General features: G+C 40.2%; 184 protein-coding genes, 6 tRNA genes, 3 rRNA genes, 1 pseudogene and 1 riboswitch (2 of these 195 running past the window's edge). Of the genes and pseudogenes, 82 read left to right on the top strand and 112 right to left on the bottom strand.

The annotated features are described in order from the left end of the window. The 3 genes in view from AC4PG5_RS09065 to AC4PG5_RS09055 are tightly spaced (at most 60 nt apart) and all read left to right on the top strand, a layout consistent with a single transcriptional unit that may run on beyond the window. Window positions 1–570 carry the 3' portion of an LptF/LptG family permease gene (locus tag AC4PG5_RS09065; protein WP_492028605.1) on the top strand. 1323 nt of this gene lie to the left of the window's left edge, so the window shows 570 of its 1893 coding nt (coding positions 1324–1893); its start codon lies beyond the left edge, outside the window; it ends in the stop codon at window positions 568–570. Between the two features lie 10 nt (window positions 571–580). Beyond that, on the top strand, window positions 581–1795 hold the full coding sequence (locus AC4PG5_RS09060; protein ID WP_492028604.1) for a bifunctional 3,4-dihydroxy-2-butanone-4-phosphate synthase/GTP cyclohydrolase II: 1215 nt from the start codon (window positions 581–583) through the stop codon (window positions 1793–1795). A gap of 60 nt (window positions 1796–1855) precedes the next feature. After that, window positions 1856–3049: a pyridoxal phosphate-dependent aminotransferase gene (locus AC4PG5_RS09055; RefSeq protein ID WP_492028603.1), complete on the top strand. Its 1194-nt coding sequence runs from the start codon at window positions 1856–1858 to the stop codon at window positions 3047–3049. Window positions 3050–3163: 114 nt separating this feature from the next. On the opposite strand, the gene fdxA is transcribed toward AC4PG5_RS09055, so the two are convergent. Further along, a complete protein-coding gene (gene fdxA / locus AC4PG5_RS09050; protein WP_294534653.1) occupies window positions 3164–3334 on the bottom strand; it encodes a 4Fe-4S ferredoxin in 171 nt (56 codons plus the stop codon). A gap of 178 nt (window positions 3335–3512) precedes the next feature. Between fdxA and metA the strand changes: the two genes are divergently transcribed. Genes metA through AC4PG5_RS09030 form a run of 4 tightly spaced genes read left to right on the top strand, consistent with a single transcriptional unit; the run spans window position 3513 to window position 7820 of the window. After that, window positions 3513–4430 carry a homoserine O-acetyltransferase MetA gene (metA, locus tag AC4PG5_RS09045; RefSeq protein WP_492028602.1) on the top strand — a complete coding sequence of 306 codons (918 nt, stop codon included), beginning with the start codon at window positions 3513–3515 and terminating at the stop codon, window positions 4428–4430. A gap of 37 nt (window positions 4431–4467) precedes the next feature. Further along, window positions 4468–6300, top strand: a complete 1833-nt coding sequence (locus AC4PG5_RS09040; protein WP_492030728.1) for a peptidase U32 family protein — start codon at window positions 4468–4470, stop codon at window positions 6298–6300. 22 nt (window positions 6301–6322) lie between these two features. After that, entirely contained in the window at window positions 6323–7303 is a 981-nt protein-coding gene (locus AC4PG5_RS09035) for a hypothetical protein (RefSeq protein WP_492030727.1), read from the top strand. 22 nt (window positions 7304–7325) lie between these two features. Continuing rightward, entirely contained in the window at window positions 7326–7820 is a 495-nt protein-coding gene (locus AC4PG5_RS09030; RefSeq protein ID WP_492028601.1) for a GNAT family N-acetyltransferase, read from the top strand. Window positions 7821–7918: 98 nt separating this feature from the next. On the opposite strand, the gene AC4PG5_RS09025 is transcribed toward AC4PG5_RS09030, so the two are convergent. The 5 genes from AC4PG5_RS09025 to AC4PG5_RS09005 form a co-directional block, all read right to left on the bottom strand. Next, a complete protein-coding gene (locus AC4PG5_RS09025; RefSeq protein ID WP_492028600.1) occupies window positions 7919–10330 on the bottom strand; it encodes a TonB-dependent receptor in 2412 nt (803 codons plus the stop codon). A 78-nt stretch (window positions 10331–10408) separates the two neighbouring features. Then, the gene (locus AC4PG5_RS09020) at window positions 10409–11014 is read right to left on the bottom strand and encodes a response regulator transcription factor (RefSeq protein ID WP_492028599.1); all 606 of its coding nucleotides are present in this window, start codon (window positions 11012–11014) and stop codon (window positions 10409–10411) included. 18 nt (window positions 11015–11032) lie between these two features. Continuing rightward, a complete protein-coding gene (locus AC4PG5_RS09015; RefSeq protein ID WP_492028598.1) occupies window positions 11033–12625 on the bottom strand; it encodes an NAD(P)/FAD-dependent oxidoreductase in 1593 nt (530 codons plus the stop codon). A gap of 8 nt (window positions 12626–12633) precedes the next feature. Next, window positions 12634–14001: a DNA repair protein RadA gene (radA, locus tag AC4PG5_RS09010; RefSeq protein WP_492028597.1), complete on the bottom strand. Its 1368-nt coding sequence runs from the start codon at window positions 13999–14001 to the stop codon at window positions 12634–12636. 88 nt (window positions 14002–14089) lie between these two features. Beyond that, on the bottom strand, window positions 14090–15127 hold the full coding sequence (locus tag AC4PG5_RS09005; protein ID WP_492028596.1) for an asparaginase: 1038 nt from the start codon (window positions 15125–15127) through the stop codon (window positions 14090–14092). 403 nt (window positions 15128–15530) lie between these two features. On the opposite strand from AC4PG5_RS09005, the gene thrA reads away from it, so the two are divergent. Genes thrA through thrC form a run of 3 tightly spaced genes read left to right on the top strand, consistent with a single transcriptional unit; the run spans window position 15531 to window position 20505 of the window. Beyond that, a complete protein-coding gene (gene thrA, locus AC4PG5_RS09000) occupies window positions 15531–17966 on the top strand; it encodes a bifunctional aspartate kinase/homoserine dehydrogenase I (protein WP_492028595.1) in 2436 nt (811 codons plus the stop codon). A gap of 4 nt (window positions 17967–17970) precedes the next feature. Beyond that, a complete protein-coding gene (locus tag AC4PG5_RS08995) occupies window positions 17971–19182 on the top strand; it encodes a cofactor-independent phosphoglycerate mutase (protein ID WP_492028594.1) in 1212 nt (403 codons plus the stop codon). A gap of 21 nt (window positions 19183–19203) precedes the next feature. Beyond that, window positions 19204–20505: a threonine synthase gene (gene thrC / locus AC4PG5_RS08990; protein WP_492030726.1), complete on the top strand. Its 1302-nt coding sequence runs from the start codon at window positions 19204–19206 to the stop codon at window positions 20503–20505. A gap of 135 nt (window positions 20506–20640) precedes the next feature. Here thrC and AC4PG5_RS08985 read toward each other — a convergent pair whose 3' ends face one another. The 3 genes from AC4PG5_RS08985 to AC4PG5_RS08975 form a co-directional block, all read right to left on the bottom strand. Then, on the bottom strand, window positions 20641–21276 hold the full coding sequence (locus AC4PG5_RS08985; protein ID WP_492028593.1) for a thiamine diphosphokinase: 636 nt from the start codon (window positions 21274–21276) through the stop codon (window positions 20641–20643). Further along, window positions 21251–21847 carry a nicotinamide riboside transporter PnuC gene (gene pnuC / locus AC4PG5_RS08980; RefSeq protein WP_492028592.1) on the bottom strand — a complete coding sequence of 199 codons (597 nt, stop codon included), beginning with the start codon at window positions 21845–21847 and terminating at the stop codon, window positions 21251–21253. Before pnuC ends, AC4PG5_RS08985 begins: the two co-directional genes overlap by 26 nt. 13 nt (window positions 21848–21860) lie before the next feature. Beyond that, window positions 21861–24131: a TonB-dependent receptor gene (locus AC4PG5_RS08975; protein ID WP_492028591.1), complete on the bottom strand. Its 2271-nt coding sequence runs from the start codon at window positions 24129–24131 to the stop codon at window positions 21861–21863. Further along, window positions 24130–24226, bottom strand: a riboswitch (TPP riboswitch). It overlaps the preceding gene by 2 nt. A 133-nt stretch (window positions 24227–24359) precedes the next feature. Between AC4PG5_RS08975 and AC4PG5_RS08970 the strand changes: the two genes are divergently transcribed. Continuing rightward, window positions 24360–25280, top strand: a complete 921-nt coding sequence (locus tag AC4PG5_RS08970; RefSeq protein WP_492028590.1) for a mechanosensitive ion channel family protein — start codon at window positions 24360–24362, stop codon at window positions 25278–25280. A gap of 110 nt (window positions 25281–25390) precedes the next feature. On the opposite strand, the gene AC4PG5_RS08965 is transcribed toward AC4PG5_RS08970, so the two are convergent. Next, the gene (locus tag AC4PG5_RS08965; RefSeq protein ID WP_492028589.1) at window positions 25391–25594 is read right to left on the bottom strand and encodes a hypothetical protein; all 204 of its coding nucleotides are present in this window, start codon (window positions 25592–25594) and stop codon (window positions 25391–25393) included. 1228 nt (window positions 25595–26822) lie between these two features. Further along, window positions 26823–27038 carry a hypothetical protein gene (locus AC4PG5_RS08960; protein ID WP_492028588.1) on the bottom strand — a complete coding sequence of 72 codons (216 nt, stop codon included), beginning with the start codon at window positions 27036–27038 and terminating at the stop codon, window positions 26823–26825. Window positions 27039–27418: 380 nt separating this feature from the next. Between AC4PG5_RS08960 and AC4PG5_RS08955 the strand changes: the two genes are divergently transcribed. Next, window positions 27419–28486: a hypothetical protein gene (locus AC4PG5_RS08955; protein WP_492028587.1), complete on the top strand. Its 1068-nt coding sequence runs from the start codon at window positions 27419–27421 to the stop codon at window positions 28484–28486. A gap of 218 nt (window positions 28487–28704) precedes the next feature. Here AC4PG5_RS08955 and AC4PG5_RS08950 read toward each other — a convergent pair whose 3' ends face one another. From AC4PG5_RS08950 to AC4PG5_RS08940, 3 genes and pseudogenes are all read right to left on the bottom strand, one after another. Then, entirely contained in the window at window positions 28705–29010 is a 306-nt protein-coding gene (locus AC4PG5_RS08950; RefSeq protein ID WP_492028586.1) for a hypothetical protein, read from the bottom strand. 34 nt (window positions 29011–29044) lie between these two features. Continuing rightward, window positions 29045–29719, bottom strand: a pseudogene (locus AC4PG5_RS08945) (KilA-N domain-containing protein); the annotation flags it as partial. A 60-nt stretch (window positions 29720–29779) separates the two neighbouring features. Beyond that, window positions 29780–30460 carry a hypothetical protein gene (locus AC4PG5_RS08940; RefSeq protein WP_492028585.1) on the bottom strand — a complete coding sequence of 227 codons (681 nt, stop codon included), beginning with the start codon at window positions 30458–30460 and terminating at the stop codon, window positions 29780–29782. Window positions 30461–30849: 389 nt separating this feature from the next. Between AC4PG5_RS08940 and AC4PG5_RS08935 the strand changes: the two genes are divergently transcribed. The 6 genes from AC4PG5_RS08935 to AC4PG5_RS08910 all read left to right on the top strand — a co-directional run bounded on the left by AC4PG5_RS08935 (window position 30850) and on the right by AC4PG5_RS08910 (window position 38394). Beyond that, a complete protein-coding gene (locus tag AC4PG5_RS08935; RefSeq protein ID WP_492028584.1) occupies window positions 30850–32691 on the top strand; it encodes a DegV family protein in 1842 nt (613 codons plus the stop codon). Between the two features lie 9 nt (window positions 32692–32700). Beyond that, complete coding sequence (locus AC4PG5_RS08930; RefSeq protein ID WP_492028583.1) at window positions 32701–33477, top strand: DUF1295 domain-containing protein; 777 nt, start codon at window positions 32701–32703, stop codon at window positions 33475–33477. A 6-nt stretch (window positions 33478–33483) separates the two neighbouring features. Further along, entirely contained in the window at window positions 33484–34233 is a 750-nt protein-coding gene (locus tag AC4PG5_RS08925) for a peroxiredoxin (RefSeq protein WP_492028582.1), read from the top strand. Continuing rightward, window positions 34230–34889, top strand: coding sequence for a glycerol-3-phosphate 1-O-acyltransferase PlsY (gene plsY, locus AC4PG5_RS08920; protein WP_492028581.1), 660 nt, complete (start codon window positions 34230–34232; stop codon window positions 34887–34889). The genes AC4PG5_RS08925 and plsY overlap by 4 nt, the downstream gene beginning before the upstream one ends. A 933-nt stretch (window positions 34890–35822) precedes the next feature. Beyond that, window positions 35823–37019 (top strand): DUF4934 domain-containing protein, encoded by a 1197-nt coding sequence (locus tag AC4PG5_RS08915; protein ID WP_492028580.1) that lies wholly within the window; start codon window positions 35823–35825, stop codon window positions 37017–37019. A 220-nt stretch (window positions 37020–37239) separates the two neighbouring features. Continuing rightward, window positions 37240–38394: an IS256 family transposase gene (locus AC4PG5_RS08910; RefSeq protein WP_492028566.1), complete on the top strand. Its 1155-nt coding sequence runs from the start codon at window positions 37240–37242 to the stop codon at window positions 38392–38394. A gap of 195 nt (window positions 38395–38589) precedes the next feature. Here AC4PG5_RS08910 and AC4PG5_RS08905 read toward each other — a convergent pair. The 3 genes from AC4PG5_RS08905 to AC4PG5_RS08895 all read right to left on the bottom strand — a co-directional run bounded on the left by AC4PG5_RS08905 (window position 38590) and on the right by AC4PG5_RS08895 (window position 40498). Continuing rightward, window positions 38590–38662, bottom strand: a tRNA-Lys gene (locus AC4PG5_RS08905). A gap of 91 nt (window positions 38663–38753) precedes the next feature. Further along, on the bottom strand, window positions 38754–39890 hold the full coding sequence (locus AC4PG5_RS08900) for an AI-2E family transporter (protein ID WP_492028579.1): 1137 nt from the start codon (window positions 39888–39890) through the stop codon (window positions 38754–38756). A gap of 8 nt (window positions 39891–39898) precedes the next feature. After that, window positions 39899–40498, bottom strand: coding sequence for a thymidine kinase (locus tag AC4PG5_RS08895; protein WP_492028578.1), 600 nt, complete (start codon window positions 40496–40498; stop codon window positions 39899–39901). Window positions 40499–40610: 112 nt separating this feature from the next. Between AC4PG5_RS08895 and AC4PG5_RS08890 the strand changes: the two genes are divergently transcribed. The 7 genes from AC4PG5_RS08890 to AC4PG5_RS08860 all read left to right on the top strand — a co-directional run bounded on the left by AC4PG5_RS08890 (window position 40611) and on the right by AC4PG5_RS08860 (window position 49262). Next, entirely contained in the window at window positions 40611–41228 is a 618-nt protein-coding gene (locus AC4PG5_RS08890) for a DUF8457 domain-containing protein (protein ID WP_492028577.1), read from the top strand. A 23-nt stretch (window positions 41229–41251) separates the two neighbouring features. Next, on the top strand, window positions 41252–41926 hold the full coding sequence (gene rsmI / locus AC4PG5_RS08885; protein WP_492028576.1) for a 16S rRNA (cytidine(1402)-2'-O)-methyltransferase: 675 nt from the start codon (window positions 41252–41254) through the stop codon (window positions 41924–41926). Window positions 41927–41954: 28 nt separating this feature from the next. Beyond that, entirely contained in the window at window positions 41955–42812 is an 858-nt protein-coding gene (locus tag AC4PG5_RS08880) for a Cbp1 family collagen-binding glycoprotein adhesin (protein ID WP_492028575.1), read from the top strand. A gap of 89 nt (window positions 42813–42901) precedes the next feature. After that, window positions 42902–43600, top strand: coding sequence for a YjjG family noncanonical pyrimidine nucleotidase (locus AC4PG5_RS08875; RefSeq protein ID WP_492028574.1), 699 nt, complete (start codon window positions 42902–42904; stop codon window positions 43598–43600). A 13-nt stretch (window positions 43601–43613) separates the two neighbouring features. Continuing rightward, window positions 43614–44261: a MarC family protein gene (locus AC4PG5_RS08870; protein WP_492030725.1), complete on the top strand. Its 648-nt coding sequence runs from the start codon at window positions 43614–43616 to the stop codon at window positions 44259–44261. Between the two features lie 458 nt (window positions 44262–44719). After that, a complete protein-coding gene (locus AC4PG5_RS08865; protein ID WP_492028573.1) occupies window positions 44720–47824 on the top strand; it encodes a SusC/RagA family TonB-linked outer membrane protein in 3105 nt (1034 codons plus the stop codon). Between the two features lie 13 nt (window positions 47825–47837). After that, a complete protein-coding gene (locus AC4PG5_RS08860; RefSeq protein WP_492028572.1) occupies window positions 47838–49262 on the top strand; it encodes a RagB/SusD family nutrient uptake outer membrane protein in 1425 nt (474 codons plus the stop codon). Window positions 49263–49738: 476 nt separating this feature from the next. Here the strand turns inward: AC4PG5_RS08860 and AC4PG5_RS08855 are convergent, their stop codons facing one another. Further along, window positions 49739–51364, bottom strand: coding sequence for a RagB/SusD family nutrient uptake outer membrane protein (locus AC4PG5_RS08855; RefSeq protein WP_492028571.1), 1626 nt, complete (start codon window positions 51362–51364; stop codon window positions 49739–49741). 12 nt (window positions 51365–51376) lie between these two features. Then, window positions 51377–54604, bottom strand: coding sequence for a SusC/RagA family TonB-linked outer membrane protein (locus AC4PG5_RS08850; protein WP_492028570.1), 3228 nt, complete (start codon window positions 54602–54604; stop codon window positions 51377–51379). A gap of 545 nt (window positions 54605–55149) precedes the next feature. Here AC4PG5_RS08850 and hflX point away from each other — a divergent pair. The 10 genes from hflX (at window position 55150) to AC4PG5_RS08800 (ending at window position 68700) form a co-directional block, all read left to right on the top strand. Next, window positions 55150–56409, top strand: a complete 1260-nt coding sequence (hflX, locus tag AC4PG5_RS08845) for a GTPase HflX (protein WP_492028569.1) — start codon at window positions 55150–55152, stop codon at window positions 56407–56409. Window positions 56410–56428: 19 nt separating this feature from the next. Then, entirely contained in the window at window positions 56429–58420 is a 1992-nt protein-coding gene (locus AC4PG5_RS08840; protein ID WP_492028568.1) for a DUF4954 family protein, read from the top strand. An 88-nt stretch (window positions 58421–58508) separates the two neighbouring features. Next, window positions 58509–60137: a fumarate hydratase gene (locus tag AC4PG5_RS08835; protein WP_492028567.1), complete on the top strand. Its 1629-nt coding sequence runs from the start codon at window positions 58509–58511 to the stop codon at window positions 60135–60137. 1543 nt (window positions 60138–61680) lie between these two features. Continuing rightward, a 16S ribosomal RNA gene (locus tag AC4PG5_RS08830) occupies window positions 61681–63204 on the top strand. Between the two features lie 143 nt (window positions 63205–63347). Then, window positions 63348–63421, top strand: a tRNA-Ile gene (locus tag AC4PG5_RS08825). Between the two features lie 44 nt (window positions 63422–63465). Continuing rightward, window positions 63466–63539: transfer RNA gene (locus AC4PG5_RS08820), tRNA-Ala, on the top strand. A 126-nt stretch (window positions 63540–63665) separates the two neighbouring features. Further along, window positions 63666–66547 (top strand): 23S ribosomal RNA (locus AC4PG5_RS08815). A gap of 81 nt (window positions 66548–66628) precedes the next feature. Continuing rightward, window positions 66629–66739 (top strand): 5S ribosomal RNA (rrf, locus tag AC4PG5_RS08810). Together the 16S, 23S and 5S rRNA genes with 2 tRNA genes alongside form the textbook arrangement of a ribosomal RNA operon. 186 nt (window positions 66740–66925) lie before the next feature. Then, window positions 66926–68080 (top strand): IS256 family transposase, encoded by a 1155-nt coding sequence (locus AC4PG5_RS08805; protein ID WP_492028566.1) that lies wholly within the window; start codon window positions 66926–66928, stop codon window positions 68078–68080. Between the two features lie 544 nt (window positions 68081–68624). Then, window positions 68625–68700 (top strand) — tRNA-Met (locus AC4PG5_RS08800). 71 nt (window positions 68701–68771) lie between these two features. Here the strand turns inward: AC4PG5_RS08800 and AC4PG5_RS08795 are convergent. From AC4PG5_RS08795 to AC4PG5_RS08770, 6 genes are all read right to left on the bottom strand, one after another. Further along, the gene (locus AC4PG5_RS08795) at window positions 68772–71552 is read right to left on the bottom strand and encodes an alpha/beta hydrolase family protein (protein ID WP_492028565.1); all 2781 of its coding nucleotides are present in this window, start codon (window positions 71550–71552) and stop codon (window positions 68772–68774) included. 93 nt (window positions 71553–71645) lie between these two features. Then, entirely contained in the window at window positions 71646–72578 is a 933-nt protein-coding gene (gene rsgA, locus AC4PG5_RS08790; protein ID WP_492028564.1) for a ribosome small subunit-dependent GTPase A, read from the bottom strand. Window positions 72579–72644: 66 nt separating this feature from the next. Then, the gene (gene frr / locus AC4PG5_RS08785) at window positions 72645–73205 is read right to left on the bottom strand and encodes a ribosome recycling factor (protein WP_492028563.1); all 561 of its coding nucleotides are present in this window, start codon (window positions 73203–73205) and stop codon (window positions 72645–72647) included. Between the two features lie 51 nt (window positions 73206–73256). Further along, a complete protein-coding gene (locus AC4PG5_RS08780; RefSeq protein WP_492028562.1) occupies window positions 73257–74171 on the bottom strand; it encodes a DMT family transporter in 915 nt (304 codons plus the stop codon). A gap of 226 nt (window positions 74172–74397) precedes the next feature. After that, a complete protein-coding gene (pyrH, locus tag AC4PG5_RS08775) occupies window positions 74398–75108 on the bottom strand; it encodes a UMP kinase (protein WP_492028561.1) in 711 nt (236 codons plus the stop codon). A 40-nt stretch (window positions 75109–75148) separates the two neighbouring features. After that, window positions 75149–76471: an MATE family efflux transporter gene (locus AC4PG5_RS08770; RefSeq protein WP_492028560.1), complete on the bottom strand. Its 1323-nt coding sequence runs from the start codon at window positions 76469–76471 to the stop codon at window positions 75149–75151. 247 nt (window positions 76472–76718) lie between these two features. Here AC4PG5_RS08770 and AC4PG5_RS08765 point away from each other — a divergent pair, with 247 nt between their 5' ends. Further along, complete coding sequence (locus tag AC4PG5_RS08765; protein WP_492028559.1) at window positions 76719–77297, top strand: hypothetical protein; 579 nt, start codon at window positions 76719–76721, stop codon at window positions 77295–77297. 91 nt (window positions 77298–77388) lie between these two features. Here the strand turns inward: AC4PG5_RS08765 and AC4PG5_RS08760 are convergent, their stop codons facing one another. From AC4PG5_RS08760 to AC4PG5_RS08740, 5 genes are all read right to left on the bottom strand, one after another. Next, window positions 77389–78462 carry a zinc-dependent metalloproteinase lipoprotein gene (locus AC4PG5_RS08760; RefSeq protein ID WP_492030724.1) on the bottom strand — a complete coding sequence of 358 codons (1074 nt, stop codon included), beginning with the start codon at window positions 78460–78462 and terminating at the stop codon, window positions 77389–77391. Window positions 78463–79161: 699 nt separating this feature from the next. After that, window positions 79162–80376: a clostripain-related cysteine peptidase gene (locus AC4PG5_RS08755; RefSeq protein ID WP_492028558.1), complete on the bottom strand. Its 1215-nt coding sequence runs from the start codon at window positions 80374–80376 to the stop codon at window positions 79162–79164. An 88-nt stretch (window positions 80377–80464) separates the two neighbouring features. Next, window positions 80465–81247 carry a biotin--[acetyl-CoA-carboxylase] ligase gene (locus tag AC4PG5_RS08750; RefSeq protein ID WP_492028557.1) on the bottom strand — a complete coding sequence of 261 codons (783 nt, stop codon included), beginning with the start codon at window positions 81245–81247 and terminating at the stop codon, window positions 80465–80467. Further along, window positions 81231–81587 carry an MmcQ/YjbR family DNA-binding protein gene (locus AC4PG5_RS08745; protein ID WP_492028556.1) on the bottom strand — a complete coding sequence of 119 codons (357 nt, stop codon included), beginning with the start codon at window positions 81585–81587 and terminating at the stop codon, window positions 81231–81233. Before AC4PG5_RS08745 ends, AC4PG5_RS08750 begins: the two co-directional genes overlap by 17 nt. A gap of 13 nt (window positions 81588–81600) precedes the next feature. After that, window positions 81601–81966, bottom strand: coding sequence for a YraN family protein (locus AC4PG5_RS08740; RefSeq protein ID WP_492028555.1), 366 nt, complete (start codon window positions 81964–81966; stop codon window positions 81601–81603). 132 nt (window positions 81967–82098) lie between these two features. On the opposite strand from AC4PG5_RS08740, the gene AC4PG5_RS08735 reads away from it, so the two are divergent. Together AC4PG5_RS08735 and AC4PG5_RS08730 are read left to right on the top strand one after the other, a co-directional pair. After that, the gene (locus AC4PG5_RS08735; protein WP_492028554.1) at window positions 82099–82332 is read left to right on the top strand and encodes a hypothetical protein; all 234 of its coding nucleotides are present in this window, start codon (window positions 82099–82101) and stop codon (window positions 82330–82332) included. Window positions 82333–82336: 4 nt separating this feature from the next. Next, window positions 82337–82774, top strand: a complete 438-nt coding sequence (locus AC4PG5_RS08730; RefSeq protein WP_492030723.1) for a nucleoside deaminase — start codon at window positions 82337–82339, stop codon at window positions 82772–82774. 32 nt (window positions 82775–82806) lie between these two features. Here the strand turns inward: AC4PG5_RS08730 and AC4PG5_RS08725 are convergent, their stop codons facing one another. From AC4PG5_RS08725 to AC4PG5_RS08715, 3 genes are read right to left on the bottom strand one after another with little or no spacing between them, the layout of a single operon-like run. Further along, on the bottom strand, window positions 82807–83073 hold the full coding sequence (locus AC4PG5_RS08725) for a DUF4834 family protein (protein ID WP_492028553.1): 267 nt from the start codon (window positions 83071–83073) through the stop codon (window positions 82807–82809). A gap of 56 nt (window positions 83074–83129) precedes the next feature. After that, complete coding sequence (pssA, locus tag AC4PG5_RS08720; RefSeq protein ID WP_492028552.1) at window positions 83130–83825, bottom strand: CDP-diacylglycerol--serine O-phosphatidyltransferase; 696 nt, start codon at window positions 83823–83825, stop codon at window positions 83130–83132. A gap of 12 nt (window positions 83826–83837) precedes the next feature. After that, window positions 83838–84524, bottom strand: coding sequence for a phosphatidylserine decarboxylase family protein (locus AC4PG5_RS08715; protein WP_492028551.1), 687 nt, complete (start codon window positions 84522–84524; stop codon window positions 83838–83840). A gap of 161 nt (window positions 84525–84685) precedes the next feature. Here AC4PG5_RS08715 and dnaE point away from each other — a divergent pair, with 161 nt between their 5' ends. The 3 genes from dnaE to AC4PG5_RS08700 all read left to right on the top strand — a co-directional run bounded on the left by dnaE (window position 84686) and on the right by AC4PG5_RS08700 (window position 89225). After that, on the top strand, window positions 84686–88489 hold the full coding sequence (gene dnaE, locus AC4PG5_RS08710; protein WP_492028550.1) for a DNA polymerase III subunit alpha: 3804 nt from the start codon (window positions 84686–84688) through the stop codon (window positions 88487–88489). 62 nt (window positions 88490–88551) lie between these two features. Beyond that, window positions 88552–88866 (top strand): thioredoxin, encoded by a 315-nt coding sequence (gene trxA / locus AC4PG5_RS08705; RefSeq protein WP_492028549.1) that lies wholly within the window; start codon window positions 88552–88554, stop codon window positions 88864–88866. A gap of 23 nt (window positions 88867–88889) precedes the next feature. After that, window positions 88890–89225: a hypothetical protein gene (locus AC4PG5_RS08700; protein ID WP_492028548.1), complete on the top strand. Its 336-nt coding sequence runs from the start codon at window positions 88890–88892 to the stop codon at window positions 89223–89225. A gap of 94 nt (window positions 89226–89319) precedes the next feature. On the opposite strand, the gene AC4PG5_RS08695 is transcribed toward AC4PG5_RS08700, so the two are convergent. Then, window positions 89320–90045 carry an RDD family protein gene (locus AC4PG5_RS08695; protein ID WP_492028547.1) on the bottom strand — a complete coding sequence of 242 codons (726 nt, stop codon included), beginning with the start codon at window positions 90043–90045 and terminating at the stop codon, window positions 89320–89322. Window positions 90046–90143: 98 nt separating this feature from the next. On the opposite strand from AC4PG5_RS08695, the gene AC4PG5_RS08690 reads away from it, so the two are divergent. The 6 genes from AC4PG5_RS08690 to AC4PG5_RS08665 all read left to right on the top strand — a co-directional run bounded on the left by AC4PG5_RS08690 (window position 90144) and on the right by AC4PG5_RS08665 (window position 96308). Further along, on the top strand, window positions 90144–91106 hold the full coding sequence (locus AC4PG5_RS08690; protein WP_492028546.1) for a stage II sporulation protein M: 963 nt from the start codon (window positions 90144–90146) through the stop codon (window positions 91104–91106). Next, entirely contained in the window at window positions 91087–92022 is a 936-nt protein-coding gene (locus tag AC4PG5_RS08685) for a hypothetical protein (RefSeq protein ID WP_492028545.1), read from the top strand. Before AC4PG5_RS08690 ends, AC4PG5_RS08685 begins: the two co-directional genes overlap by 20 nt. A 3-nt stretch (window positions 92023–92025) precedes the next feature. Continuing rightward, window positions 92026–92649, top strand: coding sequence for a DUF4129 domain-containing protein (locus AC4PG5_RS08680; protein ID WP_492028544.1), 624 nt, complete (start codon window positions 92026–92028; stop codon window positions 92647–92649). A gap of 61 nt (window positions 92650–92710) precedes the next feature. Then, complete coding sequence (locus AC4PG5_RS08675; RefSeq protein WP_492028543.1) at window positions 92711–93952, top strand: DUF4350 domain-containing protein; 1242 nt, start codon at window positions 92711–92713, stop codon at window positions 93950–93952. 24 nt (window positions 93953–93976) lie between these two features. Next, window positions 93977–94951, top strand: a complete 975-nt coding sequence (locus AC4PG5_RS08670) for an AAA family ATPase (protein WP_492028542.1) — start codon at window positions 93977–93979, stop codon at window positions 94949–94951. A 46-nt stretch (window positions 94952–94997) separates the two neighbouring features. Beyond that, window positions 94998–96308, top strand: coding sequence for a DUF58 domain-containing protein (locus AC4PG5_RS08665; protein ID WP_492028541.1), 1311 nt, complete (start codon window positions 94998–95000; stop codon window positions 96306–96308). Window positions 96309–96321: 13 nt separating this feature from the next. Here the strand turns inward: AC4PG5_RS08665 and AC4PG5_RS08660 are convergent, their stop codons facing one another. The 4 genes from AC4PG5_RS08660 to AC4PG5_RS08645 are packed head-to-tail and all read right to left on the bottom strand — an operon-like array spanning window position 96322 to window position 98235. Further along, window positions 96322–96561 carry an immunity 17 family protein gene (locus AC4PG5_RS08660; protein WP_492028540.1) on the bottom strand — a complete coding sequence of 80 codons (240 nt, stop codon included), beginning with the start codon at window positions 96559–96561 and terminating at the stop codon, window positions 96322–96324. Continuing rightward, window positions 96558–96971 carry a tRNA (adenosine(37)-N6)-threonylcarbamoyltransferase complex ATPase subunit type 1 TsaE gene (gene tsaE, locus AC4PG5_RS08655; protein WP_492028539.1) on the bottom strand — a complete coding sequence of 138 codons (414 nt, stop codon included), beginning with the start codon at window positions 96969–96971 and terminating at the stop codon, window positions 96558–96560. The genes AC4PG5_RS08660 and tsaE overlap by 4 nt, the downstream gene beginning before the upstream one ends. Window positions 96972–96986: 15 nt before the next feature. Then, the gene (locus tag AC4PG5_RS08650) at window positions 96987–97790 is read right to left on the bottom strand and encodes a metal ABC transporter permease (protein WP_492028538.1); all 804 of its coding nucleotides are present in this window, start codon (window positions 97788–97790) and stop codon (window positions 96987–96989) included. A gap of 22 nt (window positions 97791–97812) precedes the next feature. Next, window positions 97813–98235 (bottom strand): phospholipase, encoded by a 423-nt coding sequence (locus tag AC4PG5_RS08645; protein WP_492028537.1) that lies wholly within the window; start codon window positions 98233–98235, stop codon window positions 97813–97815. A gap of 206 nt (window positions 98236–98441) precedes the next feature. On the opposite strand from AC4PG5_RS08645, the gene AC4PG5_RS08640 reads away from it, so the two are divergent. Beyond that, window positions 98442–99443, top strand: coding sequence for a M28 family metallopeptidase (locus AC4PG5_RS08640; protein ID WP_492028536.1), 1002 nt, complete (start codon window positions 98442–98444; stop codon window positions 99441–99443). Between the two features lie 2 nt (window positions 99444–99445). On the opposite strand, the gene AC4PG5_RS08635 is transcribed toward AC4PG5_RS08640, so the two are convergent. Further along, window positions 99446–100675, bottom strand: coding sequence for a 3-phosphoshikimate 1-carboxyvinyltransferase (locus AC4PG5_RS08635; protein WP_492028535.1), 1230 nt, complete (start codon window positions 100673–100675; stop codon window positions 99446–99448). Window positions 100676–100838: 163 nt separating this feature from the next. Between AC4PG5_RS08635 and AC4PG5_RS08630 the strand changes: the two genes are divergently transcribed. From AC4PG5_RS08630 to AC4PG5_RS08605, 6 genes are all read left to right on the top strand, one after another. Further along, a complete protein-coding gene (locus AC4PG5_RS08630) occupies window positions 100839–101168 on the top strand; it encodes an ArsR/SmtB family transcription factor (RefSeq protein ID WP_492028534.1) in 330 nt (109 codons plus the stop codon). 163 nt (window positions 101169–101331) lie between these two features. Further along, window positions 101332–101562: a thioredoxin family protein gene (locus AC4PG5_RS08625; protein WP_492028533.1), complete on the top strand. Its 231-nt coding sequence runs from the start codon at window positions 101332–101334 to the stop codon at window positions 101560–101562. 10 nt (window positions 101563–101572) lie between these two features. Beyond that, window positions 101573–101989: a nitrophenyl compound nitroreductase subunit ArsF family protein gene (locus AC4PG5_RS08620; protein WP_492028532.1), complete on the top strand. Its 417-nt coding sequence runs from the start codon at window positions 101573–101575 to the stop codon at window positions 101987–101989. Between the two features lie 4 nt (window positions 101990–101993). After that, complete coding sequence (locus tag AC4PG5_RS08615) at window positions 101994–102704, top strand: aromatic aminobenezylarsenical efflux permease ArsG family transporter (RefSeq protein WP_492028531.1); 711 nt, start codon at window positions 101994–101996, stop codon at window positions 102702–102704. Between the two features lie 129 nt (window positions 102705–102833). Then, entirely contained in the window at window positions 102834–103262 is a 429-nt protein-coding gene (locus AC4PG5_RS08610) for an arsenate reductase ArsC (protein ID WP_492028530.1), read from the top strand. A gap of 58 nt (window positions 103263–103320) precedes the next feature. Next, window positions 103321–104289, top strand: a complete 969-nt coding sequence (locus tag AC4PG5_RS08605; protein ID WP_492028529.1) for a permease — start codon at window positions 103321–103323, stop codon at window positions 104287–104289. Between the two features lie 665 nt (window positions 104290–104954). Here the strand turns inward: AC4PG5_RS08605 and AC4PG5_RS08600 are convergent. From AC4PG5_RS08600 to aroB, 20 genes are all read right to left on the bottom strand, one after another. Further along, window positions 104955–106607 (bottom strand): RagB/SusD family nutrient uptake outer membrane protein, encoded by a 1653-nt coding sequence (locus AC4PG5_RS08600; RefSeq protein ID WP_492028528.1) that lies wholly within the window; start codon window positions 106605–106607, stop codon window positions 104955–104957. A gap of 23 nt (window positions 106608–106630) precedes the next feature. Further along, window positions 106631–109999 (bottom strand): TonB-dependent receptor, encoded by a 3369-nt coding sequence (locus tag AC4PG5_RS08595; RefSeq protein ID WP_492028527.1) that lies wholly within the window; start codon window positions 109997–109999, stop codon window positions 106631–106633. A gap of 150 nt (window positions 110000–110149) precedes the next feature. Beyond that, complete coding sequence (locus tag AC4PG5_RS08590; RefSeq protein WP_492028526.1) at window positions 110150–111079, bottom strand: FecR family protein; 930 nt, start codon at window positions 111077–111079, stop codon at window positions 110150–110152. A gap of 98 nt (window positions 111080–111177) precedes the next feature. Next, complete coding sequence (locus tag AC4PG5_RS08585) at window positions 111178–111750, bottom strand: RNA polymerase sigma-70 factor (RefSeq protein ID WP_492028525.1); 573 nt, start codon at window positions 111748–111750, stop codon at window positions 111178–111180. 607 nt (window positions 111751–112357) lie between these two features. Further along, entirely contained in the window at window positions 112358–112783 is a 426-nt protein-coding gene (locus tag AC4PG5_RS08580) for a hypothetical protein (RefSeq protein ID WP_492028524.1), read from the bottom strand. A 29-nt stretch (window positions 112784–112812) separates the two neighbouring features. After that, window positions 112813–113865 carry a penicillin-binding transpeptidase domain-containing protein gene (locus tag AC4PG5_RS08575; protein WP_492028523.1) on the bottom strand — a complete coding sequence of 351 codons (1053 nt, stop codon included), beginning with the start codon at window positions 113863–113865 and terminating at the stop codon, window positions 112813–112815. A 2-nt stretch (window positions 113866–113867) separates the two neighbouring features. Then, complete coding sequence (locus AC4PG5_RS08570; RefSeq protein WP_492028522.1) at window positions 113868–114437, bottom strand: hypothetical protein; 570 nt, start codon at window positions 114435–114437, stop codon at window positions 113868–113870. 11 nt (window positions 114438–114448) lie between these two features. After that, complete coding sequence (locus tag AC4PG5_RS08565; RefSeq protein ID WP_492028521.1) at window positions 114449–115009, bottom strand: J domain-containing protein; 561 nt, start codon at window positions 115007–115009, stop codon at window positions 114449–114451. Between the two features lie 2 nt (window positions 115010–115011). After that, complete coding sequence (locus AC4PG5_RS08560; RefSeq protein ID WP_492028520.1) at window positions 115012–115497, bottom strand: hypothetical protein; 486 nt, start codon at window positions 115495–115497, stop codon at window positions 115012–115014. A 26-nt stretch (window positions 115498–115523) separates the two neighbouring features. Beyond that, complete coding sequence (locus AC4PG5_RS08555) at window positions 115524–115847, bottom strand: hypothetical protein (protein ID WP_492028519.1); 324 nt, start codon at window positions 115845–115847, stop codon at window positions 115524–115526. Between the two features lie 664 nt (window positions 115848–116511). After that, the gene (locus AC4PG5_RS08550; protein WP_492028518.1) at window positions 116512–118473 is read right to left on the bottom strand and encodes a nuclease-related domain-containing DEAD/DEAH box helicase; all 1962 of its coding nucleotides are present in this window, start codon (window positions 118471–118473) and stop codon (window positions 116512–116514) included. A gap of 127 nt (window positions 118474–118600) precedes the next feature. Next, the gene (locus AC4PG5_RS08545) at window positions 118601–119188 is read right to left on the bottom strand and encodes a tyrosine-type recombinase/integrase (RefSeq protein ID WP_492028517.1); all 588 of its coding nucleotides are present in this window, start codon (window positions 119186–119188) and stop codon (window positions 118601–118603) included. Window positions 119189–119360: 172 nt separating this feature from the next. Further along, on the bottom strand, window positions 119361–119807 hold the full coding sequence (locus tag AC4PG5_RS08540) for a JAB domain-containing protein (RefSeq protein ID WP_492028516.1): 447 nt from the start codon (window positions 119805–119807) through the stop codon (window positions 119361–119363). A gap of 84 nt (window positions 119808–119891) precedes the next feature. Further along, window positions 119892–120911, bottom strand: coding sequence for a DUF3871 family protein (locus AC4PG5_RS08535; RefSeq protein WP_492028515.1), 1020 nt, complete (start codon window positions 120909–120911; stop codon window positions 119892–119894). Between the two features lie 324 nt (window positions 120912–121235). Then, the gene (locus tag AC4PG5_RS08530; protein ID WP_492028514.1) at window positions 121236–122867 is read right to left on the bottom strand and encodes a hypothetical protein; all 1632 of its coding nucleotides are present in this window, start codon (window positions 122865–122867) and stop codon (window positions 121236–121238) included. Between the two features lie 172 nt (window positions 122868–123039). Next, on the bottom strand, window positions 123040–124131 hold the full coding sequence (locus AC4PG5_RS08525) for a hypothetical protein (RefSeq protein WP_492028513.1): 1092 nt from the start codon (window positions 124129–124131) through the stop codon (window positions 123040–123042). A gap of 284 nt (window positions 124132–124415) precedes the next feature. Beyond that, entirely contained in the window at window positions 124416–125258 is an 843-nt protein-coding gene (locus AC4PG5_RS08520) for a hypothetical protein (RefSeq protein WP_492028512.1), read from the bottom strand. Between the two features lie 69 nt (window positions 125259–125327). Further along, window positions 125328–126548 carry a phage integrase SAM-like domain-containing protein gene (locus AC4PG5_RS08515; RefSeq protein WP_492028511.1) on the bottom strand — a complete coding sequence of 407 codons (1221 nt, stop codon included), beginning with the start codon at window positions 126546–126548 and terminating at the stop codon, window positions 125328–125330. Window positions 126549–126678: 130 nt separating this feature from the next. After that, a tRNA-Pro gene (locus tag AC4PG5_RS08510) sits at window positions 126679–126753 on the bottom strand. Between the two features lie 63 nt (window positions 126754–126816). Next, the gene (gene aroB / locus AC4PG5_RS08505; RefSeq protein WP_492028510.1) at window positions 126817–127878 is read right to left on the bottom strand and encodes a 3-dehydroquinate synthase; all 1062 of its coding nucleotides are present in this window, start codon (window positions 127876–127878) and stop codon (window positions 126817–126819) included. A gap of 81 nt (window positions 127879–127959) precedes the next feature. On the opposite strand from aroB, the gene AC4PG5_RS08500 reads away from it, so the two are divergent. The 3 genes from AC4PG5_RS08500 (at window position 127960) to cls (ending at window position 132807) form a co-directional block, all read left to right on the top strand. Further along, entirely contained in the window at window positions 127960–128364 is a 405-nt protein-coding gene (locus AC4PG5_RS08500) for a hypothetical protein (protein WP_492028509.1), read from the top strand. Between the two features lie 76 nt (window positions 128365–128440). Next, on the top strand, window positions 128441–131242 hold the full coding sequence (locus AC4PG5_RS08495) for an outer membrane beta-barrel protein (protein ID WP_492028508.1): 2802 nt from the start codon (window positions 128441–128443) through the stop codon (window positions 131240–131242). A 125-nt stretch (window positions 131243–131367) separates the two neighbouring features. Next, on the top strand, window positions 131368–132807 hold the full coding sequence (cls, locus tag AC4PG5_RS08490; RefSeq protein ID WP_492028507.1) for a cardiolipin synthase: 1440 nt from the start codon (window positions 131368–131370) through the stop codon (window positions 132805–132807). Window positions 132808–132809: 2 nt separating this feature from the next. Here the strand turns inward: cls and AC4PG5_RS08485 are convergent, their stop codons facing one another. Genes AC4PG5_RS08485 through AC4PG5_RS08475 form a run of 3 tightly spaced genes read right to left on the bottom strand, consistent with a single transcriptional unit; the run spans window position 132810 to window position 134787 of the window. Next, window positions 132810–133340 carry an RsmD family RNA methyltransferase gene (locus AC4PG5_RS08485; RefSeq protein WP_492028506.1) on the bottom strand — a complete coding sequence of 177 codons (531 nt, stop codon included), beginning with the start codon at window positions 133338–133340 and terminating at the stop codon, window positions 132810–132812. After that, window positions 133331–134101, bottom strand: coding sequence for a DUF3822 family protein (locus AC4PG5_RS08480; protein WP_492028505.1), 771 nt, complete (start codon window positions 134099–134101; stop codon window positions 133331–133333). Before AC4PG5_RS08480 ends, AC4PG5_RS08485 begins: the two co-directional genes overlap by 10 nt. Then, window positions 134101–134787, bottom strand: coding sequence for a hypothetical protein (locus AC4PG5_RS08475; protein WP_492028504.1), 687 nt, complete (start codon window positions 134785–134787; stop codon window positions 134101–134103). Before AC4PG5_RS08475 ends, AC4PG5_RS08480 begins: the two co-directional genes overlap by 1 nt. Before the next feature lie 96 nt (window positions 134788–134883). Here AC4PG5_RS08475 and AC4PG5_RS08470 point away from each other — a divergent pair, with 96 nt between their 5' ends. Beyond that, entirely contained in the window at window positions 134884–136299 is a 1416-nt protein-coding gene (locus AC4PG5_RS08470; RefSeq protein WP_492028503.1) for an ATP-dependent DNA helicase, read from the top strand. 22 nt (window positions 136300–136321) lie between these two features. Here the strand turns inward: AC4PG5_RS08470 and AC4PG5_RS08465 are convergent, their stop codons facing one another. The 18 genes from AC4PG5_RS08465 to alaS all read right to left on the bottom strand — a co-directional run bounded on the left by AC4PG5_RS08465 (window position 136322) and on the right by alaS (window position 165198). Beyond that, the gene (locus AC4PG5_RS08465) at window positions 136322–137842 is read right to left on the bottom strand and encodes a fimbrillin family protein (protein ID WP_492028502.1); all 1521 of its coding nucleotides are present in this window, start codon (window positions 137840–137842) and stop codon (window positions 136322–136324) included. 74 nt (window positions 137843–137916) lie between these two features. Continuing rightward, on the bottom strand, window positions 137917–140076 hold the full coding sequence (locus AC4PG5_RS08460; RefSeq protein WP_492028501.1) for a hypothetical protein: 2160 nt from the start codon (window positions 140074–140076) through the stop codon (window positions 137917–137919). Between the two features lie 17 nt (window positions 140077–140093). Next, window positions 140094–141266: a DUF5119 domain-containing protein gene (locus tag AC4PG5_RS08455; RefSeq protein ID WP_492028500.1), complete on the bottom strand. Its 1173-nt coding sequence runs from the start codon at window positions 141264–141266 to the stop codon at window positions 140094–140096. Between the two features lie 21 nt (window positions 141267–141287). Continuing rightward, complete coding sequence (locus AC4PG5_RS08450; RefSeq protein WP_492028499.1) at window positions 141288–142520, bottom strand: DUF3575 domain-containing protein; 1233 nt, start codon at window positions 142518–142520, stop codon at window positions 141288–141290. A gap of 153 nt (window positions 142521–142673) precedes the next feature. Next, window positions 142674–143516 carry an IS3 family transposase gene (locus tag AC4PG5_RS08445; protein ID WP_492030722.1) on the bottom strand — a complete coding sequence of 281 codons (843 nt, stop codon included), beginning with the start codon at window positions 143514–143516 and terminating at the stop codon, window positions 142674–142676. 47 nt (window positions 143517–143563) lie between these two features. After that, window positions 143564–143863 (bottom strand): transposase, encoded by a 300-nt coding sequence (locus AC4PG5_RS08440; protein WP_492028498.1) that lies wholly within the window; start codon window positions 143861–143863, stop codon window positions 143564–143566. 185 nt (window positions 143864–144048) lie between these two features. Further along, entirely contained in the window at window positions 144049–145032 is a 984-nt protein-coding gene (locus AC4PG5_RS08435) for a hypothetical protein (RefSeq protein ID WP_492028497.1), read from the bottom strand. Between the two features lie 17 nt (window positions 145033–145049). Further along, window positions 145050–146468: a BT_3987 domain-containing protein gene (locus AC4PG5_RS08430; protein WP_492028496.1), complete on the bottom strand. Its 1419-nt coding sequence runs from the start codon at window positions 146466–146468 to the stop codon at window positions 145050–145052. 14 nt (window positions 146469–146482) lie between these two features. Continuing rightward, a complete protein-coding gene (locus AC4PG5_RS08425; protein WP_492028495.1) occupies window positions 146483–147625 on the bottom strand; it encodes a DUF1735 and LamG domain-containing protein in 1143 nt (380 codons plus the stop codon). A gap of 8 nt (window positions 147626–147633) precedes the next feature. After that, entirely contained in the window at window positions 147634–148668 is a 1035-nt protein-coding gene (locus tag AC4PG5_RS08420; RefSeq protein ID WP_492028494.1) for a glycoside hydrolase family 18, read from the bottom strand. Window positions 148669–148716: 48 nt separating this feature from the next. Next, entirely contained in the window at window positions 148717–150327 is a 1611-nt protein-coding gene (locus tag AC4PG5_RS08415; RefSeq protein WP_492028493.1) for a SusD/RagB family nutrient-binding outer membrane lipoprotein, read from the bottom strand. Between the two features lie 16 nt (window positions 150328–150343). Further along, on the bottom strand, window positions 150344–153733 hold the full coding sequence (locus AC4PG5_RS08410; protein WP_492028492.1) for a TonB-dependent receptor: 3390 nt from the start codon (window positions 153731–153733) through the stop codon (window positions 150344–150346). Between the two features lie 280 nt (window positions 153734–154013). Further along, window positions 154014–156287 (bottom strand): GH92 family glycosyl hydrolase, encoded by a 2274-nt coding sequence (locus AC4PG5_RS08405; RefSeq protein WP_492028491.1) that lies wholly within the window; start codon window positions 156285–156287, stop codon window positions 154014–154016. Window positions 156288–156298: 11 nt separating this feature from the next. Continuing rightward, window positions 156299–158581, bottom strand: a complete 2283-nt coding sequence (locus AC4PG5_RS08400) for a GH92 family glycosyl hydrolase (RefSeq protein ID WP_492030721.1) — start codon at window positions 158579–158581, stop codon at window positions 156299–156301. Window positions 158582–158606: 25 nt separating this feature from the next. Then, window positions 158607–159602, bottom strand: a complete 996-nt coding sequence (locus tag AC4PG5_RS08395; protein WP_492028490.1) for a FecR family protein — start codon at window positions 159600–159602, stop codon at window positions 158607–158609. Window positions 159603–159648: 46 nt separating this feature from the next. Next, window positions 159649–160206, bottom strand: a complete 558-nt coding sequence (locus tag AC4PG5_RS08390) for an RNA polymerase sigma-70 factor (protein ID WP_492028489.1) — start codon at window positions 160204–160206, stop codon at window positions 159649–159651. 10 nt (window positions 160207–160216) lie between these two features. Next, entirely contained in the window at window positions 160217–162448 is a 2232-nt protein-coding gene (locus AC4PG5_RS08385; RefSeq protein ID WP_492028488.1) for a GH92 family glycosyl hydrolase, read from the bottom strand. A 131-nt stretch (window positions 162449–162579) separates the two neighbouring features. Continuing rightward, window positions 162580–165198 (bottom strand): alanine--tRNA ligase, encoded by a 2619-nt coding sequence (alaS, locus tag AC4PG5_RS08380; protein ID WP_492028487.1) that lies wholly within the window; start codon window positions 165196–165198, stop codon window positions 162580–162582. Window positions 165199–165304: 106 nt separating this feature from the next. Here alaS and AC4PG5_RS08375 point away from each other — a divergent pair, with 106 nt between their 5' ends. Together AC4PG5_RS08375 and AC4PG5_RS08370 are read left to right on the top strand one after the other, a co-directional pair. After that, window positions 165305–166273, top strand: a complete 969-nt coding sequence (locus tag AC4PG5_RS08375; RefSeq protein WP_492028486.1) for a M23 family metallopeptidase — start codon at window positions 165305–165307, stop codon at window positions 166271–166273. A 15-nt stretch (window positions 166274–166288) separates the two neighbouring features. Beyond that, the gene (locus AC4PG5_RS08370) at window positions 166289–166630 is read left to right on the top strand and encodes a MerR family transcriptional regulator (protein WP_492028485.1); all 342 of its coding nucleotides are present in this window, start codon (window positions 166289–166291) and stop codon (window positions 166628–166630) included. Between the two features lie 89 nt (window positions 166631–166719). On the opposite strand, the gene AC4PG5_RS08365 is transcribed toward AC4PG5_RS08370, so the two are convergent. The 5 genes from AC4PG5_RS08365 to AC4PG5_RS08345 all read right to left on the bottom strand — a co-directional run bounded on the left by AC4PG5_RS08365 (window position 166720) and on the right by AC4PG5_RS08345 (window position 172885). Next, window positions 166720–168966: a RelA/SpoT family protein gene (locus AC4PG5_RS08365; protein WP_492028484.1), complete on the bottom strand. Its 2247-nt coding sequence runs from the start codon at window positions 168964–168966 to the stop codon at window positions 166720–166722. A gap of 68 nt (window positions 168967–169034) precedes the next feature. Then, a complete protein-coding gene (locus tag AC4PG5_RS08360; RefSeq protein ID WP_492028483.1) occupies window positions 169035–170321 on the bottom strand; it encodes a lytic transglycosylase domain-containing protein in 1287 nt (428 codons plus the stop codon). 27 nt (window positions 170322–170348) lie between these two features. Beyond that, on the bottom strand, window positions 170349–171212 hold the full coding sequence (locus AC4PG5_RS08355; protein WP_492028482.1) for a DUF5683 domain-containing protein: 864 nt from the start codon (window positions 171210–171212) through the stop codon (window positions 170349–170351). Further along, complete coding sequence (locus AC4PG5_RS08350) at window positions 171213–172103, bottom strand: ParB/RepB/Spo0J family partition protein (protein WP_492028481.1); 891 nt, start codon at window positions 172101–172103, stop codon at window positions 171213–171215. Window positions 172104–172117: 14 nt separating this feature from the next. After that, window positions 172118–172885 carry a ParA family protein gene (locus AC4PG5_RS08345; RefSeq protein ID WP_492028480.1) on the bottom strand — a complete coding sequence of 256 codons (768 nt, stop codon included), beginning with the start codon at window positions 172883–172885 and terminating at the stop codon, window positions 172118–172120. 852 nt (window positions 172886–173737) lie between these two features. Here AC4PG5_RS08345 and surE point away from each other — a divergent pair. From surE to AC4PG5_RS08330, 3 genes are all read left to right on the top strand, one after another. Then, window positions 173738–174517, top strand: a complete 780-nt coding sequence (gene surE, locus AC4PG5_RS08340; RefSeq protein WP_492028479.1) for a 5'/3'-nucleotidase SurE — start codon at window positions 173738–173740, stop codon at window positions 174515–174517. Window positions 174518–174563: 46 nt separating this feature from the next. Beyond that, the gene (gene lpxB, locus AC4PG5_RS08335) at window positions 174564–175700 is read left to right on the top strand and encodes a lipid-A-disaccharide synthase (protein ID WP_492028478.1); all 1137 of its coding nucleotides are present in this window, start codon (window positions 174564–174566) and stop codon (window positions 175698–175700) included. Between the two features lie 85 nt (window positions 175701–175785). Then, a complete protein-coding gene (locus AC4PG5_RS08330; protein WP_492028477.1) occupies window positions 175786–176532 on the top strand; it encodes a NigD1/NigD2 family lipoprotein in 747 nt (248 codons plus the stop codon). Window positions 176533–176714: 182 nt separating this feature from the next. On the opposite strand, the gene AC4PG5_RS08325 is transcribed toward AC4PG5_RS08330, so the two are convergent. The 3 genes from AC4PG5_RS08325 to rsfS are packed head-to-tail and all read right to left on the bottom strand — an operon-like array spanning window position 176715 to window position 179950. Next, window positions 176715–177551, bottom strand: coding sequence for a phosphatidate cytidylyltransferase (locus AC4PG5_RS08325; RefSeq protein ID WP_492028476.1), 837 nt, complete (start codon window positions 177549–177551; stop codon window positions 176715–176717). A 19-nt stretch (window positions 177552–177570) separates the two neighbouring features. Next, complete coding sequence (gene ftsH, locus AC4PG5_RS08320) at window positions 177571–179589, bottom strand: ATP-dependent zinc metalloprotease FtsH (protein WP_492028475.1); 2019 nt, start codon at window positions 179587–179589, stop codon at window positions 177571–177573. Window position 179590: 1 nt separating this feature from the next. After that, window positions 179591–179950 carry a ribosome silencing factor gene (gene rsfS / locus AC4PG5_RS08315; protein ID WP_492028474.1) on the bottom strand — a complete coding sequence of 120 codons (360 nt, stop codon included), beginning with the start codon at window positions 179948–179950 and terminating at the stop codon, window positions 179591–179593. Between the two features lie 256 nt (window positions 179951–180206). Here rsfS and AC4PG5_RS08310 point away from each other — a divergent pair. Then, window positions 180207–180277 (top strand) — tRNA-Gln (locus AC4PG5_RS08310). A 111-nt stretch (window positions 180278–180388) separates the two neighbouring features. On the opposite strand, the gene AC4PG5_RS08305 is transcribed toward AC4PG5_RS08310, so the two are convergent. The 3 genes from AC4PG5_RS08305 to rsmA form a co-directional block, all read right to left on the bottom strand. After that, complete coding sequence (locus AC4PG5_RS08305; protein ID WP_492028473.1) at window positions 180389–182245, bottom strand: DUF349 domain-containing protein; 1857 nt, start codon at window positions 182243–182245, stop codon at window positions 180389–180391. Window positions 182246–182329: 84 nt separating this feature from the next. Beyond that, window positions 182330–183670 (bottom strand): magnesium transporter, encoded by a 1341-nt coding sequence (mgtE, locus tag AC4PG5_RS08300; protein WP_492028472.1) that lies wholly within the window; start codon window positions 183668–183670, stop codon window positions 182330–182332. A gap of 41 nt (window positions 183671–183711) precedes the next feature. After that, a complete protein-coding gene (gene rsmA / locus AC4PG5_RS08295; RefSeq protein ID WP_492028471.1) occupies window positions 183712–184518 on the bottom strand; it encodes a 16S rRNA (adenine(1518)-N(6)/adenine(1519)-N(6))-dimethyltransferase RsmA in 807 nt (268 codons plus the stop codon). 70 nt (window positions 184519–184588) lie between these two features. On the opposite strand from rsmA, the gene AC4PG5_RS08290 reads away from it, so the two are divergent. Next, window positions 184589–185575, top strand: coding sequence for a lysylphosphatidylglycerol synthase transmembrane domain-containing protein (locus AC4PG5_RS08290; protein ID WP_492028470.1), 987 nt, complete (start codon window positions 184589–184591; stop codon window positions 185573–185575). A gap of 22 nt (window positions 185576–185597) precedes the next feature. After that, a complete protein-coding gene (locus AC4PG5_RS08285) occupies window positions 185598–187058 on the top strand; it encodes an aminoacyl-histidine dipeptidase (RefSeq protein ID WP_492028469.1) in 1461 nt (486 codons plus the stop codon). 193 nt (window positions 187059–187251) lie between these two features. Here AC4PG5_RS08285 and AC4PG5_RS08280 read toward each other — a convergent pair whose 3' ends face one another. The 4 genes from AC4PG5_RS08280 to AC4PG5_RS08265 are packed head-to-tail and all read right to left on the bottom strand — an operon-like array spanning window position 187252 to window position 189546. Continuing rightward, window positions 187252–187941 carry a GNA1162 family protein gene (locus AC4PG5_RS08280; RefSeq protein ID WP_492028468.1) on the bottom strand — a complete coding sequence of 230 codons (690 nt, stop codon included), beginning with the start codon at window positions 187939–187941 and terminating at the stop codon, window positions 187252–187254. Next, the gene (locus tag AC4PG5_RS08275) at window positions 187938–188282 is read right to left on the bottom strand and encodes a DUF4810 domain-containing protein (protein WP_492028467.1); all 345 of its coding nucleotides are present in this window, start codon (window positions 188280–188282) and stop codon (window positions 187938–187940) included. The genes AC4PG5_RS08280 and AC4PG5_RS08275 overlap by 4 nt, the downstream gene beginning before the upstream one ends. Beyond that, a complete protein-coding gene (locus AC4PG5_RS08270; RefSeq protein WP_492028466.1) occupies window positions 188279–188620 on the bottom strand; it encodes a hypothetical protein in 342 nt (113 codons plus the stop codon). The genes AC4PG5_RS08275 and AC4PG5_RS08270 overlap by 4 nt, the downstream gene beginning before the upstream one ends. Further along, window positions 188617–189546, bottom strand: coding sequence for a CsgG/HfaB family protein (locus tag AC4PG5_RS08265; protein ID WP_492028465.1), 930 nt, complete (start codon window positions 189544–189546; stop codon window positions 188617–188619). The genes AC4PG5_RS08270 and AC4PG5_RS08265 overlap by 4 nt, the downstream gene beginning before the upstream one ends. A gap of 382 nt (window positions 189547–189928) precedes the next feature. Here AC4PG5_RS08265 and AC4PG5_RS08260 point away from each other — a divergent pair, with 382 nt between their 5' ends. Next, on the top strand, window positions 189929–190996 hold the full coding sequence (locus tag AC4PG5_RS08260; protein WP_492028464.1) for a DUF1573 domain-containing protein: 1068 nt from the start codon (window positions 189929–189931) through the stop codon (window positions 190994–190996). Between the two features lie 16 nt (window positions 190997–191012). Next, window positions 191013–192110, top strand: a complete 1098-nt coding sequence (gene meaB, locus AC4PG5_RS08255) for a methylmalonyl Co-A mutase-associated GTPase MeaB (RefSeq protein ID WP_492028463.1) — start codon at window positions 191013–191015, stop codon at window positions 192108–192110. A 177-nt stretch (window positions 192111–192287) separates the two neighbouring features. Here meaB and AC4PG5_RS08250 read toward each other — a convergent pair whose 3' ends face one another. Then, window positions 192288–192968 carry an MIP family channel protein gene (locus AC4PG5_RS08250; protein ID WP_492028462.1) on the bottom strand — a complete coding sequence of 227 codons (681 nt, stop codon included), beginning with the start codon at window positions 192966–192968 and terminating at the stop codon, window positions 192288–192290. 132 nt (window positions 192969–193100) lie between these two features. Further along, a complete protein-coding gene (locus tag AC4PG5_RS08245) occupies window positions 193101–194024 on the bottom strand; it encodes a DMT family transporter (RefSeq protein ID WP_492028461.1) in 924 nt (307 codons plus the stop codon). A 154-nt stretch (window positions 194025–194178) separates the two neighbouring features. Here AC4PG5_RS08245 and AC4PG5_RS08240 point away from each other — a divergent pair, with 154 nt between their 5' ends. The 3 genes from AC4PG5_RS08240 to AC4PG5_RS08230 all read left to right on the top strand — a co-directional run bounded on the left by AC4PG5_RS08240 (window position 194179) and on the right by AC4PG5_RS08230 (window position 197364). Further along, window positions 194179–195003: an AAA family ATPase gene (locus AC4PG5_RS08240; RefSeq protein WP_492028460.1), complete on the top strand. Its 825-nt coding sequence runs from the start codon at window positions 194179–194181 to the stop codon at window positions 195001–195003. Window positions 195004–195027: 24 nt separating this feature from the next. Continuing rightward, window positions 195028–196023 (top strand): DUF4435 domain-containing protein, encoded by a 996-nt coding sequence (locus AC4PG5_RS08235; RefSeq protein ID WP_492028459.1) that lies wholly within the window; start codon window positions 195028–195030, stop codon window positions 196021–196023. Between the two features lie 84 nt (window positions 196024–196107). After that, window positions 196108–197364 (top strand): mechanosensitive ion channel family protein, encoded by a 1257-nt coding sequence (locus tag AC4PG5_RS08230; protein ID WP_492030720.1) that lies wholly within the window; start codon window positions 196108–196110, stop codon window positions 197362–197364. 141 nt (window positions 197365–197505) lie between these two features. On the opposite strand, the gene AC4PG5_RS08225 is transcribed toward AC4PG5_RS08230, so the two are convergent. The 13 genes from AC4PG5_RS08225 to AC4PG5_RS08165 all read right to left on the bottom strand — a co-directional run bounded on the left by AC4PG5_RS08225 (window position 197506) and on the right by AC4PG5_RS08165 (window position 212577). After that, window positions 197506–199002 carry a beta-helix domain-containing protein gene (locus tag AC4PG5_RS08225; RefSeq protein WP_492028458.1) on the bottom strand — a complete coding sequence of 499 codons (1497 nt, stop codon included), beginning with the start codon at window positions 199000–199002 and terminating at the stop codon, window positions 197506–197508. A 49-nt stretch (window positions 199003–199051) separates the two neighbouring features. Next, a complete protein-coding gene (locus AC4PG5_RS08220; protein ID WP_492028457.1) occupies window positions 199052–201856 on the bottom strand; it encodes a TonB-dependent receptor in 2805 nt (934 codons plus the stop codon). 213 nt (window positions 201857–202069) lie between these two features. Beyond that, on the bottom strand, window positions 202070–203509 hold the full coding sequence (locus AC4PG5_RS08215; RefSeq protein WP_492028456.1) for an NADH-quinone oxidoreductase subunit N: 1440 nt from the start codon (window positions 203507–203509) through the stop codon (window positions 202070–202072). Between the two features lie 32 nt (window positions 203510–203541). Continuing rightward, window positions 203542–205026 carry a complex I subunit 4 family protein gene (locus AC4PG5_RS08210; RefSeq protein WP_492028455.1) on the bottom strand — a complete coding sequence of 495 codons (1485 nt, stop codon included), beginning with the start codon at window positions 205024–205026 and terminating at the stop codon, window positions 203542–203544. Between the two features lie 36 nt (window positions 205027–205062). Continuing rightward, window positions 205063–206952 carry an NADH-quinone oxidoreductase subunit L gene (gene nuoL, locus AC4PG5_RS08205; protein ID WP_492028454.1) on the bottom strand — a complete coding sequence of 630 codons (1890 nt, stop codon included), beginning with the start codon at window positions 206950–206952 and terminating at the stop codon, window positions 205063–205065. Between the two features lie 54 nt (window positions 206953–207006). Then, complete coding sequence (gene nuoK / locus AC4PG5_RS08200; RefSeq protein WP_492028453.1) at window positions 207007–207315, bottom strand: NADH-quinone oxidoreductase subunit NuoK; 309 nt, start codon at window positions 207313–207315, stop codon at window positions 207007–207009. Window positions 207316–207363: 48 nt separating this feature from the next. Beyond that, window positions 207364–207876 carry an NADH-quinone oxidoreductase subunit J family protein gene (locus AC4PG5_RS08195; RefSeq protein WP_492028452.1) on the bottom strand — a complete coding sequence of 171 codons (513 nt, stop codon included), beginning with the start codon at window positions 207874–207876 and terminating at the stop codon, window positions 207364–207366. 4 nt (window positions 207877–207880) lie between these two features. Further along, on the bottom strand, window positions 207881–208366 hold the full coding sequence (locus tag AC4PG5_RS08190) for a 4Fe-4S dicluster domain-containing protein (RefSeq protein ID WP_492028451.1): 486 nt from the start codon (window positions 208364–208366) through the stop codon (window positions 207881–207883). Between the two features lie 31 nt (window positions 208367–208397). Further along, window positions 208398–209474 carry an NADH-quinone oxidoreductase subunit NuoH gene (nuoH, locus tag AC4PG5_RS08185; protein WP_492028450.1) on the bottom strand — a complete coding sequence of 359 codons (1077 nt, stop codon included), beginning with the start codon at window positions 209472–209474 and terminating at the stop codon, window positions 208398–208400. Between the two features lie 60 nt (window positions 209475–209534). Further along, window positions 209535–211115, bottom strand: a complete 1581-nt coding sequence (locus AC4PG5_RS08180) for an NADH-quinone oxidoreductase subunit D (RefSeq protein ID WP_492028449.1) — start codon at window positions 211113–211115, stop codon at window positions 209535–209537. A 16-nt stretch (window positions 211116–211131) separates the two neighbouring features. After that, the gene (locus tag AC4PG5_RS08175; protein WP_492028448.1) at window positions 211132–211731 is read right to left on the bottom strand and encodes an NADH-quinone oxidoreductase subunit B; all 600 of its coding nucleotides are present in this window, start codon (window positions 211729–211731) and stop codon (window positions 211132–211134) included. Beyond that, on the bottom strand, window positions 211722–212072 hold the full coding sequence (locus AC4PG5_RS08170; protein WP_492028447.1) for an NADH-quinone oxidoreductase subunit A: 351 nt from the start codon (window positions 212070–212072) through the stop codon (window positions 211722–211724). Before AC4PG5_RS08170 ends, AC4PG5_RS08175 begins: the two co-directional genes overlap by 10 nt. 121 nt (window positions 212073–212193) lie before the next feature. Beyond that, window positions 212194–212577: a hypothetical protein gene (locus AC4PG5_RS08165; protein WP_492028446.1), complete on the bottom strand. Its 384-nt coding sequence runs from the start codon at window positions 212575–212577 to the stop codon at window positions 212194–212196. A gap of 1383 nt (window positions 212578–213960) precedes the next feature. Between AC4PG5_RS08165 and AC4PG5_RS08160 the strand changes: the two genes are divergently transcribed. The 6 genes from AC4PG5_RS08160 to AC4PG5_RS08135 all read left to right on the top strand — a co-directional run bounded on the left by AC4PG5_RS08160 (window position 213961) and on the right by AC4PG5_RS08135 (window position 219615). Beyond that, a complete protein-coding gene (locus AC4PG5_RS08160; protein ID WP_492028445.1) occupies window positions 213961–215208 on the top strand; it encodes an ABC transporter permease in 1248 nt (415 codons plus the stop codon). A 12-nt stretch (window positions 215209–215220) separates the two neighbouring features. After that, on the top strand, window positions 215221–216465 hold the full coding sequence (locus tag AC4PG5_RS08155) for an ABC transporter permease (RefSeq protein WP_492028444.1): 1245 nt from the start codon (window positions 215221–215223) through the stop codon (window positions 216463–216465). 11 nt (window positions 216466–216476) lie between these two features. Next, complete coding sequence (locus tag AC4PG5_RS08150; protein ID WP_492028443.1) at window positions 216477–217193, top strand: outer membrane lipoprotein-sorting protein; 717 nt, start codon at window positions 216477–216479, stop codon at window positions 217191–217193. Window positions 217194–217196: 3 nt separating this feature from the next. After that, a complete protein-coding gene (locus AC4PG5_RS08145; RefSeq protein WP_492028442.1) occupies window positions 217197–218342 on the top strand; it encodes a hypothetical protein in 1146 nt (381 codons plus the stop codon). 10 nt (window positions 218343–218352) lie between these two features. Continuing rightward, window positions 218353–219012 (top strand): ABC transporter ATP-binding protein, encoded by a 660-nt coding sequence (locus AC4PG5_RS08140; protein WP_492028441.1) that lies wholly within the window; start codon window positions 218353–218355, stop codon window positions 219010–219012. 315 nt (window positions 219013–219327) lie between these two features. Continuing rightward, window positions 219328–219615, top strand: coding sequence for a hypothetical protein (locus AC4PG5_RS08135; RefSeq protein WP_492028440.1), 288 nt, complete (start codon window positions 219328–219330; stop codon window positions 219613–219615). Window positions 219616–219746: 131 nt separating this feature from the next. Here the strand turns inward: AC4PG5_RS08135 and trkA are convergent, their stop codons facing one another. Then, entirely contained in the window at window positions 219747–221087 is a 1341-nt protein-coding gene (gene trkA, locus AC4PG5_RS08130) for a Trk system potassium transporter TrkA (protein WP_492028439.1), read from the bottom strand. Window positions 221088–221129: 42 nt separating this feature from the next. Further along, on the bottom strand, window positions 221130–223037 hold the full coding sequence (dxs, locus tag AC4PG5_RS08125; RefSeq protein ID WP_492028438.1) for a 1-deoxy-D-xylulose-5-phosphate synthase: 1908 nt from the start codon (window positions 223035–223037) through the stop codon (window positions 221130–221132). A 222-nt stretch (window positions 223038–223259) separates the two neighbouring features. Here dxs and AC4PG5_RS08120 point away from each other — a divergent pair, with 222 nt between their 5' ends. The 5 genes from AC4PG5_RS08120 to AC4PG5_RS08100 all read left to right on the top strand — a co-directional run. Further along, window positions 223260–224249, top strand: a complete 990-nt coding sequence (locus AC4PG5_RS08120) for a GSCFA domain-containing protein (protein WP_492028437.1) — start codon at window positions 223260–223262, stop codon at window positions 224247–224249. Next, window positions 224225–226708, top strand: coding sequence for a bifunctional UDP-N-acetylmuramoyl-tripeptide:D-alanyl-D-alanine ligase/alanine racemase (locus AC4PG5_RS08115; RefSeq protein WP_492028436.1), 2484 nt, complete (start codon window positions 224225–224227; stop codon window positions 226706–226708). Before AC4PG5_RS08120 ends, AC4PG5_RS08115 begins: the two co-directional genes overlap by 25 nt. A 138-nt stretch (window positions 226709–226846) precedes the next feature. Then, window positions 226847–227068, top strand: a complete 222-nt coding sequence (locus AC4PG5_RS08110) for a Sec-independent protein translocase subunit TatA/TatB (protein ID WP_492028435.1) — start codon at window positions 226847–226849, stop codon at window positions 227066–227068. A gap of 5 nt (window positions 227069–227073) precedes the next feature. Beyond that, entirely contained in the window at window positions 227074–227868 is a 795-nt protein-coding gene (tatC, locus tag AC4PG5_RS08105) for a twin-arginine translocase subunit TatC (RefSeq protein WP_492028434.1), read from the top strand. 33 nt (window positions 227869–227901) lie between these two features. After that, window positions 227902–230686, top strand: the 5' portion of a protein-coding gene (locus AC4PG5_RS08100; protein WP_492028433.1) for an AAA domain-containing protein. Its footprint extends 605 nt past the window's final position; 2785 of the gene's 3390 nt are visible here — the first part of the coding sequence; the start codon lies at window positions 227902–227904; its stop codon lies beyond the right edge, outside the window.

Genomic DNA, 230686 nt, shown 5'->3' with positions numbered 1-230686 from the left:
AGTGCTGTTTTGGCTCCACTCGGTGCTTTCTTAAGTTATAAATCGAATAATGATTCCGTGGTTTTAAATGCCGATGTTTACGTTAATTGGATAAAGAAGATTTTCGGAGTACGTGACGTTAGGCATTTGATTAAAAAGGAGGTAATTATTAATGATCCTAATTATGGTCAATTGAGTGAAGACTTAGCGATCTTAACTGAACAATGTAAAAGATATTTGGAGATAAATAAGAGACACGAGATGCCTAATTATTTTAAATTATGGATGTCTGGAGAGAAGGATGATGATGCTATTCAGATTAATAATAGGATGGAAGGACTTGTTGAAGAATTGTCTAATTCTAAATCGCCTGCTTTGATTAATCTATTGAATAATTATCCTATTATACCTACTGCGGCTCATCTGCGTCCATTTCATATTCATTGGCTCAATATATTAGCAGGATTGGTATTGCCGTTGGGGTTATTTTTCTATTTTCGCATTTGGGCTTTCCGTATCCGTCTTGCAAAGGATTTTGAGAGAATTATACAAAATAACCAAGAAGTTTTGACTGTTATTCGAAATATATAAGATAAAAATTATGGAGAAAATAAAGTTAGATAAGATAGAAGAAGCTATTGAAGACTTTAAAGAAGGTAAGTTTGTGATAGTGGTTGACGATGAAGATCGTGAGAATGAAGGGGACTTGATTATTGCTGCTGAGAAGATTACTCCTGAAAAAGTGAATTTCATGCTTAAGCATGCTCGTGGACTATTGTGCGCTCCTATTACAGAAAGTCGCTGCAAAGAACTCGACTTGCCTCATCAGGTCTCGGATAATACGTCAATGTTGGGTACTCCTTTTACTGTTACAATTGATAAATTGGAAGGATGTACTACAGGAGTTTCTGCTGCCGATAGAGCAGCTACAATCCTAGCTTTAGCCGATCCTTCTTCTACGCCGGCAACTTTTGGGCGTCCTGGTCATATTAATCCGTTGTACGCTCAAGAGAAGGGTGTTCTTCGTCGTGCTGGCCATACAGAGGCTACAATTGATCTTGCACGTTTGTCAGGATTCTATCCAGCAGGTGCTTTGATGGAAATCATGAGTGAAGATGGAACGATGGCTCGTTTGCCGGAACTGAGAGAGATGGCAGATAAGTATGAATTGAAATTAATTTCAATTCATGATTTAATTGCTTATCGTTTGAAACAAGAATCAATCGTTGAAAAGGGGGTAGAAGTTAAAATGCCTACTGAATATGGAAATTTTCATTTAATTCCGTTTAGACAAATATCTAATGGACTTGAGCATGTTGCTGTGTTCAAAGGAAACTGGGAAGAAGATGAGCCTATATTGGTTCGTGTTCATTCTTCATGTATGACAGGAGATATTTTTGGTTCTTCTCGTTGCGATTGTGGTGAACAGCTTCATAAAGCGATGAAAATGATTGAACAGGCAGGTAAGGGGGTCATTGTCTATATGAATCAAGAAGGTCGTGGAATCGGATTGATGAGTAAGATGGAGGCCTATAAACTGCAAGAGGAAGGATATGATACGGTGGATGCTAATATTCATTTAGGTTTCGATCCGGATGAACGGGATTACGGCGTTGGTGCTCAGATTTTACGTGAATTGGGAGTGCATAAGATGAAATTGATGACCAATAATCCTGTGAAGCGTGTCGGTTTGGAAGCATATGGGCTTGAGATTGTGGAGAATGTTCCTATCGAGACTGTACCTAATCCGTTTAATGAGAGATACTTGAAGACAAAGAAAGAAAGAATGGGACATACTCTCCATTTTAATAAATAGTCGAATTTGTAGCATTATTTTGTTTTTGAATTTATCTAATTACAATAAAAGAAACATAAGATGAACCAATTATCAGATCGTTTGAATAGTTTGTCGCCATCTGCGACATTGGCTATGTCGCAGAAAAGTAGTGAACTTAAAGCGCAGGGCGTTGACGTTATTAACTTGAGTGTTGGAGAACCTGATTTTAATACTCCCGATCATATTAAGGAAGCTGCCAAAAAAGCAATCGATGAAAATTATTCTCGTTATTCTCCAGTGCCTGGGTATCCGGATTTGCGTAAAGCTATTGTAGCAAAATTGAAGAAAGAAAACGATCTGGATTATTCATTGACTCAGATTTCTTGTGCTAATGGCGCAAAACAAGCCGTTTGTAATGCGGTATTAGTTTTGGTTAATCCTGGAGATGAAGTGATTGTCCCAGCTCCTTATTGGGTTAGTTATCCAGAAATGGTGAAATTAGCCGAGGGAGTTCCTGTTATTGTTTCAGCAGGTATCGAACAAGATTTCAAAATTACCCCTGCACAATTAGAAGCTGCTATTACACCTAAAACAAAAGCTATAATTTTATGTTCTCCATCTAATCCAACCGGATCGGTTTATAGTCAGGAAGAATTGTCAGCTTTAGTTGCCGTGTTGGCTAAACACCCTCAGATCGTTGTTATTGCCGATGAAATCTATGAGCATATTACTTATGTTGGCAAACACCATAGCATTGCTCAGTTCCCAGAAATGAAGGAACGTTCGGTGATCATTAATGGTGTTTCCAAAGCCTATGCGATGACTGGATGGAGAATTGGGTTCATTGCTGGTCCGGAATGGATTGTTAAGGCTTGTAATAAGTTACAAGGACAATATACCTCTGGTCCATGTTCTGTCTCTCAGAAAGCTGCAGAAGCCGCTTATACCGGTACGCAAGAACCTGTTGAAGAAATGCGTAAGGCATTTCAACGTCGCAGAGATCTCATTGTAAAGTTAGCCAAAGAAGTTCCAGGTTTTGAAGTGAATGTACCAGAAGGAGCATTTTATCTTTTGCCAAAATGTAGTTCATTCTTTGGAAAGACAGATGGAACTCATGTGATTAACAACTCAGATGAATTAGCTTTGTATTTATTGGAAGTAGCTCATGTGGCTTGTGTTGGGGGAGATTCCTTTGGATCGCCTGAATGTATTCGTATGAGTTATGCAACTAGTGATGAAAATATAGTAGAAGCTATTAAGCGTATAAAAGAGGCTTTAGCTCGATTGAAATAATCTCTATATAGACCAATAAAGAATGCCCGGTAATGTTTATTTACCGGGCATTCTTATTTATAAAATAGAAGCTGTCTCAATTAAGAAACAGCTTCTATACCTTTTTAGATTGTATTATTCTGCTGGGTGAATTGCTTCAGAAGGACAAACATCTGCGCAAGTACCACATTCTGTACATAAATCTGGATTAATAGAATAGATATCACCTTCAGAGATAGCTTCTACTGGGCACTCGTCAATACAAGTTCCGCAAGCAATACAATCGTCACTAATTACGTAAGCCATGTTGTTTAATTTTAAAATATTAGTACTAATTCGTGAAGCAAAAATAACAGTTTTATTCTATTTATGTAGAGAAATATTCTTAAAATGATTTAATTTAGAAAATTTCTAAATAAACGCTATAACCTATTTATTCTTTATTTTTAGTATTTTTGTGGACAAATTCTAATCCAAAGCTATTATGCCTTTAAATTTGCCAGATAAACTGCCTGCTATCGAGTTGTTGAAAGAGGAGAATATCTTTGTTATCGACTCTTCTAGGGCGATTCAGCAAGACATCCGTCCTCTGCGCATTGTTATTTTAAACTTGATGCCTTTAAAGATCACAACAGAGACGGATTTAGTACGCTTGTTGTCTAATACCCCTTTGCAGATTGAGGTCTCTTTTATGAAACTAAAAAGTCATACGTCTAAGAATACCCCAGTTCAGCATATGCAGGCTTTTTATACGGATTTTGAGGAGATGAAAGATCAGAAGTTTGATGGGATGATCATTACAGGAGCGCCGGTAGAACAGATGGATTTTGAAGAAGTTTATTATTGGGCGGAAATGCAGGAAATATTTGATTGGACACGTACGCATGTGACGTCCACTTTCTATATTTGTTGGGCTGCTCAAGCTGGTCTGTATCATCATTATGGAGTCAGTAAACGAGCATTGGATCAGAAAAAGTTTGGGGTGTTTGAACATCGTATACTTGATCCATTACATCCGATCTTTCGTGGATTTGATGATCGGTTTTATGTTCCCCATAGTCGGCACACGGAAATCTGTAGAGAGGAAGTGCTGAAGGTCAAGGAACTCACTTTGCTTTCTGAGTCCGATGAAGCCGGAGTTTATTTAGTTGCCGGACGTAATGGAAGAGAATTTTTCGTTACCGGTCATTCAGAATATTCTCCAATGACTTTAGACGGTGAGTATCGCAGAGATTTACAGAAAGGATTAGATATTGCAGTTCCTTGCCATTATTATGTGGATGATGATCCGGATAAGGGGCCTTTAGTACGCTGGCGTTCGCATGCAAATCTATTGTTTTCTAATTGGTTGAACTACTTCGTTTACCAAGAAACGCCTTATGACATCGAACGTATTGAGTAATTTATATAGTAACAATTTAGTGGGTATTAATCGTTTTATGAAGCAACGTAAGATAGAGCTTTTGGCTCCAGCAAAGAACTTGGAATGTGGTCTTGAAGCTATTAACCATGGTGCAGATGCCGTCTATATCGGTGCGCCAAAATTTGGAGCTCGTTCCGCCGCTGGAAACTCGTTAGAGGATATTGCTTCATTAGTCAAACATGCTCATTTATATCGTGCAAGAGTCTATGTCGCTCTTAATACGATATTATGGGACGAAGAACTGGAAGAGACTGAAAAGTTAATTTGGGAGATTTATCGTATAGGAGTTGATGCTTTAATCATTCAAGATATGGGCATCTTGCAACTCAACTTACCTCCAATTGCTCTTCATGCTAGTACGCAGATGGATAACCGGACGCCTCAAAAAGTTCAATTTCTAAAAGAGGCTGGGTTTAGTCAGGCTGTCTTGGCACGCGAGTTATCTTTGCCTGAGATCAGCGCCATTCATCAGGCCTCTCCGGATATGCCTTTAGAGGTCTTTGTGCACGGGGCACTTTGTGTGAGCTATAGTGGTCAGTGTTATGTGAGCGAGGCTTGTTTTGGTAGAAGTGCCAATCGTGGAGAGTGCGCACAATTTTGTCGTTTAGCTTTTTCTTTGGTAGATGCCGACAATCAGGAAATTGTACGGAACAAACACTTGTTGTCTCTAAAAGATCTTAATCAAAGCAAGCGATTAGAGCAACTTTTAGACGCCGGAGCCTCTTCGTTAAAAATAGAAGGACGTTTGAAGGATGTTAATTACGTGAAGAATGTTACAGCGGCCTATCGGTTAGAGTTAGATCGTATTATGGCTCGACGTACTGATTTTAAACGTTCGTCTTCCGGTGATTCTGAATACACTTTTAAACCTCAGCTGGATAAAAGCTTTAGTCGTGGTTTTACCTCTTTCTTCTTACAAGGTCGAAATAAAGATGTGACCTCATTTGATACGCCTAAGTCATTAGGTGAAGAGATGGGTACTTTGAAAGATATACGTGGAAATTATTTGATTGTTGCCGGCGTTAAACCCTTTAGCAATGGAGATGGATTATGTTATATTGATGAAGCGGGACGCTTGCAAGGTTTCCGAATAAATCGTGTTGATGGGAATAAATTATATCCCCAAGAGATGCCTCAGATCAAACGCCATACCGTCTTATATCGCAATTTTGATCAGGAGTTTGAACGGGTTTTATCTCGAAAATCGGCAGATCGGAAACTGAACGTTCGTGTAGAGTTAGCCGACCACGATTGGGGGTATCATCTAACGATGACCGATGAAGATGGATGTCGGGCTTCATTATCTTTACCTTATGAAAAAGAGTTGGCTCGCAGCGATCAAAAAGAGAATCTGAAGATGCAACTGTCAAAACTAGGAAATACTCCATTTACCGCTCAAGAGGTAGAAGTCTCCTTTTCTCAGAACTGGTTTATTCCGTCTTCTGTCTTATCGAATTTAAGAAGAGAAGTGGTGGAAGAGTTGATTAAAGTCAGAATGATCTCTTATAAACCCGAGATTGCTGTCCATCAACCCACAACACATCCTTTTTTGGAGAAGAAATTAACCTATTTGGGCAACGTTTTAAATGCTAAGGCTGTTTCGTTTTATACCCAGCACGGCGTGGAATCTATTCAGATGGCTTACGAGAAAAAAGCTGTGGATCATGCAGCCTTGATGTTCTGTAAGCATTGCTTGCGTTATAGTATGGGGTGGTGTCCGGTACATCATCGCGTGCGTTCGCCCTTTAAAGAACCTTATTATTTAGTATCTGCTGATGGTAAGCGTTTTCGTTTGGAGTTTGATTGTAAACATTGCCAAATGAAAGTTATGAGATATGAAGGAGATTGATTATAGGCTTTGGTTCAAAGTCATGACTCGTTTGTGGACGTCTGGTGCTCGAGACCTACTGTTGTGGTGTGTCGTGAGCACCTTATTCTCTTCTTGTTATTACGTGCAGCCCGATCTTAGTGACAGTTCTCTGTCGCAAAGATCGAAAGACTCTATAAGCTACTTATATCAGCAGCATTACACCTATAATTCAAATTTTGAGGTCTGTGTCGATTCTGTAGAGTTGGAATGTTTGCCGATAAAGAATAAATTCATCAAACTTGCTAAAGGAGATCGGGTGGTTGTTGCCGAGTTTAATGACCATATGGACGACTCCTTAAGCCAGACTTGGATTAAATTGGCTCATACTCAGAAAGAACAGGGTTGGATTAGCGAGAGTGAGTTTTATCGTACCTTTATGCCAACCGATAGCATCTCACAGGCTATTCATCTGTTTAGTGATACTCATGTTCCTTATTTTATCGTGATCTTTGCTTTGTTCGTAGGGCTTTATCTTTTCAGAGCCTTTAGACGAAAACAATTGCAATTGGTTTACTTTAATGATATTGGTAGTTCATATCCATTATTCCTCTGTTTTTTAATGGCATTCAGTGCTACGGTGTACGAATCGATACAGATTTTTGCTCCGGAAACCTGGTTGCATTTTTATTATAATCCAACCTTATCGCCTTTTAATGTGCCGTTGGTTTTGGTGCTATTTCTCATTAGCCTTTGGCTCTTTGTTATTGTATTATTGGCAACATTGGATGATCTCTTCCGGCAATTAGCACCGGATGCTGCAATCTTCTATTTATTAGGGTTGTTCTCTTGTTGTATCTTTTGTTATTTCTTCTTTATTTTGATGACTCACTTTTATATCGGTTATCTGTTTCTTATTGCTTTTGGAATCTTATTAACGAAAAAAGTGCGACACAGCAACCAGTATAAGTATCGTTGTGGGCATTGTGGGAGTCGATTGAAAGTTAAAGGAGTTTGCCCGTATTGTGGTGTGATTAATAAATGATGGTATACTAATTGAATATAATATGATCGAAATTCGTTGTACGGAAATATCCGATTTAGGAGAAGTTATGAGTATTTATGGATATGCTCGTGAGTTTATGCGTAGTGTTGGTAATGAGACGCAGTGGATTGACGGCTATCCTTCGGAAGAACTGATTCGTCGGGAAATCGAAGAAAATCATAGTTGGGTTTGTATCAACGATTGTGGTGAGATAGTCGGCACTTTTTGTTTTATCCTAGGGGAAGACCCTACTTATGCTAAGATTTATGACGGGGAATGGTTGAATAACGAACCTTATGGGGTGATTCATCGCATGGGGACGAATGGAAAGCAAAAGGGGATTGCAGAAGCTTGTTTAAACTGGTGCTTCTCGCGCTGTAAGAATATCCGTGTTGATACGCATCGTGATAATCTTGTGATGCAAAACATCTTAAAAAAACATGGTTTCGTCACCTGCGGAACGATCTTTGTGGCTAACGGGACAGAACGTATTGCCTTTCAAAGAAGCTCTCTTTAACGGTGTTGACTTGTGGAAGCCTAAGAAACCCCACTGACTTTTTTTGAGAACTTACCAGATTCTCAGTCAATGGGGTGGTTAAGTATGCTGAAGGTGATTTAGAATTTCCAACGAAACTCGATTCCTGCTTGTAAAGGCTTCCCTTGTTGGCGGAATCCTTTATTCATGCTTTCGAAGTAGAAAGTCGTATACGCCCGATCTAACGGATTCTGTATCCAAAGTGTGAGACTTTTATCTCTTCTCGTGAAAGTGACGCTGCTACTAAGTAGGTTGTAAAACGGCTGACTAACGTCATTCTTCTCAGTCCAATAGATCCGTCCTATACCGGTGTAATTTGCATTAAACCGGATCTGACTTAGCCATTGTTTGGGGGCCATGTGGAAAATATATTGCGCTCCGGCGTTTAAGGTGTGCTTGGGTACAAAAGGAACGTATTTCCCATTGTAAGACACTTCTTTCAAGACCATGGTTCGTGGATCTTTCTCATTGGTCACATAATCGGTAAAAGACGCTTGGGTATATCCGTAACTCGCGTTTATCGATAAGCTACTGTTGAACTCTAATCGTGTATTGGCTTCAAATCCTAAACTTCTGCTCTTTCCCGCATTAACGGTTACTCTTCCCATTCCATTTTCGGCAAACCGGGCGATCTGCTGATTGCGGGTGTTCATATAAAACGCGGCTAGATCAGCTTGTAGCTTCTGGTTGAATAACGTTAAATGTGTTCCTACTTCATAACTCCAGGTGTACTCCGGTTGGTAGCGGACATAATCTTCGACCGATTCTGTTTGCTCCTTGGATGTTAGATACTGTTCGATCATCGCTTTGGCAGGAGCAGGTACTTGCGGATTGTTGATCAACGCCTCTTTCAGATCACTTTTCATCTCGTTCGATAAGTTGTTTTGTAGTAGATCGGAGAACATCTGTATGTTATATCCTCCCGATCGATATCCTTTGCTAACCGATAGATAGATATTGTTCCGGGCATTGATATCGTATTGTAAGGCTGCCTTTGGGATGAATTGCCAATAATCATTGTTGAGGCATCCAATAAAGGTTGACTGTGTCGTTACCTCTTGTGGGATGTTTATGGTCGTTGGCCCCATTTGAGCCGAGAAGTTAAAAACAAAGGGTAGTGTGGTTCCGGAGTGATAGTCGATATTGCTCTTTTCGTAGTCCAAACGACAGCCGACAGTGGCAGAAAGTCTTTTCAGCAGAAAATCTTTAAACGTACTTTGGTGGTATATTCCCAAGTTCAACAGTGGCGTTTTAAACGTGCCGTCGAAGAGCATGGTTTGAGGGAGTGCAATCCCCATGGTCATTCCTTTATCTGATAAATCCGGGAAGATGCGATTGATTCCATTTTCCATTGTCTGCATACCCTCTTTTTCAAAGTTCATGGGCGCTTCGGTAGTCAGCCATTGGTACAGCCCCATGACTCCGGTGGTCGATAGCCAATGGCCGGATTCCGATTTTAAGATGAGTTCTTGCGACAAATGGTCGGATTTTTGTTTTTGCTGTAATCTGAAGATTTCTCTATCGGTGAAGTCTTGGTCCATGTGCATATTGTCATTCAAACGTTGGTATCCGGTGATCGCACTTAATGTCAGTGCTCCGATTTTATACTCCAGATTCAATCCGGCATTGAGTAAACTCCGATAGTAATTGCTCTGATCGTTATAAGCAATCTTTCCGATGAAGGTCGGACGTGACTCGGGACTTCCATTGAGTGCTCCCGTATATTGATAGGGGTAACCTCTCTGATCATTATATTCATAACTGAGATTCAGATCGATGGTTAATGCTTTCCGGGGTTTGTAGATGCTCCTAATGCGTCCTCCAAAACTTTTGGTCCGACAGATCGACTCCTCTTGTCGCGCTTCATTATTAAAGAAGCCGTTTTCATACTCATAGAACCCGCCGACGGATAAGGCATAGGTCTCAGAGGGACGTCTGTAGTGAGTGAAGGAGGCTCGATAATCGTTGTGAGTTGCTCCTGCCATCCGGATCTCAGTACCTTGATAGGAGAAAGGGGATTTGGTGTGAACTCGGATCAGTCCTCCCATGGCATTCCGTCCATAAAGAGTGCTTTGTGGACCTCGAAGGATGTCGATGCGTTCTACATCGGCATAGTTAAAATCGAAGGATGACTTTTCAACAAAGGGGATGTTATCGACATACAATCCGATGGAGGGGGTATTTATGCGTGATCCTATTCCTCGAATGTAAACTGCAGAGGTCATCTTTGATCCATAATCCGGTAAAAAGAGGTTGGGCACCACTCCGGTCAGATCTTTTATCGATTGGACACGATTGGTGAGTAAGGACTCGTGAGATAGGAGAGAACTGGATAGAGGAAGGTTGCGCAATTTAAGACTCTCTTTAGGCGTTGCGATCACCATGATCTCTTCCATGCTAACCTCCTTTAGTGAGTCTTTCGGTTGCTCATCGGCCCATGCCGTTGAATAAATCAGAAATAAACTACCGATTAATAAATAGATTGCTTTCATGTGTTGTTATTTTTATAGATGCAAAATAACAGCAAATAAAGTCTTTTGACAATCCTCATTTCTGAGGATATTTCGTCGTTATATTCTGTCGGCTTCGACGTAGCCGTTCATCACGGCATAAATGGTCAGGGCCGAGACCGATTTGATACCGAGTTTTTCGGTGATATTCTTACGATGGGTAATGACCGTTGTTAAACTAATGTTGAGTTTGTCGGCTATTTCTTTATTGATCAGACCCTTGGTGACGAGTACCAAAACTTCTATTTCTCTGTTGGAGAGTAGCTCTTGATGGGACATTCCTCGCTCCATCGACAGATGGCCCGGATGCCCTTTGGAATGTCCGTGTTGGTGTCCGTGTTGATGTAACATTAAAATCTGTTTGATCAGATCTTTCTCTTTTTCGTACGCATTCAGAATCGGTATTCCCGATAAGTTAAACTGTGGACTGTCGCTTCCCAACACAATTGTTTTGCGTTTTCGCTCCGAGAAGAAGGTGTTGTGCTCAACATAGATTTGTGCCGAAACGAAATAATGGGCATACATATCCGGTGTATCGTCGATCAGTCCACTGAAGCTCTGAAACGTTCGGATCGTTGCCATGGGGATGATCTTCTCCAGAATGGTCTGGAGACCGATCGCGGTAAGGGTGTTGGCTTCAATAATGGCAATCTCAGGTTTATTCATGCTAACGAAAATTTGTGGTTAAGAATTCAAATAACGAGATACGGCTTCTGCACACCGTTCTCCATCGACTCCGGCTGAGACAATGCCACCGGCATATCCGGCTCCTTCACCGCAAGGAAATAATCCACTGACCTGGATGTGCTCTAAGGTCTCTTTGTCTCGTACGATTCTGATTGGAGAGGAGGTTCGTGTTTCTACGCCGATCATAACTGCTTCATTGGTCAAGAAGCCATGGCTGCTCTTACCAAACTGTTGAAGTCCCAAGCTGAGTCGCTGACTCACGAAATCGGGCATCCAGAAGTGTAGGGGTGAAGAAATCAGTCCGGGACTATATGACGATTCGGGAAGATCGTAACTGAGCTTTTTCTTTGTAAAATCGCTCATACGCTGCGCAGGAGCAGTTTGCTTCATTCCACCTTGCAACCAGCATTGACGTTCTAGCTCTTCTTGAAAATGGAGCATGTTGAGCATCGGATACTGAGCTTGTTCAGCTTTTCGTTCGTCAGAGTAGACCATCCCTGTGGCTAGATCTTCCGGTTGTAGCTCGACCACCATCCCCGAATTGCTCCAACGCGACCCACGGTTTGAAGGCGACATGCCATTCACGACGATTTGCTCCGGACCACTTGCGGCGGGGACGATAAAGCCACCCGGACACATACAAAAACTATAAACGCCTCGTCCTTCCACTTGGGTGACAAAGCTATATTCGGCTGCCGGAAGATATTTCCCGCGTCCTTCTTTTCTGTGATATTGTAGTTGATCGATCAATTCCGCCGGATGTTCCAGACGAACACCAACTGCAAGACCTTTAGATTCGATTTCGATTTGGTGAGCGGCTAGCCAGCGGTAGACATCCCGCGCCGAATGTCCGGTGGCTAAGATGACCGGTCCCAAGAAGACTTTTCCGGTATTCGTCTCTACACCTTTCACCTGGTTTTGCTCCACGATCAAAGCATCCATTCGAGTTTCGAAATGAACTTCTCCTCCACACTCGATAATGGTATTGCGCATATTTTCGATGACCCGTGGCAGCTTGTCCGTGCCAATATGTGGATGAGCATCTGTCAGGATTGAGGTTGAGGCTCCATGCTGACAGAACACATTTAAGATCTTGGTAATGTTGCCTCGTTTCTTACTTCGGGTATAAAGTTTTCCGTCAGAGTAAGCTCCGGCACCTCCTTCTCCGAAGCTATAATTCGATTCCGGGTTTACTTGATGGTCGCGGCTGATCTGTGCCAAATCTTTTTTTCGATCTCGTACATTCTTACCGCGTTCTACAATCACCGGCTTCAATCCGAGTTCTATCAGCCGCAAGGCCGCAAACAACCCACCGGGGCCGGCACCGACAACGATGACTTGAGGTCGACCCTCCACGTTTTTATAGGTCGTGGTTTCATACTCGTCGTCTTGCGGCATCTCGTTGAGATAGACTCTGACCTTCAGATTGATGAAGATGGTTCGTTGCCGAGCGTCGACGCTCCGTTTCAAAACTCGAATCGAGGTGATTTCTTTCGTGTTCACTCCTTTTTCTGTCTTGAGAAACTCTTTTAATTGCCACTCGTCGGCTGCTATTTCAGGTAATACTCTGAGTTGATATTCTTGTGTCATATACTGATCTATCCAAATAAGATTCTGAAAGCCTCTTCAACCTTTCGCACAGGGAGAAGCTCAATATTGATTTTACTGCGGTTGATACCTTGTAGGTTATACCGTGGAATAAGAAAACGTTTAAAGCCTAGCTTTTCTGCTTCACTGATGCGTTGCTCAATACGGCTGACGGGACGGATCTCGCCCGAAAGTCCGATCTCTCCGGTCACGCACACTTGAGGTTCGATAGCGGCATCCATGTTCGATGATAGGATAGCGCTGATGACCGCCAAGTCGATTGCGGGATCGTTCACCTTGAGTCCTCCGGCAATGTTGAGGAAGACATCTTTCTGAGCCAGTTTGAAGCCGACACGTTTCTCGAGCACAGCCAATAGCATGTTCATTCGTCGGATGTCGAACCCGGTGGCCGAGCGTTGCGGATTACCATATACGGCACTGCTGACTAAAGCTTGCGTCTCGATGAGAAAAGGACGTGCCCCTTCTATGGCTGAAGCGATGGCTACACCACTCATGCCTTCATGTTCTTGGCTGAGCAGGAGTTCGGAAGGGTTGCTAACTTGTCGTAACCCGTCTTGTCGCATTTCGTAGATCCCCAATTCGGCTGTGCTGCCAAAACGATTTTTGATGCTTCTGAGAATACGATACATATAATGTTGATCGCCTTCGAACTGTAATACGGTGTCGACAATGTGTTCGAGTATTTTCGGTCCCGCGATGCTTCCTTCTTTATTGATATGCCCGATGAGTAATACCGGGGTATGCGTCTCTTTGGCAAAACGCAAGATGAGAGCTGCGCACTCGCGCACCTGTGCCACGCTTCCCGGTGAAGATTCAATGTTCTCGGTATAGATGGTCTGTATGGAGTCGATGATCACCAGATCGGGCGTTGTATTTTTGATGTGGACAAAAATCTGTTCGAGTGACGTCTCACAAACGATGAGGCAGTCGCTCGACAACGGACTGAGACGATCGGCACGCAACTTAAGTTGTCGCGCGCTCTCCTCACCGGAGATATAGAGCACCCGCTTCTCATTCATACGAAGTACCGTTTGCATCACTAAAGTCGATTTGCCGATACCCGGTTCACCGCCGATCAGCACGAGCGATCCCGGTACCAATCCGCCACCCAATACCCGGTTCAACTCTTCATCGTGCATGTCGATGCGAGTCTCTTCATCGGCCTTGATCTCATTCAGAGGCTGAGGCTTGGGTTTGCTGTGATCCAATCCGGTGATGGTTCGGTGGGCGGGCGACTCTTTCCGTACGATCTCTTCGACATACGTGTTCCACTCACCGCACGACGGACATTTACCCACCCATTTCGGTGAATCTTGTCCGCAGTTACTACAGATATATACGGTTTTTTCTTTAGCCATTATCCCTTCTTTAGTGATTGCAGGCTACAAAAATAGGGATAATTTATCAGAATCTGATACTCCCTGCTCTATAATAATGTATTGAGCGTTATACGGTTATTTCTCCGGCTATCGGACGATTCATGCGTTCCCGCACCTCATAAGGGGTGTACCCGTGTCCAAAAAGGAACATGAGTTTGGTGACGGCCGATTCGGTGGTGCTGTCGTAACCACTCACGACCCCCGCTTGTAAGAGTTGGTATCCCGTCTCGTACCGTTCCATCTCTACAGTGCCGGCATTGCATTGAGTCACGTTGACAATGACGATGCCTCGCGCACTTGCTTCGCATAATCGGCGGATAAACCATTCCTTGCGTGGGGCGTTACCCGATCCGTAAGTTTCGAAAACGAGTCCTTTGAGTCCTTCAATATTTAAGATAGACGTAACGACGTTCTCTTGGATACCCGGAAAGAGCTTAAGAATAGCCACATTCGTATCCAATAGATAATGAGGTTTCAACGACCGTTTGATTCCGTTGGGTTGAATCTGTACATTGTTGAACTTGATGTGTATGCCCGCCTCTGCCAAAACAGGATAGTTGAACGATTGGAAGGCATTGAAATTCTCGGCATTCATTTTAGTCGTCCGGTTTCCTCTCATCAGATGATTTTCGAAAAAGATACAAACTTCAGGAACGATCGGACGATTATGATGGTCTCTTGAGGCTGCAATTTCAATGCTGGTCATCAGATTTTCTTTTCCATCGGTGCGTAATACACCAATAGGAAGTTGCGATCCGGTTAAGATGACCGGCTTGTTCAGCCCTTCGAGCATGAAGCTTAAAGCCGAGGCGGTATAGGCCATCGTATCTGTGCCATGTAAGATCACAAACCCGAAATGTTTATCGTAATTCTCATAAATAATACGGGTGAGTTTTCCCCAAATCTCAGGCTCCATATCTGATGAATCCATCGGTGGATCAAACTGATAAGTCTCTATGGGGAACTTAAATTTCTGAAGTTCGGGCATGTGTTTTTGCAACTGTTCGAAGTTGAAGTTCTCTAATGCCCCGGTTTCAGAGTTTTCAATCATACCGATTGTTCCGCCGGTGTAGATTAACAATATGGAAGTATTATTGGGATTCATTTCTTGATTTTAACGGTTTGTTTGTCGCAAATATAGTGATAGTTTGCATTTTTTAATAACAAAATGTCAGAAAAATGAAGTGCATTTTTTTGAGGGATGAAAAATAAAAATACTTTTTATCAGAAAAAAGAATGAAAAAGTGATAGATTGAATGAATTTATTCTTATTTTTGCAACACTTATCAAAACAAAAAGACGAAACAGTATACATGATGAAGTTTTATCCTCATACAGTCACATCCATGTGCACCATGACCCTTAGGGGTTGAGGAGAATAACTATTGTGTTTCTACGTGAATCACGCCTATAGAAATAGGCATTAATTTTTCAGTTTTAATTTATTGCAAGTTTAACCTTTAGTCCTATTTAGCATTCTAATAGGGCTCAGGAAAAAATATATTTACATGAAGGTTTTAAAATTCGGCGGAACATCTGTTGGTTCTGCGAAAAGCATTTTAAGTGTAAAGAGAATTGTAGAGTCTGTAGTAGAACCTGTCATTGTGGTGGTATCCGCTTTGGGAGGAATAACTGATCGATTATTGAACACGTCGAAGATGGCTGCCATGGGTGATGCCGCTTACGAGAGTGAATTTCGTGATATTGTGAGCCGTCATATGGAGATGATTGCCGCGGTGATTCCTGCCGGGGAAAGCCAACGTCAGTTGAAGTGTGAAGTCCATGAACTCTTAAGTGAGTTGAAAGATATTTTTCAAGGGATCTATCTGATCAAGGATCTGTCGCCGAAGACGTCCGACACTATTGTGAGCTATGGTGAGCGTTTATCTTCCATTATCGTGACCGAACTGATCGATGGCGCAGCTTGGTACGATTCCCGTTCATTTATAAAGACTGAGAAGAAACATTCCAAACATATCCTCGATGCCGACCTGACCGATCGTCTGGTGAAGTCGACCTTTGCCGTACTGCCTCAAGTGGCTGTTGTTCCGGGCTTTATTGCCTCTGACAAGACTACGGGCGATGTGACTAACCTTGGTCGCGGAGGATCGGACTATACCGCGGCGATTTTGGCTGCGGCACTAGATGCCGAACGGTTAGAGATCTGGACCGATGTGGATGGTTTCATGACAGCCGATCCACGTGTGATCTCGACGGCTTATACCATTAAGGAGTTGAGCTATGTTGAGGCTACGGAGCTTTGTAACTTTGGAGCTAAGGTGGTTTATCCACCAACCATCTATCCGGTTTGTCACAAGAATATTCCGATTTGTGTGAAGAACACGTTCAATCCGGAGGCTCCGGGAACGATCATCCAGCAGCAAGTCACCAATCCCGAAGGTAAAGCCATCAAGGGAATCTCGTCGATCAACGACACGAGCTTGATCACCGTTCAGGGCTTAGGCATGGTTGGCGTCATCGGCGTGAATTACCGCATCTTTAAAGCGTTGGCTAAAGGAGGCATTAGTGTCTTCCTCGTTTCCCAAGCTTCATCAGAAAACAGTACGTCTATTGGTGTACGTAATGCCGATGCCGATCTGGCTTCTGAGGTGCTTAACGAAGAGTTTGCGAAAGAGATTAAGATGGGAGAGATCTCACCCATCCATGCCGAGAGAGATTTGGCAACGATCGCTGTAGTGGGCGAGAATATGAAACATACGCCGGGCATTGCCGGTAAACTGTTTGGAACCTTGGGACGTAACGGCATCAATGTGATTGCTTGTGCACAAGGTGCTTCGGAAACGAACATCTCGTTTGTGGTCGATGCGAAGTTGCTTCGTAAATCTCTGAACGTCATTCATGACTCTTTTTTCCTTTCCGAGTATCAGGTCGTTAACCTCTTTATTTGTGGTGTGGGTACTGTGGGAGGTAGCCTCATCGAACAGATCCGTTGTCAACAAGAAAAGTTGATGAACGAGAACGGGTTGAAACTTCGAGTGGTGGGTATTATTGCCACCAAGAAAGCTCTTTTCGACCGCCATGGCATCGACCTGTCCGACTTCCGTCGTTTGTTGAACGAAGAGGGGATGGAGAGCAATCTACAGATTGCCCGTGACGAGATTGTCGGTATGAACATCTTCAACTCCGTGTTTGTCGACTGTACCGCAAGTGCCGATATTGCATCGCTCTATAAAGATTTCCTCGAACATAATATTGCTGTGGTAGCCGCCAATAAGATTGCTGCCTCTTCACCTTATGAAAACTATCGTGAGCTGAAGACCATTGCCCGCTATCGTGGCGTGAAGTTCTTGTTCGAGACCAATGTTGGAGCAGGACTTCCCATCATTAATACCATGAACGACCTCAATCATAGTGGGGATAAGATCTTAAAGATCGAGGCCGTCTTATCGGGTACGCTGAACTATATCTTCAATACGATCAGTGCCGATATTCCTTTAAGCCGTGCCATCAGGATGGCGCAAGAAGAAGGATATTCAGAACCGGATCCTCGGATCGACTTGAGCGGCAAGGATGTGATTCGTAAGCTGGTGATCTTGGCTCGTGAGGCCGGTTATCCGCTGAATCAAGAAGATGTAAAACGTCAGCTGTTTGTGCCGGAGCACTATTTCACCGGTTCGCTGGACGATTTCTGGCAGAAATTGCCGGAGTTGGATGCGTCGTTTGAGGCGTGTCGTCAAGTCCTAGAGTCGGAACACAAACGGTGGCGCTTTGTGGCTAAGCTGGAGCAAGGCCGTGCCTCCGTGGGGTTACAAGAAGTGGAGGACAATCATCCGTTCTACGGCTTGGAAGGAAGCAATAACATCATTCTGTTGACTACAGAACGCTATAAAGAATATCCCATGATGATTCAAGGCTATGGTGCCGGTGCCAGTGTGACAGCGGCCGGTGTGTTTGCCGACATCATGCGGGTGGCAAACGTATAAGCTTATGAAACATCTGATTATCTTGGGTGATGGTATGGCCGATTGGCCAATGGAAGAGCTGGGCAACCGCACGCTTCTGCAAGACACCCCAACCCCTTATCTGGATTTGTTAGCTCGTGAAGGGCGTAACGGACAGTTGAAAACAGTGGCTCCCGGATTTCATCCCGGGAGTGAAGTGGCCAATATGTCGGTGTTAGGCTATGATCTGCCGACGGTCTACGAAGGGCGCGGGCCGCTTGAGGCGGCGAGTATCGGTGTCGAGCTTCTCCCGGGGGAGATGGCGATGCGTTGTAACCTCGTTTGTATCGAGGGCGATCTGCTCAAGAACCATTCTGCCGGACACATCTCTACTGAGGAGGCCGACGAACTGATTCGGTTCTTGCAGGCAGAGTTAGGCGACGATCGCGTGCGTTTTCATACGGGCGTGCAATACCGTCACCTGTTGGTGATCAAGGGTGGAGATAAGCGGTTGGACTGTACACCGCCGCACGATGTGCCGTTGCATCCTTTTGCACCGCTACTCGTGAAACCTCAGGTTGAGGAGGCACAGGCTACAGCCGATGAGATCAACCGTCTCATTCTCCAATCGCAGGTTTTGCTGAATACTCATCCCATCAATGAGAAACGGCGTGCAGAAGGGAAAGACCCGGCGAACAGCATCTGGCCGTGGAGTCCGGGTTACCGTCCACAGATGCCGCGTCTCTCGGAACGTTTTCCACAGATCCGTCGCGGAGCAGTGATCTCGGCAGTCGACCTGATCAACGGGATTGGAACTTATGCGGGACTCCGTCGCATCACGGTCGACGGGGCTACCGGGTTATACGATACGAATTATGAAAACAAGGTGGAGGCAGCCTTAGAAGCACTGAGCACCGACGACTTTGTTTATCTGCATATTGAGGCTAGCGATGAGGCCGGCCATGAAGGAGATGTCGATTTGAAACGACTGACCATTGAGAACCTCGACCGGAGAGTGGTGGGACCGATCTACAACACGGTGAAAACATGGGACGAGCCCGTGGCGATTGCCGTTCTTCCCGATCACCCCACACCGTGCCGCTTGCGCACGCATACCGACGAGCCGGTGCCGTTTGTGATCTGGTATCCCGGCATTGAAGCCGATACGGTGCAGACGTTCGACGAGGCTGCGGCGGTCGACGGAGCCTACGGACTCCTCAAAGAGGATCAGTTTATTGAAGCATTTATGAAGGTTTAGAACGATTTAAAGGTTAAGATGATGAAATATTACAGCACGAACCGACAGGTTCCCACGGTTTCTCTTCGTGAGGCCGTTGTTAAAGGATTGGCCGCTGATAGAGGGTTGTTTATGCCTGAAGAGATCCCGGCTTTACCGAAAGAGTTTTTTGAGACGATCGATCAGTTGTCTTTCCCGGAGATCGCTTATCGCGTGGCGGATGCGTTCTTTGGCAAAGATGTGCCGGCTCCGACGCTGCAACGCATTGTTGAAGAGACGTTGAACTTCGACGTACCGCTTCAAGAAGTTTCCGATGGGATCTATGCTTTAGAATTGTTTCACGGGCCGACTCTAGCCTTTAAAGATGTGGGAGGACGGTTCATGGCTCGCCTGCTCGGTCACTTTATTCAAGCTGAGGGACAGAAAGAGGTACAAGTCTTGGTGGCGACTTCGGGCGATACCGGTAGTGCCGTAGCCAATGGATTTTTAGGGGTCGACGGCATACAAGTGCATGTGCTTTACCCTAAAGGTAAGGTGAGTGAGATTCAGGAGAAACAGTTCACCACACTTGGACAGAACATCACGGCTCTGGAGGTGGATGGTACGTTCGACGACTGCCAGGCGTTGGTTAAAGCCGCGTTTATGGATCGTGAGTTGAACGAGAAACTCTTCCTGACTTCGGCCAATTCGATCAATGTGGCTCGTTTCTTGCCTCAGTCGTTTTACTATTTTGCCGCTTATGCCGCATTGAAACGGTTGGGTAAAGAACAACAGATGGTGGTTTGTGTGCCGAGTGGTAACTTTGGTAACCTGACGGCGGGACTCTTCGCGAAGCGGATGGGCTTGCCGATTAAGCGTTTTGTGGCGGCGAACAACCGTAACGACGTCTTCTACCATTATCTACAGACAGGCGATTATCAACCTCGTCCTTCGGTAGCGACCATTGCCAATGCTATGGATGTGGGCGATCCGAGTAACTTTGCACGTATCCTCGATCTGTACGATCAGTCGCACGACGCGATTGCGGCTGAGATCACCGGGGCGACCTATACCGACCAACAGATTGGTGAGACGGTACGCCACACGTGGGAAGAGTCGCATTACCTGCTCGATCCGCATGGGGCTTGTGGCTATCGTGCGCTTCAAGAGAGGTTGCAAGATGGAGAGACCGGTGTCTTCTTAGAGACCGCTCATCCGGCTAAGTTCCTCGAGACCGTGGAACAGTTGATCGGTTCGTCGGTCGAGATTCCGGAGAAATTGCAAGAATTTATGAAAGGAGAAAAGAAAAGTTGCCCGATGAGTGTGACATTCGACGACTTTAAACGTTATTTAAATAGATTATAGCCCGAACACTTTTCGGGAAAGAAACATAGTGTGATGTGACGGCGGGACGGCTTGTCGACCTCTGCTTCCATGGTGTATTAAGCAAACAATTTGGAGCAGAACGATGAGTTCTCCCGCTTGTTTTTTTGAGTAAGGTTACCCTTGTTTCGGGTGACAGATAAAGACGAGGTAATAACCCGATGCGTGAATGGTCACCTCCGTACCACTCGCCTCATTGAGCGTTCCTTGCCACCAGTTGGTGAAGTCGCTTAGCGGATAAACCAACCCTTCTCCTCTGAGACCGGTTGCCCCGAAATTGATGATCGAGAACTGCTGTCCCGGTTGCGTCACAAACGTGTGAGTATCTTTAATCGGTAAGAACACCCCATAGTCGGTCACCATACACACCTCAATGCCCTCTTTCAAATAATCCATCAGCAGACTGATGTTGCCTAGCGTATGATCCTCCCGTTTGCCCGTTGCCCCAAGGATGGCAATGCGACGATAGCCCCGCTCCGCCAGATAACGGATCGCTTTGGTCTGATCGTTCGTCTCCTGATCGGAAACCGGATAGACCAGATGAGCATACGCTTCCTTGTTCGCGGGAGAAAGAGAGTCCCCGTCGCCGATAATCAGATGAGGCGTTCCCCCATGAAGGAGATAGTCGTTCGCTGCTCCGTCGCAACAAACCACAGGACTAGCCTCCCGAAGCAAACGCAAGGGGAGGGGGTGAACAGGGTATTCACCATTGGCAAGTACCACAGCATCAGGCGTATCGTTTGGTGTCATCATCAATCTTCATCAATTGTTTCCATTTCCAGTAGCCAAAGATAGCGATAACGGCGTAAAGTCCGTAAAGAACCGCCGTAAAATAGAGCTCTTTATACACGTAAAGTCCGCAACTCACGGCATCGACCAAGATCCAGGCGATCCACTGCTCGACATACTTACGCGCCAACATCCACATGCCGACAATGCTCAGAGCCGTCGTGAAACTATCCCACCACGGTACATTGCTGTCGGTGAAGCGCACCAAGAGATAGCCGATGGCGATAAAAGCCACCATGAATACGATGGTCAGCGGAAGGTAACGTTTCATCGGTGTCGACGTGATGGGTAACTCCTTCTTCTGTGCAGAGGTACCGTTGCGAGCTCCTCTCATCCAGACCGCCCAACCATAGACTGCAGCCAACAAGTAATAGATATTAATGCCAAAGTCGGCATAGAGTCCTGCCTTATAGTAGACAAAGATATAGATAGCAGGCATAATGATACCTGCTATCCAAAGATAGATATGGGCCCGATATTCGAGCCAGAAATAAACCAGCCCGACGATCGTCCCGATAATTTCCAAATAATTCATACGAAGACTAAAGTTAGAAACGTACAGTGAGGTGAGCTAACACGTTCGTTCCCGCCATTGGGTAGAAACGAGGATCTTGTGCCAAGACCGGTTTATTGTTCTTGTCCCCGTTGGTATAAAGAGCCCCCGTCTGTGAGTATCCGTTGGTCTCGTATTTCTCGTTGAACAGATTGTAGATCGAGATTCCGGCAGTGATGCCCTTCGTGTAAGGCGCCTTAAACGTATAAGCGATATTCAGGTGATTCACAAAATAAGCATCAAGCGAGCTCTCCTTCATCTCAAAGTTGTCGAGATATTGGCGGCCGACATACTGCGATTGGAACGTTGCTTCCAATCCCCGATGTTTAAACGTCATGATGCTGTTTCCGGTGAACGACGGAGAGAACGCAATGGTTGTATTCCCCTTGTCGATTGCCGTCTGCGACCACAGTTCTGCATCTTCATCTTTGTTGGCATCATAATCATTTAGGTACCCCACATAATCTTTGATTCGGTTTTCGCTCCAAGTGGCATTCACGTCCCAACGTAACCAGTCCGTCAGCTGAACTCCCATCATCATCTCGATACCCTTGCGGTAGCTCTTCGCCACATTCTCGGCCATGGGTTCGCCGATATCGTTCAACTTTCCGTTAAGCACCAACTGATCTTTATAATTCATATAATAGACGTTCACGCCGGCAGTGAAACGCGAGCTGCGGAAGGTATAACCCAACTCATAGTCGTACAACTTCTCCGACTTCGGATATTTCGTAAAAAGTCCGTCGGTATAATTGTTGCGTGTCGGTTCCTTTTGTGCCACCGCAAACGAACCATAAACACTATGGTGCGGATCAATGGTCCAGAACAATCCTGCTTTAGGATTGAAGAAGTTGAATGTCTGGTGAATATCCAACTTTTGCATCTGTCCCGGTGTTGCCGTCCAGTCCCAATTATCATTTCGTCCGTCGATCGTATAATGAATGTGTCGGTATTGCAGATCGGCATACGCATTCAACCCCTTCGTCAACTCATAGTTTGCTTTAAGGTAAAGGTTACCATCGGTCTTTTCTCCCTCATTGCGGTAATACTCGTGCTTCGGATCTAACATCTCCGTATAGTTCTTCACCCAGATCACCCGACCATAATGATCGCTGGTATAACGGTTGAGGGCTCCTCCGAAAGCAGCATCCCAACGCTCGGTCTTATAATTCAACGCAAACACCCCACCATAGAAGTCGCTACCCACATTCTTGCGGCGTACCAAGTTCGTCTTTTCTTGCGGAGTGTCATTACCCGGCAAGTAGAACGGCTTTAAGCCATATTCCTTCAATGTCCGTTCGTTCTTATACTCCTCGTAGAATCCAAATCCATTCGTGTAGTGAATTCCCGCATTCATCGACCAAGCCTTCGAAAAGAGATAGTTGAAGAGTAACTGATAGTGCGTCTGACGGTAATTGTCGAGCTGATCATCGTAGAACCCAATCTTATTCTTACCCTCTTTGATCACCCCATTTGGGTTATAGGTTCGGTTCTCCTTCAGATCGGTCTTGCTGATCCCGTCCCAAGCGTGATAAGTCTTCTCCTTACCGCCAAAGGTGATCAACTTCACCGTTGCCTTCTCACCGAAGAAGCCACCCTGAACGAAGTACGACTTCAAGTCCGATGAGGCCCGGTCGCGGTAACCATCGCTCTCGATGTTCGACAAGCGCGCATCGAACGCCCAAAACTTATTGATCAATCCTGTGCCGACCTTCACAGTCTCCTTATGCGTGTTGAACGATCCGTACGATCCCGATACTTCCGAATATGCCCGTGCCGGAATGCCCTGCGTGCGCATATTGATACTTCCTCCGAAGGCACCCGAACCATTGGTCGATGTTCCCGCTCCCCGTTGGATCTGTAAATCCTCGAGCGACGAAGCAAAGTCGGGTGTGTTCACCCAATAGATGGCGTGACTCTCAGCGTCATTCATCGGAATGCCGTTGGTCGTCACATTGATGCGTGACGGATCAGTACCCCGCACGCGGATACTAGTATAACCGACTCCGGCTCCGGCATCAGATGTTGTGATCACCGAAGGAGTGAGCGACAGCAAGAACGGTAAGTCCTGTCCGAAATTCTGTTTGCCGATTTGTTCTTTTTTGACATTGGTAAAAGCCACCGGTGTCTTAGCCGTGGCACGAGTCGAGACCACCTCGACCTCTTGAAGATGAATCACTTTCAAACTGTCTGAGCTCACGTTTTGTGCACAGACAACCATGTTTGCTGTCAGCAGAGCTGCAACAAGAACTAAATTTTTTTTCATATGGCTTAATTTTAGTCTCTACGCCGGCATTACCCGGTTCAGATTTTAAGGGTATGTTCTCAGCCCGTCATGTTAAGGCACCCCATCAAATGATTTTCGTGGCAAATGTATGACATTCGCCGTGATTAAACAAAAAACTAATCACTTACTAAACAAAAAAGAACCTATTAATTGTTCTAACAGATTAGAACTTTTTATATTTGCTTATTCATTTAAACCGATTGAACTATGATTTTTTTAAATTTTGTCGAACTCTTATTTTCCGGCCAGGTGTTGGGTAAAACCGAAGCGATTGCCGATAAGTTATTAACAGGTAAGGTGGCCGCTCCCGATGCTATAGATAAGTTATCACAGTTGACCGATCAGTTTATCAACTGGGGTATTGCCGCCGGAGGACGGATCATTGCGGCCGCTCTGATCTTCATCGTAGGACGCTTTGCCGTATCGATGCTCAACCGGTTAGTTGGCCGTCTGCTCGATAAGCGGAATGTCGATGTCAGCATTAAAACCTTCGTCAGAAGTCTGGTCAACATCCTACTTACTGTCCTTCTGATTGTGGCGGTTGTCGGTCAGCTCGGTATCGATACCACCTCGTTTGCCGCTCTTTTAGCCTCTGCCGGTTTGGCTGTTGGTATGGCCTTGTCGGGCAACCTTCAGAACTTTGCCGGAGGATTGATCATCTTGTTGTTCAAACCGTTTAAGGTGGGCGACTGGGTTGAGAACCAAGGCGTATCGGGCACCGTAAAAGAAATTCAGATCTTTCATACCATTCTGACGACAGCCGATAACAAACTCATCTATATCCCTAATGGATCATTGAGTAGCAGCGTGATCACCAACTACAGTCACCAACAGAACAGACGCGTGGAATGGATCATCGGAGTCGATTACGGTGAAGACTATGAGAAAGTAGAGCGCGTGATTAAATCCATTCTCGATCAAGACAAGCGATTTTTGACCGATCCGGAACCTTTCATCGCCCTTCATGCCTTAGATGCCAGCAGTGTAAATGTGGTGGTTAGAGCTTGGGTGAAGACCGAAGACTATTGGGGTGTTTATTTTGAGATCAACAAACAGATCTATGAGACTTTCAATAAGCAAGGCATCAACTTCCCATTCCCGCAAATGACGATCCATAAAGGTAACTGATCGTTGCCTTCATACGGGTTACTAACGAAACGGATTTGTATAACATAAAAGCGTGAGGTTATTGTCTTGGAACAATAGTCTCACGCTTCTCCTGTTGAAAACCCACAATTTCAATCTTTAATTCTCAGCAATTCGTTTATCTCTTCCCGTTTCGATAAATCGGTGAAATAAGTTTCAACAACCCGGTAAATGTCAAAGTCTTCCGTCGATCCTGCTGCAAGACCAAGCGATTCAACTAATTGACCTACTGCTTGATGAATCTTTTTGCTGTTGATGAGATGCAGCTCGTTGCTGTGAATTAAATGCCTTTCCATAGTCGTATCGTTTTTAAATGTTACACTAATGTAACATCTGGTGCGATTATAAAGTTTATCCCTAAAGGGGGTTTTTACTATTTTTAATTTATCTACAGATTTTTAATTAGAACGTGTTCAAACTTTACGTTAGAGCTGTTTATAGACTCCCAATTGGACTGGCCGATAAACTTTTCATGGAGTGAATTATCGGTTCTTCATCGGAAGCGAACCGCGAGTTATTAACAGGGTTGTTTCTGTTGTTAACAAGTGTGTGTCTGTTATTGACAAGGTTGTTTCTATTATTAACAGATGGAATAGAGGTTATTAACCATAGATTCGAGTTATCGACAAAGTTATGAACAGGATAATTGTTTGTTTCCCAGTAGAATGATCTGTTTTTGTGATGGTTTATTAACTGACAGTCTCTCTTCTTGTCCGGTCTTTCTTGTAGAGTCCTTCTTTTATAGCTTTTTTTTTATAGTTTTTCTGATCTGATCTTTTTTATCTCCTCTCTTTTTTATCGCTTGACATTCTTCTTTTTCGTTGTTTGTCGCTTGTTGATTGTTGATTGTTGATTGTTGATTGTCGTGGTCTCATCATCTCAATTGCCTTTGAAATTATAAACTCCTTCTCCTAGAGTTATTTTTTGAATTTTATCTGCCATCTGTCACCAAATGGTTGTTAAATATCTGATTGATAGGTCGGAATGAGCGTTGCAGATGGAGTTGCAGATGGGTGGTAGATCAATGATCTGTCACCTAGCGAGAGGCGTTTGGTCTATCCTTGTAAGGGGGGACTTTACCTATTCAAGGATTCGTTTTTTATTCTTAAGGCCATGCTTTAAGTTTAAAAGGTCGCCATCCTAGTTCCAACGGTCGCCATTTTAGTTTCCTCCTTTGGAAATCTATTTTCATACGTTGAAACTTTTGTTTCGTTAGTATGAAACTCGGCGTTCCACCGTATGAAACTTTCTTGTTTACTGTATGAAACTCAGAATGCGACGTAAGACTGCGATTTATAGGCGCTTTGCGGACCTTTTTGATCGCTGTGGATTTACACTTAAATACTGAAAAAGTTGACTCTTCTTTTCCTTAACTCCTAAAATGGTAGACAACTTTAGAGGTTAAGCCTTAAAACAGTTGACTATTTACGTGCTCTTGATTGATAACTAAGGCTAATTTTTGATGCAATTAAAACAGTGTAATGGCTTATCGTGATGAGGCTGGTCTCTGATGAAATCGATCGACTACCGTTTCTTCTTATTGTTGTCTTTTTTATTCTTCCAATCTCCGATAAGTCCTAAGAATAATGCAAAAGGTATGCCTTGAAACGTGTAAATCTCGCATAACGAGTGGGTGCTCCCAAAGGGAAGGTAGTAGGTTGAGAGGGTGTATATCCAGCTTGCGATTAAGATGAACAATACTTCTTGTATGCCGATGTGGAGTTCTTTTTTCTGACGCATGGTGTGTGTTTATTATTATTTTTTTATGGATTGAATGATTATTTTTTCTGTACTAGTTTTTAAATATAGTTGAATTCAAGCGAATAATGCAAATCGTGTTTGCTCCTAAAGACAATCCAGTGATAAAACAGGACGTTTTTATATATCCTCGCCCAAAACTGCCGATTTAACATTTCCGATTTTAGACGATTCAAAGTTACTTATTACAATTGTAAATAATATTTTTTTTGAAATAAATAAAATATTATTTACATAAACTTTGTTTTTAAAATTAAGATGTATATAGGCTATTATTTTTTTATTATTTGTAATCTGATTTTTTATGATAAAACTTCAGAGTGTAAGTTCTTTTTGTAAATTTGCTAAAAAGAATAAACTATATGGATAAGTTAAAGAAAATATTAAAATCGAATAGAACAACATACATTTTATTAATTATAATAGTGTTTCTTTTGTGTATATTGATGTACCTAAATTTTAATGATTTGGCAATTAATCTATATGGTAAAAATAATGCTAAAGCAAAAGGGGAATTATTAACTACTTTACTGAGCTTTTTGGGCGGTCTAGCTGTACTATACGGCTTACATCTCAATAATAAACGTATAAAAGAACAAACTAAACAGAATAATATTGCTATAAGTACTAGTAACGATAAAAGGTTTGGGGATGCTATAGGTTATCTTGGCAGTGAAAATACGAGTATTGTATTGGGTGGTATTTATACCCTATTTCAGTTGGCAAAAGAAGATAGTAAATATATACCATTAGTTAATAATTTGTATTCGGGTTATTTGAAAGATAACTCTAGAAAATTATGTGATATTGAAGAACAAAGAGATATTAATAAGCAAAAACCACCAGTAATAATACAGGCTATTATTGATATTTACTTTAATGATAATTCTATTTTTAAAGATGAACAGGTCGATTTATCCGATACTACTCTAATAGAAGTATATTTTAAAAATGTAAATCATTGTATATTTACCAATTCTGTTCTAAAGAATTGTACCTTCACTTCAAAAGTCGAGAACAGTGATTTCTCACGTGTGAAAATGGTTGGATGTATATTTGAAAGGGGATTATTTAATGTACACATTTATTTTTCTAATTTGGACAATTGTAGAATAGAAAATATTAATAAGAATGATTTGGTTATACAAAAATGTCGTATTAATATTTCTACTGCTAAAAATATTGAGTTTGTCGGGAATAGTATTGCTGAATTAAATATATATAATTCTCATTTTGTACAATGTAAATTTAATGTTAGACATATAGATAGCTCACAAATATGCTTTTCTAGTCCAGTGTTAGTAGAGTTTTTGGAAGTTACATTTTGGGACACTAAAATGAGGCATCCCAATATTCATAATTCTGCTGATGCTGAAAATATTATATTTGATCATAATTGTAAAAACATACCTTCTTTGTCTATTGAGTAAAATTGTTTTTTATTTAAGAATGTAATTTAGCGTGACATTCCTTACATATCGACATTAGATTATTAAAATCATAGGCTTTACTAAGCCTATGAGTACCTGTATAATTCATAAAACTATCTAATGTAATCGGTAACTTTGAATCGTCTAAAATCGGAAAAGTAAAATTGGCATGATTAGAAAAAAATATTATTGTCCGTTCTCGAGGTTAGATTTGTTTTTTACATAATTCCTACATATCCTAAAAATCCTCCGTTTCCGAATGTTCTAGTTGCATTTTTAAAATCTTTTTCTGCAATTGGCTTAATACTTCTTATGTCTGTTATCCTTATTGATCCTAATATCTGTTTTATGACTACTGTACCTTTTTTAATATAAGTGCAATATGGCATTTTTAATGCAAAGAAAATGCAAAGTCCTATAACTAGCATTGTAGGAATAGCAGAATAGTATTTGTGATCACTAATAGCACTAATAACATAAGTGATCATAAAATAGAGGCCAATGAGGCATAATGCTGATGTCACTATTATCGCTTTATCTGGAGTAAAAAAGTATTCTTTGGTCGATAAACACTGCATTCAGGCTTTCCATATTGGATAAACAAATAAGTTTATTAATGGATGCATAATCACGTATGTTGCCTTTCAGATCGGGATTATGCTCACGCCACATCTTGGCTGTCATTCCAAACATAGCCACATTCAGTACATCAGCTTCATCTGCATAGATGATACTTGACTGTTTGGGCGTAACTTCTGTAGGTATCAAATTGTTCTTGATAGCATCTGTGTGAATGCGGTAATTGATTTTGGACAATTCACGTTTGGCAGTCCAACCTAATTTGGCTTGTTCTTGTTCTTTCAAACGTTGAAATTCCTTGACTATATATAATTCAAATTCTACAGATATCCAACTTGCAAATTTAAAGGCTATATCTTTATGCGTATATGTGCCCCCATGTTTGCCGGATTTTGAAATGATACCGATGGCGCCTGTTGAATTTATCCACTTTTTGGGAGAGAGTGTGAATGTATTGAGGCCAGCCTCTTTCCTAAACCCCTCGAATTCGAGGGGTTTAAAATTAAGATTATACAAACTTCCCCAAACGCCTAGATACTCAATTGTATTTCGATTTCTCATCCAATTACCTATAACTAGGGTTGGGTCATCACTTTTATATTTAGCAATATCTGTTAATGATAGATAGTCGGCATCAAAACTCTTATAATTCATCAATTTGCGTTGTCTGCGTCTAATGATCACCTCTCTATAATCTCGCTTCGCTTACCTCGTTTAAGAATTAATTGTAATGGTCTGCTGACAGTACACTGGGCCTCTTCGGATAGATGGCTGAAAAAATCGGGTTCTCTTTACTCTTTTAAATATATTCTTGATCGTCTCTGCTGATAGCTGATTAGTGACGGACTGTTTCATCGAGATATACGAATAAATCATCCGACCTTTTATGTCAACAAAAAAAGTAAAGTTTAGCAGGTTACCTTTTACTAATACGCTTTTTCTCTCCTTTTCTGTTAATGAATTGATAATTGTGTTTCTGAGGGAGGGCGCTATTCTTATAAATTTGGGATAGTCTTTTTTATACATTCTTTTTGCATGTACCGGTTGCCTTTTGGAGTGTGATTTGTCGAGATTGTCCTTTTCTGCCGACAGATAACATTTGTAAAAAGATCCTTGCTCGTCCTTGTAAAGCTCTTGTTTTATACCATCTTTTGTAGCGACTTTTGGGACTGAGGTTTTAGTCTCTTTCTTTATAACTTTTTTCTTTACGACCTCTTGCTTTGCCTTTGCTTTCTGGATGGTGTCTTTTTTTACACTTTCTGCAAATGCATCGGTTAAGAAAAGGCAGGCTATGGCCATCATTAATACTCTTAGAGGCTGACAGTGGTCTTGTTGTCTTTCATTGATAATTCCGGTAAATCGGAACGTTCTGTTTTTAAGTGCTTGAATACTCATACTTCTGTGTTTTTTTGTTCGTATTTATAGGTTCTTATAATGTAAATATCCTTTCTGCGATGAAGAGTGCCGGGATCGGTCGTTATCTTTATGATATTCAGATTGTTCTAGCGAGTGCAAATATAAATAATTAATCAAGATCTTCTCCTTTTTTGTTTTTATTTTTGATAGTTAGAACGAAAAGTTATATGGTTTCACTTAGAGCTGTGCGATGTCTATTTATATTAACTCCTTGCGGCAGGGGTAAATAGGGTGTGACCAGAGCATAAGATGCTAAAGTTCAAATTGAAATGATTGAAATGAATGGGATGATTTAGATGTATTCGGTGAACTCTAGCTCGGCTTGATTTGTTTGTTAATAATTAGGATATCTTTCAAACGATTAGAATATGGCTGAGTACGCAGAACGGACAGATCATCATAACACGATTGTTGACGGCAAAATTCTTTACTATTCATTTCTTGCCGGGGCAAATCAGTTACTTCAACATCAAGTGGAAATCAATAGGATCAATGTTTTTCCGGTCAATGATAAGGATACGGGGACCAATTTGGCAGCTACTGTTCGATCGGTATTAGATCGTATCAAACCGCATAGGTCGTATAAAACGACGGTCAATAATATTGCGGAAGCCGCATTGATCGGGGCTAGGGGGAATTCGGGTGTTATTTTCGCTCAGTTTTTATATGGGCTGAGTTGTGAAACGAAGAACAAGGTCGGAATAAATATCACTGATTTTGCAGAAAGCGTTTGTCGCTCCATTCCTTATGTTTATGGGGCGATCTCAAACCCTGTGGAGGGGACGATGCTGACGGTGATCAAGGATTGGGCGGACTTTTTGAATTCTAAGAAGGAGAATATTTATGAGTTTAAAAAGGTGATGATCGACTCTTTTGGTGTGTTGGAAAAGTCCTTATCTGAAACGACATCCAAACTTAAGGTGTTAAATAAATCGGGTTTTGTTGATGCGGGGGCAAAGGGCTTTGTCTTGTTTATGAAGGGGATCATTGATTTTATTCGACTGGGAGGTGTCCCACAGTTAAGGGCCGGTGTTCAAGAGGATTTTGCGTTGATTCATCCGGAGCATGTTGTCGATCAGGAGATCACTTATCGTTATTGCACGGAGGCTATGATTAAAAATTTGGGGGTTAGCCGTGCTGAGATCCAAAGGGTGCTGAGCCGGAATGGCGATTCCGTAGTGGTGGCGGGGTCTGAAAAGACTTGTCGGATTCATGTGCATACGAATCGACCTGCAGAATTGTTTCAGGAACTGAAGGGGTGTGGAACGATTACGTTTCAAAAAGTCGATGATATGGTGCGGCAACAAGAAATGGTTACTAAGCGTAAATGGAATATTGCATTGGTGACGGATTCTTCTTGTGACTTGTCGCAGGAATGGTTGGACGATTATCAGATCAATGTGGTTCCGCTCAATTTGAATTTCGGTGAGAATCATTTTCTGGATAAGGTGACGATTCAACCGGATCAGTTTTATGATAGGCTTGAATCGGAGGGGGAGTTCCCTAAGACGTCTCAAGTCAACGAACAGGCTTTTACTCATCTTTACTCTCGTCTGGCTTCGTTTTATGATGCGATTATTTCCATACATCTCACGAGTGAGTTTAGCGGAACTTTTGGCAATAGTGTAAAAGCGGGAAGGCGCATCTCGAAGGAGTTTAATAAGCCGATTTATGTGATTGATTCTAAGAATCTATCGGGAGGATTGGGTTTGCTTGTGCTGAAAGCGGCAAAAGGTATTGAGGCGGGCAGAACGGCTGATTCGGTGGTGGAGATGATTATGGAGGATATTTCGCGAACGAAGATTTTTGTGAGTGTGCGCGACTTGAAATTTATGATTAGAGGGGGACGGGTGTCGAAGCCTAAGGGATTTATTGCGGAGCTGTTGGGGTATAACCCGGTTGTCTCCATGGATGAACAGGGTAAATCGATGTTGTTCGGGAATACTTTTAGTCAGCATTCGAGTTTGAGGAAGATTATGAGGCATATCGAAAAGATGGGGCGGGAGAGAAGGGTGTGGAACTATATGGTGTTGCACGCTCATCATCGTGAAGGGGCTGAAGAGGTTGCGGAGAAGATGGTGCGGCTGACCGGTAAGAAAGCGGTCTCGATAGTCGATATTTCGCCTGTCATTGGGATGCATGCGGGCAATGGGGCTATAGCGGTTTCTTTGTTGTGGGAGAATGAAATGAAGGGATTAACGACTAAATAGATGGATCGGATGGGAACACTGTTTTTACAAGCATCGCTTATGGTTCTGATGTTCTTTACGCTGCTATGGCTAGTGAGTATTAAGCTCAAGAATGTCAGTATTGTGGATCTTTTTTGGGGAGTCGCCTTTGTGGGGGTAAACACGTTTTATGTTTGGATGTCGGGCGAACTGATCCTTCGAAAGTTGATCTTATTGGTTTTGGTTGGTGTGTGGGGAATGCGGTTGTCTATCTATCTGGCTCTGAGGAATGTCGGAAAAGGGGAGGACTTTCGGTATCAGAACTTTAGAAAGGAATATGGGCCTGAACGTTATTGGTGGATTAGTTTCTTCCAGACTTTCTTATTGCAAGGGGGATTGGTTATGATCATTTCTCTGCCTTTGTTGGGAGCGAGTATGGGGCATCAGGGGGATGTGCTTAATGGGTTCGACTACGCGGGCATTCTGATTTGGTTGGTGGGGTTTGCTTTTGAAGCGGGAGGCGATTATCAATTGTCGCGTTTTAAAAGTCATCCTGAAAATAAGGGAAAGGTCTTGGCTTCGGGGTTCTGGAGATATACGCGGCATCCGAATTATTTTGGTGACGCGGCGGTGTGGTGGGCTTATGCTTTGTTTAGCTTGGCTGCGGGAAGTTATTGGCAGGTGATAGGGTCTGTGATTATGACGTTGCTGATTATCAAGGTGTCGGGGGTGGCTTTGCTCGAAAAAATGTTGAAGGGTTCTAAGCCGGAGTATAAGGATTATGTGAGGAGGACGAGTGCTTTTCTCCCTTGGTTTCCTAAAAAATAAAGATTTATGGAGGGGTATAAGAGTCTTTGGCTCATTCTTTTTGTGGCTTGGGGATTGCCGTTGGGGTATTACAGAAGTCGCTTCCGTAAAATGGTCTATCAAACCGATCGTTGGACGATTAATCTCAAACCGGTGTTCTGGCGCGAGATCAAGGGGTTGTTTGGAAATCTTTATCCGGAGAATAAGAAGTATATTAAGTTTCGAAACTTTTATCTGTTTTATCTTATGATGTATATTGCTCTTTTTGTGATTTATTTTAATCTGAATTCTAATGTGAATATTAATGTGAATGCCATGGAAAAGGTTGTTGTAGGAAGTAAGGTGCCATCATTTGAGTTGAAGAATCAATATGGCGAGTCGTTTTCATTGGATTCTGTGATCGGGAAGAAGAATGTCGTGCTCTTTTTTTATCCGAAGGATGATAGTCCGGGGTGTACAAAGGAGGCTTGCTCCTTTCGCGATCAGTTTGCTGTGTTTGCCGATGCCGATGCGATGATTATTGGCATCAGTGCTCAATCTGTGGAAAGTCATTTGGCTTTCGCTGAGAAGCATCGGCTGAATTATCTTTTGCTGAGTGATACGGGCAACAAGGTACGGAAGCTCTTCGGGGTGCCAACGAATTTGTTGGGGCTGATTCCGGGACGGGTGACTTACATTATAAACAAGAAGGGTGAGGTGGTGTATATCTTTAACTCGCAAATGAAGGCTGAGAAGCATGTCGATGAGGCTTTGCGTATTTTGAAGGAGATGAAATGAGTTTATGGATTGAAGTTAGCATTGTTTTGGCCGCTTATTTGATCGGCTCAATTCCTGTGGGATATCTTCTGGTACGGCACTTTACGGGACAAAACATTCTGGAGATGGGGAGTGGGAATATGGGGTCGACCAATGTGAGGAGAGTGGCGAGCCGAAAGATTGCTGTTCTGACTCAGTTATTGGATATGGCGAAGGGGCTCTTACCGGTGGGGGTGTATCTCTGTTTAAGGTCTAATGTCTTGGGGACTGCTGATGTATTCGGAGGTGATCGTCTCTTTGGAACTGCTGATGGGAATATGGCGTCCGATTGGCTGGTCTATGGGGTTGCGCTGGCTTCTATTTTGGGGCATGACTTTAGCCTCTTTCTGAAGTTTAAGGGCGGAAAAGGGGTGAATACCACATTGGGGGCTTCGGTTTTATTGGCTCCTCTTCCGGTTTTTATCTCGGTGGCGGTTTATTTTATCGTAAAATGGTGTTTTAAATATGTGTCGTTGGGCTCTATCGCTTTGGCCATTGTGATAGTGATAAGCGAGTTTCTTCTTCATGGAGTAAACGGCACTTTTCATTATTTGTTGGTTTGTATGGTGCTTATTCTTGTTTTGCACTATAAGAATATCGGGCGTTTATTGCGTCATCAGGAGCTTCTGCCTCGATAGATGGTTGCATCTCTCTATCTTCAGCTTTCCATACCGAAATCTGTATCGGCAAAAGTGCATACTTCTTAGCTAAACGCTCTAATATTACGCGTCCCTTTGAAGATTTTAAAACGACTTCCGCTTTGGATTCTTTACTGAATTCTCTTCTTGTTGTGGATATCTGCTTTTTTGTTAAATATAATATTCTTTTCTTTCATTGTATATCTTAACTTATTGTCCATTTTTGGTGGAATATTATCATAAGGCGGAACACCCGGAGTGGCTTAATAAAACTATTACTGTATATTGCAATGCGGAATATTATTCACTTAAGTTATGGATGCGTAAATAGTTTATAATTGTTTTGTTTGGCATTTTTATTACCTGTAATAAGGTGATATTATTGTCTGAGTCACGGGATATACTTTTTTAAAAACGATTTGTGTACATAGTGTAAACAATAATGGCATATGTCATTAAGGTTTTTTCTTTACTTTTGTAAAGTACTAATTAAGAAAGATGAATTAGAATATATATCACTTTCTAAAAATGATATTATGATAGAACACTCTATATCTATTCTCTTTATTTTTATTTCTGTCTGACTGGCCTTACTAATACTCGGTAGTGAAATTTTAAGGCAGATGCTCTATTTTCTGTAGAAGTTGCTTTGAGCTTAGCTGGTGGAAATAGAAAAGAATTAGAAAACGTATTATTCCAGTATAAAGAGAATCTCATCACAATACTAGATTGTGTTCTTTATCTTGAAAGGGCGGGATGTTGTCTGACTTGCATCGATGAGGTTGAGCTTTTCGGAACTTAGAGTAAGAGTAATTGTATATATACTGGGAATATGAATCAGGCTTGTGAATGCTATTGCGGCGCGAAAAATTAATTAACATTTGGAGCTAGTGGAAGTTATGCTTTGTCAGCTCCTTCAAACACATAGAATATATGAAACACACGAAAGGAATAGGATGGTTTTTGGTACTTCTTTTATCATTTATGGTCTCTTGTAAGAAAAGTGGCACATTGCATAACGTTGTTTTAAATGACTCTTTATTTCAATTAATAACAGTGGACCCTGATGATATCGATCAAGAGAAAAGAAGCTGTATCTCAGAAATATCGGATGAAGTGAAATATATTCCCTTGCAGTCAGGAGATAGCATTTTAATCGGAGAAATAAAAAAAATAATAGTTAGAGACGGCGTATATTATATTTGGGATAATCTATCAGAAACCATTTTCTGTTTTAATTCGGAAGGTAAGTTTATTTCCAAAATAGGTAAGCAGGGGGAAGCACCAGATGAATATCCCCGTATTTCTCATTTTACAATAAATATGGAAAATGGAAATATAATTATTTACTCGGATATGAGCCGATGTTTATATGAATACACAAAAAGTGGTAAACTTGTGAAACAGGAGATAGTGCCATTTATTTTATCGTCTTTGGCCGTCAGGGGAGATCAAACCTATTGTTATTTAGGAAAACTACCCAATGTCGATTTCTTTAAAGAAACTTTTCCTAAATCTTATAGGTTTTTAATGTTGAAAGATGGAAATCCTTCGTGCCAGCAATTACCATATGAGTTTAATGAATGCTTTTTTAAAATCCCGCTTTCTGTGAACAATTTTTCTTTTTATAATGATACTTTGCTTTTGACCGAATATTTAAATCCGGAAATTTATTCTATTGATTTTGCCGGAACTTTAAAACTTCGTTATCGTATCAAGTTTTTAACAAATAGGTATACTCCTACTTTTAGTGAGAATGTTGACTTGGAAAGAATGACAAGAGAAACGAAACAAGGAAACTTAACGATGTTATTTGATGGCTTTTATGAAACAAGTAAATATCTATTCTTTAACTATTCTAGAGGGTTAGTAGGAATGGCATATGTCGATAAAAGAAAATCTACTATTCATAATATGGGGTATTTTCTTTTGGATGATTTTAATCAGAATACTCTACCGGCGAGTATGAATTTTGTTGATGATAAGTATATGTATAAAATAGTTGATGCTGGTCAATTGTTGATGAAAAAAGAAAAAGGAAAAGTGGAATTTTCATCATATCTGAATAGTATTTGCAATGGTATCGAGGAATTCGATAATCCGGTGATTATAAGAATTAAATTAAAATGAAAGAGGCTATTATAGAATTTGTTAGCATTATGATTTATTGCTGTTATAACAGGCTGCTTCGGTAAGAGAGAAGAAACTTTTGCGATTTTTACACCGTTTTTAGAGTTAAAGAACGGTGTATCCTCTTTCAAAGCAGTGTTATATAAGACGATAGCGTTTTAAAAAGTGTGTAAATCCCAATATTTCTTAGATTTGTATTGTAACCTAAAATGAAAGAGAAATGGAATTTACACAAGAACAAATGTCTGAAATTATTTCTTCACTTACAAATGGTAAAGAAGGATTTCAGGAATTAATCCGTTTAGGGATGGAATCATTAATGAAATCAGAGCGTAAGATTTATAATTCTCAGACTGATGATGTGAGTAATGGCTATCGTGATCGTCGAGTATGTCATGGCGGTCAAATGTTTGAGATTCGCGTTCCTCGGAGTCGTGAGAGCAACTTTTATCCTGTTTTATTAGGGGTACTTAAAGATCAAGAAGCTGAAGTTCAGCGCTTAATTTGTAGTTTATACGCTCAAGGCTTGACCACCAAGCAAGTTGGTGATATCTCTGAGGAATTTTACGGTAAGCATTATAGTAAGAGTCAAGTAAGCCGGCTCCTTGATACGGCACGTGGAGATGTTTCTGCGTGGCTGAACCGTAGATTAGATGCACGTTATCCAATCGTTTATATTGATGCTACGTATGTTGCCACCAGGCGCAATGACTCGGTTTCAAATGAAGCATACTACGTAATATTAGGAGTAAAAGAAGATAGAACTCGTGAGGTCTTATCAATTGTGAATTTCCCAACCGAAAGTGCTTCCAACTGGCTTGATATATTCGATGATATAAAAGAAAGAGGAGTTAGTGAGATTAATTTATTTGTATGCGATGGCTTATCTAGTATTGAAAATTCTATCGCACATGCATTTCCTGGTGCAGATATCCAATTGTGCACGGTGCATTTAAAGAGGAATATATTGGGGAAAATTAAACCTCGAGATAAAAAAATAATTGCGGCTGAAATGCAGATAGTATTTAGGCCGGATCAAGATTTGGCCACCCCTGAAAGCTCACATAAACAATTTCTAGATTTTATAGATAAATGGGTGAAGAGTTACCCCATGCTTAAAAGGTATAAACATGAAAGGTACAAATTCTATTTCACTTATTTCAAATATGAGAGAGAAATAAGAGGTATGATATATACAACCAATTGGATTGAACGACTCAATAAGGATTTTAAAAGAGTGCTGAAAATGCGTGGTGCGATGCCAAACTATGATTCTGTGATATTATTGCTTGGCAATGTGGCTATGAATAAAGATGTATTTAAATATCCAATTTACAACTTTCTTGAATCAAAGCTTTTTATCAAAACAGAATAATTATATTTTTGAGAAATATTTATGCCTAAGAAATAAAACATACACACTTTTCTGAACATTACCTATAAGACTCGATGAATTGGTGGTAAAGATGTAAACTCGTGGGGCAATTCGTTTTTAGTCCTATGATTTATCTGCCAGAAAAAAGAAATCCCTGATAATATTTTATTATCAGGGATTTTCTTTTGTTTTAAGTGATCCGCCTGGGGCTCGAACCCAGGACCCCAACATTAAAAGTGTTGTGCTCTACCTGCTGAGCTAGCGAATCGGTCCTTATTTGCTGATCAGTTATTTCCTGATTGCGGGTGCAAAGGTAGCTACTTTTATTTAATATGCAAGTGTTTTGGGTAAAAAAGTTCCTACTTTTTTTTCGTCAAACCCGCTTCTCGTTGATTATCAGAGGTTTCTTCTGTGTCATATTTTATCCGTTCTTTATTAATAATGAAACGTTGGTAATAGGACAGCATTAATGTGGTTAAAGGTAGAGCAATGATCATACCAATCATTCCCATGAGTGATCCCCAAATAGAGAGGGATAGGAGGATAATGGCGGGATTTAAGCCGGTTATCCGTCCCATGATTTTTGGAACGAGTATAGTGTCTTGTATGATTTGCGCAATGGCAAAGACGGCTAATGCTCCGGCGATGATGACCCAGAAGCTTTCGCCGGTGTTGGCGGCTTTTAGGATGGCAAGCATCAGTGTGGGGAGGAATCCGATGATTTGCAGGTAGGGCACCATGTTGAGTGCTCCTATGAATAAGCCTAAGCCAATGGCCATTGGGAAATCGATAATCAGAAATCCAATGCTAAATAGGATGCCGACGCAGAATGCGACTAGCGCTTGACCACGGAAGTATTTATTCATGGCAATCTGAATGTCCTCTACAAGATTCGACGCAAAAGATCGATATTTGTTGGGGAGTAAATGAAGCCACCCTCCGGAGATCGATTCGTAGTCCATTAATATAAAGATGACATAAAGGAGGATGACAAAGAAGGTGAAGACGCTAAATAAAAGGTTGATCGACTCGGAGATGAGGTTCCAAGCTTGTGGTATGGTGCCTTGGATAGCTTTTAGCAGACTTTCTTCTTTTAATAGGTTGTTTAACGCTGAGAGGTCGATATTCTTACGAATAAAATCGGAAAGGATCTGAGGGATGTTGTTACCGGGGTTGCTGTTGAGGTAGTTGATGACAAGGTCGTTCATCCGGCTGACTTCTGCTATAATCGGTGGAATTAATAGGTAGAACACGCCTACTCCGATGATGGTAAGGGTCAGTAAGGCGCAGAAGATGGAAAGGATTCTACTTTTTAGGCGTAGTCGGTATTGGAAGAGCTTGACAAGCGGATAAATCATATAAGCCGCCAGCCAAGCGATGAAGAAGGGTAATAACACTCCACTTAATCTGTTGATGAGCATGAGTATGCCGGCAATAATTAAACAGCTTATGATTCCTCGAATAAAGCTGTCAAAGGTTATCTTCTTCTTTTCCATGGTGAGTATTATTCTTTGGGTTTATCGTTTTCTATGGCTTCTTGATAACAAGTTCGGCATAGGGGTTCGTATTCGCTGGTTTCGCCTAGCATGACTTGTTTGTCGTTTTTCACCTTTCGGTGTGAGAAAGCGGCGAGTTGTCCGCATTTGACGCAGATGGCGTGTACTTTGGTTACTTCATCGGCAATCGCGCATAACTGAGGCATGGGGCCAAAGGGGTTTCCTCTAAAGTCCATGTCGAGTCCGGCAATGATAACTCTGACGCCGTTGTTGGCGAGTTCGTTGCAGATGTCGATCAATCCGTTATCGAAGAACTGGGCTTCGTCTATTCCGACGACGTCGATTTCGGACGTGAATAGCAGGATGCTGCCTGAGGAATCGACGGGGGTGGAAGAGATGGAGTTACTGTCGTGCGAGACGACGTCGCCTTCGGAATAACGGACATCAATGGCTGGTTTGAAAATTTCTACACGTTGACGGGCGATCTTCGCGCGTTTGAGGCGTCGGATTAATTCTTCGGTTTTTCCTGAAAACATTGAACCGCAAATGACTTCTATTCTTCCTCTTCTGCGGGTCTCAAGATTATGATCTTCTGAAAATAATATCATGTTTTTTTATGTTATATTTAGTTGCAAAAATAACACTTTTGTTGGCTTTTGGAAGGTTTTTAATTATTTATTTCTACATTTGCGATATTGTTTGGAAAAGAGAATGAGGGTAATGAATAGATTGCTGACTGACATTGAATTGGATATTCAAGAACTGAAATGTGTGTTGAATGCCATGGCACAAGATGCTAATCCTGTTTTGCGGAATGTGGCTAAAAGAAATGTCTTTCAAATGCGTGATCATTTGGATGAGTTATTGTCCGAACTTGATCGGTCGTCTGTTCGACCGTTGGCTCAAGAAGTGGTGGCTCCTGCTCCTAAGCAAGAGGTTGAGAAGGAACCGGTTATTAAGGGGAATGATGAACCGTTGAAACTACTGGTTGAGGAACAAACGGCTGAACCTTTGCTTGATCATCAGGTGGCGTTTGAACCCGTGAAAGAGGATTGCCCAACGAAAGAGGGAGTCGCTCCACTACCCGGAAAGATAGTCTTGGGAGATAAAATTAAGACAGGGGCCGACTTGAAAGGGGCATTGAGTTTGAACGACTCGTTTCGATTTTCGCGTGAGTTGTTTGATCATGATAACTCGCGTATGAACAGGGTCTTGCAACAAACGGGTGAGATGAGTTCTTTTGATGCAGCGATGGCCTTTTTGGATGAAGAGTTAAAAGTGGCGGATGATAATTCTGCTTTCTTGGATTTGAAAGAGTATGTCCGTAAATTCTTTTAGCATATAATAAGGTATAGAGAAATATGGGAAAACTATATGTAGTGCCTACGCCGGTTGGAAATTTAGAGGATATGACCTTTCGGGCGATTAAGGTTCTGAAAGAGGCTGATTTAATATTGGCAGAGGATACACGTACTTCCGGTATTCTGTTGAAGCATTTTGAAATTAAAAATGCAATGCAGTCGCACCATAAGTTTAACGAACACAAAAGTGTGGAAAGTGTGGTCAACCGATTGTTGGGAGGGGAAACGGTAGCTCTGATTTCGGATGCCGGTACCCCTGGGATCTCTGATCCGGGATTTTTGGTCGTTCGTGAGTGTGTGCGGAATGGTATTGAGGTGCAGTGTTTGCCTGGAGCAACGGCTTTTGTTCCTGCTTTGGTGGCTTCGGGATTGCCAAACGATCGTTTTTGCTTCGAGGGTTTTCTGCCTCAGAAGAAAGGACGAATGACGCGGTTGAAGGCTTTGGCTGAGGAGTCCCGCACCATCGTGTTTTATGAGTCTCCGCATCGTTTAGTGAAATGCTTGACTCAGTTTGTGGAGCATTTTGGGGGTGATCGGCAAGCGTCGGTTTCTCGTGAGATCTCGAAGTTGCATGAGGAAACGGTTCGTGGAACATTGAATGAATTGATTGCTCATTTTACGGCAACACCTCCCCGTGGGGAAATTGTGATTGTGGTTGCTGGAAGTGAGGATTAAAATAACTTTAGTTTTAAAACGTAAGCGTATGAAAAAGTTAGCTATTTTATTAGTGTGCGGAGCTATTTTTGCTTCGTGTGATGGTTTTAAGAGCGGTAATAAAGATCTTAAAGCAGAAAATGATTCGTTGTTGATGGAGTTGGCGCAGCGTAATGCTGAATTGGACGATATGATGGGAACTTTTAATGAAGTACAGGATGGGTTCCGTAAGATTAATGCTGCTGAGAGTCGTGTGGACTTGCAACGGGGCACGATCACTGAAAATGCGGCAAGCGCTAAACAACAAATTGCTTCTGACATCGAGTTTATTACTAAACAAATGGAAGAGAATAGAGCTCAGATCGCTAAATTGCAATCTCAGTTGAAGAGTAGCAAATATAACTCTTCTCAATTGAAGAAGGCGGTTGAGGCTTTGACAGCTGAATTGAACTCTAAGCAACAACGTATTGAGGAACTTCAAGCTGAGTTGGCTTCGAAGAATATCCGTATTCAGGAGTTGGATGCTGCTGTTAGTGATTTGACGGCAGATAAGGAGTCGTTGACTGCAGAAAATGAAGCTAAGGCTAAAACGGTTGCTGAACAAGACAAGAATTTGAATTCGGCTTGGTTTGTGTTTGGTACTAAGTCTGAGTTGAAATCTCAAAAGATTCTTAAGAGTGGAGATGTCCTTAAAGGTAGTGATTTTAATAAGGATTACTTTACTCAGATCGATATTCGTACAACTAAGGAGATCAGATTGTATTCTAAACGTGCGGAACTCCTAACCTCTCATCCTGCTAGTTCGTACGAGTTGGCGAAGGATGACAAAGGACAGCTGACGTTGAAGATCAATAGTCCGAAAGAATTCTGGAGTGTTTCTAAATATTTGGTTATTCAGGTCAAGTAATAGACGCTTTGAAATGAATTTGCCAATGTACTAATTTGTAGGAAACTCCTCTTTAGTACATTGGCTTTTTTGTAAATTAAATAAATGGGATGAAGTATAAAAACCTTTTTTTTGATTTAGATGATACGATTTGGGCCTTTTCTGCCAATGCGCGTGATACGTTTGAGGAGGTTTACGATAAGTATGCATTCTTTCGTTATTTTGAATCGTTCGATCATTATTATACGCTTTATCAAGAAAAGAATACGCAGTTGTGGGTGGAGTATGGTGATGGTAAAATTTCTAAGGAGGAGTTGAACCGTCTGCGCTTTGCTTATCCGTTGAGGTCGGTTGGTGTTCATGATGATGATCTGGCAGTAAGGTACGCTGATGATTTCTTTCGGATTATTCCGACTAAACAGCAATTGATGCCGCATGCTAAGGAAGTCCTGGAATATCTTGTCCCTAAATATAATTTATATATTTTGTCTAATGGCTTTAGAGAACTGCAATCTCTGAAGATGTGCTCTTCCGGGGTGGATTCGTTCTTTAGAAAGGTGATCTTGTCGGAGGATATTGGTGTGATGAAGCCTTGGCCTCAGATTTTCCATTTTGCGTTGTCTGCTACCCAGTCTGAACTGAAAGATTCATTGATGATAGGGGATAGCTGGGAAGCTGATATTACCGGTGCTAAAGGAGTTGGTATGCACCAAGTCTTTTATAACGTAAATAACCGTACGGAATTTCCTTTTACTCCGACTTATAGTATTAATGATTTGCAACAACTAATTTCAATATTACATCTTTAATTATTGACGGATGATGAATACGACTTTATTTTCTTTTGCTTTACTGTGTTTTACCTCGTTCTTTACGTTGACTAACCCTTTGGGAACGATGCCTGTCTTTCTGACCATGACCCAAGGAATGAGTGATAAGGAGAGAAAAGCTATTGTAAGGCGTGCTACCATTGTTTCTTTTTTAACTTTGATGGTTTTTGTTTTTGCTGGTCAGTTCCTCTTTAAATTCTTTGGTATCTCTACTAACGGCTTTCGTATTGCCGGTGGAGTGATTATTTTTAAAATCGGATTCGATATGCTTCAAGCACGTTATACGCCCATGAAGTTGAATAATGAGGAAATTAAAACGTATGCGGATGATATCTCTATTACCCCGTTGGGTATTCCGATGTTGTGTGGCCCCGGAGCAATAGCAAATGCGATTGTTTTAATGCAGGATGCCTATACGATTGAACTTAAAGGGGTGCTCATCGGAGTGATTGCGCTCATCTACTTGATCACCTTTTTTATATTGAGAGCTTCTACTCGTTTGGTTAAACTGTTGGGAGAAACCGGGAATAATGTGATGATGCGTCTTATGGGGCTTATCTTGATGGTTATTGCCGTTGAATGTTTTGTTAGCGGACTGAAACCGATTATGATTGATGTTATAAAACAAGGGATATTGTAAGTATAATACTCCTTTTTCTGACTGTAATGGTTATAATAGAGAATTGTCTTTATTATAACCATTCTTGTTTTTGTACTATTCAAAGTTGTTGATCTTTAGATGATTGTTGTACAGATTGTCTGTTTTTTGTTTTTTATTCTTGTCTTTATGTTTTTTTTTATAAAAAAGATTGTGAAATAAATATGTTTATAATTTGTTTGTTTTTGTATCACAATTTCTGATTGTTGTTGTTGCGTGTGTGATTATGATTTGTATCTTTATACTTTTTTGTTTGTTTTTGTTCAACTATAAACCTCTTTTTTATTGTGTTTTATAACATAAAAGTGTGTTATATTTAACATATTGTTGTTTTTTATCTGCTTTTTTATAAAAAAAATTGGTTGTTTTATATTTATTAATATATTTGCAATCTGTTAGAGAAAATAAATAATGTTAAGTTAAACTTTAAGAGAGAATTTATGAAAAGAAAATTGATGCTTTTATTAGCATGCCTTTTTGTAGGTATTGGCTTAGCTACTGCTCAAGTTCAGAAAGTGTCCGGTTTGGTAATTTCTGAAGAAGACGGTCAGCCAGTGGTCGGGGCTTCTGTATTAGTAAAAGGTACGAGCCTAGGTACAATTACTGATTTGAATGGTGGTTTCACGCTACCAAGTGTTCCTGTTGGTTCTAAGTTTCTACAAGTTTCATACATTGGAATGAAAACGCAGGATGTTGCTATTAAATCTTATGTGAAGATTGTACTGAAATCAGATGCTGCGGAATTAGATGAGGTCGTTGTTACTGCTTATGGTGGGTCAATGAAAAAATCATCACTATCAGGTTCAAGTGCACAATTGAAAGGGGACAAAATTAGTAATCTTCCAGTACAGAGTTTTGATCAAGCAATGTCTGGAAAAATGGCTGGTGTGCAAATTACACAGTCTTCTGGATTGTTAGCTGACGGGGTTAGCATTCGTGTACGTGGTACTAATTCAATCTCTCTATCATCTCAGCCACTTGTGGTAATTGATGGGGTACCTGTTTCTGAAAAATCAAACGTTAACGTTTTTAATGGAGGTAATGGAACTCGATTTAATCCAATGGCTTCTATTAATCCTAACGATATTGAAAGTATGGAGGTTTTAAAAGATGCAGCAGCAGCGGCTTTATTTGGTTCTAGAGCAGCAAATGGTGTTTTGATGATAACAACCAAAAGAGGTAAAGAAGGTAAAGCCAATGTTTCATATAATGGATATGTTGGAGTATCTACAGCTGCTAATTTGCCGGACTTATTAAATGGGCAAGAGTTCATTGATATAACAAATGAAAAAGCTGCTAATAGATGGGGAGCTGGAACTACAATTGCTGCTTGGGATAGTAATAAGAGTGAAACAGATTGGCTTGATGAATGTTTTAGAACAGGATTTACACAAAATCATTCACTCTCTGTTTCTGGAGGAACTGGCAAAATGAGCCTATATGGATCTGCTGATTGGACGCAACAAGATGGTATTGCCATTGGTAACTCTCTTGAAAGATATTCTATACGTTTAAATAGTGATGTTCAAGCAAATAAATGGTTGAAAGTTGGACTCTCTGCCAATTATTCTAAGACAGAAAATAATGGTGTTTTATCTGATGGATATTTAGCTGGTGTAACTGTCGCAGCATATAATGCAATGCCTAATGTACCTTCTATGCTAAATGGGGATTATAGTTTAGATGGTAACGGATTATTAGGGCGTGGAGCTAATCTTTACTCTTATAATGGAGTTAAAACTTATTTGAATTCTTTTAATCATCCTGTGGCAACTTTGGATTTGCAACGCAATGCAAATACCGTTGAACGACTTTTAGGTAATATCTATATTGAATTGACACCTATTAAGAATTTGAAAATTACAACGAAATATAGCATTGATAACTTAACTAACTTTGAAGATCAATATAGTAGTCCAAGGGTTGCTGGTCTAGGTAAAGCTTATAATGGTTTGGTTCAAGACAATACAGCTTGGTTAAGACAATGGAACTGGCAAAACTTTGCGAATTACAGTTTTAACATAAAAGAGCATTCGGTTGGTGTTATGGCAGGGTTGGAATATGAAAAACGTACATATAAGGATATTTATTCAGGTGCAGGTAACTTTGTTTTTGATACCTACCAAAATATCCTAGATGGATTGTATGTTGATAATTATTCTGGTGGAACGATGAACTCTAGGGGTTTGAGTAGTTATTTTGCTCGCGTTACATATAATTGGAATAACCGTTATTTCTTTGAAGGATCTTTCCGTACAGATGCTTATTCCGGATTCTATAGAGATTCTCGTTGGGGGTATTTCCCTGGAGCTTCTGCAGCTTGGAGAATGAAAGAAGAAAGCTTCTTGAAAGATGTTGATTTCTTAACAGACCTTAAGGTTAGAGCTAGCTGGGGATTGGTCGGAAATAGCAATGTAGATCCATATGCATATAGAACTCTCTTTGCAGGTGGCCAATATGCAGATATTAATGGTGTGTCAATGAGCCAAGTAGGAAATACTGGATTGCAATGGGAGAAAGTTGAAAAAATAGACTTTGGTGCAGATGCCTCTTTCTTTGATGGTCGTATTAATGTTGTTTTTGACTATTGGAGAACAAATGTACGTGATATGATTTTGGATGCCCCGGTAATTCATATCGCAGGACTACCTGATTCTAAAATAACGACAAATATCGGTAGTATGTACAACGAGGGTATTGAACTCCAGTTGAATACAACTAATATTAATACTGATGATTGGAAGTGGAACTCTTCTTTGAACTTTACTACAGTAAAGAACAAAGTAACAAAGTTAGCTGGAGATGATATTCTTGCAACTGCTTGTGCTAAAGTTGGAGAACCTTTAGGTGTTTGGCGTTTATATCGCTATGCTGGCGTTGATTCAGAAACAGGACGTGCTGGCTATTATGATGCAACCAATAAGGTTAAATATTACAATGCTGATTACTCTATTGCTGAGGCAGATAGATGGACTTATGCTGATGGTACTAAAGCAACTCCTCTTGGTACTGACGATCTAGAAATTCAACATGGTAAGACTGGAACACCAAAATGGTATGGTAACTTAGATAATACTGTTCGTTATAAAGATTTTGATTTAACAGTGGGCTTGCAGTTTGCTGGTGGTAACTATTTGATGAATTATACAAGATCAGGACTTTTGACGACTCTTATGAATAATAACATCACTGAAATACTAGATCGTTGGACTGCTCCAGGACAAAAAACTAATATTCCTAAGTTATATCATGGGGATCGTACTTCTTTGCAGGCAAATTCTACATTGTTTATGGAGAAAGCGGATTTCCTTCGTTTAAGAGATATTACCCTCGGCTATAATGTCCCAACTAGATGGACATCAAAAATCGGAATATCTATGATCCGTTTTTATTTACGTGGTTCTAACTTGGCTGTTTTGACTGGTTACTCTGGAACTGACCCTGAAATTAGCACTAACAGAAATTCCAATATTTCTGTCGGTTTTGATAATCGTTCTGTTCCTTATCCAAGATCATTTACCTTTGGTTTAAATATTAATTTCTAAATTCTTAGTTATTATGAAACATTTGAATAAATATATATTATCAGCTTTTATTAGCACTGCTCTTTTATCTTCTTGTACATTTGAGGTACTTGATGATAACCCTTATTATATGGGAGATTCTGCTGATCAGATTTTTTCTAGTAAGGAAAAAATAGAAGCTGCGTCTGTAGGGATGTATGATGCCTTGCAAAATGCTGAATTTTTAGGTGGACGTGCGCAAATATATGTTGATGCACGCGGTATTGATGTAAATCCTCCGACATACTTTGGCGGGTTATCAAATTTTAATGCAACATCTAGTAATGCAACTGTTGAGGACGCATGGCAAGGAGCCTATAGAACAATTGCAGAGTGTAATTTATTTCTAGAAGGGATTCAAGGCGCTGTGGATAATAAAATTATTGATGATACAGAATTTAAGAAATTTGCGGCTGAAGCACGTTTTATACGTGCGGTAGCATACTTTTATACCTTGAATTTCTGGGGACAAATGTATGTCAAGGACTCTGAAAATTTAGGTATTCCTTTGATTATTAACTCTTATGACGGTAAAACAGGGTTTACTGAAGCTATTAAAGTTTCTAGATCTTCAATTAATGATTGTTATCAGTTAATTATTGATGATCTCACTTATGCAAAAGATAATGCAAATGAAAATTGGGGAGCTGATTATTCTAATAGAGCAAGAACAACAGTAAATGCTGCTAAAGCGATGTTAAGTCGGGTTTATCTTTATCGTGGTGATAATGCTAACGCTATAGTGTATGCAGATCAGTTATTGGGGAAATACTCTTTAGACTCAGACGTGGTGAATGTGTTTACTACTCCAGAAACGTCTCCTGAAATAATCTTTTTTGTAGCGATGAATCAAACAGATAATCCTAATACAAATAATTCATTAGGACAACATTATGGGGCTAGTGCAAGAGCTGACATAACTGTAAGTACACAGTATTTAAATCTATTGAGCGCAACAGATACTAGAAAAACTGAGGGCTTAATAGAAAATGGTGGTGCTTTCTATTGTAATAAGTACAGAAAGAAATCTGCTGACTGGGCTCCTATTATTCGTTATGCAGAAATTTTATTGAATAAAGCAGAAGCTTTAGTAAAGAAGAATAATACTGTTGATCCTGTTGCTGTCACCCTTTTATCTGAAGTGCATTCACGTTCTGAGGCTGGAAAAACATTTGCTGTTGCAGATTTTGCTAATGCAAAGGCGCTGTTAGACGAAATTTTACTTGAAAGAAGAAGAGAACTTGCTTTTGAAGGGCATGCTAGTTTTGATTTATTCCGTAATGAGATAGGTATTCCTGCGGGACGAGGAAGTGCTTCAGCACCTGCAATAACTTATCCTAATAATTTGTTTGCTCTTCCAATACCAAGTTCTGACGTGGAGAAATCAAAAGGAGCCTTAGTGCAAAATAAGGGGTATTGATAATATATATCTAATAAAAATAATATTTTTTTTAAAAAGGCCATAATAGAAATTATCTATTATGGCCTTTTTGCATTATTTTAAGAGTGGTATATAGTATATTGTTATTTATACTATTGTTGATCGGTAAATAAACTGAATGTGAGTATTGACTATTGTCTGATCCATTTGTATCTCAAGCAAGCCGCTTGATGAATAAGACGGTTTCTAGTGATTAAGAATTGGAGTGATATATAAGTCTGTTTTATTAATAAATATATTTCTACAGCTAGCATGCTATGGAATTATATTCTATAAATTTAAATAAGATTACTTATATAACTTCGGGACAACTATCAATGAAAGTTGTTTAGAGGTGATAAATCATTATAGAAAAGGTCTTAAAACTATTGAGTTAAAACTTTTGTAAGCTTGCCTCATATAATCTTAAAACCTTTTCCTTATAGTCAAGGGCCTATTTCTTTTTCTAAAACAGGTTAGTTTATGTTTTCGTTGTAATCGCTTTCGCGCTTAGGAATACTCCATTTCCAGAATGATTCTTTAGAACCGTAACTTCCGGCAACACTTGAGTAATAATTACCTCCGTTAGCAAAACCTTCTCTTACAACCATGTCGTTCCAACGTTTGCAGTCGAACCAGCTGAAGCCTTCTCCAAATAGTTCAAGGCGACGATAAAGTTTAATCTCTTTTAAAAGCTCGTCATTGGTTTTTGAGCAAGAATAATTCGGCTGACGACCAGATGTGGCATTTAGTTCTACTAGATTGGCTTGTGCATCTGTTGCTTTGTTTAGATGATAATTAGCTTCTGCTTCGATAAGAACCATTTCTGACGAACGAATGATTGGTTGGCAACCAACCCCAGGTTGTGCTGTTGCCTGGAATTTTAAGTTTGCATATGAAAAGGCTTGTTCAGGAGTTCCAGCTGGGAGCTGTTTACTCTTAATTAGACTTTTTACATAATCATTGGCTTTATCATAAGCTTCTTGATCGGTGAATTCGCCATTATGTGATCCTGCTTCATCTCCTGCTACGACATCCAAATAAGTTTTTCCAGTTGGCAAGAAACGGCTTTCTGTCAAGAATAAACCTTTGCGAATATCTGTTTCCGGAAATTGCTCGATCAAAGCTTTGTTAATACATACATTAAGATTACTGTTAGCTCCATTACCATTGCATGCCATATAAACTTGCCATCCAAAAAAGTAAATCGTTTCATTCTCATCATTATAGATGCTCCAGATCCATTCTGATGTTGGTGCGGCAAAACCTTTGCGATAATCGTTGACTGACATTAAAGGATATCCTGCTTTAGCAAGTTTAGCATATTTAAGAGCATTTGAATAATCCTCTTTATCTAAAGCTGCACGTGCATAAATAGCATAAGCAACGCTTTCGTTAGGAAAGCAGTTGGTGTCTGCTGCTTTATTGTAAACCTCTTCACGGGTTAATCCTGATTTCTGATATAGATCGATTGCTGCATCTAAATCTTTGTAAATCTGATCATAAGATTCCGCTAATGTGGAAAGTGGAATGTCACCTATTGATTCATCTATGCGAAGGACGATTCCGTTTGATGTGCCTTTGTTGCTTTTTGACCAGTTGTCACAATAAACAGTGATAAGGCGACTGAATGCATAAGCACGGAAAGTCAAGGCTTCGGCTTTGATGAACTGACGTTCAGATTCACGTCCCTCAGCATTATCGATTTTGGCGATTATGGCATTGGCATTTCCAATGATCAGATAATAATAATACCATGGATAGTCATTGTACTTGGATGTTGTATTTGTGGTTATTGTACCATTCATAATAGGTGACCATCCTGGATTCATGTATGGGAAGTTCAGATCTTGCCCAGGGTATTCTCCGTATAGAAGTTTCATGCTACCTTCTCCATTAAACGATTGCCCATATCTTCCATGCTGTGAAATCATTATTTTACATAATCCGTTGATGGCTTGTTTGGCATTTTCTGTCGATGAGAAAATTTCATCGCCAGATGCGGAGTCTGTAGGACTTGTTTTTAACCAGTCACTTGAACATGAACTGATGATGAATGAGCAGCTGAATAAAAAAGCTGCTAGTTTTATTATTGATTTCATAAGTCTTTTAATTTAGAATCTTAAATTTAAACCGAATGAATATACACGTGCTGCAACAAATGTGTTATCCTGTGAACCGTTGAAACTGTATTGTGGGTTTAATCCTTTTCTTGAAGTGAAGGTTGCTGCATTTTCAACAGCGCCAAAGATGTTTAAGCCTCCAAGTCCCAACTGTTTTGTGATTTTCTCAGGGAAATTATAACTTAAATTGATGTTTTTAACAACAAAATATGAAGCACTTGTCAACCAACGTGATGAGGCCCCTTGAGAGTATGAATCGTATGATGAAAGGTCGAATGCCGGTAGAGCGTGTGGGGCGATTCTATCTGGTGAATCAGCAGCAATGTTTTCTTCTGGTTTTTGTTTCCAAGCATTCAATACATCTGGGTGCAAGGCTCTTGGTCCTGCCATCGAAGTCGTCATGATATTTTGATAATTGAAATCGTAAACTTTACCTCCAAGTGAATAAGTACAAAGTACTGATAAAGTTAAATCTTTCCAAGTTAATGAAGAATTGATGCTACCAAAAACGTCTGGTAATGCACTACCTTGCCAATCTTTTTGTGCATAGGCGTTGTTGTATACATAGTACTTCTCTGTTCCGTTATCATTAATCGTGATCACATCGCCTGATGCTTTGAGCTTGTCTGTAACCTTGCTTGGATCAGCGTTGTATAATGAACGACCAGTAAGCTTGTCTACCCCTGCAAAAGTGTAAGTGTAGAATTCATATATGCTATGTCCTTCGCTATAATTGTTTATTCCACTTAAGATGTCTTTTCCGTCAGGTAGTTTTGTGATTTCATTGTTAATTGTAGTTAGATTTAATCCAACATTCCATCTCAAATCTTTTTGATTGATAACATCAACATCCATGGCAACCTCTAATCCCAGATTGCGAACAGAACCGATGTTTTTGAAGACTGTAGGCATGCCGCTTGCTGAACTTCCTAACCAATCGGTAGCTCCTGCTGATAATGGATTGTAGACTTTAAATAATAGATCTTTCGACTGCTTGTTGAAAAAGTCAAGCGAAAAATTGAATCGATTGAATAGACGTCCCTCAAGAGCGATATCTAGAGTTGCCGATTTTTCCCATTTTAGCTTCTCGTTTGGATTCTGCAATTTGTAGTAGGCTCCTAATCCAGAGTTGGTATCAGCGTAGTAAAGTGATTTGTAAGCATAATATTCTACTCCAGCATCATTTCCGACTTCGCCGTATGCTGCACGTAGTTTTAAGCTATTAACCCAATCATACTTTTTCATAAACTGTTCTTCACTGACAGCCCAGCTACCACCAATCGACCAGAAACGTCCCCAGGGGCTATAGAAGCGAGAAGAACCATCATAACGGAAAGAAGCATCAACGTAATATTTTTGGTTGTAGTTATAGCGAGCACGCGATAAATAACTTTCTGTTGTGTACATATCCTTCGCACCTGTGGCACTCGTTAGCTTAGAGAAGTTAGATGCTTCAATGTTATCGCCTAGAATTTGTTGCTTCTCTTTCATGAAATAATCATAGCTATCTGTATGCTTAAAAGCTTCGTGTGCTCCTAGAATATCGATATGATGGTTTTGAAATTCACGTGCCCAATATAACTCTTGTGCAAAACGATAATCGAATACATGTGAGTTGGTTTTGGATAAGCGTCCGGCATTTGGTTCACCGTCACCACAAATTGGGTTGTTGTATTTCTTTTGGATTTGGTTAACGTTGTATACATCACTCTTTATTGTGAAAGAAAAATCCTTTAAGAAATTTACAGTACCATAAATCTGTCCATTGATTGCATTACGATTACTGTTGTTTACGTCATTACGTAACTCATAGATAATGTTACGCTTGTCTAAATAATCTGTATTGTTTAGGTTATAAATTGGCTGACCATTTTCGTCAACTGCAATTTTCCCATTGCCGTCATGTTTATAATAAGGATAAATCGGTCCCATATTACCTGCTGTGTTGAAAGGATTGATGAATGAGGTTCCTTTCGCACTATTGGCAAAGTTCGAATCTGACATTGTAGTAGATAGGTTAATACCTGCTTTAAACCATTTAGTTGGCTTGAAGTTTGCGTTCAAACGTCCGGTAAAGCGGTTGAAATCTGAAGTGATAATATAACCTTTCTCATCGAGATAAGAGAATGAAGCAAATAAGTCATACTTTTCTCCACCAGTATCTGCACTAAGGCTATACTCTTGTCGGTGACCGTTCCTTTCAAGTTCGCCCATCCAGTCTAGGTCTGTATATCCCGGATTTACTTTAGCCACAAGTTTGCCATTAGCATCAAATAATTCAGAATCGCTTTTGTCGAAAATGTTACTTTTCAAGATGCTCATTAGGTTTGAACTAGCTAGTCGAGAAGCTGTGGCATCATCGTATTTTTGTCCGTTAGTGTCTTTGCCATCTACCATTAAATAACGTTTGTATCCAATTCGCATAGTTTCCATCCAGTCTTTTACTCCTAAATGGTCATATTGAGGAATGGCACGATTATAAATACCTTGTTGAATGCTAGCTCGTATATTTAGCTTATCACTTTTCCCTTTTTTGGTAGTAACGAGAATAACTCCGTTAGCCGCTTTATTACCATAAAGAGCAGCTGAAGCAGCATCTTTCAATACAGAAATGGACTCAATATCGTTACTGTTTATATCCGTCATGTTACCATTATAAGGTACCCCATCAACAACAATCAAAGGAGCATTTGTCCCGTTAATAGAACCGAATCCTCTAATGCGAATATTTTCTTTATTACTTCCTGGTTCTCCGTATGAGTTGTTTACCTGAATACCAGGTGCTGTTCCTTCGATTGCACTTGTTGCACTTGTTACAGGGCGAGTCTCAAGTGCCTTCGAGTTGATAGAAGTTACCGAACCGGTTATCGATTGCTTGCTTGCAGTACCGTAAGCTACTACGACTACCTCCTCAAGGCTTTGTGCATCTGATTTCAGTTTCACACTTAGATTAGGCGTAACGCCAACTTCTAGTGTTTGCATTCCGATGTAGGAAATCTGAAGTAATTTGGCCGATTTGGGAACATTGGGAAGGGTAAATTTACCGTCGATGTCAGTAATTGTTCCTACCGTAGTTCCTTTTACTAGGATGGAAGCTCCGATGATGGGTTGTCCGTCTTCTTCGGAAACAACCAAGCCGGAAATCTTCTGGACTTGTGCGGTTGCTAAGCCAATGCCTATGAATAGACATGATAATAGCAACATTAATTTTCTTTTCATAATGCTCTCAAAAAATTAACTTAATAAAAATGAATAATTATTCTCTCTATAATTAAAAGAATACAAAAATATCAATAAATATATGTTTCACAACAGAATTGTGGAAAAAGCTTTGTTTTTTATTAAAATTGGTAGAATGGTTATTTTGTTGGATATCTTTAACTCTTTCTTCGGTGTTCTCCCATTTTGTATTTCTTAAAACATCTTGTTTATAGTGCGTTCGGACCAATTAGCCTGATTATTAATGGTTTTTGTCAATATTCTGTTTGTTTTTATTATTTCTTATAGAAAATGCGTATTTGAAAAAGGCGAATTAGAATGGCAGAGTCTTGATGATAATAAGCTATAAATATGATTGTTAAATTGTTAACTCCGAGAAACTTGTGACTTGAGATTTCTTTATCATCTCGTTAGAAGATCATCTTGAAAGCTTCTTGCTCTTGAGGATAGAACTTGCGTGATGCTCACATTTTTAGTCTTCTATGTGTGTTTTTGAGATTTATCGCGTACATTTGCCCAAAGAAAAACAATTAGATTTTTTAGAGATGAAAGAATTTGTGATATCAGAGGCCAAGGTGGAGACTGCTGTACTTGTTGGAATCATTACTCAGACTCAAGACGAGCGTAAAACAAATGAGTACCTTGATGAATTGGCCTTCCTTGCCGAGACGGCTGGGGCAGAGGTAGTGAAGCGTTTTACTCAGAAATTGCCTATTGCCAATTCTGTGACTTATGTAGGAAAAGGTAAATTGGAGGAGATTAAGCAGTATCTGCTTGCAGAAGAGGAGGCTGAACGTGAGGTTGGTATGGTGATTTTTGATGATGAACTGTCCGCTAAACAGATTCGTAATATTGAAGCAGAACTGAAGATTAAGATTCTTGATCGGACGTCTCTTATCTTAGATATTTTCGCAATGCGTGCTCAAACCGCTAATGCTAAAACGCAGGTCGAATTGGCACAATACAAATATATGCTTCCACGCTTACAACGCTTATGGACTCACTTGGAACGACAAGGTGGCGGCTCCGGTAGCGGTAGTGGGAAAGGTGGCTCAGTAGGACTTCGTGGTCCTGGTGAAACGCAGTTGGAAATGGACCGACGGATCATTTTGAATCGTATGTCTTTGCTTAAAGAGCGCTTGGCGGAGATTGATAAGCAAAAGGTCACTCAACGTAAGAACCGTGGGCGAATGATTCGTGTAGCATTAGTTGGGTATACCAATGTTGGTAAATCGACGATTATGAATATGCTTTCTAAAAGTGAGGTTTTTGCTGAGAATAAACTATTTGCTACATTGGATACTACGGTGCGTAAGGTGATTATTGAGAACTTACCATTCTTGCTTTCCGATACTGTAGGGTTCATCCGCAAATTGCCAACTGATTTGGTGGACTCTTTTAAGTCAACTCTTGATGAGGTGCGTGAGGCTGATTTGTTGGTGCATGTGGTTGATATTTCTCATCCTGGATTTGAAGAGCAAATAGAAGTGGTCAACAAGACTTTGGCTGATATTGGTGGGGCCGGTAAGCCTATGGTTCTAATTTTTAATAAGATAGATGCTTATAGCTATATCGAAAAAGCCCCCGACGATCTTACCCCCAGAACAAAAGAAAACTTAACACTTGAAGAACTGATGAAGACGTGGATGGCTAAAATGGAGGACAGTTGCCTCTTTATTTCAGCCCGCGAACGAATCAATTTAGAGGATTTTAAAGACACAGTATATCAAAAAGTTAAAGAATTGCATGTGCAGAAATATCCTTATAATGATTTTCTTTATCAGACCTACGACGTTGAAGAATAACTTTAAGTGATAAAGATTTATGATAAAAACTTTTCGTGCTTTAACTGAAGATGAAATTCTTCAGTTGAAAAGCCAATCGTGTTTAGCTGATAATTGGGCTGATATTACCGTTGCTGATCATTTTGATGCTGATTTTGTGCATCATACTCGATTTTCCGGGAAAGTTCAATTAGGTGTGTTTGAAAAAGAATTTGTTTTACCGGGTCGTATTCGCAAACATAGTGGTTTGCGTCATGTTACATTACATAATGTGGTCGTTGGTGATAATTGTTGTATAGAAAATATTCAAAATTATATCGCTAATTACGAGATCGGACATGATGCTTTTATTGAAAATGTGGATATCATTTTGGTGGACAGACGAACAACCTTTGGAAATGGGGTAGAGGTTGCGGTTCTGAATGAAACCGGAGGACGAGAGGTTTTAATCAATGATAAATTGTCGGCTCATCAAGCTTATATTATGGCTCTGTATCGCCATCGTCCGGAATTGATCAATAGGATGAAAACGATTGCCGATTTCTACTCGAATAAGCATGCTTCTGATGTTGGAAATATTGGGCATCATGTGATGATTGTCAATACCGGATCGATCAAGAATGTGAGAATAGGCGATCACTGCCATATTTGTGGGGCTTGTCGCTTATTTAATGGAAGCATTAACAGTAATCAGTTGGCTCCTGTTCATATCGGGCATGGGGTTATTTGTGACGATTTTATAATCTCTTCCGGGTCGGATGTCGATGATGGAACGATGCTGACGCGTTGCTTCGTGGGACAGGCTTGTAAGTTGGGGCATAACTATTCTGCTTCAGACTCTTTGTTTTTTAGCAATTGTCAAGGTGAAAATGGAGAAGCGTGTGCTATTTTTGCAGGCCCATATACGGTGACTCATCATAAGTCGACCTTGCTGATTGCAGGTATGTTTTCTTTTATGAATGCGGGATCGGGCTCTAATCAGAGCAATCATATGTATAAACTTGGCCCTATTCATCAAGGGACTCTTGAACGAGGGGCTAAAACAACATCCGATTCTTATATCCTTTGGCCGGCGCGTGTTGGAGCTTTTTCTCTGGTGATGGGTCGACATGTCAATCATTCGGATACTTCTGATTTGCCTTTCTCTTATTTGATTGAACAACAGAATACGACTTACCTTGTTCCCGGAGTTAATCTGAGAAGTGTTGGAACCATTCGTGATGCTCAGAAATGGCCGAAGCGTGATAAGCGTAAAGACACTCATCGATTGGATTTTATCAACTATAATTTGTTAAGTCCTTATACGATTCAGAAAATGATTAAAGGGCTTTCTATTTTGAGAAACCTCAAAAAAGTATCCGGGGAGACTTCGGAGATTTACTCTTATCAAAGTGCCAAAATAAAGAATTCGTCTTTGAACAACGGAATGAAGTTTTATGAGACGGCTATACATAAATTCCTAGGTAACTCAATAATCAAACGTTTGGAGGGCCTTGATTTTCCTAATGAGCAGGAAGTGAGAGCACGTTTACGTCCAGAAACTCTTATTGGACTTGGTGAATGGGTGGATATTTCGGGCTTGATTGCTCCTAAGACAGAGGTTGATGAACTTTTGGATGGCATTGAGGCTGGGCGGATTAATAAGCTTAAAGAGATCAATGCTTGTTTTGAACAGATGCATGCTAACTACTATGTCTATGAGTGGGCATGGGCTTATGAAAAGATTCAAGAATTTTATGGCTTGGATTTAGAACTAGTGACCGCCAGCGATATTATAAGCTTGGTAAACCGGTGGAAAGAGGCGGTTGTGGGATTAGATCGTTTGGTCTATGAGGATGCTCGTAAGGAATTCTCGCTGTCGTCGATGACTGGCTTTGGAGCAGACGGCAGTCGTGATGAGATGAAACAAGACTTTGAACAAGTACGCGGTGATTTCGAGAGTAATCCGTTTGTAACTGCTGTACTTAAGCATATTGAAGATAAAAGTGCTTTAGGTGATGAGCTGGTTGGACGTCTAAGCAAATTGCTATGATTTTTCGATCATTCGATTTTTAAACTTCCAATTTATATTGTTACCTTTGCCTTAATAACAACTATTTCGTAATAAAAAGATATAACTTATGGCAACACCTCCGTTTAAGTATCAACCCATGTTTGAGAAAGGGAAAGATACAACTGAGTACTATTTGCTTACAAAAGACTATGTCTCTGTAAGTGAGTTTGAAGGAAAACCGATCTTGAAGATTGAAAAAGAAGGTTTAACAGCAATGGCTAATGCGGCCTTCCGTGATGTGTCATTTATGCTTCGTCGTTCGCATAACGAGCAGGTTGCTAAAATTCTAAGCGATCCGGAAGCTAGTGATAACGATAAATATGTGGCGTTGACGTTCTTGCGTAACGCTGAGGTTGCATCGAAGGGAGTATTACCTTTCTGTCAGGATACTGGAACGGCTATCATTCACGGTGAAAAGGGGCAACAAGTTTGGACTGGCTATTGTGACGAGGAGGCTCTTTCGTATGGGGTGTATAAAACGTATACTGAAGAAAATCTGCGTTATTCACAAAATGCTCCTCTAAATATGTACGACGAGGTGAATACAAAATGCAACCTTCCAGCTCAAATTGATATTGAGGCTACAGAGGGCATGGAGTATGAATTCCTTTGTGTAACTAAAGGTGGTGGATCGGCTAATAAGACTTATTTATATCAAGAGACTAAAGCGATCCTTAATCCGACAACACTAGTGCCATTTTTGCTAGAAAAGATTAAATCATTAGGTACTGCTGCTTGTCCGCCTTATCATATTGCGATTGTTATTGGTGGTACATCTGCTGAAAAGAATTTGCTGACTGTGAAATTGGCTTCAACTAAATTTTATGATAATTTGCCGACAACTGGAAATGAATTTGGACGAGCATTCCGCGATGTTGAGTTAGAAAAGCAAGTGCTTGAGGCTGCCCATAATATTGGCTTAGGAGCGCAGTTTGGTGGTAAATATTTAGCTCATGACGTGCGAATTATTCGTTTGCCGCGTCACGGTGCTTCTTGTCCTGTTGGACTTGGTGTATCTTGTTCGGCTGATCGTAATGTTAAATGTAAGATTGATGAAAAGGGTATCTGGATTGAAAAACTAGATGATAATCCAGGTCGTTTAATCCCTGAAGAGTTACGTCATGCTGGCGAAGGGGATGCGGTGAAGATTGATCTGAATCGTCCGATGCCTGAGATTTTGAAAGAATTGTCTAAATATCCGGTGGCTACGCGTTTGTCTTTGAACGGAACGATTATTGTTGGCCGTGATATCGCTCATGCTAAACTGAAAGAACGTTTGGATCGTGGGGAAGATTTACCTCAATATATTAAGGATCATCCAATCTATTATGCTGGTCCGGCTAAGACTCCAGAAGGAATGGCTTGTGGCTCTATGGGGCCGACAACTGCTGGACGTATGGACTCTTATGTTGATTTGTTCCAAAGTCATGGCGGTAGTATGGTGATGTTGGCTAAAGGAAATCGTAGTCAGCAGGTGACTGATGCTTGTCATAAGTTTGGTGGTTTTTATCTTGGATCTATTGGAGGTCCGGCTGCTATCCTTGCTCAAAATAATATTAAGAGCATTGAGTGCGTTGAATATCCAGAACTCGGAATGGAAGCTATCTGGAAAATTGAAGTTGAAAATTTCCCTGCATTTATCTTGGTAGATGATAAGGGTAATGATTTCTTTAAGCAAATAAAACCTCGTTGTTAAATTGAATTTGTGAACTTATTTATTTTAAATACAACAAAAAAAAGAGCTTGTTTAAAGCTCTTTTTTTGTTGTATTTGTGCTTCTTTTTTACTCGCAATTTGTGCTATTTTAAATTTGACGCGATTTTGACATAATCTTAAAATGATTATTATGTGAATATGAGGAGGGCGACGTTGCCTTTGTTGCTTTCCTTGTATCTCTTATGCAAAAGTGTAATTCGTTAATTTTGAATCGACCTCTTATAAATGAGATTGCTTATTTATAATATTGATTATATGTTGGTCTGATTGATCTACTTTAATAATAAATTTTCCATTTCATCCGAGCGCTTTTGTTCATCATTTATCTGGCTCAACGATTTTAGTTTTCTGAGGATGTTAATTTGACTTTAATTGAGTGATAATAGGTCTGTGGTGTAATTGGTAGCTTTGAGAAATGGTAGGTCTAAACTTGCTGATCGCATTTTCCTTTCCGAGACTTTCTTTGTTTGTCTGTTTTTTATGTATTTTCTTATTTGTTCTTATGCCTTTTGGCGTTTTATTGTTTGCTGTCAATTGTTCGTCCCACAATTGTTGAACGAATAGTTTCTGGCCTCTTAATCATTAGTTTCTTGCAAGCTAAAGTTTTATTCCTTGTTATTTATCCTTAGTTGCAAGTTTGTGAGGTTTTTGGTTCTTTGTTGACTCTGTCTCTTTTTGTTTTTTTTCTTTTCGCTGGTTAAATTACTTTTGAGCTCTATATTGTTTGTATAAAATGTGTGTTTTCGATGTAATGCATATACGTACGTGCACCCGCACTTACGTATCCGCGCGCTCGCACATTCACGCACGCACGTGTGAATATTATATGGTGTCTGTTTTTCCGCCCCTTGACTCACCTCTCTAAAACCATGCTTTGTAACGTATCTATTTTTCAACCCTTTATCTATTATCTTTAAAAAAACTCAGAAAAAACCTTCTGATGGATTTGTGTATTGCCGCTTAATGCTCTACTTTTGCATCCGCTTTGCAAGAGAGACAAAGCCTTTTGATTGACATTTTGCTTTGGTTCGATGGCCGAATGGGTTCTCCGGATACTTTTTTCAGTAGTTTCCTTTTGAGGTGACTTTGATTCGCTTTAAAAATTAAATTAAAAATAACTTCGAAAAGAGTTGTTGTTTTAATATTAAAGTTTGTATCTTTGCAGTCCGATTCGCTTAGGTTTTCAGCCTTTCGATTTTGAATGGTTCTTTCGCAAGAGAGTTTACTGATTTGAAGTTGAAAAAACCTGAAAGATTAACTTTAAAAAAAACTTTCCAAAACGTTTGGTGGTTTGCTTAAAGAGTTTTACCTTTGCACCCGCTTTTGAATCGAAGATTTGATCAGAAGCCACGTTCTTTGAAATATTGATAAACAATACAAGTAGTACAAGTAAAAAACAAGAACCGTCAATACTTATTATTAGGTATTATTAGATCGTCAATAAATTTTTACGGTATCCTGAACAGAGCTAAAAAGGTATTGGCTTTTATTTATATAAGAGTTAATATTCAAACAATATTATTACAATGAAGAGTTTGATCCTGGCTCAGGATGAACGCTAGCTACAGGCTTAACACATGCAAGTCGAGGGGCATCAGGGATTAGCAATAATCTGCTGGCGACCGGCGCACGGGTGAGTAACACGTATTCAACCTTCCGATAACTCGGGGATAGCCTTTCGAAAGAAAGATTAATACTCGATAGTATATTTTCTTCGCATGTTGAAAATATTAAAGAATTTCGGTTATCGATGGGAATGCGTTCCATTAGGCAGTTGGCGGGGTAACGGCCCACCAAACCTACGATGGATAGGGGTTCTGAGAGGAAGGTCCCCCACATTGGAACTGAGACACGGTCCAAACTCCTACGGGAGGCAGCAGTGAGGAATATTGGTCAATGGACGGAAGTCTGAACCAGCCAAGTAGCGTGAAGGATGACTGCCCTATGGGTTGTAAACTTCTTTTATATGGGAATAAAGTGCGCCACGTGTGGTGTTTTGTATGTACCATTATGAATAAGCATCGGCTAACTCCGTGCCAGCAGCCGCGGTAATACGGAGGATGCGAGCGTTATCCGGATTTATTGGGTTTAAAGGGAGCGTAGGTGGGCTGGTAAGTCAGCTGTGAAAGTTTGCGGCTCAACCGTAAAATTGCAGTTGATACTGTCAGTCTTGAGTACAGTAGAGGTTAGCGGAATTCGTGGTGTAGCGGTGAAATGCTTAGATATCACGAAGAACTCCAATTGCGAAGGCAGCTGACTAGACTGTTACTGACACTGATGCTCGAAAGTGTGGGTATCAAACAGGATTAGATACCCTGGTAGTCCACACAGTAAACGATGAATACTCGCTGTTTGCGATATACAGTAAGCGGCCAAGCGAAAGCGTTAAGTATTCCACCTGGGGAGTACGCCGGCAACGGTGAAACTCAAAGGAATTGACGGGGGCCCGCACAAGCGGAGGAACATGTGGTTTAATTCGATGATACGCGAGGAACCTTACCCGGGCTTAAATTGCAAATGAATATAGTTGAAAGATTATAGCCGCAAGGCATTTGTGAAGGTGCTGCATGGTTGTCGTCAGCTCGTGCCGTGAGGTGTCGGCTTAAGTGCCATAACGAGCGCAACCCTTATCTTTAGTTACTAACAGGTCATGCTGAGGACTCTAGAGAGACTGCCGTCGTAAGATGTGAGGAAGGTGGGGATGACGTCAAATCAGCACGGCCCTTACGTCCGGGGCTACACACGTGTTACAATGGGAGGTACAACAGGCAGCTACACGGCGACGTGATGCTAATCCCCAAAACCTCTCTCAGTTCGGATTGGAGTCTGCAACCCGACTCCATGAAGCTGGATTCGCTAGTAATCGCGCATCAGCCACGGCGCGGTGAATACGTTCCCGGGCCTTGTACACACCGCCCGTCAAGCCATGAAAGCCGGGGGTACCTGAAGTACGTAACCGTAAGGAGCGTCCTAGGGTAAAACTGGTAATTGGGGCTAAGTCGTAACAAGGTAGCCGTACCGGAAGGTGCGGCTGGAACACCTCCTTTCTGGAGCGATACCGTTCAAATGACGATTAATGGTTCTTGGTTTTTGTACTACTGGTACTTGTTTATTTAAGATATAGATCTTTAATAAGGATAAACAAGAGATAAAAAGAAGCCGGGCCTATTTTAGGCACGAGTGTACTGACAGTCCTATAGCTCAGTTGGTTAGAGCGCTACACTGATAATGTAGAGGTCGGCAGTTCAACTCTGCCTGGGACTACCGATGTACGAGATTTGGATGACCATCTCTTTTTTTGTTACTTCGGGGGATTAGCTCAGCTGGCTAGAGCACCTGCCTTGCACGCAGGGGGTCAACGGTTCGAATCCGTTATTCTCCACCTTTTCTTTGAGACATAAGAAAAACGATCTTTGACATGTTGTACAAAAAGTAAAAATTTAGTAAGAGCTAAAAGTATATATCAAACTTTACGCATGTTACTTTTATAGTAACAGTGAACGTTTGTAAGAAAGTAAATAAGGGCGCATGGCGGATGCCTTGGCTCTCGGAGGCGATGAAGGACGTGATAAGCTGCGATAAGCTGCGGGTAGGTGCAAATAACCTTTGATCCGCGGATTTCCGAATGGGACAACCTGATATTTTGAAGAAATATCATCCTGATTATGTCAGGAGGCTAACGCAGGGAACTGAAACATCTTAGTACCTGTAGGAAAAGAAAATAATAATGATTCCCCTAGTAGTGGCGAGCGAACGGGGAACAGCCCAAACCATCCATGTTACGGCATGTGATGGGGTTGTAGGACCACGTTGTGGAATCTGTTTAAATGAGAAGAATGATCTGGAAAGTTCAACCATAGCGCATGATAGTTGCGTATTCGAAGTTTAAAAGATCCTAGTGGTATCCTGAGTAGGGCGGGACACGTGAAATCCTGTCTGAATCTGCCGGGACCATCCGGTAAGGCTAAATACTCCCGAGAGACCGATAGCGAACCAGTACTGTGAAGGAAAGGTGAAAAGCACTTCGAATAGAAGAGTGAAATAGTCCCTGAAACCGTGCGCCTACAAGCGGTCGGAGCAGCTTTATGCTGTGACGGCGTGCCTTTTGCATAATGAACCTACGAGTTACTTTTACCGGCCAGGTTAAGGATCTTGAGATCTGCAGCCGAAGCGAAAGCGAGTCTGAATAGGGCGTATAGTCGGTAGGAGTAGACGCGAAACCAAGTGATCTACCCTTGACCAGGTTGAAGGCTAGGTAACACTAGCTGGAGGACCGAACCAATAAGCGTTGAAAAGCTTCTGGATGAGTTGAGGGTGGGGGTGAAAGGCTAATCAAACTTGGAGATAGCTCGTACTCCCCGAAATGCATTTAGGTGCAGCCTCGTGAGTTACTAATGTGAGGTAGAGCGACTGATAAGATGCGAGGGCTTCGCCGCCTATCAAGTCTTGATAAACTCCGAATGCGCATTAGTTTAATCACGGGAGTGAGGGCATGGGTGCTAAGGTCCATGTCCTAAAGGAGAAGAATCCGGACCACCAGCTAAGGTCCCCAAATATACACTAAGTTGAACTAACGAAGTCAGATTGCTAAGACAGCTAGGATGTTGGCTTGGAAGCAGCCATTCATTTAAAGAGTGCGTAACAGCTCACTAGTCGAGGAGTTTGGCGTGGATAATAATCGGGCATTAAGTGTATTACCGAAGCTGTGGGATATGTAAATATCGGTAGGGGAGCATTCCACTACGCGTTGAAGGCCAAGCGTAAGCTTGTCTGGAGCTTGTGGAAAAGCAAATGTAGGTATAAGTAACGATAAAGGGGGTGAGAAACCCCCTCGCCGAAAGACTAAGGTTTCCTGATCAACGCTAATCGGATCAGGGTTAGTCGGGTCCTAAGGCTCAGCCGACAGGTGATGCCGATGGCAGAACAGGTTAATATTCCTGTACTACCTTTAAGAGTGACGTGGGGACGGAGGAGTGACAATGCCGCGAACAGACGGATGTTCGTTAAAGGGTGTAGATGTTGATCGATACAGGCAAATCCGTATCGAGAGTCGAACCTGATAGTATGGAGCGTTCTTCGGAACAATTCAATAGCGCATGTAACCATACTCCCAAGAAAATCCGCTAAACATAATCTTTGAGGTACCCGTACCGTAAACGGACACACGTAGTTGGGTTGAATATACTCAGGCGCTTGAGTGAATCACGGTTAAGGAACTAGGCAAATTGACCCTGTAACTTCGGGATAAAGGGTCCCACAGCGATGTGGGCGCAGAGAATAGGTCCAGGCAACTGTTTAACAAAAACACAGGGCTGTGCAAAATCGAAAGATGAAGTATACAGCCTGACACCTGCCCGGTGCTGGAAGGTTAAGAGGAGATGTCATCGCAAGAGAAGCATTGAATTGAAGCCCCAGTAAACGGCGGCCGTAACTATAACGGTCCTAAGGTAGCGAAATTCCTTGTCGGGTAAGTTCCGACCTGCACGAATGGTGTAATGATCTGGACACTGTCTCAACCGTGAGCTCAGTGAAATTGTAGTATCGGTGAAGATGCCGATTACCCGCGATGGGACGAAAAGACCCCGTGAACCTTTACTATAGCTTAACATTGAATTTGGGCCATTGATGTGTAGGATAGGTCGGAGACTTTGAAGCAGGTACGCTAGTATTTGTGGAGTCGCTGTTGAAATACGACCCTTTGATTGTTTGAGTTCTAACTCGCTTTTGCGAGGACATTGTTTGGTGGGTAGTTTGACTGGGGTGGTCGCCTCCAAAAGTGTAACGGAGGCTTCTAAAGGTACCCTCAGGACGATTGGTAACCGTCCGTAGAGTGTAATGGCATAAGGGTGCTTGACTGGGAGACAGACAAGTCGATCAGGTAGGAAACTAGAGCATAGTGATCCGGTGTTTCCGCATGGAAGGGACATCGCTCAAAGGATAAAAGGTACTCCGGGGATAACAGGCTGATCCCTCCCAAGAGCTCATATCGACGGAGGGGTTTGGCACCTCGATGTCGGCTCGTCACATCCTGGGGCTGGAGAAGGTCCCAAGGGTTGGGCTGTTCGCCCATTAAAGTGGCACGCGAGCTGGGTTCAGAACGTCGTGAGACAGTTCGGTCTCTATCTATCGTGGGCGTATGAAATTTGCGTGGCTCTGACACTAGTACGAGAGGACCGTGTTGGACTGACCTCTGGTTTACCAGTTGTGCCGCCAGGTGCATCGCTGGGTATCTAAGTCGGGATCGGATAAGTGCTGAAAGCATCTAAGTACGAAGCCGGCCACAAGATTAGATTTCTTAGGGTCGTTATAGACGATGACGTTGATAGGACGCAGGTGTAAAGGTGGCAACATCAAAGCCGAGCGTTACTAATTGCCCGTGCACTTTCTTACAAACGCGCGTTGTTTGTTATATCCATTTAGCTATCCTTTTTAGGAGTCTAAATTTTTACTGTACACATGTCATAACCTTTTTTAGGTGGTTATAGCACGAGGGTTCCACCTCTTCCCATTCCGAACAGAGAAGTTAAGCCTCGTCACGCCGATGGTACTGCGTAACAGTGGGAGAGTAGGTAGCCGCCATTTTGATTGACCCTTCGATTCAGTAATGTTTCGAAGGGTCTTTTTTTTGTGCCGCTCGTACTGTTTTGTACCATGCAATACTATTTGACCTTGTCTTGTTTTACCTTGCCTTCTTATCGATAGCGTTTTAAAAAGTGTGTAAATCCCAATATTTCTTAGATTTGTATTGTAACCTAAAATGAAAGAGAAATGGAATTTACACAAGAACAAATGTCTGAAATTATTTCTTCACTTACAAATGGTAAAGAAGGATTTCAGGAATTAATCCGTTTAGGGATGGAATCCTTAATGAAATCAGAGCGTAAGATTTATAATTCTCAGACTGATGATGTGAGTAATGGCTATCGTGATCGTCGAGTATGTCATGGCGGTCAAATGTTTGAGATTCGCGTTCCTCGGAGTCGTGAGAGCAACTTTTATCCTGTTTTATTAGGGGTACTTAAAGATCAAGAAGCTGAAGTTCAGCGCTTAATTTGTAGTTTATACGCTCAAGGCTTGACCACCAAGCAAGTTGGTGATATCTCTGAGGAATTTTACGGTAAGCATTATAGTAAGAGTCAAGTAAGCCGGCTCCTTGATACGGCACGTGGAGATGTTTCTGCGTGGCTGAACCGTAGATTAGATGCACGTTATCCAATCGTTTATATTGATGCTACGTATGTTGCCACCAGGCGCAATGACTCGGTTTCAAATGAAGCATACTACGTAATATTAGGAGTAAAAGAAGATAGAACTCGTGAGGTCTTATCAATTGTGAATTTCCCAACCGAAAGTGCTTCCAACTGGCTTGATATATTCGATGATATAAAAGAAAGAGGAGTTAGTGAGATTAATTTATTTGTATGCGATGGCTTATCTAGTATTGAAAATTCTATCGCACATGCATTTCCTGGTGCAGATATCCAATTGTGCACGGTGCATTTAAAGAGGAATATATTGGGGAAAATTAAACCTCGAGATAAAAAAATAATTGCGGCTGAAATGCAGATAGTATTTAGGCCAGATCAAGATTTGGCCACCCCTGAAAGCTCACATAAACAATTTCTAGATTTTATAGATAAATGGGTGAAGAGTTACCCCATGCTTAAAAGGTATAAACATGAAAGGTACAAATTCTATTTCACTTATTTCAAATATGAGAGAGAAATAAGAGGTATGATATATACAACCAATTGGATTGAACGACTCAATAAGGATTTTAAAAGAGTGTTGAAAATGCGTGGTGCGATGCCAAACTATGATTCTGTGATATTATTGCTTGGCAATGTGGCTATGAATAAAGATGTATTTAAATATCCAATTTACAACTTTCTTGAGTCAAAGCTTTTTATCAAAACAGAATAATTATATTTTTGAGAAATATTTATGCCTAAGAAATAAAACATACACACTTTTCTGAACATTACCCTTTGACCCTTTGATACCGTCTTGTCTTGTGTTATGGGCATGAATTTTTTATACTCCTCTTGTATCTCCATCTCTTATCAACCATCATCATTGAAAAATCATGGTCGTACTGTAACTGCAGCATTTTATGGATTTATTATTGATGGGTCTGCTCTCTCTTGCGGTTAATCTTATTTTTGTATGTTGTTTTTCCAGTGTACTGGGTGAGTGTGGGTAGCACTTGTTGGATGACTCACTAATTTGATGATCTGCTGTCGGTTAATTTGTTCCAAGATGCCTTTAGCTGAATATTGATCTCTAGAGGTGGTTGATTTCGCTTTTGGAATTGCCTTGTTTAGATTTGGTGAGTGAATGCCGCTTATAGGACTGCTTGATCAGTTTTAATAGTATAAATGATACTTTTTGTCGTATTTATGCGGATTTAGGGTAGATAAATTTGTTTAGTAGTTTATAAATCCGTATCTTTGCACCCGTTAAACATCGCGGAGTGGAGCAGTTGGTAGCTCGTTGGGCTCATAACCCAAAGGTCGTCTGTTCGAGTCAGGCCTCCGCAACCATAAAAAACGGGGAGATTCTATAAAGAGTCTCCCCGTTTTTTTATTAAGGTCTTTCACCACCTTTTTTATCTTTATTCTGCATTCTCTGTTCCAAAGTATTCTCCTTTTCTAGTAGAAGGTATGCCGGTGTTCATCCAAGCAGGCATGGGGGCTGCTTTCAAATAGTAATCGAAGAACTGCTGTAAACGTATGGATAAATCTTTCATATTACGTCGTTCTTTCAAGTTATGATCTTCATTGTTGTACTGTAACATCCAAACCTTTTTCCCTAGTCTTCGTAAAGCCATGAAGTATTCTATACCTTGATACCATGGAACTGCGCCATCTTTGTCATTATGCATGATTAATAAAGGTGTTTCTACATGGTCTGCTTTGAATAATGGAGAGTTGGCAATATAGAGTTCCGGACTTGCCCATAAAGTTTGACCTATACGACTTTGGGTATGTTCATATTGAAATTGGCGACTGATTCCTGTTCCCCAGCGAATTCCACCATAAGCACTAGTCATATTTGATACTGGCGCACCGGCTCCGGCTGCTTTAAACAAGTTAGTGCGAGTGATTAAGTAGGCAACTTGATAACCTCCCCAACTCTGTCCTTGGATAGCCATATTTCCTTTATCTACCCATGAATTTTTGGCTAGAGCTTCACTACCTGATACAATGCAGTTATAAGCACATTCTCCAGGAATGCCTGTGTTGTATACAATATCTGGGACAAAGACCAGATATCCACGACTACAGAAGAATGGGATATTTATAGTTGAGCGACTTGGCGATGGTGCATAATAGCTATATAAGTTATCCGATCTTCTTTCATAAAAATAGATAATGACTGGATATTTTTTTGTCGGATCGAAATCTTCGGGTTTGTATAACAACCCCTCTAATGGTGTACCATCATATGCATTCCATTTATATAATTCAGCTGTTCCCCAATTATAATCCTTCATTTGTGGGTTAATGTCAGATAACTGCTTTGATGTTTCCCATAAAGTTGAGGTTGTATATATATTGGGAGAAGTCTGAAAATTCGATTTCTGATAAATATATATATCTGCTTCTTCCGCTTTTCTTAAAGAGCTAAATGTAAAATGATCTAATAATGGAATCTGAAGGCGACGCTTTTTACGCATATTTAGGCTTGCGATACCATGCTTCTTAGTGGTATGATCGAATATGTCTAATAATAGAGGTTTCTCTAGTGAGATGTAATCATACTCCGGATTAATTTTGTTAATATAGGATTTAGGATTTAGATACCGGAACGTGCGATTGGTTTGTCTGCCCTCGCCTTGTGTTAAATTAACAGCTGTAGCGTTGCCAGTAGAAAATTTCCAAATATCGAATTGATCATAGATCAAAACGTCTTTGTCATTGTTAGTCCATCCTGCAATACCATAAGGTTCTGGATAGCTTGGGATGTCAGATTTTTCGTCCCAAAAAGCTACTTTACACGATGCTGTTAGGCACAATGTTTTGTTTTTCGCAATATCAAATAAATGCCATTGCTTGTTCGGTAAATCATACCAAATAATATATTTTCCTGATGGCGAGCTAGAGATCTGAGTATATTTTCCACTAGAGATGATGGTGCGGCTTCCATCCTTTAGATTAATAATAGAAAGTTTTACCGTATTTTGCACATCCCATTGCTTTTCTATGACATGTCCAGTTTCATCCACTGAGAGAGCTATAGAGGCATTCCCTTTATTGATTAATTCTATATGATCAAAGAAGCTTGTAGTTAATGGTATTAGTCCTTTTGGGTCTTCTTTGTATATGGCTAGATAGGTTTTCTTTAAATCTTTCTGCAAGTTGACGAGTTGGGTAGGAGGAATGCGATCGTCAATATAGTTCCAAAGGTCTAATGATGCCGTTTCAAAGGGAACAATAGTGGTATCTTTAGGTGCTCTTATAGGGGCAATTCCCAGATAAATGTGGTTGGAGTTCTGGCTGAAAAATGGATTACTATTCTGATTTATACCCCAGTTTTCTGGTAAATTGGTTTGATAATTCTTATGGATAAGGCATTTAGATTCTTTTTTGAGCAGATCATATTGGAAAAGTTCACAACGTTTATCTCCGGTCTTTGTACTATCTTCTGAAGCCAAGTAGAGTAATTTATTGCTTTCTTCATTGAATGTTGGCAAAGAATGATAGGCTTTGTTTTCTGTTAGCGTATCAGTCTGTCTTGTGGTGTTATCATATAATAAGATTTTTGTTTTGTCTTTCTGATCTGAAACTAGAGCCGTAATAAATTTCCCTTTCTTATCAAAAGCATATTTATCTACGTGTCGCAGAGTGTCGCAGTGATTCTGAGCTAAGTGAAGGACTAGTAATGTTGTTTTTGTTATAGACTTTTTCTTTCGTTTCTCTTTGGGGATAAAAGTTGTATCACTACTCAGAAGGGCAATTGACTGAAAGTCTATTTCTCCAGTGCTATATGAACTGATCTCTTTAAACTTCTTGATTGTTCGATCCGTTAAATCTATTACAGCCAAAGAATCCTTAGGCATTTTGTCTGATTTAACCTTCTTTATTTTGGCATTTCTAGTATCCGAATATAAGGGTTTTATGAGACATACTGCATACTTTTCATTAGGAGTTATTTTGATGTTGTAGCCTCGTGGTATAATTAGTTTTGAATCCTTTTTTAAGAAATGGATTGCTAATACCCCATCTCCTTCTTGGGGACGTGTTTCATAGGCTGCGATATTCCCTTTTTTAGAAATTATGGAAGAACTAATGTATTTCCATTGATCATATACGCTATGATCAAGAACTTTTTTCTGTGCAAAAACAGGAGTTGCAAGAGATAAGATGATATAAAATAAAAATAGCTTTTTCATTGTATTAGTAGTTCTGGGATTATAGCTATTAGCCTATATTCTCAATCTAAGACTGTTTTGATATGCTTTAAGGCAGATCGATAGGGCTTATTATCAATACCCGGCACGGTATTTTCCTTCTTCTTTATCTTTGAGCATGCTTAAATAAGAGGTGTAGCGCGATTCGCTGATTAAGTGCTGTTCTACAGCTTCACGTACAGCACATCCCGGCTCATTTTGATGAGTACAGTTGCCGTAGCGACAGTTTTCTGATGTTTTAAAGATCTCAGGAAAATAATGTCCAATTTCTTCATCTTCCATGTCGAATGTTCCAAAACCTTTAATTCCCGGAGTATCAATTAAGTAACCTCTGTTATCTACCGGGAACATTTCAGAGAAAGTTGTGGTGTGCATTCCTTTATTGTGGTATGATGATATTTCTCCTGTTTTCAATTGGCATTCTGGTAAGATGGCATTAATTAGAGTGGATTTTCCAACTCCTGAATGACCGGAAAATAGAGTAATTTTTCCTTCAAGGTCTTTCTTGATGGTTTCAAGACCTTCTCCTTTTTGAGCTGAGACCTTAAAGCAAGGATAACCAATGTGAGTATATAGTGTAATGAGACTTTCTAAATAATGCAGCTCATCTTCATCGTATGCGTCAATTTTGTTGAAAATCAGTTTTACAGGTACGCGATAAGCCTCGGCTGATGCTAGAAAACGATCAATGAATGTTGTGGAAGTTTCTGGATAGTTGATGGTTACAACAAGCATTGATTGATCGAGGTTGGCGGCAAGAATATGAGATTGCTTAGACAAATTTGAGGATCGACGGACGATGTAATTCTTTCGATCCTCTATTTCACTGATGAAAGCAGTTCCTTCTTGATTAAGAATGATTTGGACTCTATCGCCAACAGCTATCGGGTTAGTACTGCGAATGCCTTTTAGACGAAAGTTCCCTTTTATCTTACATTCGATCGATTGACCGTTATCGGTTTTTACAAGATACCAACTTCCGGTGTTTTTTATAACGAGTCCACGCATAGGGTGTTAAAATGAGTAGAGGATTGATAAAGATGTGCTTTGTCAATCCTCTAATGTATGAATAGATTAAACAGTCATGATCTCTTTGTCTTTCTCAGCTAATAGGTCATCGATTTGTTTGATATATTTATCGTGGATCTTTTGTAACTTAGCCTCTGCATTTTTTTGCTCATCTTCAGCTAATCCATCTTTTACAGCTTTCTTCAAGGTATCATTACCGTCTCTTCGAGCATTTCTTACGCTAACTTTGGCGGTTTCACCTTCTCCTTTACATTGTTTGCTTAGTTGTTTACGACGTTCTTCTGTCAACGGAGGAATTCCCAAACGAATCAGTTCACCATTGTTTTCAGGAGTTATGCCAAGGTCGGAATCCATAATGGCTTTTTCGATAATGCGGAACATCGCTTTGTCCCAAGGCTTGATGGTTATGCTGCGAGCATCCGGAGTGCTTAGAGCGGCTACATTGCTTAAAGGAACCATGCTTCCGTATGAATCAACACGTATTCCGTCCAATAGTCTGGTGCTTGCTTTACCGGCACGAATATGAGCCAATGACTCTTCAAGGTGCATGATGGCCATTTCCATTTTTTCTTCTGCGCTACTGATACAAGTCTTTACGTCTACCATATTTTTGATGATTTTAAGTTGCTCAAATGATTATTAACGAACAAAAGTATACTATTTTTTAGTTATCTGCAACACCATACTCATCTTTTTTAAGGTCTTCTGACCGATGATGATAAGGCTTACAGCTGCTATAATCATTGATATGCCGATGATTAAGCGTATAGTCAGCTGCTCTCCAAAAAGCAAAACGCCAAAAAAGAGAGCAGTCACCGGTTCGAGTGCTCCTAGTATGGCCGTTGCGGTTGAACCAATATGATGTGCTGAGAGCGTTGTGAAAAGCAATGAGATAACAGTTGGAATGACGGCTAAAGCGATGATGTAGGTCCATGAGATCGGAGAGGTCACGAGACCCAGATGCGTACAGAAGTGTAATCGTACAATGTATATCGATAATCCAAAAACTAAAGCGTAAAAAGTTAGCTTTAATCCCGATAGTTCCTTTAGGGACGATCGATTAACTCCAACGATATAAAGAGCGTAAGCTAATGAAGAGAGCAATACCAAGATAATTCCAATGGTGGATAACGGTTTACCATTGTCTCCTCCTTTGTATAATAAAGCAATACCCAATAGAGCGAGCATAATAGAGAGAATGGTGATAAGAGATAGCTTTTCTTTAAAGAAAAGAGCCATTATGATGGCCACCATTACGGGATAAACAAATAAGATGGTTGATGCTATTCCTGCATCCATGTAATGGTAGCTTTGAAATAAACACAATGAAGACATTGAAAATAACAAGCCTAAAATCATCAGTGGAAAGATCTCTTTTGTTCGCAAAGCGAATGACTCTTTTTTGATCTTCATTACAATTGCAATAACGATTATGGCTAATGCATAACGGTAAAATAATACGGAATCTACGCTCATGCTTTCGGCATAGAGTGGAAGAGTGAATAGGGGGTTCATGCCGTAGCTAATAGCAGCAACTGTTCCGTAAATAGCCCCTTTGACTTTTGAGTTCATTTCGTTCTTCTAAATAAACGTCTATAATTTGTGCGAAGTTATAGACTTTTACAATGATAAGCAAGAATGTCGGAGGATTCGTTGAATGATTTTTCCTATTTAAAGAATTTTGACGGAAGAAGCGAAAAAGGTCGCATTGTAAGTGAAACATTCAAACAAAATCTCAGAGGTGTAAGCGAGACTTTTGCTTGAATGTTTGTATGGTTTCGGGGAAATTTTGTTTGATTTAGTTATGTACTAAAGTGCCAATAGATTCGCCATCTATCACTTTTTCCAAATTGCCGACTGTATCCATATCAAAGACGATTATTGGCAGATTATTCTCTTTGCACATGCAAGTCGCTGTAAGATCCATGACCTTAAGTCCGCGCTTTAAGACTTCGTCGTAAGTGATATCTGCAAACTTCGTGGCTGTAGGGTCTTTCTCCGGGTCGGCTGTGTAGATGCCATCCACGCGTGTGCCTTTTAGCATGACATCAGCCTCAATCTCAATGCCTCTTAACGAAGAGCCTGTATCTGTTGTAAAGAATGGATTACCGGTTCCCCCAGACATGATGACTACTTCGCCGGCGTTCATGTGCTCTATCGCTTTCCATTTACTGTAATATTCGCCAATTGGCTCCATGCGAATAGCGGTTAAGACACGAGCTTTTACGCCAATTGCAACCAAAGCGGAACTAAGAGCAAGGCTGTTAATGACAGTGGCCAGCATACCCATTTGATCGCCTTTCACGCGGTCAAATCCTTTATTGGCGCCACTTAAACCACGAAAAATATTTCCTCCACCAATAACGATGCCTATTTGTACTCCTTTTTCATGGATGTTTTTTATCTGCGTGGCATACTCGGCTAAACGTTTCTCGTCGATACCGTATTGTTTTTCACCCATTAAACTTTCACCACTCAGTTTTAATAAGATTCTTTTATAGTTTGCCATATTCAATGCAATTAATTTCCGCAAAGATACACCATTCTCCTTATACCTTCTTCGTTTTAGATAATATTTTTCTACCCATCTGAGTCTGTATGATACCACGTGCCGCTAAATAGATGATAAATGCTAACCACAAGGCATGGTTACCATATTCATTTTGGAATGCGTAGTAAATGATGAAAAAGAGGGCTGAAGCGATAAACATAGCATGCAACATTGGTCGTGTAGCTGTTGCACCAATGAAGATGCCGTCCCATAGAAAGGCTGAGAAACCGGCAATGGGTATGACAATAGCCCAATAGTAATAGGTTTTTGTTGCTTCAATTATGGTTTGTTCGTTAGTAAGTAGGTTTAAGAAATGTTGTCCGCCAATCGCATATAATAGACTAAATAATAATGACAGCCCAATTCCCCAGTAAAAAAGCTGACGGATTGTATGATGGAGAGAGACTTGGTTTCGGGCTCCAATGTAACGTCCGGCAAGAGCCTCACCTGCATAGGCAAATCCATCCATAATAAATGAAAATAGAGTGAAGAGTTGCATCAATAGCGTGTTGACAGCTAGTATTGTTTCGCCTTGCGAAGCTCCGGCTGATGTGAAAAATAGGGTGACTGAAACCAGACAGAGGGTACGAAAGAAGATATCTCTGTTGACTTTAAAAAAACGAGCCATTGCCGTTCTCTTAAAGATCGAGAGATGGATTGAAGGATTTTGCCGTTTATTATAGTAGAACCACCATAACCATCCGGCTAGTATAAATCCGGCATATTGGGCGACTAAAGTTCCTAGAGCGACTCCATCTATTTTCATTTTAAGCAAGGCCACTAGACAGATGCTGACTGTGATGTTTACGATATTTTGTGTGATAGCAATAAGCATCGGAAAACGGGTATTTTGCATGCCGATAAACCAGCCAATGAAACTATAAAGCCCAAGAGTCGCAGGGGCTCCCCAAATACAAATATTAAAATACAAGGTCGCGGATTGTCTTATTTCGGGAGTCGTGTGAATGATATAATTAAAAACAAATTCTTTTAAGGGGTAATGAAATAGCAATAGGATTAAACTAATGAGTAGTCCTATACCGAGCGATTGATAAAGCAATTGCTGAGCTTCTTTCAAATCTCGTTTTCCGTAAGCTTGTGAGGTCATTCCACTAGTACCCATACGTAGAAATCCGAAAAGCCAATAGATGATATTAAATAACATCCCGCCAACTGCTATGGCTCCAATATAAATTGGAGAACCAAGATGTCCTACAATGGCAACATCAATCAGACTCAATAAAGGGACGGTTATATTAGAGATGATTGAGGGGAGAGCTATTTTAAAAATTTGACGATTGATATAAGAGTTCATAGCCATAGGTCGATAAGTTCAACTACAAATGTAGGTATTTTAAGCTGATTTTGATGGTTTGTCATTATAATAACATTTTTTATGTGTGGTGGTTTGTGAAAAAAGATACCTTTGCAAATACATGGATTTGAGATATTGTTTGCTTATGAGAATATTTGGCTGTTTAATGGTTTTGTGTTTTTATTTACTTCCTCTTTTCCCTCAAGATAGACCTATTGATGACCTTTTTCGAAGGGTGACAGAAGCAATTGAAATGAATAATTCTAATCAGGCGATTGTTCTTTTTAAGAAAGCGATTGACCAAAATAGAGTTCAAGCAGAAGTCTATTATTGGACGAATAAAAAAGCAAATGTTGTTCTGTTTTCAAAACTGGCTTTGGAACTTGCTCTTGAATCAAAAAAGGAAGGAAATTATGATAAAGCCAATACTTTCTGTCGAGAATTGATTTCATATGCTTCTGACCATGTAGAGTATTTGTTGTTATCTGCAGAAATTAATTTCTCTTTAGGTTATGAGAAGCAGGCTGTTGCTTTCTATGAGAAAATCTTAACGATTGATGAAGGACATGTTAAGGCTAACATTTTCTTAGGTAACTATTATTATTTGCTTGGTGAGAAATATAAAAAGGAGTTACAAGCCGAGTATAAAAAGAATCTCACGCCGACGAGAATGCAATATGCGAGGTATCGTGATCGCTTATTTACTATTTTCTCCGAGAATTATCTGAAATCACGACTCTTATTATCGCGTGTTATGACCAAATTCCCTTCTTCTGAGATCAAAAAGACGTTAGAACGAATAGCTTTGGTAGAGGCAGAAGTTAACCGTTAGGTAGATCGGCTGTGGTAGATATACTATTTAAACGCCCCGCTTTAAACAGTAACTGTTTAGAACGGGGCGTTTAAAATAAAGGTTTATTGCTCTATTTAAGCATTTGCATGGGGAACTCCTGAGGTCCGTCAACTGAACGGGTACGGGTTCTAGTCACTTTAGGTCCCGGAATAAATGGACTGTGGTTAAGTACATAACGTATTCTCTCTTTTTGTTCCGGTGTGAAACGATTAACATAAGAGATTGAATAATCCATAATATTATTAGGAGTCGATTCGAGATGAGTAATGCAGTCTCTTCTTTTCATTAAATAAGGTAGATCGGCAAAAGTAAGCTTGGTGCCATTTATTGGGGTGTAATTATCGAGGAAGGTCTCGTACTCGGATCTGTTATAGGCAGGGGTGTCGTCGCAATAATCGGTATTCTCGCAAACATCGGTGCTAAGCTCGCCATTGATTTTTTTTTCATTGAAAGCATGGTGAAGCCCCAAGTAATGCCCAAGTTCGTGGGTTAAAGTGGCCACGACGTCTACTGTGTTATAAGATCGTCCTTCTTGGCTTTGCGCTTCGTTGATGTAAGCGTTGTTGATTGAAACGCAGTGCGGGTACGGAAGATTAGAAAATTGGGGCGTAAATGGTAAATTACTCAAGCCATCTAAATAATTGGGTGACACGGTATAAGGCAAGTGGGATATTCCTAATGTTTTTTTATCGGTAAATGTATATAACATAATGTTAATATAGTTGTTGGGGTCCCAAAGCATGTTAATAACATTCTTATCGTTGCTGGACATAAACGTCTCGCAGTCCATAGTTGGGGTATCCCATAAAGTGCGTTTTACACCTGCTTCTTCAAGTGCTTTTCCATTAGGATCTTCAGTCGCTAATACAAATTCTAAATTAATATCTGTACTATTTCCCGATCGGTTGCTATATAATGCATTGCAAGCTGTGATAATTTCTGCTGCTCTACCTCTTTTCATATACTGCTTACTATCCGTCTGATCTTTGTACAAGACATGGAAGATGACAGGTATACGATAGTGGTGGGTTGCAAGTTCGTCCTTTTGGGGCATTTCTGGATCTGGAGTAATAGGATCTCCCTTACAGCTGCTTATAATGACAAGGATCAGTAATGCCCAGTAATTTAATAATTTTGTTTTCATCATTTGATAGTTTGTATTTAATGCTTTTAACCGTTTTGTGCTACTAGTCTTTGGGGGTATTGCTTTTATTCGACCATTTGGAGTTAGAAAACAAATGTATTAGAAAATATAGAATAAAGGGTTGAAACTTTCTTTTTTTTATCTTAAATCCTGATAAAACCTTATTCCTAAGCTTCAATTTTATCTTCATAAACTGTCATTTGTTATTTAGACGTTTGCTTTAACTGCCTTTGAAGTTGCTTTAATCGTTTAGCAAGTTTTTTTTCTTGAGCCCTTGTTCGAAGGCTCTTCGGCCCTCGAACGAAAACCCATGAGCCTTCGAACGAGGGCTGAAGAGCCCCCACTCGAGGGCTCAAGAAAAAGAGCTTTTAAAATGACTAATCAAGTGTAACCAACGATTAGTTACTATTGATTATAAGGTTATGTGCTGTGTTATTTTATCACATTCTAGTGTATAACTCTGCTGATAGGCTTGAAATTAGTGTGAGATAGTGTGGGATCCCGCCCATTTAGTGTGGGATAGTGGCCTTTTGATAACATCCCACACTTTACTCAAGGCCTCATGAATAGGGCTTTTCGAGGATTTTTAGTGTGGGTGGTGTGAGATAAATCACATTTGTTTATTGTTGGTAAAGTCATGTCATGCCATCTATTTTAATCGGGGATTAATTGGCAAAGACTGCTATTGCTAAAAGACTGTTATTGAGCAAAGATTTCTCTCCATCCTACCGCATTATACCACGATAATGTTTTGTAGAAATTGTCATATTGAAGATTTATTCCTTTGGGAACATATGAGGAGATGCCACAAGCGCCTGTCATAGGAAACATTTTTAGAGGTAGCGTATATTCGTATGCTGCATAAACCTTTGGAGTAGTTTCGAATTGAATAGATGCATTAAGAAATGCCGATTTCCAAGTATCGTAGTTTGAGTTGTTATGAACGGTCAGTTCTTTTATCACTCCATCGAAATCGTAGTATTGATAATATTTTGTTCCTCGTCCGTAAAAAAGGATTTGTTCGGTATTTATGTATTGAGGGTCGGAAACGAAAGTCGTAATGATGTTTTTAGTTTCTTGAGCTAAGTTGTCTAAGGCGCTACTTTTGATGACTCCAATGGCCACACCACCGGTCCAATCATTATCGCTTGTCCAGACGCTACCGTCATAAATTTCACTATACGGGGCATAGTATTGATGGGCGATGCCTTTTGCTAAATCAGCCCCTTGTTTTGAAGAGCATAATGCAGGAACAACGTTTTGGTAGGGAGCACCAGGTCCCGGAATTTCTGTTGGAGAACCAATGAAGTAATCCGCATGCGAACGGAGTTCGTAGGCTACTTCGATCGACTGCATGAAACAAGCATCAAATAAGATGAAGTCAAAATGAGGTGCAGCGGTTAATGCTTCATTCAAGTCCTGAATGTCCATGAAATGTGTGATTTGATCTTGTCCCCACCAACGGGTGGTTGCCGATAGGCGGGATGCGGCGGCGGCAGGTAGCCAAGCATCGCCATGCGACCAAAAAACAATGCCATACGATTCCGCAGGAAATTTCGTATAAGCCTCTGATAAGATGGATTTCATCTCCTTAACTCCGACTGAATTTTGATTGTCGTAATTCTTGATGGTTTTTTCTATAACTGTTCCATTCGAAGATTTTGTTAGATGTATAAGTTGAGTTCTATCATAATTATCAATATAAATTAGGAGATTATATTGCCTAATATCAACACTTTTTAAACCTTGCTTCATTTCGTTGATATCACCGTTGACAAAGTCGGATAGGGAGTTTTGGCCTGCAATATAGATTAATACGGTACGTTTTTTTGTGGTCGGTAGATCAGGTTCGTTGTTACAACTCATGAGTAGAGTTGTGAGAATCATGACGATAAATAAATATTTTTTTTTCATGCTTTTTCTTCTGCCCTTTATAATGGTCGTTTTTTCTGTTTAAGCAAAGATATAAAAAAGAATGACAGTTATGCTTTGGTGGTGTTTTTTAATACCGAAATAGGTTTTGGTTTGGATTTATAATCTGTTGAACTTCCTTGAATTGGTAGGCCTTGATTTCACCAGTTTTTTTCTCTATGATTAATTCTCCGCTTGGTTTCACTTCGACTACTTTACCTTCAAAACGCCCTTCTTTATCTGCATAGGGATGCCAACCTTCTTTCCTAAATAAAGATTGATGGTAGGATTGGGCGATAAAACCGATGTTTCCTTCTCTCAAACTATCATAGTAAACTCTTAGTTGCTCAATGATTTGATCTAAAATCTCAGATAGGGAATGTTTGGTTTGAGTGATTTGATAGAGGGATATCGGATTGGGTGCCGAACTGTGGAACTTTTCTTGATTAATGTTTAGTCCAATTCCAATGATGGACCGATCAATATGCGTTCCGGTCAGTGTGTGTTCGATGAGTATCCCACCAATTTTTTTGTCTTTCCAATAAATGTCGTTTGGCCATTTGATTGTGATCTCATTCGTGTATTGATCTAACGTGTTTTTGACGGCTAACGATACGATTTGGGAAATATAAAATTGATGGCGTGCTTCGACAAAATCAGGAAAAAGGAGGATGCTAAATAATAAGTTTTTATAAGGTGACGATTCCCACGTGTTTCCTCTTTGGCCTCGACCTATGGTTTGAAAATCTGCAATTACCGTTGTAAATTCTGCTAATTTGCTGACTTCACAGAGGTCTGCTAGATAACTATTTGTGGAAGTAGTCTCTTGAAGATGAATAATAGGGTATAAACCTTCATTATTTAATGTTTTCATACTCAGTTCGTAGCTGTTTTGTGAATTTTTTGATGACCTCATCGTAAGAATGGTCAATGAGAGCTTTGATGAGTTTATCATTGACATCTTGATCAAAATAAATGCAATTCCAATATTTTTTATTGAAATGATAGGCACCCTCTATTCCTTTATATTGTTCACGGAGTTCGATAGCTCTATTGGCGTCGCATTTCAACGCTATGCGATCGGCCGTTTCCAGATCAATCAGTGCAAACATCTTACCCATCACTTTCATTACAAGCGATGTCTCATCAAAAGGGAAACACTCGGTAACTCCTTTTTTATTTAAACAATAAGTTCTGATATCTTCTACATTCATCTTTTAATGAAATTTAAAATAGGGGTGGGTAGAAAGCTTCCTTAATATGTTCTATAGAATAGTGGCTTTCATTGCCAACTATTGTTATAATGTCAAAACGAACTGGTGCATCAATCTGAAATAACTTGATATAAGTATTAGCTGCTAGTACCATATGTCTGATTTTTTTCTGATCAACGGCCTCTTCAGGTTTCTTAAAGAGAGTGTTTCGACGAGTTTTGACTTCAACAATGATTAACTCACCCTCTTTAGCTGCAATAATGTCTAGTTCTAAATGGCCTTTATGCCAATTCCTATGCCGGATGGAATAGCCATTATTCTCTAAATATTGGGCAGCAGCATTCTCGCCTAGTTGCCCTAAATCGTTATGCTCAGCCATTCTGTTTAGTCCTTATGACAATCAGATTAGTGTCTTGCACGCTATTATTCTGATTGTATCTATTTCTCTTTCTGCAAATTTACTGTTTTTTTTCTTTGTTTTTACAGAAGGAAAACTAAATTTGCATGAGATATGAAGAAACGGAATAAATATAATTTGAAAGTGCACGTTGATACCGTAAAAAGAGAACGGCGAATGAGCATTTTATTGAGTGAGGAGGAGCAGCTGATTATTGATCGCTATTTGGATAGATATAGGATCACGAATAAATCACGTTGGTTGCGCGAAACCGTTCTTATGTTTATTCATAAAAATATGGAAAAAGATTATCCAACATTGTTTGGAGAACATGACATGCGTCGTTGATTTTATGGTATTAGATGATAATTATTTTATGAGGCAAGCCTTACTTGAGGCTAAAAAAGCTTTTGAACGAGGAGAAATTCCTGTTGGAGCTGTTGTGGTGTGCAAAGAACGCATTATTGCAAGAGCACATAACTTGACTGAGTTACTTAATGATGTGACTGCTCATGCAGAGATGCAGGCCATTACTGCTGCTGCTAATGTTTTAGGAGGGAAATATTTAAAAGAATGTACACTCTATGTGACGTTGGAGCCTTGCGTGATGTGCGCTGGGGCAATTGCCTGGTCGCAGCTTGGCAAACTAGTTATTGGTGCCGAAGATGTGAAGCGGGGTTATCAGAAATATGCTCCAAGCTGTTTGCATCCTAAAACGGTTTTGGTTAAAGGGGTTTTGTCAGAGGAGTGTGCAGAATTAATGAAGTCTTTTTTTGTGGCTAAGCGATAATAGACTTAGCTTTTTAATTCATCAGAATCATTTTATTTGATTTCTTCAAAGTCGATATATTCACCATCTTCTTTGGTGAATATTTTTTTGTGTTTTCGTTCTTGTTGTGTTTCTTCGTTTGTCTTTTCTTCCGAATGAGAGGTCTGGCTTTCTGTTCTCTCTTGCCAGTTTCTTTTAGCTCTTCCTATACCTAGTCCTTGTGTGATTCTAGTGATTACTCTGAATATCGTGCTAATCACTAATCCGCCTACAACAAGTAGAAAAAATATGATGATAAAAATAAAGGCAATAATATGCATATCTTTTTGTTTTACGATGTTATTGTATTCTTACGTACAATAAGCATGCCAAAGTTTTATCTTTTTCTCCAAACGATAAAAGAGAGGACTGTATACCATATAATAATAGCAGCAAATGCACTAATTCCTAGAAATAGAAGTGGAATACTGATCAACAAGAAAGTAAAGCTTATTTTATTATCTTTCCAAGACAGGTTTTTGAACTTTAAAGAGAACATTGGAAGTTCCGACACCAATAGGAATGAGAAGATAAAGATTAAAAGTAGTATAATTAAAACATTACTATTTGCGAATAAGAAGTCTTTTCCTCCTGCGATGAGTGATCCCCAGAAAAAAGCGTTTGCCGGAGTTGGCATCCCTATGAAAGAAGAGGTCTGTCGAGTGTCAATATTAAATTTAGCCAATCGAAGGGCTGAAAAAATGGCAATAATAAATGCTAAATAGGGGATATAGTCTCTATACTCATTTAAAAAAGAAGGATAGGATAGTGCAGGCTCTTTTAGAAAAGAGAAGACGATTAATGCTGGTGCTATTCCAAAGCTGATGTCATCTGCAAGTGAATCTAATTCTTTTCCAATCGGAGAAGGCGCATTTAATAAACGAGCCGACATGCCATCGAAAAAGTCAAATATTCCACTTAATATAATAAAAAGTAAAGCCATTTCATAGCGTGCTTCAAAAGCCATGACGCAAGCTATACAACCTGAGAACAGATTTAAACAAGTAATGGTATTGGGTATATGTTTAATCATGTCTGCTTTCTCTTATTTAAGTTTTGCGATTATGGTTTGGTTTCCGGTCGTCAACTGTCCCATCTTCACGCAAACTTCCGTACCTAAAGGAAGGTATACGTCGACGCGAGATCCGAATTTAATGAAACCCATATGTTCATCAATGAAACAATCTTCGCCAACTTCTGAATAAGTCACAATGCGGCGAGCTACTGCACCAGCTATTTGCCGAGTTAGGATTTCAACTCCTTCCGGAGTTTCAATCACGATGGTCGAACGCTCGTTTTCCGTACTTGCTTTAGGTAACCATGCTTTCATGAAATTCCCATTGTGATGAGCCACTTTTTTGATCTTTCCGTCAACAGGATACCAATTGGCATGCACATTAACAATGCTCATAAAAATAGAGACCATTAATCGGCGATCATGAAAATATTCATTTTCTTCGACTTCTTCAATAACGACAATTTTTCCGTCTGCCGGAGCTACAACAACCTTTGTGGTGTCTTGACCAAATAGTCGGATGGGGCAACGAAAGAAATTCACCATTAAACAATAGACAATGGTACTAGCAAATGCTATGACATAAAATGGGATTTTGCAATCAAAACCTAAGTAAAAGACAGCGTTTAAAAGTAATAGAAATGCTGCGCTAGCTATTAAAATATGTGTTCCTTCGTGGTGAAGACGTATTTTCTTTATTTTTTTTAGATGACTCATGAATAATGTTTAATGATAAATTATCTGCAAAAATAAACTTATTTTAAAAAATCAGCAAGTTATTTGAAGTAGATTTATTGTTGTTGATAACTTTTTGATGAATCTTTTTGTTTATAGCCATTAAGACCGTACTTTTATCCTATCAATTATAACTTATCATTATGCAAGATTTCGTTCATTTACATGTTCATACACAATATTCTTTGCTTGACGGTCAAGCAAGCGTTAGTGCTCTAGTCGATAAAGCCATGAGTAATGGCATGAAGGGTATTGCTGTCACCGATCATGGTAATATGTTTGGGATTAAGGAATTCATTAACTATGTCAATAAGAAGAATGGAGGAACAAAAGGTCTTGTCAAGGATCTTAAGAAACGTTTGAGTCTTCTTCAAAATGGGCAGGTGGAATGTGAAGATGTGCAAAGTGAGATTGATTCGTGCAAAAAACAAATCGGTGATGCTGAAGCTAAATTATTTAAACCTATCATTGGCTGCGAGATGTATGTTGCTCGCCGATCTATGGATAAAAAAGAGGGTAAGCCGGATCAAAGCGGATATCATTTGATTGTGCTAGCTAAAAACTTGAAAGGTTACCATAATTTAATTAAGCTTGTTTCTCATGCTTGGACAGATGGATTTTACATGCGTCCGCGTACGGATCGGAATGAACTTGAGAAGTATCACGAGGGACTAATCGTTTGTACGGCTTGCTTGGGTGGAGAAATTCCCAAAAAGATCACTCAAGGGCTTTTTGCAGAAGCCGAGGAAGCTATTCAGTGGTATAAGAATCTGTTCGGTGACGATTTCTATTTAGAAATGCAAAGACATAAGGCTGTGGTCCAAAATGCGAATCATGAAGCTTATCCTTTACAAGTGAACGTCAATAATCATCTGATAGACTATGCTAATAAATATGGAGTCAAGTTGATTTGCACGAATGATGTCCATTTTGTCAATGAAGAGCATGCCGAGGCACATGACCGTTTGATTTGTTTGAGCACCGGGAGAGACTTGGATGATCCTAAAAGAATGTATTATACGAAGCAAGAGTGGATGAAGACTAAAGAAGAGATGAATGTTCTTTTTTCAGATGTTCCACAAGCACTGAGTAATACGTTGGAAATCCTTGATAAAATAGAGTTTTATTCTATTGATCATTCTCCTATTATGCCAACTTTCGCTATTCCTGAGGAGTTTGGGACAGAAAAACTGTATCGTGAGAAATATTCTGAGAAGGACTTATTTGATGAATTCACTTGCGATGAAAATGGGAAGGTGGTACTGAGCGAAAAGGATGCTTTAGCTAAAATTGATCGTTTAGGAGGATATGATAAACTTTACCGTATAAAGTTGGAAGCTGATTACTTGAAGAAATTGGCTTTTGATGGAGCAAAAAAAATCTATGGTGATCCTTTGTCTGATGAGGTTGTAGAACGGTTGGTCTTTGAATTGTATATCATGAAGACGATGGGTTTTCCCGGTTACTTCTTGATTGTGCAGGATTTTATTAATGCCGCACGTAATGAGTTGGGCGTATCGGTTGGTCCAGGACGTGGTTCAGCAGCCGGATCGGCTGTGGCCTATTGTTTGGGAATAACTAAGATCGACCCTATCCAATATGATTTACTATTTGAACGTTTCCTTAATCCGGATCGTATCTCATTGCCTGATATAGATGTGGACTTTGATGATGATGGTCGTGGTGAAGTCCTTCGCTGGGTGACTAATAAGTATGGACAAGAAAAAGTAGCTCATATTATCACTTACGGCACGATGGCCACAAAATTGGCGATTAAGGATGTGGCTCGTGTCCAGAAACTGCCTCTACCGGAATCGGATCGATTGACTAAATTGGTTCCCGATAAGATTCCTGATAAAAAGCTAAATCTTAAAAACGCCATAGAATATGTACCTGAGCTTAGAGCTGCTGAGGCATCTCCTGATCCTTTGGTAAGAGATACTTTGAAGTATGCTAAAATGCTTGAGGGTAATGTGCGAGGTACTGGAGTACATGCTTGCGGAACCATTATTTGCCGAGATGATATTACAGACTGGGTTCCAGTGAGCACCGCTGATGATAAAGAAACTGGTGAAAAGATGCTTGTGACCCAATATGAGGGTTCGGTTATTGAAGAAACCGGGTTGATAAAAATGGACTTTTTGGGATTGAAAACATTGTCCATTATTAAAGAAGCTGTTGAGAATGTGCGTTTGAGCCGTGGCATTACTATTGATATTGACAACATTGATATATCAGATCCGGTTACTTATAAATTATATAGTGACGGGAGAACGGTTGGTACATTCCAATTTGAGTCTGCCGGAATGCAGAAGTATTTGCGAGAGCTTCAACCGTCGACCTTTGAGGATCTTATTGCGATGAATGCTTTGTACCGTCCGGGACCTATGGACTATATTCCGGACTTTATTGATCGCAAACATGGCCGTAAACCGATCGAATATGACATCCCGGTTATGGAAAAGTATCTTAAGGATACTTATGGGATTACGGTTTATCAGGAACAAGTTATGCTTCTTTCGCGTTTGCTGGCTAATTTTACTCGCGGTGAGTCCGATGCTCTACGTAAAGCGATGGGTAAAAAGTTACGTGATAAGCTGGATCATATGAAGCCTCAGTTTATTGAAGGGGGAAGAAAAAATGGGCATGATCCGAAGGTCCTTGAAAAAATCTGGGCGGACTGGGAGAAGTTTGCTTCTTATGCTTTCAATAAATCGCATGCGACTTGCTATTCTTGGGTTGCTTACCAGACGGCATATCTAAAAGCAAACTATCCGTCTGAATATATGGCGGCGGTGATGAGTCGAAGCTTGTCGAACATTACGGATATTACGAAGTTGATGGATGAATGTAAGGCTATGGGAATACAAACCTTGGGGCCGGATGTCAATGAGAGTAATTTGAAGTTCACAGTGAATACCGAAGGAAATATCCGGTTCGGACTTGGAGCGGTTAAGGGAGTCGGTGAAGGCGCTGTAATGGGCATTATTGAAGAACGACAAAAAAATGGTCCGTTTAAAGATATATTCGATTTTGTTCAGAGAGTTAATCTTAATGCCTGTAATAAGAAGAATATGGAAAATCTTGTTCTTGCCGGTGGATTTGATAGTTTTATCGGATTAAAGCGCGAACAGTATTTTGCGATAAATGCCAAAGGGGAAGTCTTTCTTGAGACGTTGATGCGATATGGAAATCGTTATCAGACGGATCTGGCCACAGCGGTGAATTCTCTGTTTGGTGGTGAAAATGTAGTTGAGATTGCGACACCGGAAGTTCCACAAGGGGTTGAAAATTGGAGTGATCTCGAGAAATTGAATCGTGAACGCGAACTGGTTGGTATCTATTTATCGGCTCATCCGTTAGATGAATATTCTATCGTTTTAGAGCATGTTTGTAACACTCATATGTCTGAAATAGAAAATAAATCGGAACTTGTGGGTCGGGAGATTACTATGGGAGGAATTGTAACTGCCGTTCGTCAGGGAATGAGTAAGAATGGTAATCCATATGGCATCGTTAAAATTGAAGATTATTCCGGTTCGGCTGAATTCCCGTTTTTTGGTACAGATTGGGTGACTTACAAAAGTTATTTAGATATTGGAATGTTTCTATTTATACGAGCTCGTTGTCAGCCTAAGCAATGGAAAGCAGATGAATTGGAGGTGAAAATCACCTCAATAGAGCTATTAGCTAATGTTAAAGAAGAATTGGTGAAGAAAATAACGATTATAGTGCCATTATCAGTGCTTAATTCTGAATTTATTAATGAACTTTCAGTTCTGATAAAAGGAAGTCCCGGAAATGCAGAACTATATTTTAAGATTTCCGATGATGCCGATTCTTCGATGTCGGTTGAGATGCTTTCTCGACCAATTAAACTATCTGTGGGGAAAGATTTAATTAATTATTTAAAAGAACAAACCGAAGTTGGTTTTCATATAAATTGATTATATTTGTGCACCTTTAATTTTAAATTAAATATTAATCAGTATTTATAAAACTAGAAAAAATGGCTTTAGCGATTACAGACAGCAATTACAAAGAAATTCTTGCAGAAGGCAAGCCGGTTGTAATAGACTTTTGGGCTCCATGGTGTGGCCCTTGTAAAATGGTAGCTCCAATAATAGATGAATTAGCCAATGAATTTGGTGAAGAAGTGACTATTGGTAAATGTGATGTCGATGAGAATAGCGACGTAGCTGCTGAATATGGCATTCGTAATATTCCTACTGTTTTGTTTTTTAAGAATGGAGAAGTAGTCGATAAGCAAGTTGGTGCAGTTGCTAAATCTGTATTTGCTGAAAAAATTAAGAATTTACTTTAGACTCATTTCTAAAAATAATAATTATGGGACTGGAAGACGATTTTCTATTGGCAGACGCTGATGACGAGAAGACCATCGCGTTTATTAAAAACTATCTTCCTCAAGAATTGAAAGATAGGTTCTCTGATGATCAGTTGTATTATTTCCTTGACTTGATCGATGAGTATTATGTTGAGAGTGGCATTTTGGAAGCAGAACCTGATGAAGACGGGTATGTCAATATTGACTTGGATAAAGTGGTTGACTATATTGTCGTTGAATCTAAAAAGGATGAAATCGGAGAATTTGATCCTGAGGAAATCTTATTTGTTGTTCAGGGTGAAATGGAATTTGGAAACTCTCTTGGACAAGTAGACTAGATCTCTTCTGATAAAATAAAAAGAAGCGTTCGTGATGATTCACGGGCGCTTTTTTTATCTATCTATAAGTGAGAGGTTGCTGAGGAAAGAATGTTTACAACTCTTCTAAAGCATAATATTGATAATCTCTTAATATCGTTTGAAGAAATTCTTCTGGTGTTCTTTCTTTGGATGTTATCCCTAAAAATGCTGTGATCTTTTTTGCGAGATGTTCTATCCGATTGTGACGATCTTCTTTACTAGAGTGTAATGTGCGTGTGATGACATTGATCTGATCTAGCGACAAATCTCCTGCTTGAGGATAGGCTGGGCGATAATTGGGATCTAGATAATTAAATTCGTCAAGACTAACTGCTATTTTACGATAGCTTTGCTCTTTAATGACTATTGTTCCGGCTGCTAGATCGCCAAGCCTTTGATTCTTTTTAGTCAGTAGTATTGCTAATAATCCTAATCCACCGGTTAATGGTCCGTCTACAATAAATAGCAACCAACGCAATAAGTAGGAGCTGATAGAGGGTGTGCTTCCATCGGCTTTAACCACACGAATTCGCATAACTTTTTTTCCAATACTTTGCCCTTCATTAAAGACTTCCCATAATAGGTGGTAAGTCAATAGTGGTAGAAAAACAATCAAGTATAAAGAAGCATAATGTAAATTAAAGGGGATGTGTGTGATCGATAATAATGTACTTGTAGCGTAAATGTAAATCACAATAACAATGAAATCGATAAGCAAGGCTATCATTCTTTCGCCAATACTTGCAGGGGTCTGATCAATGCGAACAAATTGGCCTGTTATAATTGTTGAATCTGACATCTATTTTTATTTTTTTTCATCGTTGATTGCAAATATATCATAATTATCTTACATTTGTTCGTTGCAAATAAATTTTATTTATAATTAATCATCATGAGATGAAAGAAGTTACATTTATTCGTCGCAATATAGACAAATGGAAGGATATAGAACGTTTGATTGACAACGTTTCTGTACAGAATCCGGACTCCATCGCTGATGCCTATTCGAATGTGACCTCTGATTTAGCTTTTGCTCAAACTCATTTCTCGAATTCTCGCATTACGATCTATCTCAATAATCTGGCCTCGACTTTACATCATGAGCTTTACAAAAATAAACGTGAAAAGTGGAGCCGTATCTTGACTTTCTGGAAAGATGAGATACCTCAGGTCATGGCTTTGTCTAGGAAGGAACTTAAACTGTCTTTCTTGATTTTTATCATTAGTGTTGGAATTGGAATCTTATCTGCGGCAAATGATCCGGATTTTGTTCGCTCGACCTTGGGCAATAGCTATGTTGATATGACGATGCATAACATAGCCGCCGGTAACCCAATGGCAATTTACGGTTCCTCTTCGGAGTTACCTATGTTTTTAGGAATAACATTCAATAATGTCATTGTCTCTTTTAATTGCTTTGTAATGGGCTTGCTGACCGTCTTTGGTACAGGATATATGTTGTTGAAGAATGGGATTATGATTGGAGCTTTTCAAACTTTTTTCTATCAACAAGGCTTTTTAGGAGAATCTATGTTGGCCATTTGGTTGCATGGTACCTTGGAGATTTGGGCTATTATTGTGGCTGGCTCTGCAGGAATCGTTCTTGGCAACAGTTGGCTTTTTCCAGGAACTTACTCTCGTTTAGAATCTTTTAAACGGGGGGCGAAACGTGGACTAAAAATCTTAATAGGGACTGTTCCCATTTTCATTTTGGCGGGTTTCATCGAAGGTTTCTTCACTCGCCATACTGATTGGTCGGACATATTGAGATTGATGATGATTCTGTTGTCGTTAGGATTTATCTTTTTTTACTATATTTATTTACCCAATAAAAGAACTCATGGAACCGCAAAAACCTAGAATTACGTTGTATGAAAGACGTTCGTTTGGAAATAAACTGAATGCTTCTTTCGATTTTATTAAAGAAAATTGGAAGCCTTTATTCAAATTTAGTACATATCTTCTCTTGCCATTGTCTCTTATACAAGGTCTAAGTTTAAACGGCTTAATAGGAGGAATGACCAATTTGGGAGCACTTGAAAATTCTGATGCAATAGCTGGGTTGGGATCGCTTGGGGTTACTTTCCTTTTGCATTATAGTTTGTATATTTTATTATTCATCATTGGAAATATAGGCTTGTCCGCTTTGGTTCTTGCATTGGTGAAGAGCTATAATGAGAGAGAGGATCGCCTTCTGAATATCACTCTTAAGGAGTTGAAGCCTTTATTGTTGTACAATGCTAAGCGTGTCTTTTTAGCAGGATTGGCCGCCTTTATCGTTTTATCTGTTGTCTTATTTGTGGTGGCCCTTTTCGCAGCTATTTCGGCTTATACGATGATTTTGACGTTGCCTTGTTTCATCGCTTGCCTTGTTCCCTTGTTGCTGTTAACCCCCATTTATGTTTTAGAGAAAATTAGTTTAGGAGATGCGGTCTTTAAAGCCTACCGATTGGGATTTCCGACGTGGGGGGGAATCTTTTTGATTGCTTTGGTTATGGGTATTATCGCCAATGTTTTGCAAGGTGTGTTTACTGCTCCTTGGTATATTGCTTTCTTGGTGAAATATTTCTTTATGATGAGTGATGCGGCTAATGTTGCAACCGTTTCTCCATGGTATGCATTTATGTTATATGTTTTTGCGGTGATTCAAGTGTTTGGAACTTATCTTTCAATGATCTTTTGCCCTATAGGTGTTGTCTATCAATATGGGCATGCTTCTGAAGTGGTCGATTCTGTGAAAGTTGAAGAAGACATTGACAATTTTGAAAATCTTTGATAAATGGGAATAACATCCCCTGTTGATACATTAGCCTGTGATACTGTGCGGATTGCTGCATTTCAAAGCAATCCGGCATATAACTATGAACGTGACTTGTTGAATCCTGATATCAACTTTTTGGAATGGATTGTCAAATGGGTGATGAGCTGGTTAGATAAATTATTAAATCACCCGTTTGTGCAAGAATATTCTTGGCTTTTCTGGTCTCTAGTTATTCTTGTTATTGTCGGTTTACTGACTTGGTTTATTTATAAAAGACGTCCCGAGCTCTTTTCCCATTCTCGTAAAGGAACGTTAGCTTATAAGGTTGAAGAAGATACGATCTATGGCGTCGACTTTGAATTACGGATTACCGAAGCTTTCGCATGCTCTGACTATAAAGAATGTGTACGCTTGATCTATTTACAAACTTTAAAAGAATTAAATGATGAGCATCGTTTAGAATGGCAACTTTACAAAACGCCTTCTCAATATGTTTACGAAGTCAATATGCCACTATTTAAGCAACTGACTCAACTTTTCCTACGTGTACGATATGGTAATTATGATGTTGTTTCAGAGGATGTTGATTGGGCTAAAAAGAGCCAGCAAAAAGTGATGAAAGGAGAGGGTGATGAAAAATAGTCGGCGTTTTTTTATCGGCATATTTCTATTTATGCTACTTGTCTTTGCTATAGAATGGCAAATGCCTAAGAAATTTGTTTGGAGTCCCACCTATCATCATACCGACCATCAACCGTTTGGGTGTGCTGTGTTCGATAGTCTCTTGTCGACAACCCTTCATAAGGGCTATTTTTTGTCTGATCAAACCTTCTATCAGCTCTGGGAACGTGATTCTCTATTGAGAAGTGATTCACTCTCGAAAACGGATTCGCTCTTGAAGCGTGCATTCTTAGTGGTTGCCGATCAACTGCTTTTATCAGATTTGGATGTTGAGAGCGTATTGAAAATCGCCGACCGTGGTCATACGGTGGTCCTTGTTGGCAGTTCTTTTGGGAAAAATATTGAGGATACTTTGGCTTTTAAATGTTGGAGTACCCGTTCGAATATTCAAGCTTTTAAACAGACGTTTGCTTCTCATGTCACGCGTGATAGCATAACTTGGAGTGACTATTCTAGGGGGTATTCAAAACAGAGGTATAGATTCAATGGCTATTTATGCGGTTCGTTCTTTAAAGGATTTGATTCTATTCCGTCACGTGTCTTGGCAACTAAGGATTTGACCGAAGATGTTCAATTCTTTAATCCTTCTGATACCTTAAAAACCTCATCGGTGTACCGAAACTACCATCCGGCTATGGCGTTTGTTCGGCAATATGGTGAGGGGCGCTTGATTTTTGTTTCCACTCCACTTCTATTTACTAATTATGGCATACTTGATCGTGAGGGACGTTATTACATTTCCCGCATTCTTTCGGAATTAAAAGACTTGCCCGTGTCTCGTCTTGAAACTTATAATCCTCAGTTGGCAGAAGGGCAATCTCCATTCAGCTTCTTATTATCAAAGCCACCACTTCGCACAGCTCTTTATCTGACGATGTTGGGGATCATCTTATTTATGTTTTTTACAGCCAAACGTAAACAACGCATTATTCCTGTGATTTCTCCTCCGGTAAATCGCAGTGTGGAATTTGTAGAACTGATTGGTTCGCTTTATTTTCGTAAGCAAGATCATGCCGATCTCGTGAAAAAGAAATACACGTATCTCGCTGAGGAACTTAGACGGACGATAAGGGTGGATATCGATAATGCCGATCAGGATTTACAGAATATAAAAACGATTTCTCAAAAGACTGGGATCGGAGAAGAGCAGATTCGTTCGTTCTTTCGTCAAGTTCGCCCGGTTATTTACGGTGCCCGGTCGGTTCATTCGACTCAAATGAAGCATTTTATAGATCAAATGAATGAAATTATCAAACAGATATAATCAAACAGATATAAACTCATAATTATGGAAGAGCAAATTCAGCAGCGCATTGATTTGTCGGCTTTCTCTACTCAAATAGAGGAGCTAAAGAAACATATCTCTTCTGTCATCGTTGGACAGGAACAAACGGTCGATCTAATTTTGACTGGTATTTTTGCTAATGGGCATGTTTTACTTGAAGGAGTGCCCGGAGTCGCAAAAACCCTATTGGCCAGATTATTGTCCCGTTTGATCGAAGCCGATTATAGTCGCATTCAATTTACTCCCGACTTGATGCCGAGTGATGTACTAGGAACCATGGTTTTTAATATGCAGACCAATACGTTTGAGTTTCATCGTGGTCCGGTGTTTGGAAATCTAATTCTTGTGGATGAGATTAATCGTGCACCGGCTAAAACTCAGTCGGCCTTGTTTGAAGTTATGGAAGAACGGCAAGTGACGGTTGATGGAACCACTTATCCGATGGGAGAGTTGTATACCATTCTGGCAACTCAGAATCCGATCGAACAAGAAGGGACGTATAAGCTTCCTGAAGCACAGCTTGACCGTTTCTTGATGAAGGTGACGATCGATTATCCTTCGCTTGAAGAAGAAGTCAACATCTTAGAGCGACACCACACTAAATCATCTTTCTTAAAGCTAGAGGACATAAAGCCGGTTATGACCCTTGAGGAGTTACTTACGCTTCGTCGGTTGATGGATCAAGTGTTTGTTGATCGTACGCTGTTACATTACATGGCGCTCATCGTACAACAAACGCGAACCAGCAAAGCGGTTTATCTTGGGGCTTCTCCTCGAGCTTCGGTATCTATGCTTCAAGCTTCAAAAGCTTATGCTTTATTGCAAGGACGCGATTTTGTTACTCCTGAGGATATTAAGTTTGTAGCACCTTATGTCCTTCAACACCGACTGATCCTAACTGCTGAGGCTGAGATGGAAGGTTATTCTCCGATTAAGGTTACTCAACGGTTGATTGACAAGGTGGAGGTTCCTCAGTAATCCGTTTTTCTAAATAAGAGTATTCATTATAAAATAGTATTGCACCTTGTATTTAACCCGTCGGTTTTATTATCTATTTATAGTGGCCGTTGTCTGGTTCGTCATCGGATACTTCTGGCCTACTGGGGTGACAGTTGCTCAAATTGTTCTGGGACTGCTATGCTTATCTGTTGGAGTAGATAGTCTATTACTCTATCATCGGCGAGGCATTACGGCTTATAGAAGTTGCTCCGATCGTTTCTCGAATGGAGACGAAAATCGTGTTAACATTCGCGTCGATAATAGCTACCCGCTAACCTCTTTTCTCGAAATCATTGATGAAATCCCGTTTGTGTTTCAACGGCGAGATGTCTGTTTCCGCTTGAAGCTCCATCGCGGGGAAGGGAAGCAAGTGGTGTATCATCTGACTCCTAAGGAACGTGGGGTTTACGGTTTTGGACAGGTCCGAATTTTGGCAACTAGTCTCATTGGTTTAGTGGCTCGCCGTTATACGTGTGGAACGCCTCAAGAGGTTAAAGTCTATCCTTCATTCTTGATGCTTCACCAATACGAATTGTTGGCTGCGACTCAAAACTTGACGGAATTTGGTATAAAGAAGATTCGGCGGGTTGGGCATCAAACTGAATTTGAACAGATCAAGGATTATGTGAAAGGAGACGATTACCGCCGTATCAATTGGAAGGCCAGTGCCCGTCGGCATGAGCTGATGGTGAATGTTTATCAAGACGAACGTTCACAGCCTATCTATTGTGTGATCGACAAAGGACGTGTGATGCAACAGGCTTTTGGGGGAATGACTTTATTGGATTATGCCATTAATGCGTCTTTGATGTTGTCGTATGTGGCCATGCGAAAGGAAGATAAAGCCGGACTGGTGACTTTCAACGAGCATTTTGAGACGTTTTTACCGGCCTCCAAGGAGAGTGGGCATCTGCAAACCTTACTTGAAACGCTTTATAAACAACAGACGACTTTTGGAGAGACCGACTTTTCACGACTTTGCATTCATCTAGGTAAGCAGCTTAATAAAAGGGGATTATTGGTCTTGTTTACTAATTTCGCTGACATGAATGCCCTTAATCGACAACTCTCTTACTTTCAACAACTTTCTCGTCGCCATCGGTTGCTTGTTGTTTTCTTTGAAGACGATGAACTGAATGCGTATGCCGAGCGACGGGCTATCGATACCGAGGGGTATTATCGGCGTGTCATTGCCGAAAAGTTTGTTTATGAGAAACGTCTGATGGTTTCCACATTAAGACAAAACGGTATTCACGCCCTATTAACGTCTCCTAATGACCTTTCGGTGAATGTTGTCAACAAATATCTGGAGATTAAAGCGCGTCAGTTGATCTAAGATCAGGCTAGTCTTAGTTGAGGTGTTCCATGGCTATGGCTTGGCGGGTGGCGATAAAGAAGAACAGAGCCATGCCAAGAATGATGATACCGAGAATGCCATAGAAGAGTCGAGCCTTTTTACGTCCTACGTTTGCAATGATTGACTTTGCATTGCGAGTAGAGAAGAACCAATTCCAATTGAGTAGTGCAGCTAGCAGAGCGGTGATCCCTGCTAGTGCGAATAAGCTTTGTACGATATATTGTCCTCTCATAATGTGATCACTCTACTGCCGTCTTCACGCTCCTCGATGGTTACTTTTACCGCATCACCCGGTAGAAGTTCTTCCACTAGTTCCGGCCATTCGATAAAACATAAAGCGCCACTGTAAAAATAGTCTTCATATCCCATGTCGTAGACTTCACTCAGCTTTTTGATGCGATAGAAGTCGAAATGGTAGATCAGCTCTCCGGATTTGTCGGAGCGATATTCATTGATAATCGCAAAAGTTGGTGAGGTAATCACGTCAGTAACCCCCAACTCTTCGCATAACGCTTTTACAAAAGTGGTTTTTCCGGCTCCCATTTTACCATAAAGGGCAAATACGGTATTGTCGCCCATTGCTTTGATAAACTCATGGGCAGCTTCACGAAGCTGATCGATTGATTGAACTTTGATTTCCATATAATTTTTAGTCATTTATTTCTTTAAAAGTAGTTTCACTATTTTGCAAATCGCATAGATCATAATGGAGAAAAAGATGATCGATGCTCCCGATGGCACTTGCCAATAATAAGAAAAGATCAGTCCTCCCAGGCAACCTAAAAGGCTGATTCCGATAGAGAGCCAAATCATGCGCTTAAAATTATAAGTAAACAAGTTGGCGGTCATTTGAGGAATGGTCAATAGCGAGATAGCCAGTACGATACCCACGATGCGCAAACACCCCACGATGGTTAGCGCAATAAAGGCCATGAGCAAATATTCAATTCGTGTCACCGGAATGCCTTGCGAACGTGCAAAGTCGCGGTCGAATGCAATGCTTATGATTGGGTGAAGGTAAAGGCTGAAAAACAGAATCAATAACACATTCAGCCCCCCTAGTAGCCATAGGTCGGAACGTGTAATGGTCAGTATGTTTCCAAAAAGATAAGATGATAAGTCCGTCGCAAAGCCTGGCGATAAGAAGCTGAACATAATACCAATAGCCATTCCAAACGTCCAGAACACGGCAATAGCCGAATCTTCACGCATGTCGTGTCGTTTGCTTAACCATTCTACTCCAAAAGCTGAAAGTATGGAGAAAAGAGCGGCCGATAAAATGGGAGATAAACCGGTATACAGTCCCAGTCCGACGCCGCCGAATGAGGCATGAGTGATTCCGCCACTGATGAAGACCAAACGTCTGGTTACGATATAAGTTCCGATAATGCCACAAGCAATGCTTGCTAGCAAACCTCCGATCAGGGCATGTTGGAAAAACGTATATTGTAGTAGATCCACGTATGAATGGGTTTTATGATCATCAATGTGTAATTCGTCTTTCACCGACGATGAGATAAACTTCGTCTTTTAACCCGTCAGGAAGTTCAATTCCACGGAGTTGGAGACTACGAATCCATCCTGCGACATCAATCTCGGCCATGGTGTAAAGAACGTCTCGAAACTGTTCCGTTTCTTGTTCGGTATACGTTTCGCCATCTTTTCCAATAAACCGGTCGAGATCTTCATCGTCATAATATTCAATTTTCTGACTCACGGCTGCAAGTAGACTGTCGTGCTCGCAGGTTTCATGTTGTCCACAACATTCGGAGTCCACTTCTTCAATTTCGGGCATGCGATCTAACTCTCCACGCTCAATCTTTTTCTGAAGTCCTTTGTTACGAACGTATCCGGCAATTAATGCTATAACAGCCAATATCAAAAGACTACCAACTAATATCCACATAACAAATTAGAAACTGATTTTTCGCAAAGTTACTCATTAATTTGTATTAATTGGTCATTTTGGAGTTTCAATACTTATAAACTTTTCTGTTTTTTCGATCGGTTTCGTGTTCGAATCTGATCAAAAAGGGGAGACGGATCGGGCCGTTGTGCTTTTAGTTTTCCGAATTTTCTCTATCTTTGCCGAACGATATAAACACTATTCACATGAAAAACAAATCTTTAATCGTATGGGCACTCAGTTGCTTTTCTTTGTTTTGCTCGGCGCAAGCTCCTGTGCAAAAAGGATTAATGAGTATCGACCGTTCGACGGCTGAGGCTCATATCGACTTCTTGGCAAGTGATGCTTTGCAAGGTCGTGAAGCCGGTTGCAACGGCTCTCGTATCGCGGCTCGTTATCTAGCCTCACAACTTCAGTTGATGGGTATCTCACCTCTGCATACCACCTATTTTCAGCCTTTTTCTGCTTATCATCAAGAACGGCAGAAGCGTGGTCGTTGGCAAGTCCACCCCGATTCCATTGCTCGACTAGAGAAAGAGGTTCATCAGAAAATTGATCTGACCAATGTGTTGGGTGTTATTCGTGGCCGCCAGACCGATGAATATGTCATTGTCGGTGCTCATTTCGATCACCTAGGCATTGATCCGATGCTTACTGGCGACCAGATTTATAATGGCGCCGATGATAATGCGTCCGGTGTTTCCGCAGTTCTTCAGATTGCAAAAGCCTTTGTAAAGAGTGGCCGCCAGCCCGAACGTACGGTGATTTTTGCCTTTTGGGATGGAGAGGAAAAAGGACTATTGGGTTCACAATATTTTGTTCAGTCGTCTTCGTTTATAAAAGAGGTGAAGGGGTATCTAAATTTCGATATGATTGGTCGCGATAGTGATCCGAAGAACCCTCGTACCGTGATGTACTTCTATACACAAGCCCATCCGGCTTTTGAACAGTGGCTCAAAGAAGACATCAAAACGTATCATCTCGATTTGGATCCGAACTACCGTCCATGGGATAACCCGGTGGGAGGGAGCGATAATGGTCCATTTGCCAAAGTTGGTATTCCGATCATTTGGTATCATACGGGAGGACATCCCGACTACCATCAGCCATCCGATCATGCCGATCGGTTGAATTGGGCCAAGGTGGTGGATATTACGAAAGCTTCTTTTCTGAATGTTTGGAACTTGGCTAACGAGAAGAACTATTAAGTCTAAGCCTTCTCAATGACCGTGAAGCCTGCCGAACGTAAGTCGTTCCAATAGTTCGGATACGATTTAGAGACGACTTGCGGCTCGGCGATCTGTAGATCCGGAAAACGGAGAGCAGCCGGTGCAAAAGCCATAGCCATGCGATGATCTTCATACGTGGCAATACAAGGAGAGGCTTCGGGTTTGCAACGCTCCCCTTCCCAAGATAAGAGGCGTCCATCCTCTTCTTTAATGACGTATCCTAGTTTATGAAGCTCGTTGATGAGTGCCGTGATGCGATCGGTTTCTTTGATTTTCAGACTTTGTAATCCCGTAAACCGAAACGGAATATTCAGCAACGCACAAGTCACCACAAAGGTCTGTGCTAAGTCGGGAATATCAATCAGATCCTCCTCCAGACGGTCGACTGTGTCAGCTGTCTTTACTAATCGTACGCCGTTCGACGTATATTCGGTCTGCACACCCAAACGAGCAAAGATCTCAGCGCCACGGCTATCCCCCTGATAACTTTTGGCAAACAATCCCGTTAACTCAATGTCCGCCTCAGGACTAAGAGCGGCGATTTGATACCAATAAGAAGCTGCACTCCAATCACTCTCTACGATAAAAGGACAACTCCGATAAGGGGTAGGGGCGACAGTGATCGACTGTTCCGAAGTCCATTGTACTTGTGCCCCGAAATCAGTCATGAGTTGTAATGTCAGGTTGATGTAGGGGCGTGAGATGATCTCACCACTTAAATGCAGAGTTAGTCCGTTAGTCAGATTCGGTCCAATCATCAATAAGGCTGAAATGTATTGCGAGCTCACATCCCCTTTTAAAGTGATGGAGTTTCCCTTCAACGATTCTCCTTTGATGCTTAATGGAGGAAATCCTTCTTGAGCGACATAAGTGATCTCTGCCCCAAGTTCCCGAAGGGCGTCGACCAAGATACGAATCGGGCGTTGTTGCATTCTGCTTGTACCGGTAATGGTTCGCTGTCCGGGAGTGACACTCAAGTAAGCCGTTAGAAATCGCATAGCCGTCCCTGCTGCCATAATGTCAATCACTTCATTTCCGTCTTTTAAGGCTTTGATCATCACTCGCGTATCGTCGCAATCGGATAAGTTTTGTGGAGCAATCTTTCCTTGAGCGAGTGCATTAATGATCAAAGCACGATTACTGATGCTTTTTGATGCCGGTAAATTAATGGCTGTTTTGATCGATAACGGAGATAGAAATGTATAGCGCATAAGAGACGTTTTGGTGATCTATTCAAAGTAATATGTAGCAAAAATAGATAAATTATTCGACAAAACGTCTTTTTGTCTGTTCAAAGCCGAAATTTCATTTTTTTGCTCAATCGTTTGGTGAAATAAATTGTTGTTCGTAGATTTGCGAACAAATAAAATAGACATGTCGGATATAAAAAAGGAATACACGCTTGAGCAGGAACAGATTGCTCGCTTTGCCAAAGCATTAGGCCATCCGGCCCGAATTGCTATTTTGCATTTCTTGGCAGAGCAAACCACTTGCTATTTTGGTGATATTCACGAAGAACTTCCCATTGCCAAAGCAACCGTCTCACAACACCTTAAAGAGTTGAAAGAAGCCGGATTGATTCAAGGTGAGATTGAAACCCCTAAAGTGAAATACTGTATTAACCGTGCTAACTGGGAATTGGCACAACGGTTGTTTGGCAGACTCTTTCAGCAGTGTGCGGAGAAAAAACAGTCTTGCTGCTAGCAGAGACTTTTTTTAAAGGTTGATTGTTCGTAGTTTGGCGAATAACGATTGGAGGAATAGGTGGCGATTGATCACCTTGAACAGAACAAAGATTAGCATAAATCAAAAGGGTTGCATAGACCAAAAGATTTAAATCGAATAATAACTTAAATAAAATAATGATATGGAAATAAAAGTATTAGGAACCGGTTGTGCCGGTTGTAAAGCGTTGTTTGCAACAGTAGAGAAAGTCGTTAAAGAATCGAATCTTGAAGCGACCGTGGTTAAAGAAGAAGATCTGATGAAAATCATGACTTACAATGTGATGACTCTTCCGGCATTGGTAGTCGATGGTAAAGTAGTTGCCAAAGGAAAGATCTCTGAGATTGCCGTTAAAGAGTTACTGACCCGTTAATCGAGAGACGATGAAAAGAGGAACTCTTCTTTTACTGGGTTGGCTATTGCTGATCCCGTTTATCACTGTTCAGAGTCAGACTAAAGCATCGCAAAAAGTGGTTGAGGTGCTTTACTTCCATGGCAAACAACGGTGCGTGACTTGTCGCAGTATTGAGAAGCTGACTCAAGAGGTGTTGGCTGCCGATTTTGCCAAAGAGGTGAAAAGTGGCCGGATTAAGTTTAAAACGATCGATATCAGCACCAGTGAAGGGGAAGCCCTTGCGGATACTTATCAGGTGTCGTGGTCGTCGTTATATCTCAACTTGTGGAAAGGTCAGAAAGAGACTCGAAACGACATGACTGCTTTTGCCTTTAAACACGCCAAAAGTAACCCTGCTACCTTTAAGAAAGGAATAAAAGAGAAACTTACGACCCTTTTACGTTAAGACGATGAATGATTATCTTCAAACCGTGATGGAGCAAACCACGCTTCCGGTGCTGACTGCTTTTATCTTGGGACTGTTGACAGCAATCAGCCCCTGTCCATTGGCGACCAACATCACGGCTATCGGTTATATCAGCAAAGATATCGAGAGCCGTCGGCGTATCTTCTTCAATGGGGTGCTTTATGCCTTGGGGCGTGTGATCGCTTACTCCCTGCTAGGCGTGATCCTGATCTCTTTATTACGCCAAGGATCCAACTTCTTCTTGATTCAAAAAACCATTAGTCAATGGGGGGAACGTCTCATCTCTCCCATCTTGATCGTTGTTGGACTGTTTATGCTGTTTGGACATAAGTTGCCGCTTCGTTCGTTCGGCTTTTCGGCTTCCACACGTACCGAGAAACTGCGGGGAAGTTGGGGGAGTCTTCTACTTGGCATCTTGTTCGCCTTAGCCTTCTGTCCCACAAGTGGCGTATTCTATTTTGGCATGCTCATCCCGATGTCGGCTGTCGAAAGTGGAGGCTATGGTTATCCGATGGTCTTTGCTTTAGCTACAGGCTTGCCCGTTCTTCTGGTGGCTTGGGTGCTCGCTTTCAGCGTCGGTCGTCTGGGGCGATTCTATAATCGTCTGCAAATCTTTCAAAAATGGTTCAACAGAGTGGTTGCCCTTCTGTTTATTGCCGTTGGAGTCTACTATGGCGCAGTCTATTTATTTTAAATTAATTCTCATTCCATGATTCATTGATTAGTTAATTATTAATCAATCGACTAAACGTTAACTAAACATCAACTAATCAATGAATCAAGTAATTAAATGACTATAAACTTATTAAATGACCGTTATTTCATGAAAATATTAATTTTATGCACCGGCAACAGCTGCCGTAGTCAGATGGCTCATGGTTTTTTACAATCGTTCGACGAACGTCTTACCGTTTGTTCTGCGGGAACGAAACCTGCCAAACAAGTGAACCCTACTGCAGCCTTGATGATGAAAGAGGTGGGCATTGATCTTTCCGATCATCATCCGATGTCGGTCGATCACTACCTGAATGACTCTTGGGATTATGTGATTACCGTTTGTGGCGGAGCGAATGAGAGTTGTCCGGCTTTTATCGGAAAAGTCACCCATCGTCTTCACCTCGGTTTTGAAGATCCCTCTGAAGCTGTCGGTACGCCGGACTATATCCTTTCGGAGTTCCGTCGCATCAGAGACGACATCAAGACGATTTTCTATTCATTTTATGAGACAGAACTGAAGTCTAACTTAGGTTAATCACTTCAGTCACCTTATGGGTCTTACGACCTTCACTTTACGTTAAAAGAACAGGAACATGATACAGCAATTGGCCGATTGGCTTGTTTTCTCCGTTTTTGGATTAGATGCTCAAAGCCATCTTGGAGCCGCTTTAAACTTTTTCTTTTATGATTCTATCAAGATCTTGATACTATTATTCTTGATCAGTACGTTGATGGGCATCGTAAATGCTTATTTTCCGATAGATCGTTTACGCCATTATCTGGCAACTCACCAACTCTATGGGGCTCAATATTTTTTAGCCGCATTGTTTGGGGCAATCACTCCCTTTTGTTCTTGCTCTTCCATTCCGCTCTTCATCGGATTTGTCAAGGGCGGAATTCCTTTGGGGGTTACCTTTGCTTATCTCATCACTTCCCCTTTGGTTAACGAAGTGGCAGTGGCCATGTTTGCCGCAACCTTTGGTCTGCGTATCACCGTGATTTATGTGGCGAGCGGTCTTGTCCTGGGGATGGTCGGCGGTTATCTGCTGGGCAAGCTGAAACTCGAACGTTATCTGAGCGATTGGGTGCGACAAATTCAAGCTCAAGCCGATCGGGAGTCGGCCTCTTGGGAAGCCGAAAGTACCCCGTTTCGCGAACGTTTACCCATCATTGTTCGGGATGCTTGGGGCATTGTTCGGGGGGTATTGCTTTATATCCTTATTGGTATAGGTATTGGAGCTTTCATGCACGGTTACGTTCCGGAAGGCTTTTTCGAACAATACCTTTCTTCGAATAATCTTTTATCCGTGCCACTTGCCGTTGTTTTGGCCGTTCCGATGTATGCCAATGCTGCGGGTATTGTGCCGGTCATCGAAGTTTTTGTGGCTAAAGGGGTGCCCATTGGTACTGCTATTGCCTTCATGATGGCAGTCGTTGGTTTGTCTCTTCCCGAAGCAACGCTTCTGAAGAAGGTGATGACTTGGCGTCTGATTGGTGTTTTCTTTGGGGTGATTACGCTCTTTATTATCTTATTGGGCTATCTGTTCAACGTGATTCTTTGAGCTTATTTGCTTGGATGCATTCCTATTTCACTCCACACAGAAGTTGTTTTTTGAATTTGATCTGCCATCTGCCACCTGATTGAATGTAAGTATTTGATGGTCTGATTCTTAATAGGGTTGCAGATCCCGTTGCAGATGGGTGGCAGAGACTTGATCTGCCACCTTGGTCAGAAAAAGAAAGCAGCCTATTTAGTCTAAAAGTAGTTTAAACAGAGTTAACCGACATTGTAAGTAAGACAAAAAGCAATCACCCCAAATCGTTAACTTACATAACTAAAGGAATTAATTTAGGAAGCATTTTCAGTGCCACAGCAAGACAATTTTTTCTCAATAGGTGGCACTCAGAGTTTCCCATATCGCCACTTGATTTTCGAAATAGGAAACTTTCTTTTCGACCGTAAGAAAATTAATCGGGAACCTTTTGTAGATTATTTTCTCATTGGTGGATCTTTCTATGCCGTCACTTAACTTGGATTTGACGCTTAAATAGGTCCTGTCTTGTCTTTTAGGCGCGAGATTGTAAATGTGTGAGGTTATCGGTCGAGGCTTACGGCAAAAGGGCGCGACATCTCCATTTGATATAAAAAAAAGATGCAGGATATCACTTACCCTGCATCTTCTTCATATTCAGCTCCAGGCCGTGGCCTGAAACCCTAACCATTCGATTAATAGCCTTCGTTCTGAGTTAATTTCGGATTACTGTCTTTAGCCGATTGAGGTATTGGCCAATATCTGTTATGCGCCTTGAATGTCCGATCCTCTACCTTTTTATCTTTAGCATCTGCATTAGGGTTGATGGTTGCCCGAAGTTCAGGATCAATGGTTGCATCGGTGCTAACCGTACCTACGGCACGTTCCAACACACCGTTAAGCACTTTTTCTGCCACCATTTTACCATCGTCACCTTTCCAGCGTACAAGATCGGCACGACGAAGCCCTTCGCCGGCAAATTCTACTCCTCGCTCACGACGGATCAGTTCGCGAAGCTTTTCCTTAGTATTATACTTGGTCTCGTCAACTTTAGGCATTCCTGAACGTAACCGTACGTCGTTGATGGCGGTGTAAACGCTCGTCGAAGGACCATTAAGTTCATTCTCGGCTTCAGCAAAAGTCAGCAAAACTTCGGCATAACGGAACACGATCGGACAAGCTTCGGTGTCCCAGATGCCTGTGGCATTGTATTGTGTGATCGGATCTAGGTACTTCGCCCAAGTTAGCCCTGTTTTAGAAGCATTATCGGCAGCTAAAGCATAGTTTGGGTTGGCTTTCCCATCTGGGAAGTTCTTATCGAGCGTATTGAAAATAACGACACTACCATCATCTTTTGTAAAGTTACATCCCGGATAGTAGATACTCATCGCCATACGTGGATCTCGGTTGGAAAAAGGGTGGGTCGGATCGTAAGTCGAACCGGTTTCGTCCTTTGTAAGTCCGTTGCTCATTTCGTAAGTATCGACGAGGTTCTGGGTGGGTACGATAGACGACCAACCTCCGTCACCATTATTGTACATTTGACCGATAACTCCCAAAACTCTATTGACCGGCATGTATTGAACCGCAGCGATGATTTCTTTAGAGCTTCTTCCGGTGAGTCGAAACAGATTAGCATAATTCGGTTCTAATTCGTATAAGCCTAGAGCCGTGATGGCTTGTGCTTTGGCTTTGGCTGTGGTGTAATCACCGTAGTAAAGCGCTTCACGCATACGGAACGCCAATGCTGCACCACGTCCTAAACGTCCACGGACACTCGGTTCCTTATTTAAGTCGGGTGTACATTCGTCGAGCTCTTTTTCGATAAAGGTGCGGACCTCAGCTTCGGTGTTGCGAGGTACTTTAGCTTCTTCTGCCGACATATAGTTGTTGATGATGGGCACCCCACCATACCACCAGTTCATGGTGAAATATTGATAGGCTCTAATGACGCGTATTTGAGCAATTAGATCTTTTTTGGCCACTTCGTCTACAAAAGGGATGTCGTTTATTTTCTCAAGAAATGTGTTGCAACGGCGAATCGTTGTAAAGTCGTAAGCGTTATGATCCCCACTTGAAGCGGTGAAAGTGCCATTACCTAAGTTCTTGTAGCCTTCCCATGGGAAGTTGTTATAGGCAAAATCGGACGTACAATCCATGTAGAGGATGTTACCACCATCTTCCCAACCGTCATAGCAGCCGACTGCAAATTTTTGAGCATCTTCTTCTGTTTTCCAAGTGGTGCTTGGCGATAAAGCATCGTAAGGAGTGGTATTCAGAAAGTCTGAGCACGATGCCGTAAATAATCCGATGGTACCGATGAGAATATATTTATTAAATCGTATCATAATTGTTTTTCATTCATTAGTTATTAAAAAGAGACGTTTAAACCGAATGCATGTGTACGAAGCAACGGATAAGAAGACAAACGTTGACTAGTTGCTTCCGGGTCAATGTTGATTTTCATATTATCGATCGTCAACAGATTTTCCACGGAATAATAAATGCGTAAATTAGATACTCCCAATGCGTTTAACACGGTTTTAGGGAAAGTATATCCTAATTGCAAGTTCTTCAAACGCAAATAGCTCGTGTCTTGTAACCAGAACGTCGATTGCGAGTTGGCTGAGCTACTTGGAGAGTTTGTGTTGGTAAATAGTCGTGGCATGTCGGCATTGTGATTGGTCTCGCTCCAAGCGTTCTTCCAGATAGTCGCCGGGTGACCGGCATCGCCGGAGAAGGCTCCGTAGACTTCGCGGGAATCGAATAGACGTGCAACTTTAGCTGCTCCGTTGAACATCATCGATAGGTCGAGTCCTTTCCAAGCGGCATTTAAATTTAATCCGAAGGTATAAGCCGGTTCGGGACTGTTGCAGATGATGCGGTCCTCGGCTGTCAGTTTGCCGTCGTGGTTGGTGTCGACATATTTGATGTCACCCGCTTTAAACTTGCCACCTCCAAAAGGATTACCATACTTGGTTGTGAAGGCATCAGCCTCTTCTTGTGAATTAAAGAACCCATCGGCCTTATAGATGAAGTAAGAGTTGATGGCCTGACCTACCACATTGCGTTGTTTGTATCCGTTGCTTACGTCCATGTGAGTGACAGCCCCTAAGTTTAAGATTTGGTTTTGGTTGTATGCAAAATTAAGGGCTGCACCGAACGTGAATTCGCCGATCTTATCATTGTAAGCGACGTTCACTTCAAGACCTCTGTTTCTCATAGAACCCACATTGTCTTTATAGGCTTCGAGTGCAAACTCATTAGGTACATCTACATCCATGATGATACCCGTGGCCTTTCTGCTGTATAGGTCGATCGTTCCCGATAATTTGTTGTTGAAGAAGCCAAAGTCGACTCCGATTCCCCAAGTTGAGGCTTTTTCCCAAGAAATAGTCGACAGGCGATATTTCTTCTGATAATAACCCGAGTTTAATGAGCCGTCGAAAACATATTTTGAATCGAGGTTATAGGTGTTCAGAGCCGGATAGTAGTCATCTAAAGCATCTTGATTACCTAACTGTCCCCATGAAGCTCGTATTTTTAAGTTGTTCAACCAATCTTTAGTACCTTCCATAAAGGCTTCTTCGCTAATGCGCCATGCACCGGAGAATGAGGGGAAATAACCCCAACGATGTCCTTCTGTAAAGCGTGAAGAAGCATCGGCACGAACATTGGCTTCTAAAATGTATTTTCCGGCATAATCATAGTTCACACGGGCAAACCAAGAGATCATGGCTAGTTCGCGGGTGTTACCTTCGTTGAGTTGGGTTGAAGGATCACCGGCGTTCATGTCGGTCAACTCGTTATTTGGGAAGTTCTTGCGGTACGACTTTTGGTATTTATAGTTGTATTTTTCTGTATGCCAACCAAGTAGTCCTTTTAGATTATGATTTCCAAAACTCTTATCGTAGTTCAATAAGGCGTCGTAATTGGTTCTGTTCCACATATAGAAACGCTCGTCCAAAGAGTTCGGATCGGATTTCTTGTTAGCGTTGTATTGGATGAACTTTTGGAAGTAGCTATAGTTTTGTAGGTTGTTTATATAGGCACCCGACAAGGTGAGCTTTAGTTCCGAGGTAATGTCATAATCAATGGCAGCTGTACCCGTGAAATTATAGTTGTCGCGAGTCACCTTCATGCCTGAATCTAACCAAGCGATGGGGCTACCATCGGAGATTGTTCCCCAAGTACCGTCGTCATGTCTTGCCACAATCCATGGAGCAATCAAGTTAAGCTGACGAAGAATTTGATCGGAACCTCCTCCGGCATACGCCGAACTCGGATCATCGTATTTATTCTTGATGAAGGCCAAATTCATGCGAGCAGACAAACGTCGGTTGATTTTCATGTCTAGGTTAGTACGAGCATTGAACTGTTCACGTGCAGCGTTAGGTAAGATACCGGTCTGATTCAGATACCCGATAGAGGCCATGTATTTCATATTTTCCGCACCGCCGTTAACATTGACATTATGTCGGTGTTGGATTCCTGTTTTGTAGGCCAGGTCGTACCAATCGGTGTTAGGATATAGTGGATCGTTACCGTCTTTAAACTTTTGTATCTCTTCGTCTGTGAAACGGGCCGCTTTTCCCTCTGACAACAAAGCTTGGTTATAAAGCGATGCGTAATCGGCTGAGTTTAGGCGATCGATGACTTCAGTGGCATTCTGGAAGCTTACGTATCCACTGTAAGAGACTTGAGTTTTTCCGGTTTTTCCCCGCTTGGTGGTGACTAGAATGACTCCGTTCGAAGCTTTTGATCCGTAAATTGCTGCTGATGCAGCATCTTTCAAGACAGAGATGCTTTCAATATCGTTCGGGTCTACAGAATTTAAGGTTCCCGACTCCACACCATCGATCAAGATGTATGGACTTGCGGTATTTAATGTTCCTGTACCACGTACACGGATTGAACCGCTATCCATACCCGGAGCTCCGTTAGTCCCAGTGATCGTAACTCCTGGCATCAAACCTTGAAGTCCGCTGGATAAATTCTGAATAGGACGATTCTGAAGTTCTTTATTGCTTACTGTGGCTACGGCACCCGATAGGTTGACTTTCTTCTGTACGCCATATCCTACGACCACCACTTCATCGAGAACTTTTGTGTCTTCTTCTAATTGGATATTATAAACGCGATCGCTTCCTAAAGTAACGGTTTTAGGCTTATATCCGATATAAGAAATTTCAAGTACCGCTTTTTCTGGAACGGATAAGGTGAAATTTCCATCAATATCGGTAATGGTTCCTACGACACTCCCTTTGATCTTAACGGAACCTCCGATAACCGGTTCTCCACTCTTGTCGGTAATCGTTCCTGTGATGGTGCGTTGTTGTTGCACCGAAGAGATGGAATTGGCTTGTGAGGTTTCGTGCTTGCTCAAGACGATGTGGCTGCCTTCTAATTGATAGCTCACATTTTGTTGGTCGAACAAATGGTTGAGGACTTCTGAAACGGCTTTGTGGTTGACGTTAATCGAAACCGGACGGTTGACATTAACATCGTTAGAATAGATAAATAGGTAATTGGTTTGATGTTCTATCTCATTGAGTACATCGAGTAAGGTTACATTACTCTTTTTAATTGTCACTTTGGCATTCTGTGAATTAATATTGCCTGCAAACATGCAAAATGAACAGAACATTAGTAGAAATGTAGTTATACGCATGGTTCTATAAAATAGGTTAACGGATGGAGGATTAGATTGTTTATCTCCTCCATATGATTTTTTTTTCATACTTTTACGATTAGATTTATTAAAAACTTTTTTCACTCTCGGGTGAGAAAGTAAATCTCACGATCGGCAGGTATGGCAGTACTTGCCGATTTTTTTGGGGGGCTTAAGGTGTCTTTGGCATGTTTTTCTTAATTTATGGGTTTAACATGGTTATTTGATATAGATAATATTCGACTCTTCATCTCGTTTATAAGTGAAATGCACCTCTTTTTGCAAGATCTTTAATGCATAATCTATACCGTCGACGAGCCTGAACTTTCCATTCATCTTTGGATTATTCAGACGTGGATTCTGATAGACAAACTTGACATCGTAGTAGACTTCAAATTGTTTTAGAACGTTGTCGAAAGATTCGTCCTTGAAACAGTATAACCCGTCACGCCAGCGATAGAGATCAATGTCGTGTATCTTGCTACGTATCAGATGACCGTTCTTCCAGATTGCTCTATCGTTAGGTGATAAGACTAATTGTGCTGATGGAGTGGAGACTTTGACTCGTCCCTCAACCAATGAGGTTTCGAACTTGTCGGTCTGACCGTATGCGGAGACGTAAAACTTGGTTCCTAAAACTTCAATATTTCCACGTTGGGTCTTCACGATAAACGGATGCTTTTTATCTTTGCTGACTTCAAAATAGGCTTCACCATCAATGGAAACCACTCGTTTATCGGCCGACTTAAAGCTTTGGGGATAGTTCATTCGGGTTTTGGCATTGAGGCAAACTTTAGTGCCATCGCTTAGTGTCAAGTTAACGCGTTGTCCTTGAGGAACGACAATGACATTATCCGGCATTTCATTTAAGGTTTGCTCCATATGCCTTACTGTTGCGGTGATGGTGAGCAATATGACTGCAGCTGTAGAGGCTATACCTATCGCAATCTTACGAAGTAACCTACGATTGTTCTTCTGCGTTTTGATTGTAGATGTGTTGGCGTGTAGTAATAAGGCATCAAACATCTTTCGCTCTCTGAAAAGTTCTTGACGATTTTCATCAGACTCTTCAAGCCACCGACGAATCTGTTTTTCTTCTTCGTAGGTGGTTTCCTTATTAAAGAAACGATATAGTAATTCTTTGTTCATTGGGCTATTTGTCGTTTATACATCTGTCATCTTTTAGATGCATCTATTTAAAATAGCACGAGCGAAGTTTAAATCCCTAGTTAATAAATGCTAATTAACTAAGGATGCAATAAGAAGAGCAGGGCAGGTAGGAAATCTTTCAATGATTTCTTTAATAGTGTGGTTGCTTTTGAAAGATGGTATTCGACTCCTTTGACCGAAATATTGAGCTCGGCTGCAATTTCGCGATATGATTTTTCTTCAAAGCGGCGCATGATAAATATTTGTCTGGTTGTTGCGGGTAGTTTATCTAAGGCCTTATTTACAATTTCATGCATCTCCTTGGTTAACAACTCTTCCGGGTTACAAGTTTCTAACGTTGCAATTTGCAATGAGCGTTTCCATTCTAAATGTTCTTGAAGTTCTTTTGATGCAGTCTGATGATATTGACAGTCTCGAATATGGTTGAGGCATTTATTCTTGATGGCTCTAAAAATGTAGGAGGGTAAGCCGCCTTCAAAGTCCAACCGCTCTCTGTTCTCCCAACAGTACATCATGGCTTCCATGACAATGTCTTCGGCCACCATATGGTCGTCGACATAGGTAGAAGCAAACCAAATGAACCGTTTTTGATAGTCCGAAAACAGTTTATTAAATAGAATTAGTTCGTGGTTGCTCCTGGTTTGTTCCATACAAATACATCTTTATGGGAGGCAAAAATAGAGTTTAAATGTGAAATAGATTGTTTTTTGATAGAAAAATAATTTGATTTGTATCAAAGTCTAAGATGCCTAATTAATAGATATTAATGATTTTTTATGGCATGTTTGTCTTTTAAGATCTTTATTAATCGTTAAGGAGGATTTATCTGGTGTTAGGATTTGGTAAGTGTAATAGAGTATGGCAATTAATATTATTATAGACTTTTGGTTGACGTTGTGATTGACTTTCCGTGTAATTATAGCGTTGACCAACTTCTTTAGCGGAAGAGCTCTTAAAATAAAAAAGCATTAATAATCATCAGATCATTAATGCTTTGTGGTTAGTCGGGGTGAGAAGATTCGAACTTCCGACCACACGCCCCCCAGACTTTGAATCTTACAGCATGATAATTGTTGATTATCAGTATGTTATTCTATGGTAGTTTGCTTTGGTTTAAATAATGGTTTAAACAGTCTTAAACGTTGGTTAGCATTTGAAATGAGTTCTTTATGTTCTATCCATATATAGTAATTCTATAAAAAGGATAGTGTCATCTAAGTTTCCTTAAATGCTGTTCTTTTATTGCTTATGAGCAGATTATCTTTTCTTCATCTCATAATTTTCTTCTGAATCTTCATCTGTAGCAGTAATGTGTAATTCTGTACTTGTAAGTTTAGTTATGGTGACAGATTTACCACTTAACCAATCAGAGCTTTTAAAGACTAACTTGTTTCCGTCAATTAGACTAGAGAAATATCTGGTTACATGTCCATCATAATAACCACCATTACCATCTACATCTTCAAAGAAGATATATTCTCCTTTTACGTCCTCTTCCCAATTCTCTTTAGTGTTATCACTGTTGTATTCCCAACCATAGCATTTAACCATATCCCATGTACCTTTAAGATTGGCTAAGGATAATTCTACAGATTTTGTTTCATCATCGTCTTTGCTACAAGACGAAAAGCTAACACACACTACAGCCATCATTAGGGCTGCTAAAATTCTAAACGTTTTCATTTTTCTAAGTTTTAATGATTGATATTTTTCTAAGTATTTAATGTATCTACAAGTTGCCTAAACACATCACCTGCCATTAATCCACCACTTGCAGGCAGTCCTATCTTGTTTATAGAAACTATTATAGTGTATTGCGGATTGTCAGCAGGGAAGTAACCACAGAACTCTACAATATAACCCCCATTCTCAAGTTGAATAGTTCCCTGCATCCCTGCAATTTTCACTTTATTAGAGTATGCAGGTTTACCTAATCCCTCAGTTATATTGTAATCTAAAGCCCGTTTCAAACTGTCTATGTTTGATTTTATTGCTATTTGTGAGTTGATTATTACAGTACTATCTTTAAAGAGTAAAGGTTGTAACATTTTTCCATTATTAGCTATGGCATTATAAAAGGTAAGAGTTTGGATAGGTGTTATGAGCTGATTATATCCAATGCTAAACCATGCAAATGCCCCATTATTCCAATCATTATCCTTAGGAGTAACGAAGTATGCAGATTTCAGATTGTTTATTCCTATAATGCTATCTGGTTTGGCGTAACTCATTTTAGCCAGTAAATCAAAATAAGATTGTGGATTATTGCCAAATGTTTTTTCCATTGCTTTGTAAGTCGCAATGTTTGAATTACAAGCTAGTCCTTGTTCTAATGTAATTTCACCATATCCACCTTCTTGCCAATTATGGTCTTTCAATTCTTTCCCATGAACAGAATATATTCCATTACCAACATTGATTTTACTAGATAGATTTATCTTTTTAGTTTCCAATGCTGCTAATAATGATATGGGGTGCATCAGACTTGTAGGGCTTTGATCAGAGAATTTATCAGAAGATTGGTAGTTTGCACTATCTTTTCTGGTAAGTCCAACCAGAGCCTTGATTTGCCCTGTTTGAACTTCCATAATAATAACTTGCCCAGATTGAGCACTGATCTCAGATAGCTTGCTTTTTAAAATAGAGGTAGCTTTAACTTGTAAAGTGCTGTCTATGGTAGAAACCTGTTTGTCTTTCTGCTCTTTGGGTTGGCAGGATAGCATAATAAAAACAAGTAATGTAAATGGTAAGAGTAACTTCATCATATTTATTCTATTACTTCAAAATTAGCAAATTGATTATCTACAATGCAATCTAATATGTCTTGTGTAAAATAGGCGAATGGAACTTTTATTGCCTTCTCTTCACCATTAGTTGCTACAACAAACGTTTTAAAACCTATTGCTTTTGCGATAGTTTTTTTTATGCTATCCATATCATAAACTACGATGTAAGCGATTTGATCTTTGTAAGATATTTTAATATCTTTAATCCATCCCCATTCTATAAATCCAATATCCCCAACTTGTTCGTTTCGTAGCCAAATTCCTTCTGGGTGTATCCCAATATATGCGTGGTGAGGTATAAGCATATCTATAACGAAAAAGATGAGGATGATTATCCCCAAAAATGCAAGACCAATTAATTCATTTTGTATCAAATCAAAAGAAATATAGCCATAATCCCAGTATTTCTTTCCTATTATCAATGCAATAATAGCCATAGCCCAACCAGGAGCTTTCTTTATAAATAATTTTAAAGCACTTAATTTGTCATCTATAATAGAGAAAATAAATTGTTTGCTTACTTCTGAATATTTTCTTCTTCTTAATTCCATAATATTATTATTTAATGATTAAAAATAGAACTCATTATTCCTATTATTACAATAATTGCAATTCCCCACATTATAACTTTATATTCTATCGAGTCATTGTATTGGTTCGGTGGATATTTCAAACGAAGCAATCTGTTGGAAACAACTTCTGATATATTGTTTTTTGCAGTAATAGTTAACCCAATATTCATATCTTGGCTATATGGAGTTATTACCATTTCGCCTTTTGGAAAGAGCTTATCATAAGTTTCAATGCCGTTAGTCGTTTTAATGGATATGCAGATATCAGAAGCAAAGCGTGTTTCCCAAGAAATTGTAACTTTACTTTTAATGATAACTTCATTTGACGAAAGATTGAAACTTATAATTTGGGGGGCATCATTATAAAAACAGCTATCACCTTTTATAAGATGTTCATAAGCCTCTTGTATTTCTTGAAATCTTTCTTTAAAGAAACTATCTCCATTGTGTTTGTCTGGATGAAACTTTACAACGTACCTTTTATATGCACTTTTGATTTCATCTTGGGTAGCATATTGATTTAACCCTAAGACTTGATAATAATTCTTCATTTCTAATATATTGGTTTAACAATGTATTTTTCTAATTCTGGAACTACAATTACTACGGCTTTCACCTCACCATATTTATTGGTTCCAAAATGAGTAAATATTCCGCTAAACTTAAATTCGTTGGCTACAATCTCATCAGAGTGTTCTAACGCATATGCTTTTATGTCACCGACCTTTCTTGTGATTTTAAATGAAGTTCGTCCAAACCGAATGTAATCCTTATGATTATCTTCTTCCATTATTTGATTGCATTCATTTATTAATTCTTTTCCTGTTAAAGATCGAATATGTTCTTTATAATTGATCTCTGGAGCTTTGTAGTAATCTATTCCTTTAGACAATGCCTCTCTTTCATCCATGTAAGACAGTTCTTTGATAAATTGAGTTTCTCCTAAATCCATTTGCTTTCTTATAGACATTGTACAAGAACTAAATCCAGTACTTGATGCAACCAATAATATGGCTGTAAATAATCTAATTGTTTTCATTGTTATATTAAGTTTGGTTTTTTGAATTATTCATTATTAGGAATATAAGATCCACCTATAAAGATTTTTACTAGAATATATCCAAATTGATTCATCCTAAAGTGATGATATAAAAATAGCCTGCGATAAAAACGATTATCACTGCCAGTGATGATGTAAGGTAAAAGTTTGATGAGTATAAAGCCCGTTGTGCATATAATAAATTTATTATGCTTACCTGTTCCCTCTGGGAAGCGGTTATAAAATAAAAGAAGCGTGGGAACTATTGCTACTATTTGTCCAGAGGTATCGCCAAACACCCACAATCCAAATAATAAACAATAGCCCACGCCATAAGGTATATAGTTCACCTCAATGAGGTAAATATATAGCAATGACGTGAGCGCTCTTGTCTACTACCCTTGGATTGTTCATTAATTTGGCGATTTTCTGAACAAGGATAATAACTTAAACGCTCTTTGTTTCCAATATGTGTTCCTCTAAGGAGGATGCACAAAGGTATAAAAAGCATTTAATCTGACAAGAATATTGTTCAATTAAATAAATGCAGGTGTGAGAAGGAATAGTAAATTTTGTGATTGCAGAAATGGTTAATAGTATAAAATAAGGTGTACGTGCCTTTTTACTCAATAAATCCATGTAGGTATGAAAACTGCTATTCCCCTATAAAAAGTAAAATATTTCATTTTTACACCTAACAGGGATTATGCACTTTATGTAAGCATATCGTTGGTGATTTAGGAATTGCTACTTGTAACCCCAGTTTTAAGACTTTAGAAATATATAGAATCTTAGAATGGGTAAAATTGGTCATATTATATAAGGGAGAAAAACCAAACTTTTGAAGAATGGACTATAGATGTATATGAGCGCTATTTTCTTAGTTATATATAAAAAAGGCCAATTTCTTGTAAAAATCAAATTATAGGGATTATTATCTATTAGAGACTAAAGGTACAAGGAGGTCCATTAATGGTATATCACAACACATTATATTTAAATGATATATTAGTACTATGTGTGTACTATTTTTTTATCAACGAAAATGCTGTTTGAGAAGAAGTCATGATATAACGGATTACCTACATTTATAATGAAAAGATAATTCTGACAACGAGTAAGACCTGTATAAACTAGCTCATCTGAAAATTCATTCGGTTTTGATTGGTTCAGTCTATTATTTGTTTTCAAATTATTCTCAATTACTAAAAACAACGCAGGGCTTTCCCATCCTTTATATGAATGTATTGTGCTTAATTTAATAGTTCCTCTATTCATCCAAAAGTTAGCTTTCCTGTTTTTGCGGATCTTCTTAATTTGTGAGTTACATTCTAATCCAGTCTGAGCATTAGGGCATAATTGCAGGAATTCTTCACGCGTTTCAAACATTATATTTGTACGCTCTTTACTTTTTAGTCTCAATGTATAATCTAACTTTCTCAACATCCTAATGCGTGATGATAATATGGTAACATCATTGGAATTAAACTCATGTTTTAATATCTGATTGTAAATATATTCCGCTAAATTATTATCTTCTTGTTCATTCTCTTCAGTAGAATAATAGTGGTATTCGATATATGGTTCATGAAATATTGACAGCATAGCATTTGTTTCTATTTGGTTTTCGATAGAATATTTGTCTGAGAAATATTTGTGTTGAAAATCAGAGGCCAACAAAGCTATTTTACTAGCTAGACGATAGCTTTTATTTAGTTTTTTATCCCATTGCCCTGTTTGAATTGGAATTATAGGCATTTTATAAGCATCTAGTTCCCTTGAATATATATTCTGCTTTTCATCTGCAAAAACTACAATTTCGGCATTTTTAGTTGCAAAATTATCCCTTATAATTTTTATCCAGTTCTCTTTATAATCTTGCGTTTCATCGATAAGAATTACATCATATTTTGGTAGATAATCTCTATAATTATCAAATAAATGTAAGTTTGAATAAATATATTTTTCTGCCAATCGTGAAAATTCCGCTTCATTTTCCACAAAAGATTCCTTTTTTTCATCGTTTTTATAAAAGTTAAAACCTATGCCAACATTATTTGCATTAGAATTTATAAAATCATGATAATTACAAATGTGAAAAAATTCCCAAGAGAAATCTTTTCTAACAGAACTAATTTTATCATGGATGTAATTCTTCAAAGTAATATTGTATGTCAATATTAAAATAATTCCGTGAGTCCTTTTATGTGCATTAACAGCTCGTTGTGCTAAAACTAATGATTTCCCAGAACCTGCAACACCTTTTATTCGTTTTCTTGAACCTTCTTCACTTATAGACAAAAACTCTTGTTCCTTAGATAATTTATATTCTAACCCTTCTTCTATAGTATGAAATGATGGTTTAAGTATTCTAGCAAAACTAGCATATAAATCATCCGTAAAATATTTACTCTTACGACTGATCCAATTTTTATCAAATATATTATCAAAATATTTTTTGTTCAAAGAATCGTTTCCAATGATTGTGAGATTCTTTTCTAGAAATTTTGTATATCTAGGAGTAGGATTAGTTCCTTTACAAAATTTATTAGCATCTTCAGTGGTGTGACAATGAAAATAAACGGCACATTTTACAACATACCAATATCTATAATCTTTCAGCTTCAACTCTAGTAAAGAATCTATATGTAAATCATATAGATTCTTTTTATATTTTAGAACTTGATCAAATGGGGTATTCATAACCCTTGATTTATTTGCATGAACAATCCATTTGCCATCGCTAGTTATATCATAATTTGATAAACTCCAATCTTTAACCTCAAAAATCATAACGCCACCATTTTTGTGAACGACAATTACGTCAGGTAAGTCTCCATTTAGAAAAGGCTGAAAAAAGATTTCATAATCTAAATCGTAATTTTTTAGAAGGAATGACAATAACGCTTTTTCGCCAAGAGTTGCTTTTGGTTTACGCTTTTTTATGATTTCCAATGAGGGATATAACTTTGCCATATTATTAGAGAAAACTAAATTTCATTTAAGGAAAATATATTGTAAAATTACAATAAAATAAATAAACGTACAAATAAAAAATGTAAATCTAATTTACTCATAATGTTAATATTTCCTGATAATAAAACTAGAAGCTCAAACAATCATAGGTTTCTAATATTTCTTCCTGCCTCAATCCTAAGTATCGTTTAGTGATAGCAACAGAACTATGGTTGAATAATTCCATCAGTTTAACTAAAGCAAATTCAGCATTGTCACCGTTCAAATTATAAACTTGTCTGCCAAAAGTCTTTCTAAGAGAATGGCAAGAGAAATTCTTAATTTTAAGTCTGTACTTCTTTTTCACTTCTTTAAGAATAACGTTTATTCGCTGAACAGTGAAGACTGTACCCTTTTGACTAATAAGGATAGGTGCATTTATCCCAATAGGATTTATATGTTCATAACACTCTTTGATATGCTGCTGTAATTGAGGGTTGAAGCGGATTGTTCTTTGTTTACCTGTCTTTTTCTCAATGATCGTAAGTTCTTCTACATCTAATATTTGCTTCCATCTTAAAGCTAGAATATCAGATATTCTTAATCCTGTAAAACACCCTAATGCTATAAGAAGAGATATTTTATAATTTTCATCTTTAATCAATTTTCTGATAAGATTCATTGCATCAGACCAAACAAGATAGTCTGCTGTTGTACTGGAATATTTTAGTGACATAATGTTTTGTTTTATGGGTAAATGAATAAAAGTGAATATTTATTTTGAGTTGGAGTAATTAACTCATTGATTATTAGAGAAACGTTCATTTCTATAGGAAGTGAATATTATAAAGAGCAGAGCACCCAATTTTAAGACTGAATGCTCTTTTACACTTTATGCTCTATGGTAGCTATAACTGTCCCTCATCCATAAAGCTGTAATATCCTTCACTCGTTAAAATGATATGATCCAAAACTGCAATTCTCATAAGAGTGGCAGCATCTTTTACTAATCGTGTTATTTTTATATCCTCTTGACTTGGTTTAAAGTTGCCACTTGGATGGTTATGCGCTAATATAAGAGAGACAGAGTTCGTAAGTAATGCAGCTTGTAAGATAACTCTTACATCAACACAAGTTTCAGTTATTCCTCCTTCTGATATTACAGTATATCCAAGAACTTGGTTGGCTTGGTTTAGGAATAAGACTTTAAAATATTCCTTATAATCCATTGTACCCTCTTTAAAGGTAGGAAGTAAAACATGGTAAGCATCAGCAGAACTCTGGACTTTAATTCTATTTTTAGTTGTGAATTTATAGGAGACCTCTACTTCCCCAACCTTATAATCTATATTCATAATATATTATTTTGTAGTTAGTAAAAACAAAGAAAGGACACCTAACTAAATAGATGCCCTTTCCTCTCTCAATCAATAATCCACTTAGCCCAAGAACCAAGCGTATTCTGTATCTCCTTGTTTGGCTCTCTGGATTCCCTGTACAAATTCTGTACAATTAAGGTTCTTTTCCAAGAAGTTATCTATATAGCTAGACTTTACAGCCCCATTAAGCAGATTTAAGAGTTGCCAACCTGTAATGCTGTCACCCTTACTTTTAAAGTTCTCATCAGAAATAAATGCTCTACAAGCCGCATTAATCTGACTATCTCCCAAAAGTAAACGAGGTAGTTCTTTCTGCTGATTTGGAGTAAGTGCTTGATATAGCCTCATTCTACCAATTATCTGGCAAAATTCAGATTCTGTGATATTCAGATTTCCAAGTGCGTGTAACAAATGTAAATCCTTAGATGGATTATAAGCATGGAATAGATTTAAGGCTGCTGCATATAATTCTTGTGTACTTAAAACTTCCACTTTATCTTGTAAGCCGTCAGTCGTAAGCATAAGATTACTGCACACACGATTCCTAAAGCCAATAAAGATTTTAAACTTCTCCACAGATTTCTTGCTGTACAAGTTGATCTCATTATATGCCCTTACTCCACCAATAGATAATGCAAGTCTGTTTCCATGTTCATCATGTATAATGGATGGAATTTCAAAGCAAAAACACATTCTTTGGTAAAACAGCGTTTTTTCTTCTTCTTTTAATTCAGATGCTTTCTTCCCTAATGCACTTGGGATTCTCCCATTAATAGGATGTGAGATTCTGATCTCTGGAACATCAAACTGTTCTCCTTGAAAGTAATCCTTAGCTGCATCTACTATTGTGCTTATAAAGGATTGGTGACTGATCGTTTCTTCCATTGATGCAAAACTGGGAATGATGCAATCTTGTTGTAAATGTTGGAAAGCGACTTCTTGTGTGTTTGCTTCTATGAAATGATTTGCTCTTTTAGGGATTGTAAATTCTTCCACGATTGTAGCTTCTTCTGCATATTCTCCCATGTTTAAACGCTCTTTGCGTTGGATTGTACTTGATGCAATTGCTAAATTTCTCATAACGCTAAATATTTAAGTGATTATTGATTGAATGGATTTAACAAGAACGAACCTAAGCCATAAGTAAGTTTATTCTCTTATGTTTTAGGTTGTTCTGTGTTTTTCCCTAAATATCCTCTAAATTGTGTGTATGAGCACTAGTATAATTGATCTAAATAGTGGGTAATGGATGTGAGCACTTGTACAAGGCATAGGAACATTATTTCAAAAGAATGTGTAAGGTACTACTTTATTCATGTAGGTATCCCCCCTTACCCCCTTCTAAAGATATCATTTTTCTTTTAAGGTTGAGAGGGGGAGTTTATATGAGGTCTAGTAGTGAGTTTATCTCTCTTTCAATTCTTCTAATGCAGCATTAATAGCTTTAATCGTGCGTAATCGTTTTAATGCTTTAGCACCAAGCTTATTATATCCCTCTACCAGTATGGGGTAATGTGCATAAATAGTTTTTAACTCCTGTTTCTCATCTTCTGACAATCCAGTCCTTTTGTCTTTTAGGTCACAGAATCGTTTATGATAGTCTCTAAACTGTGGGGATTTAAGAATATTCTTCATCATATTCTCGTCTGCGATATTCCATTCATAACCTTTAACAGCTGATAACCCCAATGTTTCATAAGCCTCTTGTAATGCATCTGTTGACCTATATATAATATGCGTAGTCCAGTATAGATAAAGCTTTAACTTGGCAGCCATATCGTTAACCTCATATTTACCATCTTTCTTAATGATATAGGTGTCAGCACCTAACCTTTCACGTTCAGTATTTTCCTGGGCTCTTATGTCATCTACTGGTTCACTATTATATTTAAGTGCTCTCTTTCGTGCAGTAGCTAATTCTTTATCTAAATCCTGTATCTTAATATCCAACGGAACATAGTAACTAACTTTCTTAGGATTAAAAATATGAACTATTTTATTCCTGAATGGATTGGACTTAGTTCTTATGCGCCCCGCAATCTGTGGGATGTCCATATCCACACTAATAAGGGTGTGCTCATTATATCCGTTACTGACAATGAAGCATAATGCTGTATCTGAATAGAAATCCACTCCCTCAAATGCTTTACAGGTTACAAATGTAAAGCGTTTTGGCTTAGAGGCAGAGTTAGAGATTTTAAAGCCTTCTAATTTAGTGCTGTTCTTCTCATTATCTGCACAGATAATCCTACAATCATCATTTGTTAGGTTAGTCTTCTCCAGAATCTTCTTCATCTCACGTACACTATTAACAAAGAAGTAAGCTTCTTCGCTCTTCATCGCATCTAAGACAAAGTAACCTATCTCTTGATATTGCTTGATAATCTTAGCTGCGGTCTCATAAGCCTTCTCACTTTTACATGGATAGATAGTAATCTTATCTATTGACTTCCAATTCGCCACATATTCTGTCATATCCTTAAATGTATTGGGCTTTACAAATTCTGGGATAGGAGTTGCTGATAGGAAACAATAAGAGTTGAACTTATTATAGTGGTCTAAAACTCCGTTTATAGCCTTAAATCTAAATAGATACTGTTTAAACAGGTCGTGATATTCATCTACAAGGATTTTATATTCATCTGGATTGATGAATGGCATTATCTTCTCCACTTTATCGTAAGTGCAGATAATCTTCTTCACTCCCTCTTTGTTAAGGAACTTCTTTAACTTGGTCTTGGTGGAGACGGTGAATCTACCATATAAGCCAAATAATTGGGAATTTACAGGACTAACATCTGGAACTATTTCAGATTTCTTCCAAACTAAATCATTGCCATCCTTGTCTTTACTTGGATAGCATTTATTTATTACTAAGTCTGTGGTGGGTACGACTATTATATAGTTTTGGCTATTAGTAAGTGCTATGGTGGTAGCACCGCAACCAGTTTTGACCTTGTTAAATATGCAATTCTCTGGGAAGTCATCCATGATAAGAAAGCCATTCTCTTCTTTAATATCCAATGGTATCATCATATATCTTTGGTGATTTTAAATTAGTTAACTGCAACCCTAATTATTGGACTTTATATAGGTCTCAATTCCAAATATTAGGATTATCTACTATATTATATAGTGGAGAAACACCACTTCTTGAAAATTCAGAGTAGAGAAGCCAACCTGTCACATTGGCTTTATAGTTGGTGTCTTATGCTTCCAGAGCTTCTTTCAATATCTTAATGAAATCATTCTCTGATTTAACCCCTTTCCACTTATCTTCTTTGTAGTTCTTGTATTTTAGATTGTCAAGAGCTTTAAATGCCTGTTCTTCACTTATAGATATGGCATGACTGTTGAAGCCTTTGATAAAGTAACGCTTAGTGATGAAAGAAACATCCATCTTAGCTGCTTTGCATAAGTTGATGAACTTGTTTCCTCTTTCAATGTCAACCTTTGCATCTTTGGGAAGTATAAATTCTTCTCCTTGTAACACATTGTTTACCTGCTTGTTAGATAGACTTTTACCTGTGTAAATCAACATAGCTGTGGTTGGATTGAACCCTTCGTTTAGTAATTTTGCTACATTTTGGAACAGCTCATCATTAGAAGTCAAAGAAGCTACAACCAATCTGTCCTTTTTATCCCAACTGCTTCCTACATTGTTAATGTCAACCAAGTATTCACCAAAATTCTCAATATCCCTTATGTGAACATTGGGAATCATATTCTGATATTTCCCTGTTGCAATCAGTTTGGCGAATGCCGTACTTCTGTGTTGCCCATCAAGGGTAACGAAGTAGTCTTTGGCTTCTTCCTTAGTCAGTTCCTTTCCATTGATGTCCGTTACAGTATAACCTGCTTCAATCAGTTTGGACGCTTCCATTACGATAATGGGGAAAGCCTTGTCATATTTATTGGCGGCTATCAAGGCTATAAAACCATCCACTTTCTTAGAGTTTACAGGTCTGTTGTTCTTTACAAATGCTATCTTCTTCTGTTGTTCCGTTCTTGCACCTGTTTCTTCATCCACTACAGAGAATGTGAAAGAACTGTTGACAGCTTTCTCCTTAGAGATTCTTTCAAACTCCTTTGCCTGTTCCATTTGGGCTTTGGCTTCATCAACGACTTTCTGTTGTGCTGCTATTACAGCTTCGTTTCTGTTGCCTTTTACAAGGCGGTTCAGTTCTTTCTCTTCTTTCTCAAAGACCTTGGTCAGTTCTTCTATGTTACCCATAGTTGCGTTGTTTGATTCTACACTATTATTTACCATCTCTACTGAATTAACATTTGAAGTTGTCATAATTATTTCTTTTAAATTGTGATTAATAATGTTCTGTGCAACCGTCAAACCTATGTACACTTAGTTATCTGATTACGCTGCAAAACTACTTGCTTCTGGGCTGATTAAAAGAGAGAAATTAATGAGTGGTTTTACTTCCCCTCTTAATTGGTTGCTCGTCCGCTATCGTTTTGACGATGCAAAGATGGGATATAATGGCAGGATTAAAAGAGAGAAAAAAAGTCCTGCTTTCATGTACCCTCTTAATGGTATGAAGCAGGACTGTGCTAATTATCAGATATTTATTAGAAATATATGCTGTTCGCAGTATCAATTCTTTTGTCTTTATATTGCTTGATGTAACCTTTTAGAACATCTTCATCATCTGAGAATTTACTATGTTTGGATAACTTGGTGAAGTTGATAAGTCTTGATATTAGTAATGTCTTACTGAGTGATATGGTGCTTCCTTTCTTCTGTCTGACATTAAACAGCTTATTATATGGAGATAGATTGAAGAAGCCATTGAACATCTTATAGAACAGCCATATCTGAACGGATTCCTTTTCTTCTGCATGGGTGCTTATGCTGACTTGTTGGCTCTGCATCCAAGGGTGTTCCTCTATCTCTTTTAGGTTGTTGGCAATGGTAGTAGCCAAGTAACCTATTGCATTGGCATTGTCAATTACTATCTGATGCTTGCCCTCAACCTTTACAGAGATTGTGATAGGCTTCTTAAAACTTACTCCAAATTGGTTAATCTCCTTATGGTTGTCAGCTATGGCTTTGGCGAATTTGGTGAGCTGTTCTATTCCAATGCCTGTAGCTTTCATTCCGTCCAAGCACGTTCCACAAGTATAATCAAAGATGAACAGAAGTAGGAACCAGAACTTATCTATATCAACTCCTAAACCTTTCAGTGTATTCTGTATGTCCTCATTGGCTATATAATTTTCGTATGTGAAGTTACCATATAGTTTATTCTGATTGTATCTTCTTACAAATATGGGTAAGGCGGTAGTGCCACATATATATCTTTCTCCTGTTTCAGGGTCTATATCTACGTCTGGAACATATTCAACGGCTATGGCTTCCATGTACTCCAACCGCTCGTCTATGTCAATGTAATCTTCTACTAGTTTGTCCATTATCATAAGTTTAAAGCAAAATTAAAAAATAATCCCCACCTACATTGCAGCAAGTAGGAGATTATTTGTTTAGAGTAGATTTTTCATAGCTTCATCTATCTGATCATTGTCAAACTTACTTAGATATATTTGAGTTGTCTTAATATCTTGGTGACCTAGCGCTTGTGATATAATGCCTATATTTACACCTGATTTTTTTAAAATTGTGGCGAATGAATGTCTGGCAACATAGGTGGTTACTTCCGTTCTTATTCCTAATTCTTTTGCAAAGACTTTTAACTCTTGATTTACTTGGTGACAAATCTTATGTATTCGATTGTTCTTTTGCATTGGAGAAATATGCCTTTCAGAGTGAAGGATTGGGAATAAATATTTTGCTTCTTGTGTGTAGCTTGCATATTTATCAATAAGGTGTTGCGCTTCTACAGACAATTGTAGATTTATGCAACCATGCGTTTTTTGGCGTTGATATATTAACCTGCCATCTACGATATTCGCAGGCGTAAGGTTGGCAATGTCTACAAATGAAATTCCACCGCATAGATAGGAGAATGAGAATAAATCGTGTGTGAGCTGGCGGAGTTCATTATTGCCGCTACAATCAGCATTGATGATCTTTAATATGTCACTTTTAGGCAATGCACGCTTCATGGTCTTAGTGTTGAAGCGACTAAGTTTGTATTCAATGAACGGATTCTTATCTCTGCTGACAATTTTAGCACCAATAGCGCGATTGTATGCTGCCCGTAGAGTTCGGAACTGATAACTAAGGGTAGTGTCCTTATTTCCTTTACTTCGCATCCAATCTTCCAACTTCTTACAGAAATCAACATCTATATAACTGAACGTATAGTTTAGCTTCTTTCCTTTATTGAAGTTCTTTAAGGTATTATAAGAGTTAAGGTAAGCGTAACAATTACCAATATTACCTTTCTGCTTCAGTTCTTCGATTAATGATAAATAGAACTCTTCTACTGTTCTTGCCTTGATTTCATCTTTGACTTCATGTATTAATGATGAAGCTGTGAATTCTTCTTTATTTGATTTCTTCTCTAGTATCTTTTGTTGATATTCTAACTTTGTCTTAAGGATAATTTTCATTATGAGTTCCTTGTTAGGACAATTAGGTTTAGGAAGATTCTTTTTGAAATCCCAATGTTTAGCAAGTATGGATATATTTAAACTCTTGTACTTTGTTTTTCTGTCTTGGGTGATTCGTAGCATTAAAGGATGCTCTCCATTTGCTAAAGTTTTACTCTTGTAGCATGTGACCGTAATTGAGGTATTCATAACTGATTGTTGGTTTAAACCTCAGTTTAAACATTTTGTTTAAACCAGCATTTAAACCGCACAATTCTACGCACTACTCTAAAATAAAAAAGCATTAATAATCATCAGATCATCAATGCTTTGTGGTTAGTCGGGGTGAGAAGATTCGAACTTCCGACCACACGCCCCCCAGACGCGTACTCTAACCGGGCTGAGCTACACCCCGAATTGCGGATGCAAAATTACGCCTTTATTTTGAAATTGCAAATCTTTTTTTAGGCTTTTTGATTTATACTCCCATAAACTCCCGATAAAAATCAAAGATTTCGAAGATCAGTTCTTTATCGGCGGTTTGGTTGATCTTTATTTCACCAATATCAGAGAGTAGTGTAAAATTAATGACGCCAGCTGTATTCTTTTTGTCATGCTGCATGAAAGCATAAAGTTGTTCATAATTCTTGCAGTTAAAAGCGAATACGCCATAATTATCTTTAATAAATTGCATGGTTTGTCGCATTTTGTCTTTAGGGAAACCAACGATCAAGTGAGAAAGATAAAGTTCGCAGATTATTCCCCAAGCCACTGCATAGCCATGAAGAACGGGGTGCCCCTCGGATAGAGCAAAGCTCTCGAAAGCGTGACCAACTGTATGTCCTAGGTTGAGAGCTTTACGAATACCGTGCTCGAAAGGATCCTGATCTACAATTTCTTCTTTGATCTGTACCGATTTACCGACAAGATCTTGCAACACTTGGTAATTGATTTGATCGGTGTTGAAAGTGAGTAACTCTATCCAATGTTCTTGGTTTCTGATAAGCCCATGTTTAAGCATTTCTGCGTATCCAGACAGAAGGTTTGTTCGATCTAGACTTTCCAAGAAAGCAGTATCGATAAGTACACTTTCAGCCGGAGCAAATGAACCAATCTCATTCTTTAATCCATTGAAATTGATGCCTGTTTTTCCGCCGACTGAGGCATCGACCATGGCAAGTAAAGTCGTTGGAATATTGATAAATCGTATTCCTCGCTTGAAGGTGGCAGCTGCAAATCCGCCAATATCTGTGACCATACCTCCACCTAGATTGATTAATAAAGAATGACGGGTGGCACCTTCCTGACTGAGCTTCATCCAGATGGTAGAGAGCGCATTTAGGTTCTTATGAGTATCGTCTGGTTCAATACAGATTTCTATGGCTTGACTGATACAAGCATATGCCTTTAATAAAGGCAGGCAAGAGGCATAAGTATTGGCATCAGTGAGAATGAACAGTTTGTCGTGCGGACATTTTTCAATGGCAGCCATAAGATCGTTTTCTAGGTGCTGACAAAGGATAACTTCTTGTTTACTCATAATTATTGGGCTTTTTGTGGTACAAATGTATGGAAAATATTTTTTTTAATTACTTTTGTAAGAACTAAAAACATGAATCTTATGAAACCATTATTTCCCGTTTTTTGTCGTCCATTGGGATATACCATTCTTATTGTGGCCTTATTCATTCCTTTTGTTTTAATGATGCAAGGGGTCATGAATGATACGAATCTGTCCTTTTACAAAGAATGTACTAAACTCTTGATGATGATTGGTGCACTGATGATTCTTTTTGCTTTTTCTAAGAATGAGAATAAAGAGACGGAGAAAATACGTAATAAAGCGACTCGTAATGCTATTTTCTTTACGTTCCTATTTGTGTTTGGAGGAATGCTTTGGCGCGTTTTTCAGGGGGATGTGATTAATGTGGATACTTCTTCTTTTCTGACTTTCTTGATTTTTAATGTACTTTGTTTGGAATATGGCATGAAAAAGGCAACAGTCGATGCTATTTTTAAAAGATAATGTCATCTTGGCATTAAACTTTTTGTGAAGTTTTTCGTCAAACCTAATATAATTATAACAAACACGAAAAAGGTTCATGAAAAAGAATATTGTTTTGATGGCACTTTGCTTTTGTTCGGTGCTTTATGGTTTTGCTCAGAATAAGATCGTAACAGTTGCAGGGCGTGTGATTGAGAGTGATTCGAAGGTTGGCGCCGAACAAGCGACCATACAGCTGTTGTTATTACCGGATAGCTCTTATGTTACAGGTATGGCCACCAATAAACAAGGTTGGTTTTCACTGCCTAAAGTAAAGCCTGGCCGTTATGTTTTGAAAATATCTTCTATTGGTTTTAAATCTAAAACCATTCCGTTTGTGCTCATAGCAAATACACCTGATAAAAATGTCGGTACCATTGCTATTGATCCGGATGCGGTCATGTTAAGTGAAGCTGTTGTTACGGCCGAAGCACCTCCGGTTACTATAAAAGCGGATACAACCGAATATTCTGCTGCAGCTTATCCGGTTCCTGAGGGATCGATGTTAGAGGATTTGGTTAAAAAGATCCCGGGTGTGAAAGTCGACGATAACGGCAAGATTACACTGAATGGTAAGGAAATTAAGAAAATCATGGTCGATGGTAAGGAGTTCTTTTCTGATGATCCTAAACTGTCGATGAAGAACTTACCGGCCAATATGGTTGAAAAGGTGAAGGCGTATGATAAGAAGAGTGACCAAGCACGTATTACGGGTATTGATGATGGAGAAGAGGAAGCGGTACTTGACTTAAGTGTAAAGAAGGGGATGAAACAAGGATGGTTTGGTAACTTGATAACGGGGTATGGCAGTCAAGAACGTTACGAAGGTCAGTTGATGGTTAACCGTTTTAAAGATAATTCAAACTTGTCTATTATTGCTTCTACAAATAATACAAACAATAAAGGGTTCTCGGAGTTTGGTGATGCAGGTCAAGGACTTGGAAATAATAGTGGATCCGGAGTAACTTCTTCTCAAGCTTTAGGAGTAAATTTTGCAAAAGAAACAAAGAAAATTGAGATTGGTGGGAGTGTACAGTATGGACACTCTGATAATGATGCTTATCGTAGGACGAACACTGAAACATTGCTAGGCTCCAATTCTTCCTTTGAACAAAGTAACAGCCAATCGAATCGTAATCGACATGATTTGAGAGCTGATTTTCGTCTCGAGTGGCGTCCCGATACCTTGACAACTATTATTTTTCGACCGAGTGCTAGCTATTCTAAAACGAGTTCTACTAGTGGATCGTCTTCAACGACCGATGATTATTTACATCAACCGATTAATGCTAAAACGGCATCTTCTTCTTTTAAAAGTAATAACTGGTCGTTTGATGGCCGTCTAATGGCTTTTCGCAGATTGAACAATAGTGGACGAAATGTATCTATTGGGGCAAAATTTGGGTATAGTGACAGCGAATCGGATACTTATTCTTTCTCAGAAACCAAATTTTTCAAACTAGATAGTATTGCAGAACTTGCACGTTATACTGATAGAAATAGTGATAGCCGTAATTGGAGTTTATCCGCATCGTATACGGAACCTGTTTTTAAAAAGCATTTTTTGCAATTGAGATATGAATATGCCCATCGTAAACAGCTTTCTCAAGCGCTGACTTACGATAGCATAAAGACTTATCCTTACCCGCAGTATATGGAACGTGGGTATGTAGAGGACTTGAGTTCTAGAGTAGAGAATTTTTATAACACTCACTCTGTCGATCTTTCTTTAAGAGGTATTTATACCAAAATGATGTACAGTGTTGGTGTTGGAGTCACTCCGCAATCTTCTTTAAGTAAAACGACTATTGGACCAAACTATAAGAAAAATCTACCAGAACAGAATGTGTTGAATTGGGCCCCTTCTGTCATGTTCCGCTACCTCTTTAGCAAACAGCATATTTTGATGTTCCGCTATCGTGGACGAAGTAGTGCACCTAATGTAGAAGATTTACAGGAGGTTATCGACATCTCGGATCCAATGAAGCAACGTTTTGGTAACCCTAACTTGAAGCCTTCGTTTAATAATTCGTTTATGATGTTTTATAATCGTTTTATTCCTGAATCCATGCGCAGCTTCTCAGCGAACTTGTTTTATAACAATACATTGAATGCTGTCGTTAATCGGATGGTTTATAACTCTGAAACTGGTGGACGTAACTATTATAAAGAGAATGTGAATGGTAATTGGAATATACGAGGTTTTTTTGGCTTTAATACACCCTTAAAGAATAAGAAGTTTACCATCTCTTCAAATTCAAATGTTGCATATGGCGATGATGTTAGTTACGTGAGTTTAAAGGATCAAACGTCCGATCAAGTGCTTAGCACAACCCACAACCTGACCTTGGCGCAGCGTTTGACCGGAGCTTACCGAAGCGAAGTGTTTGATGTTTCTCTGAATGGGTCTGTAAACTATGGCTTGATTCGTAATGCGAAACAGGCTAGTAGCAATCGTGAAGTCTTCGATTATTATTTGGGGGGGAATACCAATGTTAACTTGCCCTGGAGTGTGAGTTTGTCGACTGATGTGAATTGTCGTTTTAAGAGTGGTTATAGTGGCGATTTGAATAAAAACGAGGTGATTTGGAACGCACAGATCTCGAAGAACTTTTTGAAAAACAATGTGGCGACATTACGTTTTAAAATCTATGATATCTTGAAGCAACAAACTAACTTAACACGTTCTATCTCTGAATCGATGATCAGTGATACGGAATACAATACTTTGGGTAGTTACTTCATGGTTCATTTTGTGTACCGTTTTAATACTTTGGGCGGTAAGCAGTCTGCTCCTCGTATGGATCGCGGTGGACGTCGTGGAGGAGGTTATGACCATGGACATTCTTTCCGTTATTAGTAAATTCATTTAAATGGGTATAACCCAAAAGTTTAGAATGTATTTATAAGTACTCTGAACTTTTGGGTTTCTTTTTTTTTGTTTATATTTGCTGTAAGATGTTTATATTTAGATGATTTATGCCTATGTTGGATTGGAATTTTTGGCTCAATCAGATTGCATCGGTTGCTTTTGATCTCTTATATTTTGGTATCATATTCGGTACAATTATTGTAATCGTGCTTGATAACCGTAACCCTGTAAAAACTATTGCTTGGGTGCTCGTTCTAACTTTTCTCCCAATTGTTGGCTTAATTTTTTATGTCTTCTTTGGTCGAAGTCAAAGGCGTGAACGGATCATTAACAAGAAAAGCTATGGGCGCCTCCTTAAGAAACCGATGGGGGAGTACTTGTCGCAAAATTCACTCTCACTTCCTGACGCTTATACTCGACTGATTCAACTTTTTCAGCAGACCAATCAAGCATTTCCTTTTGAGGGTAATAGGGTGGAGGTATATGCTGATGGTTATGCCAAGATACAAGCACTGGTCCATGAGCTTTATCGTGCGAAACATCACATTCATCTAGAATATTATATTTTTGAAAATGACTCTATTGGAAGATTCCTTCGCGACGTTCTGATCGATAAGGCTCGTGAAGGGGTTGAAGTACGCGTCATATACGATGATGTCGGGTGTTGGCATGTCCCGAATAGTTTTTATGAAGAAATGCGTGATGTGGGAATAGAAGTTCGGAGCTTCTTAAAGGTTCGTTTCCCTTTATTTACAAGTAAGGTAAATTATAGAAACCATCGTAAAATAGCGGTGATTGATGGACGTGTGGGTTTTATTGGTGGAATGAACTTGGCCGAACGTTATGTGAAAGGGGTTTCTTGGGGTGTTTGGCGAGATACTCATGTCTTGATTGAAGGCAAAGCTGTGCACGGATTGCAAACGGCATTTTTGTTGGATTGGTATTTTGTTGATCGTACCTTGATGACTTCATCCGCTTATTTCCCTAAAATAGAAAATGTAGGTGGCTCTTTGATTCAAGTCGTTACGAGTGAACCTGTAGGACCTTGGAAGGAAATTATGCAAGGTCTTGCAAAGGCTGTAAGTAGTGCACAGAAATACTTCTATATTCAAACGCCTTACTTCTTACCTACTGAACAGATTCTTGCTGCGATGCAAGTTGCTGCTTTATCTGGAGTAGACGTTCGCTTGATGTTGCCCTTAAAGGCGGATAATCATCTCACTCATCTAGGTTCTTTCTCTTATTTATCGGACATCTTGAGAGCTGGTGTAAAAGTCTATTTTTATAAGAAAGGGTTCTTGCATTCGAAGCTAATGGTTTCTGATGATTCTTTATCGACCGTTGGGTCGACAAACCTCGATTTCCGAAGTTTTGAGCATAATTTTGAAATCAATGCTTTCATCTATGATGAGCAAACAGCTTTGAGGATGAAGGAGATTTTTCTTGAAGATCAAAAAGAGTGTATGGCCGTATTCCTTAAGAATTGGGAAAAGCGCTCATGGAAACAAAAAGCAGCAGAGTCTGTTGTACGTTTGTTGGCTCCGCTGCTGTAATTTTATCTAAAGAAAGAGAAGTTAACGCTTCCGTAAGAACGATGTTCTATGAAATGAGGATGCTCTTCAAATTGATACTCTTTCCCATGTTCTAGAACGAATAATCCATCTTCTTTAAGTAGGTTGTTCTCAAAAATGAGATTGGGGATTTCTTTTAATTCTTTTAGAGCATAAGGAGGATCGGCAAAGATGAAGTCGAATGACTCATGGGTGCTTTTGATGTATTTGAAAACGTCTCCTCGTATAGGGAAACAACGCTCTGTACGTACTTCTTGCATGATTTTGCAAATAAAAGCGTAATGAGCCGGTTCTTTTTCGATGCTTATGACGCGACTGCAACCGCGAGAGACTAATTCGATGCTAATGCTGCCTGTCCCGGCAAAGAGATCGAGTGCGGTGAGATCTTCAAAATCGATAGAATTATTTAGTACATTAAACAGATTTTCTTTTGCAAAATCGGTTGTTGGACGCGCCTTAAAGCTTTTGGGCACGTCAAATCGTCTTCTTTTATAAATTCCACTAATTACTCGCATAAAATAAGGGCTTGTATATCAATATTGGATTCCGGATTCATTATAAATACTTGTAGGATGTATTTGCGTAATTCTTTTGTTAGAATGGTCTTATCGGCTAGTTCTCCTGTTAAGTGAAGTTCATCGCGTTCTTGATCGTAGTTCAATTGTTTCCAAGCATATAAGATATGATATAAACGATCTTCTGTATGAGAACAATCAAATGAGTTTGCTAATATAAGATGCCCTTTTTCAAAACAATATAAACAGATGGATTGATTTTGAAGCAACGCGTACATTTTCTTACTATTGCCTAGTTTACTTTTTGAAGAGAAGTATTCAATAAGAGGGCTGGCTTGTGAGCAGAAAATGGGATCCGGATAATACTGGTTAATAAAGCTAATAATGCTTTTGTCTATTCCAAAAAGAACGACGGTATTACTGCCTTTGAGAATATTATATCGAACGGTTTCGTAATCTTTGTGTGAATGATTGTGATAGAATAGGATCTCAGCTTGTTCGTCTTCGAAAAAATCTAGCGGTACAATTGTGAATCGCTTATTGGCTATCATAACATTGACCTTCTTATAGGGGTGCTGTAGAAAATCGCATTCGCGAAAAGCTTGCTTGAGGTTAGCAGTTATAGATAATGAACGATCCACTTCTCTCTCTATGATTGATAATGAAGTTTCATGGAGAGGGTTGTAGATAGAAAAAGAAAATCCATCCGAACTTAGCCGGATGGATAACGTATATTGTTGAGATGTTGTAAAATCAATCATTATTCCCAGTTACCGGCACCGTTGTTTGGAGTCTCGATAGAACCGATCATTAAACCACAATACTTGCCTAACTTAGTTTGAACATCTTTTAGATTGATGATCTCTTGTTGATCAAGTCCATTCAAGTAAGTTTCGTAAGGTGCTTTAACTTCGTACAAGAATACTGGTGCACCAGATTTTGCTTTATCGTTTTTAGTTGCCATTGTAAACTTAGATCCGTTTCCGAATGGGATGTACTGTAGAGAATCTGCATTGAATCCTTTTGGATATAATGTATCCATAACAGCTACCCACATAGTATCACGTTGGAAGTTTTCAAGACCCATCTTTTTAACTTCATCAAAGTTGCCGGTCTTTTTTGCTTTTCTGATAATAGCGATAGCTTTCTTTTCAGTTAATCCATCTTCCAATTGCTTATCTGACAAACGACCAACTTTCATGACGAAAGGAAGTTTTTGATTTTTCACGAAAGCGATCAAGGTGTCGAAACTGCTTGTATATTGTCCTTGGTGCAACATACGGTATTCTTGTTGAGCCTTGCGGATGTCTATTAAACGTGCAATAACGGCTTTTTCTCTGATTTTTTTGTCTTTTTCAAAATTAATAGGCCCCATGATACTGTTGTAGCAGATATAAACCAATGCCACTGCACAGAGTCCCAATACAATATTAAATACAGCTTTCATGATAATTTATGTTTTTTAGTTGTTATATTCGCATCGCAAAAATAGAACAAATAAATTTAAATTTAGGTGTTCTACAAACTTTTTTCTCATACAAAAATGATAAATAACTATTTAGAAAGGCAAATTAAAGAATTTTTTCCTTTTCAACCAACTTTTCAGCAAGAAATAGCCATAAAACGCTTGACGAACTTTCTAATCTCAAGCGATAAAGAATCGGTTTTTATATTGAGAGGGTATGCTGGAACCGGAAAAACGTCCTTAGTTGGTGCTTTGGTTAAAGCGTTGACTGCCTTAAAACAAGGTGTTGTCTTGTTGGCTCCAACCGGACGTGCTGCCAAAGTGTTTGCGGGATATGCTAAACACAGTGCTTACACCATTCATAAGAAGATTTATCGTCAGCAGCAATTCTCCAATGATACTGATGCTTTTTCAATTAATGATAATCTTTTAACTCATACCTTGTTTATTGTTGATGAGGCTTCCATGATTAGCAATGACGGACTTTCTGGTGCCACATTTGGTACGGGAAGGCTGTTAGATGATTTAGTACAGTTTGTCTATTCGGGGATGGGGTGCCGACTTTTATTGATGGGAGATACAGCTCAGTTACCTCCGGTCGGCGAGGAGGAAAGCCCGGCTTTATCGAATGAACGTTTTAAGGGATATGGGTTTACAGTTAGTGATATGGATTTAACGGAAGTCCTGAGACAAGAACAATCTTCTGGTGTTTTATGGAATGCAACAAAAATTCGTCAGCAGATCACTTCTAACCATTGTTATGTCTGGCCAAAATTTAAGATATTGGGTTTTGCTGATATCAAACTACTCTCTGGGGGAGATTTTATTGATGCACTGACGACTTGCTATGAAAAAGATGAGATAGAAGAGTCCATTGTGATCTGCCGTTCCAATAAACGGGCTAATCTATATAATAAAGGTATACGTGCTCAGATCTTATGGAGGGAAGACGAATTAAATACCGGAGATCTGTTGATGATTGCTAAGAATAATTATTATTGGTCCGAACAATATAAAGAGATTGATTTCATCGCCAATGGCGAGACTGCGGTGGTCCGTCGTGTTCGCCGAAATCGAGAAATGTATGGCTTTCGTTTTGCTGATGTGACGTTGTACTTGCCCGATTGTGATTTAGAATTAGAAGCGAATGTCTTGTTAGACACCTTGCATGCTGATGCGCCTGCATTAGCTAAATCAGACTCTGATCGATTGTACTATGATGTTTTGGAGGATTATAGCGATGTTTTAAATAAACGCGACCGGATCAAAAAAATGAAAGCCGATCCATACTATAATGCTCTTCAAGTAAAATATGCTTATGCTATAACTTGTCATAAGGCACAAGGAGGGCAATGGAAGAATGTCTTCCTTGATCAAGGTTATCTCTCTCAAGACTACTTGAGCCCAGATTATTTTCGATGGTTATATACTGCTTTTACTCGTGCAACTCAAACACTCTATTTAGTAAACTGTCCTCGTGAGCAAATAGAGTGATGACCATTTATTGGGTTTTTATTTAGTTAGGAAGATCTTTTATAAATCTGAGCCAATTGATTCCATTTCTTTGAATAGTAGTGTTGATACCGGTGAAGAAGTCAATCGTATAAATATGTCCTTGTCCTTCATCACTATTAATGGAATTATAAGTCCGATCTATAAATGTGGTGTTTGAACTATCGTGAGATAAGCGTACAAAGCCGGGGATATTTAGTGAGTTCATAATTCCATTAATGGCAAACATTAACTCATATTCTCTTAATGTTGGAGTTCTAAATCCGTTTGTACCAGTATTATAACGTCCATAGGTATCGGTTAGTGCGATTAGGAAATGAGCCGATAAGGGGACGTTCCCAACAACAACGCCTTGTGGTCCACTTCCCGGCCCCCCATTGGGATAATAAGCAATGTCAGTAAATCCTCCGGCGGCTAAGTCGACTTCGACGTAATGTTGTCCACCAATGATCACATGTTTAATCCAATCTATATGATTTAAAGTGGTCTCAGGGTCAATGGTGATCTGATAACCTGTCTTTTCACCCCTATTCCAATTTAATGTTGGAAAAGTTATGGTGAAGTTACGTTGGAATTCGATATCGTAAATTCCTCCTATTGCCATGTCATAATGAGTCTTTTCATTAAGAACAACATCTATCCTGAAGGCGCCTGGTGCTACAGTTTGAGGAATCATATATAACGCCGACGAGTCGGTATTGAGTTGTTGAAAGATAGAACCGTTGGTTTTATTCATCTCGATGAAACTTGGATTTTGTTGAACGACCTGTTTAAGGCTTTCTGTACTACCATTTGCGTCGAAATAAACGCTTTGTGGTGTGAATGTATTATCCTCCCAATTGTAAATGGCTTGTTTACTTACATTGCCTGGATAATAAGATTTAGCTGTTATTAGATTGAAACTTTTTTGAATGTTAGACGGAAGCGTATTTAGAAAACTGATATACGGTGGATTCAATCTGAAGTAGAAGTTGAGCTGAGCCAATAGGTGTTGCATTGAAATACTTACTTTCGTTTTAGCATATTCGGGTTCTGCATTAAGAACGCCACCTACTAGTAGATCCTTCTGCAAAGCGACCTCCTCATTTTGTGTGAATCTTAGGGTTGGGAAACCATAAGCAGGGAGTGTAACTACACTGTTTTGTGCTCCTGCCAAAGTTGGAGTGGTTTCGTATGGAGCATAGGCAAAGAAAGATGTTTTTTTATTTTTTTGCCATTGTAATGTCGGAGCATAAACCCAACGACTAGAACCTTGTCCAGGCATTATTAAACGTCTAACCCATAAATTGTAACCATCAAACGAACTTTGAGTGGTATTTGTAATATCACCTGTAGTGAAGTCTGCAAAAAGACCAAAAGAATCGAAGTTTGTATTATCAAATGAGACTCCCCTTGTCTTATCAATAGAGATCGAGAAATCAATATTGTTACTAGGTGCTTGTTCCTTTTCAACTTCAATAAATTCATTTTGATTGCATGATATCAATAAAATGAATAGGACCGTATGTTTTATAAATTTAAACATTCAATTTCTTTTTAAAGTTGAAATCTATGAGAGAGAAAATCCTCTCTCATAGATTTTTTAATTATTAATATGAACTATTTGTGGAAGCAGAGTGTACCTGGAGCTGTTAACTCAAACGTACCTGCAGTAGGAGTGAATTGAGTAAAGCCTGTTGGTGCATTTGCCCAAGTGATCTTATTGGTTGCCGACATATTGGTTACTCGACGAGCATCTAGCATTACATAACTTCCTGTTGTATATTTTAATGCCTGGAATAGTAAAGTTAAATCTCCAAAAGCTATCGTGCCTGTTCCTACAGCACCTTTCACAATCAAGGTTTGTTTGGTTGGGCCAACTTCAATTAGATTGTTCATGGCATCAGCATATTTGAGCATGTTAGATGCATCAGTTGAAGCAACACCTGTTAACGTATATTCGTACCAAGGTAAAGCTTTAAACGATACAGAAGCCACAGAATTAGGAATTGTGAATGTAGCATGTGGGTCTGCATAAGTTGTGGCATAATAGACATCATATTTTACAGGGGTTCTTGTAATAGTAATGTCATTCGTTCTAGGCATCGTTCCACTTAGATCAAGAGTCAAAAGACTATTGGCTTTTAATTTTAGACTCATTAATTTATTAGATAGATCACCTAAAGCATAAGTCTGGCTCAATGTCCCTTTCACTTTAATTGCAAATGGATAGATAATACCTACAGGTAACGCTTCAGCCAGATCATTATAATAATCAAAGAGTGTTGTCATGGCTGTTACATCGGCTGCACCTCCACCTGCTGTTAAAGTAAATGTTCTTTGGGGGAGTAGGGTGAGTTCTATTTTTCCACTAGCGCTTAATGCATTCAAAGTTCCGGGATTGGTGTTTGGAGCTCCTCCATTAATAGATACGCTCCAGTCATTTGGGGTTTGTAGTGTAATTGAACCACCGGAAGTCCATAATACATTCGAAAAGTCTAAAGAAATCTTGGAACCAGGTTTAGCTTTATATCCTATTGAGTTCAAAGTTGGATTTAAATCGCCTAATGCTATTGTTCCTGAAGCTTTAATCCCTTTCCCAATCATGCGAGTATATCCTTCAGTCATTTCTGTTAAAGCATTATATCGAGTCATTGTGTTGGTCAAGAATGCATTTATAGAGGCTGCATCTGTAACATCATTATTGATCATATTCTGTTCTAGAGAGTTCCAGATTACATTCTCCCATTCTTGTACATCAGCTTCGATTTCGATTTCTGTTTGGTCGAATGGCAATAACATACGGTACATTATTTTCTCATTCGTATCCCATTCTGAAGCATCAATGATGACTTGCCGATTAAGCTCACCGGTAATAGAAACACCCGAAGAGTTGAACCCTTCATAAACGATGTCTAACTGGACATTGTTTGCGTTATTAGGAATTAACATTAGGGTTGCACTTGGCGCGGCAAAAGTGCTGTAATAAGTTCCTGGAGCCGTAGCATCACCCGGTATTAACGTATGATTTAAGACACAAGGGATTGAATAACTTTGGGTACCACTGGTACTCGTATTCCATTCTCCATGTCCGTGACTATTAAGATCATCGCTGTTTGCATAGGTGAATGTTCCAGAATAGCGAACTCCGGATAAGGTAATGCTCTTAACGCGTAGTTGAGTATTATCTTCTGAAGAACGAACTGAAAAATTGAGCTGTGTCAATGCATGGTAGAATGGCAACTGAATAACACCTCCAATGGTTGGTTTGATTTGGTCAGTTTGATTTACGACCAATAAGTCCGTTTGGTCTTGAGCGGCGACATTCTGTAATGAATAATTGAATGAGGGGTTTCTTGTGACTGCAGAAGTCGTTGTTGGTGCTACAAATTGGGTGGATAGATCTTGACTACTTACAGCGTTTGCCCAGCCGTAGAATTGGATTTTTTCGTCACTTGTTGGCCAATAATATTTGACTAATCCTGTCCCAATTACCCATTTCATACTCGTATTATTCCATACGACTTGATCCGAAATCATACTATTAAAGTAGGATGTTCCGGCTTGTCCATTAACATCTGTGCGATAAGCTCTGATGTCGAATCCAATATTCTTTAAGCCTGGTAATGCAATCTCTGTTGCACGGGTTTTAATTCCGATAGACGGATCACCAAAACTTATTTCATTGTCCTGACTTTGTGAAATGTCAGATACAATTTCTTTCTCAGCACAACTTACTAATAATGCTGCGAAGATTAGGGTCATAAACTTCTTGTTCATAAGTAACTGATTTAAAATTAATAATTGATATTTATTGCTTTTCTTGTAGAGACAAGCGGTATGTCTATAATATCTTCATCCCCCCAATCTCCTACGTCTGGAGTTAGTCCCTGTTCATCTTCAGGAGTGACCTCTGGTATTATTATTTTGTTGTCTGGATTTGTTGTTAGGTTTATTTCAATAATGATTTCCCCAAAAAGGTCTCTCTTGATCGTTGTGTAGGAGGATACGTCGAATTGACGCTTTACAACTGTTCTTTCTACATCTCTTAGTGTCAGTTCAACATCGAGCATTAGACTACCTGGGGGTAATGATAGCTCTGATTCCGGAATATAAATTCTGTTTTGTAAAGATTTAGTGTCTGATATCTTTTGGTAAATAATAGATGGATCGTCGGTTGTCTCAGAATAAAAGGCTTCTCCTGGGAGACCAAAAACAAAGCTTTTACCGAAGATGTACCCATTTACATTAGTGTTGTTAAGTACTCTTTTGGAATCAAATGCTGTTGCTCCTTTGTCTACCGGGTTAATACGGCTATTTAATACCACCCCCTTAGCAATGCCGGATAATTGGATAGACATTCCATCTGGCCTAACTAAATATAATCGATCGACTTCCATGTAGAGGTGACAAGATACATTGGTTGGGCGTGGTTGGATAATCAATTCGTAAATGGCTGGGGGATCCTCGGAACAATCTTTGCTATCTGAAGCCAAGAAAGCCTCTTCTATCATTTTTTCGGTGATTTCTAAATGTGCCATTGAAGCCACGACCAATGAATCCGGATTCATTAATAGGGGAAGCCCTAAATATGAGTTGTTCCCGGTCTGATTGGCCACTCCATTAATCTCGAGGTATGAATTTAAATCTTTGATCGTTAGTCGGCTAAATTCATTTATTCTACCGTTGAATGCTATGACAGAGTATGTGCCAGGTTCTAATTTTACACTAGAATGATCTCCCATGACATATTCTATGATAGGAGTAGTGGATTGGTCTTTATAGAATAGCACAGTACTCACTGTTGGAACAAATCCATTACATTTTTGCCAATCAAAGGTTAAACTTAGTTCAGCATAGTTTGTATCCCTGTAAGCAAGGTGCAAACGCTCGCAACTTACTACGGAAAAACACCATATTGTGACAATAATCACTATGGAAAGGCTTTTTATGTTTTTTAGGACTAGCATATGATGATTTTATCCATTAATTCAATAACTGATTTTATATTTCTTCTTGAAGCCCAACTTCCAAATGAGTGAAATTTTTGCCCGGGTAAGTCCAAACCATTTAAGTGTTTCGTCACTTTGCCAAACGAGGCAATGCCCTTTGGGTACAAATCTCTCATAGTCAGTTTGTAAATAACCAACTCCCAAACTGAATTCTAAGGCCATTTTCCGATTAAGAGGCAACACATATCCTGCGGTTAATCCGGTAGACAGATAAACGTTTCCTTTGGCGCCTTCTTCTTTCCACAGTAGATCGTAAATTCCGCCACCGGCATATACTCCCATAAACCATCCTTGCATTGAATTTCGTTGTTTACGTCTTAGAGTATAATAGTAATCTGATTCTAGATTATTTCTAAAGTAGTAGCGAGCCTCTAGATTCCCATACATAATGTGCATTGCCCATTTATCTTTTTTTAAGTACCACCATGGGAAAATCCATTCAGCTGCCACAGACCATTGTTTTGCGATTGGAACTTCCAGCTCTACGTTTAGAGCGGTAGCCAAATCAAATAATAGGTTTGTTTTGATGGCAAATGGATAAGCCCATTCTGCTTCTCTACGACCTGTAATAGGAGATTGTAGGTAAAGGCCTTTTTGGAAATCACTTTTATCGAAAGGTGGTTCTACTATTGCAGCCTGATTGAGGCGATCTGGTTTTTTCTTGTAGAAGGTAATGCTTGTTGCGTTTCTTAGAAATCTCAAATATTTTTTTGATAAGTAGTTGAAACATCTGCCTTCATCAACTTGTTTGAGTAAACTCATCGTTCTATCGGGATCCTTTGTGCGATTTAGTATGGCTAAAATCTCATTCCGGTAGGAAACAGAATTATCCGATTCCAACTGAGATCTTAGATCTTCCCAACGATAATTTTTCTCAGAGATGGATAGTTTGCTAAAATCGATTTCCGGATATTTCCATTTTAAATAATTAATAATGGATGTGGAGCGTCTTTTAGCGAGCCGTTCGTTATAACTAACATTTCCATCGGGGGAGGTTGATGAGACAATCTGTATACTATCAATAAATCCTTGATTGATTTCTTTGATAATATAATCTAGCCGTTGTAACTCTGCATTATTGCTTTGATAATCTTTCTCTATTAAAGCTTTTGAAAAGCGGAAATAGATGATCACTTCATTCGCTTCATTAGAAGCTGATTGACCATTTTGTGCAACTAAAGATACTGAAGCACAAAATATTAGGTATGTCATAATAATAGATCGAAGCATACACGGTTTTTCTATAAACAACATTACGTGTATTAAAAAGTTCGTTTTTTATAATCTTTTTTTTATTCTTGTTTGATAGAACTTATAAGATTATATAAAATTGGGTGGACTAGCCAAGCAAAATCGGACATAAAGTTAAGCTACATTTAATAAATTAACATTTTTACTATTTATCAACTCCCAGAACTCTATAATATTGAGATTATTGAGTGCCGAATGCCTCCTTTTTCGGTTATACCAAATCTCAATGAATTCAAATAGTTCCGTTCTCATTTGTTGTTTTGAAATCAATTTATTGCCATATATCATCTCAACTTTTAAGGTTTTAAAGAAGCTTTCCGCTACGGCATTATCCCAGCAATTCCCTTTTCGGCTCATGCTTTGGCGTATCTTGTAAGAAGCCAACACATTTGCCATCTTCCCACTTGCATATTGGACTCCTCTATCCGAATGAAAAATCATTCCGGGTTTTGGTGAGCGGTTTTTAACCGCCATGTTAAATGCCGCCAGCACTGTTTCCTGTGTTGCCATGCCATCGCTGGCACTCCATTCGATGATTTTTGTATCAAATAAATCCAGCACTGTGGTCAAATAAGTAAAGCCCCCACCTAAAACAGGAATATAGGTTATATCGGAAACCCAAGCTACTGAAGGAGCATCCACCTTAAACTTTCTGTTCAACAAATTTTCAGCTATTGGATCTTTGTGGCAGGAATCTGTCGTTACTTTAAACTTCTTTGATAGCTTACTGCGCAATTCCATCTTTTTCATATGGATAGCAACTGTCGTTCTTGAAACTTTGATTTCTCGCTTGGTGAGCTCTTTGGTTATGCGAACACTTCCATATCGAACTTTTGCTGAAAAATACTCTCTCCGAATCTCCTGCTGGAGGTTTATAGAAGCCTTCAACCTCTTTCCTTCAGGATATTGCAGCCAGGAATAATATCCGCTTTTTGATACTCTTAGAATTCTACACATCACTTAGATCCTCCAGATTTTACAATGCTGCTTGATAAATTCATAAATCAACGATCGCTTTTGGAAATGATGCCTAGCGCTTTTTTTAAGATTTCATTCTCCATCTCAATATCACGTATGCGTTTTCTCATCGCAGAGAGTTCCTTTTCTTCAGGAATCTGTTTGATGATGCCATTGGTTGGAAAACTGCCTTTGCCATATTGTACATATTCTTTGCGCCAACGATAAATCAAAGCCGCACTCACACCAAGTTCACGAGCCAAACCACTTACATTCTTTCTCTCATAACTCAATTTAACCGCATTCTCTTTAAAGAGAGAGTCATAATGCGTTCTTTCTTTTTTCATGGGGTAAAGTTAAACTTTTTAGGCTTAACTCAATGTCCGGATAAAGTTAGCTATTCCACATTATGGGATTTTATCGGACAGCAATGGTATAAAAAGAAACTCGACTACTAGAAAACAGTAGCCGAGTTCTGATTTATTATACCTATTTAAGTTTTATTGATCAATCGTAGTTAATGATGAATTATTTACTTCTCTATTTTTTGAACAAAATTACCATAATATAGTTTCTCTTTATAGATGTATGAAAATACGACCCAAATGTAATTACCATCGTTTTTAATGACTTCTAAGTTTACATCTTTGCTAATTTCATGTGTTTCCCATTTCAAATTGATTACTTTTGCTTTCGCAGATGTTTTTTTGCCTACAGCTTTATCTCCTTTAAACCAAAGTACTAATCCCATTCCATATTGTTCCCAACCATATTTGTTAAATTCATTCTCTACAATATTATAATTTGTTCCGTAGAAATATTCGGTGTCTTTTTTAAAGGTACCATAAACGCCGGTCCAAGTATATTGTGGTGTTTTTTTGTTCTTCAATGATTCTAGTTCTTCATCTGAATAAGGGTCAGTAGTAATAATAATATTTATAGGTATTACAATAGATACTCCCATACCGTCAGTTATAGTGATGTTGGCACTACCTTCGGCTTTCGCATAAATAATGATTATGTTATTATTTACCGAAGCTGTTGCCACACTATCATTATCCGTTTCGGCTTTATAATCACCATTACCTTGAAGTATGTTAATAGACTGACTGCTGCTTGAAGATCCATATTTTAGTTTGAGTGACAAAGTGTCTTTATCAAGCTGAATTGTTGAGTATTTGGATACAACCGGCAATTTTTTGTAAGTACCGTTGTTGTCTGAAATGACAATACTTGATTTTCCTTTAGATATACCTAATACTTTAACTACATTATTTTCAATAGAAACTTCAATAATTTGTGGGTTGAGAGAAAAGACTTTATAGTTGTCACCTCCTGTCAAAATATTGAAGCTAGTTGAATCTTTTATTCCGACCTCTATTAACTCACGATCGAAAGTTAGATCTATGAATGGTTCTGGAGTATCAACTTTAGATACAATACCTTCATCTTTACTACAAGCTGAAAAGCCCATAGCAATCAATGATACAAACAATAATTTATATAATGTTTTCATTTTGTATAATTATAATGTTACCAGTCTTTTTTATAGGGTTTTTCGTCATACACTAATTCTTCATCGAAGAGAGTAGAGGCTATTTGTTTCATTGAGGAAAGTTGCGCGTCGAAATTTTTATGATAGGGATCCATCGCAAATATCATATGCGCATAGCCGTTATCTCGTATCGATTGCAAAGCATAGTTGTGGAATTTACCTAAGTTATATTCTTGAGAATACATGGCCCACCTTGATTTAGGAAGTCCTTCATAATTGGATGACAGTGAATAAGAATTTCCATAATCATGGATGGCGTAATCAATGTATTCACCAGGTATGCATCCATCTACTGTATTTAAACTTGAGGTATGCGTATATACATATACTGACACTAATTTATCAGGCATTGCTTTTTTCGCTTCATAAACAAATCTAGAGGCAGCTGTATAAGAAGGTAATACAAAACCAGGAGTAGGATAGTCGCTTACACTTTCGTTAAAATAATTAGAGTATTCGTCGTCGAAGAATACACCATCTAAATGATATGCCTCGACCACTGATTTTAAATCTTGTGCAAAGAGGCGTGAGTTGTTGTCGGATAATCCTGCAATGCCTGCTCTATCATGATTTCCTAAAATGCCAAGTAATACTTTGATTCCACGATCTTGTAAAGGTTTGATGTATTTATCTCTATTTGACAATAGGTGTTGTACGTTGCTATTGCAATATACTTCAACGCGGCCTTTTTCTTCGTTGTATGTGATATTGGCCGAGAAAAGTATCACTATGTCAACAAGTGGCTTACCGCTGTTTTCTAGTGTGAAACAAAGGTTGTTGAGAGGATTAGTGTCGTTTACTTCCATACAACTAATTAGTTTGATGCCTGTAGATTTATTGCAATCAGGTATGTTTGAATAATCTTTTGCTAAAATAAAGAATGTTTGGTTTGATTCAGGAAACTTGATGTCGCCTGACTTTACTTTAGCAGTCACAGGTATCACGTAAGTTTTTATTTCTCTTGCAGTAGCTTTATCTGTAGTTGATTTTGTGCTTTTGAAGGAGATTTCAACTTTTGTCGATTGGCTGGATTCAGCTGTAATAACAACTTCCTTGGGTATGTCAACTTGTGCTTCAGGCATTAGTTCGTAGGAGGTACCATGCTTCTTATTGTATTGCTCAAGTGCGGCGGCATTATATTCAAAACCAACAATTGCACCGGTCGACCTTTTTGTGAAATTGACATAGAGGTTGCAAGTTCCTTGGTCTCTAAATTCTATAATACCTGATTGACGTTTACCCTCGCCATCTAATATATACACTATGGCCTTCTCTGAGGAGGGGACACTGTAGTTGCCCTCATCAATAGGAGCGATGTTTATCTTTTCAGTACACGATGTAAAAGCACTACATGTTAGTGCTAATATAATGATATTTCTAAATTTCATAGTTTTCATATTTAGTGGTTATATTATTTTTGGAGAGTAGGAAGTTCTACTTGAATCCATTTTAAAGGTTTTGATGCTCTTGCATGATTACCATTTATGCTATGGTCTTTTACAATATAAGGATCTTCATCATCAAACTTCCAGTATGCTACTAAACCTTCTGAATTAGGGTTTACATAATAAGGATTTAGAGCTATTTCTTCTTGTGTACGAACTAGATTCCAAATGCGACATTCTGCAATTTCTCCATCTAAATAACGACTATCAGAGAATGAGCGTCCAATATAGAATGTATTATCACTGTCTGTGGGTGCTAAGGCTACATAGCCCATCGGAGTAGGTTCGCTTGCTATTTTTCCTCCATTTACATAAAGAGTCGTTATATATCCATTGTAAGTTACTGCTACGTGAATCCATTCATCTGTTGGTAATGCGTTTTGTTTGTCGGATTTAGGGAATTTTTTACCATTCGATGGTACGAATTGAAATTGGTTTGAGGGAAAGCCTGCATCACCTATACGAATTAGAAATTTTTCTTCAATTCCCATTACAGTACTGATCATGTGATCGAATTTGTTTACGCGAATTAAAGCTTCCATAGTAACCTTTGATAGGACATTAAGTGGAGAGCGGTTTACCCAATCAATAGAAAGATGGTTTTGATTGATATTAGCCACCACATTAATTAAAGCGGCACCTTTCAATACGTAATAACTTGTTTGACTACTACGTAAAATATTCACATCTGCAGTAGAAAATGAGATGGGAAGCACATACATTTTTTCATGGTCTAACAAATCGAGATTCTTAAACTTTATCTTATTCTCGGTTGACTCTGTACCACCTGCATATATAGTAGCAGTAGCTGATTCTAGTTCGTAGTTCTCAGAAGGTAGTATTAATGCCTGCTCAGAGTATATCTGGTTGTATTCAAGAACTTTATTCTCTTCTATAACGTACTTTATTGCTATATTCATTGACACAGGTTGAGCCGTGGACACTTTAATGATGCGTTCAGCGGTGTTGACACCCATTTTCATCAGAACTGTGTTGGATTTTTTGTCAGCATTGATGAAAGCTTTATTCTTGAATTTTTCGGTTTCTTCGTTACACGAGAAAAGCATTAGTCCTAATAAAAGTATGGAGAAAATATTATACTTTTTCATCTTCTATATTATTTAAATGATGGATTGAGTGTATCAATAGCTTTACGAGTGTATTGATAGATATAATTTGAAGTATAGTAATCATTGTTGATTTGCATGATGGCAAGACTATTTACTTTGCAGTTACTATGATTAGCTGTAATCCAATTGGCTGCGTAAGGCAGAACTCGCTTGCCGTTACTGAAGTAACCAGTCTCGGTATCTTTTTCATTGAGTGATGGAGTACTAATTTTTACTCCAAAGCGATCGGTAGGTACTCCATCTGATTGAGCAATAGATAGTTGGTAATCAAGTTGCGATTCATCTAAGGCATTGATAAGTGGAAGAATTATTGTGGTGTACTTTGACAAAAACGTTTTGTCAAGGATGTTTTGAGGCAATCCTTCAAAGACTAAAACTTTATCTGTATTGTGTTCGTACCAGCTATTTATCATTCCCATAAAGAGATTTTGGTTTTCTAACTCCTCTATACGTTCAGCCTCTGTACAGTTTGAAAGACCTTTTCCATAGTAGGTTATTGAAATACCATCGTAATCATATTGATCTGCTAGTTTCAAAATTTTGCTCACAGAGTCAATCATAAAAGTCATATAGTCGGGAATGTCTACTGTTGGAGCTTCTTCTTCTCCTTTTTTAGAGGCTTCCTTTTTGTTAGTGTCACTTATGATTTCATAGTTCTCCTTGATGCCTTCATAGTCGATGGTATAGATAAATTTGGTACCTTTCAACTCTTTAGTTTCGGTCATCTCTTTACGTTCAAAATCCGTTAGATTTTCGGGAAACATCAACACTACAATATCAAGGCTATCGGGTAGTTCGTTGATATGTTGCGCGCCACTAAAAGGTTTTTTTATACTATTGTCGAACCATCCCAAAACTAGTCGATGATCATTGTTTTTGTATCCTTTTAGATTCTCAAGATATTGAGCATATAGTTCGGCATTTTGATCAGCAATATTGGGTTCATTAATTGTAATGCTCTCCACTTCATTCCAATCAGAACAAGCCGTAAAGGTAAGCATAGAGAGAACTATTGCAATCATGCTTTTTAATAATATATTATTCAATGTTTTCATATTTGTATAGTCTGTTTAGGGGTTCACATTTTTATTTTTACATGCCCACCACACATCGGTACCCATATTGTCGGCACCCTTCAAATAGTTGGCTACGGCATATTGTATGTTTTCAGTGTTGTTTGTGTATTCTTCTGAGGGATAAGGCATGCGGCGCGCACCCTTTGTGTTGTCTACTATACCTCCACTTCTATTGCCATCAGTAGCAGAAGGTATGAGATGAGGGTAGCTTGTACGTCGATAGTCTGCCCATGCTTCATTACCTAAAGGCCAATTGGCAATCCATTTTTGTGTGATGATGCGTTCCTGCATTTCTTCGATAGTCGCAGATTCGTCCCATTTAATCGTGATGGTAGAGATCGCATCTGAATAAGTGTATTCAGTAGATGGATCCAAATAAGTAGTCGGTTGACTAATTTCATCAGCTAGATATTTGTTTACGCCAGCTGCTCCCCATTGTTCAAACGAGAGACGTATTCCTTGTTCATATAAATTTTTGGCTTCATCTCCCATATCGAAACCGAATACAGCTCTACCTTCTGCACGTAGGAAGGCCACTTCTGCAGCATTCATCCAAAGGACTGCATCATTTGCTGTCATTTTTACTTTAGAATATTTATTGAAATGTTCGGACATGCGAGCCATGTTGATGCTACGGCGTAAGCCGCAATACTCTACGCCTTCCCATCCAGATTCTTCGAAGTAACTAGCACGGCGGGGATCTTTATATCCGTTCATGTAACAGATAATGTCAGCTGCTGCATGTGTGTCACCACCAGTTTGTTCTTCGTTATACCGTACAGCAGTAAAAATGGGATTAGGCATGGTTCCGAAGTAATTCCAAGTGGCATTATCAGCGTTGGTGGTAATTAGTCCCATTTCGTGATTAACTGCTGCTTCTGCCATCTTTTTAGCTTTTGTTGGATTGGCATAAGCTATGCGCATCGCTAGGCGAAGTTTTAAAGAATTAGCAAATTTTGCCCATTGAGGAATATTACCATCATATACGAAATCGGCTGTAGCCACAAGTGCTGCAGTTCGATGTTCGGTAAGCGTGGCAATTGCTTCGTCAAGTTCTTCAAAAAAAATATCATATACTTCTTTCTGAGAATCGTAAGGAATCGTAATTTTACCGTCTTGTCCGATCTTTGAATAAGGAATAGCTCCATATGCATCGGTCACGCGACTCATGGCAGCTACTTTGATAACTGTAGCTATAGCGTAAGGAACGGGATTGTTAGTCTTCTCACTCACCATTTTTACAGTATTTAAATTGCTATAAAGAGTTGCTACTATGCGATCACTAATTAGGAATACGCGCGTCCAGTCATTCTTGGCGTCAAAATTAGATATCGTATTGCTCCAACCACTATTTGAGTCTGCAAAATATCCACCTAAGGGACCACCTAACAAGCAGTCGGTAAACTGTGCTGTATTTACGTCAGAAGAGATCACGGTACTAGCCAAATTACTCATGGCCGATCCTAAGGCATAGTCGTCTGCCGATAGATCGCCTGGTTGATAAGGGTTAGAATTGATTTCTATATAATTGTCTGTGCACGACCCCAAGCTTATGCCTAAAACTGCAGTTGCAATGGCAAGTTTATTGAATATATTCTGTTTCATATCTATTAGTTAGAATTTAAAAGTTAAAGGTTATATTAAAACCTACGTTACGCAGTGAAGGCATCATGAAGTAGTCTATACCTTGGTAAAAGTTATTGGTAGAGGCCACACTTTCAGGATCAAAGGGGGCTTTGTTGTAAATCATCAATAAGTTTCGACCTACGAGTGATAATTTGATGTTACATGCATTGCCTAACCATTTGCGAGGAATTGTATAACCTAATGATACTTCTTGTAAGCGTACATTAGTCGCAGAGTAAGTATAATATTGAGGCACTGAAGTACCGCTACCCACTGTCGTGTACCAAGATTGAGGGTTTATGTAATTATTACCGTTTACCAGTACGTATCCTTTGTCGCGTGCATTGGCTGTTACTTCAGATACACCATAATAATCTAGCATAGCTTGTGTACGTGAGAATACGACACCACCTAAACGAACTGCTATCATGAAACCAAGGTTGACATTTTTATAATTAAGATTATTACGCCAAGCTAAATTTGCTTTTGGAAGCGCACTACCCAATTTGATATATTTATCAGGATTCTGTATTGTTTCTGTTGAGGGTAGCCCATTTGCATCAATCATGATATTTCCTCTGTCATCGCGTTTCATATCGATAAGGGAGTATAAATCACCCATACTACCACCTTCGTGAAGCAAAAAGCGAGTTTCACCTAACCCTCCCATGTTAAGAGTGTTGATGGAAAAACGCTCTCCAGTGATTGGGTTAATAGCATTGTCTGCTAAAGTTAGAATTTTATTTTCGTTAGTTGAGAAAGTAAATCCTGATTCCCAAGCAAACTTGTTCCATTTATGGTTAAAGTTGAGTGAGAATTCTATACCATGATTACGTACTGCACCTGTTTGGATATACATAGCTGACCATCCACTAACGGGGAGGTTAGGGTTGAATGTTTGGTTTTTTGTCTTAGCATTATAGTAAGTAATGTCTAGTTCGAAATCTTTAAGGAAACGCATATTCAAACCAAGTTCCCATGAATCAGTGCGTTCTGGTTTTAAGTTATAAAGTGGGTATTGAGTCATAATACTCCATTGTCCCGAACTAGCATTCCATTCATAACGTGGGTTAGCCAAATAGCGAGAAAAAGGACTACCTACTGATGCCCATGAACCGCGAATTTTCATAAAAGAAAGTAAGTCTTTGTTTAAGTTGGGTATTAATTCTGACAAGACTATTGCCCCCCCTATCGAAGGGTAGAAGAATGATTTACTGTCGGAATTTGGACCTGCTAATTGAGATGGCCAATCGTTACGGCCTGTTAGTGTCAAGAAGTAAGTATTTTTATAACCTAACTCTACTGATGCAAAGATTGACTGCGTTTGTTCTCGCCATCCTTCTTGCAAACGCTGCGTTTTAGTAGCACTCAAGTTTTGGATAGCAAAATAATTAGTTAACCCCACTGGTTCACCCACAAATGAATCGCTACCGTCGGCAATAGGTCCACGTACTTTCATTTCATCGGTGCGGATATCCGAATATGAAGCACCGATATTAGCGGCAAGTGACCAATTTTCGCCAAAGTATTTATTAATATTTAGTAAAAAATCGGTATAAAGTTGTTTCTCTTGGGTTTTGCTTATACCAAAGAGGCCACGGCTGGATTTTTCAGTAAGTTGGCGATTGGTTGAGGCATAGAATTTCTCTGTATAATCATTGTTTGAATTATCTAAACGTATACGTCCAGTCACGTTAAGCCAATCTAATATCTCATAGTTAAGTCCTGCATTAAGCATATATCGATCTTTTTTATTTTCGCGTAGGTTACGGTTATTAATCCAATAAGGATTCTGCATAGCCATCGCTTCATCGCCAATAGGCCAATATTGAGTGTGAATTTTACGAGCAGCATCATAGCGTTCGTACATCTCAATTTCTTGCCAATCATTGCCACGTGGGAAAAGGTATGCCCCTACCAAAGGATTGTTATAAGTACCTTGGTTAGTCATATTGCGATCATTTTGAAGAATATAGCTTGCACCAACATCTAGTTTCATTTTGTCATCCAGAAATGAGGTGGTGTTGCGTACGGTGAAGTTGTAACGATTATATTTATTATTAGGAATCAAGCCTTTTGAATTGACAGCTGCAGCTGAAGCATAGGTTTGATTCTTTTCTGTACCAGTACTTATTGATACGGTTTCTGTAGCAATAATACCTGTTTGAAAATAATCGTTAGCTGGATTGTAATTCCAATTATTATAGGGAGTGAGACGGGATCCCCAACTCATGGCTCCTGTTTGGCTAATTATTCCATTTAATCCTGTCCCATAACGGTTTTGAAAACGAGGCATTATGAAGGGAGCTGAGAACTCTGTGTTGCTACTTACAGTCAACTTTACACGTCCTTCTTTTCCTTTCTTTGTGGTAATGATAATGGCACCATTAGCAGCTTCCGACCCATAAAGTGCAGCAGCTGCAGCGCCAGTCAATACGGACATAGATTCAATATCTTCAGGGTTGATATCTGCAATTGGTTCTGTAGAACCTTGAGAATCAAATTCCGTACCTCCTCCTTTATTGCTGCGACCAGAAAAAACAGGAACACCATCAATTACATAAAGTGCATTTGACGATTGCATGATTGATTTTGTTCCACGCATCACTACTTTAGATACACCACCCACTCCTGATGATGAAGCATTGATATTGACGCCAGCAACTTTACCACTCAGTGAATTGACAAAATTGACGTCTTTGTTAGACGTAACAGCATCTGTCTTTATTTGTTGTACGTTGTAACTCAAAGCTTTTTCTGAACGTTTGATACCGAGAGCGGTGACTACTACTTCAGAAATCATCTGAGAATCATCGTGCATTGTTACATTGATAGTTGTCTGATTTCTCAAGGCAATTTCTTGCGTTTTGAAACCAATGTAAGAGTAAACTAGGATAGGGCTTATGTTGTTCGTTACGATGGAATAATTTCCATCAACATTAGTAATAGCACCCGTTGAAGTTCCTTTTATTAAAATACTTACGCCAATTAGAGGATCTCCATTGGCATCAATTACCCGACCTATTACAGAGCGTTCTTTCCCTTTTTGTAATGTTTTGTCATCTTTCTCTTTGTTTTGCAGATATACAATATTGTCTTCTATCTTATAAGAAATCGGCTTGTTGTTAAGTAACATATTAAGTACTTGTTGAACTGAAGCGTTATTTACTTTGATGGCTTCTACAGCGAGACTGGACAGTTTGTCGTTATAAAAGAATTGATAGTCTGTTTGCTCTTGTATTTGCTTAATAACGGCTCTAAGGGTGGTGCGTGGTGTAGATAAAGTAATCTGTGCCATTGCCCATTGCAAAGGAGCTGTTAAAAATAAAAGAGCCAGTAATGTTCGGAATAGCTTAGACTTTCTAGACGAATGTTTGCTTTTCATACTTTTATTTTATGGTTATTATAATGTTAATTATGAAAGAAAGAGTGTCGACTTTCTCTGTCTTTCGATTATGTAACAATCCGATTGAAAGAAACACTTAGTAGGATGGTACATATTTTACATAAATCTTTTTTTTTGTTGTTCTTATTCTCATTTATCTTAAAGTATTTTATGTTTCTACCCAAGAAAGACAGCAAAGAACTTGCTGTCTTTCTTGGGTAGAAACATAAAATACACATCTTTTTAAGTCTAGATGAATAAATCTTCTTGATCGCTGATTTTAGGGCTTCTCTTTAGAAAACGAATAAGGAAGATCAGTCTTTTGTATACCTCGTTCCGTATTTGGAGAATGGCTCATATCGAATGTAATAATTCCGCCTTTTAATAAATCATCATGGCGTACAAAATTTTTGGTATAGGTATTCCCATTAAATTCCATACGATGGATGTAGCGGCATTCATTATCATTTTTAGGCGCATTAATCACTAAGGAATTTCCATTTTCGAAATGTAATGTAGCCTTTTTGAATAATGGTGCTCCTAAAATGTATTCGGTTGTCCCGGGACACACCGGATAGAATCCCATGGCAGAGAAGACGTACCATGCTGAAGTCTGACCGTTATCTTCATCTCCGCAATAGCCATCCGGTCCGGGAGTATACATCCGATTCATGACTTCACGTAAACGATATTGGGCTTTCCATGGTTCTCCGGCATAGTTATAGAGGTAAATCATATGCTGTATCGGTTGGTTACCATGAGCATAGTTCCCCATGTTCATGACGGTCATCTCGCGGATTTCATGAATCACCTGACCGTAGTAACTTTCATCGTAAATAGGCGGAACAGCGAAAACAGAATCTAGCATTTGTACAAACTCTTTCTTTCCACCCATCAAATCGATCAAGCCTTGCGGATCATGGAAGACCGACCACGTGTAATGCCAACTGTTGCCTTCGGTAAAGGCATCTCCCCATTTCAGTGGTGAGAAAGGAGATTGGAAACTGCCATCGGCATTGCGTCCACGCATCAGTTTCGATGAAGGGTCGAATAGATTTTTGTAGTTCATGGCCCGTTGAGCAAACAAGTTCAACTCTTTTTTCGGACGTTTAAGGGCTTTGGCCATTTGGTATATACACCAATCGTCGTAAGCATATTCTAAGGTACGAGCAGCATTCTCATTGATTTTTACATCATAAGGCACATAACCCAATTTGTTGTAATATTCGTGCCCTAGTCGCCCGGTAGAAGAGACTGTGGGGTGAACACTTTGAGTGCCGTGAAGTAATCCTTCGTAAAGTGTTTTGAGATCATCGACTTGGACTCCTTTCATATAAGCATCGACTAAGATGGATGCGGAATTATTACCAACCATGCATCCACGATGTCCGGGACTAGCCCATTCCGGGAAGAAACCGCTTTCTTTGTAGGTGTTGATCAATCCTTCTTGCATCTCTTTATTAGCCGACGGATACATCAAGTTGAGCAACGGGAATAAGCATCGAAAAGTATCCCAAAAGCCAGTGTCGGTATATAGATATCCCGGAAGAACCTTCCCATTGTATGGGCTATAGTGTACCGGTTGGCCGTTGGCATCTATCTCATAAAATTTACGAGGAAAGAGCAACGAACGATAAAGGCAAGAGTAGAATGTACGATACTGATCGATGGTTCCGCCGTCGACTTCTATCTTGCCTAAAACGTTGTTCCAAGCTTCTTTGCCTTTTGCTGCCAATTGCTCCATGGAATCTGTTCCAAGCTCTTTGAGATTAAGTTCTGCTTGCTCGAAGCTAATAAACGATGAGGCGATGCGAGCTTGTACTTGTTCTCCTTTGTGGGTGCGAAACCCGATGATGGCACCGGCATGATTGGTGGTTTGTTCATTATTATCGGTGGTGAGTTGTCCGTTGTTGACGGTTGCTTTATAAGTAAAAGGCTTGTCGAACTCAATGATGAAGTAGTTTTTGAAATTATCGGGAACTCCTCCGCTGTTGCGTGTTGAATAACCGATAATCCGATTGGATTCTGGAAGGATCTTAATGTATGATGCTTTATCGAAGGCATCGATCACAACGTACGAATGATCGTTCTCGGGAAACGTAAAACGGAAGAGAGCAGCCCGTTCGGTTGGAGCCATCTCGGTTAGGATGTCGTGATCGGCAAGATAGACCTTGTAGGAGTAAGGGGTGGCTTCTTCACTCTTATGTGAGAACCAACTTGCTCGCTTTTCTTCGTCAAACTCAGGCTTTCCAACAATTGGCATGATGGAAAACTGACCGTAGTCGTTGATCCATGGACTAGGTTGGTGGGTCTGTTTGAATCCACGGATTTTGTAGGCGGTGTAAACATATTGCCAACCATCGCCCATTTTCCCGGTTTGAGGGGTCCAGAAATTCATTCCCCAGGGGCGGGCTATAGCCGGATAAGTATTTCCGGTAGATAACTCGAAAGTCGATTGGGTTCCCATCAGTGGATTGACATACTGGGTCCAATCTTTGGCTTGGGTGAGTAAGGTGCAGCTGAGCACACAAACGATGAGCAGTACTCTTTTCATGTTAGTTGATTTTACGGTTTTACACCCCATTGTGTAGGGCGATTGGTCATCTTGATTTCTAATGTGCCTCCTTTGACAATATCGTTGTGCGTGAAGAAGGGTTTGTTTAGAAGGATCCCATTGAGGGTCACACTCTCAATATATTTATTGGTTTTTGAATTGTTCTTTGCTATCACTGTAAAGGTGTTGCCATTTGTGAGGTTGACTGATACTTTATCGAAGCGCGGGCGACCGATTGAATAGGTGGGCTGTCCCGGACAGACTTGATAGAATCCCATGGCATTAAGGATATACCAAGCCGACATCTGACCGCAATCTTCATTGCCTGCAAGTCCGTCTACTGCATTAGTGTATTGGCTGTTGAAGACACTGTCGACCAACTCTTGTGTACGCCACGGGCGGTTGACATAGTTGTAAAGGTGGATAATATGGTGACTTGGTTCATTGCCATGAGCATATTGACCGATTAATCCACTAATGTCGGCAGAAGTGACATGGCCTTCCAAAGAAGAATCGGCGGTGAACAAGGAGTCTAACTTATTAGCAAAAGCATCATTTCCCCCCATGAGGTGTGCTAATCCCGGAATATCATGCGGTACAAACCAGGTCCACTGCCAAGCTGTTCCTTCGCAATAATCGTCGTTACGGTGATTGGATGCGCGTGGGTTGAATGGTGTGCGCCATTCGCCTTTTGAATCGAGACCACGCATAAAGCGAGTCGATGGATCGAAATAAGATTCATAGGCTTTAGCAAAACGAGCATATTTTTCTTTGTTATCCAAATCACTCATGGCATCGGCAAAAATCGAGATGCACCAATCATTGTAGGCATATTCTAATGCTTTGGCTACGGATTCGTTTTCTCGGTCACAAGGGACGTATCCAATGGTATTTTTGTAATATTTTGCTTTGGGCATTAAGTGGGGGAGAACCAAAGCCGGACATTTAATTCCGGTAGTGTCGTATTCAGCAGTGCGCAGACAAGCTCTATAGGCCTCGCGTACATCGAAATTACGATAGCCTTTCATATAGGCGTCAACAATAACCGGAACGGCATGATAACCAATCATCGTACCGGTGTAGTTTGAGGCTAAATCCCACATGGGGAAGATTCCTCCTTCTTGGTGTTTTTTAATCAGCGAGTTGATAAATTGAGTATTTAGCTCAGGGTCAATGATGGTCATCAATGGGTGTAAAGCACGGAAGGTATCCCATAATGAGAAGGTCGTATATATGGGGTTGATGGTATCTCCTTGGTGAGGTTTCAAGTCCATGCCAAGATAGCGACCGTCGATGTCGGTAAACAGGTTGGGACTGATCCCGGTGTGATAAAGAGCCGTGTAAAAAATAGTTTTATCGTTGGTGTCGGAGGTCGAAATATCTATTTTTGATAAATATTCATTCCAAGCCTTTCGAGCATTGGCACGTACGTTATCAAATTCCCAATCGGGTATCTCTGTCTCCACATTACGTTTAGCTCCCTCGATATCAACGGCCGAGACTCCAACTTTGACGAATACTTGTTCGTCTTTATTGGTCTTAAACTGGATTAAGGCTTTGCACCGTGGTAGCCGTTTCCCATTGTCCTGTGTGAGGGTATCGTTGATTAACGTATAGGTAAACGGTTTAGAAAATTTGGCATAGAAATTTATGTATTGATCGAAAGCCCAGTAGACGGTCTTTTTTCGTCCACAGATTTCTGTGTCACTGATCACTTTAATCTCCATCTCTTGATTGGTCTGCCGTTGCAGGGAGTAATCTAAATCGATGATAAATCCGGCTTGATCACTCTTTGGGAAAGTATATCGATGAATGGCACCGCGGTTAGTGGCTGTCAGTTCGGCTTTGACGTGATAACGATCGAGTAATACCGAATAGTAACCGGGTTCTGCTATTTCGTTTTGGTGTGAGAAAGCGGAAGCAAAAGCGAGTTGCTGGCTATTCGCTCCAAGCGACTGATACTGTTGTCGACCAACGGTAGGCATAATTAAGACATCTCCATAATCACAACATCCTGTACCGCTTAAATGGGTATGTGAGAATCCATTGATGGTGCTGTCGGAATAGTGGTATCCGGAGCAGGCATCCCAACCGTCGATTCGAGTGTCAGGGCTTGGTTGAATCATACCGTGTGGCATTGTTGCTCCCGGGAAAGTGTGTCCATGTCCACCCGTGCCGATAAATGGATTAACATAGGAACTATAATCGTTTATACTTTTGTTTAGAGAACAGGAAGAGAACATGAGGCACCCTCCCAAGCATCCTAATACGATGGTCTTAAATGTCATGGCTATGTCTATCGTTGGTTTGAGTTATTCTTTATGGGTTTTGTGAAGAGATAAAAATATTATTTCCGGATTTTTTATAGATAATAGGTATCGAATTCTGTAAAGAATGAAGTACAGAATCGATGGTTTCTTTACGTTTTAAAACCCCAGAGTAAGTTTTGTCTGAGCGGATATCTGGTGATAAGATAATCTTAACGCCATAGAAGCGCTCTAATGCTTTAGTGATCGTGAAAATATCTGCTTTTTCAAATGGAATGAGGTTGTCATGCCATACAGCGTCAAACTTTGCATCGACTTGTTTCACAATCATTCGTCTGGTTGTTTTATTAATCTCTGCGCGTTGTCCCGGATTCAGAATGATCATCCCCTCATTATTATTTCCTTTGACTTCGATCTCGCCCTCGATCAATGTAGCCTCGGCCGTTTGGAGACGTTTCGATGTTTTGAGATTAAAGTGTGTGCCTAGTACTCGAATTCGCATGGCATCACTTTCGGCAATAAACGGTTTCTCTCTATTCTTACTCACCTCAAAGTAAGCTTCTCCATCAAGATAAACTTTTCTTTCGGTTTCTGAGAAGTCTTTGGGGTATTTTAGCGTTGAACCATTATTCAACCAAACCTTACTGCCATCCGGAAGAGTGATCTCTTTGATGATGCCATCTGTTGCGGCGGCTAAGAGCATTTCACTGCTGCTGTTTGAACCTCTGAGGAAATAGATGCCACCGGCAGTTATCGCCACAAGTGTGATGATCGCTGCATATTGCATCCACCGGCGTAGATAAAGGCGTTTTTGCGATTTACTTTTCTCAAGATCGATCGCTTTGAACAGTCGTCGCTCGGCCTTGTCGATTTCTTCAGCTTGGAGGTTTTCATTTAGTTGTCCTAAATGGTAAAGTTCTTCCATCCGGAAAAGTGTCTTTGCGTTCTCATCCGACGCTTTGATCCACGCGTTAATTTGAACGAGTTCCTCTTCAGAGCTCTGCCCGGTTAGAAAGTTTTTGAGTATATTATCGTTTAGGGATGTCATTTTTTTCCTTTTTATATATAAAATACAACTCAATGAATAAAATCACTTATTTCGTTAAACAAAAAATGAGATAGAATAGCCAAAGATGTCCTAAACGTTGGCGAAGAAATTTTAAGGCTTTGTACATGTGGGCTTCGACCGTGCGTAAGGAAACCTCCATGATATCGGCTATCTCTTTGTTCTTTAGGTGATGTAAATAGCTGAGTTTGAATACCTCTTTGCACTTCTCGGGCAATTCATTGATAGCTTGGTGTATTTCCTGACGTAATTCTTGATTTTCTATGCGTTGAAAGACTTCATTGTTGTCAGGTTGATAGAACTCTGCACGCTTTTGATTGATCTCTACCATCGCTGTATGGTAGTTCTCTGTTATGGTTCGGTGCTTGAGTACGTTTAGCGAACGGGTATAGACTGCACGGTATAGGAAAGCCTGAATTTGTTCTCCTATTTCCATGCTATCTTTACGTTTCCAAAGCTCAACGAAAACATCTTGTACAATATCTTCTGCTTCTTCGCTGCCAACCAAGCGAGTGGCATAGAAGAGCAGGTTGGGATAATATCTCCGAAAGAGCGTTTTATAAGTGATGTCGAAATCGTTGTTCATTCTTCTTTTATCAATTAACAGTCGCTTCATTATACCAGACAGGACCTGGGTGATTTCCCATTTCGAACTCAATAGTCGAACCGTTCATGATCTGTTCGTGGGTGATATAGCTTTGGTTGTAAGGTTTTCCATTCAGAGTAACCGATTGGATATAGATATTGGTTGGACTCACTTCTTTAGCAATGACGGTGAAGGTCTTACCATTGGAGAGATGAAGTTTCATCTTCGGGAATAAAGGAGTACCAATCTCGTATTGGCCACTGACCGGATTGACCGGATAGAATCCCATGGCACTAAAGACATACCAAGCCGACATTTGTCCACAGTCTTCGTTACCACATAATCCCGCAGGGGTATTGTGGTAAAGCTCGTGCAGCACCTTTGCCACATATTGTTGTGTTTTCCAAGGCTGTCCGACTTTATTGTAGAGATAGATCACATGATGACTTGGCTCATTGCCGTGTGCGTATTGTCCGATCATACCGGTACTGAAAATTGGTAATTCGTCTTTGTCCGCAGGATGATAGGTAAACATGCTGTCGAGTTTTTGAGTAAATCGTTCTTTCCCCCCAACAAGGGTGATCAGACGATCAATATGGTGCTGTACCGACCAGAAATATTGCCATCCGTTGCTCTCTGTGATATGTGGAGTATATTCATCTGCTTTGAAGTTCGGAATAAACTGGCCTTTGTCATCTCGTGGTTGCATAAAGCTGGTTGCCGGATTATAAAGATTCTTATAATTCTCCGAACGTTTGTAGAACTCTTCGGCAATCTTGTTCTCTCCAAGCTTATTGGCCATCTCTGCAATGCAGTAATCATCGAAAGCGTATTCTAAGGTTTTAGAAAGTGACCAGTTCTCGTTGTTATACTCATCTTTTACGTTGTATGGAATATACCCTAATTGCTTATAGAGTCCGATGCCGCGATAATGATCGAGGTTGGCTGTCGCTACACAAGCCTCTAATGCTTTTTTAGCGTCGAAGTCGCCTATTCCTTTGAGGTAAGCGTCGACAATAACCGGTACGGCATGATAACCGATCATCATGTCGGTTTCGCTTGCATAGAAGTTCCATACCGGCAGACGCCCATTTTGTTCATAAAATGCAATGAACGATTTAACCATATCATTGACCCGTTCTGGTTCTGTGTAAGTGAACAGTGGATGAGAAGCCCGATAGGTATCCCATAATGAGAAGGTACTGTAATTGGTCCATCCTTCTGCTTGATGTATTTTCTTATCCGGTCCGTAATAAGTTCCGTCTACGTCACTATAAATGGTTGGGGCGAGCATAGAGTGATAAAGAGCGGTGTAGAATACCTTTTTAGTATCGCTGTCGTTGCTCTCAATCTCTATCTTGCCTAATTGTTGGTTCCACTTTTGTTGGGTCTGACTGAGATATTTATCGAAATCATTTTCCGGAACTTCCGCTTTTATATTTTTTATGGCACCCTCCATACTGACTCCTGAGAGAGCTGTGGTCACCAAGATCTGTTCTCCGGCTTTTACGTTAAAGTCGAATCGCGCAATAGTCGAATTCCCGATGACCTTACCTTCTTTAGTTACAGCCGTAGTGTCTAGGGTCATCTTCTGGAATGGTTTTGAGAATCGGGTGCAGAAATAGAGGCGTTGATCGCGAGCCCATCCATCCGACATCCGGTAGCCTTTGATCGTTACAGAGTCAATCTGCTCAATATATGAGTCGTTTGTAAAATCCCAATTCATCGCTTTTCGTAGATTCAAGAATATGGCAGCTTGAGCTTCAGGGAATGTATAGCGTTGGATGCCACATCGGTCGGTAGCTGTGAGTTCCACTTTGATCTGATAATCTTTCAGTAGCACGCTGTAGTAGCCTGCTTCTGCTTTTTCGTCTTGATGAGAAAATTTAGAATGTATACCGAGGGGCTGCTCAGCTTCTTTATAGGGTAGGGTGACCGGCATGAAAGAGATGTCGTATAAGTCTCCTGCTCCGGTACCTGATAGGTGAGTATGGCTAAATCCGGCAATGGTACTATCGGGGTAGAAATATCCAGAGATACGGTCCCAACCGGGCAGACCGTTGTCCGGGCTAAGTTGCACCATGCCAAAAGGGGCTTGGGCACCGGGATAGGTGTTTCCGGTAAAATCGGTTCCGATAAAGGGGTTGACTTGAGTGACGTAGTTAGCGCTCGTCTGGTTTTGTAAAGAACTACACGATATTAAAAATCCAATTAAAAGAAAAGAGTAGGTTAGTGCTCTCATTAGGGTCTGATTAAAATATTGATATTAGGTTGTTTCGGTTACAAATGTAGTGAAAATAAAGTAAAAAGAGATTGGCTTCATCTTTTTAACAAGAAGCCAATCTCTTCATCAGTGATCTAAATGCCAGCTTATCAGAGATTAGCTAGCTCGATTACTTTTTCTATTGCTGCATTTAATTGATCAGCGTTTTTACCTCCGGCCGTTGCGAAATGAGGTTGACCACCTCCACCACCTTGAATCAATTTAGCGGCTTCTTTGACTAATAGTCCGGCTTTTAAACCGCCGGCAACAAGGTTGTCACTCAACATTACTGTGAGCATCGGTTTGTTGTGATCGACTGTTCCGGCTACGAAGAATAAGTTCTCTGTGATTTCACCTCTGAGTTGGAAGGCAATGTTTTTTACGACTTCCGCAGGGAGAGGGGCTGAGAATTTGATGACTTTAACACCGTTGATTTCTTGAATGTTTTTCAAAAGCTTCTCTTTCAATAAGGCTTCCTTTTCTTTCATGAACTCATCAACTTGTTTTTTCAGTCCGGCATGCTCTTCTAGATATTTCTCGATGGCAATCTTTAAATCCGGTGTGTTGTTGAATAAACTCTTTAGATCATTCAAGGTATCCTGAACGGTGTCTAACATCTCTTCAACACGTGCTCCACTGAAAGCCTCAATACGACGTACACCTGCTGCAACCGAACTCTCGGAAATGATCTTAACCATGCCGATATGGCCAGTGGCCGAGGCGTGCGTACCTCCACAGAATTCAATGGATGAACCAAATTGGATCACACGAACATGATCTCCGTATTTTTCACCAAATAGGGCAATTGCTCCAAGTTCTTTAGCTTCTTCCAAAGGAATGTTGCGGTATTCCGTTAAAGGAACATTGGCACGTATTTTGGCATTCACTAAGTGCTCTACCTTACGGATCTCTTCATCGGTCACTTTTTGGAAGTGTGAGAAGTCGAAGCGTAAAGAATCCGGTGTGACTAATGAACCTTTCTGTTCGACATGCTCACCTAAAACTTCACGAAGTGCTTCATCTAAAAGATGGGTCGCAGAGTGGTTGGCTGCACAGGCTGAACGTTTGTCGGTATCTACACAAGCCATCATCGGTGCATCTAGATGAGCCGGTAAAGTCTTCACTATATGGATCGGAAGATTGTTCTCTTTTTTAGTATCGATAATTTCGATGGTCTCGAATTCGTTAACCAAAACTCCGGTATCACCGACTTGACCACCACTTTCTGCATAGAATGGAGTGTAGTCTAACACCAACTGATAGAGGGTTTGATTCTTTTGTTTAATTTGACGGTAACGTAACACTGATGTTTCGTATTCCGTATAGTCATATCCAACAAATTCGGTTGTTCCTTCTTTAAGTACGATCCAGTCGCCTGTTTCAACAGCTGCTGCGTTACGGGCACGCTCTTTTTGTTGTTGCATCTGAGCGCTGAATTCGTCGATATTCACACTCATCTCATTCTCACGAAGGATCAACTCTGTGAGATCGAGTGGAAACCCAAAAGTGTCGTAAAGTGTAAAGGCCTCTTTACCGCTAATCTCAGTTTTTCCTGCTGTTTTAGTATCTGCCATTGTTTTTTCGAGCAGACGGATACCTGTTTCCAAGGTCCGTAAGAAAGATTCTTCTTCTTCTTTGATGACTTTGGTGATGAGTCCTTTTTGAGCAACGAGTTCCGGGTAGGCTTCTCCCATATTGTCAATCAAGACTGGGAGCAACTTATACATAAAGGCTTGCTTTTGGTCGAGGAAGGTGTATCCATAACGAACAGCACGGCGTAAGATACGACGAATAACGTATCCTGCTTTTGCATTCGATGGGAGCTGACCGTCGGTGATTGAGAATGCAATGGTACGAATATGGTCGGCAATCACGCGCATAGCAATATCGTTTTGCTTGTTCTGTCCGTAAGTGGTGCCCGCCAATTGAGCGATCGCTTTAATCATCGGTTGGAAAACATCCGTATCATAATTAGATGTTTTTCCTTGTAAGGCCATACATAGACGCTCGAAGCCCATTCCGGTATCGATCACTTTTGCAGGTAGCCCTTCTAAGCTTCCATCTGCTTTTCTGTTATATTGCATAAACACGAGGTTCCAAATCTCGACAACTTGTGGATGGTCGTGGTTGACTAAGTCACGTCCGGAGATTTTTTCGCGTTCTTCAGCAGGACGAAGGTCAATGTGGATTTCAGAACAAGGACCGCAAGGACCTGTATCTCCCATTTCCCAGAAATTATCGTGCTTGTTACCATTGATAATGTGGTCTTTAGGTAAGAATTGTTCCCAATAAGACGCTGCTTCATCGTCACGGCTTAATCCTTCTTCAGGACTACCTTCAAAGACTGTTGCATATAAAATGGATGGATCTAGCTTTAAGACTTCAACTAAATATTCCCAGGCCCAGTTAATGGCTTCTTTTTTAAAATAATCACCAAATGACCAGTTCCCTAGCATTTCAAACATCGTGTGGTGATAGGTGTCGTGTCCAACTTCTTCCAAGTCGTTGTGCTTACCGCTCACACGAAGACATTTCTGTGAATCCGCTACTCGATGAAATTTTGCAGGATGATTCCCTAAAATAATATCTTTGAATTGATTCATCCCCGCATTAGTAAACATGAGGGTTGGGTCATCTTTGATCACCATCGGAGCCGAGGGAACAATCTGGTGTCCTTTCGACTCGAAGAAATTCTTAAACGAATCTCTAATCTCTTTTGCAGTCAACATACTTTTTATATCTCTATCGATGAGGTTAATATTCTAAAAAAAACAGTGCAAAGATAGCTTGTTTTTATTATTTTTGCCGTATTAATCTCTGAAATATTTCCAAAAGATGCGCAAAGTATACTACATTTATAACCCACGAACACAAACTTACGATCGAATTTATCCGACTGTACGACAACGGGCATTGAGTATTTTGCGTCGTTTATTTATTGGTATGGGACTTGGAGCGGGGAGTTTTATTCTTCTGCTCTTGTTGTTCGGTTCACCCTTCGAAAAAGAGTTGCGTAAAGAAAACAGCCAGTTGCAGGCACAATATAATGTTCTTTCTCGTCGATTCGATGAGGCTATGGAGGTCTTGCAGGATATTCAGCAGCGTGATGATAATTTGTATCGAGTGATATTGCAAGCTGATCCAATTTCTCCGGCTATTCGCCAGGCAGGTTATGGCGGTACGAATCGTTATAAAGAACTGATGGACTTGTCGAATGCCAAGCTTGTCATTAATACCACGCAGAAATTGGACGTGCTGACTAAACAGCTGTATATTCAGTCAAAATCGTTCGATGATGTGGTCGATTTATGCAAAAACCATGATGAGATGTTGAAGTGTATCCCGGCGATTCAGCCGATCTCAAATAAAGATTTACGGCAGACGGCTTCTGGTTATGGAGTACGTGTCGACCCAATATATGGAACGACAAAGTTTCATGAAGGGATGGACTTTTCGGCTCATCCGGGCACTGAAGTATATGCTACTGGTGATGGGAAAGTGGTGAAAATGGGATGGGAGACCGGCTATGGAAACACGATTGAAATTAATCATGGATTCGGATACATCACTCGTTATGCCCATCTTAAGGCCTTCTCCACTAAATTGGGGAAGAAGGTGGTTCGTGGGGAAGTGATTGGACAAGTTGGAAATACAGGTAAAAGCACGGGGCCTCATTTGCATTATGAAGTACATGTGAAGGGAAAGATCGTGAATCCTGTCAATTATTATTTTATGGATTTGAGTGCTGAGGATTATGATAAGATGATTCGATTGGCAGAAAATCACGGTAAGGTGTTTGATTAATATAAGAAACCATTTATGGAAGAAAAAGAGGACAAGTTGAAGATCTATTACTCGATAAACGAGGTGGCAGCAAAATTTGATGTCAACCCTTCTTTGTTGCGTTTTTGGGAGAAGGAATTTCCACAGATATCTCCTCGAACGAATGGGAGAGGGGTCCGGCAATACCGGAAAGAAGACATGGAAACCATTGGTCTGATTTATCATCTGGTTAAAGAAAAGGGAATGACACTTCCCGGAGCTCGGCAACAATTAAAACTAAATAAAGAGACAACTTTGCGTAATTATGAAGTTGTGATGCGGCTAAAAGGGATAAAAGACGATCTGCTAGCCATGAAGAAGGAACTCGATGATCTTTAATTCGTTAATCTAAAATGAAATAGAGATGGTCGATTGGATGGTTATAGTAGTCCAATCGACCATCTCTATTTTAACTTGTGGACTAACTCTTAGAGCCTAGTCACTTGTTTGATATTATTAATCTTTCTCAGTTTCGAACAGATACTCTTAATATCATCTGCGTCGTGAACAAAGAGTTGTAGTTTCCCTTCAAAGATCCCGTCGTTAGTATCAATGGCCAGATTTCGGATATTGACATTGAGTTGACGAGAAATAACTTGCGTCACTTCGTTGAGCAACCCGATGCTATCGATACCTTTGATATAAATATAAACCGGGAAAGAGAGCTCTTTATGTGTGTCCCATTCGACTGCCAGAATCCGATTGCCATAACTGCTTTTTAGCTTGGCTGCGACAGAACATTGTCGTTTGTGGATAATGATCTGATTATTCTCATTGATATATCCTAAAACGTCATCTCCGGGTATCGGATGACAACAATCGGCTAAGAAATAGAGCTTTTCTATGTTGTCTTTGGTGAGTTTTATAATATCTTTAGGATTGATAGCCAACGATTCTTTAGAGCCAACCTTCTTCTTATATTCCTCCTCTTTATTCCCGCTGTTGCCAAACGAGAAGGTCAGATATTTTTTCCAATTGCTTGGCTGTTTATTCTTTAATTCGTTACGGTCGGCATCTCCCAATACGATCGTCTTGTTTCCTATAGCAACAAAAAAATCATCCTCATTTTCTATATTATGAATTTTTTGTAATTTCTTAATGGTTGCCGGTGTGGAGTGCATTTCTTCACTTTCGAAGAACTCAGAAAGCCATTTCTCTCCTTGTTTCTGATTGGCTTTGCGCTCTTTGCGTAAGATGGTCGTTATCTTTGAACGAGCTCTTGCTGTAGTTGCGAAGGCTTCCCACTCAGGCTGAACCCGTTGAGATTTTGAGGTTAAGATTTCGACTTGGTCTCCACTCTGAAGTTTGTGACTGAGCGGAACCAGCTTGTGATTCACTTTGGCCCCAATGCAATGGCTTCCGATATCTGTATGCAAAGAGAAGGCAAAGTCTAACGCCGTACAATTCTGAGGCATCGTTTTTAGTTCACCTTTGGGGGTGAACACGAAAATTTCCGAAGCGAAAAGATTTAGCTTTATGGTATCTAAAAAGTCAATGGCGTCCGGTTGCGGGTCATCGAGTATCTCTTTAATGGTCTTTAGCCACTTCTCTAATTCACCTTCATCTTCACTGCCTCCTCCTTCTTTGTATTTCCAATGAGCGGCAAATCCTTGTTCGGCGACATCGTTCATCCGTTCACTACGAATCTGCACCTCGATCCATTGTCCGTTGGTGCCCATCAGTGTGACGTGAAGAGCTTGATAACCATTTGCTTTGGGATGGCTGACCCAATCACGTAAACGATCGGGGTGAGGCTTATATATTTTAGAAATAGAGACGTAGATGTCAAAGCAGTCGTTTAACTCTTCTTCTAAATTATGTGGTTCGAAAATGATTCTAACTGCAAGTAAATCGTAAATCTCTTCAAATGGGACATGTTTGGTCTGCATCTTATTCCAGATGGAATAGTGAGATTTTATGCGAGCCAGAATCTTGTATTTAAGTCCCATTCTGTCCAGTTGACTACGAATAGGGGTGGTAAAATCTTTAAAGACTTTGTCTCGTTCCGAAGCCGTAGCACTGAGCTTCTCCTCAATCTCGACATATTCTTCAGGATGTTCGTATTTGAAGCTAAGGTTCTCTAACTCCGTTTTGATTTTGTAAAGCCCTAAACGATTGGCCAATGGAGCATAGATGTAAAGTGTTTCACCCGCAATCTTATATTGTTTGTTAGGCAACATAGAACCTAGCGTACGCATGTTGTGCAGGCGGTCGGCCATCTTGATTAGAATGACACGGATATCATTCGACATGGTGAGGAGTAACTTCTTGAAGTTTTCAGCTTGCGCAGACGCTCTGTCTCCAAAAATTCCTCCTGAGATCTTGGTTAGCCCATCAACAATCTGTGCAATTTTGGGGCCAAATAGATTTTCAATATCTTCTACCGTATAATCTGTATCCTCAACAACATCGTGTAGCAATGCCGCGCAAATAGAAGTCGAACCTAGTCCAATCTCATTGCAAACAATTTTAGCAACCGCAATCGGGTGTAAGATGTAAGGTTCGCCAGAGCGTCGCTTGATACCTTTATGCGCTTGATTGGCAAAATTAAATGCCTTGGTTATGATTTCTACTCTTTTACGATGTTTGGTGGCCAAATAATCATTCATCAGTTCTTCGAACATCTGATTGATCATTTCATTTTCGGCTATATCTTTTTGATTAAGGTTATCCATATTTATGTTCCTTACTTGCTAATTCTTGCAAAAATAATCAAATTAATGAATCGTACAAGTAAAGGGTCCTATTTGTGTATCTTCAAACGTTTCCCGGCAGCGATTTGCGTATTATGCAAGCCATTCCACTTTTGTAGATCTTTCACTCTTACACCATATTTCCTTGCAATGGTCGATAGCGTCTCGCCATTTCTAATTTTATGATAAGTTGTGCCACTACTTGATCTAGAACTTGATTTTCGACTGTAGCTATTATTTGAAACAGCCACAACCCGTCGTTTCGATAGAAGTTCATCGGAGCGGTGATCGTATATGGTATCTTTCAAATCGATAAAGGTACTGATCGCATTTTGTGGAAGACGTAAGGTGTAAGGCTTAATATGCCCGGGGATGACCTGTTGCTTGTATTGTGGATTTAAGCTCTTAATCTCTTCTAGGGGAACTTTGCACAAGTCGGCTATTTGTTCGAAGTGTAAGTCTTTAGTGATCTGTATGGTGTCGGTACTGATTGGAATATTAGTTTCCATCGGACAGATGTTATGATCACAGTAATAAGTCATTAGATAGTTGGCTGCAATGAAGCCCGGAACATATCCGCGAGTTTCCTTTGGTAAGTAGTTGTAGATTTTCCAATAATCTTTCTCACCTCCAGCCCGTCTGATCGCTTTATTGATGGTGCCCGGTCCGCAGTTATAAGCTGCAATTACCAAGTTCCAATCGCCGTAGATGTTATACATCTCTTTCAAATAACGTGCGGCAGCCCAAGTGGCTTTAATTGGATCGCGGCGTTCGTCAACCAAGCTATTCGATTCCAAACCATAGATTTTTCCTGTGCCAATCATAAACTGCCATAATCCTGAGGCGCCTGCTCTTGATACGGCCGATGGATTTAATGCGGATTCGATGATCGGAAGATATTTTAACTCAAGAGGTAACCCATAAGCATCTAATGCTTCTTCAAAGATGGGCATGTAGAAGTTACATGCACTGAGCATGAAAGCCACTTGGTTGCGTAGGCGACAAGCATAGAGGTCGATAAACTTACGTACCACCTCATTGTAAGGCATTTCCATAATGGAAGGTATGCGACTTAGGCGGCTGATGTAGATCGAATCGCTAAATGTCGGATTGATCTCTGCGGTACTGCAATCTTTGCCTAAATCAATATAATTTTTGGCCTTCCAATCGTTTAGTAAACTGTCGATCGGATAGGTCATACTTTTGGGTAAGTCGATACTTTCTTTGCGTTCTTTGCCGTTTTCGTGTATGATCACGTCGACACTCTGTGCCTTTAGTTGCGTGTTTGCGGTTAAGACTAGTAAAAACAATAAGCCTTTATTGATAAATTTTCTCATGTATACTTAGTTCTATCTTTTTAGTGGTTAAAATTTTAAAACACATTGCACCCCAACAGCTTTCTGATTGGAGTGAAATTGGTTATTGATTACAGTTGGCTCTACGCGCATACTTAAATCGGGAGAAATGTCGAAATCCGATAATTCAGCATCGACATACGCATCGATAATCGAGATGACATAAACCCCTATGAATGCAAAGATACTCAAGTCGCGATAACGGCGAAAGGAATCTTTGCGATTCTTAATGAGCTGAGTCATCTGTTCTTTGTTATAGGTTGTATTGGGAGGGAAAATATCCTCAAAACTATTGGTGTTGTCATTCTTATCTGTGATATCCCGATAAGCTTGAGAATAATCCTTGTACATCTTGTTATTCCAACTTAAAGCATAAGCACACCCGGCAAAACCACCATAGATAATCGGCAACTTCCAATATTTTCTGTTGTAGATTTGTCCTCCTCCCGGAAAAGCAATAGCCAACCAAGTCGCTTTTGTTGAGTTGGGGATAAAGATCTTTTTGGAGATTTTAGGTTCTGCGGAAAGGCTGTCGACCTTGTTCGTTAGATCTATCGGTCGGCTAATGATCTCTATATTTTCACGATTCACTTTTTCTAAACTATCGGTAAGTATGTCTTTGCCAATAGTTAAGGTGTCGTTCTGAGACGCAGGCTTGATGATTGGCACAGAGTCCTTGGGAAGCTTTGTGGTTGGTACCGTTTCCCGATGTCTTCTAGCTCTCGCTTTTGGAGCTTCTCGTTTGGTGATAATGCTATCTTTTGAAAGAGAGGTCGTGATGTTCTGTGCAGATGCACCGAAATTAGCGAACTGGAAGCAGCACGTTATAAAAGCTACCACAAGTAGCCTATATCTATAGTTTTGTTTCGTCATTTACTTCTTTAGAGTATCGAATATTTCCATAATGCGTTCCAAATCCTCTTCATTATTGAAAGGAATACTGATCTTTCCTTTTCCCTTTTCTGAACAGGTGAACTGTATTTTGGTATTAAAGAACGTTGATAGATGTTGCTTTAGTATGTTGAACTCTTCGGGAAGTTTCCCATTCTTAGGCGTGATTTTATGGTTTCCACTCTTTATGGATTCGCCTTCGCCGAGTGATTTAGCAATTTCTTCGACTTTGCGTACCGAATAGTTGTGTTTGAGCGTCTCTTCTAGCACTTTGACTTGCAATTTAGGATCGCCTAAAGTGATGAGTGCGCGAGCATGTCCCATATCGATCAGTTTGTTGCGAAGCGCCATTTGGATGGGAGCCGGCAATTTTAGCAGACGGAGATAGTTGGCAATTGTCGTTCGGTTCTTACCGATGCGTTCGCTCAATCGTTCTTGCGTCAGTTCATATTGATCGAGTAAGTGTTGATAAGCTAGAGCTATTTCTACAGCATTAAGGTCTTCTCGTTGGATATTCTCAATTAAAGCCATTTCCATCACATTCTCATCACTTGCTGTGCGGATATAAGCGGGAATGGTCTCTAATCCGGCTTTTAGAGAAGCCCGATAACGACGCTCGCCTGCAATAATCTGATAAGCCTCTTCGGAGAGTTGACGGAGGGTTATTGGTTGGATGATTCCTATTTCTGCGATAGAGTCTGATAACTCTTGAAGCGCCGTTTCATCAAATTCACGGCGTGGCTGATTAGGATTAACCGAAATTTTAGAGAGTTCTATTTCGTTAATAGAAGAAGAACCTTCGGTTTTCACTTCATCCATCGAAAGCAAAGCATCTAGGCCACGACCTAAAGCATTTCTTCTTTGTGTTGCCATATCTTCTTCGTTTTTTATTTATTGTTTTTATTAATCACTTCTTGTGCCAAAGCGAGGTAGTTTTTCGCTCCGGTTGAATCGGCATCGTATAAGATGGTTGGAATACCATAACTTGGTGCTTCGCTCAATTTAACGTTACGTTGAATAACCGTTTTAAATACGAGCTCTTGAAAATGGCGCTTGACCTCATCATAGATTTGGTTGGCTTGACGAAGCCGAGAATCGTACATGGTGAGTAAGAAACCTTCTATTTCTAACTTCGGATTCAGTTTAGATTTGATAATCTTAATGGTGTTGAGCAATTTGCTGATTCCTTCTAGTGCAAAATATTCCGCCTGTACGGGGATGATCACAGAATCTGCCGCAGTGAGGGCATTGATCGTAATTAATCCGAGTGAAGGGGAGCAGTCGACCAAGATATAATCGTACTCTTCTTTGAGAGGGGTTAATACGCTTTTTAGAATCTTTTCACGATTAGGCAAGTTGAGCATTTCTATCTCTGCACCAACGAGATTGATATGTGAGGAAATCACTTTAAGCGAATCAATTTCGGTATCGTGAATGGCATTTTGAACGTTAGCGCGATCGATGATGCACTCATAGATCGTACACTCGGACTGCTTAATATCTACTCCCAAACCGGAAGAAGCATTCGCTTGTGGGTCGGCATCAACAACAAGTACCTTTTTCTCAAGCGTGGCAAGAGAGGCTGCAAGGTTGATCGTTGTGGTGGTTTTACCTACACCGCCCTTTTGATTGGCTAAAGCAATAATTTTTCCCATATCATCTAATTTAACTGATGCGAAATAAGTGATAAATCCTTAGAGCACCTACAAAAAAAGATAAACTTTGGCTTTTCTGTTGATAAGTCATCTGTTTTGTTAATAACTGTATGTCCTCTAAAGGAATACTTATATGACATCAGCTTTGGGTCTTCTTTTTGAGAGGCAAATATACGGATTTATATCGTTTTTTCTTCTCATTGGCAGAACATTAAGATTTATAAACGCACAAGCCTGATGTTTTTTGTTTTGTTTGTAATCGATTGATGGTTTGCTATCTTATTGATTTTTATCAGACGCCAATAACTTTATATCTTCCTTCTCCTAGAGTTTTTTTTTGAGTTTTATCTGCCATCTGTCACAATCTAGAGGTTAAGGTGTTGATTATTAGAATCGATTTTGGGTTGCAGATAGGTGTTGCAGATGGGTGGCAGATGAATGATCTGTCACCTTGTGGACGTGCCTTTTTCGACGATCGACAGACTCTTTTGTGGACCGTTTTAGGGGTGGATTTTTATTTTTAAAGCAGAACTCTAAGTTTCGAAGCTTGCCATTTTAGTTCCCTCTTTTGGAAATTTTTTTTCATACGTTAAAACTTTTGTTTCGCTAGTTTGGAAATAAGTTTCCAACGTACGAAACGTAAAAAGCGATGTCGACTGACGGACTTTTATGCAGGGGCTGTTTGCGGAGTGCATTTGTACTGTTTCCCTGTTATCAGAGGGTTCCGACGTTTAGAATATCGATTCTATCGAAATCTATCCTTTTTAAAAGATATCCTGAGTTGGAATGCTGCTTTTCTGCTTTCTTTTTGCTATTTTTGTGGTAACGAATAAAAAAGGAAAGGATTTTTTTATGGAAAAGAACAAACCGTTGATCTTAATTTCGAACGATGACGGCTTCATGTCAAAAGGTATTAGTGAGTTGATTAAGTTTCTTCGTCCTTTGGGCGAATTGGTGGTTATGGCCCCTGACTCTCCGAGGTCGGGTAGTGGTTGTGCCTTAACAGTCACTCAGCCGGTACATTATCAGTTAGTGAGAAGAGATGTGGGATTGACCATTTATAAATGTTCGGGAACGCCTTCCGATTGCATTAAGTTGGCAAAATCGGTGGTCTTGGAACGAACTCCTGATTTGATTGTTGGAGGAATTAACCATGGTGATAATTCATCGGTTAATGTGCACTATTCCGGTACCATGGGTATTGTGATTGAGGGGTGCTTAAATGGAATACCATCAATTGGCTTTTCGCTGTGCGATCATGCTGCTGATGCTGACTTTACACCATCGGGAGCTTGGATTACAAAGATTGCAGCGATGGTTTTGGAGAAAGGGTTACCACCGTTGACTTGTTTGAACGTGAATTTCCCGAATGTTCCTGTGGTAAAAGGTGTCAAAGTTTGTACGCAAGCTAAAGGACGATGGGTGAAAGAGTGGGAGGCTTGTCCCCGTTTAACCAATCCGAACTATTTCTGGCTGACCGGAGAATTTCAAGAAGCGGACGCGACAGATGAAAAGAGTGATCATTGGGCTTTGGCCAATGGTTATGCCGCTATCACTCCAACAACGGTTGATGTGACGGCTTATGATTTTATTGAGGAATTGAGTGAGTCTTGTCGTCAGCTTGAAGGGTGAACTTTAGAATAGAAGACGGCTTTTTGTATTATAGAATAGAACAGGTATGAAATACTATTTAGTCGCCGGTGAGGCATCGGGTGATTTGCACGCTTCTCATTTGATGGCGGCCTTGAAGGTGGAAGATCCTTCTGCTGAATTTCGTTTTTTCGGAGGTGATTTGATGAAAGCGGTAGGAGGCACGTTGGTGAAACATTATAAGGAGATGGCTTATATGGGCTTTATCCCGGTATTGCTTCATCTGCGTACCGTATTTGCCAATATGAAAGCTTGTCGCAAGGATATCTTGTCTTGGCAGCCGGATGTGCTGATTCTGATTGATTATCCGGGGTTTAATTTAAAAATAGCCCAATTTATCCATGCTCAGACGACTATTCCGGTACATTACTATATCGCTCCGAAGATTTGGGCGTGGAAGGAATATCGCATTAAGAACATTAAGCGAGATGTCGATGTCCTACTCTCTATTCTTCCATTCGAAGTGGACTTCTTTGAAGGTAAGCACGCTTATCCGATTCATTATGTGGGAAACCCGACAGTGGATGAGATTGATCTGTTTCAGTCGACTCACGCTCCTCAGCCGGAGGAGTTTCGTGCGGATTGCGCTTTGGATGGTCGCCCGATTATCGCTTTGCTCGCTGGGAGCCGTAAGCAGGAAATCAAGGATAATTTGCCGATTATGATTGCGGCGGCGAGCACGTTTAATGATCATCAGTTGGTGTTGGCCGGTGCACCGGGTATTTCGGCGGAGTACTATCGGAAATACCTTGGAGGAGCTGAGGTGAAAGTGGTTTTTGGTGAGACTTATCGTTTGTTGCAGCATGCACATGCAGCATTGGTGACTTCTGGTACGGCAACACTCGAGACAGCTTTGTTTCGTGTGCCTCAGGTGGTGTGTTACTATACACCGATGGGGAAACTTTTTGCCTTTTTAAAGAAACAATTCTTAAAAGTAAACTATGTCTCGTTGGTCAACTTAGTGGCCGGACGTGAGGTAGTGAAGGAGTTAGTTGCTGATAAAATGACGACATCGAATGTGCGTCGCGAATTAGGGGTGTTGTTAGAGAACGGTACTAATCGTAAAGCACAATTGGATGGGTATGAAGAGGTTCTTGATCGTTTAGGTCGCCCGGGAGCTCCGAAGCGTGCAGCGAAAGTGATGATCTCTGCTTTGAAAAAATAACTTCTTTTTCTAAATAAATGTAAAGCCGGTGCAGTAGATGCCCGGCTTTGTTATTTTGTAGATAGAAACTAAAAAGAAAAAGAATATGAAAAAGATGAATTGGTTTTTATGGACTCTCCTTTTGTTGATAGCGCCTACGTTACAATCGTGTGATGATGATGAGGGCTATTCTATAGGTGATTTTAGTTGGGATTGGGCAACGGTACGCACGGTTGGTAGTGGAAGTTATTTCTTAGAAGGTGATCGATGGGGAACGATATGGCCTGCTGCAACGGCGATTCCAAATTTCAAGCCGGTCGATGGTGAGCGGATCGTGGCTTATTTTAATCCTTTGTATGATGATTTTCAAGGGTATGACGTGGCTGTGAAGATGGAACATGTTCGTCCGGTGCTAACAAAAACTGTGGAGACCTTGACAGCAGAGAATGAGGCTGAATATGGAAATGACCCGATTGTGATCTACCAAGGAGATATGTGGCTAGGAGGTCATTATTTGAATTTGGTGTTCCAACAACAGATTCCCATGGAGAAGAAGCATCGTATTAGCTTAGTGGAGAACAGTACCGATACTTATGAGGAAGACGGTTATGTGCATTTAGAGTTACGTTATAATACGTATGATGATAAAACATCCTATTGGCAGTTGTCTCCGGTTTCCTTCAATTTATTACCTTTTTATCCTAGTGAGTCTGAAAACGCTGTGTTGAAAGGGTTTAAGATTAAGATAAATTCGAAAACGAATGGCGAACGGGTGTTGGTACTTGACTTGAATCAGCCGGTAGCCAGACCTGAGAATGCTAATAATATATCTGCAGAGAGTCATCTGAAGTAAAATATTACAGATTTATTTAGGGTCAAAACAATTGATAGATTGTCTGAAGAAGTAAAGCCATTTATGAGCACATGCTACATAAATGGCTTTATTGGTATACTTTAGATCGATGAATAGAATGTATCTATTTTCGAGTCTGTGTTGACTAATAGTCTGTCTTAATGATAGGTTTGCTCGACTTCCTATAGGTAAGTGAGCAAATAGAGGTAAACAACTGATGCCGGGATAGCCATTAAAGCACTATCAAAGCGGTCAAGCAGTCCTCCGTGTCCCGGTAGAATGGTTCCGGAATCTTTGATGTTTAATTGGCGTTTCAACAAAGATTCAGTTAAATCACCCCATGTTCCAAAGATAACGACTGTTAGCGCTAGTCCTCCCCATTCGAGCATAGACATGAATGGGAAATAGTACGCAAAAACGACTGATGCAGCTATCGCGAATACCCCGCCACCGATTGAACCTTCCCATGATTTCTTTGGAGAGATGCGTTCGAAGAGGCGATGCTTTCCGAAAAGTGTTCCCACACAATACGCACCACTGTCGCTCAGCCAAAGGAATACGAATACGGATAATGGTAAGATCGGGTTATAGCTGATTGTGGTATCAGATGCCGTATGAAAAGCTAAGACGTTTAGCATAGCGAAGGGAAGAGCAATGTATAGCTGACTGAACATGGAGAAGGCCCAGTTCAGAATTGGCTTTTCTTTTTTTAGATAGAGTTCACTAATGAATAGATAGAGGATGAGAAGGACGTAAGGAATGAAAACTTGCGTACCGGCAATATCTATGCAAAAACTCATGATGGCTAGAAAAAGATAAGCTCCTCCTAACATCGGAATCGTTCTGTTGAGGCTGACTCCTTCAATGCGATTGACTAATTGTCCGAACTCATAAATTGTCAATGCGCTAATGATCGTAAAAAGTGTACCGAAGCTTATCGGATCATATAAGATCGATCCGATAAGTATAGCTACGAAGAGTAGCCCAGTTATGGTGCGTAATAAAAAATTGCTTTTCAAAATAGTCGTTTTTATGTTGTTAATTGCTAGTTTGCTCTTCTGCAGCTTGCTCTTCTGTAGCTGCTACCTCAGGAAGATCTTTGTTTTCCTCAGGTGTTGAGCTCGCTTTACTTCCTTTTCCCGCCATAATTTCTTCTGAACGAGAAGTCCAAGGACGTTTGCCGAAGATGCGTTCTACGTCTTCTGCAAAGATCACTTCCTTGTCGATCAATAGTTGTGCGAGTTCGTTGTGTCCTTCTTTATGTTCTTGAAGAATTTTCTTAGCTCGTTCATATTGTTCGTTGACCAGAGTTTTAACTTCTTCGTCAATTAGTTCTGCTGTTTTTTCACTATATGGCTTATTGAAGGCGTATTCCTCATTGCTGTAATAACATAGATTAGGCAATTTCTTGCTCATACCTAAATAGGCTGTCATGCCGTAAGCTTGTTTGGTTACGCGTTCTAAGTCGTTCATGGCTCCGGTAGAGATGCGATCAATAAAGACGTCTTCTGCTGCTCGTCCACCTAAAGTTGCACACATCTCGTCCAACATTTGTTCTTTGGTCGTGATCTGACGTTCTTCGGGTAGGTACCATGCAGCACCTAAGGCGCGACCTCTTGGAACAATGGTGACTTTGATCAATGGATTAGCATGCTCTAATAGCCAAGAGATGGTGGCATGTCCTGCTTCATGATAGGCAATTGCTCTACGTTCTGCTTCGGTTGTGATTTTGGTCTTCTTTTCTAGTCCACCAATGATACGATCGACAGCATCAAGGAAGTCTTGTTTATCAACGAACTTCTTGCCGTGACGTGCTGCAATTAAAGCGGCTTCGTTACAAACATTTGCAATATCGGCTCCCGAGAAACCCGGAGTTTGTCTAGAGAGTAAGTCTACATCGACATCTTTACTGATCTTGATTGGGCGCAAGTGTACGCCGAATACTTCTTTACGTTCGTTTAAGTCGGGCAGATCGACATGGATCTGGCGATCGAAACGTCCTGCACGTAGAAGCGCTTTGTCGAGGACATCCACACGATTGGTTGCGGCCAAAATGATTACCCCGCTGTTCGAACCAAAACCATCCATCTCTGTGAGAAGTTGGTTGAGGGTGTTTTCGCGCTCATCATTTCCACCCATTGCCGGATTTTTTCCACGGGCACGGCCCACAGCATCAATCTCGTCAATGAATACGATACATGGTGCTTTTTCTTTGGCTTGTTTAAACAAGTCGCGTACACGTGATGCACCAACGCCGACAAACATTTCAACAAAGTCGGATCCTGATAAAGAGAAGAAAGGAACATTGGCTTCTCCGGCTACTGCTTTGGCAAGTAGGGTTTTACCGGTTCCCGGAGGGCCTACTAAAAGAGCACCCTTTGGAATCTTTCCTCCCAGTTCGGTGTATTTTTGTGGTTGCTTTAAGAACTCGACGATTTCTTCAACCTCTTGTTTAGCTTCAGCTTGTCCGGCTACATCTTTGAAGGTGATTTTTACACCATTGCCTTTCTCAAAGAGTTGGGCTTTAGACTTACCGACATTAAAGACGTTACCGGCTCCACCTCCGGAACCTCCGCTCATCTTTCGCATGAAGAAGATCCATAGAAAGATAAGGAGTAAGAAAGGGATGGCTTGTATCAGTATAGAAGGGAACAGATCGGATTTTGCGGGATAGTCCACATTTCCATCAAAGTGCCCTAAGGTCTTTTCTGTTTGCAAAAATTCTTCAAGCTTATCGGTCGACGGTGCACGGCTAGTGACCATCGGATTGCGTCCAATACGACTTGCATCGGCTCCAAAAATAACGCTAAGTGCTGTTGGCTTTACATAAGCTTCTATCGATTTATCTTCATACCCTAGCACTTTGCTGATATAGCCGTTGCTAACATAACGTTGAAATTCGCTATAAGTAACTTCTTTGCTACCAACAGAGTTTGAAGTACTACTCCAATAGAGTCCGAAAAGCATTAAGAAGATAATCATATACAACCAATTCAAATTGAATTTTGGCATATTTATCTTATTATTGTTTCTATTATTTCTGTCATTCATGTTCATCTTAATCTAAATCAGGTATTATAGTTAGTTTGGCATCTGCCCATAGGTGCTCCAAATTATAAAACTCTCTTACTCCCGGAAGAAAAACGTGTACGAATACATCCGAATAATCCATTGCTACCCATTCTGCGTTGCGAAGACCATCAATGTTTACGGCTTTCTGATTAGCCCCTCGACGTGTGAATTCTTTAACTGAATCAACGATTGCAGCGACTTGGCTTGGACTATTTCCTTGACAAATAATTAAGTAGTTGCAAATGGTGTCGTCTATTTGTGTTAAATCGGCTATAACGATATTCTTTCCTTTTTTTTCTTGTATTCCTTCTGTGATCTGTTGAATTAAGTTTTTTGTATCGTTCATCTATCTTCTTTAATTAAATTACTCGTGTTGATTACTAACAAAAAAGTCTTTTCTTTTGTTTTTTGTAAAGACTTGAACGCAAATATACAGTGATTTATTGGATACAAGAAAGTTATGCGTTTATTTTTGTGTTTTTTAGTGTTGTTGCGGGTCTCTCATATTCCTTCTTATCTTCTGTTTGTAGAAAAAATAATTCGGTTTTTTGTTTTTTGTTTTTGTTTTTTTTTTATCTTTGCACTCGCAAAAACAAGGTAATTGGGCTATGGTGTAACGGTAACACTACAGATTCTGGTCCTGTCATTTCTGGTTCGAATCCAGATAGCCCAACAGATAGAAAAGATGCAAATATCATTTGCATCTTTTTTTTATAAGTACGGTTTATATACAAAAAAGGGCTTACAATATCATTGCAAGCCCTTTTTGTATATAAACTGAGGTTTATTGTTCTGATTTGATGGATTCATCAATGGCCTTAATCTTTTGTTGAATAAGGTCTAGATCTGCTTTAAGCTTTTCAACTTTTCTGTTTAATTCATTCATCAAACTACTACCTTTCTTAGATGTTGAGGTCAAGAATCCTAGATTGTTATCGTAGGTTTGTAACTCATTTTTAATATTGTCATGAATGCGCATCAACTTTTCACGCTCTCTATAGATCGATTGTGCGCCGTTTGCTTGCATGTTGTTTAAGCTTTGACGAAAATCTGTTAGCTTCTTATTAGAGAGGCTAATATTGAAACGTTCGAAAAGTTGGTCGATTAATGAATGGTACTGTTTGTATAGTTTGTCTTTTTCCTTGAAAGGAACATGGCCTACGCTATTCCATTCTTTCATTAATTGGCGTACGAGTTGATCGGCTAGATTGGTGTCTGTCGATTCTTCTATTGCACTCAGTTGGGCAATAATTGCCTTTTTCTTTTCTAGGTTCTCAGTCTCAACGACACGTTGTGAAGACGTTGCTTTATTCTTCTGTTCGAAAAAATGGTCACAAGCAGAGATAAATCTTTTCCATACTGCATCAGAATGCTTTTTGGCAACAGGACCAACTTCTTTCCATTCTTTCTGCAAAGTAATTAGGAGTTCTGCAGTTGCTTTCCAATCCGTACTATCCTTTAAACTCTCGGCTTTCTCACACAACGCTTTCTTCTTGTCAAGATTAGCACTCATCTCTTCTTTAATAACCTTAAAGAATTCGGTTTTCTTTTTGAAGAATTCATCGCATGCTTTGCGGAAACGTTCGAATATTTTCACATTCATCTTTTTGGGTGCAAAACCAATCGATTTCCATTTGTTCTGTAAAGCGATCACTTCTTCTGTTTTGTTTTCCCAAGCCGAGAATGATTTTAAAGTCTCAAATTCAATAGATTCTACGATTTCACAGATGACCGTTTTCTGATCTAAATTGAACTGCTCAGATTTCTTTAGATTTTCAAAATGCTCTTGATGGCGACGGTTGACAATGGTTGAGGCTGCTTTGAATCGATTCCAAATGTCATCTCGTAGCTCTTTCGCTACAGGGCCTGTTTCGCGAAATTCTTGGTGTAGTTTTTGAAGCTGATGAAAAGCCGAAACAATATCTTCTTCTTCTTCCGAGAGTTTTTCGGCAGCTTCACACAAATGTGTTTTTAATTCCAGATTCTTTTTGAAATCGTATTCGCGGAACTCATTATTTAATTTTAGAATGTCGTAGAACTTTTCTACATATAATTGGTAGCTTTTCCAAAGCTCATTCATCTTAGCTTGTGGGATGAGTTTAATCTCGCTCCATTGCATTTGTAGTTTTTTGAACTCTGTATACAATTTATTTGGATCTTCATTAGACTCAACAAGTTCTTTGAGCTCTTCAATAATTGATAATTTTATTTGAAGATTCTCTTCTTTTTGGTGCTCAAGTTCTGCGGCAATGTTGCCTCTCTTTTCCTTAATGGCTCCCATTACTTGTTTAAATTCTTCTTCCAGAGCGTCTGCACTAGGGTGAAAATCTTTGGACTCTCCACCATCTTCTATAAACTGCTTTTTTAAAGCGTCTAATTCGCTATTGTGTAGTTTGTAAAATTGTTGTTTCAAGCTTTCAAGCTCTTGCTTGTTAGCTAGATCAGTATTTTTAGCTAGCTCTTTTAACCGATTTAGAAGTTCTGATTTTGTCGTTATTTTTGACGATAAGTCTGTGTTTTCCACAGTCGATTGATTTTCAACAGGGGTTTCTGTTGTTACTTCAGAAGCATCTGTTGTTTCCTTTCTGTCTTCTAACTCTTCAGGGTTCTGAAGAACATTAGTGTCATGAGCGTCCATCATTGTATATTAGTTTTGGGTCACAAATTAATGAAATAAAACGATTACTTCATACTTTTTTGCTTGTTTTTTTTTATTTACTTACTTTTATGATAATAGGACAGTGATTCCCATATAGAGCATCATTCCTATAATATCGTTAGTGATTGAGATGAAGGGGCCCGTTGCAATAGCCGGATCTATCTTTAGTTTTTCGAGTGTCATCGGAACTAAAGTACCAAAAATAGAAGCGAACATGACCACAGCGAATAAACTGATCGATACGGAGTAGGTAACAGTTGCGGTTGCTCCAAATCGAATAAAATTATACGTATAAACGAGTAGAGAAATGATTGTGGCGTTGATCAGAGCTACAATAGACTCTTTAGTGATTTGCTTAAACGTGTTCTTGGTGTCAAGCGAACTATTAGCTAATCCTTGTACGATAATTGCCGAAGATTGTGTTCCTACATTTCCTCCGGTACCTCCAATCAATGGAATATAAAGTGCCATCTCCGGATGCATGGCGAAAGTTGTGTCAAAGTTACCCAAGATCATCGAGTTACCAATGCCACCGATCATTCCTATCAACAACCATGGTAATCGTGCTGTCGTTTGACGGAAGACGTTGTCGTCAGTCTCTACGTCTTGCGAAAGACCTGAAGCTAACTGGTAATCGCGTTCCGATTGTTCACGAACTTCATCCATCACATCATCAACTGTGATCTGGCCAACTAACCGTCCGATGCTGTCGACGACCGGAACAGCAACTAAGTCGTATTTTTCAATGATTTGCACCACCTCTTCAGTTGGTGTATCTACGTGTACAGCTATTGGGTCTTTTTGCATGACATGCTTGACTTTCGAAACCGAAGGGGATGTAATCATCTTTTTTAGTGGGAAAACACCCCGAAGTCGCTCATCGTCGTCAATGACGTAAACATAATAAATCTCATCAAGTTCTTCGGCTTGTTGGCGCATCTCTTTGAGACATTCCGGCATACTCCAATTCTCATTAACCAGTACCATTTCAGTACCCATTAATCCACCGGCAGTATTTTCGTCATATTTTAGGAGGTCGACAATGTCTCCGGCTTGTTCGATGTCCTCAATGTGCGAAAGGATTTCTTCCTGCTTTTCCTCGTCTAGCTCACGCATCAATTCAACCGCATCGTCGGTATCCATGTAATCGACGAAACGTTTGGCGATTGTTTCAGATGGGAGAAGTTCTAGAAATTCTTTACGAACGTCCTCATCCATCTCGACAAGAACGTCTGCGGCCGTCTCATTATCGAGCAAGCGATAGATGAATCGAGCGTCTTCTGTGCTGAGCTCATTGCACAGCTCGGCTATATCTGCCGGATGGAGATCTGCTATTTGCTCCTTTACTTGGTCGGCATCTTTCTGCTCAATCAGAAGTCTTACGTTTTCAATATATTCCTCTTCCATCTTAATCCTTGTTTTGAGCGTTCCACATCTACAGTCTGAAATTATGCGATAGGCGGCGTTGACATTTCTTTTAACGCCTTCTGAACATCATTTGTTAGCTTGATAAAATCTTCAACCGACAATTGTTCGGGACGTTTATTAAATAATTCGTCGTTTGTCAGCGGACATTCTTTACCTAAAATGGGTTTTATCGAGTTGCGTAACGTTTTTCGACGTTGATTGAATGTTGTTTTGACGACTTGCTTGAATAGTTTCTCGTCACATCCTAATTCTTGTTTTTCATTGCGTGTCATTCGGATGACTGCACTTTTAACTTTAGGGGGCGGGTTGAATACATGTTCGCTAACTGTAAGCAAGTATTCCACATTATACCAAGCTTGAATGAGAATACTAAGAATGCCATACGATTTATTTCCGGGTTTGGACGCAATGCGCTCTGCTACTTCCTTTTGTATCATCCCGGTACAGCAAGGTATAAGGTCTTTATATTCAAGCATCTTGAAGAAGATTTGGCTTGAAATATTATAAGGATAATTTCCGGTTAGAACAAATGCTCCTCCATCGAACAACTTATCTAAATGCATTTTGAGGAAATCGTCTTCAATGATGTCATTTTCCAGTTGGGGATAGTTGGTTCGTAGATAGGCCACAGATTCAAAGTCGACTTCTACAACTTTCAATGGTCGCTCTTTGGTAATGAGGAACTGGGTTAGTACACCCATTCCGGGGCCAACCTCTAAAACAGGCAAATTGGGGACAAGATCAACGGTGTCGGCAATAGCTTTGGCGACTTTTAAATCTTTAAGAAAATGTTGCCCTAGAAACTTTTTGGGTTTTACTAATTTCATTTATCAACTAAATAACTACTTTTGCAAGTGACAAAGGTAATTCTTTTATATGAAGAATTAGGGATTAAGAATGAAGAAACTACTAAAAAAGACTCTCAAACTGGTTTTACCTATTATTTTGGGAGCATTTGTTTTGTATTGGGTCTATCGAGATTTTGATTTCTCGAGAGCACTTTCTGTGTTACAACACGAGACTCAATGGGGGTGGATGCTTTTTTCGCTCATTTTTGGCGTGTCGGCTCAACTTTTTCGAGGTTGGCGTTGGAGGCAAACATTAGAACCTTTGGATGCTTATCCCCCTAAAAAAGATTGTGTCAATGCTATTTTTTTGTCGTATGCTGCTAGTTTAGTTATTCCTAGACTTGGGGAGGTCAGCCGCTGTGGAGCGTTGGCTAAACATGATGGGGTCTCTTTTTCTCAATCGCTGGGCACGGTGGTAACAGAACGTATTATTGATACTTTAACCATATTGTTGATTGCAGGGATTACTATCCTTTTGCAAATGCCTGTTTTCCTTTCTTTTATTAATCAGACCGGTACGAAAATTCCATCTTTTGTTTATTTGTTGACTTCTGTATGGTTTTATGTTATTCTTTTTTGTCTGATTGGGGTTGCTGTCTTGTTCTATTTTTTATCGAAAACGCTTTCCTTTTATGAAAGAGTTAAAGGTGTGGTTTTAAATGTCTGGGCAGGAGTAATTTCTCTGAAACGGGTTCGTAATGTTCCTTTGTTTATAGTGTATACTTTATTAATTTGGCTTTCTTATTTTTTGCACTTTTATTTTACATTTTATTGTTTTGAATTTACTTCTGATCTTGGTTTAATGGCTGCTTTAGTGATGTTCGTTGGTGGAACATTTGCAGTCATCGTTCCTACACCTAATGGGGCAGGACCATGGCATTTTGCTGTAATTTCAATGATGATGCTTTACGGTGTAAATGCAACTGATGCCGGAATATTTGCTTTAATTGTACATGGAATTCAAACCTTTTTAGTAGCTTTGTTGGGTATATATGGGTTAATATCTTTTTCGTTAAGCCATAAAAAACAATTCTAATCATTTATAAATCTATTTTGTTATGAGTACAATTCTTTCTTTGGCACCACAGAATGTGTGGAAGCATTTTCATTCACTAACTCAAATTCCACGTCCGTCTGGACACATGGAAAAGATTACTGATTTTTTGATTAATTTTGGTAAGGGGCTTGGATTGGAGTCTTTCGTTGATAATGCAGGGAATGTTATTATTCGTAAGCCGGCTACTCCCGGTATGGAAAATCGTAAAGGTGTGATTCTTCAAGCTCACATGGATATGGTGCCTCAAAAGAATAATGATACGGTTCACGACTTTGTAAATGATCCGATTGAAACTTATATTGATGGCGATTGGGTGAAGGCTAAAGGTACAACACTTGGAGCTGACAATGGTATAGGTGTGGCTGCTATGATGGCTGTACTCGAAGCAACTGATTTAAAACACGGTCCTCTTGAAGCGTTGATCACCAAAGATGAAGAAACCGGTATGTTTGGTGCTTTTGGTTTAAAGGCAGATACGTTGAAAGGTGAAATTTTGTTGAATCTTGACTCTGAAGATGAAGGAGAACTTTATATCGGTTGCGCCGGTGGTATGGATGTTACAGCCACTCTTGAATATAAGGAGGTTGCTCCGGAGAAAGATGACATTGCTTTGCAGGTGACATTGAAAGGTTTACGTGGTGGACATTCCGGTATGGAAATTAACACCGGACGTGCGAATGCAAATAAGTTGATTGTCCGTTTCTTGCGTGAAGTGGTTGCTTCTTATGAGGCAAGATTAGCGAGCTGGGTCGGTGGTAACATGCGTAATGCTATTCCACGTGAAGCTCATGCTGTGATCACCATTCCGGCAGAAAATGAAGCTGAGGTCTTGGAACTCGTACAATATTGTGAGAACTTGTTTAATGAGGAATTCTCTGCTATTGAAACTCCGATTGCTTTTAAAGCTGAGCGCGTTGAACTTCCTAAGGGACAAGTGCCGGAAGAAATCCAAGATAACTTTATTGATGCGGTCTTTGCTTGTCAGAATGGAGTGATGCGTATGATACCAACTATTCCTGATACTGTAGAGACTTCGTCTAATTTAGCTATTGTAGAGATTGGTGAGGGAAAAGCTAGTGTTAAGATTTTAGCTCGTAGCTCTAGTGATAGCATGAAAGAGTGCTTGACAACTAGTTTGGAATCTTGTTTCTCAATGGCTGGAATGAAAGTTGAAATGACCGGAGGCTATTCGGGTTGGCAACCAAATATTAATTCACCAATTCTACACGCTATGAAAGCTTCCTATAAAGCGCAGTTCGGTACTGAACCTGCTGTAAAGGTTATCCATGCCGGTTTGGAATGTGGTATTATTGGAGCTATTGTTCCTGGGCTTGATATGATTTCGTTTGGTCCAACTTTGCGTTCACCTCATTCTCCTGATGAAAGAGCATATATTCCAACTATTCAGAAGTTCTATGATTTCTTGGTGGCTACATTGGAACAAACCCCTGTTAAAGAATGATATAAATAGATTTTTTGAGAATAAACCATAATAAAATCACCTTTGTTACTACTCTTGTTGTAACGAAGGTGATTTTTTCTTTTGTATAAAAGGGTTATTATACGTTCTTTAAAAAAAACACGCTTGCTATATGTGTTATAACAAGCGTGAATGAGTTAGCTTGAGACGATTAAACAGTCTTTTTGTTTATAGACTATTGTCTAACTACACCGGAAACTATTTCTCCATCAGCCGCCAGATTTTTGTCTTTCTCAAATAGAGGAGCATATTTGCCTTCAGGTAAATCTTTGAGCACATAATTGTTGCACATTCTTGCAGCAATAACTTTATCAGTAAGAGCGGTGTTAATTGCGGATGCAACTAAACTAACTAAACTTCCAAGTCCTCCTGAACTGCTCTGTACACTGAGATCGAGCGTTAGGCTTCCTTTCTTGTGGAAAAGAGTCTCATTGGTAGTTGTTGATTTCAGATCATACTCTATCTTAACGGTAATTTGATTGGCTAAGGTTGATTTGCTCCATTCTTCTATGGTTGTGAATAAAACAGCATCAGCTCCAAAGACTTCCTTGAAAGCAGATAAATTACCTTCGACAAACATTTCGCTGTCGTAAGCACTTTCGTTTTTAAGAAACTCCATGGCTATAAATGGAGAAATAACATAATAGCCTTTTTCGGCCAAAGGCATAGCCATTGAGGTATAAAAGTATTCTTTGGCTTCAACATTAACTGTCTTGTTGATCGGTGGCATGATGAGAATGCTTGTCGGATGGTTTTCGTATAACTTGGCATAACTCGTACCTCTAGTCTGTTTAGACGTTTGAGTTGTACCGCACGAACTAATAAGTATTACTAATGAGAATAAAGTAAAAACGATCTTTTTCATTCTGAGAATTGTTTAATAAGGCGGTCTATAAATGGGGTCGATTCGGGATATAGTTCTTTTTCTTTTGTAATGTAGGTTAAACCTTCATCGCGTTTGCCATTTTTCATCAAGAAAAACCCATACTCAGCATAAATCCCCGGAGCAATTCTTGAATTTTGATTTTCCGCTTTGGTTATGATTCGTTGATACGTTTTCATTAAAGCCTCTTCCGACTCAGGTGTTTGCTTCTTATAATAATTATAAGAAGTTGTTGTATACTTGTCCCATGAATAGAGATTCTTTTGTGTGGAACAAGAACTTAGCAAAAGAATAAAACCACTTAACAAAAAGATTTTTTTCATGGTAAAGCAATCTTTTTAGTTTCTTGTGTGGATAAAAATAATTCTCGTTCGTAAAGCGTCTGACCTCTATAGGTTATTTTAATATGATGCTTTCCTGTAGAAATGGCATAAGTGTTTCCTTTAATGGTATATTTCTTTTCTTTAACCACCTTAGCATTGAAAACCAGGCCACGGTCGACTGTTACCTCTATTTGATCAGAGTACTTTTGATTAGAAACAAAGTATAAATAGGCTTGATCGGACAATCCTTGAGTGCTTGCTACATTTCCGACTTTACATCCTGATAATAAGAATGAGAATAGTGCAAAGCATGAATATATTAATAGTTTGTTTTTCATTTTTTGATCTCCTCTATATAATAATTTTGTATATTCTTAGAATCTATAGACCCTTCTTTAAACGTAACAATAGAATATTCGGCTTCGGGTATATCGCCTCCGGTCGTTACAACTTCTACTTGGCCAACTGTTTTTCCAGGTAGTTCGATATTGATGCCGGTTTGTGGGTTCTTTACCGTTTTTCCTCTCATTTTTACTGTAAAAACATCACCAACCTCAATGCCTTGACTCGGTCCACCTGATATAATGGTGGCATCTGCGTCAGAACTTAAGAAATAGGCTTTCCAAGGTTTATCGGTACATTTATTGATTATGTTTTCGACAAGTTTAGAGATTGCCGCTGAGATGGCTTTATCGCTAAGTGTCGCATCGAAATCAGCTCTTCCTCCAAATCCTAAAGTTGTTTTTGTTTTAAGTTCCGAAGTACCTTTGGCTTCATCAGAATAAATAATTAGTCCGGTGGAAACGTCCACCAATCGGATGCTAACAGCTGCTTCTACGATTTGTGTTTTCGCACTAGAGAAGAGTTTGACATCTCCAACATTTTTACGACCGTATTCGGTGATTGATCCGATGATTAAATAGTCGGCTCCGACTTTTTGAAGGGTTGAATTGTTTTCTCTCATCTCTTTAGCTAACTGATCCATATCATTTCTTTCAAGTAATAAGAATTTACCTGATGCAGCTAGGCGGGTTGAAAGGATGTCTAAAGCTTGTTTCCCCATAGGATCATTTTCCTTGTCATAGAATAATCCTTTAGCATATTTGGTCTCGTTAGAGAAACGGCCGATAGCGACTTTCCGTTTGAGGATCTTACCGGTTTCGGTAGAGGCGGATTTTTCTTGTTCGATATCAACGACTTTGCGCTGAGCGGATAAGTCGATTGATAAACATAGAATTGAGATTAAAATAATAAATTTTTTCATATTTACATCATAAAGGTTTGTTGAAATAAATACAAATTTAGCTTTTAATTTTTATGAAAGAATGATTTTAGTGTTAAAAAAACCTTGATTTTCGTCTGTAGGAAATGGTTTTGACAGAATTGTTTAGATCATATCGTTTGGATAGACTTAACTATATGCAAATGACGTGCGTATTAAAAGTATTTTTAATATGCTGAATTTATATTTCCATGGCTAATGTTTTTCCTTTTTGGAGTTTTGGGCTAAGAGATTATATTTGAAGAATGAGAAATCCATTGAAATGGAATGCAATTCTTTGATTTATCTTAATAAACCTTTCAAGACACTCCATCTTTAATTGAAAAGAGCTACATTTGTACATCAAACTTAATATTCTCTTTTTATGAAACGATTTTTCTCATTCATCTATATATGCTGTTTTTTTGCTTTAACTTTATTGGCTCAGCCGCGTTTGTCTTCTAATAAAGAAACTCATAAGTTCGGACAAATCGAATGGAAACACCCTGTAAAGGTTGAGTATGTGATTACTAATACAGGTAATCAGCCTTTAGTGTTAAGCAATGTGACCACCTCTTGTGCCTGTACGGTAGCCGATTGGACTAAAACGCCTATTGCGCCAGGAGAAAAAGGAACAGTTAGTGCTATATTCGATGCTGAGGCTTTAGGACATTTTGAAAAAAGCATAGGGATTTATAGCAATGCCGCTCCTTATTTGGCCTATTTAAAGTTCACTGGAGAAGTGGTTCGCGAAGTTAAGGATTTTAGTAAAACCCATCCATATCAGATTGGTAAGATTAAGATGGATCTTAATGAACTTGCTTTTCCTGATGTCTATAGAGGAGATAAACCTCAACTAAAACTGAGCTTAGTCAATTTATCGGATAAACCTTATGAGCCGGTGTTGATGCACTTGCCTTATTATCTAAAGATAGAGAAAGATCCTGCGGTTATTTTGAAGGGTAAAAAGGGAACAGTAACTCTGACACTTGATACTGAACAGTTACCGGATTTGGGACTTACCCATGCTTCTGTTTATCTTTCTCGTTTCTCAGGGGATAAGGTTGGCGAAGAAAATGAGATTCCGCTCTCTGTTGTGCTTTTGCCACGATCGTCTAGTTTGACAGAGAGTGAGCGAGCTAAAGCTCCGGTGATTCAATTGTCGGAAACCGATCTTGATTTTAGTGAAGAATTAACTAAAAATAAAAAAGTCTCGCATAAAATTGAGATTGTTAATACCGGAAAATCAGCATTAAAGATAACCAAACTACAAGTCTTTAATTCATCTGTTGGAGTGCGTTTGAAGAAAACGTTGCTCTTGCCTGGACAGTCGACTAAACTACAAATTACGATCAGTCCACAACAGACGATCAATAAAAAACGTCGGCTTCGGATCTTGATGATTACTAACGATCCGGTGCGACCGAAAGTTGAAATTAATATTAAACGTTAACAGTACATATAAAGCTATGGAACATCCTGAAAATAATGAGAAATATAAGGGATTGGTAGTGAATAAAGGCATTGATCAACCTTCATCGGTTAATCCTTATTTGAAGCGTAAACCCAGAAAACGCCTACTATCTGTGGACGAGTACGTTGATGGCATTGTAAAAGGGAATGTCACCATATTGAGTCAAGCCGTTACTTTAGTTGAAAGTGTAAATCCTGATCATCAAAAGATTGCTCAGGAAGTCATCGAAAAATGTTTGCCACATTCCGGCCAATCGGTTCGCATCGGAATTAGTGGCGTTCCGGGAGCCGGAAAAAGTACCTCCATTGATGTCTTTGGTTTGCATGTCCTTGAAAAAGGAGGAAAGCTGGCTGTATTGGCTATTGACCCGAGTAGTGAACGGAGCAAAGGTAGCATTCTTGGTGATAAAACACGTATGGAACAGTTGTCTGTCCATCCGAAATCATTCATTCGTCCTAGTCCTTCGGCTGGTTCTCTAGGCGGAGTCGCGCGGAAAACGCGTGAAACAATTATTCTTTGTGAAGCTGCCGGATTTGATAAGATTTTCGTAGAGACCGTTGGAGTGGGACAGAGCGAAACAGCTGTTCATTCTATGGTCGATTTCTTCCTACTCATCCAATTGGCAGGAACAGGCGATGAATTACAAGGAATTAAGAGAGGAATTATGGAGATGGCAGATGGCATTATCATCAATAAAGCCGACGGAAATAATATCGATAAGGCCAAATTGGCAGCAACGCAGTTTCGTAACGCTCTGCATTTATTCCCTGCGCCTGATTCAGGATGGACGCCCAAAGTTTTGACGTATTCTGGTTTCTATAACATTGGGGTTAAGGAAGTTTGGGATATGGTTTACGAGTATATTGACTTTGTAAGAGGCAACGGTTATTTTGATTTCCGACGTAACGAACAAAGTAAATATTGGATGTACGAGAGTATTAATGAGCAATTACGTGATAGTTTCTATCATAATTCGGCTGTTGCAACAATGCTTGAAGAAAAAGAGCAGCAAGTCCTTAATGGTAGTTTGACTTCGTTCGTTGCCGCTAAAAAAATGTTGGATGTTTATTTTGCTGAACTACAGAGAAAATAACTTTCCTTTAAAGTCTATAAAAGCACCCTTTTAATTTCTGTCATGAAATTGAAAGGGTGCTTTGGTTAAGATACGAGACAAGTTACTTATGACTTCAATGTTTGATTTTCAACTTTGCATCTTTAGAACTAACTTGTTCTTATCATTAGGCTGGGTAGGGTTTGTTTTAATTGAATGTTATTTACTCTCTTTCAGAGTACGCCAAACAATAGCGGATAGCGCAGCTCCAACAAATGGGGCAACAATAAATAGCCAAAGTTGTGCGAGTGCCTGGCCACCTTCAAATAGAGCGGGAGCAATACTGCGAGCAGGATTAACGGAAGTGCCGGTTATTGGTATGCAGACAATATGGATGAGAACGAGTGTCAGACCAATTGCTAATCCGGCAAATTGTTTTGCACCTTTTTCTTTATCGGTTGTTCCTAAAACGACTAAAACAAAAATAAAAGTAAATACCGTTTCTGCAATAAAGGCTTGTAGAACATTACTTTCTGCGAACCCATTCGCTCCAGTCATGGTTGGTCCTGCATGGCTACCTGTAGTTACAAGCTCGTAAATAATTGCAGAGCCAATGATGGCTCCAACGGTTTGATAAAACATATACATCATGGCTTCCTTAGTTTTCATCCCTCCGGAAAGGTAAACTCCCAGTGTGATAGCTGGATTGATGTGGCAACCAGAGATATTTCCAATAGTATAAGCCATAGCAATAACGGCTAAACCAAATGCGAGCGCTACACCTAGGGTTCCGACTCCACTACCGACGGTGCCGGCTATGCTTCCTGCAAAAACAGCACTTCCACATCCCATAAGGACGAGCACCATTGTTCCTATAGCTTCTGCTAAGTACTTTTTCATAGATTAAAATTTTTAATTTATAATTAATGTATAGATTTGCCTTACAGTATTTGTATTGGCATCTATTCGTACAAAGGTATTCTAATAGAAAACAAAGATTAATGCAAAATTGTTGAATATCAAATTGATAAATCAACTTGACTTGTTTAGTTTTTCTTGAATAATATCGGCTCGAGATTTACTTTTGGTAACCATATATACGCCTCCAAATACAAATGAAATTGCTATTCCTTTTGACCATCCAAAAGTCCCTATCCCCATTATTAATGCTGCTATGGTCGCCATAATGGGTTGCATGTAATTATACATGCTCACAACAGTAGGTCTAAGAATGCGTTGTGCAGTCATGAGAAGCAAATAAGCAAGAAAACTACCCCCAAGAACAACATAGGCTACTTGCCAGAAAGCGATAGGAGGGATACTTACCCAAGGGGTGGCGATTAATTCTTGAAAGGAGAAGGGCAAATAACAACATGCCGCGTAGAGGAACATCCACTTATTAATAGTGATGGCAGAGTAGTGTTGAGTCAGATTTTTAAAGACGGTAAGGTAAATGGCAAAACTAAACTGTCCGCTTAAGCAAAGTAAATTTCCCAATAGATTGCTTTCGCTTGTGCTGCCTTGATGACTGCTGATGATCAGTGTGATGGCTCCCAACGCTCCCATTATAATGCCTATAATCTTCTTGTTGGTTACGGGCTCTTTCAGATAAAAAGCAGCTACAATCATGGTGATGATGGGGAGCATGGTGGTAACTATGGAGGCATCAATAGGGGAGGTCAATGATAATCCATAAATAAAAACACCTTGGTTAAAGATGAGAGCAAAGAAGGAGGCAAAGAGAATTCTAAGACGATCGGTACGGTTGATGGGTTCGCTTTTGAAGAAGGCTGAAAGTATCCAAAAAGCGATTGCTGCACCAACCATGCGAAAAGTTGTGAGCGAAAGCGGATGAAAGACTTGAAGTGCCGATTTCCCAATAGGGGCCATTAATCCCCACATCACATTGGCTAGAAGGGCAAAGGTATGGCCTTGTATTTTGTTTGGATGGTTCATTGCAATGGGTGTTTTTTGAATAAAAAACTAAAAAAGAATTATTTGGCAAAGTTAGATATTTCTTCATATAAAATCATCTTTCCTGTTTTTTTGCTTTTTATTAATTCAGTTTTTTTTGTAAGTTTGTCTATCTAATCATTTTAATTCAATCTATATGGAAAAGCAAGCCAAATATATTCGTCGTATTGAGATCAGCGGACTTTGGGGAAAGTATGATATTAATTGGGATTTGCGAGCAGATGTAAATATCCTATCCGGAATCAACGGGGTTGGAAAAACAACCATTCTCAATCGATCTGTGGGGTATCTGGAAAAGCTTTCCGGCGAAATGAAGAGCGATGAGAAAAATGGAGTGATTCTTTTTTTTGATGATCCGGAAGCGACTTATATTCCGTATGATGTGATTCGTAGTTATGATCGACCTCTGATGATGGGCGATTTTACGGCTAAGATGGTGGATAAGGAAATTAAATCGGAGTTGGATTGGCAATTGTATCTTTTACAACGACGATATCTCGATTATCAAGTTAATATGGGTAATCAAATGATTGACTGCTTATCGGAAGGTGGTGACTCCGGTCGAGAAGCTGCTGAAAAGCTGTCTTCGGGTAAACGACGGTTCCAGAATATGATTGATGATTTATTTAGTTATACTCGAAAGAAAATTGACCGCAAAAGGAATGATATCGCTTTCTATCAAGATGAAGAACTGCTGCTGCCCTATAAACTTTCTTCCGGAGAGAAACAAATGCTTATTATTTTGCTAACAGCTTTGGTACAAGATAATCAACATGCTGTTTTATTTATGGACGAACCCGAGGCATCTTTGCATATTGAATGGCAACAAAAGCTAATTAAGCTGATTCGGGAATTAAATCCAAACGTACAAATTGTACTGAGTACCCATTCGCCGGCAGTCATCATGGAAGGGTGGTTGGATGCGGTGACTGAAGTGAGTGATATTGCAACTGTTCTCTAAATTGAAAAGCAAAAGGAGTGTCGTATGGCAACAACTTTAATTCATAACTTAACTTCTTCTTACTTTACTGCTGCACACAAACTTTATCCGAAGAATGTGCGTAAACGGATTGTCGCTTATGTCGAAAGCTATGATGATGTAGCATTTTGGCGTGCACTTTTAGAACCCTTTGAGACGGATCACTATTATTTTCAAGTCATGTTACCTTCGTCCGTGTCGTTAACGAAAGGCAAGAAAATGGTCTTAATGAATACGCTTGATACCGAAGCGTTGGGGACGAGCATGATCGCTTGTGTGGATAGTGATTACGACTTCCTATTGCAGGAGACGACCTTTACTTCGCGAAAGTTAAACCATAACCACTATATTTATCAGACGTATGCCTATGCGATAGAGAACTATCAGTGCTTTGCTGAAAGTTTACATGAAGTCTGTGTGCAGGCGACGTTGAATGATCGTACTCTGTTTGACTTCGAAGTTTTTATGAAACAATATTCGGAGGTCGTCTACCCATTGTTCTTATGGAATATTTATTTTTATCGTCAACGTGATACGCATACCTTTCCGATGTATGAACTTAATAATTGCACCTTATTGCGTGATTTCTCAGTCTCTCGTCCGGAGAAAAGTCTTGAACGGGTCAAGAGAAAGGTGAACGTTAAATTACACCAATTGTCACAATTATACGTGGATAAGACAGATGATGTGAAGCGACTTGCAGAAGAGTTAAGCAAATTAGGGCTGACTTCAGAGACGACCTACCTCTACATGCAAGGGCATCATATTATGAATAATGTGGTGTTGAAGATCCTCAATCCTGTTTGTACGATTCTTAGGCGTGAACGTGAAGAGGAGATTAAGCGTTTATCCGAACATGACGAACAGTTTCGCAACGAGCTGACTTGTTATCAGAATAGTGTGGCTAGTGTGGAAGTCATGTTAAGGAAAAACATTGCCTATAAAGGTCTGTTTTTATACCAATGGCTTTGTGAAGATCTAAAAAAAATGTTGAATAAATAAGTAGTACTAAAGATGATGTTATTAACTGGTTTTGTGAATATTTTATGTCAAGTTACTGTTTCTCCTACGTTTGGTGATCTGTTGATGAAACAAATCAATGATGGCTTGCGGTCTATAGGAATAGAGCAATCGTTAGCTGATAAATTAGATAATTTCATCATTTTGATTTTGATTGGGGGAATTGCTTTGTTGGCTAATTTGATTTCGCAACATGTCATTTTACGAAGTGTCGCTAAGATCGTTAAACGTACCAAAGCAACATGGGATGATATTGTATTCGATCATAAAGTCATGGTGCACGTCAGTCGGTTGGTAGGGCCTATTATATTTTATGTTGTTGTTCCTATGGCTTTTCCCGAACATGATAATGGTGAATTGCTGGAATTTATGAGACGTCTTTGTCTCATCTATATCATTGCGGTTTTCTTACGTTTTATCGGCGTCTTTTTGTCCGCCATCTATCATGTCTATAGCGAGAAAGAACAATTTCGCGATAAACCTTTGAAGGGGTTGCTTCAAACGGCACATGTGTTCCTTTTTTTCATTGGTGGAATTATCATTATCAGTATTCTGATGGATAAAAGTCCGATGGTGTTACTCACGGGATTAGGAGCATCGGCTGCTATCTTGATGTTGGTTTTTAAAGATACGATCATGGGATTTGTCTCTGGTATTCAATTGTCTGCCAATAACATGTTGAAGGTGGGCGATTGGATCAGCATGCCTAAGTATGGTGCCGACGGAACGGTGATTGAAGTCACCCTCAATACCGTGAAAGTCCGCAATTGGGACAATACCATCACGACGATTCCACCTTACCTATTGGTGAGTGACTCTTTTCAGAACTGGCAAGGTATGTTGCAATCGGGAGGGCGTCGGATTAAACGTTCTATTAATATCGATATGCAAAGTGTGCGCTTTTGTACACCGGAGATGTTGGAAAAGTACCGCAAGATCCAATTACTAAAGAGTTATGTCGAGGAGACCGAAGAGGTGCTCAAGAACTATAACGATACCAATCAGATTGATAATTCGGTATTGGTCAATGGGCGTCGCCAAACCAACTTGGGCGTCTTTCGCGCTTATCTGACGAGTTATTTGGAGAGTTTGCCCGTGGTTAATCATGAGCTGACTTGTATGGTACGTCAATTGCAACCGACTGAAAAAGGAATTCCATTGGAGCTTTATTTCTTTTCTTCGATAAAAGATTGGGTGGCGTATGAAGAGATTCAAGCCGATGTCTTTGATCATGTCTTAGCGATTATTCCGGAATTTGGATTGAGGGTATTCCAAAATCCGACAGGGCATGACTGGCAAAAAATGGCAGATAGAACGGCTTAGCACCGTTTTTGAGTTGTAGAAGGATCCTTGGGCCTGAATGAGACAACGGAGGAGATTTATACAGCATTCGCTTCCAAATTAGACGAATAATTTGGAAGCGAATTTGTTTTGTCTCTTTGAAGATAGACTGAACGTTGATTTTTAATAATCTGTGTTTTGAGGATCAAAGTTAGCCCATCCTGTTAGCCAGTTATCGTTGGTCGTGAAAGCACCGATATAATTTACTTGATCGAAACCGTTTAGTAAGTTGTCGTTGAATGCCGCAGCAGTTAATAACGGACTGCTTGCTGAAGGTATACACGATATGCTTAGGTTAGCCCCTGATGTGAGTTTCATCTCAGCCGTTGTGACTTCTTTGTTTCCGGTTTGTGCTTTGAAGAAGGCTGATGAGAATGATTCTGCACCATTGCCATCTAGTGGGACGTTGGTCCACGTTTTGTTTTTATCACTTCCGGTGATGTCCATATTTGCAAACCAGATGTTTTGAAGTTTGAGTTCTTCTGCACGAGCAGAGCCTTGGGCATCGCCCTTGTCATTCTCTATGATCAATCCTACCGGATAACCGATAGCGATGGAGTTAAAGCAGCTTAGATTGCTATAACGACGAATCTGCATGGCGGCTTGGTATTTACCTAAGGCCGATCCATTGTTCGGGTTATAATCACCTCCGTTAATATAAGTGTCGTTATTCACAAAGTCATTTGCCATAGCTTTAGGCCCGACAAAGGTCATGTTACTAAATATGGCTTTAGTCATCGGATTAATATTGGTTCCGTCTTTCCAGTTGTCCGATTCAAATCCGTTAGATAAAGAAGTGTCGGCCAACTTTGGGTCGCGGATTGATAGTCCGAATTGCACTTTTCCGGAGTAACCGTTGTCGGTATCAAAGTCGTCATCCCAACCTTTATACGCAATAAGGTATTTACAATTCACTTTTCCACCGAACCACTCATAAGAGTCATCATTGGAGTACGACACTTGTACGTGATCGATTTGCGTACCACTTCCGACAGATCCGAGTGTTAGTCCGTTGATCTCCTGATTGGCTGCGAAGGGATAACCGGCAAACTCGATGCGGACATAGCTCAAAATGCCAGAGTTGTCGGCATCATCATTTCCGCCATGCTTTGTACGTGGGCCACCTTCTATCTGCATCTCATTTTGATTATTAACAGCTTTACCACAGATAATCAAACCACCCCAATCGCCAGGTTTACGATTTCCCTTAGATTGGGCTGAAGTGAATACGATGGGCTCATTGGCCGTTCCTTTGGCCATGAGCTTACCACCACGCTCAACGATCAGCGCAGCTTTACTCGTTTTGTCTCCTTTGATGATTGTTCCGGGTTCGATGGTCAATACAGAACCTTCAGCAATGTATACCCAACCTCTTAGCGTATATGTACCTTTTTTTAGGGTTTGTGTTCCTTTGAATACAAATTCATCGTCACCGTTGCCAAGTTCATTGTTCTTGAATAGAATTTTGTTGGCAGCAGTCAATCCGCCGTCGGTTGAGAAGATAATTTCTTCGTCCGGAGAAGTTGGATTAACGTTGTCATTGCTTTGACTACAAGCTGTTTGAAGTGTGGTTACTAACAAACCTGCTACAGCTAACTTTAAAAAACCGAATGTTTTCATTTGTTTTTGTTTTTGTTCGACAATCTTTTTCTCTGTTGAGAGATTTATGTTAGAAAGTATAATTAATGCTTAAATTGAAATTTCTTCCGGGTTGGTAAGATTTGGTAATCTCTTCAATATTCTCAGTCGTTCCGTTTTTATGTGTAACTTCTGTGAACTGTTTGTAATAAACTCTTTCGGCTAGTAGATCGCGAACACCCATTTTAATCAACCAATGTTTGTTGAGCTTAAGCGATGCGCTTAAGTCGATCACGTTGCGCGGCATTTCATAAGAATTAGGAATGTTTACGGTATTCTCTCCACCGGTCAGTCCCACGGTACGTCCTACGCCAATGATGCGTTTCCCTATTCGGTTATAGAGTAAACCGACGTTTAATGCCTCTCCTTGGTAGAATAATCCGGTATTGACCAAATAGGGAGACTGTCCTTGCATGGGGCGATCGCGTTCTCTCGATCCTTTTTCGAAGTTCACTTTGCTCTTGATTAAGGCCCCATTGAAAGACCAAGTGAAGTTGCTTAGTCCGATGAATGCAAGATCTTTGCGGATATCAACTTCTACCCCCAAACTATAAGCACTTTGGGCATTATTGAACGAATAGACTAAGTCGGTACCTCCCGTTACGGTATAGACCCATTCGATCGGATCATTGAACTGCTTGTAAAAGACTGCGGCGGAAATCACTTCTCCACTGCTTGGGTAATATTCATATCTGAAATCAATATTGTTGATATAGCTATTCCGCAATTCCGTATTACCTTGTACGGCACTGCCCAAGTCAAAGTCGTAGAATACGGAGGAAGAGACTTCGCGAAACTCCGGACGGTTGACCGATCGCCCATACGATAGGCGTAACTGCTGCTGCTCGGTTAGCTTGTACGACATATTCAATGAAGGGAAGAGATCATTATAGGTATAGAATGTGCTTTTAGGACTCTTTTCCGCATCCCGGGTATTGCCGATTAACTCCATGTTATTATGCTCGAAACGGAGTCCGGTGTAAATATTAAAATCACCGAGTGGGAGATTCATTCCTAGATAGCCCGCCAACAATAGGTTATTACCTTCGTAGTTATTACGCCATTTCACTTCTTCCAAGAGATATAGTTTGTCTGCACCGTAATGCTTGTCGGTTAGCAATTCGTTGGCGATATCCATATGGCGGAAGTCCGATGGTAAAGTGTTTTGACTCTGGTTCCAATAATAGTCGAACTGACGAGTGGTATAATCTCGAGTGCGGTATTCCCCGTACGCGCCTGTTTTAAGCGTTGGTTTAATCTCATTGCCCCAGTCAAAGTCATATTTGTAGTTAAGGCTTCCGGAGACGATGTGCTCGTTTAGTTCGGTGTATTCACGATTGATATCGTTTCCTTTTGATAGGGACATGACGCCTTCTTCCAGAGCATCGTTGATCGTATAGCGTCGTCTATCGGGTAAGTTGCGATTAGAATAGGCATATCCGGTACTCCAGTCCAATACACTATTGCGGTACGTATGTTTGCCCGTGAACTGACCATTATAGGTGGTGCGACTGCTATAATAATATTCCGCACTCTCCATTTGATTGTCTTGGGAATCGAATCCTTTACGATTGGTGTACCGATCTTTGCCGAGCTGATTGAAGATATTCTTAAACTCAAATCGGCTAATATTGTTTTTTGGAGCAAAAGTCAGATTGAGCATGGCACCTAAACGTACATCGTGATTGTATTGATTATCGGTACTCTTTCTTAAGTAGTTGCTGCGGTCGTTTGCCGTATCGTAAGCTCCGAAGAGCGAATTCTCCATGTCCTCATAGCTCTTGTAAGCAGTACTGTAGTTCATGGCACCGGAGAGGGCCAACTGACTTCCGTTTGCAAACTCATGATGGCGACTGAAGTCCATATTTAGCCCCATGTCGGCGATGGGAGTTCGACGCTTGATCATCCAATTGTTGTTGAACCCGTTGTTTTGGAGATCAACCCCACGATCGGCAATCGATTGTAGTTTCGCATTAATCCCCCCTTGAAGCGTTCTCAATCCGTTGTCGAATCCTAGAAAATCGGTCGAGCTACCCGGATTGTAAAGAAATGGAGTAAAATGCGTTTGATCGTTTATGCTTCCACTCATTCCGATGGTAAACGAATTCTTAGTCGGAATATCTTTGGTGTGGATCTGAATGAAACCGCCACTAAAATCGGCCGGATATTCAGGCGCGGGACTTTTCACCACAATCATATTGTCGAGCTGAGAGGAAGGAATAAGATCGAAAGAGAATGCCCGTGAATCGGCTTCTGAACTCGGAACCGCACTGCCGTTGATCCAGACATTGTTATACCGTTGTGATAGCCCACGCACCATGACGAACTTATTGTCGATGATACTGATGCCCGGTACACGTTTGATGACTTCCGAAGCATCTTTATCTTGAGTGCGAGTGATCTGTTGTGCCGATACCCCCGATTGTACGACCAAACTTCGTCGTTGATCGGTCATGAGAGCCATTTCGGTATTTCTCTTCATTTGAGCCACAACCGTGACGTCATTTAAGAGGTGGGCATCCGATTCCATTTCAATGTTCAACACCGTTTCATGACTGATTTTTAGGGCTTTTAGAACGATCGCTTTGTAACCCACATATTTGAATTCCAGGGTATAGGTTCCTTTTCTTAAGTTGATGACATAGTTTCCATCCATGTCGGCTACCGCACCTTGTGTCGTCCCTAATACTTGTACGGTGGCTCCTATAAGGGGCTCTTTGGTTTGTTTGTCAATAATGACCCCTTTAATCGTTTCATAAGTTTCTTGAATCACTGCATTGGCGTTACCCGCAAGACCAACAGCCCAAAAGAAAAAGAGAATGAATAATTTTTTCATAAGTTTATGTCCTTGTCTTTAATCGTTGCAAAGATCTTCCTTTATCATTACATTTTAGAAACATTCAGGTTACATCATAGCGCAATAGTCGTTACAATTGTATGAATGAGGAGGACGCTAAGAGGAAGGGAGGAGGGGACTAAAAACAGTTCGGGCTAGTTGGAACAAATCAGTTGTCCCAACTAGCCCGAAAGATGGTGTGTTATTGGTCTGTTATAAACCGAATGAGAATTGATCGATCGATTGGTAAACCACGCTGGCTATTCCTAAACCGATGATGCCTAAGGTGCAAATGGCTAAACCGATGCGAGTGAACGTATCACTCTTGAATGACGGTATGGGAGTCTCCGACGGTGTAATGTACATGGCTTTCACCACTAATAAATAATAGTAGAGCGAAATGACGGTGTTGACCAAAGCGATGAAAACAAGTAAATGGAACCCGGCATTAAACGCTGCCATGAAGATAAAGAACTTCGAGAAAAAGCCTGCAAAGGGAGGAATACCCGCCAATGAGAATAGACACAACGTCATCAGAAAGGCCAGTTTAGGATTGGTCTTATACAGTCCGGCATAGTCGTCCAAGCTGAACTTATGGGCCCGTAGAGCCACGATGGTGATCACCGAGAACACGCCGAGGTTGGCTACGGCATAGATCAAGACGTAGTAGACCAAGGCCGTTAAGCTCTGAGAGGTACCACCGATCACTCCCAATAGGATGTAACCCGCTTGAGAGATACTCGAGAAAGCCATTAATCGTTTGAGGTTTTTCTGTCTGATGGCAAAAAGGTTGGCGATGGTGATTGAAGCGATAATCACCCAATAGAGCACCTCTTGCCACTGATCGACCATGGGAGCAAAAACCTTTGTGAGTACGGTGAAGAGTACAAAAGCAGCCGATCCCTTTGAGACCACGCTCAGATAAGCGGTGACCGTACTTGGAGCGCCTTCGTAAACATCGGCTGTCCAGAGGTGAAAGGGAACTAAAGAGAGTTTAAAGGCCATGCCGCTGAAGAAGAAGACAAATGCCATAATCTGTAACGGATTGCCAACAAGTTTAGAAGGGAGATCTTCGAAATAAAGAGTGCCGGTTGTGCCGTAAATCATCGAGAGTCCAAAAAGCAACAGCGAACTGGAGAATAGGGCGGTGAGGATATACTTGGCACCGGCTTCTGCCGAGTGATGGCGATATTTATCGAAGGCGATGAGAGCTGCCATCGGTACAGAGGCCGTTTCGAGTCCAATGAAAAACATAAGGAAATGGCCGGCAGAGATCATGAAGTACATCCCTAGTAGAGTCGATAAGGTTAAAATGTAAAACTCACCTTGCTTGAAGGAAGTATCTTCACGCTTTAGCCATTCATGCCCCATTAAGAAAACGATCAGTGTTCCGATGTTAAGAGTCGATTTGACGATCGAATGCATCGGAAGATAGTGATACATCCCCCCGAAGAGATCGACCGCTGTTCCCGGAATCAGATTAATGCCCGTATGGATGAACATTAATACGACGGGGAGTGCCGTGTTCAATCTGGCCTTTCCTTTCGTTTGATGAGCATCAGGACTCATAAACAAGTCGGCTATGAATAAGATGAGGAGGACGAGGATCAATGAGATCTCCTCACGCATATATAGAAATTGTGAATAATTCATATGTCTGAATGTTATAAGTTACTTTAAACGGGTTATGGTAGGAGTGATGAGAGGAGAGGAGCAACGCTGTCACCAATCATCTGACTGATCCAGAATGGCGCTAATCCTAATCCGGCTACACAAACGATCAATCCGATAACGGCCACACGTTCGTCCCAAGTCGCATCGCTCAATTTGAGATGAGCTTCGTTGGTACAAGTGCCGTAGAGAATCTTTCCGATCAACCGTAGGATATAAACCGCCGTAATCACGATAGAGGTACAAGCAATGATGGTCAGTGTACGGTGGAAGATATCGTAGTTCTGGAACGATCCGACAAAAATGGTCATCTCAGCCACGAACCCACTGAGTCCCGGTAAACCTAGATTCGCCAAACCGGCGATGACATAGCAGACACTCAAGAAAGGCATCACTTTCATTAAGCCCGATAACTCCTTAATGTTACGGGTATGAGTGCGGCCGTAGATCATGCCGATGAGCGCAAAGAAGAGCGCGGTCATCAACCCATGTGAGAGCATCTGCAAGACCGCTCCCGTGGCCGCCGTACGATTCAACATCAAGATGGCGAAAAGAACCAATCCGCAATGCGATACTGACGAATACGCATTGATATATTTCAGATCGGTCTGTACACACGCCGAAAGTGCACCATAGACCACCGAGATACCTGTGAGGATGAGAAAGATCCATGAGAGCTCGCTAGCCGCTTCCGGCATCAAGAAGATGGCAATACGGAAGCAACCATACCCTCCAAGTTTCATTAAGACGCCGGCGTGCAACATCGAGACGGCTGTTGGCGCTGAGGCGTGACCGTCGGGACTCCACGTATGGAAAGGAAAGAGCGCACCTAAGACCCCAAAGCCGAGAAAGGTTAGCGGAAACCAGATACATTGTTGGTCGAATGGGATATTGTGTAGTCGTGCAATCTCCAAGATATTCATCGTGCCGGCTCCCGATCCGTAATAAATGCCAAGGATCCCAATTAATAAGAAGGCCGATCCGCCCATTAACATCAAAGTCAGCTTCATGGCCGCGTATTCCTTACGTCCCGATCCCCAAACACCGATCAACAGATACATCGGGATGAGCGCAATCTCGTAGAACATGAACATGGTGAACAGGTCGATTGAGATAAAGAACCCGAAAACCCCCATTGAGAGTAGCGTAAACCAGAGGAAATACTCTTTCGTGAGCGGTTGCAGTCGCCATGAAGCGAAGGTGCCTGTGAAGACGATGATAGACGACAAGAGAAGCATGGCTATTGAGATGCCATCGACCCCCACAGAATAAGCAATGTTCAGCGGGGCATACCAGGTGAGATCGGCACGAAACAACATCTCGTCGGTGATGCCGGCATGACGGGCGTTAAGATAGAGGATGGTCAGGATGGTCGACAGAACCAACAGAGCCGAAGCTCCCGCCACCATCACTCCTCGTATGGCTTTTATTCCTCGAGCCATCCATAAACTCGCGAGCATGAGGAGAGGAATAAGGATATATAAAGATAAGACATTCATATCGTTTAATTTTTGATTAAGAATAAGACGTTCAGATTAAAGCAACAGTAATAAGACCAGTGCCAAGACGCCGCAGAAGAAGACATAAGCATACTGTTGCACCTGTCCGCTTTGTAACGTTCTGATTTCATCACTCGTGGCTTCGCTGGCCCAAGCCAGGAAGTTGAAAAACCCGTCGATGACGTGGCGATCGAACCAAGCGATAGGCGTCGAGATACAGCGGAAGATGATTCGATGGGTGATGTATTGATACACCTCGTCGATATAGAAACGGTGATAAGCCGCGGTATGCAAGCGATTGAACCGTCTTTTTAACTGTTCGGCCAATGGTTGTTCGGCGTGCAGGTAAAGGTGAGTAGCCGTTATGATCGATAGGATCGCAATCACGATACTGACGATAGCGACTTGCAGATCGATCTCAATGGTATATGCCGTCCCGTTCGCACTGATGAAGTGACCGAAAGGCAAAAATCCGGCGATACAGGTCACTGCAGCCAAGAACATCAAGGGAAAAGTCATCGATAGGGGACTTTCGTGTGGACGATGAGCCTCATGAAGGGCTTTATTCTCCTGACCCCAGAAGATGCCATAATAGAGTCTGAACATATAGAAGGCTGTCATTGCTGCGATGACCGTCATGATGATTCCCATCGGGAGACTGTATTGGTAACAAGCGGTTAGAATCTCATCTTTTGAGAAGAATCCCGAGAACGGATAAAGGCCGGCAATCGCCAAACAAGCAATCAGAAAGGTATAGTGGGTGATTGGCATGTATTTGCGAAGTCCCCCCATGGCCGAAAGTTCGTTGGAATGAACGGCATGGATAATACTTCCTGCTCCCAAAAACAATAACGCCTTGAACATGGCATGAGTAAAGAGGTGGAACATGGCCGCCATATATCCTAGTCCCCCATGATGAGGCTCTGTCGACGTACAGACGCCTAAAGCCACCATCATAAAGCCGATTTGTGAGATGGTTGAAAAGGCCAATACTCGTTTAATATCGGTTTGTACGCAGGCTACCGAAGCCGCATAGAACGCCGTGAAAGCGGCTATCCAAGCAATGAGGTGCAGCACCCCCGGGGCATAAGCGATGAAGAGTGGAAACATCCGGGCAACGAGATAAACCCCTGCGACAACCATGGTTGCTGCGTGAATCAGGGCAGAAACCGGAGTCGGTCCTTCCATGGCATCCGGAAGCCAGATGTGTAGAGGAAATAGGGCACTTTTTCCCGCTCCACCGATAAACATGAGTCCCAAGGCCAGAGGAAACATCGAAGCTCCTCCGGTGAGTAGCGATAACTCGTCGGGAGTGAAACTAAAGGTATTGGCATAATAACCGTAAATCAAGATCCCGATCAGAAAGCCTAGGTCGGCGAAACGAGTCACGATAAACGCTTTCTTTGAAGCGGCTATGGCAGCCGGTTTGGTGTAATAGAAGCCGATGAGCAGATAAGAACTGACGCCGACTAATTCCCAGAACAGATACATTTGGAAGATGTTCGTAGCGACGACTAGGCCGAGCATCGACATCGTGAATAGGGATAAGAACGCATAGTAACGTTGAAAACCTTTCTCCCCTTTCATATACCCCAAGGAGTAAATATGAACCATGAGTGAGACGGTCGAGATGACGATGAGCATCATCACCGAAATCGGATCGAGAAGAATACCCAGATCGAAATGCAGGGTGGAAGTGAAAGGTAGCCAAACTTGATGGTAAGGCATCAAGGTGGCATAGGTACCATCAGCTAGACGGGGACTCGTGAAGTAAAGTATGGCGGTGACCACCGACAGTATAGCCACGAAGGAGGCTACAACAGTGCCGATCGTTCCTGCTGTACGGTGCGACATCCATTTTCCTCCGATTCCCAATAAGAGGAAGGAGAGTAATGGAAGAAGCAGTATGAGGATAGTAAATTCCATATGATTATCTATTTTAATAAATCGTTTATTGAGCGATGGAGGCGGTCCGGCGGACTACCATTTCATCTGATCTAAGTTTTTGACTTGAATGCTACGGAGGTTACGATAGATGTTGATCATGATCGCAATGGCAATGGCCGTTTCTGCGGCAGAGATGGCGATGGAGAACAGAGCAAAGAAATAACCTTCGAGGGCTTCCGGAAAGAGAAACCGGTTGAACACGGCAAAGTTGATGTCGGTTGCATTGAGCATCAACTCGATGGAGATCAAGATCGCCAAGGTGTTGCGACGGGTTAGGAAGCCGTATATTCCGGCAAACATCATGATGGTCGATACCACCAGATAATATTCCATATGAATCATAATGACTGATGTTTTAAAGGTGATAAATCTTGTTGAACGATTTTCGGATTAACGTTTACGGGCAATCATGACCCCTCCGATGATACAAGCCAATAGGAGGATGCTGACCGCTTCAAATGGGAGGACGTAACCCTGTTTGTCTCCCGAGAGTAAAGCGTGACCGATGGTTTTAATGTTAATCTCCAATGGAGCCAAGTCCGCCGTTTGCAGAAACTTATGTTTCAACGTGATGAAGAGGACAATTCCGGCTCCAACCAGCATGGTGAGTAGTCCCGCTGTGAATCGACTGCGTTTCAACGTCTCGGCACGGTCGCCCTCTCCACTAGTGAGTAAGATCGAGAAAACGTACAAGACCACAATACCTCCGGCATAGACCATGATTTGAACGGAACCGAGGAACGTATATCCCAAAAAAAAATAGATGCCTGCTGTTCCGAAGAGGGTAAAGAGTAAATAGGTGGCCGACCGGACAATGCGTCGCGTGGTAACGGTCATCACCGACATGACAGTGATAAAGACTGCCAAGAAATAAAAGACGATGGTTTCAAGTGTTGCTCCCATATTTTTAGGCTTTATTTTTTTCTATAACATGACTGCCTTCCCGATTGAGTTGCATCACTAACTTTTGGCGGTCGAACACGGCATGTTCGAAAGCCTGATCGAAGGTGATGGCTTGATGGGGGCAGGCGTTGACACAGAGTTGGCAGAAGATGCAAGAGCCGAGATCGTACTCGTATTTCACCAAGACTTTCTGCTTCTTACCCTCAGCATTCTCTCTCATCTCCGAGGTGACCGTGATGGTACCGTTCGGACAAGCATTCTGACATAATCCGCAGGCCACGCAACGGTGCTCGTTATCGGTGTTGTGCGGCATGGTGAGGGTCCCTCTGAAACGGTCGAATAGGCGTAGCTCTTCCCGGTTCTCAGGATATTGTTCGGTCACTTTCTTCCGAAAGAAGACCGTTATGGTCGTTCTCATTCCTATGAGCAGACTCCGAATAGCTCGGAAGAGGCCGCCTAGATAGGAAGAGGAATTGGATTGAACTTTCATAATTGATGACGATATTAAAAATAACGATAAGTTAGAAATGCCAGTTGAATACTACACATAAGGCCATGATAAAGAGGTTGACCATGGAGATGGGAACTAAATATTTCCATTCCAGACTCAGAATCTGGTCGATACGCAACCGTGGAAAGGTCCATTTGATCCACATCAGCAAGAAAACCACAAAGAAGGCCTTACCGAAGAACCAGACAAATCCCGGAATGTAATCCATGACCTGATTAAACGCGTCGAGTCCCGAGAGATGAAACGGCATCCATCCGCCTAGGAAGATGGTGGTCGCAATACCCGCCACGATAAACATATTTAAGTATTCAGCCAGATAAAAGAAGCCAAAGTGCATGCCCGAATATTCGGTATGGTAACCGGCCGTCAGCTCGCTCTCTGCTTCAGGAAGGTCGAACGGTCCACGGTTACATTCGGCATTACCGGCGATGAGATAAATCACAAAAGCGATCAGTGCCGGTAGATGGCCTTTAAAGATGAACCAGCCATCGGCTTGTAAGCTGACGATCTCCGAGAACTGCATCGTTCCGGTGAGCATCACCATAGTGAGAATACTTAAGCCGACCGACAGTTCGTAACTGATGATCTGAGCGCCACTACGCATGGCCCCGATGAGTGAAAACTTGTTGTTACTTCCCCAGCCGGCCAGTAGAATGCCGACGACGCCGATGCCGGAAGCTGCCAACATGAAGAAGACTCCCACGTTGAAGTCGAGAATCTCCGCTCCCTTGTTAAACGGTAAGCAGGCAAAGGTGAGGAACGACGCAATGATCACCATGAACGGAGCCAAAGCATACAAGAAACGGTCGGCCGATTGAGGGGTAAAGATCTCCTTAGTCAGCATTTTCAGAACGTCGCAAAGCACTTGGACCGATCCCCACTTGCCGACGCGGTTCGGACCGAGACGACACTGAAAGAACCCACAAATCTTACGTTCCATATAGATCAACGCAATGGCTAGTAAGGCATAGAGTAGGATGATACCGATGCCGATAGCCACACATTCTATAAAGATGGCGACCGATTCGGGAACGATGGTCAGCAACAGCTGATGTATCCAATTGGTAATAAGACTAAAATCGAACATATCTATTAAAGTGAACTTTAGAATTTATAAAATAGAGTCAAAAAAACACGACTCATCGAACTATCGGTCGATGTCCGGCACCACATAATCGAGTGTACCTCCGATCGCGATCAAGTCCGCGATTTTTGCTCCGCGACAAATCGTATCGACAGCGGCTACCAACGGCACGCCGGTGGCCCGATAATGCAGACGATAAGGCATCTTGTCGCCATGACTCTCCAAGAACACGCCAAACTCGCCTCGGCTTCCTTCCACGGCCGTATAATAGCGTCCTTCCGGTACCCGAATAATCGGTTTAGTCTTTTCCTGATAGTTTCCTTCCGGAATGTTATCGATGAGTTGCTCAATGATGTTGAGGCTTTCCATGATCTCGTCCATGCGTACCATGTAGCGAGCAAAAGAATCTCCTTCGGTATAGATCACCTCTTTAAAATCGACCTGATCGTACATTGCATAAGGATGGCGTTTGCGCACATCACAAGCCCAGCCCGAAGCTCGTCCCGTTCCTCCGGTACATCCAAAAGAGATCGCTTCCTCTCTCGATAATACGCCCACTCCCTTCAAACGCTCTTGGGCGATGATGTTTCCGGTAAAGACGTCGTGATACTCCCGAATGATGTGACGCAGGTAAGGAATAAACTCCTTCACCCGTTTTACAAAATTCGGATGAATATCGGCTTGTACCCCACCTATCGTATTATAATTCATGATCAGTCGCCCGCCGCAAGTCTCCTCAAAGATGTCGAGAATCTTCTCGCGATCACGGAACCCGTAGAAGAAGGCCGTCAGTGCACCAAGATCCATCGCCAGACAAGAATAAAACAACAAGTGCGAATCGATGCGTTGCAACTCGTCCATGATGGTACGGATATACTGTACCCGTTGACTCACCTCAATACCCATGGCTTGTTCGATACAGCGACAAAGCGCATGGCGATTCTGGTGGGCGCCTAGATAATCCAGACGATCGGTCAGCGCCAAAGTTTGCGGATAGGTCAGACTCTCGTTCATCTTCTCGATGCCGCGATGGATGTACCCACAGTTGGCGTCGATCTTGCGGATCGTTTCCCCCTCGAGCGATACGCGAAAACGCATCACCCCGTGAGTGGCCGGGTGTTGTGGACCGATGTTGACCACATACTCCTCATCGCCAAACAGCAAGACTTCTTTGTTCTTGATCGTCCCGTCGGCTTTCAACTCAATCTCCTTAGTGGTGTCTTCCGTCTCTTCATTATCCATTCGGAGCGGATTATCCTTTTCCGGATCATTATCTTTCCGCATCGGGAAACCGACCCAGTCGTTGCGCAAATAGAGGCGGCGCATATCAGGATGTCCCACAAACACGATACCGAAGAAGTCGTATGCTTCCCGTTCGTAAAAGTCGGCGATCTTCCAAAGATCGGATACCGAAGGAATCTCCGGAGTCTGTCGGTCGTCGGTCGAGGTGTGTATGGCCAACTGTTCGCCGGTTTGGGTCGATTCGAGGTGATAGACCACTCCCAATCCATGGCTGGCGTCGGGCGAGTCTTGCGACTCCTCTCCCCAGTCCATTCCCGTGAGGCTTCTCAGAAAATCCATCTGTTTGTCGTCGCGCAATCGTTCCATCTCTTGATGAAGCACAGCGGGATCTATATAAATCATATCTTGTGTCATAGCGTCATTTCTCAATTAGTTTTTCTGGTTTCTCTTCTTTGCGGTTGACTCCTCCAAAGAATTTCTCGATCTTCACCTTGCGTTGAAGTTGCATCATGCCGTAGTAGAAAGCTTCCGGACGAGGCGGGCAACCGGGGATATAGACATCGACCGGTAAGATCTTATCGACCCCGTTGACCACATGGTACGACTTTTTAAATGGTCCTCCGCTAACGGCACATCCGCCGACGGCAATGACATATTTCGGATCGGGCATCTGGTCGTACAACCGTTTCAATACCGGTGCCATCTTGTTGGTAATCGTACCGCAGACCATGATCATATCGGCCTGACGGGGACTGGCACGGGCAACTTCAAACCCGAAGCGGGCCATGTCGTACCGTGCTGCACCGAGTGCCATGAACTCAATGCCACAACAACTTGTAGCAAAGGTGAGCGGCCAAAGCGAATTGCTTCGTCCCCAGTTGACAAAGTCGTCCAGAACGCCGAGAGCCACATTCGATCCACCGGCATTAAGTTCCTTGACCAACTGCTCCAACGACTCATTGTCTTTAAACTCCTCATAAGGAATTGATTTTATCTTAGGTTTTTTTGTTACTTCCATTCCAACGCTCCTTTCCGCCAAGCATAGGCTAAGCCTAATACGAGGATGATAAAAAAGAATAAAACACTCACGATGCCTTGCGGACCGGCTTCGCGTAAGGTCACTGCCCACGGAAACAGAAAGAGGGTCTCTACATCGAACATTAAAAATAAGATGGCAAAGAGGTAATACCCCACGCGGAATTGCATCCACGATTTGCCGCGGGTCGGAATACCACACTCATAGGCTTCGAACTTTTGTGGGTTATACGATCGAGGGGATATGGCACGTGAGAGTGCGATCACCACACCAACAAAAGCTATTGCCGTAAGTAGGACAACAACTAATAATGTAAAGCTCATAATTTGAAAAATTAAATGAGGTAAAACGTAAACGTATAGATAGTCAACCGTTAACTCTTCTCTCCAGAAGGGTAAACGATGGATATATGGAAAAGTCGTGCGGGCGACTTCTTCTTATCGGCTAAATAATGATTCTTCTAAAGGCGTAGATGTAGTGCGATATAGGGTCGAACAAACGGTTAGAAAGGTGAAATGGAATGGCATGTTCTAAACGTTGTTCATCATTGTGTGCCCTAAAGTAAGGTGTTAGTAGTTGTATACTCTTTTCGGAAGGTACTTGGAAAATATCGCTAGAGGCAATGTCGACACTCAGAAAAGAGTAAAAATGAGACAAGCGACTGAATGAATCGTGACTAGGACGGGCTTGCGCAACTCGGCAGGTCGACTCTTGTCGTCGTTCCCGTCGGTTTACGTTACACTCTTCTTCTGTGTTTTGCATGGTCATGCCGTGGATAAGCAAAATCAGGAAAAAGAATAAGCCATATTTTAGGAATAGTCTCATCATTTGTTTTAAAAGCAGCGCAAAGGTATAATTAAATTTTGTAAATTGCTATCTCTGCTTTGCAAAATACGGCTATTTGTGTTAAAGTTTGTATATTAATGTCCCGTAATGACTGGGCTTCTTTTTTTTATAAAGAGGAACTTGAACGAAGGAGAGGCCCAAACTTTTTAATCCATCAGGGAGTATTTCATCTTCTCTATAAGTTATCTTTTATTCGTTTTATCTGCAACACTGCCACCTGAATGATATAACTTATTGATAGACAGTGGTCAACGGTGGTGGTAGATACCGTTGCAGATGGGTGACGGCTATTTTATCTGCAACAGGCTTTTTGTATAAAATTCGAAAAGTGAATTTTTGCTTTTAACGCTTTCTTGCTTAAGGTCTGTATGAGCTAACTTTATTTTTATTAAGTTGAAAATATGATGTCATTAAATGGCACTCTGAGTTTCTAAGTAGTAGAATTTTTTATCGTACGGTGAGACTTTTAGTGCCATTCTTTGAAACTATAGTTTTCTACGGGCGAAAATGAAGTTTCGATTAGATGAAACTTTGCTTTCTATGGTTTGAAACTATTATTTGCTTATAAACAGAGTTTTTAGTGTGTTGTCTGGCTTGGATTGAAGACTGTTATCCTAAAAATATTGACTATTCTTTAATTTAATTCCTAAAAGGGTTGACTCTTTTTCTGTTTTGACTGTTGTTTTAATGTTTTGTTTTTTTTAATTGTTTCCAATAAAAAAATAATGAAATAGATATATACATATGAAAGATATATTATATTTGCACGCAATGCTTGTTGACCTTTTTTGAATGTGTGTTTTGTTATAAAAGTTGTTTGTAGAAAAAGGCGTTTTAGAGGATTTGAAAAGTAGGACGTGTTTTTGCTCCCGATAAATCGATCGTAATGGTATTTGACGATGTGCTGTTAGGCTCTGTTTTATGATCGCGTATATATGCTAGGGAATGGTCTCTTTTCAGACTAAATGGTTAAAGGCTTATTGGTCCATATAGCCAGCAATATTTGATGCAGGAGAAGATATTCACCTTTCAGCTATATGTAAAAATACACTAGGTATTTCTACATATGTATTTGACCAGCGTAGTATATAGAAAAGTGGTGTTTTTTTTAAATATGGACATGATGATATAACTACTTGGCGGCAGATTAATTTTGTTTTCCTTCGTAAAAGAATATTAGAGTATCGTATTTTACAAAACAAATGAGAACTATTGTTGTGGGTGAAAAAGAAATGATTTTTTATTTCTGTAGATTCCAAATCAGTATCTGTTATTTAGTGTTTCATCGCTGAAAATGAGCATAAATACATTAACCGTAGTATTTAATATAGAGATAAAAGTAAAATAAATGATAAGTTTAGTAATATGAAAAATGAACAATTTAAATATGTAGTAAGGAATATTACACGTAAGAAAAAGCAATCCTTTTTCACTTTGTTATGTATAGGCATTTCCTCTTGTATCATTTTAGGTAACATAGCTTTAAATAATGGATTGCAATATAAACTGAAAGAAGGAATTAATCAGGCCGTTTCAGGGCAATTAACCATCTATAAGGCTGATGATTCTAAAATAAACATTTTAGAATCACAACTTAAAGACCAAAAGATTTTTGTATTCCCATTCGAGGCTTTTGATTCGCTAACAAAAAGCACAAAAGATTTGGTCATAAATAAACGAATTAGGTTTGGTTCTTTAATTTCTTATGAAGAAGAAACTTCCTATGTGAGTATTCATGCACTCGAAGAAGATCATATGAAGCGAATGGCTAAACTTTTGACCCTAAAATCTGGGGTAATGCCTGAGAGCGAAAATAGCATTTTGATTAGTGAAACAACGCAAGAAGAGCTCAATTGTCAGCTAGGTGATACGATTTTGCTATTGGCCACTAATGTTCATGACTATATGAGTGATCAGATTGCTATAGTCAGTGGAGTGTTTGAAGAAAATGGAATTGCCTTGTTTCTAAATTATAATGCATTTGTTCCTTATTCTTTTGGAGAAGAAACAGTGCAGTTAGAATCGGGGAATTGCTTAGAATTAATCATTAACTCTTCAGATAATAAAGATATTCCAGCGAAGAGTGTTGAGGCCATTCAGGCTTGCTTTTCAACTTTATCTTCCGAGATGAGAGTGGCTACATGGAAAGAAACTGTTCCGCTTTTAGATCGGATTGTTAAAGTTTGGCAGAGTGGGGGGTATATGACGCAGATTATTTTTGTAGTGTTCAGTTTGTTGATTCTAGTAAATTTGACTACGCTCATTATTCATTCTCGTAAAAGAGAATTTGGTACCTTATTAGTTTTCGGATTTTCGTGGTGGAAAATAAGTTGTATGCTTGTAACGGAATATCTCATAGTCGCTGTTGCAGCGGTATTGTTCGGTGGTGGGATTATCTTATTGGCTATTTCAGGGATACCCGATCCAGGTATTTACATTACATCTAAAGATATGCAGGCTGCTTTAATGACTGAATATCTTAGACCAATATTATATCTGAAAGATTTAATCTATATCCTTTGTCTTTTCGGGGCGACTACAATTCTGGCAGTAGCAATCAGCATAGCTCGTATTAAAGGCTGGAATCCGATTTGCTTAATCAATAGAAGATAAAAATAATTGCATATGAAAATTTTTGCAAAATTAGCTATCCGGAACGTACACCGGAATATGAAATCAACTTTATTAAATGGTGTAGGAATAACACTAGCTGTTTTTGTACTGTTACTAGTGTTTTCTTTATCAAAAGGGATCGAAACCCAAATCATCAATCGGAACATTCGTTTTGAAACAGGCGCTTTCTCAGTTGCACTTGATAAGAAGATGATAAGTTTTAATAATGAGGAGAGGGGAGACGCTTTGTTCGAAAAAATGGTTGCGTTTTTAACAAATCATTCTCAAGTAACTGGTTATTCTTTCAGAGTTGACTTGCCTTCCAATAATTTATATTTTAATGACAATTCTCAATCCGTATATGTAACAGGTATGTCTAAGCAGGAGATTCCCTTGATTGAAGAGATGTTGAAAATACAGAAAGGGGATACTCGTATTACAGATACAAAAGGAATTGTTATAAGTAATGCTGTAGCAGAATCGCTTAATCTCGAAGTCGGTAATTATTGCAATCTGATGTCTCAGACCGTTGACGGATCGATGAACTTGGACGAATTTGTTGTAAAAGGTATCTTTCGATATACTTCTCAGATGAATAAATGGGGGATATTTATGGATTATGACGAAGCCAAAAAATTGTATTATACAAACTTGCCTAGCCGTATTATTGTAAATGTAAAAGATTTAAACGGTGTGAAAAATTTGAAACATGATTTCTTAAAATCTATAAATTATATCGATCCTCATAAAGAGGGTGTAATTGAATACAAAGGATTAAAAGTGGCCTCCTATCTTGATACTCTAGGAATGGCTAAAACTCTTTCTCGGATTAACCGATATACCATGTTGTCGATTGCTTCTTTTCTAGTTTTAATTTCTTTTATTGGAATTTGGTCCATGCAAACTGAGAATGTTAATGAAAGGTATAGGGAAATAGGGTCTTTACTCTCTTTTGGTTTTAAAACGGCTTCTGTAAAAAAAATATTTGTTTATGAAACTTTTTATATTAGCTGTATTTTTTACGGAGTAGGGCTTTTTGCCGTTTTTCTCTTTGTCTCTTATATTAATTCTCAAAACGGAATTTATTTAGGCGATTCGGCTTCTTTTGCTTTTGGATCTACTATTATCAATCCGATACTGTCATGGAAGCACATAATAAGTGTTTTTATTATAACAGTTATGTATCCTTTAATTGCTACGTTTTTATCTCTTATGACACTAAATAAGAAGAAAATTGTTATTTTGTTAAATAATTAAAAATTAGTATTATGAAACTATTTATTTTAACTTCTATTCTAATATCATCTTTATTTTTTTCTGAAGATGCAATATCGCAATCGTCTTCCGATTATTTAGAGGATTTGGATCAGTCTATGTATATGGAATATGCAACTATGAAAATGGAAATGTACAAAAACGATAATGTTGTCACATATTATGAAATGGAGTTTTACCGTTCCGGAAACAAGATGCGTATGGAGTTTACGGCGCCTGCTGTAGAAAAAGGAAGGAGGATGCTGAATGATAATTCTAGTCTATGGATGTATCTTCCCCGTACCAGTAAGGTTATGAAATTGCCTTTTAAGCAATCTTTTATGGGGAGTGATGCTTCTAATGCAGATTTAATGCGTATGTGTTTCAAAAACGATTATGAAGTACTTGATGTTCGGGTAAAAGACAATGAGACTTTGGAACTTGAATTGAAAGCGAAGAATTTGGATGTGGCTTATAATAAAGTTGTAGTACAATATGACAGTAAAAGGAAGATACCTGTAAAACAAGAAATGTTTAGTTTGTCGGATAAATTGATTAAAACGATTCTGTATAAAGACGTGGTTCGAGTGCAAGGAAAATATGTTCCTTCTACGATGATTATAAAAGAAGAATTAAAGAAAAATACTATGACAAAATTATTTTATAAGAATATTAAGAAGCAAAATAGACAGCCTGTTGAATACTTTACCCTCGGCTCATTAAAAAGGTAATATATGAAGATTATACGAAAGCTTATCATAATTGTTGTTTTATTGAATGCTGTAATTATGCCAGTGTCATTAGCCCAAGAATCTAAGTTTGATTACCAGATGATTCTTGAAACTAAAGGAGAATACAATGATTTGGATAAAATGTCAAAAGTAAATCCGGATAATTGGATGAACGCTAATGAATTCGACCAATTATCTCAATTCTATCCGATTTTGGGATTTAAAAACACTTGGAACGACCTAGTTACTAAATTGCAAGTGGAAGCTAATATCAGAAACTATAACTTTGATAAAAATCTTACCGATTTTTCTTTTCAGGAGCTATATACGCAATTTGAACTGAATGGAAAACATTTCTTTGTATTCGGAAAGAAGAGATTGGATTGGGGGACTGGTATGATATGGAATCCAACGAATTTTTTTATCCAAAAAGATCCTATACGTACGCAAAACCGCTTGGAGGGAGTCTTTATGCTTAATTATTCTTATTTATTCGGGAAAAACACGTTGAGTTTTTATCTTTTCCCAAATAAAAAAGGGAAAGATTTTAAAGCTGCTGTAAAATACGATTATTCGTTTGACCGGATGGACGCTAGTTTATCATTTTTGGAGTTCGGAAAGTATCAGCAGTTTGGTTACGATATATCTTACGGAGGCGACCTATTTACTGCTTATTCTGAAGGGGTTTTGAAAAATTATTCAAAGAGCTTTAGACTTAAAGATGATGGTACAATTATTATGCCAGAAATGATTCCTAAAAAATTCAGAAGTGAGTTTGTATTGGGAACTACTATTATTTTTAATAATCATGTTTCATTTAGTGGAGAATATCGCTTTCGTGAAGATTACTTAGGACGAAAAGACGTTGAACTATATAAAAAATATTTACCTTCTAATTCGGAAATATTTGACCCTTTAAGTATTGGAAAGCATACCTTGTTCGGAAATATAGGATATAAGGATACTTATGGAAAATTGTCTTTCAATTTGAGGTCGTATTATGATGTTTTTTCCAAGCAATTGACCGTGTCTCCGATGGGAATGCTCTCCTTAAATAATTTCCAAATTGAATTGACAGGGCTGTTCTATAATAATTCTGTCTCAATATATAATTTTCAAACCTCTTTATTAGTAAGCTGTTTTTTCTAAATTAAATAGTATGGATACAATCATTAAATTAAGCAATATCAACAAGAGTTATACCAATGGTAAAATTCAATATCAAGTTTTAACAGATTTCTCCTGGGAATTTGGCAATCATTGTTTTTCCATATTGGCTGGCCCTTCTGGCTCGGGGAAATCGTCACTATTAAATATTCTTGCGACTTTAGATGAACCTGACAGTGGGGTTTATCTACTCAATGGACAGCCAGTGGATTTTGGACGTAAGGGAGATTTGACTGAGTTACGGAAACAGAACTTTGGTTTTGTATTCCAGTCGTTTAACCTTATTCCTGTATTGAGTGCCTTAGAAAATGTGGAATTGCCTCTTACGCTTTTTAACTATTCTGAGAAAGAACGAGGTGATATGGCTGAGAGAGCTTTAAAATTGGTCGGACTAGCGCAAAAAATGAATAAACGCCCATATGAGATGTCAGGAGGTGAACAACAGCGAGTAGCAATTGCTAGGGCCATCGCACGTTGTCCACATATTATATTTGCAGATGAACCGACAGCAAACTTGGATCGGCAGAATGCGATCAATATTATAAATTTGATGCAGGAATTGAATGATAAGGAAGGATTGAGCTTTATAATTGCTAGCCATGACGATAAAGTGATCCGTGCTGGCAAGGAAGTCATAAAGTTAGGCGATTAATATATTACAATTAATTTTGTTGCTAATTATTTTGATTTCGATCGCTTGAAGAATAGTGGCCCATGTTTTGCTCTTCTTTTTTGTAATCTTTTTAGTACCAGATTTGTCTGTTAGTTAGCCATCCTCTAAAGAACCTATTATCTGTTGATGACTAGTAATATGGCATTACAACTATTTATGTCTAAAGCCTCTGGTTTTAATCACCATCTAGGAAACTTATATTGGGATCTTTCAGCATAGGTGTATTGGGATAAATGAACCTTTTCGGCTTATTATGTAAAGCCCAAGAAGAGCCTTAATAATCAAAGACTCGATTTGGGAGACAATAATTCGCAGGTGTCACTGGGTTATAAGTACAAAAACTTAGAACTATTTGCGGCAGTAAAGTTCCCCTTTGAGAGAAATGGATGGCATTGGAGTGAGAAAAACCTTTCGGGAATCAATCCAGGTAGAACAGAGGTGTATATTAAGGATAATCGCCAGATGCTTTTATTGGGGCTCACTTATTCTTTTAATTTAGGTAAGGGTTTACAGAAGAGTAATAAGAAATTATCGAACACGAGTAGTTCGACCAGTACTAGTATTTTAAAGGTGCAGGAATAATAATAAACTTGAACGTTTTTTCTTTGACAAAGGGGGAAATTGTATGATTAAATGAGGAGAGTCGTTTTAATTAACAAACGGAGGTGTGGTAGATCGGTCATCTATCACACCTCTTGTTACTATCTATCTCTTTAATTGAATAATTTCTCAATCTTCTTAATCATCATGTTGAGGCAGAATACCACAACGTGGTCGCCAGGCATTACCATGGTATCACCGGTTACCAGTACACCTTCACCGTTACGAATCAGTCCACCGATTGTTGTTCCTTTAGGAAGTCCGACGTCCTTAATGAGGTGTTTGGTGATTTTTGCACCTTCGGCCACCGTGAACTCTGCCACATCAGCATTGGCAAAGGTTAGGCATTTGACATTCGATACGTCGGCATCAAGCATCATTTGATAGATGTGACTGGCTGCAATCATCTTTTTATTGATGACCGTACCGATATCTAAACTTTCGGCCATACCGATATAATCGATATTCTCAACCTCGGCAACTGTCTTCTTAACGCCCATACGTTTAGCAGCTAAGCAGGCTAGAATGTTGGTTTCGGAGTTTCCGGTTAGTGCAACGAAAGCTTCGGTATTCTTGAGGCCTTCTTCAATGAGTAGTTCCATATCGCGACCATCGCCGTTGATGATCATGGTTTTATCGTCTAGGAGTTCAGTCAGTCGGTTGCAACGATTGAGGTTGTTTTCTACAATTTTTAATTGCATGTAATCCGGTACGTACTGTGCTGTACGTACTGCGATGCGGCTACCCCCCATGACCATGACGTTACGTACGTCGACATAATCTTCTTTGCCGGCAATCTTACGGATGTAAGGAAGATATTTCTTGGTGGTGGTGAAATAGACGATATCGTTCACCTTTACGGTGTCCTCACCACGTGGAATGATGGTTTCACTTTTACGTTTGATGGCTACGATGTGATAGGGAAGGTTTTGACTACCCAACTCTCGTAATGGTATGTCGAGAATCTCGGCGTTCTCGCGTACTTTGGTTCCGATAAGGATCAAAGCACCTCCGCAAAATTCCCACCATTGACGCACCCAACTCATACGCATGGATGAGACGATCTCTTTGGCGGCAAGCATTTCGGGGTAGATTAAAGAATCGACACCGAGCTTCTGGAAAAATTCCTTGTTTTTAGGGAGTAAATATTCATAGTTGTCGATGCGAGCCACTGTTTTCTTTGCACCTAAGCTACTGGCAATCATACAGGCAGTCATGTTCCGACTTTCATCGGGGGTGACGGCTATGAATAGATCGGCCTCTTTAACGCCGACTTCTTTTAATCCGGAGATCGATGACGGAGAGGCAATGGCGGTCATCAAATCGAAGTTCGCGCTTAACGTACTGAGTTTTTCTTCGTCGTCGTCGATCAAGATGATATCTTGTTTCTCACGCGATAACAATTTGGCTAAATGGGTACCCACGTTTCCGGCACCGGCAATAATAATTTTCATATTCCTATGGCTTTAAAAAGCGGCTAAAAAGGATCTTATAATTTATTTTGATAATAGAGCGATAAAAACCTCCTGGAGGTGTGTAGCGTCCATGTGGCAAACCTCGTGTAACTGATCGACCCTGCCGTGTTCGATGAATTGGTCGGGTACTCCCACACGTTCGATGGTTGGGTGATAACCATGGGCGTTCATAAATTCAAGCACGGCACTTCCCATTCCACCGGTGATCACTCCGTCTTCGATGGTGATGATCCGACTAAATTGCTGTCCCACTTCGTGGAGCAATGTTTCGTCTAGAGGTTTGAGGAAGCGTAAGTCGTAATGCCCGATGGAGCAGTGATGGCTCGCTTCGACTTGCTCGATGACTTGAGCGGCCGTGTTTCCTATCGGTCCGATAGTCAAAACGGCTAGGTCGGTACCGCTTTTGAGTCGACGGCCTTTTCCTATCGGTAGCTCTTCGAAGGGGCATTTCCATTCGGGTAACACGCCTCTTCCGCGTGGGTAGCGGATCACGAAGGGTCCTTGGTCGGGAAGTTGGGCGGTGTACATTAAACGCCGCAATTCTTTCTCGTCCATTGGTGAGGCAATGGTCAGATTCGGAATGGGGCGCAGATAAGCCATGTCGAATACGCCGTGATGCGTCGGTCCGTCTTCACCGACTAAGCCGGAACGATCGAGACAGAATACCACATTGAGTTTTTGAATGGCTACATCATGAATGATATTATCGTAGGCTCGTTGCATGAACGAGGAGTAGATGTTGCAAAAGGGAAGGAGGCCGTCTTTAGCCATACCGCCCGAGAAGGTGACGGCATGTCCTTCGGCTATTCCGACATCGAACGCCCGTTTGGGCATCGTCTTCATGAGCATATTCATCGAACAGCCGGTTGGCATGGCCGGAGTAACACCAACAATCGTCGGGTTTTGATCCGCAAGTTCGACTAAAGTCTCTCCGAATACATCTTGAAAAAGGGGTGGCAATCCTTCGGTGTTGGCCACAAAACGTTCACCGGTCACCGGATTGAACTTACCCGGAGCATGCCATTCGGTGGCATGTTGCTCGGCCGGAGCAAAGCCTTTACCTTTTATAGTATGGAGGTGAAGGATTTTCGGTCCTTGTAGATCTTTGATGTCCCGCAAGATGCGTGCTATATTTTTAACGTCATGACCGTCGACCGGACCGAAATAACGAATGTTCATTCCTTCGAAGATGTTCTGTTGTTGTGCAGCCATCGATTTCAGACTATTGCCAAACCGAATGAGGGCTTTACGACGTTCTTCGTTGAGAACCCCTAATTTAAAAAGGGTTTGTGACGCTTTAAATCGAAGTTGGTTATAACGGTTCGAAGTCGTCAAGTTGAAGAGGTATTGTTTCATTCCACCGACACTACGGTCGATCGACATATCGTTGTCGTTTAGAATGATGAGTAGATTGTTGGGAGTGGTCGAAGCGTTGTTTAAGCCTTCGAAAGCCAGGCCTCCACTCATTGAACCGTCGCCCAAGATAGCCACTACATGGCGATCTTTTTCGCCTTTAAACTCTGCTGCTACAGCCATTCCTAAGGCGGCTGAGATGGAGTTTGAAGCGTGACCGCAAGTAAAGGTGTCGTATTCGCTTTCTTCAGGTGATGGGAATGGACGTATACCACCGAACTTACGGTTGGTGGAGAATTGTTCCCGACGTCCGGTTAAAATTTTATGTCCGTATGCTTGATGCCCTACATCCCAAACAATTCGGTCGTAAGGGGTGTTGTAAACGTAATGTAGGGCTACAGTGAGTTCTACTGTTCCTAAACTTGCTGCAAAATGGCCGGGATTGCAAGAAAGTTCTTTAATGATATCCTGACGGAGTTCGTTGCAAACCTCAGGTAGTTGTTCTACCTGTAGACGACGCAAGTCTTTCGGGTCGTCAATGGTATTTAACAAGTTATATTTCGGCTCATCCTTCATGATTCAGATAATTTAGGGCAAAAATAGCAAAAGAAAATGTATGAAACTTACTTTTTGAATAAATTCTTCGGTCAACCGATTGGTGAGTCCCGATTGGATAGGAAAGGAAGGGATGGAATCGCCCCCAAAGATGGTCACTTTTTTTAAACTCCTTTATCTTTTCTTTTCCGCTTTATTTCGTAATTTTGTCTTTAAAATATGAATGAATAATCATCGAACAATATGAATTTTCGGACTTCAGTTGATTTACCGGTTGACTTTCCGGGAGTTACTCATGCTGAGCATCTGTTGGCTTTAGGCTCGTGCTTTGCCGAGAATATCGGCGGGCGGTTGGCGGATGCTAAGTTTAGCATCGATCTGAACCCGTTTGGCATTGTGTATAATCCCCTTTCGGTCGCTCAAGTTTTGCGCGAGGTGATCGCGAAACGGAGTTATGGCCCGGATGATTTATTCTTTTATAACGATTGCTGGCATAGTCGCATGCATCATGGAGTTTTCTCTTCATCTTCTCAGGAAGAGGCGTTGCGACAGATCAATGGTCGCATAGAAACCGCTCATCTGAACTTTCCGAAAACCGATTGGCTGATGATCACTTTGGGGACGTCGTATGTCTATGAGGAACGTGAGAGTGGCTGGATCGTTTCGAACTGTCATAAACGTCCCGAAAAGGCTTTTATCCGTCGTCGCTTATCGGTCGACGAGGTGGTGGAGACGTATCGGGAAGTACTGGGTGATTGTTTTTCACGTTCTTCTCATTTAAAAGTACTGTTTACGGTAAGCCCGATACGACACCTTCGCGACGGACTGACGGCCAATCAGCTGAGTAAGAGTGTGCTGTTGTTGGCGGTCGACCAGCTGAAGACGGACTTCCCGGATCGTGTTTTTTATTTCCCTTCTTATGAGATTGTTAATGATGAACTGCGTGATTATCGGTTTTATGCTGATGATATGGTACATCCTTCATCGTTGGCCGTGCACTATCTTTGGGAACAATTCTCGACTATGGCTTTCTCTGTCGAGACCTGTCGGGTCATAGAGAGCATCGAAGAGATTAGACGGGCATTGGCTCACAAACCGTTTCATCCCGAATCTGAGACTTACCAACGGTTTTTACATCAAACCGATCAGAAAATAGAACAACTTATACATAAATATCCCAACTTGGATTTTCAAAAAGAAAAAGAATTATGTCGTATACGATTGAATCGATAACCGAACATATTCATGCACGTCTTATAGGCGATCGCGAGGCTGTGATCGACTGGCTGCTTACGGATAGTCGTTCGTTGTGTTTCCCTGAGGAAACGCTATTTTTTGCACTGAATACGAAACGCAATAACGGCGCTCGTTATATTCCCGATCTATATGACCGCGGGGTTCGTAATTTTGTTGTTGATGAAGAGGATTGGGGCACATTCGACGGAAAAGGGTATAGTGATGCCAATTTCCTTATTGTTCCTTATTCGCTTAAGGCTTTACAGAAGTTGGCTGAACTTCATCGGCTGAACTTTCAGATTCCGATCATTGGGGTGACCGGCAGTAATGGCAAAACCATTGTTAAAGAATGGCTCCATCAGTTGTTGAGTCCAACACGTCGCATTGTGCGTTCGCCGCGCAGTTATAATTCTCAGATCGGTGTTCCGCTCTCTGTGTGGCAACTGAATGAAGAGGCTGAACTTGGAATTTTCGAGGCCGGCATTTCTGAGATGGGCGAGATGAGGGCTTTGCAACATATGATTAAACCGACGATTGGCATTTTAACCAATATTGGTGGGGCACATCAAGAGAATTTTTTCTCGCTGCAGGAAAAATGTATGGAGAAATTGACGTTGTTTAAACATTGTGATGTGGTGATTTATAATGGCGATAATGAGTTAATCAGCAATTGTGTGTCACGCTCTTTATTTAGCGCTCGTGAGATTGCATGGAGTCGTACCGACCGCGAACGTCCGCTTTATATCAGTGAGGTGACTAAGAAAGATGATCAGACGATAATCTCTTATCACTATCTGGAGATGGAGAATTCGTTTGTCATACCGTTTGTTGATGATGCTTCTATAGAGAATGCGCTAAATTGTTTGGCGGCTTGTCTCTATCTGATGATGCCGGCGGAAGAGATCACTTCCCGAATGGCACATCTTGAGCCGGTGGCCATGCGTCTGGAGGTGAAAGAGGGTAAGAATGGTTGCATCTTGATTAATGATAGCTATAATTCAGATCTGGCTTCGCTCGATATTGCGCTTGATTTTTTAGTTCGTCGTTCGGAGAGTAAGGGACTGAAACGGACGTTGATCTTATCGGATATCTTGGAGACGGGACAAAGTGCAACGACCCTTTATCGGAGGGTAGCACAGTTGGTCGAGAGTCGCGGGATCGATAAAATGATTGGCGTGGGCAACGAGATTACCTCTTGTGCTTCTCGCTTTGATGCGGTTGGCGAACGTTCGTTCTTTGTGAACTCGGAAGAGTTTTTGTCGTCCGATGCGTTTAAATCGTTAAAGAACGAGGTGATCTTAATCAAAGGATCGCGTAACTTTAATTTTGATTTGATCTCTGAGGCTTTAGAACTAAAGGTACATGAAACCATTTTAGAGGTTAACTTGAAAGCGATGGTGGATAATTTGAATCATTATCGTTCGATGTTGCAACGCCCGGAAACAAAGGTGGTCTGTATGGTTAAGGCATCGGCTTATGGAGCGGGTTCGTATGAGATTGCTAAAACGCTGCAAGAACATCATGCCGATTATTTGGCTGTAGCTGTTGCGGATGAAGGGTCGGAATTGCGTAAGGCGGGCATCACCTCTTCGATCATTATTATGGATCCGGAGCTGACTGCCTTTAAAACGATGTTCGACTATAAGCTAGAAGCTGAGGTCTATAACTTCCATCTGTTGGAGGCTCTGATTAAAGCAGCCGAGAAAGAAGGGATTACAAACTATCCGATTCATGTGAAACTAGATACCGGAATGCACCGTTTGGGCTTCAGCCCCGATGAGGTACCGGCGTTGATCCAACGATTGAAGAATCAGAATGCCGTGATTCCGCGTTCGGTCTTTTCGCACTTCGTAGGAAGCGACTCTGAACAGTTTGATGCATTCACGCATCGTCAGATTGAACGATTTGATCGGGGATCGAAGTTGTTGCAAGAAGCTTTTAATCATAAGATCTTACGACATATTTGTAATACGGCCGGCATCGAACGGTTCCCGGAGGCTCAATACGACATGGTCCGTTTAGGAATTGGATTGTATGGGATTAGTCCGATTGATAATTCGATAATTCACAACGTGAGTACGCTACGAACCACGATTCTGCAAATTCGTGAGGTTGCCGAAGAAGATACGGTTGGGTATAGCCGCAAAGGAGTGCTGACTCGTGCTTCACGTATTGCAGCGATTCCGATTGGGTATGCCGATGGTTTGAATCGTCATCTGGGACGTGGTAACGCTTATTGTCTTGTAAATGGGCAGAAGGCAGCCTATGTGGGGAATATTTGTATGGATGTTTGCATGATCGACGTAACCGACATTGACTGTCAAGAAGGTGATCAAGCCATTATCTTTGGCGATCAGTTGCCTATTACTGTGCTCTCTGATACCTTAGATACGATACCTTATGAGGTGTTGACCGGAATCTCTGCTCGGGTGAAACGGATTTATTATCAAGAATAAAATGAACAAAAGGTCTGTACTCTCGTTCGACTGTTGAAAAAAATCTGAACGAGAGTTGAAGAAAATGGACTGGGATGCATCGGGTTTCTATTTTATATTTATCTTTGTGGAAATTATTAACCCCCAATTTATATCGATATGGCAAACCTGTTTTTAGGATTTTTACCAAGTGGTTCGGAATGGATTATTATCGGACTTGTGATTCTTTTACTTTTTGGTGGCAAGAAAATCCCTGAGTTGATGCGTGGATTAGGTAAAGGCGTGAAGAGCTTTAAAGATGGTGTCAACGAGGCGAAAGAAGAAATTAATAAAGTTAAAGAGGAGGTCGACAAGCCTGCTGATTCTGATAAGAAAGCATAACGATCATGGCGGAAATGACCTTTTGGGATCATTTGGAAGAATTACGCCGGGTTTTATTTCGTGTCATAGCCATCTGGCTGGTTTTGGCAGTAGGGTATTTTATAGCAATGCCCTATCTGTTCGATAACGTGATATTGGCGCCTTGTCATAATGATTTTCTATTTTACGATTTATTGCGTTACATTGGTAAGGAGTTTCAGCTGACTGATGACTTCTTTACGCAGGAATTTAAGGTTAAATTGGTAAATATCAATTTAGCTGCTCCTTTCTTTATCCATATGTCGACGGCCTTTTGGATGTCGGTCGTTACGGCTATGCCTTATTTGTTTTTTGAGGCGTGGCGTTTCATTAGTCCGGCACTTTACCCTAATGAACGTCGTGGAGTCAGAAAAGCCTTGTTTGTAGGCACTGTCATGTTTTTTATTGGTGTGCTGCTGGGCTATTTTATGGTTTATCCGTTAACTCTCCGTTTCCTTTCTACTTATCAGTTAAGTGCTGAAGTTGAGAATATCTTGTCGCTTAATTCTTATATTGATAACTTTATGATGCTGATTCTTTGTATGGGATTAGCGTTTGAACTTCCATTGGTGACTTGGCTGCTTTCTCTTTTGGGGTTGGTCAATAAATCACTTTTGCGGGAGTATCGACGTCATGCATTTGTGATCATTGTAATTGCTGCGGCAATTATCACACCGACAGGTGACCCCTTCACACTAAGTGTCGTGGCTATTCCACTCTACTTGCTTTACGAAATGAGTATTATAATGATTCGAGATAAGAAAAGGGAAGAACAGGAGTAACGGGAGTCTCTGAATTTCTCTATCTTTGTGGGTATGATAAGTGAAGGAAAAGAAGCCTACGATCTATTGACGGCGGTAGCTCAAATGCCCGCCGAACAATGGAGTGTAGGTTATAAATTAATGCGCGACTTGCTCGAACGACTTTGTCGCTCGCAAATGCAAAATGACCGTCTGCAGATGACCGATTTGTCGGCTCGGATCAGTTTTGTCTCTTCAAAATTGAAACTGACTGTTGTTGAACAGAATCGGTTGCATACGTTTCGGCTGACCTCTAATGCAGTATTGAACTTCCGGGAAGAACCTGTGGGTGATAAATTACTGAGGGATGTAAAAACGCTCACATTTTTTGTACAACGTCTTTTTAAAGAACAGATACCTGCAGCATTACGTCGGTTCTTACCCCAGTCGGATGCCACTTATCTGGTTCCACTTCCGCGTGGAAAGAAAATGAAGCGTTTGCGGGCTTGCTTTTTACACGCAGATGAAACTTATCTCTATGTCCGTTCGTTGGATTTCATGGCCGACGAACTACTGAAAGTTCGGTATAACTTGCCGGATATTAATCAAGAGTTTACTGAGTCTTGTCGAGTACTTTGGCCTCATGCTCAGATTAATCTACTCGATGTGATCGTTGGAGAGGACTTGATCTTGACGCCGGGGATGATCGTCCTCGAGCCGGATTATTTGATCGATATCAGTACCTTGTCGGAATGTTATAAGGATTACGGTCATTCTTCCGGTAATTATTTTATATCCAGATTACTACCGATTGAGAATGCACGTCCTTTGCTTTTAGGAAATATGGTCAACTTGTTCTTGGATGAATGGATCTATGCCGAACAGGAACCCGATTATATGACTTGTATGCAAAAGGCATTCAAAAGATATCCCATTGAACTTGCGGCTTGTTCTGATTTGAAGGATCGTGAGAAGGAACGGCAGTTTTTTGACGATTGTAAACTGCATTTCGAACATTTGAGGGAAGTGGTTATGGATACGTTTACGACTGCCGGATATGATCTGAATAAGACAGATGCGGTTCTCGAACCGTCGTATGTGTGCGAGGCTTTAGGGCTTCAAGGGCGTTTGGATTATATGCAGCGCGATATGACAGCCTTCATTGAAATGAAATCGGGGAGAGCCGATGAATATTTGATTCGAGGAAAGGTTGAGCCTAAGGAGAATAATCGGGTACAGATGTTACTTTACCAAGCGGTGCTGGAATATTCTATGGGGATGGATCATCATAAAGTCAAACCTTTCTTATTGTATACGCGTTATCCGCTTTTATATCCGGCTAGAGCGTCGTGGGCAATGCTGCGTCGTGTGATCAACTTACGTAATACGATTGTTGCCGAGGAGTATCGGTTGCAGAGTGAGAATAATGTCGATTATACGACAAACTTCTTTAAGCGTCTGAATGCAGATGTCTTGAATCAGAAAGGATTGAAAGGACGATTTTGGGAGGTTTACTTGCGACCGTCTATCGATGCTTTTCAAGAGAAGATGACTGGTTTATCGGATATTGAGAGGCGATACGTCTCTGCTTTATATAATTTTATTTCTAAAGAATTGTATGTTTCCAAGACAGGAGATAGTGATTATGAGGGAAGAGTGGGGGCGGCCGGGCTTTGGTTGTCTTCTTTAACCGATAAGCTAGAGAGTGGCGAGATCATCTGTAATCTTCGGATGATAGAAAATAGAGCATCCGATCTTCATAAAGCGTCTTTGACTTTTGAACGGGAGTTGCCGGATGGAGGGGCGACAGCGGGAACGTTACCGAATTTTCGAGAAGGGGATGCTGTGGTGCTTTACCAGTGGGAGCAGCCGACGGATAATGTGACCAATCGTTTGATCTTTAAGGGAAATATCGAGTCGCTTGATGAAGAGAAGATCGTGGTACGTCTGCGTGCTTCACAGCGAAACAAGGCGGTATTGCCTCAAGATAAATGTTATGCGATTGAACACGATATAATGGATACGACTTTTCGTATGATGTATCAGGGGATTCATGCTTTTATGTCTGCTTCTCCGGCACGTCGTGCGTTGTGGCTTGGATTAAGGGAAGCCACCTTCGATCGGACGTTTGATGAATGGATCGAAAAAGAAAAGGATGGGTTCACGAAGATTGCTTTAAAAGCGCGCGCAGCTAAAGATTATTTTTTATTGATCGGTCCTCCGGGAACGGGGAAAACGTCTTGTGCTCTAAAACGGATGGTCGAACTCTTTTATGCAGAAAAACAGACGCAGATTTTAGTGTTGTCGTATACCAATAGGGCGGTCGATGAGATTTGTAAGATGTTGGTTAGGATAGAACCGAAGATTGACTTTATTCGTATCGGAAGTGAACTTTCATGTGAGGTGGCTTATCGGGACTATTTGATCGAGAATGTATTAGGCGATTGTCGGCGGAGAAGGGAAGTTGCTGGACAAATAGAACGATGCCGGGTCATCGTGGGAACCGTCGCTTCTATTGCCGCGAAGCCGGAACTGTTTCGTTTGAAGCATTTTGATGTGGCTATTATTGATGAAGCCACACAGATCTTAGAGCCTCAGTTATTGCCTATATTTTGTGCCAAAGATGAGGAGGGGCGGGAAGCAATCGATCAGTTTATCCTAATCGGTGATCATAAGCAGTTACCGGCTGTGGTGCTTCAACGTGAAGAGGATTCGACGGTGAATGATCCTTTGTTGCGGGAAGTGGGATTGATAAACTTGAACAATTCCTTGTTTGAGCGACTTTATCACGCTATTCGCAGTGAAAAAGAGTCTTCATCGGCGCTTGTCATGAATGACGGAACGAGTCGGGGATATGAAA

It is taken from the genome of Bacteroides sp. QWL-09 (assembly GCF_058683585.1).
Note: the sequence above shows the minus strand (reverse complement) of the source record. Positions and strands in the feature narration are given on the sequence as shown.

Bases quoted from the DNA above. Each gene is read 5' to 3' on its own strand.
- AC4PG5_RS08640 (WP_492028536.1), top strand. From the start codon at position 98,442: ATGAAAAACAAATCTTTAATCGTATGGGCACTCAGTTGCTTTTCTTTG.
- AC4PG5_RS08350 (WP_492028481.1), bottom strand. From the start codon at position 172,103: ATGGCAACACAAAGAAGAAATGCTTTAGGTCGTGGCCTAGATGCTTTG.
- AC4PG5_RS08240 (WP_492028460.1), top strand. From the start codon at position 194,179: ATGGAAAAGCAAGCCAAATATATTCGTCGTATTGAGATCAGCGGACTT.
- AC4PG5_RS08110 (WP_492028435.1), top strand. From the start codon at position 226,847: ATGGCAAACCTGTTTTTAGGATTTTTACCAAGTGGTTCGGAATGGATT.
- AC4PG5_RS08270 (WP_492028466.1), bottom strand. From the start codon at position 188,620: ATGAAAAACAAACTATTAATATATTCATGCTTTGCACTATTCTCATTC.
- AC4PG5_RS08835 (WP_492028567.1), top strand. From the start codon at position 58,509: ATGGCAACACCTCCGTTTAAGTATCAACCCATGTTTGAGAAAGGGAAA.
- nuoL (WP_492028454.1), bottom strand. From the start codon at position 206,952: ATGGAATTTACTATCCTCATACTGCTTCTTCCATTACTCTCCTTCCTC.
- AC4PG5_RS08795 (WP_492028565.1), bottom strand. From the start codon at position 71,552: ATGAAAAAGCTATTTTTATTTTATATCATCTTATCTCTTGCAACTCCT.
- AC4PG5_RS08515 (WP_492028511.1), bottom strand. From the start codon at position 126,548: ATGAATACCTCAATTACGGTCACATGCTACAAGAGTAAAACTTTAGCA.
- AC4PG5_RS08925 (WP_492028582.1), top strand. From the start codon at position 33,484: ATGGAGGGGTATAAGAGTCTTTGGCTCATTCTTTTTGTGGCTTGGGGA.
- AC4PG5_RS08560 (WP_492028520.1), bottom strand. From the start codon at position 115,497: ATGAAAACAATTAGATTATTTACAGCCATATTATTGGTTGCATCAAGT.
- AC4PG5_RS08630 (WP_492028534.1), top strand. From the start codon at position 100,839: ATGTCGGATATAAAAAAGGAATACACGCTTGAGCAGGAACAGATTGCT.
- AC4PG5_RS08645 (WP_492028537.1), bottom strand. From the start codon at position 98,235: ATGTGGATATTAGTTGGTAGTCTTTTGATATTGGCTGTTATAGCATTA.
- dxs (WP_492028438.1), bottom strand. From the start codon at position 223,037: ATGAAGGATGAGCCGAAATATAACTTGTTAAATACCATTGACGACCCG.
- AC4PG5_RS09005 (WP_492028596.1), bottom strand. From the start codon at position 15,127: ATGAATCCCAATAATACTTCCATATTGTTAATCTACACCGGCGGAACA.
- AC4PG5_RS08520 (WP_492028512.1), bottom strand. From the start codon at position 125,258: ATGGACAAACTAGTAGAAGATTACATTGACATAGACGAGCGGTTGGAG.
- AC4PG5_RS08175 (WP_492028448.1), bottom strand. From the start codon at position 211,731: ATGGAAGTAACAAAAAAACCTAAGATAAAATCAATTCCTTATGAGGAG.
- AC4PG5_RS08420 (WP_492028494.1), bottom strand. From the start codon at position 148,668: ATGATTGCAATAGTTCTCTCTATGCTTACCTTTACGGCTTGTTCTGAT.
- AC4PG5_RS08275 (WP_492028467.1), bottom strand. From the start codon at position 188,282: ATGAAAAAAATCTTTTTGTTAAGTGGTTTTATTCTTTTGCTAAGTTCT.
- AC4PG5_RS08765 (WP_492028559.1), top strand. From the start codon at position 76,719: ATGAATAATTCTAATCAGGCGATTGTTCTTTTTAAGAAAGCGATTGAC.
- AC4PG5_RS08565 (WP_492028521.1), bottom strand. From the start codon at position 115,009: ATGAAGAATTATTATCAAGTCTTAGGGTTAAATCAATATGCTACCCAA.
- AC4PG5_RS08230 (WP_492030720.1), top strand. From the start codon at position 196,108: ATGAAACAAATCAATGATGGCTTGCGGTCTATAGGAATAGAGCAATCG.
- AC4PG5_RS08760 (WP_492030724.1), bottom strand. From the start codon at position 78,462: ATGAAAACAAAATTATTAAATTACTGGGCATTACTGATCCTTGTCATT.
- AC4PG5_RS08680 (WP_492028544.1), top strand. From the start codon at position 92,026: ATGGGAATAACATCCCCTGTTGATACATTAGCCTGTGATACTGTGCGG.
- AC4PG5_RS08670 (WP_492028542.1), top strand. From the start codon at position 93,977: ATGGAAGAGCAAATTCAGCAGCGCATTGATTTGTCGGCTTTCTCTACT.
- AC4PG5_RS08880 (WP_492028575.1), top strand. From the start codon at position 41,955: ATGAAAAAGTTAGCTATTTTATTAGTGTGCGGAGCTATTTTTGCTTCG.
- AC4PG5_RS09030 (WP_492028601.1), top strand. From the start codon at position 7,326: ATGATCGAAATTCGTTGTACGGAAATATCCGATTTAGGAGAAGTTATG.
- metA (WP_492028602.1), top strand. From the start codon at position 3,513: ATGCCTTTAAATTTGCCAGATAAACTGCCTGCTATCGAGTTGTTGAAA.
- AC4PG5_RS08195 (WP_492028452.1), bottom strand. From the start codon at position 207,876: ATGGGAGCAACACTTGAAACCATCGTCTTTTATTTCTTGGCAGTCTTT.
- AC4PG5_RS08435 (WP_492028497.1), bottom strand. From the start codon at position 145,032: ATGAAAACATTATATAAATTATTGTTTGTATCATTGATTGCTATGGGC.
- ftsH (WP_492028475.1), bottom strand. From the start codon at position 179,589: ATGAACATGAATGACAGAAATAATAGAAACAATAATAAGATAAATATG.
- AC4PG5_RS08390 (WP_492028489.1), bottom strand. From the start codon at position 160,206: ATGAACAACGATTTCGACATCACTTATAAAACGCTCTTTCGGAGATAT.
- AC4PG5_RS08595 (WP_492028527.1), bottom strand. From the start codon at position 109,999: ATGAAAAAAAAATCATATGGAGGAGATAAACAATCTAATCCTCCATCC.
- AC4PG5_RS08735 (WP_492028554.1), top strand. From the start codon at position 82,099: ATGAAGAAACGGAATAAATATAATTTGAAAGTGCACGTTGATACCGTA.
- AC4PG5_RS08675 (WP_492028543.1), top strand. From the start codon at position 92,711: ATGCCTAAGAAATTTGTTTGGAGTCCCACCTATCATCATACCGACCAT.
- pssA (WP_492028552.1), bottom strand. From the start codon at position 83,825: ATGATTAAACATATACCCAATACCATTACTTGTTTAAATCTGTTCTCA.
- AC4PG5_RS08525 (WP_492028513.1), bottom strand. From the start codon at position 124,131: ATGACAACTTCAAATGTTAATTCAGTAGAGATGGTAAATAATAGTGTA.
- AC4PG5_RS08500 (WP_492028509.1), top strand. From the start codon at position 127,960: ATGAAACCATTATTTCCCGTTTTTTGTCGTCCATTGGGATATACCATT.
- alaS (WP_492028487.1), bottom strand. From the start codon at position 165,198: ATGTTGACTGCAAAAGAGATTAGAGATTCGTTTAAGAATTTCTTCGAG.
- trkA (WP_492028439.1), bottom strand. From the start codon at position 221,087: ATGAAAATTATTATTGCCGGTGCCGGAAACGTGGGTACCCATTTAGCC.
- AC4PG5_RS08930 (WP_492028583.1), top strand. From the start codon at position 32,701: ATGGGAACACTGTTTTTACAAGCATCGCTTATGGTTCTGATGTTCTTT.
- AC4PG5_RS08940 (WP_492028585.1), bottom strand. From the start codon at position 30,460: ATGAGTATTCAAGCACTTAAAAACAGAACGTTCCGATTTACCGGAATT.
- AC4PG5_RS08960 (WP_492028588.1), bottom strand. From the start codon at position 27,038: ATGCGTCAGAAAAAAGAACTCCACATCGGCATACAAGAAGTATTGTTC.
- AC4PG5_RS09060 (WP_492028604.1), top strand. From the start codon at position 581: ATGGAGAAAATAAAGTTAGATAAGATAGAAGAAGCTATTGAAGACTTT.
- AC4PG5_RS08190 (WP_492028451.1), bottom strand. From the start codon at position 208,366: ATGAAAGTTCAATCCAATTCCTCTTCCTATCTAGGCGGCCTCTTCCGA.
- mgtE (WP_492028472.1), bottom strand. From the start codon at position 183,670: ATGGAAGAGGAATATATTGAAAACGTAAGACTTCTGATTGAGCAGAAA.
- AC4PG5_RS08465 (WP_492028502.1), bottom strand. From the start codon at position 137,842: ATGTTTAAATTTATAAAACATACGGTCCTATTCATTTTATTGATATCA.
- AC4PG5_RS08615 (WP_492028531.1), top strand. From the start codon at position 101,994: ATGAATGATTATCTTCAAACCGTGATGGAGCAAACCACGCTTCCGGTG.
- AC4PG5_RS08860 (WP_492028572.1), top strand. From the start codon at position 47,838: ATGAAACATTTGAATAAATATATATTATCAGCTTTTATTAGCACTGCT.
- tatC (WP_492028434.1), top strand. From the start codon at position 227,074: ATGGCGGAAATGACCTTTTGGGATCATTTGGAAGAATTACGCCGGGTT.
- AC4PG5_RS08900 (WP_492028579.1), bottom strand. From the start codon at position 39,890: ATGGAAAAGAAGAAGATAACCTTTGACAGCTTTATTCGAGGAATCATA.
- AC4PG5_RS08345 (WP_492028480.1), bottom strand. From the start codon at position 172,885: ATGGGAAAAATTATTGCTTTAGCCAATCAAAAGGGCGGTGTAGGTAAA.
- AC4PG5_RS09020 (WP_492028599.1), bottom strand. From the start codon at position 11,014: ATGAATAAACCTGAGATTGCCATTATTGAAGCCAACACCCTTACCGCG.
- AC4PG5_RS08405 (WP_492028491.1), bottom strand. From the start codon at position 156,287: ATGAAAAGAGTACTGCTCATCGTTTGTGTGCTCAGCTGCACCTTACTC.
- nuoK (WP_492028453.1), bottom strand. From the start codon at position 207,315: ATGATTCATATGGAATATTATCTGGTGGTATCGACCATCATGATGTTT.
- frr (WP_492028563.1), bottom strand. From the start codon at position 73,205: ATGGTAGACGTAAAGACTTGTATCAGTAGCGCAGAAGAAAAAATGGAA.
- AC4PG5_RS08455 (WP_492028500.1), bottom strand. From the start codon at position 141,266: ATGCTAGTCCTAAAAAACATAAAAAGCCTTTCCATAGTGATTATTGTC.
- AC4PG5_RS08895 (WP_492028578.1), bottom strand. From the start codon at position 40,498: ATGATATTATTTTCAGAAGATCATAATCTTGAGACCCGCAGAAGAGGA.
- AC4PG5_RS08160 (WP_492028445.1), top strand. From the start codon at position 213,961: ATGAAAAATGAACAATTTAAATATGTAGTAAGGAATATTACACGTAAG.
- AC4PG5_RS08475 (WP_492028504.1), bottom strand. From the start codon at position 134,787: ATGAAAGCTGTATTTAATATTGTATTGGGACTCTGTGCAGTGGCATTG.
- AC4PG5_RS09025 (WP_492028600.1), bottom strand. From the start codon at position 10,330: ATGAAAGCAATCTATTTATTAATCGGTAGTTTATTTCTGATTTATTCA.
- AC4PG5_RS08215 (WP_492028456.1), bottom strand. From the start codon at position 203,509: ATGAATTATTCACAATTTCTATATATGCGTGAGGAGATCTCATTGATC.
- AC4PG5_RS08955 (WP_492028587.1), top strand. From the start codon at position 27,419: ATGGATAAGTTAAAGAAAATATTAAAATCGAATAGAACAACATACATT.
- hflX (WP_492028569.1), top strand. From the start codon at position 55,150: ATGAAAGAATTTGTGATATCAGAGGCCAAGGTGGAGACTGCTGTACTT.
- AC4PG5_RS08540 (WP_492028516.1), bottom strand. From the start codon at position 119,807: ATGAATATAGATTATAAGGTTGGGGAAGTAGAGGTCTCCTATAAATTC.
- AC4PG5_RS08280 (WP_492028468.1), bottom strand. From the start codon at position 187,941: ATGAAAAAGATCGTTTTTACTTTATTCTCATTAGTAATACTTATTAGT.
- AC4PG5_RS08150 (WP_492028443.1), top strand. From the start codon at position 216,477: ATGAAACTATTTATTTTAACTTCTATTCTAATATCATCTTTATTTTTT.
- AC4PG5_RS08725 (WP_492028553.1), bottom strand. From the start codon at position 83,073: ATGCATATTATTGCCTTTATTTTTATCATCATATTTTTTCTACTTGTT.
- AC4PG5_RS08590 (WP_492028526.1), bottom strand. From the start codon at position 111,079: ATGAACAAAGAATTACTATATCGTTTCTTTAATAAGGAAACCACCTAC.
- AC4PG5_RS08585 (WP_492028525.1), bottom strand. From the start codon at position 111,750: ATGGAACAAACCAGGAGCAACCACGAACTAATTCTATTTAATAAACTG.
- AC4PG5_RS08410 (WP_492028492.1), bottom strand. From the start codon at position 153,733: ATGAAAAGCAAACATTCGTCTAGAAAGTCTAAGCTATTCCGAACATTA.
- AC4PG5_RS08120 (WP_492028437.1), top strand. From the start codon at position 223,260: ATGAATTTTCGGACTTCAGTTGATTTACCGGTTGACTTTCCGGGAGTT.
- pyrH (WP_492028561.1), bottom strand. From the start codon at position 75,108: ATGGCAAACTATAAAAGAATCTTATTAAAACTGAGTGGTGAAAGTTTA.
- cls (WP_492028507.1), top strand. From the start codon at position 131,368: ATGTTGGATTGGAATTTTTGGCTCAATCAGATTGCATCGGTTGCTTTT.
- AC4PG5_RS08250 (WP_492028462.1), bottom strand. From the start codon at position 192,968: ATGAAAAAGTACTTAGCAGAAGCTATAGGAACAATGGTGCTCGTCCTT.
- AC4PG5_RS08370 (WP_492028485.1), top strand. From the start codon at position 166,289: ATGGAAGAAAAAGAGGACAAGTTGAAGATCTATTACTCGATAAACGAG.
- dnaE (WP_492028550.1), top strand. From the start codon at position 84,686: ATGCAAGATTTCGTTCATTTACATGTTCATACACAATATTCTTTGCTT.
- AC4PG5_RS08985 (WP_492028593.1), bottom strand. From the start codon at position 21,276: ATGATGACACCAAACGATACGCCTGATGCTGTGGTACTTGCCAATGGT.
- AC4PG5_RS08415 (WP_492028493.1), bottom strand. From the start codon at position 150,327: ATGAAACAGAATATATTCAATAAACTTGCCATTGCAACTGCAGTTTTA.
- AC4PG5_RS08225 (WP_492028458.1), bottom strand. From the start codon at position 199,002: ATGAAAACATTCGGTTTTTTAAAGTTAGCTGTAGCAGGTTTGTTAGTA.
- AC4PG5_RS08780 (WP_492028562.1), bottom strand. From the start codon at position 74,171: ATGAACTCAAAAGTCAAAGGGGCTATTTACGGAACAGTTGCTGCTATT.
- AC4PG5_RS08965 (WP_492028589.1), bottom strand. From the start codon at position 25,594: ATGGAAAGGCATTTAATTCACAGCAACGAGCTGCATCTCATCAACAGC.
- AC4PG5_RS08805 (WP_492028566.1), top strand. From the start codon at position 66,926: ATGGAATTTACACAAGAACAAATGTCTGAAATTATTTCTTCACTTACA.
- AC4PG5_RS08870 (WP_492030725.1), top strand. From the start codon at position 43,614: ATGAATACGACTTTATTTTCTTTTGCTTTACTGTGTTTTACCTCGTTC.
- AC4PG5_RS08915 (WP_492028580.1), top strand. From the start codon at position 35,823: ATGAAACACACGAAAGGAATAGGATGGTTTTTGGTACTTCTTTTATCA.
- AC4PG5_RS08480 (WP_492028505.1), bottom strand. From the start codon at position 134,101: ATGATTGATTTTACAACATCTCAACAATATACGTTATCCATCCGGCTA.
- AC4PG5_RS08715 (WP_492028551.1), bottom strand. From the start codon at position 84,524: ATGAGTCATCTAAAAAAAATAAAGAAAATACGTCTTCACCACGAAGGA.
- AC4PG5_RS08995 (WP_492028594.1), top strand. From the start codon at position 17,971: ATGAAACATCTGATTATCTTGGGTGATGGTATGGCCGATTGGCCAATG.
- AC4PG5_RS08695 (WP_492028547.1), bottom strand. From the start codon at position 90,045: ATGTCAGATTCAACAATTATAACAGGCCAATTTGTTCGCATTGATCAG.
- AC4PG5_RS08290 (WP_492028470.1), top strand. From the start codon at position 184,589: ATGAAGAAACTACTAAAAAAGACTCTCAAACTGGTTTTACCTATTATT.
- AC4PG5_RS08770 (WP_492028560.1), bottom strand. From the start codon at position 76,471: ATGGCTATGAACTCTTATATCAATCGTCAAATTTTTAAAATAGCTCTC.
- AC4PG5_RS08115 (WP_492028436.1), top strand. From the start codon at position 224,225: ATGTCGTATACGATTGAATCGATAACCGAACATATTCATGCACGTCTT.
- thrC (WP_492030726.1), top strand. From the start codon at position 19,204: ATGAAATATTACAGCACGAACCGACAGGTTCCCACGGTTTCTCTTCGT.
- AC4PG5_RS08865 (WP_492028573.1), top strand. From the start codon at position 44,720: ATGAAAAGAAAATTGATGCTTTTATTAGCATGCCTTTTTGTAGGTATT.
- AC4PG5_RS08210 (WP_492028455.1), bottom strand. From the start codon at position 205,026: ATGAATGTCTTATCTTTATATATCCTTATTCCTCTCCTCATGCTCGCG.
- plsY (WP_492028581.1), top strand. From the start codon at position 34,230: ATGAGTTTATGGATTGAAGTTAGCATTGTTTTGGCCGCTTATTTGATC.
- AC4PG5_RS08245 (WP_492028461.1), bottom strand. From the start codon at position 194,024: ATGAACCATCCAAACAAAATACAAGGCCATACCTTTGCCCTTCTAGCC.
- trxA (WP_492028549.1), top strand. From the start codon at position 88,552: ATGGCTTTAGCGATTACAGACAGCAATTACAAAGAAATTCTTGCAGAA.
- AC4PG5_RS08365 (WP_492028484.1), bottom strand. From the start codon at position 168,966: ATGGATAACCTTAATCAAAAAGATATAGCCGAAAATGAAATGATCAAT.
- AC4PG5_RS08855 (WP_492028571.1), bottom strand. From the start codon at position 51,364: ATGAAATCAATAATAAAACTAGCAGCTTTTTTATTCAGCTGCTCATTC.
- AC4PG5_RS08355 (WP_492028482.1), bottom strand. From the start codon at position 171,212: ATGACGAAACAAAACTATAGATATAGGCTACTTGTGGTAGCTTTTATA.
- AC4PG5_RS08155 (WP_492028444.1), top strand. From the start codon at position 215,221: ATGAAAATTTTTGCAAAATTAGCTATCCGGAACGTACACCGGAATATG.
- rsmI (WP_492028576.1), top strand. From the start codon at position 41,252: ATGGGAAAACTATATGTAGTGCCTACGCCGGTTGGAAATTTAGAGGAT.
- AC4PG5_RS08635 (WP_492028535.1), bottom strand. From the start codon at position 100,675: ATGCGCTATACATTTCTATCTCCGTTATCGATCAAAACAGCCATTAAT.
- AC4PG5_RS08235 (WP_492028459.1), top strand. From the start codon at position 195,028: ATGGCAACAACTTTAATTCATAACTTAACTTCTTCTTACTTTACTGCT.
- AC4PG5_RS08875 (WP_492028574.1), top strand. From the start codon at position 42,902: ATGAAGTATAAAAACCTTTTTTTTGATTTAGATGATACGATTTGGGCC.
- AC4PG5_RS09040 (WP_492030728.1), top strand. From the start codon at position 4,468: ATGAAGCAACGTAAGATAGAGCTTTTGGCTCCAGCAAAGAACTTGGAA.
- fdxA (WP_294534653.1), bottom strand. From the start codon at position 3,334: ATGGCTTACGTAATTAGTGACGATTGTATTGCTTGCGGAACTTGTATT.
- AC4PG5_RS08610 (WP_492028530.1), top strand. From the start codon at position 102,834: ATGAAAATATTAATTTTATGCACCGGCAACAGCTGCCGTAGTCAGATG.
- AC4PG5_RS09035 (WP_492030727.1), top strand. From the start codon at position 6,323: ATGACTCGTTTGTGGACGTCTGGTGCTCGAGACCTACTGTTGTGGTGT.
- AC4PG5_RS08495 (WP_492028508.1), top strand. From the start codon at position 128,441: ATGAAAAAGAATATTGTTTTGATGGCACTTTGCTTTTGTTCGGTGCTT.
- AC4PG5_RS08685 (WP_492028545.1), top strand. From the start codon at position 91,087: ATGGAACCGCAAAAACCTAGAATTACGTTGTATGAAAGACGTTCGTTT.
- AC4PG5_RS08755 (WP_492028558.1), bottom strand. From the start codon at position 80,376: ATGAAAAAAAAATATTTATTTATCGTCATGATTCTCACAACTCTACTC.
- AC4PG5_RS08690 (WP_492028546.1), top strand. From the start codon at position 90,144: ATGAAAGAAGTTACATTTATTCGTCGCAATATAGACAAATGGAAGGAT.
- AC4PG5_RS08750 (WP_492028557.1), bottom strand. From the start codon at position 81,247: ATGAAAACATTAAATAATGAAGGTTTATACCCTATTATTCATCTTCAA.
- rsmA (WP_492028471.1), bottom strand. From the start codon at position 184,518: ATGAAATTAGTAAAACCCAAAAAGTTTCTAGGGCAACATTTTCTTAAA.
- AC4PG5_RS08975 (WP_492028591.1), bottom strand. From the start codon at position 24,131: ATGAAAAAAAATTTAGTTCTTGTTGCAGCTCTGCTGACAGCAAACATG.
- meaB (WP_492028463.1), top strand. From the start codon at position 191,013: ATGGAACATCCTGAAAATAATGAGAAATATAAGGGATTGGTAGTGAAT.
- AC4PG5_RS08530 (WP_492028514.1), bottom strand. From the start codon at position 122,867: ATGATGATACCATTGGATATTAAAGAAGAGAATGGCTTTCTTATCATG.
- AC4PG5_RS08385 (WP_492028488.1), bottom strand. From the start codon at position 162,448: ATGAGAGCACTAACCTACTCTTTTCTTTTAATTGGATTTTTAATATCG.
- AC4PG5_RS08575 (WP_492028523.1), bottom strand. From the start codon at position 113,865: ATGATGAAGTTACTCTTACCATTTACATTACTTGTTTTTATTATGCTA.
- AC4PG5_RS08140 (WP_492028441.1), top strand. From the start codon at position 218,353: ATGGATACAATCATTAAATTAAGCAATATCAACAAGAGTTATACCAAT.
- AC4PG5_RS08265 (WP_492028465.1), bottom strand. From the start codon at position 189,546: ATGAAAAAATTTATTATTTTAATCTCAATTCTATGTTTATCAATCGAC.
- AC4PG5_RS08165 (WP_492028446.1), bottom strand. From the start codon at position 212,577: ATGATGAGACTATTCCTAAAATATGGCTTATTCTTTTTCCTGATTTTG.
- AC4PG5_RS08535 (WP_492028515.1), bottom strand. From the start codon at position 120,911: ATGAGAAATTTAGCAATTGCATCAAGTACAATCCAACGCAAAGAGCGT.
- AC4PG5_RS09015 (WP_492028598.1), bottom strand. From the start codon at position 12,625: ATGACACAAGAATATCAACTCAGAGTATTACCTGAAATAGCAGCCGAC.
- AC4PG5_RS08485 (WP_492028506.1), bottom strand. From the start codon at position 133,340: ATGCGAGTAATTAGTGGAATTTATAAAAGAAGACGATTTGACGTGCCC.
- AC4PG5_RS08445 (WP_492030722.1), bottom strand. From the start codon at position 143,516: ATGTGTAGAATTCTAAGAGTATCAAAAAGCGGATATTATTCCTGGCTG.
- AC4PG5_RS08220 (WP_492028457.1), bottom strand. From the start codon at position 201,856: ATGAAAAAATTATTCATTCTCTTTTTCTTTTGGGCTGTTGGTCTTGCG.
- AC4PG5_RS08170 (WP_492028447.1), bottom strand. From the start codon at position 212,072: ATGAGCTTTACATTATTAGTTGTTGTCCTACTTACGGCAATAGCTTTT.
- lpxB (WP_492028478.1), top strand. From the start codon at position 174,564: ATGAAATACTATTTAGTCGCCGGTGAGGCATCGGGTGATTTGCACGCT.
- AC4PG5_RS08580 (WP_492028524.1), bottom strand. From the start codon at position 112,783: ATGAAAACGTTTAGAATTTTAGCAGCCCTAATGATGGCTGTAGTGTGT.
- AC4PG5_RS08260 (WP_492028464.1), top strand. From the start codon at position 189,929: ATGAAACGATTTTTCTCATTCATCTATATATGCTGTTTTTTTGCTTTA.
- rsgA (WP_492028564.1), bottom strand. From the start codon at position 72,578: ATGCGTGGACTCGTTATAAAAAACACCGGAAGTTGGTATCTTGTAAAA.
- AC4PG5_RS08545 (WP_492028517.1), bottom strand. From the start codon at position 119,188: ATGTCACTAAAATATTCCAGTACAACAGCAGACTATCTTGTTTGGTCT.
- AC4PG5_RS08850 (WP_492028570.1), bottom strand. From the start codon at position 54,604: ATGAAAAGAAAATTAATGTTGCTATTATCATGTCTATTCATAGGCATT.
- nuoH (WP_492028450.1), bottom strand. From the start codon at position 209,474: ATGTTCGATTTTAGTCTTATTACCAATTGGATACATCAGCTGTTGCTG.
- aroB (WP_492028510.1), bottom strand. From the start codon at position 127,878: ATGAGTAAACAAGAAGTTATCCTTTGTCAGCACCTAGAAAACGATCTT.
- rsfS (WP_492028474.1), bottom strand. From the start codon at position 179,950: ATGAACGATACAAAAAACTTAATTCAACAGATCACAGAAGGAATACAA.
- AC4PG5_RS08910 (WP_492028566.1), top strand. From the start codon at position 37,240: ATGGAATTTACACAAGAACAAATGTCTGAAATTATTTCTTCACTTACA.
- AC4PG5_RS08740 (WP_492028555.1), bottom strand. From the start codon at position 81,966: ATGGCTGAGCATAACGATTTAGGGCAACTAGGCGAGAATGCTGCTGCC.
- AC4PG5_RS08550 (WP_492028518.1), bottom strand. From the start codon at position 118,473: ATGGCAAAGTTATATCCCTCATTGGAAATCATAAAAAAGCGTAAACCA.
- AC4PG5_RS08440 (WP_492028498.1), bottom strand. From the start codon at position 143,863: ATGAAAAAAGAAAGAACGCATTATGACTCTCTCTTTAAAGAGAATGCG.
- AC4PG5_RS08660 (WP_492028540.1), bottom strand. From the start codon at position 96,561: ATGAGAGGACAATATATCGTACAAAGCTTATTCGCACTAGCAGGGATC.
- AC4PG5_RS09055 (WP_492028603.1), top strand. From the start codon at position 1,856: ATGAACCAATTATCAGATCGTTTGAATAGTTTGTCGCCATCTGCGACA.
- AC4PG5_RS08330 (WP_492028477.1), top strand. From the start codon at position 175,786: ATGAAAAAGATGAATTGGTTTTTATGGACTCTCCTTTTGTTGATAGCG.
- AC4PG5_RS08395 (WP_492028490.1), bottom strand. From the start codon at position 159,602: ATGACATCCCTAAACGATAATATACTCAAAAACTTTCTAACCGGGCAG.
- AC4PG5_RS08375 (WP_492028486.1), top strand. From the start codon at position 165,305: ATGCGCAAAGTATACTACATTTATAACCCACGAACACAAACTTACGAT.
- AC4PG5_RS08700 (WP_492028548.1), top strand. From the start codon at position 88,890: ATGGGACTGGAAGACGATTTTCTATTGGCAGACGCTGATGACGAGAAG.
- radA (WP_492028597.1), bottom strand. From the start codon at position 14,001: ATGGCTAAAGAAAAAACCGTATATATCTGTAGTAACTGCGGACAAGAT.
- AC4PG5_RS08620 (WP_492028532.1), top strand. From the start codon at position 101,573: ATGAAAAGAGGAACTCTTCTTTTACTGGGTTGGCTATTGCTGATCCCG.
- AC4PG5_RS08145 (WP_492028442.1), top strand. From the start codon at position 217,197: ATGAAGATTATACGAAAGCTTATCATAATTGTTGTTTTATTGAATGCT.
- AC4PG5_RS08470 (WP_492028503.1), top strand. From the start codon at position 134,884: ATGATAAATAACTATTTAGAAAGGCAAATTAAAGAATTTTTTCCTTTT.
- pnuC (WP_492028592.1), bottom strand. From the start codon at position 21,847: ATGAATTATTTGGAAATTATCGGGACGATCGTCGGGCTGGTTTATTTC.
- AC4PG5_RS08180 (WP_492028449.1), bottom strand. From the start codon at position 211,115: ATGATTTATATAGATCCCGCTGTGCTTCATCAAGAGATGGAACGATTG.
- tsaE (WP_492028539.1), bottom strand. From the start codon at position 96,971: ATGGAAATCAAAGTTCAATCAATCGATCAGCTTCGTGAAGCTGCCCAT.
- AC4PG5_RS08730 (WP_492030723.1), top strand. From the start codon at position 82,337: ATGGTATTAGATGATAATTATTTTATGAGGCAAGCCTTACTTGAGGCT.
- AC4PG5_RS08360 (WP_492028483.1), bottom strand. From the start codon at position 170,321: ATGAGAAAATTTATCAATAAAGGCTTATTGTTTTTACTAGTCTTAACC.
- AC4PG5_RS08970 (WP_492028590.1), top strand. From the start codon at position 24,360: ATGATTTTTTTAAATTTTGTCGAACTCTTATTTTCCGGCCAGGTGTTG.
- AC4PG5_RS08425 (WP_492028495.1), bottom strand. From the start codon at position 147,625: ATGAAAAAGTATAATATTTTCTCCATACTTTTATTAGGACTAATGCTT.
- AC4PG5_RS08625 (WP_492028533.1), top strand. From the start codon at position 101,332: ATGGAAATAAAAGTATTAGGAACCGGTTGTGCCGGTTGTAAAGCGTTG.
- AC4PG5_RS08605 (WP_492028529.1), top strand. From the start codon at position 103,321: ATGATACAGCAATTGGCCGATTGGCTTGTTTTCTCCGTTTTTGGATTA.
- AC4PG5_RS08570 (WP_492028522.1), bottom strand. From the start codon at position 114,437: ATGGAATTAAGAAGAAGAAAATATTCAGAAGTAAGCAAACAATTTATT.
- AC4PG5_RS08430 (WP_492028496.1), bottom strand. From the start codon at position 146,468: ATGAAAACTATGAAATTTAGAAATATCATTATATTAGCACTAACATGT.
- AC4PG5_RS08935 (WP_492028584.1), top strand. From the start codon at position 30,850: ATGGCTGAGTACGCAGAACGGACAGATCATCATAACACGATTGTTGAC.
- AC4PG5_RS08460 (WP_492028501.1), bottom strand. From the start codon at position 140,076: ATGAACAAGAAGTTTATGACCCTAATCTTCGCAGCATTATTAGTAAGT.
- AC4PG5_RS08600 (WP_492028528.1), bottom strand. From the start codon at position 106,607: ATGATACGATTTAATAAATATATTCTCATCGGTACCATCGGATTATTT.
- AC4PG5_RS08745 (WP_492028556.1), bottom strand. From the start codon at position 81,587: ATGAATGTAGAAGATATCAGAACTTATTGTTTAAATAAAAAAGGAGTT.
- AC4PG5_RS08450 (WP_492028499.1), bottom strand. From the start codon at position 142,520: ATGACATACCTAATATTTTGTGCTTCAGTATCTTTAGTTGCACAAAAT.
- surE (WP_492028479.1), top strand. From the start codon at position 173,738: ATGGAAAAGAACAAACCGTTGATCTTAATTTCGAACGATGACGGCTTC.
- AC4PG5_RS08890 (WP_492028577.1), top strand. From the start codon at position 40,611: ATGAATAGATTGCTGACTGACATTGAATTGGATATTCAAGAACTGAAA.
- AC4PG5_RS08840 (WP_492028568.1), top strand. From the start codon at position 56,429: ATGATAAAAACTTTTCGTGCTTTAACTGAAGATGAAATTCTTCAGTTG.
- AC4PG5_RS08305 (WP_492028473.1), bottom strand. From the start codon at position 182,245: ATGATGGACGCTCATGACACTAATGTTCTTCAGAACCCTGAAGAGTTA.
- AC4PG5_RS08285 (WP_492028469.1), top strand. From the start codon at position 185,598: ATGAGTACAATTCTTTCTTTGGCACCACAGAATGTGTGGAAGCATTTT.
- thrA (WP_492028595.1), top strand. From the start codon at position 15,531: ATGAAGGTTTTAAAATTCGGCGGAACATCTGTTGGTTCTGCGAAAAGC.